195 protein-coding genes (1 of these 195 cut by a window edge) are annotated in these 228,439 nt (G+C 69.6%); 87 read left to right on the top strand and 108 right to left on the bottom strand.

The window, feature by feature from the left end:
• Together G4D83_RS20190 and G4D83_RS20185 are read left to right on the top strand one after the other, a co-directional pair.
• Nucleotides 1–217 carry the 3' portion of a sigma-54-dependent transcriptional regulator gene (locus G4D83_RS20190; protein WP_163866422.1) on the top strand. The gene continues 1,190 nt to the left of window position 1, outside the view, so the window shows 217 of its 1,407 coding nt (coding positions 1,191–1,407); its start codon lies off the left edge, out of view; the stop codon is at nt 215–217.
• Between the two features lie 173 nt (nt 218–390).
• Entirely contained in the window at nt 391–1,434 is a 1,044-nt protein-coding gene (locus G4D83_RS20185; protein WP_163866421.1) for a coiled-coil domain-containing protein, read from the top strand.
• On the opposite strand, the gene G4D83_RS20180 is transcribed toward G4D83_RS20185, so the two are convergent.
• Nucleotides 1,431–1,970: a hypothetical protein gene (locus tag G4D83_RS20180; RefSeq protein WP_163866420.1), complete on the bottom strand. Its 540-nt coding sequence runs from the start codon at nt 1,968–1,970 to the stop codon at nt 1,431–1,433. The genes G4D83_RS20185 and G4D83_RS20180 overlap by 4 nt on opposite strands.
• A 99-nt stretch (nt 1,971–2,069) precedes the next feature.
• Here G4D83_RS20180 and G4D83_RS20175 point away from each other — a divergent pair, with 99 nt between their 5' ends.
• Nucleotides 2,070–3,137, top strand: a complete 1,068-nt coding sequence (locus tag G4D83_RS20175) for a hypothetical protein (protein ID WP_163866419.1) — start codon at nt 2,070–2,072, stop codon at nt 3,135–3,137.
• Nucleotides 3,138–3,170: 33 nt separating this feature from the next.
• Here G4D83_RS20175 and G4D83_RS20170 read toward each other — a convergent pair whose 3' ends face one another.
• Entirely contained in the window at nt 3,171–3,482 is a 312-nt protein-coding gene (locus G4D83_RS20170; protein WP_240356439.1) for a tetratricopeptide repeat protein, read from the bottom strand.
• A gap of 61 nt (nt 3,483–3,543) precedes the next feature.
• Between G4D83_RS20170 and rsfS the strand changes: the two genes are divergently transcribed.
• The 4 genes from rsfS (at nt 3,544) to gpmI (ending at nt 7,470) form a co-directional block, all read left to right on the top strand.
• Nucleotides 3,544–4,131 (top strand): ribosome silencing factor, encoded by a 588-nt coding sequence (gene rsfS / locus G4D83_RS45565; protein ID WP_176435367.1) that lies wholly within the window; start codon nt 3,544–3,546, stop codon nt 4,129–4,131.
• Nucleotides 4,128–4,592: a 23S rRNA (pseudouridine(1915)-N(3))-methyltransferase RlmH gene (locus G4D83_RS20160; protein WP_163866572.1), complete on the top strand. Its 465-nt coding sequence runs from the start codon at nt 4,128–4,130 to the stop codon at nt 4,590–4,592. Before rsfS ends, G4D83_RS20160 begins: the two co-directional genes overlap by 4 nt.
• 91 nt (nt 4,593–4,683) lie before the next feature.
• On the top strand, nt 4,684–5,835 hold the full coding sequence (locus G4D83_RS20155; protein WP_163866417.1) for an RNA ligase RtcB family protein: 1,152 nt from the start codon (nt 4,684–4,686) through the stop codon (nt 5,833–5,835).
• A gap of 93 nt (nt 5,836–5,928) precedes the next feature.
• Nucleotides 5,929–7,470, top strand: coding sequence for a 2,3-bisphosphoglycerate-independent phosphoglycerate mutase (gene gpmI / locus G4D83_RS20150; RefSeq protein WP_163866416.1), 1,542 nt, complete (start codon nt 5,929–5,931; stop codon nt 7,468–7,470).
• Nucleotides 7,471–7,491: 21 nt separating this feature from the next.
• On the opposite strand, the gene G4D83_RS20145 is transcribed toward gpmI, so the two are convergent.
• The 3 genes from G4D83_RS20145 to G4D83_RS20135 all read right to left on the bottom strand — a co-directional run bounded on the left by G4D83_RS20145 (nt 7,492) and on the right by G4D83_RS20135 (nt 10,226).
• Nucleotides 7,492–8,256, bottom strand: coding sequence for an immunity 52 family protein (locus tag G4D83_RS20145; RefSeq protein WP_163866415.1), 765 nt, complete (start codon nt 8,254–8,256; stop codon nt 7,492–7,494).
• A 12-nt stretch (nt 8,257–8,268) separates the two neighbouring features.
• Complete coding sequence (locus G4D83_RS20140; RefSeq protein ID WP_240356438.1) at nt 8,269–9,525, bottom strand: Tox-REase-5 domain-containing protein; 1,257 nt, start codon at nt 9,523–9,525, stop codon at nt 8,269–8,271.
• Nucleotides 9,526–9,755: 230 nt separating this feature from the next.
• Nucleotides 9,756–10,226 carry an NUDIX hydrolase gene (locus G4D83_RS20135; protein ID WP_163866413.1) on the bottom strand — a complete coding sequence of 157 codons (471 nt, stop codon included), beginning with the start codon at nt 10,224–10,226 and terminating at the stop codon, nt 9,756–9,758.
• Between the two features lie 128 nt (nt 10,227–10,354).
• Here G4D83_RS20135 and G4D83_RS45560 point away from each other — a divergent pair, with 128 nt between their 5' ends.
• The 4 genes from G4D83_RS45560 to G4D83_RS20110 all read left to right on the top strand — a co-directional run bounded on the left by G4D83_RS45560 (nt 10,355) and on the right by G4D83_RS20110 (nt 16,267).
• Nucleotides 10,355–11,056, top strand: coding sequence for a phosphoribosyltransferase family protein (locus G4D83_RS45560; RefSeq protein WP_205522673.1), 702 nt, complete (start codon nt 10,355–10,357; stop codon nt 11,054–11,056).
• 255 nt (nt 11,057–11,311) lie between these two features.
• Nucleotides 11,312–12,583, top strand: a complete 1,272-nt coding sequence (locus G4D83_RS20120; RefSeq protein ID WP_163866412.1) for an SBBP repeat-containing protein — start codon at nt 11,312–11,314, stop codon at nt 12,581–12,583.
• A gap of 101 nt (nt 12,584–12,684) precedes the next feature.
• The gene (locus tag G4D83_RS20115) at nt 12,685–15,399 is read left to right on the top strand and encodes a M1 family metallopeptidase (protein ID WP_163866411.1); all 2,715 of its coding nucleotides are present in this window, start codon (nt 12,685–12,687) and stop codon (nt 15,397–15,399) included.
• Nucleotides 15,400–15,517: 118 nt separating this feature from the next.
• Nucleotides 15,518–16,267, top strand: coding sequence for an arylamine N-acetyltransferase family protein (locus G4D83_RS20110; protein ID WP_163866410.1), 750 nt, complete (start codon nt 15,518–15,520; stop codon nt 16,265–16,267).
• A gap of 13 nt (nt 16,268–16,280) precedes the next feature.
• On the opposite strand, the gene G4D83_RS20105 is transcribed toward G4D83_RS20110, so the two are convergent.
• Nucleotides 16,281–17,255: a DUF6624 domain-containing protein gene (locus tag G4D83_RS20105; RefSeq protein WP_163866409.1), complete on the bottom strand. Its 975-nt coding sequence runs from the start codon at nt 17,253–17,255 to the stop codon at nt 16,281–16,283.
• Nucleotides 17,256–17,558: 303 nt separating this feature from the next.
• On the opposite strand from G4D83_RS20105, the gene G4D83_RS20100 reads away from it, so the two are divergent.
• Nucleotides 17,559–21,218 (top strand): DUF3857 domain-containing protein, encoded by a 3,660-nt coding sequence (locus G4D83_RS20100; protein ID WP_163866408.1) that lies wholly within the window; start codon nt 17,559–17,561, stop codon nt 21,216–21,218.
• Nucleotides 21,219–21,275: 57 nt separating this feature from the next.
• Here the strand turns inward: G4D83_RS20100 and G4D83_RS20095 are convergent, their stop codons facing one another.
• The 3 genes from G4D83_RS20095 to G4D83_RS20085 form a co-directional block, all read right to left on the bottom strand.
• Nucleotides 21,276–22,484 (bottom strand): serine hydrolase domain-containing protein, encoded by a 1,209-nt coding sequence (locus tag G4D83_RS20095; protein WP_163866407.1) that lies wholly within the window; start codon nt 22,482–22,484, stop codon nt 21,276–21,278.
• Nucleotides 22,485–22,632: 148 nt separating this feature from the next.
• Entirely contained in the window at nt 22,633–24,801 is a 2,169-nt protein-coding gene (locus tag G4D83_RS20090; protein WP_163866406.1) for a bifunctional alpha,alpha-trehalose-phosphate synthase (UDP-forming)/trehalose-phosphatase, read from the bottom strand.
• A gap of 13 nt (nt 24,802–24,814) precedes the next feature.
• Entirely contained in the window at nt 24,815–25,963 is a 1,149-nt protein-coding gene (locus G4D83_RS20085) for a hypothetical protein (RefSeq protein WP_163866405.1), read from the bottom strand.
• Between the two features lie 150 nt (nt 25,964–26,113).
• On the opposite strand from G4D83_RS20085, the gene G4D83_RS20080 reads away from it, so the two are divergent.
• Together G4D83_RS20080 and G4D83_RS20075 are read left to right on the top strand one after the other, a co-directional pair.
• The gene (locus G4D83_RS20080) at nt 26,114–27,325 is read left to right on the top strand and encodes a sensor histidine kinase (RefSeq protein ID WP_163866404.1); all 1,212 of its coding nucleotides are present in this window, start codon (nt 26,114–26,116) and stop codon (nt 27,323–27,325) included.
• A complete protein-coding gene (locus G4D83_RS20075; protein ID WP_163866403.1) occupies nt 27,322–28,674 on the top strand; it encodes a sigma-54-dependent transcriptional regulator in 1,353 nt (450 codons plus the stop codon). The genes G4D83_RS20080 and G4D83_RS20075 overlap by 4 nt, the downstream gene beginning before the upstream one ends.
• 22 nt (nt 28,675–28,696) lie before the next feature.
• On the opposite strand, the gene G4D83_RS20070 is transcribed toward G4D83_RS20075, so the two are convergent.
• On the bottom strand, nt 28,697–29,188 hold the full coding sequence (locus tag G4D83_RS20070) for an SgcJ/EcaC family oxidoreductase (protein ID WP_240356437.1): 492 nt from the start codon (nt 29,186–29,188) through the stop codon (nt 28,697–28,699).
• A 185-nt stretch (nt 29,189–29,373) separates the two neighbouring features.
• Between G4D83_RS20070 and G4D83_RS20065 the strand changes: the two genes are divergently transcribed.
• From G4D83_RS20065 to G4D83_RS45555, 5 genes are all read left to right on the top strand, one after another.
• The gene (locus tag G4D83_RS20065; RefSeq protein WP_163866401.1) at nt 29,374–30,831 is read left to right on the top strand and encodes a DUF6209 family protein; all 1,458 of its coding nucleotides are present in this window, start codon (nt 29,374–29,376) and stop codon (nt 30,829–30,831) included.
• Complete coding sequence (locus G4D83_RS20060) at nt 30,828–31,139, top strand: hypothetical protein (RefSeq protein WP_163866400.1); 312 nt, start codon at nt 30,828–30,830, stop codon at nt 31,137–31,139. Before G4D83_RS20065 ends, G4D83_RS20060 begins: the two co-directional genes overlap by 4 nt.
• A 186-nt stretch (nt 31,140–31,325) precedes the next feature.
• A complete protein-coding gene (locus G4D83_RS20055; protein WP_205522668.1) occupies nt 31,326–33,995 on the top strand; it encodes a BamA/TamA family outer membrane protein in 2,670 nt (889 codons plus the stop codon).
• Nucleotides 33,996–34,009: 14 nt separating this feature from the next.
• Complete coding sequence (locus tag G4D83_RS20050; RefSeq protein ID WP_240356436.1) at nt 34,010–34,606, top strand: hypothetical protein; 597 nt, start codon at nt 34,010–34,012, stop codon at nt 34,604–34,606.
• Nucleotides 34,607–34,775: 169 nt separating this feature from the next.
• A complete protein-coding gene (locus G4D83_RS45555) occupies nt 34,776–35,111 on the top strand; it encodes a hypothetical protein (RefSeq protein ID WP_205522667.1) in 336 nt (111 codons plus the stop codon).
• 7 nt (nt 35,112–35,118) lie between these two features.
• On the opposite strand, the gene G4D83_RS20040 is transcribed toward G4D83_RS45555, so the two are convergent.
• Entirely contained in the window at nt 35,119–36,132 is a 1,014-nt protein-coding gene (locus G4D83_RS20040; RefSeq protein ID WP_163866398.1) for an NADP-dependent oxidoreductase, read from the bottom strand.
• 87 nt (nt 36,133–36,219) lie between these two features.
• On the opposite strand from G4D83_RS20040, the gene G4D83_RS20035 reads away from it, so the two are divergent.
• The gene (locus tag G4D83_RS20035) at nt 36,220–37,386 is read left to right on the top strand and encodes an acyl-CoA dehydrogenase family protein (protein WP_163866397.1); all 1,167 of its coding nucleotides are present in this window, start codon (nt 36,220–36,222) and stop codon (nt 37,384–37,386) included.
• A 74-nt stretch (nt 37,387–37,460) separates the two neighbouring features.
• Here the strand turns inward: G4D83_RS20035 and G4D83_RS20030 are convergent, their stop codons facing one another.
• The 7 genes from G4D83_RS20030 to speD all read right to left on the bottom strand — a co-directional run bounded on the left by G4D83_RS20030 (nt 37,461) and on the right by speD (nt 45,756).
• Nucleotides 37,461–39,818, bottom strand: coding sequence for an arylsulfatase (locus G4D83_RS20030; protein WP_163866396.1), 2,358 nt, complete (start codon nt 39,816–39,818; stop codon nt 37,461–37,463).
• 187 nt (nt 39,819–40,005) lie between these two features.
• The gene (locus G4D83_RS20025) at nt 40,006–41,637 is read right to left on the bottom strand and encodes an FAD-dependent oxidoreductase (protein WP_176436528.1); all 1,632 of its coding nucleotides are present in this window, start codon (nt 41,635–41,637) and stop codon (nt 40,006–40,008) included.
• Nucleotides 41,628–43,124, bottom strand: a complete 1,497-nt coding sequence (locus tag G4D83_RS20020; protein WP_163866394.1) for a polyamine aminopropyltransferase — start codon at nt 43,122–43,124, stop codon at nt 41,628–41,630. The genes G4D83_RS20025 and G4D83_RS20020 overlap by 10 nt, the downstream gene beginning before the upstream one ends.
• 40 nt (nt 43,125–43,164) lie before the next feature.
• Nucleotides 43,165–43,392, bottom strand: coding sequence for a DUF350 domain-containing protein (locus G4D83_RS20015; protein ID WP_141647619.1), 228 nt, complete (start codon nt 43,390–43,392; stop codon nt 43,165–43,167).
• Complete coding sequence (locus G4D83_RS45550) at nt 43,392–43,553, bottom strand: hypothetical protein (protein WP_205522666.1); 162 nt, start codon at nt 43,551–43,553, stop codon at nt 43,392–43,394. Before G4D83_RS45550 ends, G4D83_RS20015 begins: the two co-directional genes overlap by 1 nt.
• A gap of 29 nt (nt 43,554–43,582) precedes the next feature.
• A complete protein-coding gene (locus tag G4D83_RS20010; protein ID WP_163866393.1) occupies nt 43,583–45,481 on the bottom strand; it encodes a DUF4178 domain-containing protein in 1,899 nt (632 codons plus the stop codon).
• On the bottom strand, nt 45,478–45,756 hold the full coding sequence (speD, locus tag G4D83_RS20005) for an S-adenosylmethionine decarboxylase (protein WP_240356435.1): 279 nt from the start codon (nt 45,754–45,756) through the stop codon (nt 45,478–45,480). Before speD ends, G4D83_RS20010 begins: the two co-directional genes overlap by 4 nt.
• A gap of 194 nt (nt 45,757–45,950) precedes the next feature.
• On the opposite strand from speD, the gene G4D83_RS20000 reads away from it, so the two are divergent.
• Entirely contained in the window at nt 45,951–46,949 is a 999-nt protein-coding gene (locus tag G4D83_RS20000) for an alpha/beta hydrolase family protein (protein WP_163866392.1), read from the top strand.
• 12 nt (nt 46,950–46,961) lie between these two features.
• Here G4D83_RS20000 and G4D83_RS19995 read toward each other — a convergent pair whose 3' ends face one another.
• Nucleotides 46,962–48,050: a trigger factor gene (locus tag G4D83_RS19995; RefSeq protein ID WP_163866391.1), complete on the bottom strand. Its 1,089-nt coding sequence runs from the start codon at nt 48,048–48,050 to the stop codon at nt 46,962–46,964.
• Nucleotides 48,051–48,106: 56 nt separating this feature from the next.
• Nucleotides 48,107–49,072, bottom strand: coding sequence for a hypothetical protein (locus tag G4D83_RS19990; protein WP_163866390.1), 966 nt, complete (start codon nt 49,070–49,072; stop codon nt 48,107–48,109).
• A 175-nt stretch (nt 49,073–49,247) separates the two neighbouring features.
• Between G4D83_RS19990 and G4D83_RS19985 the strand changes: the two genes are divergently transcribed.
• From G4D83_RS19985 to G4D83_RS19975, 3 genes are read left to right on the top strand one after another with little or no spacing between them, the layout of a single operon-like run.
• Entirely contained in the window at nt 49,248–49,946 is a 699-nt protein-coding gene (locus G4D83_RS19985; protein ID WP_163866389.1) for a peptidylprolyl isomerase, read from the top strand.
• Nucleotides 49,946–50,692 (top strand): alpha/beta hydrolase, encoded by a 747-nt coding sequence (locus G4D83_RS19980; RefSeq protein ID WP_163866388.1) that lies wholly within the window; start codon nt 49,946–49,948, stop codon nt 50,690–50,692. The genes G4D83_RS19985 and G4D83_RS19980 overlap by 1 nt, the downstream gene beginning before the upstream one ends.
• Nucleotides 50,693–50,695: 3 nt before the next feature.
• Nucleotides 50,696–51,109: a secondary thiamine-phosphate synthase enzyme YjbQ gene (locus G4D83_RS19975; RefSeq protein ID WP_163866387.1), complete on the top strand. Its 414-nt coding sequence runs from the start codon at nt 50,696–50,698 to the stop codon at nt 51,107–51,109.
• A gap of 3 nt (nt 51,110–51,112) precedes the next feature.
• Here the strand turns inward: G4D83_RS19975 and G4D83_RS19970 are convergent, their stop codons facing one another.
• Together G4D83_RS19970 and G4D83_RS19965 are read right to left on the bottom strand one after the other, a co-directional pair.
• Nucleotides 51,113–52,726 carry a L,D-transpeptidase family protein gene (locus G4D83_RS19970; RefSeq protein ID WP_240356434.1) on the bottom strand — a complete coding sequence of 538 codons (1,614 nt, stop codon included), beginning with the start codon at nt 52,724–52,726 and terminating at the stop codon, nt 51,113–51,115.
• Between the two features lie 888 nt (nt 52,727–53,614).
• The gene (locus G4D83_RS19965) at nt 53,615–54,196 is read right to left on the bottom strand and encodes a TetR family transcriptional regulator (protein WP_338041933.1); all 582 of its coding nucleotides are present in this window, start codon (nt 54,194–54,196) and stop codon (nt 53,615–53,617) included.
• Between the two features lie 124 nt (nt 54,197–54,320).
• On the opposite strand from G4D83_RS19965, the gene G4D83_RS19960 reads away from it, so the two are divergent.
• Nucleotides 54,321–55,238 (top strand): SDR family oxidoreductase, encoded by a 918-nt coding sequence (locus tag G4D83_RS19960; protein ID WP_163866384.1) that lies wholly within the window; start codon nt 54,321–54,323, stop codon nt 55,236–55,238.
• Nucleotides 55,239–55,320: 82 nt separating this feature from the next.
• On the opposite strand, the gene G4D83_RS19955 is transcribed toward G4D83_RS19960, so the two are convergent.
• Nucleotides 55,321–56,577 (bottom strand): C39 family peptidase, encoded by a 1,257-nt coding sequence (locus G4D83_RS19955; RefSeq protein ID WP_240356433.1) that lies wholly within the window; start codon nt 56,575–56,577, stop codon nt 55,321–55,323.
• Between the two features lie 162 nt (nt 56,578–56,739).
• Here G4D83_RS19955 and G4D83_RS19950 point away from each other — a divergent pair, with 162 nt between their 5' ends.
• On the top strand, nt 56,740–56,937 hold the full coding sequence (locus tag G4D83_RS19950; RefSeq protein WP_163866382.1) for a hypothetical protein: 198 nt from the start codon (nt 56,740–56,742) through the stop codon (nt 56,935–56,937).
• Nucleotides 56,938–57,016: 79 nt separating this feature from the next.
• On the opposite strand, the gene G4D83_RS19945 is transcribed toward G4D83_RS19950, so the two are convergent.
• From G4D83_RS19945 to G4D83_RS19935, 3 genes are read right to left on the bottom strand one after another with little or no spacing between them, the layout of a single operon-like run.
• Entirely contained in the window at nt 57,017–58,351 is a 1,335-nt protein-coding gene (locus tag G4D83_RS19945; RefSeq protein ID WP_163866381.1) for a sigma-54-dependent transcriptional regulator, read from the bottom strand.
• Nucleotides 58,348–59,781: a sensor histidine kinase gene (locus tag G4D83_RS19940; RefSeq protein WP_163866568.1), complete on the bottom strand. Its 1,434-nt coding sequence runs from the start codon at nt 59,779–59,781 to the stop codon at nt 58,348–58,350. Before G4D83_RS19940 ends, G4D83_RS19945 begins: the two co-directional genes overlap by 4 nt.
• A gap of 49 nt (nt 59,782–59,830) precedes the next feature.
• On the bottom strand, nt 59,831–60,283 hold the full coding sequence (locus G4D83_RS19935; protein WP_163866380.1) for a hypothetical protein: 453 nt from the start codon (nt 60,281–60,283) through the stop codon (nt 59,831–59,833).
• Between the two features lie 302 nt (nt 60,284–60,585).
• On the opposite strand from G4D83_RS19935, the gene G4D83_RS19930 reads away from it, so the two are divergent.
• From G4D83_RS19930 to G4D83_RS19905, 6 genes are all read left to right on the top strand, one after another.
• Entirely contained in the window at nt 60,586–60,840 is a 255-nt protein-coding gene (locus tag G4D83_RS19930; protein ID WP_163866379.1) for a hypothetical protein, read from the top strand.
• A gap of 301 nt (nt 60,841–61,141) precedes the next feature.
• The gene (locus G4D83_RS19925) at nt 61,142–61,732 is read left to right on the top strand and encodes a GAF domain-containing protein (protein ID WP_163866378.1); all 591 of its coding nucleotides are present in this window, start codon (nt 61,142–61,144) and stop codon (nt 61,730–61,732) included.
• Between the two features lie 118 nt (nt 61,733–61,850).
• Nucleotides 61,851–63,758 carry a serine/threonine-protein kinase gene (locus G4D83_RS19920; RefSeq protein WP_163866377.1) on the top strand — a complete coding sequence of 636 codons (1,908 nt, stop codon included), beginning with the start codon at nt 61,851–61,853 and terminating at the stop codon, nt 63,756–63,758.
• An 85-nt stretch (nt 63,759–63,843) separates the two neighbouring features.
• On the top strand, nt 63,844–67,623 hold the full coding sequence (locus G4D83_RS19915; RefSeq protein WP_163866376.1) for a tetratricopeptide repeat protein: 3,780 nt from the start codon (nt 63,844–63,846) through the stop codon (nt 67,621–67,623).
• A 185-nt stretch (nt 67,624–67,808) separates the two neighbouring features.
• The gene (locus G4D83_RS19910; protein WP_163866375.1) at nt 67,809–68,870 is read left to right on the top strand and encodes a YXWGXW repeat-containing protein; all 1,062 of its coding nucleotides are present in this window, start codon (nt 67,809–67,811) and stop codon (nt 68,868–68,870) included.
• Nucleotides 68,871–69,119: 249 nt separating this feature from the next.
• Entirely contained in the window at nt 69,120–71,309 is a 2,190-nt protein-coding gene (locus G4D83_RS19905) for a PQQ-dependent sugar dehydrogenase (protein ID WP_163866374.1), read from the top strand.
• A gap of 59 nt (nt 71,310–71,368) precedes the next feature.
• On the opposite strand, the gene G4D83_RS19900 is transcribed toward G4D83_RS19905, so the two are convergent.
• The 5 genes from G4D83_RS19900 to G4D83_RS19880 all read right to left on the bottom strand — a co-directional run bounded on the left by G4D83_RS19900 (nt 71,369) and on the right by G4D83_RS19880 (nt 75,499).
• Nucleotides 71,369–71,749, bottom strand: a complete 381-nt coding sequence (locus G4D83_RS19900) for a hypothetical protein (protein ID WP_163866373.1) — start codon at nt 71,747–71,749, stop codon at nt 71,369–71,371.
• A gap of 89 nt (nt 71,750–71,838) precedes the next feature.
• A complete protein-coding gene (locus G4D83_RS19895; protein ID WP_163866372.1) occupies nt 71,839–73,209 on the bottom strand; it encodes an alpha/beta hydrolase family protein in 1,371 nt (456 codons plus the stop codon).
• 85 nt (nt 73,210–73,294) lie between these two features.
• Nucleotides 73,295–73,678 (bottom strand): hypothetical protein, encoded by a 384-nt coding sequence (locus G4D83_RS19890; RefSeq protein WP_163866371.1) that lies wholly within the window; start codon nt 73,676–73,678, stop codon nt 73,295–73,297.
• A 187-nt stretch (nt 73,679–73,865) separates the two neighbouring features.
• Complete coding sequence (locus tag G4D83_RS19885) at nt 73,866–74,243, bottom strand: hypothetical protein (protein WP_163866370.1); 378 nt, start codon at nt 74,241–74,243, stop codon at nt 73,866–73,868.
• Nucleotides 74,244–74,374: 131 nt separating this feature from the next.
• Entirely contained in the window at nt 74,375–75,499 is a 1,125-nt protein-coding gene (locus tag G4D83_RS19880) for an isoaspartyl peptidase/L-asparaginase family protein (protein WP_163866369.1), read from the bottom strand.
• Nucleotides 75,500–75,738: 239 nt separating this feature from the next.
• Here G4D83_RS19880 and G4D83_RS19875 point away from each other — a divergent pair, with 239 nt between their 5' ends.
• A complete protein-coding gene (locus G4D83_RS19875; RefSeq protein ID WP_163866368.1) occupies nt 75,739–76,437 on the top strand; it encodes a type 1 glutamine amidotransferase domain-containing protein in 699 nt (232 codons plus the stop codon).
• Between the two features lie 159 nt (nt 76,438–76,596).
• Here G4D83_RS19875 and sufT read toward each other — a convergent pair whose 3' ends face one another.
• The 7 genes from sufT to G4D83_RS19840 are packed head-to-tail and all read right to left on the bottom strand — an operon-like array spanning nt 76,597 to nt 82,903.
• Complete coding sequence (gene sufT / locus G4D83_RS19870) at nt 76,597–77,139, bottom strand: putative Fe-S cluster assembly protein SufT (protein WP_163866367.1); 543 nt, start codon at nt 77,137–77,139, stop codon at nt 76,597–76,599.
• 18 nt (nt 77,140–77,157) lie between these two features.
• Nucleotides 77,158–77,619: a Fe-S cluster assembly sulfur transfer protein SufU gene (gene sufU, locus G4D83_RS19865; RefSeq protein WP_163866366.1), complete on the bottom strand. Its 462-nt coding sequence runs from the start codon at nt 77,617–77,619 to the stop codon at nt 77,158–77,160.
• Nucleotides 77,616–78,839 (bottom strand): cysteine desulfurase, encoded by a 1,224-nt coding sequence (locus G4D83_RS19860; RefSeq protein WP_163866365.1) that lies wholly within the window; start codon nt 78,837–78,839, stop codon nt 77,616–77,618. The genes sufU and G4D83_RS19860 overlap by 4 nt, the downstream gene beginning before the upstream one ends.
• A complete protein-coding gene (sufD, locus tag G4D83_RS19855; RefSeq protein WP_163866364.1) occupies nt 78,836–80,164 on the bottom strand; it encodes a Fe-S cluster assembly protein SufD in 1,329 nt (442 codons plus the stop codon). Before sufD ends, G4D83_RS19860 begins: the two co-directional genes overlap by 4 nt.
• Nucleotides 80,161–80,952, bottom strand: coding sequence for a Fe-S cluster assembly ATPase SufC (gene sufC, locus G4D83_RS19850; protein WP_163866363.1), 792 nt, complete (start codon nt 80,950–80,952; stop codon nt 80,161–80,163). The genes sufD and sufC overlap by 4 nt, the downstream gene beginning before the upstream one ends.
• Nucleotides 80,953–80,954: 2 nt before the next feature.
• On the bottom strand, nt 80,955–82,391 hold the full coding sequence (gene sufB / locus G4D83_RS19845; protein WP_163866362.1) for a Fe-S cluster assembly protein SufB: 1,437 nt from the start codon (nt 82,389–82,391) through the stop codon (nt 80,955–80,957).
• Complete coding sequence (locus G4D83_RS19840) at nt 82,388–82,903, bottom strand: SUF system Fe-S cluster assembly regulator (RefSeq protein WP_163866361.1); 516 nt, start codon at nt 82,901–82,903, stop codon at nt 82,388–82,390. The genes sufB and G4D83_RS19840 overlap by 4 nt, the downstream gene beginning before the upstream one ends.
• A 180-nt stretch (nt 82,904–83,083) precedes the next feature.
• On the opposite strand from G4D83_RS19840, the gene G4D83_RS19835 reads away from it, so the two are divergent.
• Nucleotides 83,084–84,316: an ABC transporter substrate-binding protein gene (locus G4D83_RS19835; RefSeq protein WP_420826646.1), complete on the top strand. Its 1,233-nt coding sequence runs from the start codon at nt 83,084–83,086 to the stop codon at nt 84,314–84,316.
• A gap of 24 nt (nt 84,317–84,340) precedes the next feature.
• On the opposite strand, the gene G4D83_RS19830 is transcribed toward G4D83_RS19835, so the two are convergent.
• From G4D83_RS19830 to G4D83_RS19770, 13 genes are all read right to left on the bottom strand, one after another.
• Nucleotides 84,341–84,517, bottom strand: coding sequence for a hypothetical protein (locus G4D83_RS19830; RefSeq protein WP_420826644.1), 177 nt, complete (start codon nt 84,515–84,517; stop codon nt 84,341–84,343).
• Nucleotides 84,517–85,566, bottom strand: coding sequence for a hypothetical protein (locus tag G4D83_RS19825; protein WP_163866359.1), 1,050 nt, complete (start codon nt 85,564–85,566; stop codon nt 84,517–84,519). The genes G4D83_RS19830 and G4D83_RS19825 overlap by 1 nt, the downstream gene beginning before the upstream one ends.
• A gap of 5 nt (nt 85,567–85,571) precedes the next feature.
• The gene (locus G4D83_RS19820; protein WP_338041932.1) at nt 85,572–87,116 is read right to left on the bottom strand and encodes a hypothetical protein; all 1,545 of its coding nucleotides are present in this window, start codon (nt 87,114–87,116) and stop codon (nt 85,572–85,574) included.
• Nucleotides 87,113–87,925, bottom strand: coding sequence for a TadE/TadG family type IV pilus assembly protein (locus tag G4D83_RS19815; RefSeq protein ID WP_163866357.1), 813 nt, complete (start codon nt 87,923–87,925; stop codon nt 87,113–87,115). The genes G4D83_RS19820 and G4D83_RS19815 overlap by 4 nt, the downstream gene beginning before the upstream one ends.
• 435 nt (nt 87,926–88,360) lie before the next feature.
• Nucleotides 88,361–88,549 carry a hypothetical protein gene (locus tag G4D83_RS19810; protein WP_163866566.1) on the bottom strand — a complete coding sequence of 63 codons (189 nt, stop codon included), beginning with the start codon at nt 88,547–88,549 and terminating at the stop codon, nt 88,361–88,363.
• 23 nt (nt 88,550–88,572) lie between these two features.
• The gene (locus G4D83_RS19805) at nt 88,573–89,427 is read right to left on the bottom strand and encodes a hypothetical protein (RefSeq protein ID WP_163866356.1); all 855 of its coding nucleotides are present in this window, start codon (nt 89,425–89,427) and stop codon (nt 88,573–88,575) included.
• On the bottom strand, nt 89,427–90,557 hold the full coding sequence (locus G4D83_RS19800; protein WP_176435750.1) for a hypothetical protein: 1,131 nt from the start codon (nt 90,555–90,557) through the stop codon (nt 89,427–89,429). Before G4D83_RS19800 ends, G4D83_RS19805 begins: the two co-directional genes overlap by 1 nt.
• Nucleotides 90,554–92,116: a hypothetical protein gene (locus tag G4D83_RS19795; protein ID WP_163866354.1), complete on the bottom strand. Its 1,563-nt coding sequence runs from the start codon at nt 92,114–92,116 to the stop codon at nt 90,554–90,556. The genes G4D83_RS19800 and G4D83_RS19795 overlap by 4 nt, the downstream gene beginning before the upstream one ends.
• Nucleotides 92,092–92,880: a TadE/TadG family type IV pilus assembly protein gene (locus tag G4D83_RS19790; RefSeq protein WP_163866353.1), complete on the bottom strand. Its 789-nt coding sequence runs from the start codon at nt 92,878–92,880 to the stop codon at nt 92,092–92,094. The genes G4D83_RS19795 and G4D83_RS19790 overlap by 25 nt, the downstream gene beginning before the upstream one ends.
• 296 nt (nt 92,881–93,176) lie before the next feature.
• Nucleotides 93,177–94,718, bottom strand: a complete 1,542-nt coding sequence (locus tag G4D83_RS19785; RefSeq protein ID WP_163866352.1) for a DUF4388 domain-containing protein — start codon at nt 94,716–94,718, stop codon at nt 93,177–93,179.
• Between the two features lie 140 nt (nt 94,719–94,858).
• Nucleotides 94,859–95,683: a hypothetical protein gene (locus G4D83_RS19780; RefSeq protein ID WP_240356432.1), complete on the bottom strand. Its 825-nt coding sequence runs from the start codon at nt 95,681–95,683 to the stop codon at nt 94,859–94,861.
• A gap of 33 nt (nt 95,684–95,716) precedes the next feature.
• Entirely contained in the window at nt 95,717–96,922 is a 1,206-nt protein-coding gene (gene hemW / locus G4D83_RS19775; RefSeq protein WP_163866351.1) for a radical SAM family heme chaperone HemW, read from the bottom strand.
• A gap of 13 nt (nt 96,923–96,935) precedes the next feature.
• On the bottom strand, nt 96,936–99,746 hold the full coding sequence (locus G4D83_RS19770) for a plectin 1 isoform 8 (RefSeq protein ID WP_163866350.1): 2,811 nt from the start codon (nt 99,744–99,746) through the stop codon (nt 96,936–96,938).
• Nucleotides 99,747–99,941: 195 nt separating this feature from the next.
• Here G4D83_RS19770 and G4D83_RS19765 point away from each other — a divergent pair, with 195 nt between their 5' ends.
• Nucleotides 99,942–102,542, top strand: coding sequence for a M16 family metallopeptidase (locus tag G4D83_RS19765; RefSeq protein WP_163866349.1), 2,601 nt, complete (start codon nt 99,942–99,944; stop codon nt 102,540–102,542).
• Nucleotides 102,543–102,718: 176 nt separating this feature from the next.
• Here the strand turns inward: G4D83_RS19765 and G4D83_RS19760 are convergent, their stop codons facing one another.
• A complete protein-coding gene (locus G4D83_RS19760) occupies nt 102,719–103,696 on the bottom strand; it encodes a hypothetical protein (protein WP_205522665.1) in 978 nt (325 codons plus the stop codon).
• On the bottom strand, nt 103,693–104,055 hold the full coding sequence (locus tag G4D83_RS19755) for a hypothetical protein (protein ID WP_163866348.1): 363 nt from the start codon (nt 104,053–104,055) through the stop codon (nt 103,693–103,695). Before G4D83_RS19755 ends, G4D83_RS19760 begins: the two co-directional genes overlap by 4 nt.
• A gap of 40 nt (nt 104,056–104,095) precedes the next feature.
• On the opposite strand from G4D83_RS19755, the gene G4D83_RS19750 reads away from it, so the two are divergent.
• A complete protein-coding gene (locus G4D83_RS19750; protein WP_163866347.1) occupies nt 104,096–104,962 on the top strand; it encodes a 50S ribosomal protein L11 methyltransferase in 867 nt (288 codons plus the stop codon).
• A 46-nt stretch (nt 104,963–105,008) separates the two neighbouring features.
• Here the strand turns inward: G4D83_RS19750 and G4D83_RS19745 are convergent, their stop codons facing one another.
• The gene (locus G4D83_RS19745) at nt 105,009–106,124 is read right to left on the bottom strand and encodes a metal-dependent hydrolase (RefSeq protein ID WP_163866346.1); all 1,116 of its coding nucleotides are present in this window, start codon (nt 106,122–106,124) and stop codon (nt 105,009–105,011) included.
• Between the two features lie 137 nt (nt 106,125–106,261).
• Here G4D83_RS19745 and G4D83_RS19740 point away from each other — a divergent pair, with 137 nt between their 5' ends.
• The 4 genes from G4D83_RS19740 (at nt 106,262) to G4D83_RS19725 (ending at nt 109,044) form a co-directional block, all read left to right on the top strand.
• On the top strand, nt 106,262–106,777 hold the full coding sequence (locus G4D83_RS19740) for a DUF1993 domain-containing protein (RefSeq protein WP_163866345.1): 516 nt from the start codon (nt 106,262–106,264) through the stop codon (nt 106,775–106,777).
• A gap of 46 nt (nt 106,778–106,823) precedes the next feature.
• The gene (locus G4D83_RS19735) at nt 106,824–107,882 is read left to right on the top strand and encodes an AraC family transcriptional regulator (protein WP_163866344.1); all 1,059 of its coding nucleotides are present in this window, start codon (nt 106,824–106,826) and stop codon (nt 107,880–107,882) included.
• A 134-nt stretch (nt 107,883–108,016) separates the two neighbouring features.
• A complete protein-coding gene (locus tag G4D83_RS19730) occupies nt 108,017–108,505 on the top strand; it encodes an Mpo1 family 2-hydroxy fatty acid dioxygenase (RefSeq protein ID WP_163866343.1) in 489 nt (162 codons plus the stop codon).
• 23 nt (nt 108,506–108,528) lie between these two features.
• Entirely contained in the window at nt 108,529–109,044 is a 516-nt protein-coding gene (locus G4D83_RS19725) for an Mpo1-like protein (protein ID WP_163866342.1), read from the top strand.
• Between the two features lie 46 nt (nt 109,045–109,090).
• Here G4D83_RS19725 and G4D83_RS19720 read toward each other — a convergent pair whose 3' ends face one another.
• Nucleotides 109,091–110,425, bottom strand: coding sequence for an adenylate/guanylate cyclase domain-containing protein (locus G4D83_RS19720; protein WP_163866341.1), 1,335 nt, complete (start codon nt 110,423–110,425; stop codon nt 109,091–109,093).
• A gap of 249 nt (nt 110,426–110,674) precedes the next feature.
• Between G4D83_RS19720 and G4D83_RS19715 the strand changes: the two genes are divergently transcribed.
• From G4D83_RS19715 to G4D83_RS19685, 7 genes are all read left to right on the top strand, one after another.
• Nucleotides 110,675–111,409, top strand: a complete 735-nt coding sequence (locus G4D83_RS19715) for a 16S rRNA (uracil(1498)-N(3))-methyltransferase (protein ID WP_163866340.1) — start codon at nt 110,675–110,677, stop codon at nt 111,407–111,409.
• A 110-nt stretch (nt 111,410–111,519) separates the two neighbouring features.
• Complete coding sequence (locus G4D83_RS19710) at nt 111,520–111,786, top strand: GlsB/YeaQ/YmgE family stress response membrane protein (RefSeq protein ID WP_163866339.1); 267 nt, start codon at nt 111,520–111,522, stop codon at nt 111,784–111,786.
• Nucleotides 111,787–111,981: 195 nt separating this feature from the next.
• The gene (locus G4D83_RS19705) at nt 111,982–113,247 is read left to right on the top strand and encodes an RDD family protein (RefSeq protein ID WP_240356431.1); all 1,266 of its coding nucleotides are present in this window, start codon (nt 111,982–111,984) and stop codon (nt 113,245–113,247) included.
• 51 nt (nt 113,248–113,298) lie between these two features.
• Nucleotides 113,299–116,394 (top strand): GspE/PulE/PilB domain-containing protein, encoded by a 3,096-nt coding sequence (locus tag G4D83_RS19700; protein WP_163866338.1) that lies wholly within the window; start codon nt 113,299–113,301, stop codon nt 116,392–116,394.
• 570 nt (nt 116,395–116,964) lie between these two features.
• Entirely contained in the window at nt 116,965–117,108 is a 144-nt protein-coding gene (locus G4D83_RS19695; protein WP_163866337.1) for a hypothetical protein, read from the top strand.
• Between the two features lie 67 nt (nt 117,109–117,175).
• Nucleotides 117,176–118,717 (top strand): two-component system sensor histidine kinase NtrB, encoded by a 1,542-nt coding sequence (locus G4D83_RS19690; protein ID WP_163866336.1) that lies wholly within the window; start codon nt 117,176–117,178, stop codon nt 118,715–118,717.
• A complete protein-coding gene (locus tag G4D83_RS19685; protein WP_176437011.1) occupies nt 118,714–120,126 on the top strand; it encodes a sigma-54-dependent transcriptional regulator in 1,413 nt (470 codons plus the stop codon). Before G4D83_RS19690 ends, G4D83_RS19685 begins: the two co-directional genes overlap by 4 nt.
• 7 nt (nt 120,127–120,133) lie before the next feature.
• Here G4D83_RS19685 and G4D83_RS19680 read toward each other — a convergent pair whose 3' ends face one another.
• The 4 genes from G4D83_RS19680 to G4D83_RS19665 all read right to left on the bottom strand — a co-directional run bounded on the left by G4D83_RS19680 (nt 120,134) and on the right by G4D83_RS19665 (nt 126,809).
• Nucleotides 120,134–121,519, bottom strand: coding sequence for a WS/DGAT/MGAT family O-acyltransferase (locus G4D83_RS19680; RefSeq protein WP_163866335.1), 1,386 nt, complete (start codon nt 121,517–121,519; stop codon nt 120,134–120,136).
• Nucleotides 121,520–121,659: 140 nt separating this feature from the next.
• Nucleotides 121,660–122,481: a hypothetical protein gene (locus G4D83_RS19675; protein WP_163866334.1), complete on the bottom strand. Its 822-nt coding sequence runs from the start codon at nt 122,479–122,481 to the stop codon at nt 121,660–121,662.
• A 68-nt stretch (nt 122,482–122,549) separates the two neighbouring features.
• Nucleotides 122,550–123,548 carry a methyltransferase domain-containing protein gene (locus G4D83_RS19670; protein WP_163866333.1) on the bottom strand — a complete coding sequence of 333 codons (999 nt, stop codon included), beginning with the start codon at nt 123,546–123,548 and terminating at the stop codon, nt 122,550–122,552.
• Nucleotides 123,549–123,725: 177 nt separating this feature from the next.
• Nucleotides 123,726–126,809 (bottom strand): aminotransferase class I/II-fold pyridoxal phosphate-dependent enzyme, encoded by a 3,084-nt coding sequence (locus tag G4D83_RS19665; RefSeq protein ID WP_163866332.1) that lies wholly within the window; start codon nt 126,807–126,809, stop codon nt 123,726–123,728.
• Between the two features lie 206 nt (nt 126,810–127,015).
• Here G4D83_RS19665 and G4D83_RS19660 point away from each other — a divergent pair, with 206 nt between their 5' ends.
• Nucleotides 127,016–127,432, top strand: a complete 417-nt coding sequence (locus G4D83_RS19660) for a hypothetical protein (protein ID WP_205522664.1) — start codon at nt 127,016–127,018, stop codon at nt 127,430–127,432.
• A gap of 294 nt (nt 127,433–127,726) precedes the next feature.
• On the top strand, nt 127,727–129,121 hold the full coding sequence (locus G4D83_RS19655) for a hypothetical protein (protein ID WP_163866330.1): 1,395 nt from the start codon (nt 127,727–127,729) through the stop codon (nt 129,119–129,121).
• A 19-nt stretch (nt 129,122–129,140) separates the two neighbouring features.
• Here G4D83_RS19655 and sitI6 read toward each other — a convergent pair whose 3' ends face one another.
• From sitI6 to G4D83_RS46860, 3 genes are all read right to left on the bottom strand, one after another.
• On the bottom strand, nt 129,141–129,869 hold the full coding sequence (sitI6, locus tag G4D83_RS19650; protein WP_163866329.1) for a SitI6 family double-CXXCG motif immunity protein: 729 nt from the start codon (nt 129,867–129,869) through the stop codon (nt 129,141–129,143).
• 28 nt (nt 129,870–129,897) lie between these two features.
• Nucleotides 129,898–130,647, bottom strand: coding sequence for a SitA6 family polymorphic toxin lipoprotein (gene sitA6, locus G4D83_RS19645; RefSeq protein ID WP_476703753.1), 750 nt, complete (start codon nt 130,645–130,647; stop codon nt 129,898–129,900).
• Nucleotides 130,648–130,845: 198 nt separating this feature from the next.
• Nucleotides 130,846–132,003: a site-2 protease family protein gene (locus tag G4D83_RS46860; protein ID WP_163866327.1), complete on the bottom strand. Its 1,158-nt coding sequence runs from the start codon at nt 132,001–132,003 to the stop codon at nt 130,846–130,848.
• A 222-nt stretch (nt 132,004–132,225) separates the two neighbouring features.
• On the opposite strand from G4D83_RS46860, the gene G4D83_RS19635 reads away from it, so the two are divergent.
• The 3 genes from G4D83_RS19635 (at nt 132,226) to G4D83_RS19625 (ending at nt 135,278) form a co-directional block, all read left to right on the top strand.
• Nucleotides 132,226–132,933, top strand: coding sequence for a Coq4 family protein (locus tag G4D83_RS19635; protein WP_205522663.1), 708 nt, complete (start codon nt 132,226–132,228; stop codon nt 132,931–132,933).
• 50 nt (nt 132,934–132,983) lie between these two features.
• A complete protein-coding gene (locus G4D83_RS19630; RefSeq protein ID WP_163866326.1) occupies nt 132,984–134,546 on the top strand; it encodes an acyl-CoA carboxylase subunit beta in 1,563 nt (520 codons plus the stop codon).
• A 120-nt stretch (nt 134,547–134,666) separates the two neighbouring features.
• Entirely contained in the window at nt 134,667–135,278 is a 612-nt protein-coding gene (locus G4D83_RS19625; protein WP_163866325.1) for a hypothetical protein, read from the top strand.
• A gap of 74 nt (nt 135,279–135,352) precedes the next feature.
• Here the strand turns inward: G4D83_RS19625 and G4D83_RS19620 are convergent, their stop codons facing one another.
• A complete protein-coding gene (locus G4D83_RS19620) occupies nt 135,353–139,168 on the bottom strand; it encodes an MYXO-CTERM sorting domain-containing protein (protein WP_163866324.1) in 3,816 nt (1,271 codons plus the stop codon).
• 156 nt (nt 139,169–139,324) lie between these two features.
• Between G4D83_RS19620 and accC the strand changes: the two genes are divergently transcribed.
• Both accC and G4D83_RS19610 read left to right on the top strand, forming a co-directional pair.
• Nucleotides 139,325–140,848, top strand: coding sequence for an acetyl-CoA carboxylase biotin carboxylase subunit (accC, locus tag G4D83_RS19615; protein WP_163866323.1), 1,524 nt, complete (start codon nt 139,325–139,327; stop codon nt 140,846–140,848).
• A 27-nt stretch (nt 140,849–140,875) separates the two neighbouring features.
• Complete coding sequence (locus tag G4D83_RS19610; RefSeq protein ID WP_141643121.1) at nt 140,876–141,385, top strand: biotin/lipoyl-containing protein; 510 nt, start codon at nt 140,876–140,878, stop codon at nt 141,383–141,385.
• A 62-nt stretch (nt 141,386–141,447) separates the two neighbouring features.
• Here G4D83_RS19610 and G4D83_RS19605 read toward each other — a convergent pair whose 3' ends face one another.
• Both G4D83_RS19605 and G4D83_RS19600 read right to left on the bottom strand, forming a co-directional pair.
• A complete protein-coding gene (locus G4D83_RS19605; RefSeq protein WP_163866322.1) occupies nt 141,448–141,930 on the bottom strand; it encodes a flagellar hook-length control protein in 483 nt (160 codons plus the stop codon).
• A gap of 194 nt (nt 141,931–142,124) precedes the next feature.
• Nucleotides 142,125–144,398, bottom strand: coding sequence for a zinc-dependent metalloprotease (locus G4D83_RS19600; protein WP_163866321.1), 2,274 nt, complete (start codon nt 144,396–144,398; stop codon nt 142,125–142,127).
• Nucleotides 144,399–144,637: 239 nt separating this feature from the next.
• Between G4D83_RS19600 and G4D83_RS19595 the strand changes: the two genes are divergently transcribed.
• The 3 genes from G4D83_RS19595 to G4D83_RS19585 all read left to right on the top strand — a co-directional run bounded on the left by G4D83_RS19595 (nt 144,638) and on the right by G4D83_RS19585 (nt 146,509).
• A complete protein-coding gene (locus G4D83_RS19595) occupies nt 144,638–144,910 on the top strand; it encodes a hypothetical protein (RefSeq protein ID WP_163866320.1) in 273 nt (90 codons plus the stop codon).
• Between the two features lie 87 nt (nt 144,911–144,997).
• On the top strand, nt 144,998–145,804 hold the full coding sequence (locus G4D83_RS19590; protein WP_163866319.1) for a hypothetical protein: 807 nt from the start codon (nt 144,998–145,000) through the stop codon (nt 145,802–145,804).
• A gap of 69 nt (nt 145,805–145,873) precedes the next feature.
• Entirely contained in the window at nt 145,874–146,509 is a 636-nt protein-coding gene (locus G4D83_RS19585) for a hypothetical protein (protein WP_163866318.1), read from the top strand.
• Here G4D83_RS19585 and G4D83_RS19580 read toward each other — a convergent pair.
• Nucleotides 146,506–149,538, bottom strand: a complete 3,033-nt coding sequence (locus G4D83_RS19580) for an amino acid adenylation domain-containing protein (protein WP_163866317.1) — start codon at nt 149,536–149,538, stop codon at nt 146,506–146,508. The two genes, G4D83_RS19585 and G4D83_RS19580, sit on opposite strands and share 4 nt — an antisense overlap.
• A gap of 225 nt (nt 149,539–149,763) precedes the next feature.
• Nucleotides 149,764–151,338 (bottom strand): LVIVD repeat-containing protein, encoded by a 1,575-nt coding sequence (locus G4D83_RS19575; protein ID WP_338041931.1) that lies wholly within the window; start codon nt 151,336–151,338, stop codon nt 149,764–149,766.
• 325 nt (nt 151,339–151,663) lie between these two features.
• Here G4D83_RS19575 and G4D83_RS19570 point away from each other — a divergent pair, with 325 nt between their 5' ends.
• A complete protein-coding gene (locus G4D83_RS19570) occupies nt 151,664–151,942 on the top strand; it encodes a hypothetical protein (protein ID WP_163866315.1) in 279 nt (92 codons plus the stop codon).
• 58 nt (nt 151,943–152,000) lie between these two features.
• Here the strand turns inward: G4D83_RS19570 and G4D83_RS19565 are convergent, their stop codons facing one another.
• Both G4D83_RS19565 and G4D83_RS19560 read right to left on the bottom strand, forming a co-directional pair.
• Nucleotides 152,001–153,902: an MXAN_5453 family MXYO-CTERM-anchored protein gene (locus tag G4D83_RS19565; protein ID WP_163866314.1), complete on the bottom strand. Its 1,902-nt coding sequence runs from the start codon at nt 153,900–153,902 to the stop codon at nt 152,001–152,003.
• 56 nt (nt 153,903–153,958) lie between these two features.
• A complete protein-coding gene (locus tag G4D83_RS19560; protein WP_163866313.1) occupies nt 153,959–154,486 on the bottom strand; it encodes a hypothetical protein in 528 nt (175 codons plus the stop codon).
• A gap of 102 nt (nt 154,487–154,588) precedes the next feature.
• Here G4D83_RS19560 and G4D83_RS19555 point away from each other — a divergent pair, with 102 nt between their 5' ends.
• Together G4D83_RS19555 and G4D83_RS19550 are read left to right on the top strand one after the other, a co-directional pair.
• Entirely contained in the window at nt 154,589–155,005 is a 417-nt protein-coding gene (locus G4D83_RS19555) for an EamA family transporter (protein ID WP_163866312.1), read from the top strand.
• 110 nt (nt 155,006–155,115) lie between these two features.
• Entirely contained in the window at nt 155,116–155,631 is a 516-nt protein-coding gene (locus G4D83_RS19550) for a YfbM family protein (protein WP_163866311.1), read from the top strand.
• Nucleotides 155,632–155,654: 23 nt separating this feature from the next.
• Here G4D83_RS19550 and G4D83_RS19545 read toward each other — a convergent pair whose 3' ends face one another.
• The gene (locus G4D83_RS19545) at nt 155,655–156,431 is read right to left on the bottom strand and encodes a TSUP family transporter (protein ID WP_163866563.1); all 777 of its coding nucleotides are present in this window, start codon (nt 156,429–156,431) and stop codon (nt 155,655–155,657) included.
• Between the two features lie 144 nt (nt 156,432–156,575).
• Between G4D83_RS19545 and G4D83_RS19540 the strand changes: the two genes are divergently transcribed.
• The 4 genes from G4D83_RS19540 to yhbY all read left to right on the top strand — a co-directional run bounded on the left by G4D83_RS19540 (nt 156,576) and on the right by yhbY (nt 160,596).
• Entirely contained in the window at nt 156,576–157,388 is an 813-nt protein-coding gene (locus G4D83_RS19540; protein WP_163866310.1) for a hypothetical protein, read from the top strand.
• Between the two features lie 99 nt (nt 157,389–157,487).
• Nucleotides 157,488–159,596, top strand: a complete 2,109-nt coding sequence (locus tag G4D83_RS19535) for a DUF4388 domain-containing protein (RefSeq protein WP_240356430.1) — start codon at nt 157,488–157,490, stop codon at nt 159,594–159,596.
• A complete protein-coding gene (locus tag G4D83_RS46210) occupies nt 159,596–160,243 on the top strand; it encodes a J domain-containing protein (RefSeq protein ID WP_240356458.1) in 648 nt (215 codons plus the stop codon). Before G4D83_RS19535 ends, G4D83_RS46210 begins: the two co-directional genes overlap by 1 nt.
• Before the next feature lie 62 nt (nt 160,244–160,305).
• Nucleotides 160,306–160,596, top strand: a complete 291-nt coding sequence (gene yhbY, locus G4D83_RS19530) for a ribosome assembly RNA-binding protein YhbY (protein ID WP_163866309.1) — start codon at nt 160,306–160,308, stop codon at nt 160,594–160,596.
• Nucleotides 160,597–160,617: 21 nt separating this feature from the next.
• Here yhbY and G4D83_RS19525 read toward each other — a convergent pair whose 3' ends face one another.
• From G4D83_RS19525 to G4D83_RS19505, 5 genes are all read right to left on the bottom strand, one after another.
• Nucleotides 160,618–161,424, bottom strand: a complete 807-nt coding sequence (locus G4D83_RS19525; RefSeq protein ID WP_163866308.1) for an HNH endonuclease family protein — start codon at nt 161,422–161,424, stop codon at nt 160,618–160,620.
• Nucleotides 161,421–162,746, bottom strand: a complete 1,326-nt coding sequence (locus G4D83_RS19520; protein ID WP_163866307.1) for an AAA family ATPase — start codon at nt 162,744–162,746, stop codon at nt 161,421–161,423. The genes G4D83_RS19525 and G4D83_RS19520 overlap by 4 nt, the downstream gene beginning before the upstream one ends.
• Before the next feature lie 90 nt (nt 162,747–162,836).
• Complete coding sequence (locus tag G4D83_RS19515) at nt 162,837–163,625, bottom strand: crotonase/enoyl-CoA hydratase family protein (protein ID WP_163866306.1); 789 nt, start codon at nt 163,623–163,625, stop codon at nt 162,837–162,839.
• A 91-nt stretch (nt 163,626–163,716) separates the two neighbouring features.
• The gene (locus tag G4D83_RS19510; RefSeq protein ID WP_163866305.1) at nt 163,717–164,388 is read right to left on the bottom strand and encodes a hypothetical protein; all 672 of its coding nucleotides are present in this window, start codon (nt 164,386–164,388) and stop codon (nt 163,717–163,719) included.
• Between the two features lie 204 nt (nt 164,389–164,592).
• A complete protein-coding gene (locus tag G4D83_RS19505; RefSeq protein ID WP_163866304.1) occupies nt 164,593–165,903 on the bottom strand; it encodes a hypothetical protein in 1,311 nt (436 codons plus the stop codon).
• 144 nt (nt 165,904–166,047) lie between these two features.
• Here G4D83_RS19505 and purF point away from each other — a divergent pair, with 144 nt between their 5' ends.
• Nucleotides 166,048–167,433 (top strand): amidophosphoribosyltransferase, encoded by a 1,386-nt coding sequence (gene purF, locus G4D83_RS19500; RefSeq protein ID WP_163866303.1) that lies wholly within the window; start codon nt 166,048–166,050, stop codon nt 167,431–167,433.
• Between the two features lie 224 nt (nt 167,434–167,657).
• Here the strand turns inward: purF and G4D83_RS19495 are convergent, their stop codons facing one another.
• The 3 genes from G4D83_RS19495 to wecB form a co-directional block, all read right to left on the bottom strand.
• A complete protein-coding gene (locus G4D83_RS19495; protein ID WP_163866302.1) occupies nt 167,658–167,894 on the bottom strand; it encodes a hypothetical protein in 237 nt (78 codons plus the stop codon).
• A gap of 163 nt (nt 167,895–168,057) precedes the next feature.
• Nucleotides 168,058–169,095 (bottom strand): RluA family pseudouridine synthase, encoded by a 1,038-nt coding sequence (locus G4D83_RS19490; RefSeq protein ID WP_205522662.1) that lies wholly within the window; start codon nt 169,093–169,095, stop codon nt 168,058–168,060.
• A 151-nt stretch (nt 169,096–169,246) separates the two neighbouring features.
• A complete protein-coding gene (gene wecB / locus G4D83_RS19485) occupies nt 169,247–170,377 on the bottom strand; it encodes a non-hydrolyzing UDP-N-acetylglucosamine 2-epimerase (protein ID WP_163866301.1) in 1,131 nt (376 codons plus the stop codon).
• 105 nt (nt 170,378–170,482) lie between these two features.
• On the opposite strand from wecB, the gene kdsB reads away from it, so the two are divergent.
• On the top strand, nt 170,483–171,223 hold the full coding sequence (gene kdsB, locus G4D83_RS19480; protein WP_163866300.1) for a 3-deoxy-manno-octulosonate cytidylyltransferase: 741 nt from the start codon (nt 170,483–170,485) through the stop codon (nt 171,221–171,223).
• Between the two features lie 2 nt (nt 171,224–171,225).
• A complete protein-coding gene (locus tag G4D83_RS19475) occupies nt 171,226–172,128 on the top strand; it encodes a hypothetical protein (protein ID WP_163866299.1) in 903 nt (300 codons plus the stop codon).
• Here the strand turns inward: G4D83_RS19475 and G4D83_RS19470 are convergent.
• Nucleotides 172,121–172,969: an aldo/keto reductase gene (locus tag G4D83_RS19470; RefSeq protein ID WP_163866298.1), complete on the bottom strand. Its 849-nt coding sequence runs from the start codon at nt 172,967–172,969 to the stop codon at nt 172,121–172,123. The two genes, G4D83_RS19475 and G4D83_RS19470, sit on opposite strands and share 8 nt — an antisense overlap.
• Nucleotides 172,970–173,063: 94 nt before the next feature.
• Between G4D83_RS19470 and G4D83_RS19465 the strand changes: the two genes are divergently transcribed.
• The 6 genes from G4D83_RS19465 (at nt 173,064) to G4D83_RS19440 (ending at nt 179,205) form a co-directional block, all read left to right on the top strand.
• Complete coding sequence (locus tag G4D83_RS19465) at nt 173,064–174,830, top strand: ABC transporter ATP-binding protein (RefSeq protein WP_163866297.1); 1,767 nt, start codon at nt 173,064–173,066, stop codon at nt 174,828–174,830.
• Between the two features lie 316 nt (nt 174,831–175,146).
• On the top strand, nt 175,147–175,380 hold the full coding sequence (locus G4D83_RS19460; protein WP_141643146.1) for a hypothetical protein: 234 nt from the start codon (nt 175,147–175,149) through the stop codon (nt 175,378–175,380).
• Nucleotides 175,381–175,464: 84 nt separating this feature from the next.
• The gene (locus G4D83_RS19455) at nt 175,465–177,099 is read left to right on the top strand and encodes a CTP synthase (RefSeq protein WP_163866296.1); all 1,635 of its coding nucleotides are present in this window, start codon (nt 175,465–175,467) and stop codon (nt 177,097–177,099) included.
• Complete coding sequence (kdsA, locus tag G4D83_RS19450; RefSeq protein ID WP_163866295.1) at nt 177,096–177,935, top strand: 3-deoxy-8-phosphooctulonate synthase; 840 nt, start codon at nt 177,096–177,098, stop codon at nt 177,933–177,935. The genes G4D83_RS19455 and kdsA overlap by 4 nt, the downstream gene beginning before the upstream one ends.
• A gap of 32 nt (nt 177,936–177,967) precedes the next feature.
• On the top strand, nt 177,968–178,549 hold the full coding sequence (locus tag G4D83_RS19445) for a KdsC family phosphatase (RefSeq protein WP_163866294.1): 582 nt from the start codon (nt 177,968–177,970) through the stop codon (nt 178,547–178,549).
• A gap of 35 nt (nt 178,550–178,584) precedes the next feature.
• The gene (locus G4D83_RS19440; protein WP_015346747.1) at nt 178,585–179,205 is read left to right on the top strand and encodes a response regulator; all 621 of its coding nucleotides are present in this window, start codon (nt 178,585–178,587) and stop codon (nt 179,203–179,205) included.
• A gap of 114 nt (nt 179,206–179,319) precedes the next feature.
• Here G4D83_RS19440 and G4D83_RS19435 read toward each other — a convergent pair whose 3' ends face one another.
• Nucleotides 179,320–179,772 (bottom strand): Hsp20/alpha crystallin family protein, encoded by a 453-nt coding sequence (locus G4D83_RS19435; protein ID WP_163866293.1) that lies wholly within the window; start codon nt 179,770–179,772, stop codon nt 179,320–179,322.
• Nucleotides 179,773–180,017: 245 nt separating this feature from the next.
• Nucleotides 180,018–180,212: a CPXCG motif-containing cysteine-rich protein gene (locus G4D83_RS19430; protein WP_163866292.1), complete on the bottom strand. Its 195-nt coding sequence runs from the start codon at nt 180,210–180,212 to the stop codon at nt 180,018–180,020.
• An 81-nt stretch (nt 180,213–180,293) separates the two neighbouring features.
• On the opposite strand from G4D83_RS19430, the gene G4D83_RS19425 reads away from it, so the two are divergent.
• The gene (locus G4D83_RS19425) at nt 180,294–181,160 is read left to right on the top strand and encodes a GspE/PulE/PilB domain-containing protein (protein ID WP_163866291.1); all 867 of its coding nucleotides are present in this window, start codon (nt 180,294–180,296) and stop codon (nt 181,158–181,160) included.
• 3 nt (nt 181,161–181,163) lie between these two features.
• On the opposite strand, the gene serB is transcribed toward G4D83_RS19425, so the two are convergent.
• The 3 genes from serB to G4D83_RS19410 all read right to left on the bottom strand — a co-directional run bounded on the left by serB (nt 181,164) and on the right by G4D83_RS19410 (nt 184,798).
• Nucleotides 181,164–182,354: a phosphoserine phosphatase SerB gene (gene serB, locus G4D83_RS19420; protein ID WP_163866290.1), complete on the bottom strand. Its 1,191-nt coding sequence runs from the start codon at nt 182,352–182,354 to the stop codon at nt 181,164–181,166.
• Between the two features lie 70 nt (nt 182,355–182,424).
• The gene (locus G4D83_RS19415) at nt 182,425–183,981 is read right to left on the bottom strand and encodes a serine/threonine-protein kinase (protein ID WP_163866289.1); all 1,557 of its coding nucleotides are present in this window, start codon (nt 183,979–183,981) and stop codon (nt 182,425–182,427) included.
• A 67-nt stretch (nt 183,982–184,048) separates the two neighbouring features.
• Entirely contained in the window at nt 184,049–184,798 is a 750-nt protein-coding gene (locus G4D83_RS19410; protein WP_163866288.1) for a TIGR02266 family protein, read from the bottom strand.
• Nucleotides 184,799–184,903: 105 nt separating this feature from the next.
• On the opposite strand from G4D83_RS19410, the gene G4D83_RS19405 reads away from it, so the two are divergent.
• From G4D83_RS19405 to G4D83_RS19375, 7 genes are all read left to right on the top strand, one after another.
• Entirely contained in the window at nt 184,904–185,392 is a 489-nt protein-coding gene (locus G4D83_RS19405; protein ID WP_163866287.1) for an NADH-quinone oxidoreductase subunit NuoE family protein, read from the top strand.
• A 34-nt stretch (nt 185,393–185,426) separates the two neighbouring features.
• A complete protein-coding gene (nuoF, locus tag G4D83_RS19400) occupies nt 185,427–186,767 on the top strand; it encodes an NADH-quinone oxidoreductase subunit NuoF (protein WP_163866286.1) in 1,341 nt (446 codons plus the stop codon).
• Nucleotides 186,764–187,273, top strand: coding sequence for an NADH-quinone oxidoreductase subunit J family protein (locus G4D83_RS19395; protein WP_163866285.1), 510 nt, complete (start codon nt 186,764–186,766; stop codon nt 187,271–187,273). Before nuoF ends, G4D83_RS19395 begins: the two co-directional genes overlap by 4 nt.
• Before the next feature lie 75 nt (nt 187,274–187,348).
• Nucleotides 187,349–187,651, top strand: a complete 303-nt coding sequence (nuoK, locus tag G4D83_RS19390) for an NADH-quinone oxidoreductase subunit NuoK (RefSeq protein ID WP_141643162.1) — start codon at nt 187,349–187,351, stop codon at nt 187,649–187,651.
• Nucleotides 187,652–187,673: 22 nt separating this feature from the next.
• The gene (gene nuoL / locus G4D83_RS19385; protein ID WP_163866284.1) at nt 187,674–189,905 is read left to right on the top strand and encodes an NADH-quinone oxidoreductase subunit L; all 2,232 of its coding nucleotides are present in this window, start codon (nt 187,674–187,676) and stop codon (nt 189,903–189,905) included.
• Nucleotides 189,902–191,632, top strand: coding sequence for a complex I subunit 4 family protein (locus G4D83_RS19380; protein ID WP_163866283.1), 1,731 nt, complete (start codon nt 189,902–189,904; stop codon nt 191,630–191,632). The genes nuoL and G4D83_RS19380 overlap by 4 nt, the downstream gene beginning before the upstream one ends.
• Before the next feature lie 18 nt (nt 191,633–191,650).
• Nucleotides 191,651–193,210, top strand: a complete 1,560-nt coding sequence (locus tag G4D83_RS19375; RefSeq protein ID WP_163866282.1) for an NADH-quinone oxidoreductase subunit N — start codon at nt 191,651–191,653, stop codon at nt 193,208–193,210.
• A gap of 73 nt (nt 193,211–193,283) precedes the next feature.
• Here the strand turns inward: G4D83_RS19375 and G4D83_RS19370 are convergent, their stop codons facing one another.
• From G4D83_RS19370 to G4D83_RS19340, 7 genes are all read right to left on the bottom strand, one after another.
• Complete coding sequence (locus G4D83_RS19370; protein ID WP_163866281.1) at nt 193,284–194,132, bottom strand: GNAT family N-acetyltransferase; 849 nt, start codon at nt 194,130–194,132, stop codon at nt 193,284–193,286.
• Between the two features lie 434 nt (nt 194,133–194,566).
• Nucleotides 194,567–196,012, bottom strand: coding sequence for a sigma-54-dependent transcriptional regulator (locus tag G4D83_RS19365; RefSeq protein ID WP_163866280.1), 1,446 nt, complete (start codon nt 196,010–196,012; stop codon nt 194,567–194,569).
• Nucleotides 196,009–198,525: an ATP-binding protein gene (locus G4D83_RS19360; protein WP_163866279.1), complete on the bottom strand. Its 2,517-nt coding sequence runs from the start codon at nt 198,523–198,525 to the stop codon at nt 196,009–196,011. Before G4D83_RS19360 ends, G4D83_RS19365 begins: the two co-directional genes overlap by 4 nt.
• Nucleotides 198,522–200,438 carry a selenocysteine-specific translation elongation factor gene (gene selB, locus G4D83_RS19355; protein ID WP_163866278.1) on the bottom strand — a complete coding sequence of 639 codons (1,917 nt, stop codon included), beginning with the start codon at nt 200,436–200,438 and terminating at the stop codon, nt 198,522–198,524. The genes G4D83_RS19360 and selB overlap by 4 nt, the downstream gene beginning before the upstream one ends.
• Before the next feature lie 19 nt (nt 200,439–200,457).
• The gene (locus tag G4D83_RS19350; RefSeq protein ID WP_240356429.1) at nt 200,458–201,201 is read right to left on the bottom strand and encodes a phosphoribosyltransferase; all 744 of its coding nucleotides are present in this window, start codon (nt 201,199–201,201) and stop codon (nt 200,458–200,460) included.
• A 127-nt stretch (nt 201,202–201,328) separates the two neighbouring features.
• On the bottom strand, nt 201,329–202,360 hold the full coding sequence (locus G4D83_RS19345) for a Glu/Leu/Phe/Val dehydrogenase family protein (protein ID WP_163866276.1): 1,032 nt from the start codon (nt 202,358–202,360) through the stop codon (nt 201,329–201,331).
• A 34-nt stretch (nt 202,361–202,394) separates the two neighbouring features.
• Nucleotides 202,395–203,285 carry an Hsp33 family molecular chaperone HslO gene (locus G4D83_RS19340; RefSeq protein ID WP_163866275.1) on the bottom strand — a complete coding sequence of 297 codons (891 nt, stop codon included), beginning with the start codon at nt 203,283–203,285 and terminating at the stop codon, nt 202,395–202,397.
• Between the two features lie 262 nt (nt 203,286–203,547).
• On the opposite strand from G4D83_RS19340, the gene G4D83_RS19335 reads away from it, so the two are divergent.
• Complete coding sequence (locus G4D83_RS19335; protein WP_163866274.1) at nt 203,548–204,225, top strand: succinate dehydrogenase/fumarate reductase transmembrane subunit; 678 nt, start codon at nt 203,548–203,550, stop codon at nt 204,223–204,225.
• A gap of 142 nt (nt 204,226–204,367) precedes the next feature.
• On the opposite strand, the gene G4D83_RS19330 is transcribed toward G4D83_RS19335, so the two are convergent.
• Nucleotides 204,368–204,877: a single-stranded DNA-binding protein gene (locus G4D83_RS19330; RefSeq protein ID WP_163866273.1), complete on the bottom strand. Its 510-nt coding sequence runs from the start codon at nt 204,875–204,877 to the stop codon at nt 204,368–204,370.
• Nucleotides 204,878–205,111: 234 nt separating this feature from the next.
• The gene (dacB, locus tag G4D83_RS19325; RefSeq protein ID WP_163866272.1) at nt 205,112–207,397 is read right to left on the bottom strand and encodes a D-alanyl-D-alanine carboxypeptidase/D-alanyl-D-alanine endopeptidase; all 2,286 of its coding nucleotides are present in this window, start codon (nt 207,395–207,397) and stop codon (nt 205,112–205,114) included.
• 226 nt (nt 207,398–207,623) lie between these two features.
• Between dacB and dtd the strand changes: the two genes are divergently transcribed.
• Nucleotides 207,624–208,079 carry a D-aminoacyl-tRNA deacylase gene (gene dtd, locus G4D83_RS19320; RefSeq protein ID WP_163866271.1) on the top strand — a complete coding sequence of 152 codons (456 nt, stop codon included), beginning with the start codon at nt 207,624–207,626 and terminating at the stop codon, nt 208,077–208,079.
• Here the strand turns inward: dtd and G4D83_RS19315 are convergent.
• Nucleotides 208,076–208,921, bottom strand: coding sequence for a hypothetical protein (locus G4D83_RS19315; protein ID WP_163866270.1), 846 nt, complete (start codon nt 208,919–208,921; stop codon nt 208,076–208,078). The genes dtd and G4D83_RS19315 overlap by 4 nt on opposite strands.
• A gap of 25 nt (nt 208,922–208,946) precedes the next feature.
• The gene (locus G4D83_RS19310) at nt 208,947–209,408 is read right to left on the bottom strand and encodes a PTS sugar transporter subunit IIA (RefSeq protein ID WP_163866269.1); all 462 of its coding nucleotides are present in this window, start codon (nt 209,406–209,408) and stop codon (nt 208,947–208,949) included.
• Nucleotides 209,409–209,643: 235 nt separating this feature from the next.
• On the opposite strand from G4D83_RS19310, the gene G4D83_RS19305 reads away from it, so the two are divergent.
• A complete protein-coding gene (locus tag G4D83_RS19305; protein WP_163866268.1) occupies nt 209,644–210,264 on the top strand; it encodes a hypothetical protein in 621 nt (206 codons plus the stop codon).
• 311 nt (nt 210,265–210,575) lie between these two features.
• On the opposite strand, the gene hpf is transcribed toward G4D83_RS19305, so the two are convergent.
• From hpf to G4D83_RS19265, 8 genes are all read right to left on the bottom strand, one after another.
• Nucleotides 210,576–211,238, bottom strand: a complete 663-nt coding sequence (gene hpf, locus G4D83_RS19300; protein ID WP_163866267.1) for a ribosome hibernation-promoting factor, HPF/YfiA family — start codon at nt 211,236–211,238, stop codon at nt 210,576–210,578.
• A 250-nt stretch (nt 211,239–211,488) separates the two neighbouring features.
• Nucleotides 211,489–212,256, bottom strand: a complete 768-nt coding sequence (locus G4D83_RS19295; RefSeq protein WP_163866266.1) for a hypothetical protein — start codon at nt 212,254–212,256, stop codon at nt 211,489–211,491.
• Between the two features lie 95 nt (nt 212,257–212,351).
• A complete protein-coding gene (locus tag G4D83_RS19290) occupies nt 212,352–212,999 on the bottom strand; it encodes a GNAT family N-acetyltransferase (protein WP_163866265.1) in 648 nt (215 codons plus the stop codon).
• Between the two features lie 57 nt (nt 213,000–213,056).
• The gene (gene rpoN, locus G4D83_RS19285) at nt 213,057–214,574 is read right to left on the bottom strand and encodes an RNA polymerase factor sigma-54 (RefSeq protein ID WP_163866264.1); all 1,518 of its coding nucleotides are present in this window, start codon (nt 214,572–214,574) and stop codon (nt 213,057–213,059) included.
• A gap of 247 nt (nt 214,575–214,821) precedes the next feature.
• Nucleotides 214,822–215,565 carry an LPS export ABC transporter ATP-binding protein gene (gene lptB / locus G4D83_RS19280; protein WP_163866263.1) on the bottom strand — a complete coding sequence of 248 codons (744 nt, stop codon included), beginning with the start codon at nt 215,563–215,565 and terminating at the stop codon, nt 214,822–214,824.
• Nucleotides 215,562–216,161, bottom strand: a complete 600-nt coding sequence (locus tag G4D83_RS19275; RefSeq protein ID WP_163866262.1) for an LptA/OstA family protein — start codon at nt 216,159–216,161, stop codon at nt 215,562–215,564. The genes lptB and G4D83_RS19275 overlap by 4 nt, the downstream gene beginning before the upstream one ends.
• The gene (locus G4D83_RS19270; protein WP_163866561.1) at nt 216,154–216,702 is read right to left on the bottom strand and encodes a hypothetical protein; all 549 of its coding nucleotides are present in this window, start codon (nt 216,700–216,702) and stop codon (nt 216,154–216,156) included. The genes G4D83_RS19275 and G4D83_RS19270 overlap by 8 nt, the downstream gene beginning before the upstream one ends.
• A 21-nt stretch (nt 216,703–216,723) precedes the next feature.
• Nucleotides 216,724–217,680, bottom strand: coding sequence for a lysophospholipid acyltransferase family protein (locus G4D83_RS19265; protein WP_163866261.1), 957 nt, complete (start codon nt 217,678–217,680; stop codon nt 216,724–216,726).
• Nucleotides 217,681–217,696: 16 nt separating this feature from the next.
• Here G4D83_RS19265 and astB point away from each other — a divergent pair, with 16 nt between their 5' ends.
• Together astB and G4D83_RS19255 are read left to right on the top strand one after the other, a co-directional pair.
• A complete protein-coding gene (astB, locus tag G4D83_RS19260; RefSeq protein ID WP_163866260.1) occupies nt 217,697–219,019 on the top strand; it encodes an N-succinylarginine dihydrolase in 1,323 nt (440 codons plus the stop codon).
• A gap of 135 nt (nt 219,020–219,154) precedes the next feature.
• Nucleotides 219,155–219,694 (top strand): aminoacyl-tRNA deacylase, encoded by a 540-nt coding sequence (locus tag G4D83_RS19255; protein ID WP_163866259.1) that lies wholly within the window; start codon nt 219,155–219,157, stop codon nt 219,692–219,694.
• A gap of 17 nt (nt 219,695–219,711) precedes the next feature.
• Here G4D83_RS19255 and G4D83_RS19250 read toward each other — a convergent pair whose 3' ends face one another.
• A complete protein-coding gene (locus tag G4D83_RS19250) occupies nt 219,712–222,351 on the bottom strand; it encodes an O-antigen ligase family protein (RefSeq protein ID WP_420826643.1) in 2,640 nt (879 codons plus the stop codon).
• A 250-nt stretch (nt 222,352–222,601) separates the two neighbouring features.
• Here G4D83_RS19250 and G4D83_RS19245 point away from each other — a divergent pair, with 250 nt between their 5' ends.
• A complete protein-coding gene (locus G4D83_RS19245) occupies nt 222,602–222,907 on the top strand; it encodes a hypothetical protein (RefSeq protein ID WP_163866258.1) in 306 nt (101 codons plus the stop codon).
• A 10-nt stretch (nt 222,908–222,917) separates the two neighbouring features.
• Here G4D83_RS19245 and G4D83_RS19240 read toward each other — a convergent pair whose 3' ends face one another.
• The 4 genes from G4D83_RS19240 to G4D83_RS19225 form a co-directional block, all read right to left on the bottom strand.
• Nucleotides 222,918–224,105, bottom strand: a complete 1,188-nt coding sequence (locus G4D83_RS19240) for an acyltransferase family protein (RefSeq protein ID WP_163866257.1) — start codon at nt 224,103–224,105, stop codon at nt 222,918–222,920.
• Complete coding sequence (locus G4D83_RS19235; RefSeq protein WP_163866256.1) at nt 224,102–225,403, bottom strand: UDP-glucose dehydrogenase family protein; 1,302 nt, start codon at nt 225,401–225,403, stop codon at nt 224,102–224,104. The genes G4D83_RS19240 and G4D83_RS19235 overlap by 4 nt, the downstream gene beginning before the upstream one ends.
• A gap of 103 nt (nt 225,404–225,506) precedes the next feature.
• Complete coding sequence (locus G4D83_RS19230) at nt 225,507–226,478, bottom strand: nucleotidyltransferase family protein (RefSeq protein WP_163866255.1); 972 nt, start codon at nt 226,476–226,478, stop codon at nt 225,507–225,509.
• A gap of 721 nt (nt 226,479–227,199) precedes the next feature.
• Nucleotides 227,200–227,430, bottom strand: coding sequence for a hypothetical protein (locus G4D83_RS19225; protein WP_163866254.1), 231 nt, complete (start codon nt 227,428–227,430; stop codon nt 227,200–227,202).
• Nucleotides 227,431–228,439: the final 1,009 nt, after the last annotated feature.

The raw sequence follows: 228,439 nt of genomic DNA, 5'->3' as shown, positions 1-228,439 counted from the left end.
GCGCATGGACGCGGGGCTGCCCGTGCCCCATGGAGATCGGCCCCTGCCGGACATCCTGGAGGACTTGGAGCGCCAGCTCATCGCCCGCGCCTACGAGAAGGCGGGCGGGGTGAAGACGGAGACCGCCCGGTTGCTGGGCATCAAGACCTCCGCGCTGTACTACAAGCTGGAGAAGTACGGCTTCCTCCCCAAGGGCACCCCACCCGAGGAAGGGTAGCCTCGAAAAACCGTGACTCAGGGTCCCCGCCCCGTGACTTTCCACCGCCACCCCGCCCCCACCTGCTCCCACCTGGTGTGTCCAGGCGCCTGGAATCCCAGCGCTTTTCCCGGGCAGGCGCGGAGGGCTGGACAGAGCAGGCTGGCATCCGCCTTGCTCATGGGTGGCCGCTGATGAGTCCCCGCCTCCTCACCCTCGTGTTGTGTCTGCTCTGGGCCGTGCCCGGCCAGGCCGCGTCCGGGCTGGAAGCGGCACGGACGAGGGCGCAGGCGGCGAGGACGGAGGCGCGCTCGCTGCGCACCCAGCAGCAGGCGCTGCGGGACGAGTTGCAGGGCGTGGCCGCGCGAATCGAGGCGCTGAAGGCGGAGCGCAAGGGGCGGCTGACGACGGGCACGGAGCTGGAGGCGGCGCTGCGGCGCTCGCAGGAGCTGAGCGGCTCGCTCACGGGGCTGGCACAGGCGGTGTCCACCGCGGATGGCGAGTCGGAGCGCGCGCACCTGGCGCTGCACCAGTCGCTGTCGGACGAGCTGGCGCGGCTGCGCGGCGCATGGGACGTCACGGCGGACCGGAGCCAGCGCGCCACGCTGCTGGAGTCGCTGCGCACCACCCGCGCGGAGCGGGACGCGGTGCGCGCGGCGCTGCCGGCGTCGCGGGTGCCCCTGCTGGACAAGGCCTCTCCCGGTGGGGATGACCCGGAGGATCTGCTGGAGCAGGCGGACGCGCTGCGTGACGCCGAGGACAAGGTGCGCGAGCGCCTCAAGGCCCTGCGCTCGCGCATCACCGAGGTGCGCGAGGAGAAGGACCTGGACCGGCGCATGAGCGACTTCCTCGGCGAGGAGTCCATGTTCGACGAGCAGGACCGGCGGCTGCGGCTGCGCATGCGCTCGGACCGGAGCCTCAGCGTGGACCCCAGTGACCGCGGTGGAGGCATGTTCGCCGGAGAGTCCGATACCGCGGTGGACCCGCCGAACGTGGGCACCGATGGCCCGGGCGTGCCCACCACGCCCGTGCCCGGGAGAGACCCCGTGCCCACCGCGCGCGCCTCGGACCGGCGCCCGCAGGTGGACGGCGTGCGCGCCCAGACGCTGGCGGCCGGTGGCCCGGTGAACCTGGCGGAGATGGAGGCGGAGGCGAAGCGGCTGGAGTCCCTCGCCCACGAGCTGGACGGCCGGGCCGGTGCGCTGGAGCACCGCGCCCAGGAACTGACGTCGCCCTAGAGCAGTCCGGCTTCGACTTCCAACCGCACCACCGCGCGAAGACGGACCTCGCGCTCCGGCGTGCGGCCCTTGCCTCGGATGATGAGGCTCATGGTCGGCGCGGCGACATAGGGCTGGAGCTCCACGTCCCCCAAGTCGAGCTTCAGCGTGGGGTTGGGCGCCCGGAGGCTGGAGCGCGCCAGGTCATTCTTCCAGGCGATGCGCGACTCCCTGTCTCCTGCCCGGACGAAGAACTCCACCGTGTCCAGGAAGGTGAAGTCCACGTCGTTGGGACTGAGAATCTGGAGTGACAGGGAGTCGACGTGGACGGACGTCACCTCGTCCTTGGAGAGTCCCTGGTTCTTGAAGTCCTGGTTCTGGTCGAAGTCCATCCCCGCCAGGCTGCTGATGGGAGGGAAGGCGTTCAGCTCGGTGCTTCCCCCCGGCAGGGTCGCGGGGATGGTGGTCTCGCCCCTGACCTCGGTGATGAACGAGGACTGGGCGCAGGCGGCGAGCCCAAGGCCAACCGCCGCCGCGAGAAGTGAGACAGGGCGCATTTCAACAATGTACCGGGCGGCTGGCGTGGCGTCACTGTCGCCAACCTGGCGGCCGGGCCCGCCCTCCCGCGAGTGGGGCGTGCAGGCACGAGGCCGGCTATGTTGCCCCGCGTCGTGTCACACGCCCGCCCCACCCTCCTGGTCCTCCTCGTACTGCTCGCCGCTCCGCCCGCGTCCGCGGCCGAGTGGGAGGGTGCGCTGAAGGGCACCGCTCGGCTGCTGGTCGACACCAACGCGCCGCGCGACTTCACCGACGGCAGCACGCCCTCCCCTGGCGTGGACCCGGCTTTGAGCGTGCTGGGCTCGGCCGAGGGGCGCGCGACATTCGAGCGCACCCAGTTGGTGGGGCGCTACGAGCTGGGCGCGCGCAAGTACGTGGGCTTCACGACGGAGGACATGCTCATCCAGGCCGGAGCGCTGGAGGGCTCACTGGCGCTGGGCACCGAGTTCGGCCTGGGGGTGGAGGGCCACGCGAAGGACCGGCGGGGCGGCTCGCGGGCGTACTCGGACCTGGGCACCAGCGTGTTCGCCGAGTACGCGCCGGACGTGCGACTGGCGCTGCGGGTGCGGGCAGGCGCGCGGCGCTTCGTGTATCGGCCGGACAAGACGGCCAACTTCGGCGGGGCGGAGCTGGGCGTGGTGGGGCGCTACCGCTTCGACCGGCGCCACAGCCTGTCGCTCTTCGGGGACTGGGGCGCGCGCCGCTATGGCCCCCAGGCCCGGGCCAGGCCCGGCGCCCCGGAGTCGTCCCTGGGCCGGCGCGAGGATGGCGCGCTCACGGCGGGCGCCAGCTACAGCTACCGGGGACCGGTGACGCTGGGGCTCACGTACGCGTACCAGGAAGTCACGTCCAACAGCTTCGGAGAGACGGTGCTGCGCCACCGCGTGACGGGCAACGCGGGGGTGCGCCTGCCCTGGAAGGTGACGCTGCTGGCGCAGGGCTCGCTGGGCATCACCCGCTATCCGGACGGCATCTACCTGTCGCCCGAAATCATCCTCGTCGAGGAGGACGAGGGACAGAACTCCTTCTCGCTGAAGCTGGCGCGCCCGGTGTCGGAGCGGGTGGACCTGGAGGTGTCCTGGGGCCTGTGGAGCACCCGGCTGCCCCGCAACGACCTCTCCTACTCGCGGCAGGTGTTCGGCGTCGGATTCACCTGGCGCGACTGAGCCCCGAGCCCGGAGCCCGGACGGGCCCACGCTTCACAGGTCGGAGATGCGCTCGTCTATCTCCTCGGCGAGTCCGGGGTGGCCCTGGGCCAGGGCGTGCTCACGAGCCTTGGTCAGCACCTCGCGGGCGCGCTCCACCTGCCCGGCCCCGGAGAGCGCGTCCCCGAGGGAGACCATGGCGGCGGCATAGGTCGGGTCCAATTTCACCGCCGCCTCCAGGGCCGACGCCGCCTCGGCGTACTGCTTTCGCTCCAGGTACAACTTCCCCAGGGAGAAGTGGCTCATGGGGGAGTCCGGGAAGTCAGCGGCCATCTTCTTGAACTGTTCCAGGCGGGCGTCGCTCATGGACAACACCCCATAGAGGACCCATGCCGTGTTGCCAAGGGTGCGGTAGGGTGCGCCGCACATGGCAACGAAGAAGAAGACGACCCCACGAAAGAAGAGCGCGACCAAGAAGGCCAAGGCCCCGGCGGCGCGCAAGCAGAAGAAGACGGCGACGGGCAGGACGGCCCCCAAGGGCAAGGGTCCCGCTCCCAAGAAGAAGGCGCCGGCTCGCAAGAAGACCCCGGGCAAGGTCCCCCTGAGGGCGAAGAAGAAGGTGAAGCTGCCAGCCGCCCTCCAGCAGAAGGCGGGCCCGGCGGAGAACCCGGAGGCGCAGGCACTGGCGCGGCGCATGGCCCAGCTGCTGCTCGACAAGAAGGCGCTCGACGTCGTCATCCTCGACGTGCGGGGCATGACGTCCTACGCGGACTACATCGTCATCGCCTCCGGCGAGAGCGACCGTCAGGTCAGCGCGATGGCGGAGAACGTCCACGTGCAGCTCAAGCAGGGTGAGCAGCCGGTGCGCGCGCTCGGCACCGAGGGCGTGGAGACGGGCCAGTGGGTGTTGCTCGACTACGGCGAGGTGGTGGCGCACCTGTTCCTCGCGGACCTGCGCTCGCACTATGACCTGGAAGGTCTCTGGGCGGACGCGAACCGGGAGAAGGTGTCCTGAAGGTCCGCCTCCTGTCCATCGGCAAGGACCGCTCGGGCCTCTACGAGCCGGCGGTCCAGGAGTACGCCCGCCGCCTGGGCCACTACACCCGCTTCGAGCTGGTGGAGTTGACCGAGGCGAGCGGCAAGAAGCTCAAGCCGGGCGACGCGAAGGCCGCCGAGGCGGAGGCGATTCTCTCCAAGCGCAAGCCGCAGGACTGGGTGGTGGCGCTGGACGAGCGAGGCTCGCTGCTCGACTCGGTGGAGTTGAGTCGCTACGTGGGCAAGGCGCAGACGGGCGCCAAGGACCTGCTCTTCGTCATCGGTGGTGACGAGGGGCTGGACGAAAGCGTGCGGGGCGCGGCGAACCTCACGCTGTCCCTGTCGAAGATGACATTGCCCCACCGGTTGGCGCGCGTGGTGCTCGTGGAGCAGCTCTACCGCGCGTTCACCATTCTCAAGGGTGAGCCGTACCACAAGTAGCCCACCGGGCGAGCAGGCGCCCGGGGTGGTTCTCGGGCCGCCTGGGACTGGCGGCGTCAGGCCCACCGGACAGGGGGCGTCAACGGGCCTCATGAGCACCGCCGGCACCGAAGCCCCCCTGAATCCACCGCCTGCCTCCGTCCGCATCATCGCCTCGCCGCAATCCTGGGTGGAGGGAGAGGCGGTGAGGCAACTCGAGGCGGTGGCGCGCCTGCCCGGCATGCGTCACGCGGTGGGACTGCCGGACCTGCACCCCGGCAAGGGCGCGCCGGTGGGCGCCGCGTTCACCTCGGAGGGCATCCTCTATCCGTACCTGGTGGGCAGCGACATCGGCTGTGGCATGGGGTTGTGGGACGTGGGGATGTTGTCGCGCAAGGCCAAGGCGGAGCGTTGGGCGGCGAAGCTGAACGTCGAAGGGACCTGGAGCGGAGACGCGGAAGGCTTCCTGGCGGAAGAAGGCGTGAAGGCCTCCGGGTTCGAGGCGGCGCTGGGGACGGTGGGCGGCGGCAACCACTTCGCGGAGGTGCAACGGGTGGACGTGGTGCACGACGCGGAGGGCTTCGCGGCGTTGGGGCTGGCGGCGGACCGGTTGCTCCTGCTGGTGCACTCCGGCTCACGCGGACTGGGCGAGGCGATTCTCCGGGCCCATGTGGACCGCCACGCGGCGGGCGGGCTGCAGGAGGACTCGGACGAGGCGCGAGCGTACCTGGCGCGGCATGACCACGCGGTGGCGTGGGCCCGGGCGAACCGGGCACTGGTGGCGCGACGGGTGCTGGATGGCATTGGGGCCCCGGCCCGTCGGGTGTTGGATGTCTGCCACAACAGCGTGACACCTCGACGGGACACGGGGGGCACGCGGTGGCTGCACCGCAAGGGCGCGGCGCCTTCGGACGAGGGCCCCGTGGTGATTCCGGGCAGCCGTGGCGCGCTGAGTTATCTGGTGGTGCCGGTGGGAGATGGGACGGGCAGCGCGTACAGCCTGGCGCATGGCGCGGGCCGCAAGTGGACGCGCACGGCGGCCCGGGAGCGCATGAAGGAGCGCTTCACCGCGGAGTCGCTCACGCGCACCCCTTTCAAGAGTCACGTCGTCTGTGAGAACAAGGACCTGCTCTTCGAGGAGGCGCCGCCCGCGTACAAGCCGATTGACCGCGTGGTGACGGACCTGGTGGAGGCGGGGCTGGTGCGGGTGGTGGCCACCCTGGCGCCGGTGCTGACGTACAAGACGCGCTCCCACGAGGAGTAGCGCGGCCCCGGGCTCGGAACCTGGGCCTGGAAACGGGGTTGCCCGGTGCTTTTTGCACTCTCCGTCCGGCGTCCGGGTGGTTAGGGTTCGGGCATGACCGCCGCGCACAAAGTCCTGCTCTGCATTCTGGATGGCTGGGGCATCCGTCACGAGCGAGAGGCGAATGCCATCCTCCTGGCCGGAACTCCGCACCTCGACAAGCTGACGAGCCCCTACCCGTTCACCGAGCTACAGACCTCGGGACTGGCCGTGGGCCTGCCCGAGGGGCAGATGGGCAACTCGGAGGTCGGCCACACCAACATCGGCGCGGGCCGAATCGTCTACCAGGACCTGGTGCGCATCAACCGAGCGGCGGAGACCGGGGAGCTGGCACAGAACCCGGTGCTGCGCGCCGCGATGGACGGCGTGAAGGCGGACGGCAAGGCGCTGCACCTGTTGGGGTTGGTGTCTCCGGGCGGCGTGCACTCGTCGATGGAGCACCTATACGCGCTGCTGAAGGCCGCGCGGGAGCGGGGCGTTCCGCACGTCTACGTGCATGCGTTCCTGGATGGGCGCGACACGCCGCCGCAGAGCGCGCTGGGCTACGTGGAGGAGCTGGAGCGCTTCCTCCATGAGACGCACACGGGGCGCATCGCCACGGTGAGCGGGCGCTATTACGCGATGGACCGCGACAAGCGCTGGGACCGGGTGCAGCTCGCGTATGAAGCGCTGGTGTACGGCCGAGGGCCCAAGGCTCCGGATGCGCTGAGCGCGATTCGCGCGTCGTACGCGGAGAAGGTGACGGACGAGTTCGTGAAGCCCACGGTGCTGGCCAGCGGGGACGGGACTCCGGTGGGCCGCATCCAGGATGGGGACACGGTGCTGTTCTTCAACTTCCGCGCGGACCGCGCGCGCGAGCTGACGCAGGCGCTGGCGTACCCGAGCTTCAAGGACTTCGACCGGGGTGGACTGCGCCTGGGGCGCTACGTCTGTATGACTCAGTACGACGAGACGTTCGACTTGCCGGTGGCCTTCGCGCCGGACCAGCCGCAGGACATCTTCCCGGAGCTGCTGTCGCGCCAGGGGTTGCGACAGTTCCGCACGGCGGAGACAGAGAAGTACGCGCACGTGACGTTCTTCTTCAACGGCGGGCGCGAAGTCGTCTACCCGGGAGAGGACCGGTACCTGGTGCCCAGTCCGCGCGACGTGAAGACGTATGATTTGAAGCCGGAGATGTCGGCGCGCGAGGTGACGGCGGAGCTGGTGCGCCGGCTGGACTCGGGCACGTATGACTTCGCGCTGGCGAACTTCGCCAACCCGGACATGGTGGGGCACAGCGGCCGGCTGGACGCGGCGATGCAGGCGGTGCGCGTGGTGGACGAGTGCCTGGGCGTGCTCGGCAAGGCGTGCGAGCGCAACGGCTGGGTGCTGGCCATCTCCGCGGACCATGGCAACTGCGAGCAGATGGTGGACCCCATCACGGGCGAGCCGCACACCGCGCACACGTTGAACCCGGTGCCGTTCCACCTCATCCACCCGGCGTTCCGAGGGCAGAAGCTGCGCCCCGGCATCCTCGCGGACATCGCCCCCACGCTGTGCAAGGTGATGGGCCTGCCCCAGTCGAAGGAGATGAACCGGCAGGGCGTGCTGCCCTGAGCTGACCGGGTCCTCTTGTTCCTACGATTGGACCGGACGCGGCTTCAACAGTCCCGCCCGGTCCAGCAGTTCCCGCACCTGCTCAGCCAGCGCTACGTGTCCCGGGTTGCTGGCCGTGAAGCGCTCGGGCGTGAGGACGATGAGGGTGCCCTTGCCCTCTATCTGCTCGATGCGCACCGGGGAGGGCAGTGGCGGCAATCTGCCCAAGCGATTCGAGAGGTACGTCATCCACCCCAAGGAAAAGGGCGCGGACTCAGGTTCGCGGTGTTGCCGCTCGTATGCATTTGACGTGGCAAACGCCCAGTCGGGTTCCCATGAGCACAGCATGCCGCGAACAACGCGCTCCAACACTGGTGCGGTGAGCACCCTGTCCGCGTTTGAGCCGCGCCACGGCAGGGAGAGCACGCAATGATTGGGAACGTCCGCTGAGACCATGCCGCCATTGATGCGAAGCGTCCCGCAATCTCCCGTGTCCCCACCGTTGTCGAACGAAATGCGAAACCCCAGTTCTTCGATGGCGGGTCCCCCGGGTTCACGGTTCACGCCTCGCCGGAACATCTCGGTAAGGGTGGGCACATCAGGCGGCATGAGGGGGTGTTTTCGCGCATCCTTCCGGGACCTGGCCGGCTTGTACCAGTGGGCGAGGAACGGATCACACTCGGCCAAAAGGTTGAGGAATGCCGCGGTATGACGAGCACAATCCTCGGGCGACGCCTTACGCGCACCCCAGTAGGCGCCAGCGTAGTAGGTCTCGGGGTAGCTCTCGGTCTTGAGTGAAGCGTTCACGAGGCGCGCTCCTCAAAGAGCCGGAGTGTGCACGACTTCAATTCCCCTGACTTTCGCGTTGTCGAGCAACTGCCGCATGGCATCTGCCGCGCGCTCCTCCGCGACATGCCACCGGATGGAGGCCCCAGCACCACGCGCTTTTCCAAGCTGTCTCTGAGCTTGATCAATGAGGGCCTGGGCTCCCGAATGTTGGAACCACTTCTTGGGTTCAAGCCCCTCGAAGAACTTGGCATAGCCCGGCCCCTTCGCCTCCAGCAGTACGCCCTTCTCGAAGCCATCGAAACTCACGCCTCCACTGCCCTTGCCTACGCCGCCAATCCAGTATGCCTCGTCGGCAGTGTGCCCCGTGATTTGTTCCTGGTAGCGCCGCGCACGGGGGGACATGGACTCCTTTGCAGGCCCCCACTGTCCAGGCCCCTTCGATGGTGTGGCCCCCGACGACGTCGTGCTCGCTCTCTGAAGGATGATGGCCGCGCCAGGTCCACCGCTCAGCACGGCCGCCGCTCGTCCCACCGGCACCGCGACGCGCCCCATGACGAGCGCGCCCTCGGCGGACAGCGACAGCACCGGCACCTCGGCCGTAGCAAGCGCCGCACCGCGCAGTGTGTGAGTTGCCGCCGATGCCGTGCCCCAGGTGGCGATGAGGTTCGTCACCAGCTTGGAGACGGCCTGCACCTGCTCGCCGCGCGGCATGTACTGGAATTGCTCCAGGTACTCGGGCGATGAGGCCAGCAGCGCTGCCACGGCGGCAGGCATCTGGCTCAGCGCCGCGAGGTTGTCAGTTGGGGACGTGGAGAAGATCTGCCCGACCGCTAACACCAGCCCGACGAAAGCCTCTTCAGCTCCGTCCAACGTGCGGCTTACGTAGTCCGCATCGTCATGGACGTCCGCGAAGGCACCTCCCCCTGTCTCCTCCAGCCGTGCATTCAGCTGACGGAAGACACCGCCCTTCCCCGAGTAGAAGACGCCCAGTTCGAACTGGCCCGCTCGGAAGGCTCCGTCCTTCCACTCCACAGCACCCACTCGCTGCTGCGTCTGCCCGCTGCGCACCCACGCGAGACAGCCGTCAGGCCGGAGCACCGCCAACTGCGTGAAGCTCCCCACCCGCCGCACCAACTCGGCGCGCGACACTTCGCCCGTGTCCAGCACCTCGCGCAGCATGAAGCCCACTGCGACGCGTGCCGGGAACTGCCCCAGCGTCACGTCCTTGCCCGTCAGCGCTCCCAGCAGTCGCGCAGCGTGTGTCGGCGTGAGCGAACTTCCTGCCACGGGACGCGCGTCTTGGTCTCCTAGCCCGGCGTCACGAAGCAGCGAATCGAACGCATCGCTCCGCTGTCCGCGAAAATGCCGAGCCTCCGTGCCCCCTTGCCCAAGCAGTGCGGAGCGCTGCTGGAAGGTGCTCCTGCGAGTCGACGGCTCAACGCCACCGCATCCCGTCACGAAGAGAACGGCGCAAAGCCCCCAGAGGCCAGCACGCAAGCGATTCGGTGAGGGCCCGCTCATGCCGCGTCATCAGGCAGCAGCGTGCACAGCAGCGCGTCGTCGGGCCCGAGCGGGCGCCAACCAGAAGGCGGTGGAGACGTCCGGAGCGTCACTCGAGCGTTCTCGACGCGCTTGCGGTGGGTCTCCGGGATGTCGGTGGACCAGAAGGTCAGCATCTTCGCGACCACGAAGCGGGACTCGTCGTCCATGACCTCGGGCCACCCGTTTGGAAGGTACTCGGCCATGTTGCGCACCAGCGCATCTCGCACGAAGCGGGTGACCTGCTCGCGAGCCTCCGCCTCGGAGCGCAGCACGTTCAGAATCTGAAGGCCGGCGACCTCGCCCTTCTCCAACTCGTTGGCCAGTCCCATCAGCGAGACGGCGGGCCGTGCATCGGCGAAGGCGGTCAGCGAGTCGTAGCCCCGCTCGCGGACCCGCGCATACAGGCGAACCCTCCAGTTCCCCTGCCATACACGTCCACCGGTCATCTCCGTCTCCCTGGGATGAAGTTCATCGGGACGCCGTGGAACAACACGCGCTCCACAACGATGTCGAGGAACCCGGCGGCACGTCAACAGGCGCCCTCGTGGCACCCTCGCTGCATGGCACGCACCTCGTGCTGAGCGCCTTGCTGGACATCCTCTATCCGCCCTCGTGCATCGCCTGCGCGCGAGTCCTCCCAGGCCCCGGGGCCTTCTTCTGCGAGACCTGCGACACCGCCGTGGAGCGCCTGCCACCCGGGTGCTGCCGCACCTGCGCGGAGCCCGGCACCTTCCCTGGCGCTTCATGCCCGCGCTGCCGTGCCCACCCGCCGCCCTTCTCTCGCGCCTGGGCTCCCTTCGCCCACGAGGGCCCCGTGGCTCGGGCCATCCATCGCTTCAAGTACGAAGACCATCCAGAGCTCGCCGCACCCCTGGCGGAGCTGCTCGCGGACGAGGCGCGGAGCTTCCTCTCCCGGGCGCCGACCCGCGTCGTCGCCCTGCCCCTCCACACGCGCCGGTATCGCTCCCGCAAGTACGACCAGGCCCAACTGCTCGCGGGCTCGCTGGCGAAGTCCCTGGGCCGTCAGGCCCCGGTGGGTTGGCTTACGCGCACGCGCGAGACACAGCGGCAGGTGGGACTCACCGAAGCCGAGCGCTCCGACAACGTCGCGGACGCCTTCACCGCCTCGCCCGACGTCACGGGGCGCGAAGTGCTCCTGCTCGACGATGTCTTCACCACCGGCGCCACCGCCCGCGCCGCCGCCACCGCGTTGCATGAGGCCGGCGCCACTCGCGTCGAAGTGCTGACGCTCGCACGCGCCTTCAGCCTCACCTGACCGAGCCACGTGAACCCACGTGCCGAGTCGCCACACCGCGCTCGTCACCCAAGCCCTTACACGTTGAATCTGTCACGTCGCGTCACATGCAACAGGGTCAACAAAAACTCAGGCCCGGGTCGAAGACAGCTCCATGCTGTCTTTCACTACCCATCTTCCACGCGCATGCATCCCGTGGTCTTGAATACTTGCCGTGGTGACAGATTTTCCGTCGTGTTCCACGGCTCAGTTCCCCCACTGAGAATGGAGTCCCAGATGAAACACCCCTTGTTGAGCACGCTCGCCGTGGCCGGTGCCTTCTGTGCACTGAGCACCCCCTCCGCCGCCGAAGCCCAGGTTCCTCCCCCAACCTGGGTCCGCCAGCTCGGCGCCAACATCGATGAACAGGCGCAGGCCGTCGCCGTCTCCGGCAACAGCGTCTACGTCGTGGGCCACACCTCCAGCCAGCTCGGCCCGGAGCTCAAGGCCGGTGGCACGGACGTCTTCCTCGCGAAGTACGACACCGCAGGCACGTTGCAGTGGGTCCACCAGCTCGGCACCTCGCAGGATGACCGCGCCACCGGCGTGGCCACCGACTCGGCCGGCAACGTCTACATCACCGGCCACACCTTCGGCGGCTTCGACTTCTATGTGAACGCGGGCGGGTTCGACTACTTCGTCGCCCAGTACGACCCGCAGGGCAACCGTCAGTGGCTGCGGCAGAACGGCACGCAGATGGATGACTTCGCCACCGGCATCACCGTCGCCGACCACGACAAGGTCTTCATCTCCGGCTACACCGGCGGCAGCTTCGCCAACGGCGGCAACCCCAACAACTACGACATCATCGTCGCGCTCTACGACAACGGCGGCAACCCGTACTGGCTCCAGCAGCTCGGCTCGCCCAGCAGCGACATGGCGCGCGGCATCGCCGTGACGTCCACCTATGAAGTCTACGTGGTGGGCAACACGTTCGGCAGCCTCGACGGCGTCACCACGCCCGTGGGCACCGACATGTTCCTCATGAAGCTCGACATCCTCGGCGCCCAGCAGTGGGTCCGCCAGATTGACAGCTCCGACCTCGACGACGCCAAGGGCGTCGCCGTGAGCGCGGACGGCGGCGTGTACATCGCGGGAGACACGTTCGGCACGCTCGACGGCAACACCAACAATGGCACCATCGACGTACTGCTCGCGCGCTACGACGCTTCGGGCAACCGCGAGTGGAGCCGCCTGCTCGGCGGGACGCAGACCGACTACGCGTTCGGCGTCGCGGTCGCCCCCAACGGCACCGTGCAGGTGACCGGCTACACGACGGCCTCGCTGGACGGCAACGCCTACGCGGGCTCCCAGGACGTGTTCCTCTCCCGCTTCGACGCGCTCGGCACCAAGATTGGCACGCGCACGCTCGGCACGAACCGCTCGGACATCGGCCGCGGCGTGGCCGTGGATGCGGCGGGAAACACGTACGTCACCGGCCTCACCTTCGGCGGACTGGCGGGCAACACCAGCGCCGGCGGCTACGACGCGTTCCTCTGCCGCTTCTAAGGAGAGAATCCGGCACTGCCGCGCTCGGCGCGGAATTCCCGGACACCTGACGCCGCGCCCTTCTCGGTAGCCAAACGCGGGGGGCGCGGTAGCCTCGCGGCATGCGCAGGCTCCTCCTCATCCTCGTCCCCGCGTTGGTCTCGCTGCACTGTACCCACGCCACCGAGACCACCGTCCCCGCCAAGGCCACGGCGGCGACTCCCGAGTGGCCCGAAGCCCAGCCTCCCGCGCTGCGACTTCCGGACACCGTCCAGCCGCTCCACTACACGCTGGACCTGAAGCTGCTCTCCACCGAGCCGACCTTCTCCGGCACCGTCGCCATCGACGTGGACGTGCGCGAGCCGGTGCGTCAGGTCTGGCTTCACGGGCAGGATTTGGAGGTGAGCGCCGCCCGCGTGGAGAAGGACTCGCGCACGCTGGAGGCCAAGGCCGTCACCGCGAGCGAGGGACGGCTCGGCCTGCTGCTGCCGGAGACGCTGTCGCCCGGACGGGCGCGCATCGTCATCTCCTTCAGCGGCAAGGTGGATGCCGAGCGCAGCCGGGGCATCTACTCGCAGGCCGAAGGCGGCCACAACTACCTCTACACCTTCTTCGAGCCGGTGGACGCCAGGCGCGCCTTCCCCTGCTTCGACGAGCCGACCTTCAAGGTGCCCTGGCGGCTGCGCTTCACCGTGAAGGCCGGTGATGTGGCGCTCGCCAACCACGCCGTCGAAGCGAAGGAGACGCTGCCCGACGGGCTCGAGCGCATCACCTTCCGCGACAGCAAGCCCATGCCCAGCTACCTCGTGGCCTTCGTCGTGGGGCCCTTCGACGTGGTGGACGCGGGCACCACCGGCCGCAACAAGGTGCCGCTGCGCTTCATCGTCCCCAAGGGTCGCGGCGCGGAGACGGCCTACGCGGCCAGCGTCACCCCGCGCATCGTCACAGTGCTGGAGGACTTCTTCGACCAGGCCTACCCGTACGAGAAGCTCGACGTCGCGGTGGTGCCTCGCTACTGGGGCACCATGGAGCACCCGGGCATCGTGGCCCTGGGCCAGCCCCTGACGCTCATCCGCCCCGGCGAGGAGACGCTCCAGCGACGCAAGTGGTACGTCACCATCGCCGGCCACGAGCTGGGCCACTACTGGTTCGGCAACATCGTCACCTGCCGCTGGTGGGACGACATCTGGCTGAACGAGGCGCTGACGTCGTGGCTGGACCGCAAGCAGATGGATGGGTTCGACAAGAGCTGGGGCTTCGGCCAGGACGCCAGCACCAGCGCGCTGGCGGGCGCCATGGGCGCGGACACGCTCGCCACCGCGCTGCCGGTGCGCAAGCGCGTGACGACGCATGACGAGGTCATCGGCTCCTTCGACAACTCCACCACCTACGCCAAGGGCTCCGCCATCATCGGCATGTTCGAGTCCTGGCTGGGCCCGGACAAGCTGCGCGACATGCTGCGCACCCACGTGCGCAAGCACGAGTGGGGCACCGCGACGTCCGACGACTTCGCCACCACGCTCTCGGAGACCGCGGGCCCCGACGTCGCCCGCTCCTTCCGCAGCTTCATCGACCAGCCGGGCGCCCCCCGCATCTCCGCCCAGGTCCAGTGCGACGCGGGCAAGCCGCCGAAGCTGAAGCTGTCCCAGGAGCGCTACGTGCCCGCGGGCTCCTCCGCCGTCCAGGACCAGACCTGGTCGGCCCCCGTGTGCGTGCGCGCCGGTGGCGGCGCGGAGGACGTGCGCGTCTGCCAGTTGCTCTCCGAGCGCACCGGTGAGCTGGAGCTGCCCCTCCAGAAGTGTCCCCAGTGGGTGCTGCTCAACGCGGGAGGCATGGGCTACTACCGCGCGGGCTACTCGTCGCAGCAGCTCACCCAGGTGCTCGCCGCGCCCAAGAAGGCGCTGACGGTGCCGGAGCGGCTGGCGCTCCTCGCGGACGTGGAGGCCTCGGTGAGCCGCGGCGATTTGCCGCTCGGCGAGGCGCTGAAGCTGGTGCCGGAGACCGCGACCGACAAGGACCGCTCCATCGTCCTGGGCGGCGCCCGCCTGCTCTATCTGGTGCAGGAGGACCACCTCACCCCGGCCGAGCGCTCGCGCTTCCGCACCTGGGTGGGACAGCTCTACGGCCCGCGCGCCAAGGCCCTGGGCTGGCAGCCTGGGAAGGACGACAGCGACGAAGTGAAGCAGACGCGCTCGCTGCACCTCGCCCTGGCGACGGTGACCGGGCATCACCCCGCTCTGGTGCACGAGGCCCAGACTCTCGCGGCCCGGTGGCTCGCGAAGCGCGACAGCGTGGACCCGGAGGCGGTGAACCTGGTGCTGACGGTGGCAGCGCGCAACGCCGACCGCGCCCTCCACGACACCCTGCTCGACCGGGCGCGCAAGGCCGAGGACCGCAACGAGCGCACCCGGATGATCACCGCGCTCGCCGGCTTCCGCGACCCGGCCCTCGTGAAGGAGAACCTGAATCTGGCGATGAAGGAGTTCGACGTGCGCGACTCACGTCCCCTGTTCGGCGGGGCCTTCTCCGAGCCGGAGACGCGCGAGGTGGCCTGGAGCTTCTACCGCGAGCACTTCGACACGCTCGCCGCCCGCGTCCGCTCGGACGAACTGGGCTGGCTCATCGCGATGACGGGCTCGCTCTGTGACGACAAGCTCCGCGCGGAGGTGGAGGCATTCCTCGGTCCCCGCGTCGACAAGCTGGAGGGCGCGGCGCGCTCCTACGCCCGGGCGCTGGAGTCCATCCGCCTGTGCGTGGAGGCCGACCGCCTGAATCTCACGAGCCTGAAGTCCTTCCTGAGCCGCCCGCCTCCCGTCGCCAGCACTCCCGCGAAGTAGCGCGCGAGCGAGGGGCTCCCTCGCCCGCCGGGGGAGCCTCCCGCCACGTCTGGCGGACAACAGATTCCCGCCCGGGGAGCCGTTCCACCCACCGGGCGGACCGCGCTACACAGAGGCCATGTTCGACGCCGCGCGCTACCTGGAACGCATCAACGCCTCCTCGCGGGCGTCGCTGGCCACGCTGCACCGCGCGCATCTTGAGGCAGTGCCGTTCGAGAACCTGGACATCCACCTGGGCCACCCCATCCGGCTCGACGCGGACGCCCTCTTCGACAAGGTCGTCACCCGTCGGCGCGGCGGCTTCTGCTACGAGCTCAACGGCCTCTTCTCCCGGCTGCTCGCGGCCCGGGGATTCAACGTCACGCCGCTGTCCGCGCGCGTCGCCTCGGACGACAAGGATGGGACCTTCGGCCCGGAGTTCGACCACCTGACGCTCCAGGTGGAGGACGGAGGCGAACAGTGGCTCGTCGACGTCGGATTCGGGGACGGCTTCATCGAGCCTCTGCGCCTGGACGAGCGCGGCGTGCAGACGCGCGACGGGCGCGACTACCGGCTGTCCGAGGACGGCGAGGGACTCATGCTGTCGCGCGAATCGGAGAAGGGGAAGGGCTGGGAGGCGCAGTACGCGCTCTCCCTCGTCCCTCGCGTGCTGGAGGACTTCACCGGCATGTGCCACCATCACCAGACGTCGCCCGCGTCCATCTTCACGCAGCGACGGCTGTGCACGAAGGCGACGCCGAAGGGCCGCGTCACCCTCAAGGAAGGCGCCCTCGTCCTCACCGAGGGACAGGAGCGCCGCGAGCTGCCCGTCGTGGACGAGGACTCCCGTCGACAGGTGCTCGCGGAGCACTTCGGCGTCGTGCTCTAGCGTCCGCGCGAGCTCAGGGCTGCGGCTTGCTGGCCGCGGCCTTCATCCGCTCCATGCTCTGGATGTACTCCTCCACCGAGTCGAGGCCCACGGCGGCCCGACGCGCATTCACGTTCGCCGGGTCCTCCAGCAGCTTGGGCACCATCTTCCCGGCGTCATCCGGCTCCAACTGGGTGCCATAACGCTGCGGCTTGTCGGTGTTCACCAGCACCCGGTCCGTGAGGTACGCGAGCTCCTTGGCCGAGCCCTCTCCCTGCGCCACGGCCTTCTCCAGCATGGGGAGGACCTGCTCCTGGAACGCCACGTCCTTGTCCGCGTGCTGCACCATCAACCACGCGCTGAAGGTGGCGCGCGCGCCCACCAGGGCCTTGCCCGGCCAACCCCGCTTCGCGATGACGTCCTTGAGGAAGGCCGTGTTGCTGGCGTCGACCTTGAGCATCTCCGCCTTGACGGCCTCGTCCTTGAACTGCGAGGCGACGAGCAGCCTGCGCACCCGCTGGTCCTCCTCGGCGCGCTTCAACAGTTCGTCGCGCAGCGCCGGGTCCGCGGCCTCGTACTGCTTCGCCTCCGCCGCGGCGATTCGCTCCCGCAGCGGCGCGAAGCCGGACAGGTTCCGGATGCTGTCCAGGTCCGTGTCCTGGTCCAGGTGCTTCGCGTCGTCGAAGCCCTCGTCCACGGCGCGCGCCAGCCAGACCAGCGCCTCCTCGGGCTGCTTCGCGAGGGACGCCGAGCAGGCCGCGCTGTAGGCCATGACCTTGCCTCGCACCCCGCCCTCCCAGGCGCGGCGGTACAGCACCAGCGCGCCCGCGTCGTCGCCCTTCCTGGACAGCCCATGGGCTTCGGCGGAGGCCTGCTTCGCCTCGGGCGTGGCGACGGGCTTGGGCGTCGCGGACGCGGCGGCCTCCGAAGCGGCGGACTTCGAGGCACCTCCCCCGTGGGCACAGGCGGTCAGGTTCAGCGCGGTGAGCAGGATGACGAGACGACGCATGGGGCTCCGGGGTGTGGGGGTGAGAGGCCCGGCCCTCCGAAGGCGTCCTCGGGGGCACCGGGGAAGCGCAGTCTAGGCGGGGTTTTCGAGACCCCAAGCGATTGAACCGCCTGGAGCCGCCCAAAACCTACCCGCACCTACCCCGTTCCCCTCTGCACGCCGGGTGACGTTTTCGGTTGCCTGTCCGCCATCCAGGGCCGCATGCAGGGGAAGGCCCCGAAGGGCCCGCCTGTTCATCGGCGTCGGCGGCCCCGGAATACGCGGGGCCCTCGCCCCACACGCATGTCGCACCGAGGAGAACGGATGTCCCGCTTCACATCGCTGGCCGCAGTCTTCGTGCTCACCTGCCCCCTCTGGGTGCAGGCCCGGCCCGCGGCGGACGAGACAGCCCGCTTGTACGCGGCCGAGGCGCTGAAGCAGGCGTCCTCGCCTCGGGGCGCCGCGGGTCTCCTCCGGCTGCACTCGCTGGTGGACGAGGTGGAGGACCTCACGCCGCTGGTGAGCACCTACTCGTACGTGGCCTCGCGGCGGCAGTTCGACGCGAACACCCGCGCCACCGCGCAGCTGCTCCTCCTGGACACCGAGCGCGCCCGGGGCCGGCTGACGCGCGCGGGCGAGGTGAAGACGTGGATGGGCTTCATGGGCGACTACTACGTCGTCGGCGGCTTCGACAACGAGGGCAAGTCCGGTTGTGACACGGACTTCGGCCCCGAGGCGGCCAGCCTGGACTTGGGCGCGACATACGCGGGCGCCAAGGGACGCCAGGTGTCCTGGCGCAAGCTGACCGCGAACACCGCGGATGGCTACGTGGACCTGGCCACCGCCGTGCGCCCCAACCGCGAGGCCGTGGCCTACGCCGTCACCTGGCTGGAGTCCTCGCAGGAGACGCGCGTGGCGCTGGGCCTGGGCACCTCCGGCGCCTTCCGCCTGTGGGTGAACGGACAGCTCGCCGCGAAGGAGGACCGCTACAACCTGCCGCGCCCGGACCAGTCCCGCGTGTCCGTGAAGCTGCGCAAGGGCCTCAACCGCGTGCTCCTCAAGGTGTGCCAGGAGACGGGCCCGCTCGGCTTCTACCTGCGCCAGGAGTCGCCGTCCGTGCGCGCGTCGCTGCCCGCCAAGGCCCCCGCGGTGGAGCGCGGCGCGGCCCCCGCTCCCCAGACGCTGCCCACGCTGACCTCCGCGCTGCGGGCCATGGTGGAGAGGAACCCCGACGACGCGGCGCTGCGCGGGGACTACGCGCGGGTGCTCGGCTTCTTCCGGGGCTTCGATGACCGCGAGCACACCGCCACCGCGGAAGCCACGCGCGCGGCGGAGCTGGCGCCCAAGGACGCGCGCCTGCAGATGCTCGCGGCGAGCCTCCAGCGCGATGACCTGAACGAGCGCCGCCGCTTCCTGGAGGCCGCCGTGGCCGCGGACCCCACGCTGCCCGAGGCCCGCGTGGCCCTGGCGGACTTCGAGCTGGAGCGCGGCCACCCCGAGCGCGTCATCGCGCTGGTGACGCCCGTGCTGGAGAAGACGCCCGAGGATGCCTCCGCCCGCCTGGTGCTGGCTCGCGCCCACGAGGCCCTGGGTGAGCGCCCGCGCTCGCACGCGCTGGTGGAGGAGGCCTTCCGGTACCAGCCCCGTCAGCCGCGCGCGGTGCGCAACGCGGCGCAGATTTCCCGGCAGCTCGGCCGCAACCGCGAGGCGATGGACCGGATGCGCGTGGTGCTGGCGCTGCGCTTCGACGACACCGGCACGCGCCGCGCGCTGGCCTCGCTGCTGGCGGACTCCGGCGAGGTGGAGGCCGCCGAGCGCGAGTACGCGCAGTTGGTCGCCCTCAACCCGTTCGACAACGGCTCGCGCGTGCGGCTGGCGGAGCTGAAGGCCAGCAACGGCGAGGTGGAGCCGGCGATGGCCCTCTTCGCGGAGGCCCGCGCCCTGTCCCCGGATGAGCCGGAGGTCTACGAGCGCGAGGGCCGCGCCCTGCTCGCCGCGGGCCGCCGCGAGCCCGCGCTGGCCGCCTTCGAGAAATCGCTGGTGCTGCGTCCGCAGAACCCCGGCCTGAAGGAGGCCCTGCGCGCCCTCAAGGGCGAGGGCGCCGGCGCCGGCATGCAGCACGTGGTGGACGCCAGGCCCCTGGCCAAGGAGGCCGAGGCGTACGTCCACGAGGACGCCATCTACCTGGTCGACAACACCTTCGTGCATGTCCAGAAGAGCGGCCTGTCCAGCCGGCTGACGCAGATGGTGGTGAAGGTGCAGAACGCGCGCGGCGTGGACGCCTTCCGCACCCTGCCCATCACCTACTCCCCGGACCGGCAGGAGGTGCGCATCCTCCGCGCCCGGGTGACGAAGACGGACGGCTCCGTGGTGGAGAGCTACGGGGAGAACGACCGCAACATCAACGAGCCGTGGACGGGCATGTACTACGACGCCCGCGCCAAGGTGCTCTCCTTCCCGTCCCTGGCCGCCGGCGACACGCTGGAGGTGACGTACCGCCTGGACGACACCGCGCAGGAGAACCTCCTGTCGGACTACTGGGGTGACGTGGAGAGCGTGCAGGGCGTCTATCCCAAGCTGCGCTTCCAGTACCTGGTGGAGATGCCCAAGGAGCGCCCGCTCTACTGGAACAAGAGCCGGCTGCAGGGCGTGGAGAGCACGCAGGAGCCGGTGGACGGCGGGCGCGTGCTGTACCGGTGGAACTCGAAGCACGTGGCCAAGGTCGTTCCGGAGCCGGGCATGCCGGGCTGGGCGGAAGTCGCGCAGAACCTCCACGTCTCCACCTACCAGACGTGGGACCAGGTGGGCCGCTACTGGTGGGGCCTCGTCCGGGACCAGCTCCAGCCAAACACGGAGCTGAAGCAGACGGTGGACCAGGTGCTCCAGGGCGTGGACCGGAAGAACGAGCTGGCGGTGGTGCGCGCCATCTACAACTTCGTGGTGACGAACACGCGCTACGTCGCGCTCGAGTTCGGCATCCACGGCTTCAAGCCCTATCGAGTCGACCGCGTGCTGTCGCGGCGCTTCGGCGACTGCAAGGACAAGGCGAGCCTCATCCACTCGATGCTGCGGGTGGCGGGCGTGGACAGCCGGCTCGTCCTCCTGCGCATGCGCAACCTGGGCGCGCTGGACGCGGAGCCCGCGAGCCTGGCGGCCTTCAACCACGCGATTGCGTATGTTCCCAAGTTCGATTTGTACCTGGATGGCACGGCGGAGTTCCACGGGGCGAAGGAGCTGCCCAGCGCGGACCGGGTGGCCAACGTGCTGGTGGTGGAGCCGGACGGCAAGAGCACCTTCCTCACCACGCCGGAGGCGAAGGCCGAGGACAACGCCACGGGCCTGAAGATGGACGTGACGCTGCGCGCGGACGGCAGCGCGGAGGTGAAGGGCGTCAGCTCCGTGAGCGGCCAGAGCGCGCCGGAGTACCGCCGGGCCTACCGTCCGGAGGCCACGCGCAAGTCCACCTTCGAGCGGGCGTGGGCGCAGAGCTTCCCCGGCCTGACGGTGAACCAGGTGTCGCTGAGTGACACCACCCGGCTGGATGACGACGTGACGATGGACTTCCTCATGAGCATCCCCCGCTACGCGGAGGTGATGCCCAACGCCGTGCGCTTCCTGCCCTTCGGCACGGGCCGCACCTACCAGCAGGCCTTCGCCCCGCTGGCGGAGCGCCGGTTCGACCTGGTGATGCAGAGCCCGTGGGTCAACAACTTCAACCTGCGCTACACGCTGCCCGCGGGCTGGTCCGTGACGGAGCTGCCGCAGGCGGTGGAGGAGACGAACGCGTTCGGCCGCCTCAAGCTCACCTACCGCGTGGAGGAGGGCAGGCTCATCGCCGAGGGCGAGGTGAAGCTCTCCGTCGCGCGCGTGAAGGCGGACGAGTACCCCGCGTTCAGGGAGTTCCTCGGCCGCGTGGACCGCGCCTTCGGTCGCCGGGTCATCATCCAGGGCCCCGGCGGTCGCACCGCGTCCCTCGTGCGGTAGCTCGTCGCGAAACTTCCGCCCCGCGTCTGGCGTGGGCGGAAGGCCGTGCGTCCCGCTTCAGGGGCGGGGCGCGCGGGCGGCGAAGGTGGTGGCGACGATGCGGTCGGCGATGGCGGGCCGCTCCTGCCCCATGTGCAGCGTGTTGACGGAGTAGACCAGGCGCCGGCGCAAATCCCGCGTGGCCCCCATGCCGTTGTTGTAGCCGTGCCGGTCTCCGCTCTTGCCCCACAGCGTCAGGCCGTTGACCTCGAAGCGCGTCAGGCCCGCGCCGTGGCTCGCGGGAGCACCCTCCGGCGTGAGCACGTCCGGCACGGTGAACAGCTCCCGCAGCTGCGCGGGCGGCAACAGCCAGCCCCGGAAGAGCGCGGAGAGGAACGTGTCCAGGTCGGCCGTGGTGGAGAGCATCTCCCCGGCGGCCCAGGGGATGGACTGGTTCGCCTCGGTGATGTCGACCAGGCTCACCGTGCCGTCCGGGCCGGTGACGGCCTCGTAGCCGCGCGCGTGGGGCCCGGGAATCGTCGGGTCATTGCCGGGCACGGACGTGTCGCGCAGGTGGAGCGGCGCCAGGATTCGCTCGCGCACCGCGTGGCTGTAGGGCCGGCCGGTGACTTTCTCGATGAGCAGCCCCGCCACGAGGTAGCCGATGTTGCCGTACTCCTGCTGGGTGCCCGGCGCGAAGCGGGGCCCCTGGGGCAGCGCCAGCGCGACGAGCTCCCGGGGCGACCAGCGACGGAACCGGTTGTCGGAGAACCACTCCGGGTCCTTCGACGGCAGCGGGACGTTGGGCAGGCCGTGCGTGTGGTTCAGCAGTTGCCGCACGGTGATGAGGCCGAAGGTGGGGGGCAGGAGGCCGGGCAGGTAATGTTGCACCGGCCGGTCCAGGTCCACGCGGCGCTCCGCGGCGAGCTGCGACACCACGGTGGCGGTGAACGTCTTCGTGATGCTGCCGATGCGGAAGCGCGCATCCGTGGGCACGGGCGTGCCCGCGTGGACATCCGCGACGCCGGACGCTCCGAGCCAGCGACCCGCGGCGCCATTGATGCGGACCTGCGCCGCCGTCGTATTCGCGTCCGGAAGGCCCGTGAGGACGCGGCGCAGCGCGTCCCGGTCCAGGGGCGCCAGGAGCGACTGCTCCCAGTCCAGCCCCTGTTCACTGGTCTCCACTTCGTTGGTGGCGGCATCGTCACCTGGGCCACATCCCGCCCCCGAGAAGCTCACCACCAGCACCGCTGCACCCACCCGCAGACCCCGGCGCGGGACATCCATGTTCCATCTCCCGTGAAAATCGGCCCGGGAGCAGAACACCAGCGGAGAGGAGGCCTGTCACCCGACTCGTGGGCCTTTCGTGGAATGTCCTACGACTCGTCACCGAAATCGTCGAGCCGCCACCGTGCCGTTACCCTCCGGTGCGGCGTCACGACTCCACGAGCGCGGACAGGAGCTTGCGCACGTCCTCCGGACCGCTGACGCGATACGTGGCGCGCGAGGGTTTGTTGCCCGCGTGAATCGTGAGCCCGCCCTCGGGCATGGCCGCGAACATGTCCTCGTCCGTGCGGTCATCGCCCACGGCCACCACCAGCGTGCCCGGCGGCAGCTGACGCGTCACCGAGTCCACCACGCGGCCCTTGTTCACACCGTGGGGCCGCACCTCCACCACCTTGTCTCCGGGGAGGATGTCCACGGGACGACGGGCGAAGGTCTCCGCCAGCTTCAGCCGCAGCTCGCGGGACTGGAGCGCGCCGAACTCCGGGTCCACCTGGCGGTAGTGCCACGCCAGCGACGCGGACTTCTCCTCCACGAACGAGCCCGGCACGCGCGCGGCGAACTCGTCGAGCATGGGGCGCGCGGCGTCCTTCCACTCCGCCGTCACGCCGTCCAGCATCCGCCACGCATCCGACGGCTTGGGGCGGGACCACAGGCCATGCTCCGCGTGCAGGCCCATGGGCAGCGCTCCGAACCACGCCTCCAGCGTCTCCTTGGGCCGGCCGCTGACCACGCTCACCGTGGTGTTCGGCCGCGCCACCAGCTTCGCCAGCAGCGCGCGCAGGGCGTCATCCGGCGCGGCCAGCTCCGGCCGGGCCGCGAAGCCCACCAGCGTCCCGTCGTAGTCGAGCATCAGCGACAGGTGCCGCGCCGACTTCATGACCTCCAGCGCCTCCGCGCCGCCCTTCACGTCGCGGATGGAGACCGAGGGCAGGCCCTGGAGCCGGCCCAGGAAGGAGGACACCCACCAGTGCACGTCGTGGGCCCTCACCTGCGCGCGCAGGGCACGCATGCGCTCGCGGCGCTCGTGCTCGCCCATCTCCAGCGCCTGCTCAATCGCGTCCGCCGTCGTCTCCACGTCGTACGGGTTGACGGTGAGCGCCTTGTTCAGCTCGTCGGCGGCGCCGGCGAACTCGCTGAGCACCAGCACGCCGTCCTCGTCCGGCCGGGAGGCGCAGAACTCCTTGGCCACCAGGTTCATGCCGTCCCGCACGGGCGTCACGAGCATGACGTCCGCCGCGCGGTACAGCCCGGCGAGCTGCTTCTCGTTGAAGGAGCGGTAGAGGTAGTGCACCGGCACGTTCCGCACGGTGCCGTACTGGCCATTGATGCGGCCCACCAGCTCGTTCACCTGCTCGCGGTACGTGGCGTACGCCTCCACCTGCGTCCGGCTGGGCACTGCCACCTGGATGAAGCGCAGGCGCCCGCGCCACGAGGGCTCGCGCTCCAGCACGCGCTGCACCGCCAGGAGCCTGCGGGGGATGCCCTTGGTGTAGTCGAGCCGGTCGATGCCCAAGAGGATGCGCTGGCCCTCCGCGCCGCGGCGCAGGGAGGCCACCTCCTCCAGCACGTTCTCCTCCTTCGCGAGCGTGTCGAAGGAGTCCGAGTCGATGCCCATGGGGAAGGCGCCCACGCGCACCTGCCGGCCTTCCCACATGATGCGGTCCACATCCGTGTCCAGGCCGAGCTGGCGCAACAGGGAGCCGGAGAAGTGCCGCACGTAGCTCACGGTGTGGAAGCCGATGAGGTCCGCGCCGAGCAGGCCCTTCAGCAGCGCCTCGCGCCTGGGCAGCGTGCGGAAGATTTCCGACGAGGGGAACGGGATGTGGTGGAAGTACCCGATGCGGGCCTCGGGGAGCCGCTGTCGCAACATCCCTGGCACCAGCATCAACTGGTAGTCATGCACCCAGATGGTGTCGCCCGGCTGGTACTGCTTCGCGGTGAGGTCCGCGAAGCGCTCGTTGACCTTGCGGTACACGTCCCAGTCGCGGTCCTGCCGGGGGATGCGGTCCAGCATGTAGTGGCACAGCGGCCAGAGGACCCGGTTGGAGTAGCCCTCGTAGTACCGGGCCACCTCGCTCGGGGTGAGGTGGATGGGCACGTAGCGCTGCTCCGCGAGCTGCTCCTCCACCCTGGCGCGTTGGGTTTCCGACAACCGGCTCATCTCGCCGGGCCAGCCAATCCACTGGCCTCCGGAGCGTTCATGAGGTCTGCGCAACCCCGTGGCGAGTCCGCCGGCACTGCTCACCACGGAGACGCTGTCCTTCTCCGCCTTGACGGTGACGGGGAGACGATTGGAGACGAGCAGGAGTCGAGGCATAGGCCCCTGACCCTTATTCACTCCCTCCTCGAATGGCCATCTTCGAATCGCGCGAGGTGGCGATTGGTGGACCCTCGAGCGCGGCGCGCGGCGCCCATCCGAGGCGAGCCAACAGCGCGGGCTCGCGGCCCGGTTTCCAGATGAACGCATCCAGCACATAGTGCGTGGCCTGCGGCAACGCGAGCAGCGGCACCACCAGCGCCCGCAGGTCCGGCGAGAGTCCCACGCCCGCACTTCCAAAAAGGTCGGGCCGGTCGTGCCAGATGAAGCGGTCCCACAACAGTTCCTCGGTGAACGCCAGCGCGACGAGGAACAGGAGGAAGCCAGGGAGCCCCGCGCGGAGCACGGCGCCCGCCACGCCATAGCGGCCCTCCTCGCCGCGTCCGCGCGAGTAGCGGAACAGCAGCGCGAAGTACGGCACGCCGTGCAGCACGACATTCATCACCGTGAAGGTGAAGTCGTCGCGCGCGAGGACGATGCCGCCGAACCACGTCACCCACGTGGCGCCGACGAGCAGCACCTTGCCGACCTGGAGGCCCTCGCCACGCGCGACGCGCAGCCCCTGGAAGCCGAGCCACGCCACCAGCACCACCGCATGCAGCGCCAGCGCCAGCGTGCCCATCCACGTGGGGAGGCCCGGGAGGAAATCGCCCTCCACGAACCACCAGAACGCGCGGGGCAGGTTCGCATGCCACCACACGACGGGGCCCACGGTGGCGGCGTAGATGGCGGCGGCGTCCAGGCGACGCTCGAAGTCGGAGGCGCGGGCCTTGCGCGTGTACAGCGCCACCCAGCCGTACTGCTGACGGACGAAGTGGAACAGCGCCACGTAGGCGAAGAGCGTCCAGAACGCGCCCGGTGACACCTGGTGCGCCAGCACGCCCGCTACCCAGGCGACGAGGGGCGCGGCCATGTACAGACCGGGGCGTCGGCGCAGTTCTTCCGGGTCCAGGTAGGTGCGGAACAGCGTGGACCAGACGTGGGCCACGTCCACGCAGACGACGAGCAGGAGCCACGCCCACACAGGCGTGTCCCCCACCGTCCCCAGCCACGGGGACGCGAGCACGAGGGCCACGGAGATGAGCGCACTGCCGGCGAAGACAGCGAGGTCCACGCGCGGACCGAACAACCAGCTCTGAGAGGGCGCGAGGAGGCGGGGCATCCGGACCGTGAGGCTATCAGCCCCCAAGTCGACCGGCACCCAGGCTCGGATTGGGCGATGGGCCGCCGGGGCGATACAACCCCGAGGCAAGCGCGGCGCGCCTCCCGCGTAGTGCGCCTGTCGCCCTTCCGCCGTGAGCCCGCGTCCGCCATGCCCTCGACTCCCCCGCCCCCTCGCTTCCGTCGCCGGCTGCTGGCGGTGATGCTGCTCGCGGGGCTCGTCCCGCTGGTGTTGCTGGGCGTCGTGGCCCAGGGCGCGCTGGAGCGGGTGCTGTCCGTCTCGGTGGCCCCCGTGGAGGCGGTGCTGGATGACGTGTCCCTGGACCTGGAGCGCCGGGGCCTGCCTCGCGGCTCCCTGGACGAAGCTCGACTCCATCTGGCCCAGGCGGAGCTGACACGTCGGGCCCTGGTGCGGCGCGTGCCCGCGTTCATCACCGTCCTCGTCCTCGTCTCGGGCTGCGTGCTGGCGGTGGCCGCCGTGCTGCTCGGTCGTGCGCTGACCCGGCCGGTGACGACCTTGACCGAGGGCATGTGGGCCTATGCGCGAGGCGACCTCTCGGTGCGGCTGCCCGCGACGGACCCGCCCCGGGACGAGCTTCAGTTCCTCCTGGGACAGTTCAACCGCATGGGCCAGGAGCTGGTCGCCCAGCGCGAGCGACTCAAATCCGCCGAGCAGATCGCCGCATGGCAGGACGTGGCCCGCTCGCTCGCCCACGAGCTGAAGAATCCCCTCACCGCGATGAAGCTCTCACTCGCGCGCCTGTCTCGCGCGGACACCGGGTCCCCTTCGGACGCCACGCGCGTCACCGAGTCCGTGGCCCTGCTCCAGGAGGAAGTGGAGCTGCTGATGCGGATGACCCAGAGCTTCTCCACCTTCGCGCGACTGCCCGCCCCGCGCTTCCAGGACGTGCCCCTGCGCCCGCTGCTCTCCGAAATCCGCGCGCTGTACGCGGAGACCTCGCCCGTGCCCGTGGAGCTCGTACCCGGTCCGGACGTCTCGCTGCGCGCGGACCCGGACGGCCTGCGCCGCCTGTTCGGCAACCTCGTGAAGAACGCCGCCGAGGCCTCCACCGCGGGCGCCCCTCCCGTGCGAATCGCCCTGGAGGCCGCGACGGAGCACACCGTGCGCGTCACCGTGACGGATGGAGGCAGCGGTGTCCCCGCGATCATCGAGGGCGCGGCCCTCACGCGCGGTCTCTTCAGCACCAAGCCCGAGGGCAGTGGGCTGGGCCTGCCCATCTCCCAGAAAATCACCCACGAACACGGCGGCACGCTCCGACTGGAGCCCGCGCCCGGCGGCGGTACGCTCGCGCGCGTGGAGCTGCCCTTCATTCCCCCTTCGTCCCGCGTGCCCACGACATGAAGCCCGGCCCCCGCATCCTCGTCGTCGACGACGACCCTGGCGTCCTCAAGGCCCTGCGTGGCCTCTTGAGCGACGAGGGCTTCACCTCCGTGGAGGCCCGCTCCACCGCCGAGGCCACCCGCGTCCTCGAATCCCCCGAGGGCCTCCCCGCGATGATGCTGCTCGACCTGCGCATGCCGGGCGAGACGGGGCTGGAGTTCCTCGCGCGACTGCCGCGTCCCCTGCCCGTGCCCGTCGTCGTCCTGTCGGGCGAGGCCTCGCCATCAGAAGCCGCGCAGGCCCTGAAGCTCGGCGCCACCGACTTCGTGGAGAAGCCCCCTTCACCCGAGCGACTCGTCACGGCACTTCGCAACGCCCTGGCGCTCGGCGCGCTCCAGGAGGAACGCGAGCGACTGCTGGACGCGCTCGCACGCCCAGGACATCTCGTCGGCGACAGTCCCAGCATGGGAGCCCTGCGTCAGCTCATCGCGCGCGTGGGGCCCAGCGACACGGCAGTGCTGATTACCGGTGAAACGGGCACGGGAAAGGAGCGCGTCGCGCGGGCGCTGCACCTGGCCTCGGGACGCAAGGGACGACTCGTCGCCGTCAACTGCGCCGCGATTCCCGCCACGCTGCTGGAGAGCGAACTGTTCGGCCATGAGAAGGGCGCGTTCTCCGGCGCGGTGAATCGGCGCGCGGGGCGCATCGAACAGGCGCACGGTGGCACGCTGCTTTTGGACGAGATTGGCGACATGCCGCTGGAGCTGCAGGCCAAGCTCTTGCGCGTACTGGAGACGCGCGAAGTGGAGCGACTGGGCGGCTCGGTGCCCGTGCCGGTGGACGCGCGCATCCTCGCGGCGACCCATCAGGAACTGGCCCGCGCGGTGAAAGAGGGACGCTTCCGTCAGGACCTCTTCTTCCGCCTCAACGTCATGCCCCTGCACATCCCGCCACTGCGCGAGCGCCTCGAGGACCTGCTCCCACTGGCGCGCGCCTTCGCGGCCGAATTCGCCGGACCAGAAGCACCCCTCGTGCTGGCCCCCGGCGCGGAGACAGCGCTGCGCGCCTACCCATGGCCCGGCAACGTGCGCGAGCTGCGCAACGTCATCGAGCGGCTCAACCTGCTGCGAGGCGGAGGACCGCTGACGCTCGGACCCGAGGCCGTCGTCGCGCCCCAGGCCACGGCTCCCACCACGCGCCCCAGCCTCGGCGAGAAGAGCTACCGCGAGCACGTGGAGGACTTCGAGCGGGAGCTCATCCGCGCCGCGCTCCAGGAGGGCGAGAGCATCGCCGGTGCCGCGCGGCTGTTGCAGGTGGACCGAGGCAACCTCTACCGGCGAATCAAGGCGCTCGGGCTCCCGGTGGCCTGAGCGCATCGACACCGTCCTCGCGCTACGGCCGGGGCTTCACGTCGGTGTTCTGCCCCGCGACGATGCGCCACGTGCCGTCCACGCGGTTCATCACGTAGCGCATCTGGGTCCGCAGCAGACCCGGCTCCGTGTTCTGGACACCGGGAGGCAGACCCGCATGTCCGGTCACCTCGTGCGTCGTGTCCACCACGGCCACGTCGCGCGCGGGGAAGCTCACCCGCCGGATGGTGACCTTGTCCTGACTGCCCTTGAAGAGGGTCTGGAAGATGGCCGCGTGGCGCTCCTGAATCTGCGGCTGTCCTTCGAACACCGTGCCGACGATGTTGATGAAGTCCGCGTCCGGCGCGAAGTCCTTGGACCACACCACCGCGTCCTGGCGGTTCCACGCCTGGGTCTGCACGTCCACCATCTGACGGATGTCCTGCTCGTCCCGCGCAGGGTCGACGTGCGCGCAGGCCTGGGACAGCAGCAACGCGCACACCAGGGCCAACCGGGTGGGAACACTGCGAATCACGGTGAAGCTCCTTGCTTGGAAGAGGGCCCGGCAGCCTGCCACAAGCCCGAGCGAAGCCGAGCCCCAGCGTCTCCCGCACTCGCACTCCCCGCGCGATTCTCGGCCAGCAGGAAACCCAGGAAGCCCCGGGTGCGATAATCCCTCCGGACCCACCCCCAGGTCGCCCCACCAGGAAGAGCCGCCCCATGTCGAACCGCATCGGCCGCCCCGCATTCACTCCCGCCACGCAGCCCGGGTCCGGCATGGAGCGTGAGCGCGCGGCCCGGCCCACCGGTGAGAAGGCGCCTCTGGGCCATGCGCAGGTCGACCAGTTCGAGTCCCGCGCCACGCGTCCCCAGGTCAGCACGTCGCTGCTCGGTGGAGTCGCCGCGACGACGGCGGTGAGCGCGAAGGCGCTCGACATCCAGCCCCGGCTCCACGCGGCCACCGGCTATGAGGCGCGCTTCGAGCAAGGCGGCCGGAAGGCCAACGCCTTCGTGGAAGGCCAGGGACAGGTGAGCCTGCCCACGGGCCCCGGCCGAGGCCCCTCCTTCCACGCCGAGGCGGGCAAGCCGCTGACGGTGTCGGCGGACCCGGCGCGCTTCTCGTCGCAGTACGAGAAGGTGGAGCTGGTGTGGCGGCTGGTCCCCGGGGGCACGGAGACGGCGATTCCGCTGACCGACGGCAGCCGTGACGCGAATGGCCGGCTGAACATCCAGCCCGGGACGTTCACCCTTCCTCCCGACGCCACGGGCCTGGTGCGGCTGTCATTCCGCACCACCGGCGCCGACGGGCGCATCAGCAACCAGTGGGACCCGAGCAACGACGCGTCAGTGGCCTCGAAAGAGGGCGCGACGGTGTCCTTCACCGAGGACTTCAAGACGCAGGTCGACGGCACGCTGCGCGCCGGAGACAAGGTCCAGCTCGCGTATGACCAGGACCGCCTCAAGGCGCTCGCGGGCGGCAAGACGCCCTCCGACGTCGTCGCCTGCGTGTCCTTCAACGGCGGGCCGCCCCTGGAGTTCCCGCTCGACCTCCAGGCCGGGCAGTCCGGCAACGCGGGCGGCGACTTCCTGCCGGCGCTCCGCGTGCCCTTCGAGGCCACGGACATGCAGGTCTGGTTCCGGGGCAAGGCGGACGACAACACGACGTGGGACTCGGCCAACGGGCAGAACTTCAAGTTCTCCGTCGGCGTCACGCGCGACGACGCCGAACCGGGCTGGAAGAACGAGCTGCTCAAGAGCAAGAGCTTCCCCAACCTGAGCGCGGACAAGTTCGTGGGCATCGGCCCTTCGTCGGAGCGCTACAACTGCATCGCGTGGACGGTGGGCAAGCGCGACGAGTGGGTCTGGCCGGGCACGCGCGTGGAGGACTTCGACAAGCTGTACGCGGAGCAGGGCTACAAGCCGATGGACTCGTTGGATTTGAGCCACGACTCCAGCCTGGAGAAGGTGGTCATCTACGGCCGCAAGCCGATGACGGGCAAGGGTCCGCTCGAGGTGACGCACGGCGCGCTGATGGACGAGCAGGGCCGCTTCACGAGCAAGATTGGCACCCAGCCGCTCATCCGTCACAACAGCGCTGACGACCTCACCGGCCCTTCGTATGGTGCGCCCGTGCGAGTCTACGTGCGTCCCCGTCAGTCCCCCGTGAGCAGCTCATGAGCGCGCCCGGCGCCCGCTTCGACGCCCTGGCCGAGGAGTGGGAGCGACACTGCGCGGAGCATCGCGAGTCGTCCAATCCCTACGTGTTCCTGGAGCACCCGTCGTTCGACGCGCTCGTGGCGCTGGGACGGCCCGCGGTGCCGCTCATCATGGAGCGCTATCGCGCAGGCAGCGTCTTCTGGGGCGCCGCCCTGCGCCGCATCACCGGCGTCACCACGTTCGGCGATGGAGTGGTGGGCAACCTGGAGGCGAATCGCCAGGGGTGGCTGAAGTGGTGGAGCGAGAACGAGGCCGCGGAGCCGCGCTGACCGGCGGCACGGGCCCCCCGGACCCGGAGTCGTGTTCCGAGGGCACCGGACGGCTCGCGGCAATCGCCGGGCTCGATGTCAGTATCACATCTCGATTCGACATCAGGATGTGTCCATGACATCGGCAAGGCTGGCCAGCTCTCGTCCTTTCAAGCACTTGCCCCGACGCGGCGGCTGGAACGCAGCGTGCTCTGTCCCATGCGCATGAACCGCCTCGCGCTTCTCTTCTGCTTCGTCTCCCTGCTCGCCAGCGCGCAGCCCGCGCCAGACGCGGGCGTGCCCGACTCCACCAGCACTGTCGGCCCGCCTCCCACTTCCGCCGCGCCGCCCCAAAAGGAGTCCCAAGAGGAGCCCGGCCTTCCCCTGCCCCTCCCCCGGCGCACGCCCGCCGCGCCCGCCGAGGTCGAGCGCGACGAGGACGCACGGGAGTCCCGCGATGAGCGCTCCAAGCGCTGGCGTGACTCGGACGACGAAGACTCGCGAGACGACGAGCGCGGCTCCGAAGAGGACGCACGCGGCGCGGCGCGGACCGAGTCCCGCAACGAGCGCGCGGCCGAGGAGGCCGAGGAGGACGCACGCGGCGCGGCGCGGACTGAGTCGCGCAACGAGCGCGCGTCGGACCGGCGTGAGCGTCGACGCGAGAAGGAGAAGCGCGCGGCCTGCGACGAGGACTACCTGGACGAGGAGATGGAAGACCTCGCCATCCTCCATCCGCTGGAGCTGAACGTGGATGGCCGCGCGCTCACGCCGGAGGTCATCGAGCTGCATGGGCTCAAGCGCCTCACGGAGGACCAGGTGCGCGCCTTCATCGGCTCGCCGCCCGCGGAGTCCCGCGCCCCCCTGCACACCCGCCACCTCCAGCGGATGCTGCGCCGCCTTGCGCACACCGGACTGTTCGCCCGCGTGGAGCCGCGCCTGCGCGTCCCCGAGCAGGGCCCCGTCGTCCTGGAGGTGCTCCTGGAGGAGAACCCCGTCGTCACGTCGGTGGACGTGGAAGGACTCCAGGACCTCCAGCGCACCGAAATCCTCGACGAGGTGTTCCGCCTGCCGCCCCGCTTCCCCGACGAGGACGAGGACGACGAGGAGTTCACCGCCACCCTGCGCGTGAATGGCGTGCGCGGGACGCTGACCGTCAGCAAGCCGTGCCCGCCGCAGCGCCCGCCCCGGGAGTGGCTCGCTCGGATGGAGCGCGACGAGTACCGACCGGGGCTCGTCCTCGGCGGGGTGACGGCCGCGCTGCAGCGCGCGCTGCGTGACCTGCGTGGCGACGGCTACATGCTCGCGAGCCTGTCCGGCACGCTCACCCCTCAGGGCCACCTCACCGTCATCGTCGACGAGGGCCGCCTGGAGGGAGTGGACGTGGTGGGCGTGGACGGTTCCATCGCGGAGCGGGTGCGCGCCGCGCTGGACCTGAAGGCCGGAGACGTCTTCCTGCGCAGCGACGCGCGACGCGCCATGGAGCGCCTGGAGTCGCGCCTGCCCTTCCTGCAGGCGGCGAGCGTGGACACGGACTCCGACGACGCCGTGCGCCGACGTGACGCGCGCATCGTCGAGGAGCGCGCGGCCGACGGCGTGCGCCACTACCGGACGCAGGAGGCCCAGCGCAAGGAGCGCCGTCGCCGTGAGCAGGTCGAGTTCGACCTGAGCTGGCGCGAGCTGTTCGAGTCCTGGCGGCACGGCCACGACGGCGAGGGCATCACCCTGGAGGGACGGCGCCTCGTCGTGCACGTGCGTCCGCGTCGTCCGGACCTGGACCTGGAGCTGCTGCCCGTGCACACACAGGTGACGGGGTTCGCGCCGGGCCTGGAGGGTTCGCTGCGCATCTGGGACTCGAAGGACCGCCTCCACACCACGCTGGACGCCGCGGCCTTCATCCCCCTGCGCTGGGGTGGACAGCGCCTGCCGGATGACCCGGAAGGCACGAAGCGTCAGCGCGAGCTGAACCTGCTGGGCGGCGCGCGCGTGGAGATTCCGGCGGTGGGCCTCGCGGAGCTGGGCGGTCAGGCGTACGACTTCACGGACACGCTGGACCGGTGGCGGATGAGCGACATCGACTCGTCCATCTACTCGGCGCTCTTGAATCGGCCGGACCGCGACTACTTCCGCCGCAAGGGCGTGGCGGCGTTCGCCACCTTCCGCTGGTCCGAGGACTGGCTCACGGGCGTCGAGTACCGCTCCGACCGCTACGAGACGCTGCGCAGCTTCACTCCGCCGCTCTCGCTGTTCCGCCGCGACTCGCCTCCCTTCCCCAACGCGCCGGTGGACGAGGGCCGCTTCCAGTCCGTCATCGCGCGGCTGGAGTACGCCAGCGGGACTCCTCGCGACGCGAAGGTGGGCTCGCTGTTCCGCACGCCGGAGACGCCGCTGTTCCACGGGGATGGAGACTGGGGACACAGCCCGTTCCTGCACGGCTTCGTCACGCTGGAGGTGGGCGAGGGGCCCGCCGCGACGGGTCCGGACGAGCGCTTCTGGAAGCTGCTCGGCGACGTGACGATGGTGGTGCCCACGGGTTGGGAGACGGGCCTGCGGCTGCGGCTGCGCGGCGCGGGTGGCGACAACCTGCCCGAGCAGAAGCGCGAGGCGCTGGGCGGCTGGAGCGCGCTGCGAGGCTTCGGCTTCAAGGAGTTCAAGGGCGACGTGTCGGTGCTGGGCACGGCCGAGTACCGGTGGCATGCCTTCGGCCTCTTCGCGGACCTGGGCACGGTGCGCGGCGCGGGTGAGTGGCAGGACGCGCGGCTGGGCGTCGGAGGGACGTTCCACTTCACCGACGACGTGCGCGTGGATGTCGCGTGGCGCACGGACGAGAAGGCCACGGCCACGCCCGAGGCGCGCCTGTTCTTCGTGCGGACCTTCTGAGGCCCATGACACGCATGGGGACACGGACAAGACGCACGCTCGGCGCGGCCCTGGTGGCCGCGGCGGGGCTGTTCGCGCCCGGGGCCTGGGCGGAGGAGCCGCGCGTCACCTGCACCGCCACCCTCTCCGGGCGGCGCGTGCTGGCGCGCTCGGAGGCCTTCGCGTTCCTCTCGGCGGAGCTGGACCGGCTGGTGCGGTTGGGGATGGCGGGGAAGCTGGAAGTGGAGCTGACGCTGTGGAAGCGCCGGGCGCTCTGGTTCAACACGCGGGTAGACGGCGCGCGACTCACCCAGGTGATTGTCTTCACCCGGGAAGGCTACGTGCTGGATGGAAGGCCGCTCCCGGCGGGGCCCGCCACGCTGGAGTTGGAGCGCGTCGCGTGGACCCTGGAGGCGCGGCCCGAGGAGGGTGAGCGCCTCATCGTCCAGGTGGAGGTGAAGCTGAACGTGGTGACGGCGGCCAGCCTGGGACGCATGGCCTCCTGGCTCTCGCGGACGGAGGGGGCGGGAGAGACAGACCGCTCCGTCGTGACGGGCACGCTGCTGCGCACCGTGGCGGAGGACCTCTCCCAGAGGGCCTCGGGACGCTGCGACGTCACGCCGCCGACTTGAGCAACGACAGCACCTGAGCGCTCCGGCTGGAAGCATGTCGGCCGGAGCGCCACGCGACGAGGCGGGGCTCCGAGCGAGCGCCCGGAGCACGACCTTTCTGTGCCCGCGAGTCGCGGGCCTCATGAATCAAGGACTGCCCGGCTCTCACGCCGAGGCAAGGAGAACCCTCATGCGTTCATGGATGCTTCCGCTACTCCTGCTGCTCGCCTCGTGTGGGCCGCGCTGGGAGCCCGCGTCGGACACCGTGCATGTCTTCGTCCCCATCGACGCGGAGACCCAGGGCACCCACGTCCCCGTCCTCTATCTGGAGAAGGGCCACGCGCTCTTCTTCCCCGAGGGCGTAGGGGGACGCTCGCGCCCCGTGGAGCCCCGGCCCAGCGAACTCGTGGCGCTGGGCCAGCGCAAGGACATCGTCATCATCGCGGTGGACTCAGTGACAGGGCCTCGGGCGGAAGACCTCGGCGACGGGCGCACGCGCTACATCACCCATCCCGACGGAAGCTGACTCCCTCTCAAGCGACCCGCACCACCGCGCGCCCGAAGTTCTCGCCACGAAACAGCCCGGCGAACACAGCGGGCGCTGACTCCAGTCCATCGACGATGTGCTCGCGATGACGGAGCGAGCCGTCCTGGAGCCACCGCCGCAGCTCCGCCCGCGCCTCACCGAAGCGCGCGGCGTAGTCGAACACCACGAAGCCTTCCAGGCGCAGCCGCTGGATGATGAGGAACGGCGTGTTCTTCAAGCCCGCGCGCGCCTCCGGTGGCACGCCGTAGTCCGCGACGAGCCCCGACACCACCACCCGGCCCTTCATCGCCATGCAGGTGAGCGCCGCGTCCAGCGTGGAGCCGCCCACGTTGTCCAGGTACACGCTCACCCCCTGGGGACACTCGCGTCGGATGGCGGCGGCCAGGTCCTTCTCCGCTCGGTAGTCGATGCAGGCATCGAAGCCCAGCGCCTCCACCACCCAGCGGCACTTCTCCGGGCCTCCGGCGATGCCCACCGCGCGAGCCCCCTGCCTCTTGGCAATCTGTCCCGAGATGGAACCCACCGCGCCCGCTGCGGAGGACACCAGCACCGTGTCACCGGCCTGGGGACGGCCCAGGTCAAGAATCCCGAAGTACGCCGTCAGCCCGGGAATGCCGAGCACCCCCAGCTCCGCCGAGACGGACTCCGCGCCAGGCTCTACCTTGCGCAGCCCGCGAGCGCTCACCACCGCGTGCTCCCGCCATCCCCAGCTCCCCACCACCACATCGCCCACGGCATAGCGCGCGTCACGCGACTCCAGCACCTCGCCCGCGGCCGCGCTGCCGATGACCTCCCCCAACTTGAGGGCCGGCGCATACGAGTCCACACCGCCCAACCGGGCCAGCGTGCCCGGGTCCACGGACGCGAACAGCGTCTTCACGCGAAGCTCCCCGTCCTGAGGCTCGCCCACGTCCACGCGCTCCACGCGGAAGTGCTCCGGCTCGGGCAGTCGAGGAATGTGGCGAGCGAGGACGACTTGACGGCTCGGGAGGGTGCTCATCGGCGGCTCCGGGTTCGAGGCGCCCCACCATCTTCCGTCCACCTCCCCGCTGGCAACCAGGACGCAGGACTTCCTAGGCTGTCGGCCATGAAGAGCTCCAGCCCACTCCCCGCCCATCCCCTCCTCGCCGCCGCCGTGGAGCTCGCGCCGCGCCTGTCCGCGCGCTCCGCCGAAATCGAGGCCGCGCGCCATCTCCCCCAGGACCTCGTCCAGGAGCTCACCCGCGCGGGCATCTTCCGGATGATGATTCCGGAGACCTATGGCGGGCTGGAGCTGCACCCCGCGCTCTCCTTCCAGGTCATCGAGGCCCTCTCCCGCGCGGACGGCGCCACCGGCTGGAGCGCGATGATTGGCTCGGCCACCGCGCTGACGGCGGCGTGGCTGCCGGAGCCCGTGGGCCGCGCCATCTTCTCCGCGCCGGACGTCATCACCGGAGGCGTGGCCGCGCCCCTGGGCCGCGCCGAGCGCGTCGAGGGTGGCCACCGCGTCACCGGCCGCTGGCCCTGGGCGAGCGGCAGCCGGCACTGTCACTGGCTCGTGGGCGGCGCCCTCGTCACGGAGGGCGGCAAGCCACGCATGGTGCGCGAGGGCGTGCCGGAGACGCGCTTGTTCTTCCTCCCCGCCCAGGACGTCACACTCCACGACACCTGGTTCGCCTCCGGCCTGTGCGGCACCGGCAGCGGTGACATGGAGGTGAAGGACTTCTTCGTCCCGGACGACCACGGCTTCTCCTTCTTCGCGCCTCCCCATGTCGCGCGCCCGCTGTATGGCTTTCCCTTCGGTCTCCTGGGCCTGGGCATCCCCGCCGTGGCCCTGGGCATCGCCCGGCGCGCCATCGACGAGCTGGCCACGCTGGCCCGGCAGAAGACGGTGGTGATGGAGCGCAGACTGCTGGCCGCGCGCCCCGCCGTGCAGGAGGCCATCTCCGAGGCGGAGGCCGAGGTGCGCTCGTCCCGCGCCTTCGCGCTGGAGACCATCCACGCCCTCCACGACGAAGCCACCCGAGGCCCCGTCTCCATCCGCGGCAGGGCCGACCTGCGTCTGGCCATGACTCACGCCACACGAAGCGCCGCGCGCGCGGTGGACCGCATGTACGAGGCCGCGGGCGGCCCCGCCGTGTTCCACACCAGTGCGCTCCAGCGCTGCTTCCGCGACGTGCACACCATCACCCAGCACGCCATGGTGGCGCGGCCCACGCTGGAGCTCACCGGCGGCATCCTGCTCGGGTTCGCCCCCCCCACGCCGGTGCTCTGAAGAAAAAAGGGCCCGGCCTCCCTGAAGCGCAGGGAAGAGGCCGGGCCCCACAGGCGACGACGTGTCGCCTCCCCCTACTGCCGAGCCATCACTGTCTGGCGTTCCTTCTGCTCGTCGTGCAGGTGCTCGCCGGACACGTCCACCACCACCTCGCGCAGGGTGCCGCCCCGGAACGCGAAGGGCGGGCGGTACATCACGCTCACCGACGAGTTGTCATCCCGCCCGCACGTCAGCCCCTCCCCCAGGCTGATGACCAGCGGCATCGTCGAGGAGATGTCGCTCTGGGCGACCAGGTCCCCGTCGATGAAGAGCTTGCCCCGCCCCGGCGCGCCCTTGCCGGCCTCGAGGTCCGGCTCACCGGTGGGCTCGAACTCGAAGCGCAGCTCCGTGCGGCCGGTGGGCACCTCCACCGCCGACTCGATGTGGAACTCCCGCTCGCCCACGAAGTTGTAGACGTAGTGCAGCTTCCGGCCCTGGATGAAGAAGGTGTAGCCGCCCGTGAGCCCGCCGTGACTGAGCAGCACGCCCTCCGCGTCTCCATCCACGTCCACCTTCGCGGTGATGGAGTGCGGCCGGTTGAGCACGTGCACCGCCACGTTCTCCGGCGCGGGTGAAGTGTGGGGCCGGTAGACGTAGCGCTTGCGGTCCTTGGTGAGCTGCGGCCGCTCGGCGGAGAAGACGGCGCGGTCCGGCGACGCGAGCGGGAGGACCTTGTAGCGACCCGCCTCCACGTACCAGAGGGCAATCATCTCGATGAGCTTGCCTCGCTCCCGCGCGGCCAGGTTCTTCGTCTCCGAGCAGTCCTCCGCCACGTGGTACAGCTCCCACCCCTCCGCGTCGAGCTGACGCAGCCGCTCCTCGGTGAGCTTCGACTCGCCGAACCCCTCACCGGCCTCCTTGAAGGAGGGCCCGGGGAAGGGGCACACCGCTCGCCAGCCGTCATGGTAGATGGCGCGGTTGCTGAACATCTCGAAGTACTGCGTGTGGTGGTGGCTCTCCGCGCGGGCGTCGTCGAACGATTGACGGAAGCTGACGCCCTCGAGCGCGGACTGCGTGACGCCACGGATGTCCTGGGGCGGCTCCAGGCCCAGGCAGTCCAGCACCGTGGGCACCATGTCGATGGCGTGGCAGTACTGCGTGCGGACCTCTCCCCGCGCGCGGATGCCCTTGGGCCAGTGGACGATGAACGGGTCCGTCGTGCCACCCCGATACACCTCGCGCTTCCACCGGCGGAACGGCGTATCCCCGGCCCACGCCCAGCCCCACGAGTAGTGGTTGAAGTACTTGGGCCCGCCCAGCTCGTCCAGGGCCTCCAGGTTCTGCTCCAGCGACTCCGGCGTGTTGTTGAAGAACTTCAGCTCGTTGACGGAGCCATGGGGCCCGCCCTCGGCGCTCGCGCCGTTGTCGGAGATGACCATGATGAGCGTGTTGTCCAGCTCACCGCTCTCCTCCAGGAACTTCAGCAGCCGGCCGATGTGATGGTCCGTGTGCTCCAGGAAGCCCGCGTAGACCTCCATCATCCGCGCATACAGCCGCTTCTCCTCGGGCGGCAGGCTGTCCCACTCCGCCACGTCCGGGTCATGACGGGACAACTGCGTGCCCGGAGGGATGACGCCGAGCTTGAGCTGACGCTGGTACACCTTCTTCCGATACGCGTCCCAGCCGTCGTCGAACTGGCCCTTGTACCTGTCGGACCACTCCCTGGGGACGTGGTGGGGGGCGTGCATGGCCCCCGTGCAGAAGTACATGAAGAAGGGCTTGTCCGGCGCCACCTGCTTGGAGTCCGCGATGAAGTCCACCGCGTGGTCCACCAGGTCCTCGGTGAGGTGGTAGCCCTCCTCGGGCGTCCGGGGCGGAAGCACCGGGTGGTTGTCGTGGACCAGGTCCGGGTAGTACTGGTGCGTGTCGCCGCCGAGGAAGCCGTAGTACCGCTCGAAGCCCCGGCCCAGCGGCCAGCGGTCATAGGGCCCCGCCGCGCTCGTCTGCTCCGCGGGCGTCAGGTGCCACTTGCCCAGGGCATACGTGTTGTATCCCTGCTTCAACAGCATCTCGGAGACGAATCCGTTCTCGAACGGAATCGTCCCGTTGTAGCCGGGGTAGCCGAGGGAGACCTCGGTGATGGTGGCCATGCCATTGGAGTGGTGGTTGCGGCCGGTGAGGATGCACGAGCGCGTGGGCGAGCACAGCGCGGTGGTGTGCATGTTGCTGTAGAGCAGGCCGCCCTTCGCCAGCTTGTCCAGGTTCGGCGTGTGGATGGGCGAGCCATAGCAACCCAGGTGTCCGAAGCCCGTGTCGTCCAGGACGATGAAGAGGACGTTGGGCGAGCCTTCCTTCGCGCGCAGCGGTTGAGGCCACGCTGGAGACGACTGCTCCCACGTCCGGCCGATGGTGCCGGGGAAGGTGCTGCCGGGCTTGTATTCCTTGAGTGACATGAGGTGCCTCCGCGAAGTCGTGCCCTGAGGGCGGCCGTCGCATGGCCCAGGAATCTCCAGGCGACACGTCCCGGCCCCGAGGGTCAGAGATGGGCACGCCACAGGACACCCACCGCTGCCCCCAGGACGGACCCAGGCAGGCAAGGCCCGGCCCGCCCGCCCCTGGCACCTCGCGAGAGGAAGGAGGCTAGAGCCAGCTCGCGGAGGCCTGGCCCAGCTCGGACAGCACGCGCTCCGCGGCCTTCACCCCGAACCAGTTGGCCTCCTCGAAGAGGGCCAGTCCACCCAGGTCCGTGTGAGCGAAGTGCAGGTGACGCCCCACGCTCTCCTGCGCGGCGCGGCGCTCGGGGCCCCACATGAAGCCCGGCGTCGGCCGCACCATGGCGTGGCCCCAGCGCTGCACCTCCAGGCGCTGCGCCTGCTGGAGGATGCCCGGGTGCGCGGGACGCATGTCCGCCATGACGAGCGCCTCCCAGTCCGCGTAGCTGGCGGAGAGCGCCTTGGTGCGCTCGGCCTTCACGTCCGCGCCGGACATGGGCAGGTACCACGTGAGCACCGTGGGGCCGCGCTCGTCCTGGCGCAGCCGCTGGTGCGTGGCCACCACGTAGCCCAGGCTGTTGCTCTCCTGGAACACGTTGTCCCACGCCAGCGGGAAGCCCCGCGACTCGGGCAGCGACGACAGCGTCAGGTTGGCCACCACCCACGGCGCGTAGGTGAAGGCATCCAGGAACGCGGGCCGCGCCGTCCGCCACGGCGCCACCAGGTGCGCCGCGAGGAAGCGCGGACACGCCAGCACCACCTGTCGCGCCTGGAAGGAGCGGGGCTTGCCCGTGCGTGAATCCAACGCGTCCACCCGGCAGCCCTGCTCGCCCGGCTCCACCGTGTGCACCAGCACGTCGCGCTCCACCGCGCGGGGCGGCAGCGCGGAGAGGAGCTGATGCACCAGGCGGCCATTGCCCTCGGGCCAGCTCAGGAAGCCCTCGCTGCGCTCGCCCTGTCCGTCCTGGCGCGCGGCGAAGTACCAGATGCCGGCCCACGCGGACACGTGCTCGGACGTGGCGCCGTAGTCGTCGCGGCACGCGTAGTCCACCAGCCACTTCAGGCGCGTGGAGCGGAAGCCCTCGCGCGTCAGCCAGGCCGCCATGCTCAGCGCATCCAGCGCCGTCCACTCGGCGTCGTCGCTGGAGCGCGCCGTGGGCACCGCGAAGGCCTTGCGTCCCTTCGCGTCCCGGGCCGCGGCGAAGGCATTCATCTTCGCGTCGAAGCGCTCCAGCTCCGCCAGGTCCTCCGCCGTCGCGCCCACGCGCAGGTAGAGCCCGTCGTACCAGTGGCCCCGGTAGAAGTGGCGCTCCTCCGGCTCCTGGATGAGCAGCTCCTCCTCGAACGTCGGCAGCCCCTGCGCGTCCACGCCGGACACCGCGCCCATCTCCCGCAGCAGCCGCACCACCGGCCCCCGGTCCTCCGTCGGCGCCGGCAGGTAGTGCGCACCCCACGGGAAGGCGGACACGGCGTTCTTCCCGGAGCGCGACGTGCCCCCAGGCTCCGCCTCCAGCTCCACCACGCGGACGTCCTTCACGCCCGCGCTCGCCAGGCGCCACGCGGCGGACAGGCCCGCGACGCCCGCGCCCACCACCAGCACGTCCACTGTCTCCAGCGTCTGGGCGCGAGGCAGCGGCCCACCGCGCAGCCGGTGCCCCACCTCCACCGCGCGGTCGACGATGGCGCCCGGAATGGGGGCCCGGGGCTGCTCGCGCTTGCAGCCGCTTGCCACCGCCGAGCCGAGGAACGCGGCGACCAGCTCCCGCCGCGTCAGTTCCACCGCCGCCACTCCTCCTCGTAGTAGTGCACCAGCACCTGGTTGTTGAGCCGGTTCACCTCGGTGGGCAGGGGACTCATGTCCGGAGGGAACAGCGTCAGCGACTCCAGCGTGGGCATGTCCAGGAAGCGCAGGCCCTCCGGCAGCGGCCGGTGGTGGCCCGGCGCCTCATGGGCCACCAGCACGTAGCCCCACTCACCGAACGAGGGTACCAGCGCGTGGTACGGCTGCGTCCAGAAGCCCGCGGCCTTCAGCGTCGTCTCCACGCACCAGAATGAACGCCGGGCGAACAGGGGGCTGGTGCTCTGCACCACCGCCACGCCGTCCGGCGCCACCCGCTTCTTCAGGAGCTTGTAGAAGCCCGTGGTGTACAGCTTGCCCAGCGCGAAGTTGTTCGGGTCCGGGAAGTCGACCACCACCACGTCATAGCGCTGGTCTCCCTCCATCAGGAACTGCATGGCGTCCGCGTTGATGACGCGCATGCGCGAATCCTTCAGCGCGTTCTCGTTGAGCTTCGAAAGCTCCCCGTAGCCCATGGCCAGCCCGGTTATCGCCGGGTCCAGGTCCACCAGCGTGACGGAGCGGACCTCCGGGTAGCGCAGCACCTCGCGCGCGGCGAGCCCGTCTCCACCGCCGAGGATGAGCACATGCTCCGCGCGGCCCGCGCGCACCATCGCCGGGTGCACGAGCGACTCGTGGTAGCGGTACTCGTCCACGCTGGCGAACTGGAGGTTGCCGTTGAGGAACAGCGAGAAGCCCCGCTTGCCGCGCGTCAGGACGATGCGCTGGTAGGGGGAGCTGGACGCGTGCACCACGTCGTCCGCGTAGAGCTGGTCCTCGTAGAACGTCGTGAGCCGGTCTCCCAGCACGAAGCCCACCATCAGCAGCACCGTGAGCATCACCGCCTTGACGCGCAGGCGCAGCGGGTTGCCCAACAGCGGCGCGAGCAGCCACGTGCTCCACAGACCCACCGCCGCGTTCAGCACGCCGAACAAAAGCGAGGTGCGCACCAGCCCCAGCTTGGGGACGAGGAGCAGCGGGAAGGCGACGCTCGCGGCGAGCGCGCCCAGGTAGTCGAGCGACAGCACCTGACTGACCAGGTCCTTGAACTTGAGCTGGTCCTTGAGGATGCGCAGCAGGAGGGGAATCTCCAGCCCCACCAGCGTGCCGATGATGATGACGCTGCCGTACAGCGCCACCTGGAACAGGTCCGTCAGCGTGAAGGTGAGGAACAACACCGGGGCGCACAGTCCGCCCAGCAGCGCCACCGCCAGCTCCACCTCCACGAACCGCTGGGCCACCCCCTTGTCGATGTAGCGCGACAGGTAGCTGCCGATGCCCATCGCGAAGAGGTAGCCACCGATGACGGTGGAGAACTGGGTAATCGAGTCACCCAGCAGATAGCTGGCGAGCGCCCCGACGACGAGCTCGTAGACGAGCCCGCACGTCGCGATGACGATGACGGTGATGTACAGCAGCGTCTTGTTCACGTCGTCACTTCACTTCTTCTTCGAGCGGGAGTCCGGGTCCTCAACCACCGATGGCCGCGGCCACGATGATGGACAGGCCGAGGATGAAGGAGCCGATGACGATGCCGACGGCGGTGTTCTGGTCGACCTCCAGCTCCTTGTGCACGTCGAACGGCATGATGAGGCGGATGACGAAGAAGCCCGCCACGAACACCGCCAGGCCAATGAGCGAATAGATGACGCTCGCCAGCACACCCTGCCAGCTCACGACGACGCCGAGTAACAGCATCACTTCCCTCCCTGAAAACCACCGGTCCACAGCAGGATGCCACCCGGGCCTCGACGCACGTTGCCCGGCACGCGGTCCTTCTCCTCCCGGGTGAAGGGCGACCACCCGGACACCATCATGGCCGCGTACCCCAGCAGCACCAGCCCACCGAACCACTTCATGCCGCGCCTCCGTGTCGTGCCATGCGCGTCTATTCCGTCAGATTGCTGTCCGCCCACCGGCGCGTCTCGAAGCCGTGCGAGCGGAAGAAGGAGAACGCCGGCGCCAGCAGCAGCAGCCCCAGCGCCACGCAGAACCAACTGCCGTTGGGCGTGTCGTGCACCAGCTTCACGCTGTAGTTGCGCGCGGACGGTCGGGGCGACGCGTCGTAGGACGCCGTGGTGCGCAGCACGTACTTGCCCGCCGGAAGCACGGACAGATACAGGCTCTCGCTCGGGCTGCCCTCGCTCCAGGAGCCGTCGCTGTCACTGCCCTGGTAGAAACTGAGCTCCTGATAGAAGCTCCTCACGTCGCCCGTCTCCTGGTTCACCAGGTCGCCCTGCACGCCCATCCAGTCGTTGCTGAGGCCCGCGGCCAGCTCCACCTTCATGTTGCCGCGCTTGGTCAGCTCGAAGGGCGCGCTGAACTTCATCGCGGCGGGCGTGCCGGACGCGGCGTCAGGGGGCACCGTGACGCTCTCCTCGAGCACCACCTGCTCCCGCGCGAAGCCGGAGAAGAGGCCCGCCAGGAGCAGCAGCCCCAGAATCCAGAGGAAGGACCACAGCATGGTGGAGCGCATCCCCGCCGAGAGGGGATTGGGCTGGCTGGGGACGATGCCGTACGTCGGCCCGACCTCCTTCAGCTTGAACGCGTCCTTCACCACCTGGGGATCCAGGTACTCGCCGAACGTGTACGTCACCTCGTCCTCGGTGGCGTCCACGTTGATGGAGTACGGGGGGGACACGTACTCGGTGGCCTCGGCGTACTCGCCCGCCGTCACCTCCCAGTAGAACTCGCCCTGCACGTTCTCCGTGACGGCGTGCACGTTCTGGAAGGCCTTGTAGCGGCGGCCGTCGTGGAAGGCGGACCTCAGGGGCACCAGCTCCACGTCACCGGCGGCCAGCGGCTCCAGGAACACCCAGTGGCCGTTGGAGAGCATCAGCCAGACGAAGCCCTTCGCCCGGTGGAAGAGCAGGTACTCCTCCCACGGATAGCGCACGCCCTCCACCGTGCAGGAGCGCACCAGGAAGCCGATGCACATCCACTCGGTGCCCTTCAGCGTGCCCTTGGCCCCCAGCGGGATGATGGGCGCGTGGTCCGGCTTCTCCAACAGCCGCAGGAAGGACAGCTTGCCCTTGCTGACGTCCAGGAGCGCGCCGCAGAACGGGCAGCCCACGCGCAGGGACTTGTCCGGGGCGCGCAGCTCCAGGGGGCCGTTGCACTCGGTGCAGCGAGCCTGCTGGAGGTCCACCTTGCGCTGGGCGCGGGGGCGGAGCTGGTCGACGGGAATCCCGAGCTGCTCCAGCTTGAGCCGCTCGCCGATGAAGACCTCGGGGTCCCTGTCGCGCGTGCCGAAGTCGAGCGTGATGAAGGCGCCCTTGGAGCCGGTGGCGTCGACGTAATAGGAGTCCTGCGTGGGGTCCACGTCGCTGGGGAGCTGGCCTTCGGCGGCCACCACCTTGCCGTGGCCGCGCTCCTCCACCACCCAGGCGCGGTTGCGCAGGCGCAGGCGCTCGCCGGGGTGCAGGTCGGAGAGCGACACGCCCTCCTCCACGCCCGCGTCGAGGACCATGTGGAAGGCGCCCTCGGACTCGCTCACCCACGCGGAGCGCCCGTCGGAGAACTCCACGTACCACTCGTCCCAGGGGCCCGCGCCATGGTCCTTCTGGAGGTGGCCCACCACCTGGAACGCGGTGCGCGCGTAGCGACCCTCCGCGCCCAGTTGGAGCGGCGAGTCGGTGACGAGGATGCGGCCAATCTTCCCGCGCGACTCGAAGTTGTCGCCCTTGCGAGCCACCACCGTCTGGCAGTGGCCGCACACAATCACCTGCGCCGAGCCGGCGGTGAACTCCACATCCGCGCCGCACGACGGACACCTCCCCAAGCTCACGCCTTCACCCCCCGCTTCAGCTCACGCACCTCGCACGAGGCCGCCTTCAGGTGGCGCGTCAGCAGCGACTCGAAGTCGGGGCGCGCGCGAGGGCGGCAGCAGTAGACATTGAGCGCGGCGAAGCCATGCTCCGGGAAGGTGTGGATGGCCAGGTGACTCTCCGCCAGCAGCGTCAGCCCGGTGATGCCACCAGGCTCTGGAAACACGTGCCACTGCGGCTGGCCCACGACCTTCAGGTCGAGCAGGACGAGCAGCTCCTCGAAGAGCGCCGCCAACGCCGCCGCGTCCTTGAGCAGTCCAGGCGAGCAGCCGCTCGCGTCAACCAGCCATTCCTGTCCGGTGGTCAGCTTCGAAGTCCTCCCGCCTCTGCTGGGACTACTTAGCACGAGACCCGACGCACGAAAGCCGCTCGCGCTCGGGGCCTCGCGTTGGCGCCGCGCCACCCCTTGCCGGTACGCTTCCGCGTGAAATGACGCAGCAGTCCGACGTTGACGCCTCCGCGCCCGTTCCCACGCCCTCCCCCACCCGCGAGCCCGGCGCCATCGCCCGGCTGACGCGGGGCCTGCGCGGACTGCCCGCCGCGCCGCGCTGGTGGGGCCCCGGCTGTGGCGGCATGGCCGGCTGGCTCCAGCGCATGCCAGCGGGCACGACACCGGCCACGGTGGACCTGACTCCTCGCTTCCATCACCTGCTGCGGAGCGTGCGCGAGGGAGAGCCCGTGCTGCCCGCCGAGGCACGGCGCCATCAGTACGTGCTGGTGCGCGGCATGCTCGGGGACGAATTGCCCGGCTACCTGCTGGACAACGTGCAGCGGCTGGAGCGCCGGGGCCTGGACGTACTGGAGGCATCGGTCGACACGGAGGGGTTGCTGCTCGACAACGTCGCGGTGCTGCGCGAGGCGCTGCTGGACGCGGAGCACTTCGGTCGCTCGGTGGTGCTGGTGGGCCACAGCAAGGGCGGCGTCGAGTGCACCGCCGTGCTCGCCCTGTACCCGGAGCTGCGCCGGGTGGTGCGCGCGGTGGTGACGCTCCAGGCGCCCTATGGCGGCTCGTCCATCGCCCACGACCTGGCCACCACGCCGGACATGCGGCGGCTCATCGACTTCGCCTTCCCGCTGCTGTTCCACGGCGTGTCGCGCTCGGTGGAGGAGCTGTCCTATTCCCAGCGCATGGCGTTCATCGCCCGGCACCCCTACCCGGCGGACATCCCCACCGTGTCGCTGGCCACCTCGAGGCTGTCGCGCCTGTCCTCGCTCTATCCGCTCCAGCGATATCTGGACGAGCGTTACCGCTACGCGTCCGACGGCATGGTGACGGCGGTGGACGCGGAGGTGCCTGGCGCGCGCGTGGTGAGGCTGGACGACCTGGACCACGCGGAGGCCGCGCTGCGCGCCTTGCCGGGACTGGGCCGCTACCACCCTGGAGACCTCACCGAGGTGATGGTGACGCTGGCGCTGGAGACGCCGTGAGCCGTCGTGGCGTCAGGTCGGCGGCGTCAGCGACACGCGCCGCATGACGCTGTCGATGGTGGCGAAGTGCAGCGCCAGGTCCTCCACCCGCTTCGCCAGCAAGGTGTCTTCCTTCATCGCGCGGATGAGGTCCTGACGGGAGACACCCGACAGCGCGGCCAGGTCATCCACCAGCGCGTCCACCGCGCCCTTCGCCAGCTTCACGCCGTCGCGCGCGGCGATGGCCCGCAGCGCCAGCGCCAGCGTCAGCCGCCGCTCCGCGTCCGCGCGGGTGAGCGGCTCCCTCAACCAGCCCTCCAGCGCCTCCTGGAGTTCGTTCGGCTGGAAGTCCTTGCGAATCAACATGGGCCGCTCGACCTCCGCCCAGCGGCGACGAATCTCCTCGTCCACCAGTGCCGGCGTCAGCGTCACCTTCGTGCGCGCCACCACTTCGTCCAGCACGCGCTCCTGGGTGAGCCGGTCCATCTCCGCGGTGCGCTCGCGGGCGAGCGTGTCGCCCAGGTGGGCCATCACGTCGGTGAGGGTGCCCAGCCCCAGGCGCTCGAGCAGCACCGGCGAGTCATCCTCCAGCAGCTTCATCTCGGAGGCGGCCTTCACGTCGAGCAGGAAGCGCGCCGTCGCGCCGCGCAGCGACTCCACCACGTAGGTGTCCGGCAGCGTCAGCTCGATGCCGAAGGACTGGCCCACCTTCGCGCCCACCAGCGCCTCGAAGAAGCCGGGCAGCAGCGCGTCGGGGGCCACCTCCGCCCGCCAGTTCTCCCGCGCGGAGAAGGGGATGAGCCGGCCGTTGGCGAAGCCGAGCACTTCCAGCAGCACCTCGTCGCCGAGCCCCACGACCTCGCCCGCGAGGCGCACCCGGCGGTCGGCGTGCTGGCGGCGCAGCACATCGAAGCGCGCCACCAGGGACTGCTCGTCGATGGGGCCAGGGGCGCGCAGGGCCACCGTCAGCCCTTCGAGGGAAGGCGCCTGCACGGTGGGGAGGGAGACGGGCTCGGTGCTGCCCAGCGACATCGACGCGGGCATGCGCTTCATGATGCCGAGCGCATGAAGCTCGGCCAGCGAGCGCGCACCGCCACCCTTCGAGTCGTTCTGGGACGTCATGCTTCCTCCGCTCCGGGAGGTCCGGATACCACAGAGCGGAGGAGGCGGCGCGGCGCCTAGAAGAACGCGCCGACGAAGCTGGACGCCGTCGAGACGACAGCGCCTGTCTGGCTGACCAGCGGGATGTTGGTGGCGGCGGCGACGGAGCCCAGCGCGGTGACGCTGGCGGTGACCCTTCGGCCCACCGACGCGTTGGGGTCGGCCAGCGTGCTCGCGGCGGCGGCGGTGTCCGCGGCGGCGATGGCGACGTTGAGGCCCGGCGCGAAGCGACCCGCGGCCCTGGCCACGGCCGTGCCACCATCCCGCAGCGCGGTGCGGGCGGCGTTCGCGCCCAGACGGCCCGCGTCCTCCAGGCCCTCGCCCGCGGCGCGAGCGGCGGCGTTGCGCATCACCTGACGGGACCCGCCCAGCACGCCCTCGGAAGCGGCGGCGGTCGCCACGCGGTTCGCCGCCGCGGCCGAGGCCTCCGGCGCCGCCTGCGTGAAGGCGGCGCGAGCAGCGTCGGCCGCCGCGCGGTAGTTGCTCACGTTGCCCGCGAGGTCCAGGCCGCCCTTGGCCACGTTGAGGCCGGTGGACGCCAGGCTCGCCGTGGAGCCGGCCGCCCTGTTGGCGGAGTCAGCGGACGGAGCGCGGAAGGCGTCGCGCACATCGCGGAACGCCAGGTAGGCCGCGCCGGGGAGCTGCGCCACGCTGGCCGCCGTGGACACGCCGCCAGCCAGGCGAGCGGGCTGGGTGTTCGCGCCCGTCACGGTGGTGCCGAGCAGGCCCGTGTCGATACGCCCGAAGCGGATGGGGCCCTGAGCGCGGTTCACCTGGGTGGCGCCGACCGCGTCGGAGAACTGCCGCACCCCGTTGGTGGCCCGGGCCACCTCGTTGGCGCCCTCCTCCCAGCGGTCCGGCGTCCGTCCCGCGGGCGCGGCCGGGGTTTCAGCCCGGCACACCGGAAGCGGCGCGGCCGTGGGCTGTGAAGGCCGGGAGGTGGGAACAGGACTCGGGGTGGTACGCGGCTCGATGGGCGCCAACTCGGGACTCCGGACGAGATTCGGGGTGCTCCAGGGGAATCATCGTGCCCTGGTTCCGAATGTTGCGTCGAGAGGGGCCGCTGGCGGGCGATTTTGCCTCCCGGAGAACTCCGGGTCCACGCGGGACGACGTAACCCCCTGTAATTCGTCGAAGGTCGGTTAATCTGCGCGCCCCATGACCACCAGAATCCTGAGCGCCCTCCTCCTGTGCCTCACCTTCACCGCCACCGCCTGCAAGGACTCCACCGAGAAGAAGGAGTCCACGGGCAGTTCCACGCCGGCGCCGGCCCAGCCCTCGGCCCCGAGGCCCTCCGAGGAAGCCCCGGGCGAGTGGATGAAGAAGGTCCAGGCCGGCCAGGACATCCAGGCCACGCTGGAGACGAACCAGGGCCCCATCGTCGTGCGACTGTTCTCGAAGGACGCGCCCAACACGGTGTCCAACTTCGTGGGCCTGGCCACGGGCGAGAAGTCGTGGACGGACCCTCGCAGCGGCGAGCGCGTGACGGGCAAGGCGCTGTACGACGGCGTCATCTTCCACCGCGTGATTCCGGGCTTCATGATTCAGGGCGGAGACCCGACGGGTACCGGCCGGGGTGACCCGGGCTACCGCTTCGGCGACGAGTTCAAGAGCGGCCGCACGTTCGACAAGCCGGGCCTGCTGGCCATGGCCAACGCGGGCCCGGGCACCAATGGCAGCCAGTTCTTCATCACCACGTCCACGCCGGCCTACCTCAACAACAAGCACACCATCTTCGGTGAGGTGGTGAAGGGCTACGACGTCGTGGAGAAGATTTCCAAGGTGGCGACGAGCCCGGGCGACCGGCCGGTGGACCCCGTCGTCATCCAGAAGATTTCGCTCGCGGACGCGCAGTGATGGAGCGACGCAACCTCCGACGCGTGGCCACGCGCCTGGGCGAGCTGGACTGCCAGGTGGTGGACGGGCTCGCCGAAGGCGCCGTGCCGGAGCTGGCGGTGGTGCTCTGTCACGGCCTGGGCGCCTCGGCGACCGACCTGGTATCGCTGGTGCCGGAGCTGATGGCGGTGGAGCCCGCATTGGCGGAGCGCGTGCGCTTCGTGATGCCCGGCGGTCCGCTGACGATGGCGCAGTGGGGCATGCCCCAGGGACGTGCCTGGTTCCATCTGCCCGAGGCATTCATGCGCGGGCAGATGCGGGACTGGGAGGCCTATTCGAAGCAGGTGCCCGAGGGACTTCCCGCCGCGCGTCGCGCCCTGATGTCCACGGTGGACGCACTGTCGACCTCGTCGAAGCTGCCCTATGGACGCATCGTCCTGGGCGGCTTCAGCCAGGGAGGCATGGTGACGACGGATGTGGCCCTGCGGCTGGAGGAGCGACCGGCCGGGCTGTGCATCCTCTCCGGCACGCTCATCGCGGAGGAGGAGTGGAAGCAGAAGGCCCAGGCCCGGCAAGGGCTGCCGGTGTTCCAGGGCCACGGCCGCCATGACGACGTGCTGCCCTTCGTGACGGGCGAGCGCCTGCGCGACGCGCTGGTGCAGGCGGGACTGTCCGTGGACTTCCTCCCCTTCGACGGGCCGCACACGATTGACGCCGAGGAGTTGGAGCGGATGGCCGCGTTCCTGAAGGCGCGACTGGAAGGCTGAGGCATGTACCACGCGAAGGAGCTCACGGTGCCCACCCGGGGGCGCGGCTTCACGGACATCACCGGGGACGTGCAGCGGGCGGTGGCGGACAGCGGTGCGCGGCAGGGGCTGTGCACCGTGTTCCTGCACCACACGAGCGCGTCCCTGATTCTGTGTGAGAACGCGGACCCCGACGTGCGCCGGGATTTGGAGTCCTTCTTCGCGCGGCTGGTGAAGGACGGAGACCCCCTCTTCGTGCACGACGCGGAGGGGCCCGACGACATGCCCGCGCACGTGCGCACGGTGCTCACGCAGAACTCGCTGAGCATCCCCGTGAAGGACGGCGCGGCGAACCTGGGGACGTGGCAGGGCGTCTACGTCTGGGAGCACCGCGCCGCGCCCCACCGCCGACGCGTCACCGTGTCGGTGGTGGGCTGAGCGTCACAGTCCGCGCGTGCTGGCGACGACGCGGACCTTGCGCTCCTTCATCTTGGTGGGGATGCGCGCCTGCCCGCGGATGCGCACCCACGAGCCGGGCGACTCGGGCGTGGCGTGCACCATGGACCAGCCGGTGGGGACCTCTGGAGCGGACCAGCCGTAGAGGGCCCGGGCATCCCGAGGCGCCAGGTTGACGCAGCCGTGGCTCATCGGCTCGCCGAAGCGGTCATGCCAGTAGGCGGTGTGCAGCGCGTAGTCCTGCTCGAAGAACATGGTCCACGGCACGGTGGCCACGCGGTAGGTGTCATTGCCCGCGGTGCCGTTGCCCGTCATGTCGGCCTCCGCGAACTTGATCCACACGCGGTAGAGGCCCTCGGGCGTGTCCGTGCCGGGCTTCCCGGAGGAGATGAGCGTGGCGTAGACGGGGCGCTCGCCCTCGTAGGCGACGAGCACCTGGGCCTCCAGGTCCACGTCGAGCCAGCGTGCACCCGGCTCCACGCCGGGGGGCGCGTGGGTGAACCAGGCGACGTGCAGGTCCTGGCGCGCCACCCAGTGGTCCTCCGCGATGAGCACCCAGTTGCCATCGGGAGACAGCTCGCGCACGGCGACCAGGGTCCTCGCGGGCAGCACCGTCTCCCGGGCGGCCTTCGCGTCCGGGGCGACCTTGACCTCCACGGAGGCGGTGGGCTTCACGCGCGACTGGGCCCAGGCGAAGGGCGAGGACAGCTCCGACAGTTGCTCCGCGTCCACGCCGACGAAGGCGGAGGGCCGGTACTCGCGCAGGACGCGGGCCTCCAGGTATTGGCCATCCGTGGTGCGCCAGAAGGTGCGCCGGCCCACGCGCACCTGTCCGCGCAGTTGCACCGTCACCGAGCCCTTCAGCAGGACGCCCTTCCTCCTCGAGCGGGCCAGGGCGAGGCTCGGGTAGGCGCGCACGCGCTTGCCCACGACGCGGGCATAGGTGCCGGGGGTCAGCTCGCCTTCACGCAGGCGGGGCAAATCCCGGACGCGGGGCTCGCGGAAGTTGCGCTCCAGGTAGCGCTCGCAGACCCAGCCGCGAGGCTGGATTTCGACCCAGGCCTCGCACTCGGGATTGCGCATGGCGGTCTCTCCCTTCCAGAGCACGCGCATGTCCTGGGCCACCGTGCCCAGGGGCGGGGCGTCTTGTCGAGGCGCCGAGCGGACCGCGATGGAGCGACGCACGCGCAGCGAGCCCGCGTCGGGCTGGTAGGGAATGGCGACGGGCTCGGTGCCCGCGTCCGCGCTGCTGGCCGTCGCGGAATTGGGAGTGTCCTCGTCGGGCTCCAGGGACGGGTCGTCGAGCACGAGGCTCGTGTCTTCCAGCGGCTCGCCGTCCGGACCGAGCACCAGCTCCAGGCCGGGGTTGCGCTTGTCGGGGATGACGACGAGCTGCTCGGCGGGAGGTGGGGGTGATTCCTCGGGGTCCTCGACGGGGAGTTCCTCGCGGCGCTCGGGCTTGGGCATGGCGCTGAGCGCGGGGTCGATGGCGAGCGAGGGCTCGTCGTGAGCAGAGGAGCCATCATCCGAGTCGCGAGAGTCCGTGGAGGGACGCGCGGCGGAAGACGTACGCGAGGGCCCGCCGTCCGTGTCGGGCACTGGCGCGGTCCGATTCCAGGCGGCGAGCAGGTCTCCCGACGTGGAGGCCGAGGGTGCGTGGATTCCGGCTGAACCCGCGGATGGGGTGCCACCGTCATCCGAGGGGACCGTGCCGGCTGCGGTAAGCCCATGCTCCATGGAGCCGTGACCCAACAGGGCACTGTCTCCTGCGGGCACCGTCGCGTCAGCTCCGGCAGGGGCCGTCGCGCTGGCTCCAACAGACACCGGCGTGCCAGCTCCGGAAGGAATACCCGCGCCAGCTCCGGCAAGGGCCGTCGTACCAGTTTCAGCAGGCACCACTGCCCCAGCTCCGACGGCCGTCGCGCCAGTTCCAGCAGGCACCACTGCCCCAGCTCCGACGGCCGTCGCGTCTGCTCCGGAAGGCACCGCCGCGCTGTCGCCGGAAGGCGAAGACCCATTCACCACCGCCGCCCCCGTGGACGGTGACGCCCCATCAGGCCGAGGCTCGGCCGAGGAGGCCGCCGCGCTCCTTTGGAGATTCGGGCCCGAGGGCGCGGGGGGAATGGCCGTGGTGGGCTGGGACGGGCTCGGCGCTACACCCACGGGAGAGGGGGAATCCTCCGTCTTCGACGAAGGCGTGCAGGCGATTCCAGGCAGGAGAAGGGCGAGCTGAAGCCAACGTCGCATGTGGATGACACGGTACGAGGGCTCGCCCGCTTGCTCAACGTCGTCCGAGGTGGGGCCGCCTGCGCGCGACTCCGCGCGGGTGCGTAATCCGTGCGGTCCTGACGGTGGATGTCACATGCAACGGAATGGAGGCACCCTGCCCCACTCCCTCATGGGAGGAATCCCGTATGGCCCCGGATACCCCGAGACATGTCTCACGCGAGACACGCCCCACGCCACTCGACTCCGTGCGCCTCGGGCCTACCGGGGGCCGAGACGGCTGCGTCGTGGTGCCTTGGTCGGGGGCGGCGTGGAAGAAGCCGCGCTCGCTCCGGCGGTGATGAGCCGCAGCTCCGCGAGCGCCACGCGCACATGATGCGCGAGCTCGTGCTTCTTCGTGTCCTCGATCCAACGCTCGAACGCACTCTTGAAGATGGCGATACCCGCTTCGGCGACGAGGTGGGCCACCGTCTTCTCGACGCCGCGTCCCCGGAGGCTCTCCGCCATCGCCGAGGCGAGTGATGCCAGCTTGATGAGCTCGCGCTCCCGAAGCTCCGCGTGCGCCATGATGAGGGGTTGCCGCTTGCATGCATGCGCACGGCGCTCCTCGAATCCCGGCGAGGTGGCCTCCAGCGCGGCGGCGACGACGTCGATGGGAGCCATTGCCTTCGGCGCATCGGCGATGGTGCTGACCATGAGCGCCTCCAGGCCCTTCGAGCCCGAGAACAGCACCTCTCTCTTGTCGGAGAAGTAGCGGAAGAAGGTCCGCTCGGTGAGCCCCGCACGCGCGGCGATCTCCTCCACCGTCGTGCGGTCGTACCCGCGCTCCTGGAACAACGACATCGCGGCGTCCTGCAGGCGTTCGAGCGCGTTCGGTTCCCAACGACCCATCGCACCACTGTACCTGATTGCAGCGACTGACATCACGTGCTAGGAGTCATGTCAGCTTCTGACATCGGAGGTTCACATGCGCGTCTTTGTCACGGGTGCATCGGGGCACATCGGTTCCGCCGTCGTCCGCGAGTTGCACGAGGCCGGGCACCGGGTCGTCGGGCTCGCCCGCTCCGACTCCTCGGTCGCCGCGCTGAAGTCCGCTGGCGCGGAGGTGCGGCGAGGCCACCTCGATGACCTCGCGGGCCTGCGAGAGGCCGCCGCCACCGCGGATGGAGTCATCCACCTCGCGTTCAAGCATGACGTGGCCTTCACTGGCGACTACGCGGGCGCGGTGGCGGCCGACCTCCGCGCCATCGAAGCGATGAGCGCCGTGCTCGAGGGCTCCGGAAAGCCGTTCGTGGGCACGGCGGGAACGCTCGCGCTGGCTCATGCGGTACGCGGTCGCCCTGGCACCGAACACGACGTGCTCGCGGGCGGCCCCCGCATCGACGCGGAGAACGCGGTGATATCCCTCGGCAAGCGCGGCGTCCGGTCCTCCGTCATCCGCCTCGCGCCGACGGTGCACAGCTCACTCGACCACCAGGGCTTCGTCCCGTCGCTCATCACGATGGCGCGAAAGAACGGCTTCGCCGCCTACGTCGGGGACGGCGCCAACCGCTGGCCAGCGGTGCACACGCTCGACACGGCGAGACTCTACCGACTGGCGTTGGAGGGAGCGCCAGCGGGCTCTCGCATCCACGGCGTCGCCGAGGAGGGCATCCCTTTTCGCGACATCGCTGAAGCCATCGGCCGTGGCCTCGGACTGCCGGCCAGGAGCGTCTCCGCCGAGGAGGCGAACAAGTACCTCGGATTCCTCTCCGCCTTCACCCAGCTCGACAACCCCACGTCCAGCGCGCACACGCAAGACCTCCTGGGCTGGAAGCCGACGCATCCGGGGCTGCTCGCGGACCTCGCCGATCGCCACTACTTCGAGTCCGTGGCACCCGCATGACAGGAGTCGTGCCGAGCGCGAGCAACGCGCGCTGAACCCTCGGTACCCCGGGCCGCTGCGTTGACCGACTCCGGGCGCCGGTTCAGCGCAGCAGCCCGATGACCTCGGCGGGGAACGCCGTCCCCGAGGGCCAGAGCACATAGGCCGCGCCGCGCGAGTGCTGCCATGCGCGCCAGAGTTCGTCGCGCTTGTAAGTCACCCCCACCGTCTCGTCGGTCTTGAACGCGGGGTCATTGCACACGACGTCACCGTCGGGCGTGAAGCCCCTCAGCACGATGAGGTGTCCATCCGAGCTGCGCACGGGCGAGCCGGTGAGCTCCCCTTCCTCGTAGGCGATGCTGATGCTGACGGGGATTCCCGCGGCGATGAGGCGCTCCACCTGCGCGAAGCCATCCAGGCGCAGCACCGCGCCATGCAACGCGCCGTCACCGATGGCGGAGGCATACGCCGTATTGAAGGCCCAGTTGCCCGTGCCCTTGTAGACCCAGTCATAGGTCCGGTCCGCCGACGAAGGCACCGTCGTGGTCAGCTCCGGCCGCCCCAGCTTCTGTCCCCAGTACCCGAGCAACATCGTCGTGGACGTGGGCGAACACCACACGGGGCCGCCGTCCGGGTAGAGCATCTGCGAGTGGCCGGGGACCTCCAGCACCGTGCCCCAGGCCGTCCGGTCGGACGTGGCATCCGCGACGACACCCTGCTTGTCGCTCACCGCCGCCGACAGCGCGCGAACCCGGGGCGTGGCCTCCGGCTGTGAAGAGAACAGCCACACCGTCATCCGCAGCGCGTCCGCGCGACGCTTGAGGTTGAGCGTGTCCGTGTACACCTGACCATCCGCGTCCCCCTGCCCGTCCACGCTGTGCCGGGCCACGGGCTCATTGTCGAAGGCCCACACGCCCAGCTCGTAGTCCTTGGTCCAGGTGCCTTCAATGCGCGCCGCGAGCGTCACCTTCACCCAGGTGCCCGGAGGCGTCAGCGCATCGAACGAGGGCACCACGCTGGTGAAGCCACCCGGCACGAGCTGGACCTCGGAGACGGCGCTCCCCAGTCGGTAGGTCGCCTCGTGGTAGCGCGTACCACCCTCCTCGTTGCGTCCCGTGGGAACGGGCACGCTGTCCGTCCGCGCCGACGCGTCCAGAACCAGCGCGCCGTCACTGGTGACTGAGAGGCCCTCGCGCGTGAAGCGCTCGAAGTCGCGCTCCACCGCGCTGCGTCGCCACAGCTTCGCCGGAGTCCCCGGCTCACCCGCGGGAGCATCCTCACGACCTTTCTGCTGCGAGACACAGGCCGTCTGCGTGGAGGCCAGGAGGAGGGCAAGCGTCGACAGGGAGCGAGCGTTCACGGAGTGGAGTCTGTGAGAACCCGATGCAGTCGGCAACCACCGTAAGGGCTCATCCGGCCGCATGCCTCTTGCTCGAAAATTCCACCTTCAATGTGTCACCCACGGACGTCATTGAACGTTCAGTGTGTGAAACAAGCGCGAAGGAGACCTGAATTGTTTGGCATGGAAGACAAACCCAGACAGAGGTCTGGCCTCTCACCCCAAGAGCCCACCCCAGAGCAGGTGAAGGCCATCGAGCCGGAGCTCATCGAGCTCTTCGTTTCAGCAAAGACAGCACCCACCGAAGAGCAGATCGGCGCAGTCGTCAAGAAGCACTGCAAGACGTTCCAGCAGTTCAAACACGCTGACGATGACGACTGACGAGGTGAGCCCGTCGTATTGAAGGCCCCCCAAGGGCCCCGGGGCCCCTGGACAAAACCAGTCAACGCCTGGAGTCGGGTCAACCCTCCGCTTCAGTCGCCTCCAGCAGCTTGTAGAGCGTCTTGCGGTCCACATCGAGCAGCCGGGCCGCCTCGCTCTTGTTGCCACCCACCGCATGGAGCACATGCGCCGCATACCGGCGCGACAGCTCCGCGAGGCTGGGCATGTCACCCGCGAGCCCGGTCAGCCGCTTGGGCGCATCCCCAATCGGCTCCGGGAAGTCCTGGGGCCCCAGGACGCCCGTCACGTTGAGCGCCAGCGCGCGCGCCACCACGTTCTCCAGTTGCCGCACATTGCCCGGCCAGTCGTAGGCCGTCAGCCGCGACATCGCCTCCGACGTCACCACCGGACTCACCCCGCCCCGCGCATGTCGCGACGCGAAGTGCACCACCAGCGCCGGGATGTCCTCGCGCCGCTCGCGCAGGGGCGGCAGGTGCAGGTGCACCACGTCCAGGCGGTACAGCAGGTCCTCGCGGAACGCGCCCTCCGCCACCCGCTCCTTCAAGTTGCGGTTCGTCGCCGCGACGACGCGCGCGTCCACCTTCACCGGCACGCTCTCGCCCACGCGGCGAATCTCACCCTCCTGCAACACCCGCAGGAGCTGCGACTGCACCTTCATCCCCACGTCGCCAATCTCGTCGAGGAACAGCGTCCCGCCGTTCGCCTCCTCGAACACGCCCCGCCGAGCGCCCGACGCGCCCGTGAAGCTGCCCTTCGCGTGGCCGAACAGCTCGCTCTCCATCAACGACTCGGTGATGGCGCCGCAGTCCACGGGGATGAACGGGCCGGAAGCACGAGGCGAGCGCTTGTGCAGCGCCCGCGCCACCATCTCCTTGCCCGTGCCCGTCTCGCCCGTAATCAACACCGGCACGTTGCTCGCCGCCGCGCGGGCCACCTGCTTGTACACCTCCAGCAACGCCGGGCTTCGCCCCACCAGCGCGCTGCGGTCCACCTGCTGGCGCAGCGAGCGGTTCTCCTCCACCAGCCGCTTCTGCTCCAGCGCCCGCCGGGCCACGCGGAGAATCGCGTCCACGTCGAAGGGCTTGGCCAGGTAGTCGAAGGCCCCCAGTTGGATGCTGTCCAGCGCGCCCTCGATGTTGCCGAACGCCGTCACCACAATCACCGGCGTGTCCGGAAGGTGCGCCTTCACCTCCTGCAACACCTTGAGCCCATCCCCCGGCTCGGGCATGGCCATGTCCGTCAGCACCAGGTCGAACGAGCCCTCCGCCAGCTTCTCCTGCGCCGCCTTCGGGTGCGCCGCCTGCGACACCGTGCCCAGCGGTCCCAGCAACCGCTGGAGCAAATCCCTCGCCTGAGGGTCATCGTCCACGACGAGGATGCGGGAAGCACTCACGAGGCCACCTTGCGGATTCCGGAAGCTGTGGACGACTCCGCGGAGTCGACGGTGCTCCCCACCGTCGGCCGCGTCACGCGCGCGAAGCGGACCACCACGCGCGTGCCCTTCCCCTCTTCCGAGCGCACCGTCAACGTCCCGCCATGCGCCTCCACCACGCGCTTCGTGGTGGCCATGCCCAACCCATGCCCCGGCAACGAGCGCACCTCCGGCGCGCGGAAGAACGGCTGGAACAGCGAGGCCATCGCCACGGGCCCCATGCCGATGCCGTTGTCCACCACCTCCAGCACCGCGTCCGTCCCTTCCACGGAGACGCTCACCGTCACCCGAGGCTCCGGCCGCCCCGCCGTGTACTTCACCGCGTTCGTCAGCAGGTTGCGCGCGGTGACCTGCAGCAGCTGCCCCGGGCAGTCCACCGCGACGCCCGCTTGAAGCGTCCGCTCCAGCGCCACGCCCTGCGCCGACGCCGTCTGCGCCACCTCCAGCAGCACCGTCGTCACCGCCGTGTCCAGTTCGCCCACGGTGCGCTCCCCGCGAGTGCCCGCGCGACAGAAGCGCAGCAGGGCTTCAATCAGCTCGCCCATGCGCACCGCGCTGGACTCGCACTGCGCCAGCATCTCCAGCGCGCCCGCGTCCGTCACCCCGCCCGTGCGACGGATGAGCGTCAGGTAGCCCCTGAGCGGCGCCAGCGGACTGATGAGGTCATGCGCCACGCGACGCGTGAAGGCATCCAGCTCCTGGTTGTGCCGGCCCAGCTCCTCGAGCTGCCCCTGAATCGTCGTCTCCTGGCGCTTGAGCAGCGAGGTGATGTGCCACCCCACCAGCATCGACAGCAGCATCGCCAGCAGCGTGGTGCCCGCGCCCAATGCCGTATTGCGCACGCGCAGGTCCGCCAGCCTCCCCACCAGACGCCGCGCCTCGTTCGCGTTCTCCTCCGACAGCGAGCCGCCCAGCGCGTCGAGCTGCGCGGCCACCGGACGGATGCGCTCGGCCAGGTGCCGGCGCGCGCGGTCCGCCTCCCGTCGCTGGGAGAAGACCGCCGCCGCGCGCACCTGGTCCGCCAGCCCCTGACAGGCCGCGTTGAAGCGCTCCCACGCCGCCTTGTCTCCCGGCGGCAGGTTGCGCGTGTACGCCTCCGAGGCGAAGCGGATGTCGGTGAGAATCTCCTCCATCACCACGTCCGCCGCCTTGCGCTCACCGTCGTCCGTGGCGCGGATGTGCGCCTCGATGGCCGACTCCAATGACAGCGCGTCCACGCGGATGCGGCCGATGAGGCTGGCGCGCTCGAGCGCCTCCTGCACCAGCGCATCCACCTGCGCGCTCGTGCGGACCTCCGTCCACAGCGTGAAGCCCGTGACGGCCGACAGCAGGGCCACCACGAAGAAGAAGCCTGCGCGATAACCGCGAATGGACGTGCGGGAGCTCACCAGGGTCCGACCTCTACCACGGAGGCACGGGCCCCGAGGACCCACGCTTCCGTCAAGGCACCGCCGTCCCGTCGCCTGCCACGGAGGCGTCCGGCTGCCGCGCCGACGGCAACCGCCGCCGCGCCCGCTCCAACGCCGACTCATAGAAGACGTCGGAGAGCTGCTCGTGCATCTCCCGCAGCTCGTTCAGCTCCCGCTCGCGCGCGAGCAACTGCGTGTTGTGCTCCTCCAGCGCGTGCCGGTCCGCCTCCGTGCGCACCAACTCCTCCAGGAGCGCCACGCGGCCCTGCTCCACCTCCGCGCGCTCGGCCACCAGCCGCTCGATGGTCGCCTCCAGCGCCGCCAGCCTCACCGCCACCGCTTCGGAGCGCTCCCGCTCCAACTGGTACTCACGCTGCCAGCGCATCGTCTCCTGGACCTGCGCCTCCAGGCGCTCAGGCGTGATTCGCGCGCACCCCGTCGCCAGCCACGCCACCGCCGCAGTCGCGCACCACAGGAACCGCATACACCGTCTCTCCCGCGCCGCGGTCGCGAGAGATTCGCGACGACGAGCTGCCACGGGCTCGCGCTCCCCAGCCGGGAACGCGCACGCAGCTTGCTCAAGTGCCCCGGTGTCGTCAAAGCGACAAGCGCTTGTCTGTGGAGCAGGCCCCCAATGTTGGAGCTTCAACTGAGGAGTTTCTCCCCAGCCCTCGCCTCGCGCGCGCCGCGCCTCACTCTGAGAAGGCCGCTGGCACGCGCGCTGCTCAAGCGCCTGCTCGCTGATACGGCGCAATCTCGCGTCGTGCCCCCTCAACGGAGCTTTCCATGAAGACCGTGTTCGCCGCCGCCCTGCTCGCCGCCGCCACCGCGTTTGCCAACACCCCGGCTCCGGCCGCCGCCCCCGCCGCCGAGGCCAAGCCGGCCGTCGAGGCTCCCGCCGCCGCCCCCACCGCGCAGCCGGCTCCCGCCGCCGAGGCCCCCGCCGCCGAGGCCAAGCCCGCCGCCGAGGCCAAGCCCGCGAAGGCCGGCAAGAAGGCCAAGAAGGCCCCCAAGGCCGAGACCGCCGCCGAGACCAAGTAGTCTCGATTTCCTCGTTTCGAGGAATCCATACGAGGGTGCCCTTCCAAGGGGGCGCCCTCGTGGCATTTCAGGGGTCTGTCTTGCCCCGGACACTTCGTGGCTGATAGGGCCTGCCCGGAAAAGCACCTGTGTCACTTACACCCCGCCTGGGTCATTGTCTCCGGCACGAACTCTTGACTTTCAGTAAACCTGGGATTTGACAGAAACACAGTAATCACGCTTAATGTGACTTCAGCGGATGACAGTCCGTTCCGGATACTTGCGGAACCCGTTGCAATTCGTCTTTTCCTGGAGTCACCCCATGGTGGAAGCCTTCTCGAAGGTGTCGGAAGCCTCGAAGCTCTTGCTGGAGAAGGGGCTCAATGCGAGCACCGGCGTCGAGTCTCTCGGGATGGTGGGCCATGCGCTGGGCGTGAACCGGGCGTACATCTTCGAGAACCGCACGCAGCAGACGTATGGCCGGTTCGTCACGGACCTGCGCTACGCCTGGGCGGAGCCGCCCACCGCGTCGGCGCTGGCGAACCCCGTGCTGCGCGCCTTCTCGTTCCGGGACTTCGCGCCGGGCTGGGTGGACATGCTGGAGGCGGGAATGGTGGTGGCATGCCCCACCCGCGACGCGCCTCCGATGATGCGGGACTTGCTGGAGCGCCAGGGGACGCAGTCGATTTTGCTGAGCCCCATCAACCCCTCCCGGCAGCAGTGGTGGGGCGTGGCGGTCTTCGAGGACTGCCGCGGCGCCCGGGCGTGGAAGCCCGAAGAGGTGTCGCTGCTGAAGTCGCTGGCGCGGGCGGTGGCGGCGTCGGTGCGCCACGGGCAGATGCGCTCGTCGTTGGATCAGGTCCGCAACAACCTCCGCGCCGCCGTGGGTCGCACGCCGGCTTCGGGGCACTGAAGGCCGGAAGTCGCTCCCCTGGTCGCCGGGCAGCCCGGGCACCGGCGACCCCCACCCTCGCGCGTGGACACCTCCGCCGAGCGTTTCTGCTACCCTGGCGGCCCCCTGCCCTACCGCCATGTCCTCCATTGACCCGACGGCGATCAGCCGGACCCGTTCCCCGGATCTCATCAGCGGCTACCGCCTCGAAAAACTCGTGGGCACCGGAGGCATGGGAGAGGTCCACAAGGCCACCCAACTGTCGCTGGGCCGCACGGTCGCGGTGAAGCTGCTCAACGCCGAGCTGGCCAAGGACCCGTCCTTCATCGCGCGCTTCCAGAAGGAGGCCGCGGCCCTCGCCGCGCTGAGCCATCCCAACGTCGTCTCCATCGTCGACAAGGGGAAGACGGACATCACCTACTACCTGGTGATGGAGTTCGTGGACGGGCCGTCGCTGCGTGAGTTGATCCGCGCGGCCCAGTTCGACGTCTTCGGCGCGCTGCGGCGGATGCTCGAAATCTGCCGGGCGATTGAGTACGCGCACGGCCGCGGCGTCATCCACCGGGACTTGAAGCCGGAGAACATCCTGCTGGACCAGCAGGCCGGTGGCATCGCCAAGGTGTCCGACTTCGGGCTCGCCTCGTTCCTGGAGGACGCCAGTCCCTCCTCGCGCTACGCGCTGACGTCCACGCACGTGTCCATGGGCACGCTGTCGTACATGGCGCCGGAGCAGCGGGTGGACGCGAAGAACGCGGACGCGCGCGCGGACATCTTCTCGCTGGGCGTCATCCTCTACGAGTGGCTCACCGGCGAAGTGCCGATGGGCACGTTCGACCCCCCGTCCCAGCGCAAGCCCGGGCTGGACAAGCGCCTGGACGCCATCGTCACCCGGTGCCTCAAGCCGGACCCCGATGACCGCTACCCGTCGGTGACGGCGCTCATCGCGGACCTGGAGCAGCTCGTTCCGGGCAGCCTGCCGTCGATGTTGCCGGTGAAGTTCACGCGCATGCAGCGCTTCAAGGCCGGCGTGCGCAAGGTGGTGCGCTTCACGGCACAGACGGCCGCGGTGCTGATGGTGCTGGCGGCGAGCTTCGTGCTGGGCACCGCGTTCTACCTGCATGGCGAGCGGAAGACGCCCATCCCGCCGGGCGTCGCCATCATGGCGAACAATCTGGCCGGGAAGACAGACCTGCGCGTGCCGGGCCGAGAGGAAACCAACCCCTCGCACCGGAACGTGACGCTGGGCGAGGGGCTCGACCACCAGAACCTCCTGGTCAACGGCAGGATCGCGAGCTTCGAGGACAAGACCCTTGTGTTCCCCTGGGAGGACGACACCGCGACCGTGGGTCGTGTGCAGGTGGACGTCACGCGCCGGGACGGGGACATCCTCAGCCTGAAGGGCAAGCTGTTCGTGGAGGAACCACCTCCCACGTGGAAGCGCCGCCTGAGCGACATGACCAAGCTGTACCAGCCCTCGCCATCGCCCTCCGTGGCCATGATGTTGATGGGCACCTCCGGCCGTTACGTGGCGCTGGTGCACAACGGCGTGGGCGAGCCCCTGCGCCTGGAATGGGTGCTGGGCGAGCGCCGGGGCACGATGCTCGGCATGGAGTCGCCCATGCCCAAGGCGGACGCCGTGGCGCTTGACGTGGAGCCGCCCAAGGCGGACGCGGTGGCGCTGGAGCTGGCGGTGGACGCCGAGGGCCGCCTGGAGGCCTTCATCGGCACCGGCAAGGACCGCCGGGCCCTCTTCGAGCCGTTGGTGCTCGGCACCGGCTGGGTGGATCAGTTCGGCGACGCGCCCTTCCCCGGCTTCGGCTGCATGGACGCCATCTGCCGCGTCTCCGGCATCACCTTCGTGATGAAGCAGTCCCCGCCCGGGGGGACCACGGCGCCAGTGCCCACGGTGGCCACCCCGCTGCCCCCGCCGGTGAAGACGGTGGCCGTCGCGGTGCCCGCCAAGGCGGTGGTGCCCAAGAAGGCGCCGCCCCCTCCCCCCAAGAAGCAGCCCGCCAAGCCCGCGCCGAAGAACGGAAAGCGCCGCTAGCCCCCTGCCGAGCACTCGAAGCGGACAGAGACTCGCAGGGGAATATGGCCAGTGACGGGGGATTGCATTATCCCTCGACCCTCCTATGCGCACCTTCCGCCGCGGCCTGACCGCGCTCGCCCTCGTCGCCGGCCTCTCGGGCTGCTCGCACTCCTCCCCCACCCCCAGCGCCGCGCCCCGCGTGCTGGAGTCCGCCGCGGAGAAAGCCCGGGCCGGTACGGACGAGGCGCGCACGCTCGCGTTCGCCGGCTTCCACGCGCACCTGCTCGAGGGGGACTCCGTCCAGGCGCAGCAGCGCTTCGACGCGGCCATCGCCAAGGACCCCGGGGACCCGTACGCGCTCATCGGCCAACACCTGCTCGCGCGCCGCGCGGGGCGTCCGGACCGGGCCCTCACCGCCGCGCTGGAGCTGGTGACGCGCGCGCCCACCCACCCGCTGGCCCTCATCGCCGCGCGCTACGCGCTGGACTCCGTGGGCACCGCGCCGCCGCTGGATGACGCCATCCTGAAGGCCACGCAGCAGGCGCTCGGCGCGGGCGCCACCGGAGAGACGGCCTACCTCTTGCGCGGCGCGCGGCTGTCCATCGCCGTGGGGCGCGGAGACACCCAGGCGCGCGACGCGGTGCTGCGCGAGCTGGGCGGCGTGTCCGAGGCGACGCTCGTGGGTCCCCTCTCCGCCTTCCACGTCCTGTCCTGGGACGAGGCGTTCCCGGCGAAGCAGAGCGGCTCGCTCGCGGGCCCCTTCACCGGCGCCTTCGGGACGATGCCGCCGCGCAAGCTGTGGGCGCCGGACGGACGGCTGGACCTGGCTGGTGAGCCCGGCGAGGGAGACGTCTACCTCATGGCCTTCGACGCGGAAGTCCCCGAGGCGGCCCGCTACGTGGCGCGCTCGGTGAGCGCCGCGACGCACCAGGTCCTCGTGGACGGCGCGCCGCTTTTGGAGCGCCGGGGCTGGGAGCGTGCCACCAGCACCATCACCACCCGCGCCGTGGAGCTGCCCGCGGGCAAGCACCGCTTCATCGCCCGCCTGCTCAAGGGCGCGACTTCCGGCGTGCTGTCCTTCTCGCTGATGCGCGCCGACGGCAAGCCCTCCAATGTGCGCTTCACCGCCGCCACGGGCGCGGCCCCTGGGACGTGGGGCAGCGCGCCGAAGACGTCCGAGGCCACGGGCGTGTACCCCACGACGCAGAGCCTGAAGGACGCGCTGGCCGGCGAGGCCGGAGACCTCTTGGCCACCGTGCTGGCGGCGCGTGACGGGCTGTCGCGCGACGCGGACGGGGCGCGCCGGCTGATGGCGGAAGTCGAGGCCACCTCGCCCGCGCTCCTGTCGCTGCGCGCGGAGGTGGCCGCGGCGGACCGCACGGTGCCCGCCAAGGTGGCGCGCGGCCGGGCCACCCGGGATTTGGAAGCGCTCCTGCCCAAGGACCCGGGCAACGTGGCCGCGCTGCTCCTGCGCGCGGACCTCTTCATGGACGACGGTCAGCCGGCCTCCGCGCTGGAGACGCTGAAGACGGCGAGCGAGGCCGTGCAGCCCCCCGGCTTCCCGCTGTTCCTGATGCGCGCTCGCGCGGCGCTGACGCTGGACGTGGACGCGCTGGCGGAGGAGTCGCTGGCGGCGGCGCTGCAAATCCAGCCGAACCTCTGCGAGGCGCTGGGCCTCCAGTACAACCTGGCGCGGCGGCGCGACGCGGTGGAGCGCTCCGACTCGCTGGTGGCGGCGCAGCGGAACTGCCCCGGCGTCCAGGCGCGACAGGCAGACCATGCGCGCACGCGCGGGGATTTGGAGACGGCCGCGCGCGCCTACGCGGAGATGCTCGCCCGCGACCCCACCAGCGTGAGCGCGGGCACGTCGCTGGCCACCCTGTACGTGGGGCTGCGCCGTCACGACGAGGCGATGGCGGTGCTCCAGGCGTTGACGGTGACGTGGCCGCGCAACGCGGAGCTGCTCAAGCGCATGGCGGACGTGCGCGAGTACGCGGGACAGACGGCGGAGGCGCTCGCGCTGCGCGAGAAGGCGCTGGCGCTGGAGGGCGATGACCTGTCGCTGCGCCGCGCGGTGGAGCGCGCGAAGACGGGCAAGGAGCTGCTCCAGGAGCACGCCATCGACGGCCGCGAGGCGATGCGCGCCTTTGACGCGGAGCCGGTCACCGGCGGCTCGGCCGTGTTCGTCCTGGATGCCGCGGCGGTGCGCGTGTACGCGGACGGCAGCATCATCAACCGCATCCACACCATCCAGCGGGCGCTGGAGCAGTCGGGCGTGCAGGAAATCGCGGAGGTGAACGTGCCCCGCGGCGCGCAGGTGCTGGCGCTGCGCACGGTGAAGGCGGACGGGCGCGTGCTGGAGCCGGAGAACATCGAGGGCAAGGACACGGTGAGCCTGCCCGGCGTGCAGGTGGGCGACAGCGTGGAGGTCGAGTATCTGCTGGCGGAGAGCCCGCGCGGCCCCGCGCAGCCGGGCTTCACGGCGTCCGCCTTCTACTTTCAAATCGCGAACCAGCCCAACGCGTGGACCACGTACACGGTGGTGGCGCCCAAGGGCTCCGGCATGAAGGTGGACGCGCACGGGATGAAGGCGCCCGCGCCGACGGTGAAGGGCGACGAGGAGGTCTTCCACTACGAGGCGCGCCGCGTGCCGCCGTTCATCCCCGAGCCGGACTCCCCTCCCTCTGGCAACGAGTACCTGCCCTTCGTCATGGTGGGCGCGGGCGCCACGGGCAACGAGGGCCTGATTCGCGTCTACGGCGACGCCTTCCAGGACCGCTGGCTGCGCACGGCGGAAGTCGTCGACTTCACGCGCAAGGCCACCCAGGGCAAGCAGGGCCTGGACGCGGTGAAGGCGCTGCACGCGGCGGTGATGCAGCGCTTCTCCGGACGGGACAACGGGCTGGGCCAGTCCGCGGCGTCCACGGTGGCACAGGACCGGGGCAGCCGGCTGGCGATGGTGAAGGCGGGCCTGGAGGAGTTGGGCATCCCCTCGCGCGTGGCGGCGGTGCGCACCTTCAACGTGGACCCCAACGACTACCTCTTCCCCAACGACAGCCTGCTGCCGTACGCGGCGCTGCGCGTGGAGGTGCCGGGCTCAGAGCCGGTGTGGGTGGACACGTCGGTGCGCTTCGGCCCCTTCGGCGAGCTGCCGGAGTTCGCCATGGGCGGGCGGGACGCGTACCTGCTGCCGGAGCCGGGCCGCAAGCTGGAGGTGGTGAAGACGCCCCAGGTGAAGGAGTCCGCGGGCAAGCAGGTGCGGCTGACGCTGTCGCTCGACGCGGAGGGCAAGCTCAGCGGCAAGGGCGAGGAGACGTACCTGGGGTTCGAGGCGGCGCAGCTCGCCGAGGCCTTCAACCAGCTCTCCGCGGAGAGCCGCAACCAGGCGCTCCAGGGCGCGGTGGCGCGGTACTTCGGCGGCGCGGCGCTCTCCAGCGTGAAGCTGGACCACGAGGACGCGGTGGGCGCGCCCTTCGTGCTGCGCTACGAGTTCACCGTGCCGCGCTTCGGGCGGCTGGAGGGCGACAGGCGCATGGCGCTGGGGCCCCTCACCTTCCCCGCGCAGCTCGGCCGGCGCTACGTGCAGCTCAGCTCGCGTCGCACGCCGCTGTACATCGACAACACGGAGGCCAGCAACACGCAGGTGACGGTGTCCCTGCCCTCCGGCTGGAAGCTGCCGGACCCGCAGCCGGCGCTCGACGTGAAGAACCCGTTCGGCCACTTCACCCGCACGGAGAAGCAGGAGGGCTCCACGCTCACAATCACGGAGTCCCTGCGCCTGCCCCGCGCGCGCGTCTCTCCGCGTCAGTACGAGCAGTTCTCCGGCTTCACCGGCGACGTGGACCTCATCCAGACGCGTGAGATGTTCCTCGTGAAGCCGTAGGCGCCCTCGCGTGGGGGGCGGGGTGGGAGACGGGCGCTCCGGCACCCGCCTGGCCCCCCGGCGTCCCACCCCCGCCTCGCGACTTCGGAGGGCCTCCCGGGTTGAATACGGGAGGCCCGCTCGCGTCTGAAGGCCCATCGACGTCCCTCGCGAGGGGGATGGCATTTTCAACAGGAGAAGACGTCATGAGTCCTCGAAGCTGGCTCTGGATGGTGGCCCTGCTGTCGGCCCCGGTGGTTCAGGCGCAGACGGCCCCGGTGCCCTCGGAGGACCCGGGTTATTCCGACGACGGCCGCGAGTACGCAAACGGCGACTACGACGAGGACTCCGACGAGGAGCTGGCGCCCATGGCCCCCCAGCCGCCTCCGTCGCTGCCCACCGAGCGCCCGTCGCGGCGGCCCTATGCCGGCGCGGTGTGGGCCTCCGGACACTGGTACTGGGATGGCGGTGAGTGGCGCTTCAACCCCGGCACCTGGGTGGCGCCCATGGCGGGCTACCAGTTCGTCAACGGCTATTGGGAAGAGGACCGGGGCAACTGGTACTGGGTCTCCGGTGGCTGGGCGCGCCAGGGCTCGACGGAGGTGGAGATTCCCATCGCCGTGTCCGCGGAGGCCCTCTCCACCCAGCAGGCCCCTCCCGCGCCGCGCCAGGAGGTCCGCCCGGCCGCGCCCGCCTCCAACCTCACCTGGGAGCCCGGCTACTGGTACTGGTCCGGCAACAACTGGGACTGGGTGGATGGCACCTGGGCCGCGCCGCCGCGTGCCGACCTGGTCTTCGTCTCGCCCCGCTGGGTGCAGCGCGGACTGTCGTGGCACTTCGTCGGCGGCGGCTGGGCCCCGCGCGGCTCGGTGAATGTCACCATCCCCGTCTTCCGCCACGCGCGCGTCACCGTGGGCTGGGGCCACCCCAACTACTTCGCCCACACGTGGTACCGCGCGCCCGCCGTCCGCTACTACTACCACCGCCCGTGGCGGACCTCCGGCCACTACTACCGGAATGACCGCGTCTGGCGCTCGCCGACCTACAACAGCTACTGGCGCAACCGCACCGCCTCGCCCCCCAGCCACCACGATGGCTACCGCAACGGCTCCCACCGCGATGACCGCTGGAAGGGCCAGCCGTCTGGAGGGGGGCGCAATGACCGCTGGCGCAGTGGCCCCAGCAACCGCTCGCGGACCCATGACGCGACGCCCGTCGGCGGTGGCAACCATGGCCGGGGCCGTGGCCGGGGCGACCGCCACCACTGATTGAAGTCGCGGCGTGAGCTGGTCATCGACGGCGGGGGCCCCTCGGGTCTCCGCCGTCGGTGCGTTCGGCCATCGCGCGCACAGGACAGTCGTCGCGGCGAAAGGCTGTCATCCCTGGGCGCCATTGGACAGACACGCCCAGGGCCCGAGCTTGCGCCGTCCGCCCGCGCACAAGTCCAAAGACAATCCTCGCCAGGAGAAAGCCAAACAGCCAAAGCCAGGGGGGCTTCCTATTTTTCAGGAGTTCCCATGACGTCATGGTCCCGTCTACTCACGCGACTGTTCCCCCTGCTCCTCCTGAGCACGGCCTGTGCCCCTTCGGAAGAAGCAGCACAGGTACCGGACGACCTCGGAGTCACGAGCGCCGCCATCACCCTGCCACCCGCCTATTCCGAGGTATTGGTGACGCGCGTCGAGCGCCCCACCGCGCTCGCCTTCACGCCGGATGGGCGGCTGCTCATCACCACCCAGCCGGGACAGCTTCGCGTCTTCAGTGGGGGCGTCCTGCTGCCGACCCCGGCGCTGAACCTCGCCTCCAAGCTGTGCTCCAACGGTGAGCGCGGCCTCCTGGGCATCGCGGTGGACCCGGTGTTCACCATCACCCGCCACGTCTTCCTCTATTACACGTTCAACAAGTTCAACACGTGCGCGTCGAACATCCCCAACGTGCCCGTCAACCGCGTCTCGCGCTTCACGCTGTCGGACGCGAACACGGTGGACCCGGCCAGCGAGAAAATCCTCCTGGACAACCTTCCGTCCACGGCGAGCAACCACAACGGCGGTGATTTGCACTTCGGTACGAACGGGTATCTCTACGTCAGCGTGGGTGACGGCGGCTGCCAGCTCGGAGACCCGAGCCGCTGCGCGGGCCAGAACACCACCGCGCGCCGCCTCGACGTGCCGCTGGGGAAGATTCTCCGCATCCGCAAGAACGGCGAAATCCCTCCGGAAAACCCCTGGGCCTCGGCCCCCGGAAGCCGCCGCTGCGCCAACCCCACGGGCGTTCCCCCGGGCACGGGGCCCTGCCAGGAAATCTTCGCCACCGGCCTGCGCAACCCGTTCCGCTTCGCCATGAGGCCTGGCACCAGCAGCTTCCTCATCAACGACGTGGGCCAGGGCCTCTGGGAGGAGATCAACGAGGGAGTCCTGGGCGCGGACTACGGCTGGAATACGCGCGAGGGGCACTGCGCCAACGGCTCCACCACCGACTGCGGGCCTCCTCCCTCGGGGATGGCCAACCCCCTCTTCGACTACAAGCACGGCACCAACCCCTCGAGCTCGCCCTTCCAGGGCTGCGACTCCATCACCGGTGGCGCGTTCGCACCTGAAGGCGCCTGGGCTCCCGAGGACGATGACGCCTACTTCTTCAGCGACTACGTCTGCGGCAAGGTGTTCAAGCTGACGCAGGGCTCGGGGGGCGCCGTGGCGGTGGAAGCGTTCGCCACCGGCCTGGGCAACAGCTCCGCGGTGACGCTGCGCTTCGGCCCCGCGGGCACCGGCCAGTCGCTCTACTACACGACGTATGTGGGCGGAGGTGAGGTCCACCGCATCAGCTACACCGGGACGCGCAATCGCCTGCCCATGGCGGCCCTCTCCGCGTTTCCCACCCAGGGCGCTACCCCGCTGAACGTCGCCTTCAACGGCGGCGCCAGCAGCGACCCCGATGGTGACGCGCTGACCTATCTGTGGAACTTCGGAGACGGAAGTCCCGCGGTGCAGACCTCCTCCGCCACCACGAGCCACGTCTACACCACGAGCGGCGTCTTCATGGCCGCGCTCCGGGTGAGGGACTCGAATGGGGCCACCTCCGTCCAGGCCGCCACCGTTCGCGTCGACGCGGGCAACACCGCTCCCACCGTCACCATCACCTCCCCGGCGATGAGCCTGCGCTTCCGCGTGGGACAGGTCCTGGTGCTCACGGGCCAGGCCACCGACGCGGAGGACGGCACGCTGCCGGACAACCAGCTCACCTGGCGCGCGGTGCTGCACCACAACGAGCACACCCATCCGCTGATGTCGGCCACCTCCGGCAACAACCTCCTCCTCGTCGCGCCCGAGCCCGAAGATTTGGACGCGGTGATGGAGAACTACGTGGAGGTGCTGCTCACCGCGAGGGACTCCTGGGGCCGGACCACCACCGTGTCACGCGACGTGCTGCCTCGCATCGTCGACGTGGCCCTGGCCACCGCCCCCTCCGGGCTGAGCCTGGACGTCAATGGAACCCGCTTCACCACGCCCACCGTCATCAAGTCGTGGGAGCACTACACGCTCAACGTCGCCGCGCCCCCGCAGCTCGATGAGCAGAGCGTCTGGCACGTGTGGACCTCCTGGTCCGACAGCGGGGCGAGGGTCCACGGCTACCTGACACCCGCCTCCCACTCCAGCCTCGTCGCCACCTTCCAGGCCGTCAATGGCTGGCAAGGCGACACGGCCCCCTGAGGCGCTCCCACGGCGCGGGCCGCGAGCTTGACTCGCGGCTCCGCGCCAGCCTCAGCGGCTCAGAGGTAGCATTTGGAGTCCTCGCCGCAGAAACCCCACTGTCCATCACAGCCGCACGGCAGGTCCGGGATGCAGTCCATCGCCGGGCACGTGGGCCCACCGCCTCCACCACCGCCCCCTCCCGGCAGGTCGTATTCGCAGACATTGCCGCTGTTGCAGACCACGCTCCGAGCGGCGGGACACGCATTCCAGCAGTCCCCCTCCCAGGTGCAGTCCGCCTGGTAACACCAGCCTCCACCGGCTTCCGCCTGCTGGGGGGCACCTTCACAGACGGCTTCACTGCTCGACTCCGCGCGAGCGGGACTCACGGCGAGGACCAACGTCCCGAGGACAAGACAGACCACGGTGCTCCACGACCTGGGCAACCGAAGAAACGTCATGGGAATGCTCCTTTCACGGCGGGCAGGCCCGGGCGCGAGAGCGCACGAGTGCCATGCAGCATACAGAAGCAGCCCGATTGCACGCGCCCTCAGGGAGGCAGGCCGGCGGACAACGCCTCGCGGATGTTGGCGGCCGTGTACTGCGTTCCCCAGAGGGCGTTCACCGCCAGGGCCACCCACTCCGCGCCGAGCACGACTCCGCCCGTGGTCAGCTCGAAGAGTCCCACGCGCGGGTCCGCCAGCTCACGCAGCAGGGGGGCCACCGCGGACATGTCCCGGCCGTAGTACTGGAGCACGCGCACCTCCCACAACCAGTTCACCAGGTTGTCCTGCACGAAGGGCACGAAGAGGACCTGGGAAGGACCGCCCAGGGTCGTCAGCAGGTGCCCCAGCGTCACCGTGTTGACCGAGTGGCCGTACTGGCCCACCAGCAGCCCGTGGTCCAACCCGCGCGTGTTCCAGTCCGGCGCGTTCAGGTGCAAGAGGGACAGCGGTGTCATGCGCGGGCCCACCAGGGACGCCAGCGTCTGCGTCTGCTCCACCGGGACGAGCGTGTCCCAGTCCTCGTGGATGACGAGGAACGGCGTGGTCAGCTTCGGCGCCAGGTGCTCGCGCGTCCACCGGCTGTAGTCCGCGCCCGGCGTGCCCGGAGGACCGCCCGTGGTGGCGTCGATGCGGCGCCGGTAGGGCTCGAAGAAGGTGGTGTACTGGCCGCGCAGCACCGGGTCCGCCACCCGCGAGGGGACGACGGACGTGAGGTAGTCGTACTGGCGCGCGAAGTCGGACAGCGGGAAGAGCGCCACGCCCACCTTGGGCCGGACCTCCGCCGGAGCATCCGCGGCGGCATAGAGCGCCTCGAAGCCGCCCCATGAACCTCCCAGGATGCCGATGCGCGAGCGGTCCACTCCGGGGGTCTGCGCGAGGAAGCGCAGTCCCGCGTGCATGTCGTCCCGGTCATTCTGGATGTCGCCCCCCGCGTAGAAGCGACCGAAGACGTTGAGCACGCCGAAGTCGTGGAACAGATAGAAGAAGGACTCCGCGGTGATGAACTCGGGCGAGCTGATGGAGAAGGCGATGGCGGACGAGCCCGCGTGGTGGTGGGGCTCGCTGTCGTCGGGATGAATCCCGGGCCCTCGCAGGGCCCACTTCTGGTCCACCCCCTCGCCCGTCCACGTGATTCCGTCATAGGGACGGGTGAGCATCATCGTGGGCCAGATGCCCGGGTTCCGGGGCGGGAACCACTGGGCGTAGGCGGGAGCCTTGCCGGCCTCCTGGAGCCGCAGCAGGTGGTACTGCCAGACCTGACCTCCGGCCTCCGCCTGCCCGGAGCCCAGCACCGTCACCGACAACGCGGGATTCGCCAGCTCGGAAGCTTCGGGGGAAATGCCCTCGGAGTCCGAGGCGGCGGCGGAGCAGCCCAGCAGGGCCCAGACGAGGAACAGCCATCGAGAAGTGCGCATGTGCCCCAAGACACCGTGCTGGGGATTTTCTGAAAGGGGGTCCGCGACTTTTCCGTCGCGGACCCGACAACCGACACTCAACGCTTCAGTTGTAGTGACAGATGTTATCGGAACCGCAGTAGCCCTGGGCTTCCTTGCACGAGCAATGGTAGTCGTCGGAGCAGAAGCTCATGGGGCAGGAGGGGCCGCCTCCGCCGCCACCGGGCTGCTGCGTGTAATGGCAGATACCGCCGACGCAAGCCACCGACTGCGCGGACGGACACGCGTCCCAGCAATGACTCTCGTCGACACAGAAGGACTGGTAGCAGGCGGAGTCGGAGAGCGCCTGGGGGTCAGCCTCCTTCTCGGCACCGACGCAGACAGGCTCCTCGGAGGACTCCGCGCGTGCGGGCCGCGCGGAGAAGACTCCAGCGAAGAGGGCGAGGAGGGCCACGACAGTCCACGGCAGGCGCTTGCGAAGTGACAGCATGCGGATGCTCCTTTTCGGCTCACACGGAGCCGCGCGGGGGTGCGCGGCGCCGGCGGCAGACTATCGGAGCCCCTCCACTTTCACTCCAGGCGTGTTTCCCCGCCACGAGCCCACCCGCACCGACAGCGGCGACCTGCCTCGAGCAGCAGGCCTCCCGGGAGGAAACGAGCACAGGAAGCGGAGCGCGTCAGTAGTAGCAGGTGTTGTCCGCGCCGCAGAAGCCCTGGGCATCGCGGCACACGCACTGGGAATCCTCGAAGCAGAATTGCTGGTGGCAGAAGGGGCCGCCGCCACCGCCACCGCCGGTCCGGTAGGTGTATTCGCAGGCGTTGTCGACACAGGCCGCCGTCAGCGCACTCGAACACGCCTGCCAGCAGTCACTCACCTCGGAACAGAAGGCCTGGTGACAGATGGCGAGCGACGCACTCTCCGCGTCCTGTTCACCGCCAATACAGACAGCCTCTCCCGTGGATTCCGCGCGGGCGGGCTGCGCGGAGAAGACCCCCGCGAAGAGGGTGAGAAGGGCGACGACACTCCACGGCAGGCACCTGCGAAGTGACAGCATGAGGATGCTCCTTTCGACTGAAAGGGGACCGCGCGGCGGTGCACAATCCCGGACACAGTCTACAGGAGCAATTCGATTGCAATCCAGGCGCGCCTCTCCGCCACACGCCCACTCGGACCGACAACGAGGGACTACTTCCCCGTGGGGGACTCCGGGTCCTTGAAGATGGCCACGTGCGGCAGGCCGTCCTGACCCACGTAGCCCCGGTACATGCCCGCGGAGTTGAAGGGCATGGCCACGTTGCCCTCCCGGTCCATGGCGATGACACCGCCCTCGCCTCCGGCCTTCACCAGCACGTCATTGACGACGACGTTGGCGGCTTCGGGCAGCGGGAGTTCCTGGTACTCGACGCGCGCGCAGATGTCGCGCGCCACCGTGTAGCGGATGAAGAACTCACCGTGACCGGTGGCGGAGACCGCGCAGCGCGGGTCCGCGTAGGTGCCGGCGCCGATGATGGGCGCGTCGCCCACGCGGCCGTAGCGCTTGTTCGTCATGCCTCCGGTGGACGTCCCCGCCGCGAGGTTGCCGGCCTGGTCCAGGGCCACCGCGCCCACGGTGCCGAACTTGTGGTCACCCGTCACCGGGTCGTAGCCGGGAGTCAGCGACGACGAGGGCTGTCCCGGCGCGGGCGTGGCGCGCTCCTTCTCCAGCGCGCGCTGGAGGCCCTGCCACCGCTCCTCCGTGAAGAAGTACTTCGCGTCGACCAGCTCCACCCCCTGGGCCTTGGCGAAGGACTCCGCGCCCTCGCCAATCATCATCACGTGCGGCGACTTCTCCATCACCTTGCGCGCCAGCTCGATGGGGTTCTTCACGTGGCGCAGGCCAGCCACCGCGCCCGCCGCGCGCGTCGTCCCGTCCATGATGGCCGCGTCCAACTCGTTGATGCCGTCATGGTTGAAGACCGCGCCCTTGCCCGCGTTGAAGTGGGGCGAGTCCTCCAGGATGCGGATGGCCGCCGTCACCGCGTCCAGGCTGCTGCCGCCCTGGGCCAGCACCGCGTGGCCAGCCTGGAGTGCCTGCTGGAGCACGGCACGGACCTCCGCCTCGCGCTCCGGAGAGAGGTTCGCCCGGGAGATGACGCCGGCACCTCCGTGGATGACCAGCCCCCAGCGGGGCTTGCGCGCGGCGGAGCCTTCCTGCGTGAGCCGCGCATCATCGACGCGCGCGGACTCCGTGCTGGCGCAGCCCATGGGGATGAGCAGCAGCGCGGTCCCCGCGACGAGGCCCCGGGGAAGAGAAGGGAGCGAAGCGAACATTCGGCGACCTCCAGCGGCGGCGACCGGGAGACGAAGCGTGTGCGGCATCGACACCCCGAGTCCCGGCCAGGGTGTCGGGTCGGTAGCACGGCGACCAGACAGGCACAACGACGGCAGCTCGCCTGCTCCCCAGACCACTGGCGGGACATGGGCAGAGAGCCTGGTTGATCGCCACATCCCCCGTGCACGGACGAAGCACCGTGCACAGAGTCGGGAGCGTTCAGGGACAGGAGCGCGCGATGAAGAAGCTGAAGGGGTTGCGGGTGGCGGTGTTGGCGACGAGCGGCTTCGAGCAGGTGGAGCTGACGCGGCCCGTCAAGAAGCTGGAGCGCCAGGGCGCGGAGGTGACGATTGTGTCGCTGCTGCCCGGCCACATCCGCGGCATGAACCACATGCTCCCCGGCAAGAAGGTCCGCGTGGACGCGATGCTGAAGGACGTGAAGGCGGCGGACTTCGACGCGGTGCTCCTGCCTGGCGGCCTCATCAACCCGGACACGTTGCGGCAGAGCGCGCTCGCGAAGGACTTCGTCCACGACGCGGACTCGCTCAACCTGCCCATCGCCATCATCTGTCACGCGCCCTGGCTGCTCATCTCCGCGGGGCTCACCGAGGGCCGCACCCTCACCTCGTGGCCGGGCATCCGCGACGACGTGAAGAACTCCGGCGCGCAGTGGCGCGACGAGGCGATGGTGCGCGACGACAACTGGGTCTCCAGCCGGGGGCCTCAGGACCTGCCCGTCTTCGAGCGGGCCATGGTGGAGCTGTTCGAGGAGAAGATGCCAGAGGTGCGCGAGCGCATCCGCCACGCCGAGGAACACCCCGCGCCCGCGCGCTACCATGCGCCGACGGAAGCCACGCGTCGCTGGCCTCGGCTGCTCGCGGGAAGCCTGGCCACCGCGGCCCTGAGCTTCGGCGTCCGCAGACTCGCGGCGCGCTGAGCGGCCTCAGGCACAGCGGGCGAGGACTTCGCGACGACCGCGTGCCCGGGGCGACCTCGAGCGGGAGCGACTTCCCTGCTCACCACACCCATGAGTCCCATGGACGGGACGCCTCGCGGAACCTTCGCGAAGCGTCCGAGGCCCGGGGCCCCGCGTGCGTCACATCCAGCCGAGCTGGAGCCGCGCGACGTCCGTCATCCGGCCCTGGTCCCAGGGCGGGTCCCACACCAGCTCGACGTTGGCTTCCTTCACGCCGGGCACCGAGCCGACCTTGGTGCGCACGTCGTCCACCAACACCGGGCCCATGCCGCAGCCGGGCGCCGTCAGCGTCATCTGGATGTCCACGCGCTGGCCACCTTCCGGCAGTGGCTCCGACTTGCACGCGTACACCAGCCCCAGCTCCACGATGTTCACCGGAATCTCCGGGTCATACACCGTGCGCAGCTGCTCCCAGACCTGCTCCTCGTGGAAGGTGCTCGGGTCCCCCGCGGCCTTCTCTTGCGGCGCGTACTCCGCGCCCAGCGCCGCGCCGTCCTTCTCGTCGATGCGGAAGAGCTGTCCGTAGGGGTCCTGCACCGTGATGTTGCCGCCCAGGGTCTGCATCACCCGCAGCTCCGCGCCCTCCGGCAGCACCACCCTGTCACCACTGGGAATGATGGTCGCGGGAACCTCCCGCTCCAGCATCGCCGTCACGCCTCGCATCGTCCGCTCCCTCCTTCCCTACTCCGTGGAAATCGCTTCATCTCGCCCTTCCAGTGCCGCGCGCATCGTGTGCCACGCGAGGCTGGCGCACTTCACCCGTGCGGGGAACTCGCTGACGCCGGACAGCACCGCGAGCTTGCCCAGCGACTCCACGTCCACCGACTCGGGCCCCTCCGTCACCAGCTTGTGCACCTTCTCGAAGAGGGCCTCCGCCTCCGCGCGCGTCTTGTCCTTCACCACGCCAGTCATGAGCGAAGCCGACGCGCGGGAGATGGCGCAACCCTGTCCCTGGAAGCCGATGTCGCGGATGACGTCTCCGTCCACCTTCATCGTCACGGAGAGCTGGTCTCCGCACAGCGGGTTGTGCCCCGCCGCCTCGTGGTTGGCGCCCTCCACCACGCGGTAGTTGCGCGGCCTCTTGGAGTGCTCCAGCACCACCTCCTGGTAGAGGTCCTTCAAGTCGTCCGAGCCCGAGCTCATCGGAACACCTCCCTCACCTTGTGCAGTCCCCGCACGAGCGCGTCCACGTCCTCGCGCGTGTTGTAGAGCGCCAGGGACGCCCGCGCCGTCGCCGGCAGCTTGAAGTGCTGCATCACCGGCTGCGCGCAGTGGTGGCCCGTGCGGATGCAGATGCCCTCGCGGTCCAGAATCGTCCCCACGTCGTGCGGGTGGATGTCCTCCAGTGTGAAGGACAGCACGCCCGCCTTCTCGCGCGCGGTGCCCACCAGCCGCAGCCCCGGCACCGACTCCAGCGCCTGCGTGGCGTAGGCCATCAGCGCCCGGTCATGCTCGGCGATGGCGTCCAGCCCCAGTGCCTGCAGATAACGGATGGCCGCGGCCAGCCCCACCGCGCCCTCCAGGTTCGGCGTCCCCGCCTCGAACCGGTGCGGCACGCGGTTGTACGTAATCTTCTCCATCGTCACGGAGAGAATCATGTCGCCGCCACCCTGATACGGCGGCATCGGCTCCAGGCGCTCCAGGCGTCCGTACAGCACTCCAATGCCCGTGGGGCCGAACAGCTTGTGCCCGCTCAGCGCATAGAAGTCGCAGCCCAGATCCTGCACATCCACCGGGAAGTGCGTCACCGACTGCGCCCCGTCCACCAGCACGGGGATGCCCTTGGCGTGCGCCCGGCGCGTCAGCTCCTTCACCGGGTTCACCGTGCCCAACGCGTTGGACACGTGTGTCACCGCGAGGATGCGCGTCTTCTCCGTCAGCAGCGCGTCCACCGCGTCGAGCACCAGCTCGCCCCGGTCATCCACCGGAATCACCCGCAGCGTCGCGCCCGTCTGCTCGCAGAGCATCTTCCAGGGGATGATGTTCGCGTGGTGCTCCATCTGGGTGATGAGGATTTCATCCCCGGGCCCCACATGCTTGCGGCCATACGTCTGTGCCACCAGGTTGATGGCCTCGGTGGTGCCGCGCACGAAGATGATTTCCCGAGCGTCCCGCGCGTTGAGGAAGCCGCGCACCGTCTCGCGCGCGCCCTCGTACGCCTCGGTGGCGCGCTCGGAGAGGACGTGGACGCCACGGTGCACGTTGGCGTTGTCGTGCTGGTAGAAGCGGACGATGGCGTCGAGGACGGCCTGCGGTTTCTGCGCCGTCGCCGCGCTGTCCAGGTACACCAGGGGCCGGCCCCGCACCTCCTGGTGAAGCAGGGGGAAGTCCTGACGGACGCGCTGCACGTCAAACGAGCTCATGCCGTCACCTCCGTCCGGGGCGCACCCGGAAGCTTCGGGGCGAGCAGCCCCTCCACGCTCGCGCGCACCGGCCCTTCCGGCACCGCATCCACCAGCTCCCGAGCAAAGGCATACGTGAGCAACCGCTCCGCCTCCGCGCGGGGAATGCCTCGCGAGCGCAGATAGAACAGTGCCTGCGCATCCAGCCGCCCCACCACCGCGCCGTGCGCGCACTTCACGTCGTCCGCCAGGATTTCGAGCTGCGGCCGGGTGTCCGCCTGCGCGTGCTCCGACAGGAGCAGGTTGCGGTTCTGCTGCCGCGAGTCCGTGCGCTGCGCGTCCTGCCGCACCTTCACCAGTCCGTGGAAGGTGCCGCGCGCCCGGTCATCCAGCACGCCCTTGTACAGCTCGCGGCTGGTGCAGCGGGGCACCGCGTGGTCCAGCGCCGTCCACTGGTCCAGGTGCTGCGTCCCCCGCCCCACGTACAGGCCATTGAGGGTGGCGTCACCGCCCTCGCCCGCGAAGGTGACATGCACCTCGTTGCGAGCCAGCACGCCGCCGAAGGCGAAGTTGTGAGACACGAAGCGGCTGTCACGCCCCTGCCGCACGTGAAGCCCGCCCACGTGCACCGCCGCGTCACCCTCCGCCTGGAGCCGGTAGTGCTTCAAGCTGGCGTTGTCGCCCAGCGTCACCTCCGTCACCGCGTTGGTGAAGCCCTGGCCACTGACGCCCGTCGCGCTGGCGTACGTCTCCACCAGCGTCGCCTCGCTGCCCTCTCCCGCCACCACGAGGATGCGCGGACTGGCCAGCACCGGCGCGTCGCCCCGGGTCAGGAAGATGAGCTGCACGGGCACTTCGCTCAGCGCGCCAGGCGCCAGGCGCAGCACGGCCCCGTCCTCCAGCAGCGCCGCGTTGAGCGCCGTGAAGGCATGCTCCGCCGCGAGGGCCCGCTGGCCCAGCTCCGCCTCCAGCAGCGCCCCGTCCTCCACCAGCGCGTCGCGCAGCGGCTTCAGCGTCAGGCCCCGCGGCAGGCCCGCCACCGACGACAACTCCTGAGACAGCCGCCCATCCACGAACACCAATCGAGGTCCGGGCAGCGCGAGCCGCGCCACCACCGCCGACAGCTCCGCCGTGCTCCCCGCCGTCACGACAGGCGCGAAGGCCCCGTCCGCGATGGGCGCGAGGTTGGTGTACTTCCACGCCTCGTCACGCGTCGTGGGCAGGCCCAGCCGCGCGAAGTGCGCGAGCCCCTCCTGACGCACGCGCTGGAGCCACGCGGGCGTCGTCGCGTCCCGCGCCTGGAAGCGCGAGGCCACGTCCACATAGCGAGTCACGCCCGGCGTCATCGCCGTGCCTCCCCGCCCTTCGTCGCGGCACCCTTGCCGTCCTGAAGCCCCAGCCAGCCGTAGCCCTTCTCCTCCAGCTCCAGCGCCAGCTCGCGCCCACCGGAGCGGATGATGCGCCCGCTCGCCATGACGTGGACCTTGTCCGGGACGATGTAGTCCAACAGCCGCTGGTAGTGCGTAATCACCACCATGGCGCGCTGGGGCGAGCGCAGCCCATTCACGCCACCCGCCACCGTGCGCAAGGCGTCGATGTCCAGGCCCGAGTCCGTCTCGTCGAGGATGGCCAGCCGCGGCTCCAGCACCGCCATCTGGAAGATTTCGTTGCGCTTCTTCTCTCCGCCGGAGAAGCCCTCGTTCACCGAGCGGTTCATGAAGGCCGCGTCGAGCTGCACCAGCTTCGACTTCTCCTTGGCCATCTGGAGGAAGTCCATCGCATCCAGCTCCTCCAGCCCCTTCACCCGGCGCTGCGCGTTGAGCGCGGTGCGCAGGAAGTGCAGGTTGCCGACGCCCGGAATCTCCACCGGGTACTGGAACGCGAGGAACACGCCTTCGGCGGCGCGCGCCTCGGGAGCCAGCTCCAAGAGCGACTTCCCGTCGAGCAGGACCTCGCCCTTCGTCACTTCGTAGGCATCCCTCCCCGCGAGCACGCTCGCCAGGGTGCTCTTCCCGGAGCCGTTGGGCCCCATGATGGCGTGCACCTCTCCGGCGCCCACCTCCAGGTCGATACCCTTGAGGATGTCCTTGTCGCCCACACGGGCGTGCAGATTCCGAACGGACAGCAAAGCCATACCTACCCCACGCTCCCTTCCAGACTCACTCCGAGCAGCTTCTGTGCTTCCACCGCGAACTCCATGGGGAGCTCCTTGAACACCTGCCGGCAGAAGCCATTCACAATCATCGACACCGCGTCCTCTTGAGAGATGCCGCGCTGCCGACAGTAGAAGAGCTGGTCCTCGCCAATCTTCGACGTGGACGCCTCATGCTCCACCTGCGCCGACGCGTTCTTCACCTCGATGTACGGCACCGTGTGGGCGCCGCACTTGTCTCCGAGGAGCAACGAGTCGCATTGCGTGTAGTTGCGCGCGTTCTCCGCGCTCTTCAGCACCTTCACCAGCCCGCGGTACGTGTTCTGCCCCCGACCCGCGGAGATGCCCTTGGACACGATGGTGCTGCGGGTGTTCTTCCCCAGGTGCACCATCTTCGTGCCCGTGTCCGCCTGCTGGAGGTTGTTGGTGAGCGCCACCGAGTAGAACTCGCCCACCGAGTCATCCCCCTTGAGGATGACGCTCGGGTACTTCCACGTAATCGCCGAACCCGTCTCCACCTGCGTCCACGAAATCTTCGCGCGCTCGTGGGCGATGCCGCGCTTGGTGACGAAGTTGTAGATGCCGCCCTTGCCCTCCGCGTCACCCGGGTACCAGTTCTGCACCGTGGAGTACTTGATGGTGGCCCCCTTGAGCGCCACCAACTCCACCACGGCCGCGTGCAACTGGTTGGTGTCGCGCTGGGGCGCGGTGCAGCCCTCCAGGTAGCTCACGTACGAGCCCTCGTCGGCGACGATGAGGGTGCGCTCGAACTGGCCCGTCTCCGCGGCGTTGATGCGGAAGTACGTGGACAACTCCATGGGGCATCTCACGCCCTTGGGGATGTAGACGAACGAGCCGTCACTGAACACGGCCGAGTTGAGCGCCGCGAAGAAGTTGTCCGAGTGCGGCACCACCGAGCCCAGGTACTTGCGCAACAGCTCCGGGTGCTCGCGCACGGCCTCGGAGAACGAGCAGAAGATGACGCCCGCCTTGGCCAGCTTGTCCTTGAACGTCGTGGCCACGGACACCGAGTCGAACACCGCGTCCACCGCGACGTTCTGCAGCCGCTGCTGCTCCACCAGGGGGATGCCCAGCTTCTCGTAGGTGCGGAGAATCTCCGGGTCCACCTCGTCGAGGCTGTCCTTCTTCGGTTTGAACTTGGGCGCCGAGTAGTAGCTGATGGCCTGGTAGTCGATGGACTTGTAGGTGACGGCCTGCCACGTGGGCTCGCGCAGCGTGAGCCAGTGCCGGTAGGACTTCAGGCGCCACTCGAGCAGGAAGGGAGGCTCGCCCTTCTTCTCCGACAGCGCGCGGATGACGTCCTCGTTCAGCCCCGGCGGGAAGGTGTCCGCCTCCACCGCGGAGACGAAACCGGCCGCGTACGGGCGGCGCGTCAGTTCCTGGAGGGTGTCGGTGGTCATGAGCGGACTCCTGTCGTGGCGGAAGGTATCGAGGTGTTGGCGGCGGCGGCCGGGGCGGCCCTGGGGGTGCTCAGGCCCACCAGTCGCTCGGGCATGCGCGGCGCCGGGGCGATGAGGTCCGCCAGCGTCAGGCGCCCCAGCGCGTCCTGGATGGCGTGATTGATGAGCCGCCAGTGCCCGCGTATCTGGCACACGGCCTCCAGCTCACAGGGCGCGCCTCCAGAGGTGTGCACGCCACACTCCGTGAGCGCGACGGGCCCCTCCAGCGAGGCCACCAGCTCCGCCAGGGAGAGCGAGGCGGCGGGGCGCGACAGGCCATAGCCACCGTTGGCGCCCCGGTGGGACACCACCAGCCCCGCCTGAAGCAGGCCCTTGAGCACCTTGCTGGCCGAGGGCAGTGGCACACGGGTGCGTGCCGCCAGCTCGCGAGTGGTGCGGGTGCCACCCTCCGCGCGAGCCAGCTCGGTCATCAGCACGATGCCGTAGTCGGTCATCTTGCTCATCCGGAGCATGCGGGACGCTTCTCCTCTCTGGGTCCATTCCCACGGGGCCTCAGGGCCTCCGGGCGCGTCATATGTAATCTGGACCGATTTAGTCCACATTGCATTTCGAGGGCGACCCTTCAAGGCCCCCGGTTGGAGGGCAGGTGGGAGAGGGCTAGGGTGGGATTCCTGCTATCCGGAGGGAATCCGCTGATGCGTCCACTGCTGCTGCTCGCCACGCTCGCCCTGGCCCTGGCGGGCTGCGAGAAGAAGTCCGCCCCCACCGAGGCTCCTCCCACCGGGCAGGCCGCCGACCCGTCCAAGGCCGGCACGGCCGCTCAAGCGCCCGCCGCTCCTGGTGGTCCGGCGGTGGCTCCCGACGAGAAGGGCGCCATCCTGATTGGCGAGGTAGGCAGCCTGACGGGCAGCGAGGCGACGTTCGGCGTCTCCGCGCGCAACGGAATTGAACTGGCGCTCAACGAGGCGAACGCCGCGGGAGGGGTGCGGGGCCGCCAGCTGGCGGTGCGCGTGTACGACAGCCAGGGGCGTCCGGAGGAAGGGGCGCAGGCGGCGACGCGGCTCATCACTCAAGACAGGGTGGTGGCGATTCTCGGCGAGGCGGCTTCGTCCGTGTCCATGGCGATGGCGGAGAAGGCGCAGGTGGGCAAGGTGCCGATGATTACGCCCACCTCCACGAGCGCCGAGGTGACGAAGAAGGGCGACTACATCTTCCGCGTCTGCTTCATCGACGAGTTCCAGGGCCTGGTGATGGCGAAGTTCGCCCGGGAGAACCTGAAGCTGTCGAAGGTCGCGGTGCTGACGGACAACAAGAGCGCCTTCTCGATGGGACTGGCGGACGTCTTCACCGCGAAGTTCCAGGAGTTCGGCGGGAAGATTGTCGGCACGGAGAGCTACTCGAAGGGGGACACGGACTTCCGAGCGCAGCTCACGGCGCTCAAGCAGGTGAAGCCGGAGGCGGTGTTCGTGCCAGGGTACTACACGGACGTGGGCATCATCGCGCGGCAGGCGCGTGAGGTGGGCCTGAAGGTGCCGCTGCTCGGGGGTGACGGCTGGGACTCCGACAAGCTGTTCGAGCTGGGCGGGTCCGCGCTGGAGGGCAGCTACTTCTCCAACCACTACTCGCCGGGCAACCCGGACCCGGTGCTCCAGTCGTTCCTCGCGCGCTACAAGGAGAAGTACGGCAGCGTGCCGGACAGCGTGGCGGCGCTGTCGTACGACGCGGCGCGCGTGCTGGTGGAGGCGCTCAAGCGCGCCCCGGACACGAGCGGCCCGGCGCTGCGCGATGCGATTGCCGCGACGAAGGACTTCCCGGGCGTGGCGGGGCGAATCACCCTGGATGCGAACCGCGACGCGGTGAAGGAAGCCGTCGTCCTGAAGGTCGCCGGCGGCAAGGCGGAGTTCGTCACCACCGTGAAGCCGTAGCGGTGCGTGCCCGGTCCCCCGTCCTCACGGGATGGGGGATTGGATGACGTAGTAGACGGAGCTGAAGTACCGCTGGAGCGCGTTGAGCAGTTGCACCAGGAACGGCCAGCCCATCACCGTGAAGCCCATCAGCGCGGCCGTGACGACGGCGTACTCGACCATGGACTGGCCGCGCGGCTTGCGACGTTGCAACGAAGCCATCAGCACTTCCCCGGTTGTTTGCAGCCCATGTAGTACTCGCCGCGCTTCTGCTGCGTCTTCTCGTTGTTGTTCGCTTCCCAGTCGCGCCACTCGTTGTTGAAGTAGGTGCCGCTGCCCTGGCCCTGGTCGATTCGCTGGGTCGGCGCGCCGCCGTTCTGGGGCTTGATGGACATGCTGACGCGGGTCGGGTCGTCGCCAGGCTTGGCTCCGGCAAGCGCGAGCGTGGGAGACAGCAGCTTGTTGCTGATGGCCTGCGTGACGAGCGTCTGGGCTGCGGTCTGCATCTGCGTGTACCCGGAGTTCTCGCCGTTCGTGTAGACCTGGGCCACGCGTGCGTAGAGGTCGCCCTCTTCCTTCTGTTCCTCGCCGGGCTCGAAACTCTGGCTCTTCGTGAGGGCCCACGTGTCCGTCACCAGGGCGACGTACTCCCAGGGGAGTAGATAGGTGTTCGAGTCCGAGCCTCCCTTGGCGTTGTTGTGGATTCCTCCTTCCTGTTTCTCCTTCGCCAGGTCGACATCGCTGAACTGCGAATAGAACGTCTTCTGGAGCAGGTAGTTCTGGACGCCAATCCGAGCGGAGCAGCGGATGAGCCCCCCTTTGTTGAACTGCCCCATGTAGGAGCTGTGCAACGTGACGCCGTAGCTCCCAACGGCGTTCTGGTCCACGGAGCAATACACCTGCTTGGCACCCGGGTTCAGCCAGCAGGCATGCGCCACCACTTCCTGGTGGTGGCTCTCGTCATCTTCACATTCGGGCGCGGGGGACTCGTAGCTGTCCAGGCCCGACTCATGGTCGCAGAACATCTGCCTTGAGAGCCCCTGGGTCTGACCGAAGCCCGCGAAGGATTCGCCGCCCTTCGGCTTGGCCGCGTAGTCAGACACCGCATAATCCCAGACGGTGGACACCACGGTCTCCTGCGCGTCCAGCATGTGGCGCAAGAGGTCGTCCAGGAAGATGGCGTACATGAACACGGGGATGATGACGAGCATGCACAGCGCCATCTCCACCGCGGCGGCGCCCCGAGCAACTCGCGTCCCAGCTTTCCGCATGGCTTTCACAGTGACACCCCCGGTGCCTCGGCGATGGTGGCCGCGTCGGAGTTGCCCGCTTCCTCCAGCACCTTCTTCGCCTCATCGGGCTTGAAGGGATGCAGCTTCACGCGCCAGTAGGGTGCGAAGAGGTTGGGGGGCTCGGACCAGCCGCCCTGCTTGAAGCGGTGGTAGTAGACCAGGGACTTCGACAGGCTCATGCCATCGGCGGCGGACAACGTCAGGCTCCCGGAGCCCTGGGCGCCGTGTTCGAACTTCACGCTCCGGGAGTTGTTGAGCTCCCACGGAGCCTTCTTCGGGTCCCCCACGTTCAGCTTCATCGTGTAGTAGCTGTAGACGCGCGGCTGGCCCCAGTCCCGTCCGGCATCCGGGTTGGCGCGGTACTTCATGAAGCAGTTGCCCGAGCCCGCGCACGCCGTGAGCGCCTTCGCATTGGTGCCCTCGAAGCGGTGCTGGCCCTGGTGCGCCCCATTGACCGAGTGCCTCCCACCGTTGGAGTCGCTCCAGATGAAGGCCTCGTAGCCCGAGGGAATCGGGGGGATGGCGTCCTCCCACGTCAGCTGCGCGAGCCTCCCCGACTCCGTGGCGGCCACGGTGGACCCCTGGTTGCCGCCCTTCTGCCCGCCTTCATAGATCTTGCTCTTGCTCTGCACCGTCTTGGACGAGCCTTTGTGTCCCAGGATGGAATACGTCCCCTTGTTGCCGGGGATGTCCATGAACTCCTTGAGGAATTGAGGGTGAAGTTGCTTCGGAGGCATCCCGCTGCCGTTGCGGTTCGCGGGCCACCCCGAACGACTCGCATTGCCAATCTCCGTCATGACACGTGCACGGGCCTCGGGTGCGGAGTTCGCCACACTGCCCTGGCACTGCATCCCATCCACGGCGCAGTTGAACTCGTTGGCATTGAGCGCCCCCACTCCCGAAGACAAGTCGCTCACTTCAGGCGCGGCCTCGCTCTTGAGTTGGGACAGGCCATGGCTCGAACCGTCCTTCACCGCCTGCACGGTCTTGTCGTGGACGCCCCGTTGCGAGGTGTGGACGTTGTCCACCATGAGGTCCAGCCCCTGCATGGCGGTCCTGAAGTTCCCCTCCAGGCCCCTCACATCCCGGTCATACATCTTGGCGGTCTTCCCGAACTTGCTCGCGACCTTCCCGGCTTCAATCGCGTGCTTGCAACAAGAGCACATCCCCCGGCAAGCGACGCACCTGAGTCCTTCCGTGACGGCGATTTGTGTGAAGTTCGTCTCCCCTGACCGCAGCATCTCACCGGTGATGGTCGCCGCCGCCATGTACGCGTGCAGGCTGTTCATCGCCACGTAGGAGCCCGCGATGGCCCGGTTGGTGACCGCGTAGTAGTTGAGCGCGCGTGCCTCCAACACCCCCATGGAGAACGACATGGCATCGCCGTGCTGCTGGAGGGTCATCTTCCGGCGCAGCGCGTGGCTCAGGTTGAAGCTCAGCGTCACCATCAGCGCGAGCACCAGGAAGGACAACGAGCCCAGGACAATGGCCTGGCCCCGCTGGGAGCGGCGAGCGAACCGACGCCTCAAGGCGATTTCTTGTAGGAGAACGGGAGGAGACATTCGTTGCTCTCAGGTAGGTCGTCGGTGTTGAGATAGAGATTCGACTGCATCCGCATGGTGTACGTGGCGCGGATGGGCGCGATGTAGATGCGCTTGGAGGCGGCGGCGTCATACGGACCTTCGCCCGTGGAGGCACTGCCGAATCTGCGGGGAGCTTCCGCTCTGCGGTCTTCGTCGCGCACCTTCATCCGCATCAACATCGGCAGGTCGCGAGCACGCGTGGACTGGAAGATGACCCAGTCCGCGAACGGGATGATGAGCCGGTAGTTGAACGTCACCTGCACACGCAGCTTGGTGCGATGGCTCCCCTTCCAGTCCTCGGAAGCCGCGTTGTCCGGGTCATCGAAGTCCAGCTCACCGCCGCTGCCTCCCACCTCCTTCTTCGTCGGCCCGCAGATGGTGACCTCGGCGTACTTCAAGTCCGTGTCCCCCATCTCGTTGCCCATCATCTCATTCCACTTCGTTGTGAATTCCTGCCCGCTGCTCACCGGGCGGACGTACTCGATGCCGTCTGACCCGGAGGAGCGCTTGGCCAGCACCGGCAGGAGTACGGCGACCGCCGCCTTCTCCATCTCCTTCACGCTCGCGTTGTGGATGGAGCCGGCCCGCACCGCTTTGTAGGCGGCGTACTTCGTCAGCAGCCGGGCCTGGTGCATCAGCCCCAACTGCAGGATGCCCAGGATGAGGAAGACGAAGAGCGGCAGGACAATCGCGGTCTCCACCGCGACCTGTCCTGACTGGGCCCTTGCGAGGTGGAAGCAGAGGCGACATCGCATACACCAATCACTACCACGCCCACATGGAGACCCTCAAAATCCCCGGGACTCAAAACTTCCATTCCAAACCCGCAATGTTGCCCCGTACACACGAATGGCAAACATTCCCGGCAAGGCGTTGCCTTCGCCACAAAGCCACACCTGGCTGCCTGCCCTCACGGACATCAAACAAATACAGCCACGGCCCATGGCGGAAACCCACGACATGTAGAGATGACAGACACCAGACACCCCCAGGAGGCGCGCGGGCCCGCACGAGAGCCCGCTCGCACGTGGAGCAGTCAGGCGTGCGGCTCACGCGCCGGAACAAACAACAGGATGTCTAAAGGAAAACACCTACGAGGAAACACGGGCCCGGTGCTCACGTGCGGAAACCCGCACGAACCTGCTCACGGGGCCCGCGGTCCCGGCTTCGCCGGGAGCCGTCCTGCGCCCCTACGGAATCGGGGACTGGATGACGTAGTAGATGGAGCCGAAGTACCGCTGGAGCGCGTTGAGCAACTGCACCAGGAACGGCCAGCCCATCACCGTGAAGCCCATCAGCGCCGCCGTGACGACGGCGTACTCCACCATCGACTGACCGCGCACCCGAGCAAGCCCCAGCCTCCGGGGTGACTTCGCCATCGCCGCATCCTTCCTGTCGTCATTCACGGCGCCGCCCCTCGCTGGAGCAGCGAGAGCTGAAGCTCGACGCCGTGCTCCTCCGCCCGCGTGCGCAAGGTGGCCCGTCCCAGCGTGGTGCCCTTCATCAACTCGAACGCGATGCCATTCGCATCCACCGGCTCCACCGCCCCCACGTCCCAGCCCTTCTCCACCAGCAGGGCCCGGTACCGCTCACCAACGGCGGAGGGAGCCGCCTCCGGAAGCTGGCCGGAGACGACGTGGTGCGAGGCTCCCTCCAGCGCGAACGAGAGCGTCACCGGCTCGCTCAGCTCGGGCGGCAGCGGAATCCACGGCGGCACGCGCGAGGCCCGCTTCAACAGCGGCGCCACCTGCCCCGCCGACACGAAGCCCAGCGTCTCTCCACCCTGCGCCAGCACGGAGACCAGCCGCATCTCCTCCGTGGCCGGGCTCCAGTACCCCACCCAGCCCCCGTTCTCCCCATGGCGCTCCCCGAGCACCGGCAGCCCGTTGTCCAACAGCACCTGCCGGTAGTGGGACAGCACCTGCTCCGGCGTGTCCGTCGTGGAGAACCACGCCACGGCGATGGGCACGTCGGGGCCCAGGTAGTCCACGGCGAGCAGCTCCGCGCGGCTCGCCTTGGGATACGCCGGGAAGTGCACCAGCGCGCGCTTCAGCGCCGCTTCCTCCGCGGGCGAGCGGCTCCCCGAGGGCTTCGTGGGAGGCGCGTCATCGAGCGAAGGCGGAGGAGACCACTCCTCCGTGACGTCGCGCCGTCCGTAGACGGCGCCCTCCCAGGCAAAGCCAATCAACGAGCCCACCACGGCCACGGAGAACAGCAACGCGGGCACGCGGATGACCAGGCTCGAGGCACGAGGCATCAGCACTGCTCCGCCTGGGCACAGCCCAGGTAGTTGTTCCCTCGGGCGTTGTGCGTGGCCTCGTTGTTGTCCTTGTCCCAGTCCTTCCACTCGCTGTTGAAGTAGCTGGCGCTCCCGCCGTTCTGCTGCAGTTGCTGCACCGGCCCACCGCTCGACGGGAAGGGTTTGACCGAGAGGCTGGGCTCGCGCGGGTCATCGCCGGGCGGCATGTCGTCCAGGCGGATGTCGCTGCTGAGCACCTCCTGCGTGGCCGCGCTGACAAACGCCTCGGCGGCCGAGGTCATCTGGGTGTACCCGGAGTTGTCCTCGTTCTTGTAGATCTGCGCCAGGCGCACGTAGAGGCCCTCCTCGTCGCCGTCCGCCTTCCCCGGCTCCGTGTTCGCCACCTTGGTGAGCGCCCACGTGTCCGTGACGATGGCGATGCGCTCCCAGGGCAAGAGGTAGACGTCGCCCTCGAGCCCGCGCGGGTCGTCCTGCAAGTCGCCCCCCTGCGCGTTGGTGTGGATGCCGGCACCGCGCTTCTTCGTCTGCCGCGCCAGGCCCACCTGGCTGAAGTCCTGGAGGAAGGACTTGGGCAACAGGTAGTTCTGCACGCCCAGGCGCGCCGAGCAGCGGATGACGCCGCCCTTGCCGAACTGGTCCATGTACGACTGGTGCAGGTCCACGTTGTACGCGCCCGCGGGACCGCCACCACCACCGCCATTGGGGTCCGCCTGGTTCAGCGTGCACTGCACCTGCTGCGCTCCCGGGTTGAGCCAGCACGCATGCGCGGACACCTCCGCGTGGTGGCCCTCGTCATTCTCGCACTCGGGGCCCTTGCCGGGACCGAAGCTGTCCAGGCCCGACTCGTGGTCGCAGTACTGGAGCCGCGCGTAGTACTGCGCGCCATTGAAGCCGTAGAAGGGCTCCTCCGCGCCGCCCTCGGGGGGAGGGTTCTTCGGCTTGGTCGGATAGTCCTGCACGGCGTAATCCCAGACAGTGGACAGGGCCGTCTCCTGCGAGTCCAGCGTGTGCCTCAGCAGGTCATCCAGGAAGAGCGCGTACATGAACACCGGGATGATGACCAACATGCACAGCGCCGTCTCCACGGCGGCGGCGCCCCTGGCGGCTCGATGTCCGGAAGTCTTCACAGCGCCACCCCCTCGACCTGCGACATCTGCGCCGCCTCCGAGTTGCCCGCGGCATCCAACACCGATTGCGCGTCCCCCTTGGTGAAGGGGTGCAGCTTGGCGCGCCAGTACGGCGCGAAGAGGTTGGGGGCTTCCTTCCAGCCGTCCTCGCCGAAGCGGTGGTAGTAGACGAGCGACTTGGACATGGCCATGCCCTCCGTCGCCGCGACGGTGAGGGTGCCATCCCCCTGCTGACCGTGGGTGAGCTTCACCTGCGCCGACGAGTTCAGCTCCCAGGGCGCCCGCTTGGTGTCACCCACGCGGAAGGGCATGGACACGTAGCTGTAGACGCGCGGCTGACCCCAGTCGCGGTCCGGGTCCGGGTTGGCGCGGAACTTCATGAAGCAGTTGCCGGAGCCCGCGCAGCCGGTGAGCGCGCGGACATTGACGCCCTCGAACCGGTGCTGGCCGGAGTGCGCGCCGTCATTCTCGTGGCCGCCGCCGCCGTCGTCGCTCCAGACCTCCGACTTGAAGCTGTTCGTCATGAGGCCGTCCTTCCACTGGTGGAAGATGCGGCCCTCGTCCTGCGCGGCAATCATGGCGCCGTCGTTGCCGCCGCTCCGGCCTCCCGAGGTGAGCTGGCCCTTGCTGTTCACCGTCTTCGCGGTGCCCTTGGTGCCGGAGATGATTTTCGTGCCCTCCCCGGGGATGTCCTCCAGCTCCTGGAAGAACTGGGAGTTGAGGTACTTGGGCATGTTCATGGACATCCCACCCGGGCTCTTGCGGGTCGCCGGCCAGCCGGAGCGCGTCGCGTTGGCAATCTCAGTCATCACCCGCGCGCGGGCCTCCGGAGAGGTGTTCGCCTCGCTGCCCTGGCACTCCATGCCATCCACGGCGCAGTTGAACTCGTTGGCGTTGATGGAGCCCACCGACGAGTTCAACTCGCTCGCGTTGGGCGCGGTGTAGTCCTTGAGCTGGCCCAGACCGTGGCTCTTGCCGTCCTTCACCGCCTTCAGCGTCTGCTCATGCACGGAGCTCTGGGCCTTGTGGATGTTGTCCACCATCAGGTCCAGGCCCTCCATGGCGGTGTTGAAGTTCGACTCGAAGGCGGAGACCTTGTCGTCGTAGTCGTCCCCCGAGTCGCTGAAGTCGCTGGAGATTTGAAACGCCTCCACCGCGTGCTCGCAGTGGTCGCACATGAACTCGCAGGCGATGCACAGCACCATCTCCTGCACGGCGATGATGGTGAAGTTCTTGGAGGAGGCCCGCATGATCTGCCCGGTGAGGCTGGCGGCGGACATGTACGCGTGGAGGCTGTTCATCGCCACGTAGGAGGTGGCGATGGCCCGGTTGCTCACCGCGTAGTAGTTGAGCGCGCGCGCCTCCAGGACGGCCATGGAGAACGACAGGGTGTCGCTGTGCTGCTGCAGGCTCATCTTCTGGCGCAGCGCGTGGCTCAGGTTGAAGCTCAGCGTCACCATCAGCGCCAGCACCAGGAACGACAGCGAGCCCAGGACGATGGCCTGGCCTCGCTGGATGCGGCGGCGCGTCCGGCTCAGTAGGAGAACGGGAACATGCATGCGTTGCTCGCGGGCAGGGCGTTGGCGCCGAGATAGAGATTGGACTGCATCCGCATGGTGTACGTGGCGCGGATGGGCATGATGTAGATGCCCTGCCCGGCGGCGCTCTCGTAGGGGCCCTCGCCTGTGGCGGCGCCCCCGAACTTGCGGGTGGACACCTTGGACTGCTCCTCCGCCTTCACCTTCCCCATGCGCATCAGCATGGGCATCTCCCGGCCACGCGCGGCCTGGTAGATGACCCAGTCCGCGAAGGGAATCAGCAGCCGGTAGTTGAGCGTGAGCTGGATGCGCAGCTTGGTGCGGTGGTTCTCCTTCCAGCCGTCCGGGTGGATGTTCGCCGGGTCGTCGAAGTCGAACTCCCCGCTGCCGGAGACCTCCTCCTGCGTCGGCCCGCAGACGGTGACCTCGGCGTACTTGAGGTTCACCCCGGGCATCTCGTTGCTCTTCAGCTCGTTGAACTTGGTCTCGAAGTCCTGCGCGCTGCCCACCGGGCGGGTGTACTCGATGCCGCCCGCGCCACCCGCGCGGCTGCTGAGGATGGGCAGCAGCACCGCGAGCGCGGCGGCCTCCATCGTCTCCACCTTGGCGTTGTGGAGCGAGCCGGCCCGGACCGCCTTGTACGCGGCGTACTTCGTCAACAGCCGCGCCTGGTGCATCAGCCCGAGCTGCAGCGTGCCCAGGATGAGGAACACGAAGAGCGGCAGGACGATGGCGGACTCCACCGCGGCCTGGCCTGATTGGGTCGCTGTGGTGAGGGAGCGCATCCAGCCTCGTGAATTGGCGCCAGGGGATTCCACGCCCCGAGCACCCAAAGTTACACTGACAATCTGATCTCGCGAATCAGGGTCCTAATGTTTCCCGCGCTGGGACGAAAATCTCGCGATTCCCCGTTGTCTGTACCCAGCATCCCTCTCCCAGGGAAAAAATCCGCGCGTGAAAGACTCCACCGGCCAGATGACCGATGGGGCGCCCCCGGAAACTCTCAGGAGTTGCAAAAGCAAGTGACGCGCGGAGCCATGCGGATCAAGGCAGGCAGAGGAGCGAGCCCCGGGCCTTGGGTTCAGCGGCGCCGGGCAATCTCCTGGATGAGCTCCACGTAGTGGCGGTTCTTGGGGTTGAGCTTGAACGCCTTGCGGAAGGACTCGTCCGCCAGGGCCCACTGGCTCTCGCCCTGGGCCACCTCGCCCAGAAACCCCCAGCCTTCCTCCAGGCCCGGCTCCTGACGGACGACTTCCTGCAGCTCCTGGAGCGCCAGGCGACCGTGGGCCTCTGGCTTCATGAGGTAGCGGGCCCACGCGCGCCAGGCGTGATGCAGCGGCTTGGGCTCGATGTCGCAGGCGTATTCGAAGTACTCGAAGGCGCCCGCGTAGTTCTTCGCGACGAGCCTGCGCCGGGCTTCGTCGAACTGGGTGGTCGCATCCAGCAGGTCGGTGCGGATGCGGAACTGCTCGGCGGTGGTGGGACGGCCCGTGCTGGCCCGCTCCTTCTCCCGGTGCGCCGCGCGGCGCTTGCGCCACAAGAGATTCTGCTCCGCGTCCGACAGCACGCCGTAGGCCTTCGCGTACGCCGCCAGCAGCGCCTCCGCCTTCTCCTTCAGCTCGGGTGTCTGGAAGCGCAAGGGCGAGTAGCGCTCCGCCCACGCGAGGAAGGCCCGGCGCAGCGGCAGGGGCTGCACGTCCTCGGGGACCTCCAGCAGGGCGAACGGGTCCTTGCTCCGGTGCGCGAGGAAGGCCGTCACCAGGGCGTCTCGCGTGGCCACGTCCTCGTCGGAGAACGGCGTGCCCCGCGCGGCCACCGGCTCCGGGGCCACGGGCTCCGGGGGCGGCGCCACGGGCACCGGCACCACGCGCGAGGCCAGCTCCGCCGCCTTCGTGTCCACGTCCTCCACGAAGCCCGCCACGCCCAGGAGGCACAGCGCGTAGAGCCGCCGCAGCACCGTCTCCGTGTCGAAGCCCGTGCGCTCCTGGAGCTCGTTGAAGGTGGGGCGCTGCCGGAGCTGTTGCAGCAGCCGCGCGTCCTTGGACGACAGCTTGGGGCCGGACTCCACGCCGGGCATCTGCCCGAATCTGCGCTCGTCCGTGAAGGTGAAGTGGGTGGCCACCGCGTCGAAGGGCATCACCCCTTCCACGCCCGTCAGGATGAGCTGTGCGGGGTTGGTGCGGACGCTTGCGTCCGGCGTCTCCGCGTCCGCGATGAGGCGGTACTTCGCATCCACCCATCGGAAGCAATCGAGCAGCTTGTGGGCCAGGTTCGCCTGGAGCTGCTTGTACAAATCGAAGGGGCTGATGAGCCCCTTCTGCACCAGGAGCCCGCCCATCTGCATGCCCGTGGACACGCTCTCCCCCAGCGACTTCTGGTAGTCGGCCTCGGTCAGCCGGCCCTTCTCCACCAGATATTTGCCGAGCGTCTCGTGCAGCAGGTTGGACTGGCACGCCACCGGCGAGCCTTCCTCGAAGACGATGCGCTTCTCACGCTGCCGCACCTTCAGCTCCAGCGTGCACGTGCGCTCCTCCACCATCAGCGCCTGGAGCAGCAGGGGGAAGGGCGTGTCGGCGAGCAATCCCTCGCGCTGGCGAAGCACCTGCGACGGGGTGGGAAACATGGAGCGGGCCTCGGCTGTCGGTGGACACGAGAAGAGGGGGCGCTCGAAGCCTACGCTCTTTCACCGAGCGCTTTGAACAGCGGGAAGGAGCCCGGCGGCGTGGTCTGGATTCACCCAGAGCGGGCACCGGGCCACCCGCGCTACTCCAGGTACTCGTACGCCTCGGTGTCCGCGGGCGGATACCGGTCGTAGCCGCGGACACTGCCGCCGTGCGAGCGCGAGGCGAACAGGCCCACCTGGTTCGCCACCGCCGCGCCGGTCCCCAGCACCAGCGCGAGCAGCACCGCGTAGGTGAGCGGTCGACCAGGTCGCGACAGCCATGCCCACCGGCGCTCGCGGCGACGCTGGAAGCCCGGCGCCGCCACGTACTCGCCCCACGCCAGCTCTCGCATCCGCTTCGCGTCCGCCGAGCGACCGTCCTTCGCCAGCGCGCTCGCCAGCAAGTAGCGGCCCTCCACCGAGCCCAGCCGCGTCGCGCAGAAGCGCTCCAGTGATTCAATCGCGCCCTTCACTTCGCCGCGCTTCAGCCGGAAGCGGCCTCGCTCCAGGTCGATGGCGCCCTGACGGAAGTCGGGGTCCAGCTTCGCCGCCTCGTCCAGGAGCAGCTCCCCGCGCCGCGCATCCTTCGCGCCCAGGTACGCCACGCCGAGCAGGTACAGGGTGTCCACGTCCTCGTCGCCCGCCTCCAGGTTGGGCTTGAGGATGTCGACGGCCTCGTCGTACCGCTTCTGCTCCACGCGGATGTCCGCCAGCTCGTGGCGCGCGCGTCGCTCGTGGGGGTTGGTGAGGATGGTCCCCGCCAGTTCGCCCGCGCGCTGGAAGCGCTTGAACATCCGCACCGGGCTGGGCAACAGCCGCCACGTGAAGCGGTCCGCCACGAAGATGAAGACGATGACCAGGCCCAGCGACAAGAGCGGGCTGCCCGTCAGCAGGGTCAGGAACATCCACAGCATCCACTTGCTCATAAGCTCCTCGAAGTCCCTCGCGCGGGCCGCTGCCTAGAGCAGCCGCGCGCAGACGGCGCTGTGCACGTCCGCGCCCTTTTCCGTCAAGGCCAGTCGTCCCCCCTTAAGCGTCGCGAAGCCGTGCTCCACCAGCCTCGCCACCTCCGCCCGCCGCGCCTCCACCGACTGCCCGTACCGCTCACACACCGCTTCCCAGTCCACGCCCGACACCAGCCGCAGCCCCATCGCCAGCCGCTCCGCGAACAGCTCCTGGGTCCCCAGCGCCTCCCGCCCCTCCTCTGGCAGGCGGCCCGCCTCCACCTCGCCCAGGTACTTCTCCGGGCTGCGCAGGTTGACGTAGCGCGAGGGCTCGGGCGTCAGCAACATGCCCGTGGCGCCCACGCCCAGCGCCAGGTACTCGCCACCCGTCCAATAGAGCGCGTTGTGCCGCGAGCTGAAGCCCTCGCGTGCGTGGTTGGACACTTCATAGCGTCGCAGGCCCGCCGCGCCATACACCTCGCGCACCACGCGCGCCATCTCCACCACGTCGTCGTCGGAGGGCAGCTCCAGCTCGCCGCGCTTGAGGCGCTTGGACAAGGGCGTGTCCTCCGCGAGCACCTCGCGCTCCACCGTCAGCGCATACGTGGACAGGTGCTCCGGCGCGAGCGCCACCGCCCGCCGCGCGTCCTCCTCCACCTGCGCGACGCTCTGTCCGTGCACGCCGTAGATGAAGTCCATGGACACCACCGGGAAGCCCGCCCGCCGGGCCAGCTCCACGGCGAGCTCCACCTGCGCCGCGTCGTGCGCGCGCCCGAGCGCCTTGAGCGTCTCCGGCTGGAAGGACTGCACGCCCAATGACAGCCGGTTCACCCCCGCCGCTCGATAGCCCGCGAAGCGCTCCGCGTCCGCGCGCTCGGGATTGCCCTCCAGCGAGAGTTCCACGCCGGACGACACCGTCATCCTCGCGGCGATGCCCTCCAGCACGCGGGCCACGTAGCGGGGGTGCCACAGCGAGGGTGTGCCGCCGCCCAGGAAGATGGACTCCAGCGGCTTCGAGCGCAGCGCGGGTGACACCGCGAGCCGTGCGTCCAATTCCGAGAGCACGGCGCTCGCATAGCGCTCCTCGGGCACCTGCTTCGCGACCGCCACCGCGAAGTCGCAGTACGGGCACTTCGCGAGGCAGTAGGGGAAATGCAGGTACAGCCCGAAGCGGGCCGCGGCCATCCCCGTGAGCGGGTCCACTGGTGCGTCGAACGGCATGAGGGGCAAACCTTTACTTCCGGCCCTTCAATTGCGCTTCGAGCTTCGCGATTTTCGCCTTGTAGCCAGCCGCCGCTTCGAGCGCCGTCTCGGCCGCCATCAGCTTCCGCTTCAGGTTCGCGGCATCCGCCTTGAGTCCCTCGCGCTCGGCCTCCCAGTCGGTGGACGCGGCAGCCGGCTTCCCGCCCGCCTGCTCCAGTTTCGACAGCTTCGCCTCCGCCGCTACGCGGGCCTCCTGCTCGGCCTTGAGCGAGGACTCCGCGCGCGTCAGCTTCGCCTCTACCGCCGCGCGAGCCGTGTCCGCGTCCTTCGCCTTCGCGCCGCGCGACTCCTCCAGCGCGGCCTCCGCCTTCGCGAGCTTGGACTCCAGGTCCTTCAGCTTGCTCGCCTGCGCGGACTCGGACTGGGACAGCTTCGCTTCCGTCGCGGACCGCGCGGCATCCGCGTCCTTGAGCTTGCCCGCCTGCGTCGCTTCGGTCTGGGAGAGCTTTGTCTCCAGGTCCTTGACCTTCGCGGCCTGGGCAGCCTCCGCCTTCGCGAGCTTGTCCGCGGCCTCCTTGAGCTTGCTCGCGTGCGAGGCCTCGGTCTGGGAGAGCTTCGCTTCGAGGTCCTTGAGCTTCCCCGCTTGCGCTGCCTCGGCCTGCGACAGCTTCGCCGCGGCATCCTTCAGCGCGCCCGCTTGCGTCGCCTCGGCCTGGGAGAGCTTCGCTTCGAGGTCCTTGAGCTTCGCCTGCGCGGCCTCGGCCTGCGCCAGCTTCTCGGCGGCATCCTTCAGCGCGCTCGCCTGCGCGGCCTCGACCTGCGCGAGCTTCGCTTCGGCCTCCTTCTGATTGCTGGCCTGCGCGGCCTGGGCCGCCTGCGCCGCCTTGCTGGCCTCCGCCTTGGCCGCCTCCAGCGCGCCCTCCAGCATCTTCAAGCGCTGCTGGAGCCGCTCCGCCTTGTCCGCCTCCGAGCGAGTGGCCTCCAGTTCATCGCGAAGCTCCGCCAGCTCCGCCTCGGTGCCGCCCTTCCCTTCCGCCAGCGCGTCCGCGCGCGCCTCTTCTTCCGCCGCCCGCACCTGCGCGTCCGCGCGCTCCGCCTCCGCCGCCTCGCGACGCACGCGCTCCAGCGACAGCTCTTCCTTCGACTGCGCCAGCACGCCCTGCACCCGCGCCAGCTCCGCCTCGCGCTGCCCGGAGGCGGTCTCCAGCATGGACACGCGCGCGGCCAGTCCCACGCGCTCGGCGTCCGTCGTCGCCGCCTTCATCTCCGCCACGCCCAGCTGCTTCTTCAGCGCCTCGTACTCGACCTGCGCGGCCTCCACCGCCGCCGTCAGCTCGCCCACCTTCGCCTCGGCCTGGTGCGCCGCCTCACCCAGCGCCGCCGCGTCCGCCTCCATCCTGTCGCGCAGCGCCACCTGCTCGACTTCGAGCGCCTCCAGCGCCTCCTTCAGCGCCGCCGCCTCCCCTTCCGCCACCGCCGCCCTCTCACCCGCCTGCGAAAGCCCTTCCTCCAGCGCCTGCGTCCGCTCCGCCGCGCGCGCGCCTTCCGCCTCCAGGCGCGACGTCAGCCGAGCCAGCTCCGCCGTGCGGCCCTCCAGCGCCTGCCGCAGCACGGGCAGCTCCGCCGCCTCGGTGGTCCGCGCGGTGAGGGCCGCGCGCAGCCCGACAATCTCGGCGTCCTTCAACGCCAGCGCCTTCTCCAGCTCGGCCGTCTGGCCCTGGAGCGCGCGCAGCCCCTCCTCCATCACCGCGAGCTGACGGCGCGCCTCGTCCCGCTCCTGCTCCAGCGTCTGCGCGCGCCCCTGCGCTTCCTCCAGCGAGCTCTTGGACCAGTCGCTCTCGCTCTCCACCGCGCTCAGCGCGCCCTGCGCCTCCGCGAGCGCCGTCTCCAGCTGTCCCGCGCGCAGGCCCAGCGAGTCCCGCTCGCCCGTCATCACCTCCAGCTCGCCGCCCAGCCGCTCCACGTCCGCGACGACTTGCTGGTACTGCTCCTGGACGGCCTCCAGCGCGCCCTGCGACTCGGACTTCTCCGCCGCCAGCTCCGCCACGCGGTCCTGCGCCAGCGACAGCGCCTCCTTGGCGCCCACCAACTCCTCGGCCACCGCGCCCCGAGACTCGCGCTCCTCCTGGAGCTCCGCCGACAGCCGGGGGACTTCCGACTCCACCTCCGCCAGCGCGCGCGACAGGTCCTTGCGGTCCGCCTCCACCGCGGCCAGCTCCGCCTCCAGGGCGGCGAGCTTCGCCTCGGCCTCCGCGGCGCGCTTCTCCGCGCCCGACAGCGCCTCCGACGTCTGCACCAGCTTCGCGGGCGAGTCCTTCACCGCCAGGAGCTGCGCCTTCGCCTCCGCCGCCTCCTTGCGAAGCTGGGTGAGCGACTGCTTCAGCCCGTTCACCTCGCCGTCGCGCTCCGCGTACAGCGTGCGGGCGCGGGCCAGGGTCTCCGTCTTCTGGCGGACGACGGTCCGGAAATACTCCAGCTTCTCCTCCGGCGAGCCCCCCATGGGCATCCGGGGCTCGGCCACCTCGTTGAAGGGGTCATTGCCGGGCACCCGCACCGCCCTCGACACCGAGGACGCGGGGGCCCCGCCGATGGGGGCCGGGGTGGCCGCGGGCCTGGGCGCGCCCGTGCCCACCGGCGCGGAGACCGGAGACGCTGCCGGACGGCGAGGGGGCAGAGGAGGTGGAGCAGCGGGCGGTGGCGCCGAGGGCGGGGGCTTGGGCTGGGGCCTGGAGGGGGCAGCGGCGGTGGGGGCGGGGGGGGCCGCTTGGACGCCAGTGTCCTCCAGGTCCAGGCTGTCGCGCAGGTCCGCGAGCGGATCCACCTCTTCCGGAGGTGACGGCATGGGCATCCGCAGGTTACCGCCCGGCGGCGCTGCCTGCCAGGGACGCGTGACGAGAGAGGTCGGTTCCGCCTTCCGGACACAGGGAGGCGGCAAGGACCCCTCGACGTGAGGGCCCCTGGGCGTTAGCCAGTGGGGGAAACATCACACCTCGCCTTGCCCTCCAGGGGGGCGAGTGCCAGCTTCGGACGCTCCTATATGGCCATCCGCTACGCGCTACCCAACGGGCTCACCGTCGTCTTCGACGAAAACCACGCCGCCAAGGTCGCGGCATTCCAGGTCTGGGTCAAGGTCGGCAGCGCCGACGAGCGCCCCGACCAGGCGGGCCTGGCCCACCTGCACGAGCACATGCTGTTCAAGGGCACCGAGCGACGCGGCCCCGGCGAAATCGCCCGGGACGTGGAGGCCCATGGCGGCGAAATCAACGCCTGGACGTCCTACGACCAGACGGTCTACCACATCGTCATCGCCAGCCAGTTCGCCAAGACGGGCCTGGACATCCTCGGGGACGCGGTGCGCCGCTCCGCCTTCGACGCCGACGAGCTGGCGCGCGAAATCGAGGTGGTGTGCGAGGAAATCAAGCGCAGCCAGGACACGCCCTCCCGGCGCGCGTCTCGCGACTTGTTCTCCACCGTGTTCCAGACGCATCCGTACCGGCTCCCCGTCCTGGGCACGGCGGAGAGCGTGCGCAGCTTCACGCGGGAGAAGGTGCTCGAGTTCTACCACCGCTACTACACGCCCCAGAACCTGGTGCTCGCCGTCTCGGGAGACTTGAGCGAGGCGGAGCTGCGCGGGTGGGTGGACGAGATTTTCGGCGGGGACTGGGGCCGTCCGTACGAGGGCGCCGCGAAGCGCCCCCAGGAGCCCGCGCCCACCGGCCGCCGCGTGCTCTTGCGCCCGGACGAGGTGAAGGAGGCCTGGCTGCACCTGGCCTTCCCCATCCCCCAGGCCTCGCACCCGGACACGCCCGCGCTGGACGTGCTGGCGATGATTGTGGGCCAGGGTGACGCCTCCCGCCTGACGCGCGAGGTGAAGCGCAAGCACAACCTGGTCAACGACATCCACGCGTTCTCCTACACGCCGCAGGACCCGGGCCTGTTCTCGATGTCGATGACGCTGCAGCCGGGGAATCTGGAGAAGGCGCTGGAGGAGTCCTCGAAGGCGCTGGCCACGCTGCGCGTGACGCCGGTGTCCGCGGACGAGCTGTCCACGGCGAAGGCGCTCTTGGAGGCGGAGGCCGTCTACCAGCGCGAGACGGTGCAGGGCATCGCCCGGAAGATGGGCTTCTACCAGTCCGGCATGGGCAGCCTGGAGGCGGAGGCGCGCTACTACGAGGGCATCCGTTCGCTCACGCCGGAGCAGTTGCGCGCGGCGGCGGAGAAGTACCTGCGCTTCGACCGCGCCACCATCACCGGGCTGTTGCCGCACGGCACGAGCTTCACGGAGGAGCAGGTCCACGCGGTGTTGGACCGGGTGGAGCGCGGGCCCGTCGCCGCGCCTCCGGAGCGCAAGGCGAACAAGGTCTCCGTGGGTGAGCCTTCGCTGCGGCTGGGCGCCAAGACGAAGGGTCCCAGCGAAATCATCACGGAGAAGCTGCCCTCGGGCGCCACCATCATGGTGCGCGTGGAGCCCGCGGTGCCGCTGTTCGCGATGCGCGCGGCCTTCATGGGCGGCCTGCGCTACGAGACGTCCGCCGACAACGGCCTCACCACACTGCTGGCGCGCAGCCTCACGCGAGGCACGCCGACGCGGGACGCCGAGGAGATTTCGCAGCTCGTCGACATCTACGCCGGCAGCATGGGAGGAATGAGCGGACGCAACTCGGTGAACCTGCGGGGTGAGTTCCTCTCGCGTCACTTCGAGTCGGCGTTCCGGCTGTTCGCGGACACGCTGTCCAACCCCTCGTTCCCCGAGGTGGAGGTGGCCCGCGAGCGCGCGCTGATGCTCCAGGACATCCTCACCCGGGAGGACAAGCCGTCCGGTCTCGCGTTCGATTTGTTCAACCGGACGTTGTTCAAGACGCATCCGTACCGGCTGCCGACGCTCGGGGAGAAGGAGTCGGTGGAGGCCCTGGGGCCCGAGGCGCTGCTCGCCTACCACGCGCGCTACATGGACCCGTCGCAGCTCACACTGACCGTGGTGGGTGACGTGAAGGTGGACGAGGTGCTCGCGCTGGCGCGGGAGTACTTCGGTACTTCGCGAGGCAAGGCCGCCGCCGCGCCGAAGGTGCTCCCCGAGGCTCCGCCGGAGGCCGCGCGCCAGGAGAAGCGCGTGCTGGCCAAGGCGCAGTCGCACCTGGTGATGGGCTTCCGGGGGCTGCGCATCAACGACCCGGAGCGCCACGCGTTGGAGGCGCTGTCCGGCGTGCTGTCCGGTCAGGGCGGGCGGCTCTTCGTGGAGCTGCGGGACAAGCGCTCCATGGCGTACAGCGTGAGCAGCTTCGGCGTGGAGGGCATCGAGCCGGGCTACTTCGCGGTGTACATGGGCACGAGTCCGGAGAAGGTGGACGCGGCGCTGGAGGGGATTCGCGCGGAGCTCAAGCGCATCCGCGACGAGCCCATCCCCGCGGAGGAGCTGGCGCGGGCGAAGCAGAACCTCATCGGCACGCACGAAATCGCGCTCCAGCGAAACGGCGCGCGCGCGGGGATGATGGCCATGGACACCCTCTATGGGCTGAACCTGGACAACTTCCTGCACTACGCGAAGCACATCGACGCGGTGACGTCGGAGCAGGTCGTCGAGGTGGCGCGCCAGGTCATCGACTTCGACAAGAGCGTGCTCACCGTCGTCGGGCCGTGAGGTGAGAGGGATTGGCGGGCGCCGATAGGAAGGCGCTCGCCGTTCTTCCAATCATGAGAGGCGCAGGGGCTACACGAGTGTGAGCTTCACGCCGGTGGCCCTTGTTCAAGGTCTACAACGCCGAAGGCTGGAACGGCCTGGGACTCTGACCGGTGAGCATCACGATGGACGTCGAGTCAGAGCTCGGCACCTGACGGTGGCGTGGGCGGAGTCGGTGGTGTCGGCGGTGTCGGACTCGCCTCCGGCGCCATGCCCCCCGCCAGCGCGGAGTCGATGGCCTCCAGCAACGGACCGGCGGGCGCTCCCGGCAGCGTCGTGCAGGCCCGGACCAACTCCCGCTTCGTGCGCAGCTGGTTCGGATGTGTCTTGGCCTCACGAGCCAGCGCCTCCGGGTCCACCGGCGCCGCCAGCAACTGGGCACAGGTCCGGAAGGTCTCCATCCGCGAGAGGTCCTCGTCCTGGAGCAACACAGGTGCGCCATCCAACAGCAGCCCCTTGAAGCTCAGGCTCCGCGCCTCCTCGGCGCTCAGCACCAGCGTCCCATTCACCGTGGCGCGCGGCTCGGGCGGAGGGCCATTGCCGCCCGCCAGCTCCACCACTCCGTCCGCGGGCTGTGGCTGACAAGGCACCTCACGCAGGGCCAGCATCTCATCCGCCTTGCGCGTCTCCTTCGTCTCGCCGCCCCGGTGGAGTTGCACGATGCCCGCCACCAGCGCGGGCAAACCCACCGACAGCAGCACCACACCCCACGTCGTCGCCACCTTCCGACTGGAGGCGCCGTAGTGGCCCTCGCGGTCGATGCCATCGCGGTCCGGCGAGTTGGAGAAGAGCGTGCGCCCCAGCACCAGGAAACCGCCCACCGCCGTGAGAACGCCCCCCGAGCTCACCGCCCCCGCCGCGCCCGGGACGGAGCGGGTGGTGATGATGTCCTCGGCGTACTCGGCATGCTGCTCCGTGCGGCAGATGTCCGCCGTGGAGAAGCGCAGGGTGAGCTGGGGCCAGTTCACCGCCGTGCGCGCGAACGGCATGCGCTCCCCCAACTGCGACTCCTGGAGGTAGGTCCGCAGGACGGGCCCGCGCTCGGTGCGCCGCTCCATGTCCATGGGCGTGCACCCCACCGCCAGCACCAACACCGACGCCACCCACCGCTTCATGGCTCCTCCCCCCTGAAAAAGGCCGTCACGTCCGGACAGTCCACGAGGAACTGGCGCGTGTCCTCACACGACGGCGGGCGCTCCGTGGTGGTCCCCACCCGGATGAGCGGCTCCCGGCAGTCCAGGACGCGCTCCCGCGAGGGCGAGGAGAAGGTGAACTCCTCCGCGCCGCAGCCGGTCCGCTCCAGCAGGGTCGCCTCACAGTCCAGGCCCGGCGGGAGCTGCTCGGCCACGCCGGGACAGGCCGACGTCTGGCAGAGACGGGTGACGACATCCCGACAAACCGCTGCGTCGGGCGCTTCGGGGCCGGAGCAGGCGGTCAGCCAGGCCACGGGCCACAAGATGAACAGGTATCTCACGGCGCTCCCACGCTACGCACGGCGCGGTAAAAGGGCCCGCATGTCCCAGACCTATCTGTCACTCACCGTGGAGTTGCCCGAGGAAGCGTCCGAGGCCGTACAGGACCTCCTCCACGAGTCCGGTGCGCTCGGCCTCGAGGTACGAGACCGGGAGACTCCCACCATGCCCGGCGTGAAGGCACCGCAGGCGGGCGAGAACATCATCATCGCCTACTTCGAGGACCGCGAGACGGCCGAAGCCGCCCGCGACGAGGTGTCCGAGTCCTACCCCGCCTCCCGCCTCACCCTGGACGAGCAGCCCCAGCAGGACTGGAGCAACGAGTGGAAGTCGCTCATCAAGTCCGTGCACGTGGGCCGGCTGTGGGTGGGGCCGCCGTGGGACGTGGGCAACGCCCCCGCCGCGGCGGTGCGGCTGGTGATTGAGCCGAAGATGGCCTTCGGCACGGGTGACCACCCCACGACGTCGCTGTGTCTGGCGGCGGTGGATGCGTTCATGGCCGACCATCCGGGCGCCAGCGTCCTGGACGTGGGCACCGGCACGGGCGTGCTCGCCATCGCCGCGAAGAAGCTGGGCGCCGGGCGCGTCGTCGCCACGGACAATGACCCGACGTCGGTGGAGCTGGCCCAGGAGAACCTGGCGGACAACGGCACGCCCGACATCGACGTGTCCGGCAAGGAGCTGACGGCGGTGGAGGGCACCTTCGACCTGGTGCTGGCCAACATCCTCGCCAACACGCTCATCGAGCTGGCGCCCCTCATCGCGCCCAAGGCGAAGAGCCACCTGGTGCTCGCGGGCGTGCTGTCGCATCAGCGCGCGGACGTGGAGGCGGCCTATCGCAACCTCGGCTTCACCGTGCTGCCCGGCGCGACGCAGGGCGAGTGGGTTCGCATCGACCTGAAGCGCTGAGGTGCCGGCCCCCGGGCTCGCGTGCGTCGACCACGCGAGCCCGGGCTCATGGCCTCGGGACCAGGCGCAGCTCCTTGTCGAGTTCCACCACGGCCGAGCCCAGTCCACCGCTCTGCGAGCGTGAGTAGCGCACGTCATCAATCGTGACGCGCCACCCCGCCTCCGTCTCGGCCACCTGATAACTGGGCAGGCGCAGCCAGTTGGCGAGTCCTCGCAGATGCGGCGCCGCGAGCGCGGCCTGGATGACAGGGCCCGGGTTCGGCTCGCGCGGCAGAGTCGGCCCGCTGATTTCCAGGTGCGCGTCACCGCCGCGCAGGAAGTCCGCGCGCACGAAGTGGTAGCGGTCCGGCCCCAGCGCGATGAGGTCTCTCACGAAGGGATTCGCGGGCACCGGCCCCGCGATGACTCGCTCCACCGGGTGTCCCTGGGCCCTCAACCACGCTTGCGCACGCGGCGCGGCCACCTGCGAGCCCAGGAAGATGGCGCCCAGATAGAGCACCAGCCCCACGCCACACACGGTGGCCACGCGCTGGGTGGGCAGCACGTGCGTGCCCTTCAATCGCAACCAGAGGATGGCCGCCACGCCCACGGCCCAGAGCACCTTCGCGGGCCAGGGAACGAACGCGGGAAACATGATGAGCGCGGTGGTGGCCACGCCCAGCACCAGCCACCCCGCGGCCGACTTGCGCGTGCGCGCATCCGCCATGATGACGGCCGCTCCCGCGAGCAACCACACCCACGGGTCGACGATGAACAACGTGTCCCCGTAGAACCACGTCCCGTCGAACGGCATCAGCAGCCGCACACCATAGGTGTTGAGCCAGTCCAGCGCGGGGTGACTCAGCACCGACACCGTGGACAAGAGCAACAGCGGCCCGGCGCGCGCGGGCGCCAGCTCCGGATGCCCGCGCCTCCGCACGAAGCGGTCCCACAGCAACATCAACCCCGTCAGGACGAAGGGCCAGAGCGACAGCGCGAGCACCCCGTGCGTCCAGCCTCGACGCCAGTACAGCGAGGCGTCCGAGCCCGCGAAGGTGACGACGGCATCCACATCCGGGAGATTGGCGCCGATGACGAGCGTCGCGGTGGCCAGCGGCGTGTAGCGCTTCAGCCCCGCCTCCGCCATCCAGGCCCCAACGAGCGAGTGAGCGAGATTGTCCATCTCCCTCGAGGCTACTTCACTCCCTCGCGGACCTCGACACCTCGCGTCACCTTCTCAGCGCGGCACGAAATCGAGGGACGCGTTAGACAGTCGCGCGTCGAAGCACCGCCGTCCACCCACACACCCCGGAGCCTCCCGTGGCCCTCTCGATGTACCAGGCGTCGATTCCCGTCTACATCCGTGCCCTCAACATCCTCTCCACCCTGCTCGAGAAGGGGGCCCAGCACGCGAAGGAGAACGGCGTCGACCCGCAGACCCTGCTCGACGCGAAGCTGGCGCCGGACATGTACAACCTCGTGGCCCAGGTGCAGCGCGCCAGCGACACCTCGAAGGCCACCGCCGAACGCCTGAGCGGCGTGCCCGCCCCGCGCATGCCGGACACCGAGAAGACCTTCGAGGAGCTGCACGCGCGCATCGCCAAGACGGTGACGTATCTGAAGAGCATCGACGCCGCCGCGCTCCAGGGCAGCGAGAAGCGCACCGTCACGCTCACGGCGGGCGAGTACAAGCAAGACTTCAAGGGTGACGACTACCTGCTCACCTTCGCCCTGCCGAACTTCTATTTCCACGTCACCACGGCCTACGACATCCTCCGTCACAGCGGCGTGCGCATCGGCAAACAGGACTTCATCGGTCCCTTCGAGCCGCGCTGAACGTCGCTTGGGCTCCGCGCGCCGAACGCGCTAGCGTCCCCTCCGCGTGGAGCCCCCACCCTCTCATCCGCCGCCGAAGCCCCCGGACGAGGTCCGCTCCCAGCTCGTGGGCCCGCTGCTCGCCTACCTGCGCGCCACGGGCAGGGACCCGACACCGCTGGTGGAGCGCTTCGGCCTGCCCCAGGACGCGGGCACCCTGCCCGAGGTCAGCCTCCCGCTCACCACGCTGCACGCCTTCCTGGACGCCGCGGAGGAGTTCTCCCAGGACCTGTTCCTCGGCCTCCACGTCGCCCAGCGCGTGCCTCGCGGCAACTACGGGCTCGTCGAGTACATCGCCCGGGCCTCGCCCACGGTGCGCGACACCTTCCGCTCGCTCGCGCGGTACCTGGCGCTGCTGGAGCCCGCCTGGCTCGCGTCCTTCACCGACGACGCGGACGGCGGCGGCACCTTCGCCTATGGCATCGCCGGAGCGCCCCTCGCCTACGGACGACATGCGAGTGAGTACGGCCTCGCCCTGTTCATCCACGTAGGCCGCCAGCTCACCGAGCGCCCCTGGAAGCCACGCGCCGTCGCCTTCGCCCACTCCGCGCCGCCGGAGGTCGCGCCGCTGGTGGAGCACTTCGGCGTCACCCCGACGTTCGGCGGTGCGCGCAACGCCCTCACGCTGGACGCGGCCACGCTCGACCTGCGCGTGGTGGGCGCGGACCCCGCCCTCCTCTCCGTGCTGGAGCGCGCCGCCAGCGGCGTCAGTGCCCCCACGCCCGTGTCTCCACCGGATGCCCCCGGCTTCGTCCAGGCCGTGCGCGACACCATCCGGGCCTCGCTCCGCGACGGGGCACCTCAAGTCAGTGACGTGGCCAAGGGCCTCCACGTCAGCCCTCGCACCTTCCAGCGCCGCCTCACCGAGCTGGGCACGTCGTTCCAGGACGAGGTCGACGCGGTGCGGCGAGAGCTGGCCTTCCGGTACCTGCGAGACGCGAACCTGGGCGTCAGCCAGGTCGCCTTCCTGCTGGGCTACTCCGAGCTGAGCACCTTCGACCGCGCCTTCAAGCGGTGGACGGGGATGACGCCGCGCGTCTGGCGTGAGAGCGCCGAGCGGACTTGAATCCAGCACGGCGGGACGGGTGCGGGGCAGCCGACCCGTGGCGTCTTCGGCCAGGAGATTGGCGTGCGCCGCCAGGACACGTGTCGCGACTTCACCTAGCTTTCCACCTCCCCTGCTCCCGTCCGGAGGACGTCATGCTCAAGCCCCAGGTCGCCGCCCTCTTCGATGACTACTATTCGTCGCACCAGCACCCCATCAACCGGCTGACGCACAAGGTCGCCATCCCCGTCATCGTGCTGCACATCATCGCGATGCTGGACTGGGTGAAGCTGGTCGCGGTCCCCGTGCTCCCGGGCGGCGTGTTGACGCTGGGCATGGTGGCGCTGGCGCTGACGGCCATCTGGTACCTGCGCGCGGACGTGAAGCTGGGCCTCGTCGTGGTGGCGTTCATGGCGGCCTGTTTCCCGCTCGGCCGGATGATGCCCATGTGGAGCGTGGTGGCCATCGCCGTATTCGGCTGGCTCATCCAGTTGGCGGGCCACGCCGTCTGGGAGAAGAAGTCCCCGTCGTTCCTCACCAACCTGGTCCACGCGCTGGTGGGTCCGCTGTTCTTCGTCGCGGTCCTCTTCGGCGACTACGTCATCAAGCCCCAACCCCAGGCCGGCGCTCCGGCGCGCGCCTGAGCACGTCCGTCCCCAAGCCCCCCATGAGCTTCGCCGACAAGCTGCGCGTCTGGATGCCCCTGCACGAGAACCGCGCCAGCCGCGCGGTCCACTTCCTGGGCGCGTACATGTTCATCTTCTCCCTGCTCGTCCCGCTCGGGCTCGTGCGCTTCTCCGTGGGAGGGCTGGAGCTGTCCGCCGCGCACGTGCTGGTGGCCGCCGTGGCCCTCTACGCCGTCTCGCTGGAGTGGACGGCGGGCATCCTCATGAGCCTGCCGCTCATCCCCACGCTGAGCGCCGCGCTGGGCGTGGGCCACCTGCCGGGCCCCACCGTCGCCATCGTCGCCGTCTCCGTCATGGTGGTGCGCTTCGCGCTCGTCGTCGGCGCGCACGTCGTGCTGGAGAAGAAGACCCACGGCCTGTCCCTCGGCGGACCGCTGCTCTTCTTCATCGAGCCCGTCTACCTGCTCACCCTCGTCCTCTTCGGGATGGGCCTGAAGCGCGACCTGCACGCGCGCGTCACCGCGGGCGGGCCTCGGCCGGCGACGCTCACCGCGTGAGGGCTCACGTCGCGGTGGCTGCTGCTGCCCGCGCCGCGACGCCTCGCTACGTACCGCTGGCGATGCGCGCGGGCAGCGTCGGCATCTCGACGGCCTCGCCCAGCACGTGGCCGTGGAGCGCGTGCACCACCACCGCCTCGCGGCGTCCCTTCACGTGAGTCTCACCCAGCCGCCGGCCGGTGAAGTCACCACCCCCTCGCAGCCAGGTGCTCTCGCTGACGAGGATGTCCACGCCATGCACCTTGGTGAGCCCCTCCACCCGTGAGGCCAGGTTCACCGCGTCGCCGATGACGGTGTACTCGTGCTGCTCGGCGCCCCCGAGCATGCCCGCCGCCACCACGCCGGTGTGCAGTCCAATCCCGATGCGCAGCGGGGGAAGTCCCTGCGACGCGCGCCGCACGTTGAGCTCGCCCAGCTTCTCGCGCATGTCCAGCGCCGCGTGCATGGCCCGCTCCGCGTGGTCCTCGCTCGAGTCCGGCACGCCCCAGCACGCGAGCATCCCGTCCCCCAGGAACTTGTTCACGATGCCCCCTCGCTCCATCACGATGTGGGTCATCTGTCCGAAGTACTCGTCGAGCAACTCCAGCACCTCGCGCGGCGGCAGCGTCTCGCTCAGCGTCGTGAAGTCGCGGATGTCGCTGAAGAGGATGGTGACCTCGCGCTGCACCGGCTGGAGCGACGTGTCCCCCGCCTGCATCACCCGCTCCACCACCTGCTTGGGCAGGAAGCGCGACAGCCCGTCGCGGCGGCGCAGCCGGAGGAACATGCTGCCCACCTCCGCGTTCGTCATCGAGATGAGCAGCCCGAGCGTCACGTAGCAGAAGACGACGAAGCTGGTGCTGGACCAGGTGCCATGTCCCGTCAGGCCCGCGACCAGCGCGTAGCCCACCGACGACAGCGTCGTGGACAGCAACACGTGCAGCCACGAGAAGCGCGCCACGGAGAAGACCAGCACCATGCCCATGCTCGCGCCCAGCATCCCCTCATCGAACTGGCCAGTGGTCGCCCACGCATGCCACCCCATGAAGGCGAAGAAGCTGGTGTCCGCCACGGTGGTGGGGATGGGCAACCACCGCGCATGACGCAGGTGGGGCCGCTGGCGGAGCAGCACGAGCAACGCGACGATGGAGAACAGCCCATACAGCACGATGGCCAGCACCCGCTGGAAGTCGTGCGTCGGCAGCGGCTCGCCCGTGATGTGGGCGATGGCGCCCTGGCTCAGCGACAAGAGCGCCATCAACGCCAGCCGCACCCAGGCCACCCGGCGCTCGCCCCGGAGCGAACTCTCCGCGAGCACCAGCTCTTCGTTGGCGCGGCCCAGCGCGAAGCGGGACACCGCGGTGTCCCGGTCCGTCACGAGGACCTCATCGCTTCCGCCCATGATGGCGAGTCCCTTTCCTTCCGATTCCAGGCCCGGGGCTCGCGCTCCCGGGCCCACCCGTCGTCACTTCGGTGCGTCCCCTCCCACACCCGACGGGCCCGAGGACTCGCCGCGCCAGCGCGGCTCTCGCATGGTGCCTCAAACTGGAAAGCCCAGCGAGCCCTGGCGTTGGACGACGGCTTGCTGTTGAAGTCGCCGCCTTGACCCGGGGCCGCGAAGCACCCACCTGGCCCCGCTGGAGAAGCCCTCGTGGTCCGCCTCTTCGCGCCCATCCCGGAACCCGCTCCCGCCGAAGTGGCGCTGACGGGCGACCGCCGCCACTACGTCGTCCATGTCCTGCGGCTGGGCGAGGGCGACGCACTGGAGGTCTTCGACGGCAAGGGGCGCGCCTTCGCCGGACAGGTGACGGGCGTGGACGCGGAAGCCGTGCGCGTGCGGCTGGGCGACATGCGCCAGGCCCCCGCGCGCCGCTCGGTGAGCGTGCTCCAGGGCCTGCCCAAGGGCGACAAGCTGGAGTGGGTGCTCCAGAAGGGCACGGAGCTGGGCGCCGCCGCGTTCCTCCCCGTGGACACCGTGCGCAGCGTGGTGAAGCTGGAGCCGCGCCGCGCCCAGGAGCGCACCGCGCGGTGGACGAAAATCGTGGAGGAGGCCGCGCGCCAGTGCCGCCGCGACGACGTGCCCACCGTGGACGTCCCTCGCACCCTCACCGAGGCCGCCAGGGCGCTGGCCCCGGGCACCGTGGTGCTGGTGCTGGACGAAGAGGAGTCCGCCGTGCCCCTGGGCGAGGCCTTCCGCGCGGCGGGCGCTGGCACGCCGGTGGCATTGGTGGTGGGACCCGAGGGGGGACTGGCGCGCGAGGAGGTGGAGGCGCTGAAGGCGCTGGGCGCCCGCCCCGTCACGCTGGGCTCGCGCATCCTCCGCACGGAGACGGCCGCGCTCGCCGCCCTGGCGGTGATGATGCATCTCGACGGTGAGCTTGGTTAGCGAGGGGGCAGCCGAGCGCTCATTCCCCGTGGGTTCCCACTGGCCGATCTGAATTCCTACGTTTCTCCCGTCTGGGACCTCACGGGTCCCCTCAAACAGGAGAAGGTTTCATGGGGATCATCGCATTCATCATCATCGGCCTCATCGCGGGTCTCATCGCTCGCGCCATCCTCCCCGGCAAGCAGAGCATGGGCCTGCTGGCGACGACGCTGTTGGGCATGGTGGGTTCGCTCTTGGGCGGTCTGGTCGGGTCCCTCTTCCAGCGGGATGGCCGTCTCTTCGATTTGCGTCCCTCCGGCATCATCATGTCGGTGCTAGGTGCCATCGTCGTGCTCCTCATCGTCGGAGCCGTGGGACGGCGCCGCGTCCACGCCTAGCGTGAGGCGCTCCACACTTGCCGTCCCCCAGGGGACACAGTGGGCGCCTGCGTTGACGAGCCCCTGACGGTTCCTCGACCAAGGGACCTCGGGGGCTCGCCACTTTTCTTGCTCCTCGCGTGCGAACGCCTTTTCATGGCATCGCCGTTGTCAGCCCGGAGGAGTCCGTTGTCCAAGTGCATGAAGTGCGGTGCCATGCTGCCGCCCGTCGGAGAGTGCCCCGCCTGCGCCACCGCCAGGGCGCGCCCGCCCGCGGTCCCCGCGGTGCCGAGCCTGCTGGACCGCGACCTCCGCATCGACCGCCGAGCCGCCGAGCGTGACGAAGCGCCCACGCTCAAGGACCACGACTTCGTCGAGCCCATGGCGCCGCCGTCCGTGGCACCGCTCGCCGGCCCGCTCCCGCCGCCCGTGGCGCCCCGCGTCGCGCCTCCGCAACAGCAGCCGGGCGTCAAGCGGCCCACGCCTCCGGGCATGACGCCCGCCCACCGGCCCGCGCCCGCCGCGCACCCGGGGGTCGCGCCTCGTGCCGCTCCGCCGGCCCCGCCCGCCGCCCAGCCCTCGTGGGCCCAGGGAGGTGGCGCCTTCGCCGCGGACCTGCCGCCCCCGCCGGCCCCGGCCCAGCAGTCCATGTCCCCCATGACGCCCGCGTACGGCACGCCTCCTCCGATGCGCGCCCAGGCGGCGCCTCCCAGGCCCGGTGTGGCGGCTCCGGCTCCCGGACTGCCCCGGATGGAGTCCCCGGCGCCCGGCCTGCCTCGGATGGAGTCCCCGGCGACTCCCGCGCCCGGACTGCCCCGGATGGAGACGGCGGCACCCGCCCCCGGTCTTCCCCGGATGGAGTCCCCCGCCGCGGCCCCCGTCAACCTTCCTCCCCTGGAGTCCGTGGACACCCTGCCCGGGCTCCCGGTGATGGCGGCGAGCGCGCCTCCTCGCGCGGAGAAGCCCCGTCCGCAGTCGGCCGTCCGTGCCGCGGCCCAGCCGGGGGTGACCGAGGTGAGCGCGCGCCCCGCGTCGCTGTGGCGCCGGCTGCTGTCGTTCTCCATCGACACGGCGGCCATCGCTGGCGTGGCGGCGCTGTACATCACCCTCGCCTCGTCGGTGACGGGGATGAAGGCTCCCACCGCGGGCCTGTCGGGTCTGGACGGCTTCGTCGCGTGGTTGCGGGCGTTGCACACCGTGCTGCTGCCGGGCTTTTTCCTGGTGCTGATCCTGGCGCTCGTGTACTGCGCCGTGGCGGCCTTCCTCTGGAACGGACGCACGCTGGGCCGGCTGCTCCTGGGACTTCGCCTGGTGGACACGCACGGACTGGCTCCCGCTCCGGGTCGGGCCATCGTGCGGGCGCTGCTCGCCAGCGTCTCCTTCGTCCTGTTCCTCGGTGGATTCTGGATGGCGCTGTTTGATCGCCGTGGACAGACGCTCCATGACAAGCTGACGTCCACCTTCGTCGTTCAACCGAGCTGACCCACCGCTTCATTGTGCCTTGCGGCCGCGGCCGTAAGATGCCGCGCCTACATGCCCGCCCGCCTCGCTCAACTCCTCGTCTCCCGCATGCTCCTTTCCCAGGAGAAGGCGGGAGAGTTGTTGCGACACCAGCAGGCGCAGGGCGGGCACCTGGACACGGTGTTGCTGGAGCAGGGCCTCGCGAGCGAGACGGATGTGCTCGCGTTGCTCGGTGACGTCGCGGGCTTCCGGGCGGTGAACCTGGTCGACTTCGAGCCGAACGCCGAGGTCGCCTCCTTCATCCCCCCGAAAATCGCAGAGCGGCTCAGCGTGGTGCCGCTCTCGCTGGATGGGCAGACGCTGCACGTCGCCTGCGCGTATCCGGTGCCGAAGAAGGAGCTGGACGAGGTCGGCTTCCTGCTGGGCCGGCCGCTGGAGCTGTGGGTGGCCGCCGAGGTGAGGATCCGCGAGTGGATCTCCACCATCTACCGCCAGCCCCTGTCGCCGCGCTTCATCCAGCTTGTCGCCGCGCTGGACCCGGAGAAGCAGCTCCCGATTACCCCTCCTCCTCCGCCTCCGCCCGATGAGTCGTCCCTCACGGTGGAGATGGTGGAGCGACTGGCGCGCTCCGTGGCGAGGGAGCCCCTGGTCAGCGAGGCCCGACCCGCGCCGAAGGAGCCGCCCGAGTCCCAGAGGCCGCCTCCGCCACCTCCGCCCGATGCGGTGGCCGCGCCCCAGCGGCCCCCTCCGCCGCCTCCGCCCGATACGGCGTCCGCGCCGCCGCCCGCCTTCGTTCGCGCGCCGCTGCGCCTGAACATGCCGGCCTCCGAGCGCTCCGCCGCGCCCGCCGCTGCTCAGCCGCCGTCGCGTCCGCCACCGCCGCCCATCGTGACGTCGACGCCGTCGAGGCCGGACACCCGCCCGGCCCAGCCGCCCGTCCTCACCGCCACGCCGCCCGCCTCACAGCCCGCGCCGCGAGGCACTCCGGCGAGCGCGCCCGTCGCGCAGCCCGCTGTCGCGCCGCGAGGTACTCCGGCGAGCGCGCCCGTCGCGCACCCCTCTGTCGCGCCACCGGCCCGAGCCGCCGAGACCGCCTCCACGCGAGCCGCGCCCGCTACGCCACAGGGAGCCCCGTCCGGAGGTCTGCCGCCCACCGCGCAGCCCGCGTCACGTCCGGTCGACGTCACGCAGCTTCCGTCGCGCCCCACCGACACCGCGTCCCGTCCCGCCGCTCCTGCGACGACGCCGCCCAATGGCGCACAGCCTGGAGCCCGCCCCGCGACGACGCCCGCCGCGCGTCCCACTGGAGCGCAGACGGGAGCGCCGCAGGTGTGGCCCCCGGCGCCGCCCGTGCAGCCCGGCACCGCGCCCCAGGTCTGGCCTCCGGGTCCTCCCGCGCAGCCGTCAGCGGCTGACGCGCTGCCGCCGCCCACGCTCCGCTTCGGTTCTCCGCTGTCGGGAACGCGCCCGGACGTGCCCCCTGTCCCGATGCAACCGCCGCGCTCGAGTGAGCCCGCGTTCATCGTCTTCCCCAATCCGAACAAGGCGCCGCCCGCTCCGACACGCGCGCGTCCAGCCGAGCCGGAAGCCCGGCCTGTCGTGTCGCCCGCCTCGCAGGAGGTTCCGGATTGGACGCTGGCGCAGGCGCGAGCGGCGTTGAAGGAGTCCACCAAGGACCGCGACAAGCTGATGGACGTGGCGCTGCGCTTCGGCCGGCGCACGTTCGACTACGTGGCGGCGTTCGCGGTGATGCGTGGCGCGGCGGTGGGCTGGGACGGCCGTGGCGAGGGAATGACGGGCGAGGGACTGGCCCAGGTGTCCGTGCCGCTCGACGCGAGCAGCGTCTTCCGCACCGTGGCGGTGACGCGAGGCAGCTACGCGGGCCCGCTGCCTCCGGACGCGCTCACGCGGCACTACCTGGAGCTGTTCGGCCGCCAGACGCCGCGCACCGTCTTCCTGTACCCGGTGGAGGTGAAGGGCCGGCTGGTGGCCATCCTCTACGGTGACTGCGGACAGAAGCCGATGAGCCAGCGCCGGCTGTCGGACTACATCCTGTTCTGCCAGGACCTGTCCTCGGCCTTCCAGGAGCTCATCCTGTTCCGCAAGCAGCGCGTCACCGAGCCGCGCGCGCCGGAAGAGGACATCTCCATCGACGTGGACGTGCCTGTCGCGTCCGCTCCCGTCCCCGCGCCCGCCGTCGTCGCGGGACTGGGCTGGGGCCCCTTCTTCGGCCGAGGCACCTCCGGGACCATCGGTCGCGCCGCCGCGCTGCCGCCGCGCGCGCAGTCGCAGGAAGAGCGCCCGCCTCCGGACTTCGCGCCGCTGCTGCGCCGACTCACGGGGCCGGACGCCGCGCAGCGCTCCAACGCGATGGTGGAACTGGCGCGCTCGCCCGAGGCCAGTGCCCGCGTGCTGGCGCAGCACTTCCCCGGCCCCACGGCATGGAGCCGGCTGCCCGTCGTCGAGCTGCCCGAGGCGGACGAGTTGGGACCGATTCCCGCCGCGATGTCGCGTCTGGGTCGGCCGGCTGCGCAGGCCCTGTCGCCGCTGCTGGATTCGCAGGACCCGGACACGCGCTACTTCGCGCTGCTCACGGCGGGCAATCTGCCCTACGTGGAGCTGGTGGATGGAGTGCTGCGTGGGCTGTTCGACCTGGAGCCGGACATCTCCAGCGCCGCGCGCGTGGCCGCCGCCGCGCTCAAGCAGTTGCCCCGGTTGGATTCGGCGCTGCGGGAGCTGCGTCAGGAGCTGAGCAGCAAGGACATGATGCGTCGCGCGCTGGCCGCAAGGGCGCTGGGCACGCTGCATGACCGCGAGGCCGTCGAGGGCCTCATCCAGCTCACGAGCAGCGACGACGAGATGTGCGCCCAGGCCGCGGCGGAAGCACTGCGCGAGGTGACGCGCATGCCGCTGGGTCTCAGCCCGAAGCAGTGGGCCACGTGGTGGATGGAGAACCGCAGCCGGCGCCGCGCGGACTGGCTCATCACCGCCTTGCGACACCGTGAGCTCGACGTGCGGCTCGCCGCCATCGAGGAGCTGAGCCGCGCGCTGAACGACACGCTCGGCTACTACGCGGACGCACCCGAGTCGGAGCGTGAAGTGGCCGCCCGTCGCTGGGAAGCCGCGGCGGTGGACCCGGCCAACGCGCGCCGGCTCGGCATGCTCTAGAGAACTCACGGCGTCAGACCTGGGCAGTGAAGCGAGCCCGACCGCTCCCGACGCGAAGGGGCTCTACCCGAAGGCGGTCATCAACCGCCTGAGGATTCGCTCGATGCGAGAGCTGCTCAATTGTCCTCGCTCGCCCACTCCGCGCGGAGATTGGTGACCATCTTCAAGGCATCAGCATCAGCGGATGACTGAGCCAGGGCTTCGGCTCGCGCCAGGCACGAGCGCGCAGGGTCTGCTTCACCGGACCGCCAACGGACGCTCGCCAGGGCGAGCAACAGGAGTGGCTCGGGCTCCGCGTTGGCAATTGCTTCTTCGTAGTAGAGCGCTGCCTGCGAAAGGCTCCCGGATGCCTCGCAGTGGAGTCCCGCTGTTCTGGCCAAAGTGGATACGTTGGCTGGCCGTTCCTTGTTCGACCGGGTGCGAGCCAGCGCGGACTCCAGACAAGCGATGGCCCCGGCTGTCCTTCCTGCTTGGGCGAGTTCGGACGCGATACGAAGGGGATTCTCGTCAGTCACGATGACAGTCATCCTAAGCAAGAGTGCCTGCGAAATCTGGCGAGCAACTGGAGCCATGCCCCTCTTGAGGGAAGAGCACCGCACGCTCGTGCCGGACTCCATCTGGGAGCAGACCTCGCCGCCGCCGCTTGCCTGGGCCTGCTCGGGTGGCCCCACACCCGCGACGAAGCTGGAATCGACTCGGAGCAAGGACGCTTGACCGCTCAGAGCCGAGCGTCGTCCCGGACTATGCTGGCGCGCGTGACACCGGCACGACAGGGAACGCCATGACGAGCGGGATGTGGATCAACATCATCGCCTGTGCCGGCCAGCTCGCGCTCGCGGGACTGGCGCTGGCGCGCATCGGCCGCAGTCCGCTGGCGCTCCCGCTGTCCCTGCTGTCCATCGCCCTCTCCACCTGGAACTTCACCGGCTTCGGCCTGGAGCGCTCGGGTGAGCCGGGCTGGAGGCAGGTGGGCTTCGCCGCCGCGCTGATGACGGTGCCCTGCACCCTGCACTTCGCCCTCGCCTTCGTGGGACGACGGCGGCGCTCGGCCTGGGCCATGTTCGGCACCTATGCCGTCTTCGGCGCGCTGGCGATGGCGATGCTCGCCGCCCTCGGTGCGCCCACGCTGGCCGCCCGGCTGCTGACGCTGCGCTTCGGCATCTTCGTCACCGTGCTGGTGGCCCCGCCCCTCGGTGCCGCCTTCGCGCTGCTCGCCCTTCACCTGCGCGACGCACGACACCCCGATGAGCGCGCCCGCGCGGGGCTCATCGTGCTCGGCCTGACGCTGCTCGTCGCCCTGCTGCTGACGGAGCTCGCGGTGGAGCTGGGCCTGCGACAGGTGCCTCGACTGGGCACGCTGGGCACGCTGCTGGGCCTGCCCGTCATGGCCACGGCGTCTCTGCGCTTCGGACTCTTCGGTCGAGACCTGGGCGAAGGCGCTCCGCGCATGGCGCTGCACGCGGCCACCCTGGCCGGCGTGGGCGTGCTGGCCTACCTCACCGTCTTCCGCCTCTTCGCCGCGCAGGTGGGCGCCCTCGTCGTCTTCACCACCGCCATCACCTTCGCGCTGCTCGCGGCCACGCGCCGAGGCGTCACCGCATACGTCACCCGCAGCGAGCGCATGGAGCGCCTGGCCACGCTGGGCCGCTTCTCCGCGCAGATGGCGCATGACCTGAAGAACCCCATCGCCGCGCTCAAGGGCGCCGCGCAGTACCTCAAGGAAGAACACACCCGAGGCCAGTCCTCGGCCACCCACGGCGAGTTCCTGGACCTGATGCTGGAGCAGGTGGAGCGACTCGGACGGGTGGTGGACACCTACCAGCGGCTCGCGCGCGTGGAGCCCCTCCCCCGCCCCGTGGACCTGGGGCGACTGGTGGAAGGAGTCCTCTCCCTCCAGTCCTTCGCGAGCCCAGGCCAGGTCTCCATCGTCCGCGCGCTGGAGGCGGACCTGCCCCCCTGCTCGGGGGACGCCGACCTGCTGGCCAACGCGGTGGAGAACCTGGTGCGAAACGGCGTGGAGGCCATGCCCGGGGGTGGAACCCTCACGGTGCGCACCCTGCGGGACGGCCTCGCCGTGGCGGTGGAGGTAGAGGACACCGGTGAAGGCATGGACGCGCGCACGCGGGAGCGCGCCTTCGACGACTTCTTCACCACCAAGGCGGCGGGCAGCGGACTGGGGCTGGCCTTCGTGCGGCGGGTGGTGGAGGCACATGGAGGCACGGTGAGTCTGACAAGCCGAGAGGGGCACGGTACGGTGGTGCGCCTGAGCCTGCCGATGGACGTCCGGCGGGTCGGAAGTGGGTCTGAAGGAGAAGCCGCGTGAGCGAGTCGTTGAAGGGGACCGTGCTGCTGGTGGACGACGACCCGGCGGTGGCCAAGGTGCTGGGCGCGTTGCTGTCCCAGGCGGGGCTGACGACCCACGCGGCACGTGACGGGAAGGAAGCGCTCGCGATGCTGGAGCGCAAGCCCGTGGACGTCGTCGTCAGCGACGTGCGCATGCCGGGCATGGACGGGATGCAGCTCCTGACCGAGGTGGCTCGGGGCTGGCCCGACGTCCCCGTCATCCTGCTCACCGCGCATGGCACCGTGCCGCTGGCGGTGGAGGCGATGAAGGCGGGCGCGGCGGACTTCGTGCTCAAGCCCTTCGACCGCGAGGAGATTCTCTTCACCATCCGCAAGGCGCTGCTGCGCGCGCAGGGAGAAGCAGCGAACGAGCCGCTGCGCACGCCGAGCGCCTTCGTCGGAGGCAGCCGGAAGATGGCGGAGGCCCAGGCGCTGCTGGCGAAGGCGGCCACGGGCATGGCCACCGTGCTGCTGCGCGGCGAGTCCGGCACGGGCAAGGAGCTGGCGGCGAAGGCGGTGCACGACGGCAGTCCGCGCCACGCGGGCCCCTTCGTGAAGCTGCACTGCGCCGCGCTCCCTGACACGTTGCTGGAGAGCGAGCTGTTCGGCTACGAGAAGGGCGCGTTCACCGGCGCCGCCACGCGCAAGCCCGGCCGGGTGGAGCTGGCCCATGGCGGCACGTTGTTCCTGGACGAAGTGGGAGACATCTCCCTCGCCGTGCAGGTGAAGCTGCTGCGAGTCATCCAGGAGCGCGAGTTGGAGCGGCTGGGAGGCACGCAGACGGTGAAGGTGGACGTCCGCTTCGTGGCCGCCACGCACCAGCCGCTCGAGGACCTGGTGAAGGCGGGACGCTTCCGCGAGGACCTCTTCTACCGCCTCAACGTGGTGCCGCTGTGGCTGCCCGCCCTGCGCGAGCGGCCCGAGGATATCGAACCCCTGGCCCGACACTTCCTGGACGTCCACGCGAGGACGAATGGGAAGCCACCCTTCACGCTCACCGCCGACGGGCTCGCGGTAATCCAGGCCCAGCCCTGGCCGGGCAACGTGCGCCAGCTCCAGAACTTCCTGGAGCGACTGGTGGTGCTCTCGGACGGACAGACGCTGACGGGCGAAGACGTCTCACGCGAGCTGGCCCGCCAGCCTGGCCTCACCACCCCTGTCCTCACGCCCGCCCAGGGCACTCCGGCCGGGCCCCACTCGGTTGCGAGCGCGCAGCCCGCGGGCACCGACTCTGGCCGCACGCTGGAGTCCCAGCGCAAGGACACCGAGCGACAGGCCCTCGTCGATGCCCTGCGGCGCGCGGGAGACAACCGCACGCTGGCGGCGCGGCTGCTCGGCATCAGCCGCCGGACGCTCTACAACAAGCTGGAGGAGCACGGCCTGGTGTAGCCGTGGCTCACGCCGCGCCCGCGCCCGGAATCGCGGACTCGTGCAGGGCATCCAGCTCCTCGTGGAAGTTCTGGATGAGCACATGCGGGTCGGGCACGCGGAGGACATCCGCGGCCACGCCCATCGTCACCTGCCCCGCGTAGCTGAAGAGGCTCACGCCCAGCCCGAGGTGCCCAGCCTGCGGCACCCAGAACGTCAGCTCTCGCAGCGTCACCCCCGCCAGCGACACCGGCTGTCGAGGGCCGGGCACGTTCGTCGCCACCAGCGAGGCCTTCATGCCGAAGGCATCCACCACCGCGCGCTCCACCGGTGCCGGCGTGTACCCCAGCAACCCCAGCGCGCCGAACGTCACCACCGCCTCCGGAGACTTCTTCACCAGGCCCATGCGCCGCGACAGCTCCGCCAGCCGACGTCGCGGCTCCTCGATGTGCACGGGCAGGCGCAGGAACACCAGGCCGAAGCGGTTGCCCAAATCACGAGGGATGGGCTCATCCAGGGGCCGCAGGTTCACCGGGACGAGCGCATGCAGGTCCTCGGGAGGAACGTTCCGGGACGCCAGGTAGCGCCGCAGCGCGCCCGTCAGCACCGCCAGCAGCACGTCGTTCACCGTGCCGCCCAGCGCGCGGCCCAGCACCTTCACGCGCTCCAGGGGAATGGGCGAAGACCACGCCGCGCGCTTCTGCGTCCCCAGCGGTCCACGCAGCGGCGTGCGTGGGTCCGGTGAAATCACCATCAGCTTGCCGAGCGCCGCCGCGCTGAGCGCCCCCTGTCGCACCAGGTCTCCAGCCAGGATGGGCTCCGCCGCAAGCTCCGCGCCCTTGCGCAGCACCGTCCGCGCCGTCCCCGCCACCGCGCGCGCTCCACGCATCCACCGCTCCAGCCCGCTCGACGGAGTCCGCGTGCGCTCACGCGGAGCCTCGGTGTCCGTCGCCTCGCCATCCGTGAGAGACAACAGCAGGCGCGCCAGGGCGATGCCGTCGGAGATGCAGTGGTGCAGCCGCGCCAGCAGGATGTCTCCGCCCTGCGCGCCCTCGAGCACGTGGAACTGCCACAGAGGCCGCGAGCGGTCCAACGGCGTGCTCATCCACTCGCTCACGAGCGCCTCTTGCGCGGCGCGGTCGCCAGGCGCGGGCACGGGGAGACGCAGCAGGTGCGCATCCATGTCGAAGTCCTGCGCCTCCTCCCACTGCGGAGCGCCCAGCCGTCCCAGCACCACGCGCTGCCGGAAGCGCGGGTAGCGGTCCACCAGACGCGTGCGGGTGTGGTCGCGCAGCCGCTCGAAGTCCAGCCGCCCCTCGAAGAAGAGCACGGCCGTAATCATCATCAGATTCGCGGGCTCCTCCATGTGGAACCACAGCGCATCGACGCTCGCCATCCGCTCGTGTGTCGCCATCGCGTGCCTCCCCTCGCGCTCAGACCGTGCCCCATCCATCCGGGACACGTCATGATGGCGCAGGATGCCCCCGCGTGGCGCGCGGACTTTCAGTAACGCGCCCCTGGAGCCGGCGACCCCTCGCCCGCCAGGGAGCCTCGCTACGGAGGAGGCCCCTCTTCGCGCTCGAACTGGAAGGTCTGCTTCGTCGCGTCGTCCAGCGTCAGCGTGAGCTCTCCCTCCTCCAAGTCCCACCGGTACGAGCCGCCCTTGAACCTCACCTTCGAGCGCGACAGGGGGATGACCCGTTTCGCACCGCAAACGGGGCCCACGGCCTGGCCGTCCTTGGCCAGCAGCTTCACGTGGTGCTCGCCCAGGGCTTCCACCATGCCCCAGGCGCGGACGACCAGCGCGTTGCCCTCTCCCAGCGTCGCGTCCTTCAGCGCGGTTCGCAGGACGAAACACCCCGAGGACGTGATTCGCAGCGCGCGCTCATAGTCCGCGCGAGGCTGGGCCTCGATTCGCGTGAAGCCTCCGTCCGTGACTTCGGGCAGGCTGGCGGCCGTCAGTCGCCACTCACCCACCAACTTGTCGGGCAGGGCTTTCGTCGAGGAGGCCTGGCCCTGACACGGGTCCTTCATCTCCTTCTCCGGACTGGGCGGCGCGGGCTCGAAGGCTTTCTGACACGTGGGGCCGCACGTGCGCGCGGGGCACTGGGTGTCGTCCGGCGCGCAGCCCGCCTTCAAGGTGCAGGCCTTGAGCCTGTCCAACGACTGCTCGCAGCCCTGGCGCAGACACCGGTCCACGCACTCGGGCTCGATGCACTCGGCCACGCACACCCAGTTGGCGCTGCCGCAGACACCCGCCACGGTGCGAGGAGGCCCGGAAGCCTCCTGTGCCAGCGCGGAGAAGGAGAAGCCCAACAGGACCGCCAGGAAGAAGGACCCACGAGAGGAGCGCATGCCGTGGGGCAAACTAGCCACGGCTCCTCCGGGGCGAAGCCCTGGCGTCGCGTGGGATGTCCACCCCCGAGCACTGCCTGCCTGGGCCCTCAGCAGAAGTGCCAGCGCCAGGTGCCCACATCCGCGGGGTCCGCCAGCTCCAGCTCGAAGCTGAGTGTCTCGTAGCGAGCGAACTCGCGCGAGTCCACGCGCAGGAGCGTCATGCCCGCGTGGTTCTGCCCGCGCAACGGCGACACCGTGAAGGACAGCTCCGCGTCGAAGGCCACCTTGTAGAAGAGGCAGAAGCCGTCCACGCGCCCCTCCTCCACCACCGGCCGCTCGAAGCGCACGCGGTGCGGCAGCCCATCCGTCGCCATCGTCTCCAAGTCGAAGGCGAAGGCGGGCTCCGGGTCGCACAGCAGGTGGTCCACCTCGTACGAGCGCACGACGCGCGTGAAGTACGACGGATTCATGGCCTCGCGCAGCGTCTGCAAGCAGCTGTAGTCCACGCTGGGGAAGCGCTGACTCCAGATGAAGGGGATGCACGCCTCGTCGCGAAGCTGCACCGGCTCCACGAAGACCTCGAAGCGGTTGGGGAGGATGCGCCCGCCAGGCCGCAGCACCCGGGAGCGCAAATCCAACATCCTCGGCACCAGCCCCGCGTCGAAGAGGGCCTCGCCCAGCAAGTCGTGCAGCAGCACGTCCACCTTCTCCGGGGCCTGGAAGTTCCACGGGTGCGAGCGCACGAAGTCGATGTTCTCCAACCCGTTGCGCCGCGCCACCCACTGCGCGGTGTCCAACTGCCGCGAGCCATCCACCGCGTACAGCCGCCGGGGATGTCGGCTCGCCGCCAGGAAGGTGCGCAGCCCCGTGCCCGTGCACACGTCCATCACCACCTGCCCGGGCTTCACATAGCGCTCGCACGCCTTCTGCCACGCCAGCACCCGTGCCGGGTCCGCCAGCGCCGAGTCCTGCGGCGCGGGGCTCGACAACGACAGGCTGTCCGGCACCATGTTGCGCAGCGGCAACTGGGACATCAACGGCAGGTGGCTCAAGCGAGAACGCAGGTCCATCAATGCCTGCCGCGGCAGGTCGAGCAGATTGGGCATGACACCCCCCGAAGACGTGAAGTCGAAGCCCTTGTTTCCGAGCAACGCCCTGAAACCAGGATTCCCTACCATGCCGGAAAGACAGGCCGCAGCCCATCCAGCGAGGGGGCTGGGTCTCTGTCCCCGCATGAACGGCCCTCCGGTTCACCAAAGAACAGAGGGTCCGCGTCGGGCGACTCAGGAGCCAGCGACGAGCTTCGTGCCGAACGCCTTCAAGCGCTCACACGCCTTCACCAGCTTCTCCCTGGGAATGGAGAACACGGCGCGCACGCGCTCGGGGTCCGAGCACCAGGGCCCGCCGTTGAGCACCACGTGCGTGTGCGCGTAGACGACGCGCGGCAGGTTCTCCGGCGTGAGCGTCTCGCCGTCGATTTCGCGTCCCAGCCAGGCCGTCATGCGCGGGGCCAGGAAGAGGCCTCCCGCATCGCCTCCCTCCGCGCGCGCATCCCCGGGCAGCGCCTGCGCCAAGAGCTCGCGCTTCTCCGCCAGTTCGCGCCGCATCTTCGTCAGGAAGCCGCGCAGTGAGCGGTGCCGCGCGCCATAGAGGAGCTGTCCATCCGGGCTGCGCGCATAGGCCGCGTACAGGTACGCCGCCGCGCGCGCGGTGATGAGGTGCAACACGCCCGGGCCGCCGTCGCGCACCGCCGAGGCCAGCGCCCTGTCTCGCGCCGCAAGCCACCCCACGCGCAGCCCACCGGCGGCGAACTCCTTGGACAGCCCTCCCAGCACCACGGTGCGCGCGCCCACGCCCGGCACCGCGCCCTCCAGCGTCACCGGGCTGTGCACCGTCTCCGCCGTGGGGCTGGTGAGGTTGACCAGCCCGAAGATTTCATCGGACACGAGCAGGCAGCGCTGCTCCACCACGTAGTTGGCCAGCGCCACCAGCTCCTCGCGAGCCACGTAGACGCCGGTGGGGTTGGCGGGCTGGGAGATGACGACGGCGTCGGGGCCACTGGCGCCCTGGCCTCGGCGCGAGAGCAGCTCCGTCAGCGTCCCCTGCTCCACCTGGCACCCGGCCGAGACGAACGTGGGCGGCAGCACGCCGTAGCAGGGCGTCACCACGAAGATTCGAGGCTCCCTGCCCAGGCGCTTGCGCAGGGCCACCCCGAAGAGGTGGATGAGAGGCCAGACACCCGGCGCCATGACCAGCTCCTCGGGCGCGTACCGCGCGGCGCGCGTCTCCAGGAGGAAGGCCGCCACGGCCTCGGACAGGCCCGTCTGCGCCCCGGTGTCGAGCGGCGCGGCGGCGGCGGCGATGAGGCCCTCCACCAGCGGCTGCGGCAGCGGGCCTTCATTCTCTCCGTAGTCCAGCCGCACCAGCTCCGCGTCGTCCTCGCGGAACACCTTGGGCGCGAAGGCGGGGAAGTTCGCCAGCGTGTTGATGCGGGAGGAGCGCGGCAGCGGCACCACCGGTACGCGGCGCGGCCCGGGCGGCTCCGGCTCCGCGAAGGAGATGCGGAACGACAGCAGGTCCGCGAACGTGCGCTCGTAGAACCACTGCGCCAGCGTGCTGATGCGCGAGTACGTCACCTCCGCCGCCACCTCCAGGTCCGCGCGCAGCGGCTCCGGCACGGGGAGCAGGAGCGTCAGCTCCAAATCGGGCCACACCGCGTTCTTCACCAGGCCGTAGAGCACGACGAGGTTGGGTGAGTACGGCTCACGGGCCAGGAACTCGAACAGCGTGAGCGGCTCCACCTCTCCGGTGATGTTGAAGAAGGCGCTCTCGTCCAGCACCACCCAGATGCCGCGCCTGGCCGCCTCCGCGATGATGTCACGCAGCACGGACAGATTGGTGCGCTCGCCCTTCTCCACCGTGAGCAGCACCATCTTCACGTCGAACGCGGACAACAGCCGGCGAATCTCCTCCAGCGTCGTGTGCGTCACCGTGGCGCGAACGCCCGCCTTCTCCAGCGCCCGCGCGTAGAGCGGATGCAGGTTGCGCGACACCAGCACCTCGTCGCCCACGTCGCACGTGGCGAGCAGCAGCGAGTACACCGCCTGCTCCCGCTCGGGCGCGACGAACAGCTCCTGCTCCGCGAGCCTCAGGCCGAAGTAGCGATCCAGATAGCGCACCACCTGGCCCCGGAAGGACACGTCACCGGCCTCGTGCGCGTACGGCAACAGCGGGCCCTTCGCCAGCCGCTGCGACAGCGCGGAGACAAAGCCGAGCTGCTCGGGCGACGCGGCGCCCAGGTCCAACTCCTCCTGGAGCGTGGGGATGCCCAGCTCGCGCAGGGACTGACGCAGGGCCAGCGTCTCGCGCGGGCGCGACAGATGCGCCTCCCAGACCGCGACTTCGTGCCACACCGCGTGCCCGGACTGGAGCCAGCCCAGCGCTGTCGCCGCGCGCAGCGGCTCCGGGCTGCGAGCCTCCATGAAGAACTCGAACTCGCGTCCGGTGCGCTGCTCCAGCGCCACCAGCGGACGGATGTCCGTGTCCGCCGCCTGCCTCACGCGCCGGGCCACGCGCACCCGCGTGGTGAAGCCGCGCCGGGTGAACATGCGCTCGATGATGGGGCGACCCGGACGGCCCGCGAGGTTGAGCAGCAGCTTGCCCGTGGGTGCCAGTCGCTCCGGCGCCTCGTCGAGCAACCGCGCGATGAGCCCCAGACCGAAGTGGTCCTCGTACACGTTCTGCAACGTGCAGTAGTTGGAGAGGTCATACAGCGCCTGTTCATCCGCTTGCGACAGCTCGCCGGGCAGCTCCTCCGTGCGCAGCACCTGGGGGATGCAGCCCACCACGAAGTCCCAGGAGGGCTCCGCGGGCACGCCACGAAGCAGGTCGCTCTCCGCGAAGGAGAGGCGGGACACGAGCGACTCGTCACCGTTGAGCCACGCGTTGCAGCGCGCGACGACGGGCGAGTGCGGGTTGAGGTCCGCGCCGTGGATGTGGGCCAGCTTCGTGAACTTGGCCAGCGCGAGGCAAATCCATCCCGAGCCCGCGCCCACCTCCACCAGTCGCTTGCCGGCGTACTCGTCCAGGGGAACGCTGAGCAGTCCCTCCAGGAAGGTGTAGGCCCAGGACTCGGGCGCGAAGATGGAGGGCAGGAGGAACAGCTCCAGACGCTCCTGGGACGCTCCCGCCGCCACCGTCACCGTCACCAGCCGCAGGGGGGCGGACTCGGGCTGCTCCCGGGACAGCTCCGCCAGTTCGCGCAGCTCCACCCGGGCCCGGGCGCGCCGCTCAGGGTGGGCCAGGTCCTCCGACAGTGCGCGCAGCAGGTGGAAGGCCTCACGGGGGGAGGAGGGATAGGTCGGCATGGCGCGCGGACTGTCCCGGGCCCACCGCCCTGTGTCAACGCACGCGTGGCGTGTGAACGCAACGCTTTGGCGCCGTGGCTCCAATCAAGGTTCGGCCGCTCGTTCGTAATAGGGATGCTGTGGGTGGGCAGGACGGGAAGGGACGGCTGGAGACGATGAAGTCGGTCACGCTCGTGGACAGACCCCGTGGTGGAGAGGGGGCACTGATGGAACTCAGCTTCTGGTCGCCGGCCGGGTCCGGCATGCAGGGGATGATGGGCACTCAGCCGATGCGAAACAGGGTCTTCCGAGACCCCGTGCGTGTCCGGTGGGAATCGCAGCCGTGGCGTCGTCAGCTGCGCAATCCGGAGGAGTTCGAGACGCCGGTATCGCGCTCGGCGCTGGTGAAGGCGCTGCAGGATGAGCACCTGGACGTGGACGCGGAGGTCGCGCGCTTCGCGGGAGTGGGCGAGGACGCCGACTGCATCAGCATCGCGCAGGTGGTGCGCTTCGCGGACCTGCTGGTGCGGCGCATGACGCTGGCGGAGTCGGATGACCAGATGCTCCAGCTCGCGCATCTGCGCCGCAACGCCGAGGACCTGGCGGAGCGGATGATTGAGTGGGCCAACATCGGCCGGCTGTAGCGAAACACGCTGAGACATTCCCGCCTTCGCACGATGAAGAGGACGGGAGGGAGACCGGTGGAGCAGAGGTGCGGACGGGTTCCGCGCTCCTGCTCCGCCGGGGCAGCACTCTCGGGCGGACGATAGCGATGTGCTCCGCAACCTCACGACAGGCAAGCAAGCGAGTCGCGCGAGGCCTCACCTGGAGCTCCATCGTCCACCACTGGCCGTTCGCCAAGGGACCTGCCCCGTTCCGGCCCGCGTGAGCACGCGAGTGTCTTGACAGGGGTGGAGGAGCGCTGCTCTCACGGGGGCATGTTCTCCTCGCTCGTCCTCGCCGCCGCGCTGGCGGCTGCTCCTGCTCCTCGCACCGCCGCGTCGGCCCAGACGGTCGTCCACATTCCCAAGCTGGATGCGTTGACGGGGCTCTCCGCATTCCTGGAGCGCGCGGGCACGTATTCCGCGCTGCTGCGTCCCTCGGCGTGGCGCGCGGAGCTGCACCCGTTCCTCACCATCGACCCGACGCGGCCGGAGACGCTCACGGCCGTGGGGTTGGATGTGACGGGGCCGGCCACGGTGTCGCTGCGCGTGGACGGCCGTGTGTCCTGCATGCGCGTGGCGGACGCGAAGGTGTTCCAGCAGAAGGCGGCGGAGGCCATGGCGGAGGCGGGAGGCGCGGAGGCGAAGCCGGCCACGTCGAAGGGCGTGACGACGGTGAGCACGACGCGCGACGCGGGCGGGGCGATGGGCTACGCGCTCAAGGGGCAGGAGGTCTGTGCCTACGGAGCGACGGATGCAGGTGCCGCCGCGCTGCTGAAGGAGTCCGTGAGGCTGGTGGGCAAGGCGCCCGCTCCGGACGCGCGACTGAGCAAGGTGACGGGAGTGGCCTTCCTCGCCACGGGCGAGACGGTGCTGGGGCTGGATGGCGCGGCGAACGCGCTGAAGGTGGATGGCACGGCGATGAAGCTGCCGCTGCCGCCCTTCCAGGCGAAGAGCAACAGTCCCTATGGCGCGATGAAGCCGGAGGGGTTGCTGTTCTCGCGCGTGGCGGTGGCGCCAGCGGGCCTGGAGCAGGCCGTGGGCTCGCTGCGCGCGACCATCCAGGCCGCCTGCGCGACGTGTCCCAAGGAGCAGATGCAGGCCTCGGCGGACGCCGTGGCGAAGCAGCTCACGGGGAACATGTTGGTGAACATGAGCAACGTGCAGGTGCGAGGCTCGCTGCGGACGCAAGAGGCGCGCTTCTTCGCGGTGAAGCAGGCGCTGGCGGCGGAGGTGAAGGACGCGGCGGCGGTGAAGCAGGCGCTGGCGCCGCTGGGCACGCTGCCCGGGGCGAAGGCGCTGGAGGACGGCTGGGCGCTCACGGTGAAGGGGGGAAGCGTGCTCGTTCGGCAGAAGGGCAAGCACCTGGTGGTGGGCAACGACGAGACGGTGACGCAGGCGACGATGGCGGCGCTGCCGGAGACGACGGCGAAGCTGGAGCGCGCGGCGGACTTCTCGCTGGACCCGAGGCTGCTCGCGCGGGGGCTTTCGCAGGTGTCGCTGGCGGACGTGATGGCGGACGAGAACCTCGCCGCGCTCTTCGCGGTCAGCTCGGAGTTGGGTCCGCTGCTCTCGCGCAGTGAGCGAATCACGGGCTGGCTGGACAGCGTGCCCGGAGGCGCCCACCGCTTCGTCTTCGACTGGACGCTGTTGCCGCCCGAGACGCGGTAGCGCGAGGCACTGACGGAAGCTAACGCGCCGCCACGGCGCGAAACACGGCTCCGTCCAGCGACAGCCGTGTCGCCGCGTCCACGAGCTGCTCCGTGGCGATGATGATGCCGGGAGCATCCGCCAACCGGAACAGGTCCACATCCTCGGGAAGCGTCGCTGTGTCGAGAACGATGGGCTCCGGAAGAGGTCCCTCCGCATCACTGATGCCGCACCGGGGACACGGCGGCTTTCGCGCCCAGGTCAAAGCATCGGGATGAAACCGGCCCTGCACGTCCAGTTGCAGGTTCAGCAGCATCGGTGGGCTCTTCGTCCTGAAGCGCACGGAGACGGCGCTCCCCTGGAGCCCCTGAGCACCTGCTTCTCGGAGCCGAACGAGCGCCTCCTCTCGGATGCACAGGGACCAGCTCGCGGGCATGAAGAACGAGCCGAAGCTGCCCGAGCCTGTCCCTGTCAGCGGGCCGAACTCCGTTCCGGCATCGAGCACCGCATTCAGGGGAGCCATTGGGCGCACCAGCTGACGCAACCGCTCGAGTTCATCCAAGGGAACAGGAGACGGGTCGGACAACCGCTCCAGTTCCACACGCGGAAGGCTCGACAGGTCGACGCAAGGATATTCGAGGCCCAGCGTGGCGCCGCTCTGACCACACAGCGGACACGGCTCCACACCCGGGAGTCCCCACCGATGCGTGGCATTCAGCTCGCCTGAATAGCGCGACGACAGGTCCTGCTCGACTCGGAAGTACTTCATTCGCTGTCGCCGACCTCGGGGTCACGGCTCAAGGGTCCGTGAAAAGCTGGGGCCCCGGTGGAGCAATGGGATGCCCGTAGTAGGGCACGATGGGCCCCGTGATGTCGAACCGAAATGCCAGCTCGAAGGCCTTGCGGAGCAGCTCCTCCTTCGGAATGCGGCGACGATGCAGGTTCGCATTCATGTACTCCCGCCAGGCCGCATTCCAAGGTCCGCCACGCCCACCTGGATTGTGAACGCGAAAGTGGAGGTGCTCAGGCACCACCATCGTGAAGTCATGGATGTTGATGCCATGCCGCGTGAACCAACGCGCCAGCAGTTCCTCTTGTGGGAACAGGTGGTGTTTGATCAGCCTGCTGCCACCCAGGTCTGGGAACGCGGGGAGATAGCCGTAGCTGTAGCGAAAGTGGAAGACCATCCGAGGCCGCACACCCTGGCGAATCCCCGAACGCCTGTAGTCGCGCGGCGGCGGCCTGCCTGGAGGCCGCACAGGTCGAAATGCGCCACTGACACGCACCACTGCGTGTTCCGGGAGAGTCCGGGAGGCCTCTCCCCACTCCACATCTTCACACCCGAAGAGCCCACACTCAGCCAACGCGCCATCACAGGCGAAGACGACACACTCGTCGGTGTCCGGAGCTTCGCATGCCGCTTCCTCCCTGGCCCCCGCCACGTCCCACGCACGCTGCGCGGGCGAGGAGGTGCCGCAGGCGGAAAGACACGGCGCCAGCAGAAGCATGAGCACCGGAAGCGCCGGACGCCGCGGGAACGTGGACATGGCGACGATTATGCCGACATGGGAGACAGCGGCGCCTCGTTAGCTGCGCCGCGCCCGCGTCGAGCGCGCCGGAGCGCCTGCCCGTCAACGCGGACGCCAAGAGGGTCGGCAACGACATCGACCAGGCCACAGGCCGCGCTGCCACCCCACGCCCGTCGAGCCTCCGAATCACAACCACCTCGGAAGCTCGACCCTCCGTCACGCCGGCCGCTCCTGTCGCCAGCGCCGCGCATCACGCTCGGCACGCTCCTCGCGCGTCTGCACCAGCGTCATCCCCCGCTGCACGTCATCGACGTCGAGCGTCCCCACCAGCCGTCCCTCGGCATCCACCACCGCCAGCAACTGCGCCGAGTTCTCCGCCAGCTGTCGCACGGCCCGCCATCCATCCTCGTCCAACCGCACCACCAACACGGGCCGCATCACCTCACGCGTCAGGCGATGGATCCGGTCCGCCTCCGACACCGCGCGCACCGCCTCCACGTCCACCAGCCCCACCGGCCGCCCGTCCTCCGTCACCGGCAACACCGTCTGCCGCTCGCGTCGCAAATCCCAGAGCGCCTGCTCCAACAGCGCCCCCACCTCCACCCCCGCCCCGCGCGGCGTCATCAACTCCGACACCGACACCCGCTCCAGCAAGGCCTTCATCCGCACCTGCCGCGACTCGCCCTCCGCCCCCATGAAGATGAAGAAGGCGATGACGAACAGGAACGGATTGAACGACACCAGGCCCCACACCGCGAACAGCACCGCGAACCCACGCCCCACCAGTGACGCCACCCGCGTCGCCTTCACCGCCCCCAACCGCCCTGTCAACACCGCCCGCAGGACGCGCCCGCCATCCATCGGGAACGCCGGCAGCAGGTTGAACAACCCCAGGAACAGGTTGAGGCTCGCCAGGTAGAAGCACGCGAACCGGAGGTTGAACGACGTCGTCCCCTCCACCCCCCACGTCGCCAGGCCGAACAGTCCCGCCAGCGCCAGGCTCGTCAGCGGCCCCACCAACGCCATCAGCGCTTCGTCCCGAGGCCGAGGCGGCGCCTCCGACAGCTCCGACACCCCGCCCACCATCATCAACGTAATCGAGCGCACCTGCCCGCCCCGCGCCAGCGCGTAGAATGTGTGCGCCAGCTCGTGGATGAAGACGGACGCGAACAACCCCACCGCCACGCCCAGCCCCCACAAGATGGGCGAACCCATCAGCTGCTCCGGAGGCACATTGGCCACCTCCGCCGCCCGCCGGAACGCGCCGCCGAACAGGTACGCCAACAGCGGCAGGACGAGCAGCAGCGAATAGTGGACGCGGATGGGGATGCCCCGCAGCGAGCCCAACTTCAACGCACCTCGTGACTCGCGCATCGTCGCCTCCTTGCTCCCCTTCAAGCTCCATCCCGCACCCGATGCGCGCACGGTGCCGGGATTGACTCGTTCGCCCGTCTGCCTCCTGAGTGTCCGCTGCCGGGCCCACGCGATGTCCACCCACGAGCACCCCACCGTCGCTCCCGCTCCCGCTCCGCGAAACGCTGGCTACCGTGCTCCCGCTCGGTCCCTGGCCGAGTCCCCCATCCCCCGGAGGACCCCATGCACAACCCCCTCACGCTCGCGCGCGAAGCCTGGAGAATGGTTCGAGTGCTCCAGGACCCCCACCGCCTCCAGGACATCATCGACCTGGCCCGCGTGCTCGCGCCGCCCATGGCCATGCGCCGCGTGGTGGAGCGCCTGATGCAATCCCCCACCACCGCGCGCGCCTTCATCGAGCGCCCCCGCGTCGGCCTGCTGCCACTCGCCAGGCTGCGCACGCTGCCCGAAGGCACCCTCGGCCGCGTCTTCGCCGACCACCTCGCCCAGAATGGCCTGGACCCCACCGCCCTGCCCTACCGCGAAGCCCACACCGACGAGGACTACATCCGGGCCCACCTGCTGGAGTCCCACGACATCTGGCACGTGCTCACCGGCTTTCGCACTGACGTGGCCGGAGAGCTGGGCGTCCAGGCCTTCAGCCTGGCGCAGCTGGGCAGCCCGTTCGCGCTGGGCATCCTCACCGGGGGCCTCGCCAACACCCTGCTCTACGCCTTCTCCGAGCGCGACGCGCGCATGCAGGCCCTCACCCGGGGCTGGGTGCTGGGGCGCCTGGCGCGGCCCGTGTTCGGCGCCCCCTGGCGCGAGCTGTGGGAGGTGCCGCTTGTTGACGTTCGGGCGCGCTACGGCCTGGACCTGCCAACAGTGGACGCCCTGCTCCCCGCCCTGACGCCCCCGGTGAAGAGGGACCCCTCTCGCAGGGCGGCTTGACCCGAAGCCGGACAGCGCGCGAGCCGCCCAATCGTGCTAGAGGGCGGCCCATGGACGAGACCTCCGAGAAGGACCCCCTCCGCGCACGCCTCCAGCAGATGGAGAAGCAGGCCGAGCTGGGTGGCGGTGCCGACCGCATCGCCAAACAGCACGAGGCCGGCAAGCTCACGGCCCGCGAGCGCATCGACCTGCTCCTCGACCCCGGCTCCTTCACCGAGCTGGACAAGTTCGTCACCCATCGCTCCACCGACTTCGGCATGGGCGACAAGAAGATTCCGGGCGACGGCGTGGTCACCGGCTACGGCACCGTCGAGGGCCGCCAGGTCTTCGTGTTCGCCCAGGACTTCACCGTCTTCGGCGGCTCGCTGTCCGGCGCCTATGCCCAGAAGATCTGCAAGATCATGGACATGGCCACCCGCGTGGGCTCGCCCGTCATCGGTCTGAACGACTCCGGCGGCGCGCGCATCCAGGAAGGCGTGGAGAGCCTCGCCGGCTACGCGGACATCTTCCTGCGCAACACCCTGGCCTCCGGCGTGGTGCCCCAGATTTCGCTCATCATGGGGCCGTGCGCGGGCGGCGCGGTGTACTCGCCGGCGATTACGGACTTCATCATGATGGTGAAGGACACCTCGTACATGTTCATCACCGGCCCGGACGTCATCAAGACGGTGACGCACGAGGAGGTGTCGAAGGAGTCGCTGGGCGGCGCGCTGACGCACAACCAGAAGTCCGGCGTGGCGCACTTCGCCGCGGAGACCGAGCAGGCCGCCATCGTCATGACGCGCGAGCTGCTCTCCTTCCTGCCCTCCAACAACCAGGAGGACCCGCCGGCCCAGCCGTGTGACGACGACCCGTTCCGGGCCGAGGAGTCGCTCAAGACGATTGTCCCGAGCAACCCCAACAAGCCCTACGACATCAAGGACATCATCAAGGCCGTCGTCGACAACAAGCACTTCTTCGAGGTGCAGGAACACTTCGCGCGCAACATCGTCATCGGCTTCGCGCGGATGAACGGCAAGAGCGTGGGCATCGTCGCCAACCAGCCCGCGTTCCTCGCCGGCGTGCTGGACATCGACGCCAGCGTGAAGGCCGCGCGCTTCGTGCGCTTCTGCGACTGCTTCAACATCCCGCTGATCACCTTCGTGGACGTGCCCGGCTTCCTGCCCGGCACCGACCAGGAGTGGGGCGGCATCATCACCCACGGCGCCAAGCTGCTGTACGCCTTCGCCGAGGCCACCGTCCCCAAAATCACCATCATCACCCGCAAGGCGTACGGCGGCGCGTACGACGTCATGGCGTCCAAGCACATCCGCGCGGACATCAACTACGCCTACCCCACCGCGGAAATCGCCGTCATGGGGCCCGAGGGCGCCGTCAACATCATCTTCCGCAACGAGCTGCTCAAGGCGCAGGACGCCGCCGCCGAGCGCACGAAGCTGGTGAATGACTACCGCGAGAAGTTCGCCAACCCCTTCAAGGCGGCGGAGCTGGGCTACATCGACGAGGTCATCCGGCCCGAGGAGACCCGCACCAAGGTCATCCGGGCGCTGGAGATGTTGAAAGACAAGCGGCAGGAGAACCCGCCGCGAAAGCACGGGAACATCCCGCTGTAGACTCCTTCCAGGCCCCTGGATGCCTGCTCTCCGTCGGCTGGAGAGCAGGCAGGCTTAAGCGACGCGGGAAATTCTCGTGCGTCGCGCGGGCTTTCAGGTGGCCAGGAAAGGAACCCCCATTTGTCCCACCGCCGACTGCTTCTCTTTATCGCCGACGTCGAAGGAAACCTCACCGCCGTGCGTCAGACGCTCAAACGCGTCTGCGAGGCGGTGGACCTGCCCGTGCCGGAGGTGAAGTGGGTGGAAGCCCCTCCGGAGGGGCTGGCCGAGACGGGCTGGCACGCCGCCGAGGTGGCCCTGCCCCCCGCCCCCGGACGCAAGGCCCGCAAGTCCGAGCAGCCCTTCCTGGAGGAGCAGCTCGACGCCATGTCGCAGGCGCTGTCCCAGGACTTCCGGGAGCGCGTGCTGGGCATCTTCGTGGACCGGGAGCACAGCTATGCCCGCACGTGCGTGAGTGGCCCGGGCCGCCCCGCCAAGGCGGTGGAGGGCGAGGTGCTGGACGTCATGCGCCAGGCTGCTCGCTGGCTGGACGTGGAGACGGGCTTGCTGGCGCGGATGTTCGGCGGCGGCAACACCGCGCGAAACCTCCTGGCGGCGGCGGTGGACTTCGGCGGGGAGACGAACGCCCCTCCCACGAAGCCCCCGGAGCCGGACGATGATGACCGGTTCGTCGAGGCCAAGCTGACCCAGGCGCGCGCCTACATGGAGCAGTACCGCAGCGCCCGGAAGTAGGTCCGCGACAGACGGCGAATCACCCCGCCCTTCCGGACCGTGAGGCCAGGAAGGGCGAAGAGCGAGACCGCGTGTCACCGGTGACGACGACGCGCGGCGCGCAGGAGCACTGCGCCCGCGAGGAGCGTCAACAAGCCCAGGTTCGAGGAGCCGGCGGGGACGCCGCAGCCGCAGCCCATCGTCTCCTCCGGAGGTGGAGCGTCCCCGGGTGATGAACCCGCGTCGGAGTTCCCCGGGCCCGCGTCGAGAGAAGAACCCGCGTCGGACCCGGTGCCGGCGTCCGAGTCACTCGCCCCCGCGTCGAGAGAAGGACCGGCATCAGACTCGGTACCTGAGTCCCGAGGCGATGAGCCCGAATCCGCGTCAGGTGTGGTTCCCGCGTCGGAGGCGCCTGCGTCCTGGGCGCCAGCATCCTGTTCGGTACCCGCGTCCGGAGCACTGCCCGCATCAGGCGTGGGCACGCACACGCCGGACTCGCAGGCGCCGCCCGCACACGCACTTCCATCCTCGAGTTCCGGATTCGAGCACGCGCCCGTGGACGGATTGCAGCTTCCCTCCGCGTGGCAGGCATCGCTCGCGCCGCACATCACCGGGTCCGCTCCAGTGCATGCACCCGCGTGGCACGAGTCACTTCGCGTACAGGCATTGCCGTCGTCGCACGCCGCGCCATCCGCCGAGAGCATGTCCTCGGGACACTCCAGCGCCATGCCGTCACACACCTCGGCCACGTCGCAGACGCCCGCCGAAGCCCGGCACGTCCGATTCACCTCGATGACGGCTCCACACGCCCCATCCACCGCGCCCCCGCTCGCCACACCGCAGGCCTGACAGTCCGTGGCGAGGCCACCACCGCAGGCGCTGTCACAGCACACGCCATCCACACAGAAGCCACTGGCACACTCCCCGCCAACCGCGCACGCACGCCCCTGCTGGAACGAGTGGACGAAGCGCATCTTCACCTGCTCCGTCTGGGGCGGCACCCCGGCACGGTTGTACGTCACCAGCGTCTGTCCCTCTCCATCCGAGGCAAGCGACAGGCCGTATTGAATCCGGGGGTCGTCGGCGATGAGGAAGCGCTCGCCATCCAGGACCGCGCCCGCCTGGCTCACGCGGTTGCCATACACCGAACCATGGAACTCGGTCGGCGTGCGCCACGCCACCAGGTAGTTCGTTCCATCGAACGCAACTCGCAAGTCCTTGTCACCTCTGAGCATGAGGGGCACCCCGCTCGAGACTCGAAATCCTTCCGGCTCCAGCGCCTCCCCCTCCTCCGTCAGGCGCGCGGCGTTCAACGACTGCGAGACCGAGTCATGCCACACCAACAACCCGCCTCCCTGCCCGCGCCCCGCGAGCGTCAGGCTGGCAATCCTGCCCGGACTGGTGACGAGGAGGCGCCCTCCGACATCCAACACCTCACCCGTGTTCGACACCCGAGTCCCCATGGCGCTCCATCCCCCCATCCACGTCACCAGGTACTGCTGCCCCAGGAACGCCACGTCATGTACGCCCCCAGCCGAGGAGAAGGTAATGGGCGCTCCGACGACGCCGTCCCGCACGAACACCCCGCGCGCGGAGTTGCTGATGGAGTTGTAGCGGGTCCACGCCACCAGGAAGCCTCGGCCATCCGAGGCCACCTGAGGATCCATCTCGTCGTTGGTGCTCGGCGCGCTCAGGAGGATTCCCGTCGGGTCCACCACGGCCCCATCCTTGCGCACCCGGGTTCCGAAGATGTCCCACCCGGAATTGCGATCCCGGTAGTCCGCCCAGACGACGAAGAACTCCGTGGCACTGGCGGCCACCGCCGGATCGATCTTGGCTCCGGCATTCCGCGCGATGGGCAGGCCCGTCGGGTCCAGCACCCTACCGGAGCGCTCGACCCGGGCGCCGTAGATGTTGTACTCGCCCCCGCGCACGTCACGCCAGACCACGAGGTAGACCTCACCGTTGAAGGCCACCGAGGGCTGCGCCTCGCCGTTGAACGACAGGGAGAGGATGCGCGGCGGAACGTCCCGCGCGACGCCATCCCGTCCCACTCGCGTGCCACAAACATCGGCCATCCCATACACGCGGTCCGCCCAGGTCAGGAGCACCTGCTCTCCATCCGAGGCCATCGCGGGCGGGCCGACAAACTGGGTGGCGCTGCCCAGGACCACCCCCGAGGCGATATCGAGCCGGGTCCCCGCGGGACTCACTCGGAACCCCTTCACCTGGGTGCTCTCGATACTGGACCGCTCTTCCGTCCAGGCCACCTGGACATTGACTCCGTCGAACGCCGCCGCGAGCCACAGCGGGTACGCCAGGGACGTTCCCCCCAGGGGCAGGTCCGCCACATCCAGACGGGTTCCATCCGGAGCCAGGCGAACGCCATACACCTGCCGCGCGCCACGCAGGTCCTCCCAGACGACCAGCACTCCCGTCCCGTAGCTGGCCAGCGCCGGTCGACGCTGATTCCCCGCCGCTGACGTGACGGTGAAGGACGCCGTCACCGTGTTCTGAGGAGAGAGGGTGCGCCCCATCAAGTCGCTGGTGGCACTGGAGTAGGACGTCTCCCAGACCACCAGGTAGCGTCCTTGGATGAAGACGAGCGCGGGCCGTGCCTTGCTGAGGGCTCCGGTCGTGAGGGTCAGCGCCGTGCTGTCCAGCACCGCCCCCGCGCCCGACACCCGCTTGGAGTGGATTCCCGCCGTGGACGGGCCATACATTTCATCGTCACGCCAGACCACCAGGAAGCCCTGACCGTCCGAGGCCACCGTCGGCGCGCCCCGCTTTCCAGCACCGTGAAGCACCGTGATGCCGTTGGGGTCCAGCACCACGCCCGAGGTCGAGACGCGCGACGCGCGAATCATGGAGCCCGTCGTCCAGGCGACAAGGTAATCCGTCCCGTTGAATGCCACCGAGGGCTCCTGCTCATCGCGCTCGGCGGAGGCCACGTCGCTGGAGACGACGAAGCCCACCATGTCCAGCACCTGCCCCGTCCGGGAGACTCTCGCGGCGCGGATGGACCACAGGGAACCGGAGACGAAGTCTGGTGTCTCCGAGTGCTGCCAGACCACCAGGTAGTTCGTCCCGTCGAACGCCACCCGGGGCTCCTGCTGCGCGCCCGTCGTCGGCCCCGGCAGCGGCTCCCCCACCTCCGACTCCGGCGAGACGAGCGGGTCCAGCACGGCGGGATACGTGGAGGACTCCAGCAGCGATGCGGGAACCTCCAGCACGACCTCGCCGCGCTCGAAGCGGGGCGCGGGCAGCGGCGTGCGAACACCCCGCGAATCCACCCACGTCGCCAGCCCATAGCGCGCACCGGGACCACCGCCCTCGGGCGCGAAGTGCAGGCCCGCTTCCGATGCGCGTGCGAAGCGCTGGCCTCGCGCGCGCACTCGCACCACCAACGGGCCTTCTCCCATGGGCTTCTCCGCGAGCGCCCACGACTGCTCCACTCCCACCTCGGTGTTGCGGAGCAGCTCCCTCACCGAGCCCCTGTGCAGGACAAGCCCACCATCCTCCAGAGCCTCCATGCGCGCCGCCGGCAGCGGCCCTCGCGCCCCACGCCCCAGGCTCACCGTCTCCAGCGACAAGCCCGCCCCCACGGACTTCTGGAGACCTGCGAGTCCGGGCATGAACGTCACCGTGCCCCCGCCCACCTCCACGGCATATGTGGATTGGGCGCCGACGAAGCGCGTGCCCTCGGACTTGAAGGAGAGCCCGACACGCCGGACGACACCCATCACGTCGAATGGGGCGGACACCGCGGAGGCCGGCTGCGGAAGGGAGACCCCGGTCGGCACCGCTGGCTCGGACGACCGCTGACAAGCGGACAGAAGGAGCCACACGGCGAGCAGGGCCCCACCTCCCAGCGTGAAGAGCCGGGAGGGAACGACGGACGACGAGTGCATGGAGAGTGTTTCCTGTACGGCCCCGCCGTGCAGCCTACCGCATCCCCGGCGCGCCCCACGAGCCACTCAGGGGGTGGGTTGCCCCCGTCCCAGGGGCGGGAGGAGGACCCCATCCAACCCACGCAAAACGGGTCGGCCCGTGGTAGACGGGCGGCCATGCCCAAGATCCGCAAAGTGCTCGTCGCCAATCGCGGCGAGATCGCCATCCGGGTGATGCGCACCTGCAAGGAACTCGGCATCGCCACGGTGGCGGTGTACTCGGAAGCAGACCGCTCCGCCCTGCACGTCCGCACCGCGGACCAGGCCTTCTTCGTCGGGCCGCCGCCCTCCCGCGAGAGCTACCTGGTCCAGCAGCGCATCCTCGACGCCGCCAAGGCCTCCGGCGCGGACGCCATCCACCCCGGCTATGGCTTCCTCTCGGAGAACGCCTCCTTCGTGCGCGCCTGTGAAGAGGCCGGCATCACCTTCATCGGCCCGCCCGCCTCCGCCATGGACGCCATGGGCGAGAAGACCCGCGCCCGCGCGAACATGATCAAGGTCGGCGTGCCCGTCGTCCCGGGCAGCACCGAGCCCATCGCCACCGAGGCCGAGGCCCGCGAGTACGCCCAGAAGATTGGCTTCCCCATCATGCTCAAGGCCGCCGGCGGCGGTGGCGGCAAGGGCATGCGCCGCGTGGAAGGCATGGGCGACTTCGAGTCCGCGTGGCGCTCCGCCAAGAGCGAAGCGCTCAACTCCTTCGGCAACGACGCCGTCTACATCGAGAAGTATCTCGAGAAGCCACACCACGTCGAAATCCAGGTGTTCGCCGACACGCACGGCAACGTCATCCACCTGAACGAGCGCGAGTGCTCGGCGCAGCGTCGGCACCAGAAGGTCGTCGAGGAGACGCCCAGCCCCATCCTCACGCCGGAGCTTCGCGCGCAGATGGGTGAGGTCGCGGTGAAGGCGGCCAAGGCCGTCAACTACGTGGGCGCCGGCACGGTGGAGTTCCTGGTCGACGTACACCGCAACTTCTACTTCCTGGAGATGAACACCCGCCTCCAGGTGGAGCACCCGGTGACGGAGTGGGTGACGGGGCTGGACCTCGTCGCGCTGCAAATCAAGGTCGCCGAGGGTGAGAAGCTGCCGCTCCTGGAGGCGCCCACGCCGCGTGGCCACTCGATTGAAGTGCGCGTGTACGCGGAGGACCCGTCGCGCAACTTCATGCCCAGCCCGGGAAGAATCACGTACCTGCGCGTGCCGGGCGGCCCCAACGTCCGCGACGACTCGGGCGTGTTCCCCGGCTACACGGTGCCCAATTTCTACGACCCGATGATTTCCAAGCTGTCCGTGTGGGCCCCCACGCGGCGCGAGGCGATTGCCCGGGCCCAGCGCGCGCTGTCCGAGTACGTGGTGAAGGGCATCACCACCAACATCCGCTACCTGCGCGCGATTCTCGCGCACCCCGAGTTCATCGAGGGCGACTACGACACGGGCTTCCTCGGCCGCGAGCACACCACGCTCCAAGGCGTGGAGGACCCGAAGCTGAGCGAGATGGCCCTGCTGGCCAGCGCGGTGTACGCGCACCAGCGCGACACGAAGCGCGCCAAGAAGCTGCCCGGCGGCAAGGCGGACGCGGCCGACGCGAGCAGTGGTCGCATCAGCCCGTGGCGCCTGGCGCTGCGCTCCCGCCGCCGGTAACCCCACCCCCGAGCTCACGAGACTTCCATGCGCTATTTCACGAAGCAGCAGGGACAGAAGGAAGCGGTGCCGGTGGACCTGGAGGCCCTCGGGGGCGACAGGTACAAGCTGACCGTCAACGGCGTCACCTACCAGGTGGACGCGCTGGCGCTGGAGCACGGCACCATGAGCATGCTGGTGGACGGCCAGTCCTACAGCGCCGAGTTCGAGGAGAGCGGCGACGAGGTCGGCGTGCTCCTGCGCGGGCAGGTGAGCCGCTTCGACGTGGCGGACGAGCGCCGGCTGCGGCTGCGCGCGGGCACGGCCGCCTTCTCCGTGGAGGGCAAGCAGCTCGTCACCGCGCCCATGCCCGGCAAGGTGGTGAAGGTGCTGGTGAAGGTGGGCGACGAGGTGAAGGAAGGCCAGGGCCTGGTGGTGGTGGAGGCCATGAAGATGGAGAACGAGCTCAAGAGCCCCAAGGCGGGCAAGGTCACCGAGCTGTTCGCCAAGGAAGGCACCACCGTGGAGAACAACGCCAAGCTGGTCATCGTCGAGTAGCGGCCTTCGTCGGGAGCGGCGCGCAGGGTGCTCGCGCGCCGCCCCGATTCCCCCGTGAAGGACTACGGGTTCCAGCAGTTGCCATTCTGGTCGTTGATGTAGGTCCAGTAGCGCAGGTCAGAGCGCACGTTCCCATAGGCGAACCAGCTCCAGCCGCCGCTGCCGTCATGGAACTCCGCCATGCGCCACCCCGTGCCGAAAGCACTCGCGCAAATCTGGTTTGCGACCACCAGGCTCGTCAGGGACGTCCCCGACACGGGCAGGGTGGTGGCGATGTTCCCCTTCGCCCAGCCATTGTAGAAGTCCGGGGTGATGCCCGGCGGGACAGGCGAGCCGTCCTGCTTGATACACAGCACGGGCAGCACGGCCGAGCACACCATGTCCCCCGTATAGGGATTGCAATTCAGACACCCCACATGGTCCACCCCGGCGGCGTGGCCACTCGTCCCCCACGTCATTCCCTTGCCACCCGAGGCCCAGGCATCGGGCGCCAGCATCAGCGAGAACAGGAGCAACCAGAGCGGGCTCTTGAATTCCTTCATCATGTCTTCTCTCTTGCCTGAAAAACCAGACGTAGACAGGCAAGACAGGCTCACCGCCACCCGCCAGTAAATCAAGACAACCGTCCGCACCGCCCACCGCAAGGCATTGACCGGCCCCCCGGGCTGGGCCCGGGTTCGACCCGCACCGGGAGCGGCCCACACCGCACGGGCCGCTCCCAGCCCCAAGTCTGTCCGCGTCAGCGGTAGTACGGCGACAGCGCGGCGGTGATGCGGGCAATCAGGTCCGCGGTCTGCAAGCGGTCATCCGCGCCCAGGGACGGAAGCCGCGCGGTGAGCGTGTCCCGAGCCGACACCAGCGTGGAGTACGACGCCAGCGTCTGCTGCGCCTTCAGGATGTCCACCATCGTCCTGCGCGACGCGTAGCCTCGCACCCCATCCGTGTTCAACAGAATCGCCTGCACGTCCGTGAGCACCGCGGACAGCAGCGCCGTGGCGTTGGACGGGTTCGCGGCGAACACGCCCCGCTCCGCCGCCGGGTCCAGATACAGCCGGGACAAGAGCCGCCGCGCGAGGTCATCCGCGCGCTGCGCATGGAGCGCGGGCGCCCCCGGCGGCACCACCAGCGGAGGCCGCACCGTCTGCAGCGCGAGCTGGTACGCGAGCACCTGCGTCGAGGCATCCCCCGCCCGGACGAACTGGAACACCGAGTTGGCGCTCGTGTTGAAGAGGTACGCCAGCCGCGGGTACATCGCCGATGAAGCGGCCGTCAATTGAGCCAGCGCCTGGTGCAAGGCGGGCACGTAGAACTTCGTCAGCGGCTCGTCGAAGCGGTCATACCGGTTGCACGTGGGGTCGACGCGCGTGTCCGGGTCCGTGCAGAAGTCATACGTGGGCAGGTCCGGTGACAGGCCATAGAGGTAGCGCACCGCCTGCACGTCATACGGCCCCGGCATGTCGCCGTACACGCTGTCCAGGTCCGAGGTGTAGTCCATCACCGAGCTGGAGCGCAGTCCGGCGGCGCTGCCGTCGTACACGTTGGAGCCCGCGAAGTTGTGGCGCAGCCCCAGCGTGTGCCCAATCTCGTGCAGCACCAGTTGGGTGAGGCGGGCCTCCACCTTCTGCTTCTTGGTGAGCGGCGTGCCCGGCGGCGCCAGTCCGGCGGCCTCGGTGCTGGCCACCCGGGCCTCCTTGCGCATGTCACACAGGGACTGGCCGCCCATTCCGGACCACGTGAGGCGCAGCGGGTGCACGGGCCGCTCGGCGGCGAGCGCGTCCACGTCTCCCTCGAAGTCCAGGTGCGCCGTCTCCAGCCAGATGTTGCTCACGTAGACGCTGGCGCCCCGCACCTCGCCGGTGTTCGGGTTGGAGCGCCAGTTGGCGAAGGCGAACGGCGTCCACGGGTCCGGGTCGAAGATGAGGGAGTTCTTGTCGTCGTCGCCGAAGTCGCGCGAGCCGTCCGCCACCACCGCCTCCAGCGCCGTGAAGCCGAAGGCCGTGTTCCAGTTTTCGATGCCCCGCTTCACCGCGCCCACCACGTCGTACTCCTGGAAGCGCGGGTCATTCTGCACGGTGAGGATGCTGGAGGTGATGTTCCAGCGGATGGGCGTCATGCCCGGGTAGATGGCCCACTTGGAGGCCACCTGCTCCGTGTAGCTGCCGGTGTTGGGAATCAGCTTCTCCTGGCTCAGGAAGTAGTGCTCCACGTCCGGCGGCGGCGTGGGCACGTAGCCCGGGCTCTCCCGGTAGCGCCGCAGCGCCACGCTCAACGTGCCCGACGTGCGGAACGGGTTCTCCTCCAGGAAGTAGTGGGCCAGGTCGTCGGGCAGGTTCGAGTAGCCGGTGAAGACCTGCTCGAAGGTGACGCCATCGGCGACGGGCCGCAGCCGCTGCGCGAAGCTCAGCTCCACCTGGAAGTGGGCCTGCGACAGGCCCGCGTTCAAGTCCCCCATCACCCCGAAGCGGTTGAACCCCGCCGCCGGGTCGATGAGCACGTACTTGTCCGAGCCCCGGCGCCGGTTGAACGGCGCATGGTCCGTGACGATGGGGTACGCCTCCACCAGGACTTGGGGCTCGAACACGTCGCTGATGACCTTGCGGTCATCCACGTCCAGGACGAACAGCTTCCCGTTCTGCTCCTTGAAGCTCACCACCCGCGTGCCCAGCGAGCTGGCCGCGTTGTAGTAGACGCCCCCCGGGTGGTTCTGCGTGAGGTACGCGGACAGGAACCACCGCCGCCCCAGCTCGCTCTTGCGGATGGCCAGGTAGAAGCTCGTGCCCGAGTCCTCCACCACGCCCTCCAGCTTCTGCTCCGCCTGGCGCTTCACCTCCGCGCCCACCGTCCGGGGCACCGCGACGAAGTCCCCGTCCAGTTCCTCCGCCGCCCCCTCCTCGGGAGGGCCCGCCTCGACAGCGGGAAGCACTCCAGTGTCACCACAGCCCGGGCCCCACAGCAGCGACAGCAACAGGGCGCCCAGCAACGAGCCTCTCGGCAAGACCTTCCGTTCGCGCATCGTGCATCTCCGGTTCCAGGTTCCAGGCTCCAGGACGCGTGGAACACACGCCCTGGTCCGGAGAACGGCGCCCTTCCTCCAACTTCCCAGCCGGCCCCCTCCAACCCCTGGATACCCCTCACCGGACAACCATCTCCCCCACCCCATCGACAAGAAGCGGAACGCCGCCTCGCGACAAATGAATCCCAGTCACTTTTGTATCTGCGTAACCCCCCGATTCAATCCACCAGGAGGGACGGATGCGGAACTGGCTGAAGGGACTGATGGTCGCCGGAGCGCTGCTCACGGGCTGTGGCGGCGTGGAGGCGGAACTCGACGAGCAGGCCCCGGCGCTGGGCGAGAGCCAGGCGGCCCTGGAGTACAACGAGGACCTCCACTGCCTCGTCCCGGGCCCGTATGTCCGCTGCAACAGCGGCATCCAGATGGCCTCGTACTGGAGCGCGGAGCTGAACCACTGGTTCATCCAGCGCAATGTCTGCGGCAGCCGCGGACCCATCATCTGCCCGCTTTAATCACTCCCGTACACTCGCAGTACGAACGGCGCTCCAGTCTCCGTCCTGGTTTGTTTGCACGCAAACTACATGGCAGACTGGAGCGCCATGAAGTCACTTCGTCGGAGAGTCCTGCTCACAGCCCTGGGCACGGCGCTGTCGGCGTGCGCGTCACGGCCCGCGCCCCCGGTTCAGCACTACACGTTGGGAATGTCTCGCGCGGACTTCCGCGACTATGGCGGCGCCAAGTCCGACCCGTGCGACGCCGAGCAGCGCTGGCTGAATGACGAGCTGACGGCGGTCAACGGCCTGTTGGCGCGCTTCGTCAACGGGACGGAGCAGCTCTCCAATCCCCGCGCGCTGGAGCACGCGCAGCAGGTAGAGCTCCTGAAGGAGGCGCAGGCCTCGCTGCCCAAGGTGCTGGACGTCCACGAGGGCAACCTCCGGGGCCTGGCGCGCTGCGGGTTCAAGGACAAGGGCGCCTTCCCGGAGATTTCGCGCCGGGGCCAGGAGCTGCTGAAGGAGGCGCGGGCGCGGCTGGCCGAGTCCGACGCCGTGCTCGCGGCCGCGGCCCTGCGGACGGCCCAGGAGAAGTGGAAGGAAGAGACGCCCCAGCGCGAGAGCACCGCGCGCGGCACGTGGTGCACGGCCAACCCGAAGGTGGGCGAGGCGACGGTGTTCTACGCCCGCCAGGGCCTGGCGGGCGGCACCACGTGGCACTTCTGCGACGGGGCCCGCGTGGAGCAGGCCGCTGGCGCGGAGCCAACCTTCGTGGAGCCGGAGGACCTCAACCGCAGGGAGCGGCGGAAGGTCCAACCGCCCCGCTACCTGGAAGCCGCCGCCAACTTCCCCGCCGAGGAAATCGACCGGCCGCCGGATGGAAGCGCCCCGAAGAGCGCCTCACCGGCGCCGTGACGTTCTAGAGTCCTGGACTCCACCGGGCGCCCCGCAACCCAGGTCGCCCCCTGCCCAGGGCTCGCCGTCATGCGACACGCCGCCACCGTCGCCTTCGCGCTCCTCTTCTGTCTGCCCGCGCTCGCCGCGAAGCGCGAGGGCACTTGCGAGGTCCGGGTGATGGGCGGCGTGCAGATGGCCTTCACGGGCCAGGGCGGAACCCAATCCGCCACCTCGGACCACTGGGTGTCACCGGAGGAGATGAGTCAGCTCCTCGCGAAGGTCGCCAGCAAGTCCAAGAAGACCCCCAACAAGACGCAGGCCGACCTGGAGAAGCAGGCGGCGCGCGGCGGGGGCCTGGTGGGCCCGCTGTCCCTGCACTGCATCAGCGCCTCGGACGGCGCGCTGGGCAGCCTCAGCATCCTCCCCGGGACGAACACGAAGGAGAGCGTCCCCTTCAAGCCGGGCACGTACTCGCTCGTCACCTTCGAGGAGAAGCGCGGCCAGCTCCCCGTGGCGCTGCGCCTCAAGGGCATCAACTACATGCTCACCGAGCCGGGCGTGCTGGTGCTCACCCGCTTCGACAGCACCGGCGTCGCGGGCACCTTCACCTTCAACGCCCGGACGCACGACTCGGCGAACAAGCCCGGCGTCACCGTCCGCAACATCCGCGTCGCGGGCAGCTTCGACATCCCCTGCGGCATGAAGACGCGCGTCTGTCGCTAGGCGGCCGGGAGCAGCCCCAGGCGTTGCCAGTGCGCCAGGTAGCGCCCCAGCAGCTCCTCATCCATCTTCCGGAAGCCGGCGTCATCCCCCTCCAGCGCGTGGAGTGTGTTGTGCGCGTCGTACACCGGCATGTCCTCGTACAGCTCCCAGCGCGTCGCCTCGCCCGCGTAGACCTGTTCGTACAGCATGGGCACCAGCGGGCAGAGCGGGTTGTCGGCCACGCGCGCGTCGCGCATCAGCCGCCCCACCCACTCCTTGTAGGACACGCGCGGGAGGGGATGACCGCAGCGGTCCAGCAGCGTGTAGAAGTCATTGATGTCGACCGAGTCCTCGGGACGCGGCGGCACCAGGTGGTACGCCTTGCCCACCGCGCCCTCGCGTGAGGCGATGCCCAGGATGGCGCGGCTGACGAAGTCCACCGGGACGAACTCCTTGCGCTGCCGTGGCAGGTCCGGGACGGCCCCCAGTTGGATGCAGCCCCGGATGAAGCGGGCCACGAAGTCGTCGGCGTTCCCGACGCCCGTGCGGCTGTCGCCCATGATGAAGCCCGGCCGGTAGACGCTCACCGCGACACCGCGCGCCGCGGCCTCCCACACCCGCTGCTCCGCCACCCACTTGCTCGCCGAGTAGCCGATGTCGTAGCGCAGGCACTCCACATGGGCGTCGAGGTCCTCGTCCTCACGCACGTGCGCGAGGCCGTTGAAGTACCCGGTGGGGCCGAACACGGCGATGGTGGACATGTGGTGCACGGGCTTGGGCCGGCCCTGCATGGCCAGCCGCAACACCTCCGTCGTCCCATCCACGTTGGCGGCCCGGTGCGCGGAGTAGGGCTGCACGTAGTTCACATGCGCGCCGACGTGGAACAGCGCCTCCTCGCGCGCGGCCAGCTCGTGGAATTCCGAGGGCGACAGGCCCAGCAACGGAGAGCCCAGGTCTCCCAGCACCGGCTGCAGCCGCCCCACGAAGGACGCCTCCCAGAGGCCGTACTTCTCCAGGGCCTGACGCAGCCGCGTGTATCCGGTCTCCACGTCCCGGGCGCGGACCAGGCAGGCCACCCGCGCGCGCGTCGTGCGCAACAGGTCCCTCAGGAGGAAGGCCCCCAGGAAGCCCGTCGCCCCCGTGAGGAAGACCCGGTCCATCACCTCCAACGGGACGGCGCTGAGCGCGGGCTGCCCGGTGGACAGGCGAAGGTCCTCGGGAAGTCGCGCATCCGCCCGCCACGTCTCCGGTCCGTCCTCCGCGCGTTCAGGCTCCCTCACGCCGGAGCGCGCCCGCCGCACCACGTCCAGGAACGCCGCCAGCGTGCGCGCCTCGTAGAGCGAGTACGCCGACAACCCCACGCCGTACAGCTCGCGCAGCCGCATCACCAGACGCGCCGCGAGCAGCGAGTTTCCACCCAGGCGAAGGAAGTCATCCTCCAGCGAGGGCGACTCCAGCCCCAGCAGCTCGGCCCACACCGCGCCCACCTCCCCGGCCAGGGCGTCCTCGGGAGCCCAGCCCGACGCGGCGGGCCCGGCCGTGCCTCGCGGTGACGACTCCAACGGGAGCGCGTCCCGGTCGACCTTGCCATTCACCGTGGTGGGCAGGCGCTCCAGTTCGTGGATTCGCGCGGGCACCATGTACTCCGGCACGCGGGCGCGCAGTGCGTCCTGGAGCGCGGTGCCCGTGCCCGCGGACGGCGTCTTCGGAACGACATGGGCCACGAGCGACTTCTCGCCGTCCGCGCGCTCCTGGAGCGTCACCACCGCATCCCACAGCAGGCCGCTCTCCAGCAGCAGCCGGGCCACCTCCTCCAACTCGATGCGATGGCCGCGCAGCTTCACCTGGAAGTCCGCGCGCCCCAGGAACTCCAGCGTGCCGTCCTCCCGCCACCGCGCCAGGTCCCCGGTCCGGTACAGCCGGAGCGGCGATCCGGGCACCAGCTCCGAGACGATGGGGAAGCGCTCCCCGGTCAGCTCGTGCCGGTCCAGGTAGCCGCGCGCCAGCCCCGCTCCGGCGATGCACAGCTCCCCCGGACCGCCGGGCTCCACCGGACGCAAGTCGGGCCCCAGGACGAAGGCCTGGGTGTAGCGCGTGGGCCGGCCGATGGACACGGAGCCTGACAACACGTCCCCTCGCGTCACCTCGTGCGCGGTGGTGATGGTCGTCCCTTCGGTGGGGCCATAGACGTTGAGCAGGTGCGCGGGAGGCCCGCTCTCCAACACCGCGCGGAAGGTGCGCGGATTGGCGCGCTCACCGCCCACCAACAGATACTTGAGCTGCCCGAAGGCGTCCGGGCAGCCCTGCGCCACCAGGTTGAACAGCGCCGTCGTCATCAACAGCACGGAGACGCGTGTCTCCCGCAGCGCGTCGCGAAACACCGTCGCGTCCAGCACGCTCGACCTGGGCAGCAGCACCAGCGACGCGCCGTTGAGCAGCGCGCCCCAGACCTCGAACAGCGCCGCGTCGAACGCGTGGTTGGAGATTTGAGCCACCCGGTCCGTCGAGTCGATGCACACGTAATCCGTGTCGACCACCATCCGGCGGATGCCACGCGCGACCAGCTCGATGCCCTTGGGCCGGCCCGTCGTCCCGGAGGTGTAGAGCACATGCGTCCTGCGCCCCCCATCGCCTGGCGGCGCCACGAGGACGTCGGACCGCCCCGCGACCTGGGCTCCGTCACGCTCCAGGCACAGCCGCTTCGCGGGCCCCTCACCACAGCGCGCCTCGTCCGCCAGCGTCCCCGTGAGCAGCACCTGCGCGCCGCTGTCCTTCAACACGAAGGCGATGCGCTCCGGCGGGTGCTGGAGGTCGACGGGCACACACGTCGCGCCGAGCTTGCAGAGCGCCACCTGCGCGACAATCGCCTCGATGCCCTGCCCCAGCCCCACGGCGACCGGCGTCTCCTCCCCCACGCCCAGGTCTCGCAGCGCTCCCGCCAGTTGGCTCGCGCGCCGATTCAGCGCGTCGTACGTGACGCGCTTCACCCCCTGCCGCAGCGCGATGGCCTCCGGCCGCGCCTCCACCTGACGAGCCCACAGTTCAGACAACCCCGAGTCTCGCGAAAATGAATCAAACCGACCCAACCGCGAAACATTCAGTAAAATCATGCCCTCGGACATCGCGCCCTCCTCGTCAAAAGACAAACAAGCCCGCGTCGCCGCGAAAATAGTTGCGGGAATCAAAATACAAACACGCCATTCGAGATGTCAATTTCCGACACCCGAAGCTGTCATTGACTCCATTGCGGGCGAGACTGTCTTGGAGGTGCGGGCTCAGAGTTCGTCGAAGATGAGCAGTCCTCGTGCGGAATCAACAACGTAGATGAAACCGTCTCCCGGCAGGCGGATACCGAAGGCGCCCTGGAAGACTCCATCCGTGCGTCCCGGGTCGCTCTCCCGGAAGACGTTGTAGTGGGCCACCTGCCGGGGCTGGGTGGGATTGGCCACGTCCAGCACGCGCACGCCCTCCTGATACCAGGCGACATACAGCCGCGTGCCCTTCAGAATCAGGTTGTGGATGGAGGACACGGGCCGCAGGCGGTGCTCACCCACCTTCACGATGTTCGCGGGGTCGGTGACGTCGAGCACCCTCAAGTGGGAGCCGGCGAACTCGCCGCCTTCGAACGCGATGGTGCGCCCGGCGAACGTCCCCACCGCGCTGTGGTGCGAATACACATCCCGGTAGGTGTACTGTCCCAGGAGCTTCGTGTCGTCCAACCGGGTGATGTCCACGATGGCGTAGCCGCCCTGCGCGTTGCTGACGTAGAGCCGGTCCCCGTACACGAACTGGTCATGGGGTCCTCCCGAGATGAACTGGTCGGGCAGGCTGATGCTCTGCAGCGGCACCGGCTCCAGGGGATTGGCGAGGTCGTAGATGTCCGTCCTGCCCTCGTTGGCCGTGGCATACAGCCGGCCTCCGTGGACAAGCACGGTGTGCACGCCGTATTCGCCCGAGTACAGGGAGCGGATGAAGACCGGCTCCGCGGGCTGGGAGATGTCATAGACGACGATGCCCGCGACGTCGCTGGCGACGTACAGCGCGTCCTCGTGCGCCCAGACCCCGTTCCAGTAGTGGTCCCCAGGCAGGCTGATGGACTTCTTGAGGACGGGGGCGCGCTTGTCGGTGACGTCGAAGACGGTCAGTCCGCCGGCCTTCCCGGTGAGCGAGTCGGACACGGAGACGACATAGGCATGGTTCTTCGTGACGTAGACATCCACCGGCTTGCCCAGCGCCACGTGGCCCTCCGAGACGAGCGTCATGCCTCCAGAGGACTCCGGCTCGCCCGCGTGCCACACCATGCGATGGGCCTCGAAGGTACCGCGCTGAGTCACGTTCCCGGCGTTGTTGCACGTCACATAGCAGCCGGTGAGGGTCTCCGGCGTGGGCCGCTGGCAGCCGGCATACACCCGCGACACCGCGGTGCCCGTTGTCGAGCCAGAGGAGATGAAGAAGGTACCGCCCTCGGTCCGCCGGCTGATGAGCGGCCTGGACGCCAACGTGCCTCCGCTCCCCGGGCCGTCCAGCTTGAAGCCGATGCCGGTGCCAAAGTTCACCTGCGTCCCGCCATCTTGCAGCCGTGACTCATAGCGCTGACCGGCCTGGTAGATGCCCTCCTGCTCCACGAGCGCCAGCGCCCCCGTGTCACACGCCGACAGGTCGAAGCTCTCGGGGCCCAAGCCCTCACACCGCAGGGGCGTGCTCACCTCGAGCACGGAGCAGGGCGCGTAGGGGCCCTTGTCCAGCCAGTTGCCATACTCCTCCAGGGGCGTGGCGCCTCCATCCCAGGCACCGCCCCCCACGCCGGCATCGGGTTCGCCCTTGGGCGTGTCCTCACAAGCGGACAGCACGCCTCCTCCCAGGACACAGGCCAACAACCAGACACGGGCGCGAGCGGACGACATCATTGGGGCACCTCACCGAGGGAATGTCGGAGTACGAAATCCGCCGTCTTCCTGGGTCGTCCCGCCCGACAATCGGCTCCAATGCTTGTCGGCCGAGGCCCATCTCCTGTCCTGCTCCCGAGCCGGCCCCGCAATGGCTGCTTCAGGCCTTGTAATTGCAGTCAGACTCTCTCTGCTCCGCTGGGACAAGAGACACCTACCGCCCCTGCGACCCACGGGGGCCTCGGGCTACGCTGGCGCGCGTCGTCCCCTTCCCCTCAAGGAGCTGCCCATGATTGTTCGTCGCGTCCGTTCGTTCGTCCTGGCCTCGCTGTCCGCGATGGCCCTCATGGCCTGTGGTGCGGGCGCTCCCGAGGCCGAGCCCGTGAGCCCGGAGACGTCCGAAGTCGAGTCCACGACCCAGGCCCAGACGTCCTGCATGGACGAATGCTACCAGGCCCATTCCTGGTGCCCGTCGCAGTGCAAGGTGACCAGCGAGGAGTGCTCCGCGGCCATCTCCATCTGCTACGACTCGTGCAGCCGCGGTGTCGGACCCTGGCTGCCCTGCTGAGTCGAAGCACCACCGCCCGGGTGAGTCGAGTCGTCCACCCGGGCGGAGTGGCACGGCGTCAGCGACTGCTCGGACCTTTCCGACGATGCGCGGCGAACCACGCGAGGCCGAGGAACAGCCACGGCAGGAATGCAGTGGAAGACGTCGACTGGCAGCCGCAGCCTCCCGTGTCAGGCGGGGGGCCCGCGCCGCCCGCGTCCACGGGGCCACTGTCCTGGCCCTCCGGGCAACGGCCTCCGTCACAGCGTGATGTGCCACTGTCTTCCGAGCCGGGGCACGCGCCTCCGTCACAGGTCGGCGTGCCGCTGTCGCCTTCACCAGGGCACTCACCTCCGTCGCAGCTCGGAGTACCGCTGTCGCCGGGGCATGCACCTCCGTCACAGCTCGAAGTACCGCTGTCACCTTCGCCGGGGCACTCGCCTCCGTCGCAGCTCGGAGTACCGCTGTCGCCAGGGCATGCACCTCCGTCACAGCTCGGAGTTCCGCTGTCACCTTCACCAGGACACTCGCCGCCATCACAGCTCGGAGTACCGCTGTCACCTTCACCAGGGCACTCACCGCCGTCACAGCCCGGTGTGCCGCTGTCTCCCTCACCAGGACACGCGCCGCCATCGCAGCCCGCATCGGACTCTCCGCCCGGTCCTCCGTCCACGCCACCATCCGCGGGCGGCGCGAAGGAGGCCTGCGCCACGAAGATGGCGGTGCCCCACTCCTCCTGGTCATTGTCCGGCGGCGCCAGCCCCGCGACAACGGACACGTCGCCTCGCGGGCTGATGCTCACGCTTCCAGCGAATACGGGGCCGCTCGGCGTCTCCTGGTCGATGCGCGCGGGCCCCAGGTCCGAGTCGACGATGTCGTGCTCCGACACCACCCGCCGAAGCATCCGCCCATCGCTCACCCACACCGCGCGGCGGCTGTCACTGTCGATGGCCCGGAAGACGATGAGCCCCTCGTCGTTCATGTCCGGAGGGAAGAACTCCACCTCCCTGATTCCCTCCTGCCCGTTCTGCGCCACCACCCGCAGCTCCGCCCCATCCCATAGGAAAACGGTCGTGAGGTTCGGCCCCGCGCCCGCCCTCGCTGTCGCGATGAAGGCCACTCGGCCCAGGTTGTCGAGCGCCGGCTGCACGGACGCGAACCGGTAGATGGGCGACGCCGCATCCCGGCCCCGCGATTGAGCGATGAGCCGGGACGTCCCGTCCGCGCTGAAGACGCGCAGCTCCTGGTAGAACTCCGAGCCTTCAGACGGCAGGTCCCCCACGCCCGCCATCTGCCCCAGGTCATTGAACGCCGGGGAGTAGAGAAACTCGTAGGGGCTCGCCTCGTCGAGCGTCTTCTCCTTCGCCAGATACGTCGTCGTCCAACCCGCGCCCTGCGGCGTCAGTACGACGTAACCACGACCGACGCCGTTGAAGGTGACCCGGAACCCGAGCTGCCCCGCGTCGTTGAGCGCCAGGCTGGACCAGTCCGACGCCCCGAGCGGCTCGCGGACGATGCGGACTTCCTCCGGCGCCTCGGAGCGCAGCAGATAGATGCCATTGCTCGTGGTGGCGGTGGCCCCCGTGACGGCGAACGCGACGAGCCCGTCTGAGTTCAGCCCCGGGTCACTCGCGCGAGCATCCTCTCCCAAATCCGGCAACACATAGCGGTGGTGGCCCGCCGCATCACTTCCCCACCAGATGGCATTGGGCCCCTCGGGCGTAATCGACAACCGGAAGGCCACCCGCCCGTCCGCGACCACTGGCACCTGGAGACTTCCCGCGAGCAGATTGCCAGGCTTCAGGTTGTACGCACCGGACTCGTTGCCCAACAGGTTGGTGCGAGCCTGGAGTTGGAGCGTGTAGTGCTCTGGCAGTTCGGCCTGAGCACCGGGAGTCAGCGCGAGCCCTCCCATTCCCAACACCACGGCGGACTGGCGCAGCAACGTCCGTGCTCGTCGAATCCACGTCACGTCACGCATTGGGCGGAACCCTCCGCTGCCTGTAGGGCGCGAAGGCTACCACTCAGTGACAGCGTTCATGGCGTCGCGACGGGCGCTCTCGCCGTCTCGTCTTCCGTCAGGCCCAGTACCATGCTCAAGTTTCCGTCTGCTTGAAGCTCTGCCGTGCGACAGGACTCCAGATAGCCCACCCCGCGAGCACAGATGGTCAGCCGCCCAGAAGGGACGTTGGGGAAGTAGGCCATGCCATGCTCGTCCGTCCGCGGCTGCTCCGGAATCACGACGCGAGGCTTCGTCTCCACCATGATGCCCACCGCCACGCCTCGCAGGGGATACCCATTCCACCCCCGCGTGGCCTGGACCTGAACGCGCCCCGGCTTCGCCGGCGTGGACACCGGGGACTCGGACGGCTCGGGGGGAACCGTCGGCGCCTGGGGCTGCTGTTTCTTCACGATGCGAGGACTGCCCTGCCCCACGCTGGGGCGCGGGGGGCCCGCCGGTCCCCGGTACTCCGGGGGGCGCAGCGCGGTGCGCAGATAGGCCGCGAGCGAGAGCGACAGCACGACTCCCGCGAGGGTGACTCCCCATCGCCCCGCTGGTGACATCGGGTGGGCCCTCCCTGGAGCGCCTTTGACAAGGACACGGTGGTCGACCGCTGAAAGACTAGCACCCCAGGACCGCGACATGTTCGCGGCCGGGAGGTGTCCATGTCGTGGTGGGTCTATGCCTTGCTCTCCGCTCTCTTCGCGGCGCTCACCGCCGTGCTGGCGAAGGTCGGCGTCGAGGGTGTCCCCTCCACGCTCGCCACGGCCCTGCGCACCTGCGTGGTCCTCGTCTTCGCCTGGGGCATCGCCCTGGCCCGGGGAGAACACGCCGCCCTGCCCTCCCTCAGTCGCAAGACGATCTTGTTCCTCGCGCTGTCGGGCATCGCCACCGGCCTGTCGTGGCTGGCCTACTTCCGGGCCCTCCAGCTCGGGCCCGCCTCCCGGGTGGCGCCCATCGACAAGCTCAGCCTGCCGCTGACCCTCATCCTCGCCGTCCTCCTGCTGAACGAGTCGTTCACCTGGAAGCTGGGGGCGGGCGTGGCGCTGATGGTGGCGGGCGCCCTGCTGACGCTCCGCTGAACGCTCGGGCACGCGGGCCCGCATCGAAATTCCGCGACGTCGCCGGGGACTGGTAGGGTCCGTCGCCGCTCACGATTCCCCCCGCTTCCGCGGCACACGAGGTCCCCCGCATGGAGATGCTCTGCACCTTGCGCAGCGTCACGGTGGCGCAGCGCGACGCCTTGCTTCAGGCCCCCAAGCGCCTGGAGGACTTCCTCGACGACGAGGAGGACTTCGGAGACCCGAAGGGCGGAGCATTCCTGGAGCTGGACATCGGCGAGGCGTGGCACGGCCTCCAGTACCTGCTCACCGGCACGCCCTGGGAGGGCAGCGCCCCGCTGGACTTCCTGGTGCGCGGCGGAGTGGACGTGGGCGACATCCCCTCCGACGAGGGCACCGCGCGCGTCTTCTCGCCCGAGGAGGTGAAGGCGCTCGCCACCGCGCTGCGCGAGGTGTCCGAGAACACGCTGCGCCGCCGCTATGACGCGGTGGAGATGCAGGCCCAGGACATCTACCCCGGAACCTGGGAGGAGCCGCCCGACGACGCGGACCCGTTGGAGGAGATGGTCTCCTACTTCGACGAGCTCCAGAAATTCATGGCCCAGATGGGCAAGCGCGGTGACGCGCTGCTGGTGCACATCGGCTGAGACCCCGGGGCGCGCGCCCCGCGTCAGCCCATCACCACGTCGCGCCCCAGCTTCAGCACCAGCGCCAGCACCACGGCGAGCACCACCTTGCGCACCAGCGTGTCGCCGCCCTTCACCGCCAGGTGAGCGCCCAGCCACGCGCCGGTGAACTGCGCGGCGGCCATGGGCAGCGCCACCTTCCACAGCACCACGCCCTTGAGCGCGAAGAGCGCCACGGACGCCAGGTTGGAGGCGAAATTCACCACCTTCGCGTCGGCGGAGGCTCGCGCCAGCCCGTGGCCCAGCAGCGTGTTGAAGCCGACGATGAGGAACGTGCCCGTCCCCGGGCCGAAGAACCCGTCATAGGTGCCCACCGCCAGCGCGATGAGCGCACCGATGGCGAGCGCGCGCGGCCGGGGTGAGGGCTCCGCCTTCTCGCCGGAAGCCGCTGGGCGACGGAACGCGAGGAACGCGGCCACCGCGATGAGCAGCACCAGCACCAGCGGCTTGAGCACCTCCGGCTTCACCAGCAACACCAGCGCGGCCCCGGCGAACGCGCCTCCCAGGCCAAAGGGGAACGTCACGCGCGCGAGCTTCCAGTCCACCAGCCCCGCGCGCGAGAAGCGCACCAATGCGGCGAACGAGCCGAAGACGGACTGGCCCTTGTTGGTGCCCAGCGCGATATGGGGTGGCAGTCCCACCGTCAGGAGCGCGGGCAGGGTGATGAGCCCGCCCCCTCCGGCGATGGCGTCCACGAGGCCCGCGACCAGCGCGGCGACGCACAGCAAGACGAGGTGCTGCGCACTGACGTCCACCACCAGTTGGTCCACCCTGCGTCTCCCTCGGCTCGAACGGCGCCTGGGTACCACGCGCCAGGAGCGCCGTCGCGCTCGCCCGCTTCTTGCGTCACCGCGCGCCTTGGGCGTCAATGGCTCCGCGGAAACTCCCCTCCCTCCGAGGTCACCATGCTCGCCTCCCTCATCACCGTGCTGGCGCTCTCGCTGGGCTCGGCACCGCCCTCCCAGGACCCCAACGCGCCCTCCTGCCGCGCCATCAACAGCCAGATGGCCTGTGGCTATGGGTGCAAGTCGGACTCGAACCGGGCCCGGTGTGCGCAGACGCCGCAGGGGCGCTGTCAGGTGGTGGATGGCCAGGCGGTGTGCTTCGACCCGCCGGCCTACGTGGTGAAGGCGTACGGCGCGTCGCTGCCGGAGCCCGAGTGCAAGGCCATCGATGGGGTGGTGGCGTGTGGCTACAACTGCGCGACGCAGCCGGGTCGGGTGAAGTGCGCGAAGTCCCCGGCCGGGGTGTGCCGGGGCCGCAGCGGCGAGGTGGAGTGCTTCGACCCTCCGGCGGTGGTCTTCGCCGTCTACGGCAAGGACACGCCCCGCGCGGACTGCCGCAGCAACAACGTGGAGCTGACGTGTGGCTACAACTGCCTGAACGTCCCGGAGGGGGTGCGCTGCAACAAGACGCCCGCGGGGGTGTGCAAGATGGCCAGTGGCCGCATCACCTGCTTCGACCCGTCTCCGGCCGCGCTGTGCGCCTGGAAGCGCACCCTGCCCGCGCCCGAGTGCCGCAACAGCGAGGCCGGCCCGGTGTGCGGCTACGGCTGCACCACGGCGTTCTCGAAGTCGGCGTGTGCGTCCACTCCGGCGGGGCTGTGCAAGGTCTTCGACAGCGAGGTGGCCTGCTTCGACCCCCCGGTCGAGCAGCAGGCGGACGCCGCGTGCCTGTCCGTCCTGGGGCTCGCCGCCCTGGACGGCGCCGTCCCCTGACGCTCTGTATGAGCACGCCACCCCGACGTCTCCTTTGACCGGTCCTGAGAGAGCGGTAGGGTTCCGTCTTCTCGCAGCTCGAACGGAGTAGAACCGCACATGGCGGAGGGTGACGTCCGTCAGTACTGGGTTCGCAACGACAGGGGCACCCTGTGGGGGCCCCTCACCCTGCCGACCATCGAGCTGCTCATCGACAGCGGCTCCATCAAGGGGAAGCTCCAGGTCTCCGAGGACGGCATCAACTTCGCCTTCCCCTGGCGCTTCCCGGAGGCCCGCGACACCTTCCCCCGGGAGCTCTGGGGTGACGGGGCGCCCGACGTGCCCCGGGGCGCCGGGAGCGCGCCCGCCATCGGTCAAAGCCAATGGACCGGAGCCGACGGCGGAGCACCCGTGGCGGGTCCCGGCGCGAATCCCGGCGGCATGCCCACGGCCGGTCCCGGTGCGAATCCCGGTGGCGCACCCATGGCCGGTCCCGGTGCTGTCGCGAGACCCGGGCCAGGGGCTGCTCCGATGGCGGGGCCCGGGACACGTCCTGGAGATCCTCGCGTCCCTGGCAACCCCATGGCCGCACAGCAGGGTGCGCGCCCCGGCGTCCCGGGGGCCGTGCCCGGAGCCCCCAACGTCGCCGCGCGTCCAGCACCCGGAGTCGCCACGGCCCCCGGAGTCGCCTCGGCGCCAGGAAGGCCAGCGACGGCACCCGGAGCGGGCGTCGCGCCGCAAGCAGGAGCCGCCGCGCGTCCCGCCGGGGCGCCCCAAGCACCCGGAGGAGTCGCACCGCAAGCCGGCGCACCCGCCGCTGTCGCGCGTCCCGCCGGGGCGCCGCAAGCCCCTGGAGGAGTCGCACCGCCAGCGGGAGCCACCAACGTGGGAGCACCTCCCGCCAGGGCGCCCGGTTCCCCGCAGTCAGGGAGCCACGCCGCCGTCGTGACGGAGGCCTCGGGCTACGCGGTGCCGGCCCGGGGGCAGTTGGAGCAGACCTCGCCGCTGAACCTCTACGGGCGAATGGCCTCCGCGGAGCTCACGGGGCTGCTCACGCTCACGCTCTCCGACCGCGTCACCCTGATTCACTTCCGCAAGGGCAACCCGGAGTACGTCGACTCGACGCATGCCGAGGACGCGCTGGGCACCTCGCTGATGGGCGCGAAGCTGCTCAACCCCGAGCAGCTCCAGCAGGCCGAGTCAGCGAAGGAGCGCTTCGGTGGCGACCTGCTCGCGGCGCTCTTCGGCCTGGGCCTGCTGCAACCCGCCAGCGCCTTCGCCATCCTGGCGCAGCGGGCTTCCAGCATCCTGTTCAAGGGGCTGCGCGCCGAAGCGGGCACGTTCACCTTCGAGGTCCGTGAGCTGGCGGGCAACAAGTCCATGCCGCTGGGCAACCGGTGGGCCGTGCTCAGCGACACCGTGCGCCGCATGCCGTCCACGGATATCAAACGCCGGCTGATGCCGGTGCTCCAGCTCCCCATCATGAAGGCGGGGGGCATGGTGGCCGCGAGCGACCTGCGCCTCACGCCGCACGAAGTCAGGGCCCTCACCGTCATCGACGGCGTGCGCTCGGTGAACCAGCTCCTCACCGACTTTCCGCAGGACGCCGACCACCTGCTGCGCATCGCGTTCCTCCTCCGGGAGCTGGACGCGGTGTCCTTCGCCGCGGTGTCGCCCACCAGCGCGGGCCCACGTCCCGCGGCCCCGACTCCCGGTGCCACCGCCGCGAGCCCACAGCCCGCGCCTGGCGCGGCGGCACGTGGGCGACCTGCCCAACCTCTACGTGGGCCAGGACGGCAAGGTGCAGTTCGACACGTTCTCCCAGAACGGGCCCCGCCACGGGAGCGGCCCCCGGCAATCCGCCCGGCGTTGGCACGGCTCCCGCCGGAGCACCCCGCCCCGCCCCGGGAGCAGCCCCCGGCAATCCGCCCGGAGTGGCCGCCGGAGCCGCGCGTCCCGGCAATCCGCCCGGAGTGGCGACCGCCGCCGGAGCCGCACGTCCTGGCAATCCTCCCGGAGCAGCCACCGCCGCTCCTGGAGCCGCTCGCCCCGGCAATCCTCCCGGAGCCGCCGCCGCGCCTGGAGCCGCCCGCCCTGGCAATCCCCCGGGAGCAGCGCCCCGGCCAGCCGGCCCTCCGACAGTCGGTCCAGCCACGGGTGGGGCGCCGCCCACCGTCACCGCCAATGCGCCGGGCTCCGACGAGATTCCGTCGCTGCGTCAGCTCGTGATGGCGCTCAAGCAGCAGAACCACTTCCAGCGGCTGGGATTGGCGGAGCAGGCGGACTCCAGCGCGGTCAAGGTCGCCTACTTCCGGCTCGCCAAGCTCTACCACCCGGACACGCTGCCGCAGGGCGCGCCGCCGGAACTGGAGAAGCTCAAGGCCGAGGTGTTCGCCTACATCGGCGATGCCTACCGGACGCTGTCCGACGACAAGAGCCGCGCGTCCTATCTGGAGGAGCTCAAGAGCGGCGGCGGCGGGGCGGAAGTCGACATCAACGCCATCCTCCAGGCCGAGGAGCTGTTCCAGAAGGCGTGCATCCTCGTGAAGGCGCGCAAGTTCCCCGAAGCGGTGAAGATGCTGAACGAGGCCATCCAGCTCAACGCGGAGGAGGCGGAGTTCTACGCGTGGCGAGGCTACGCGCGCTTCTTCACGGCGACGGACAAGAAGGCGGCGCAGCCGGAGGCGTCCCGGGAAATCCAGAACGCCATCAAGCGCAATGAGCGCTGTGCGCCGGCGCACTACTTCCTCGGGGTGATTGCGAAGCTGTCGGGGGACGCTCCCGGTTCGCTCAAGCACTTCAAGCGGACAGTGGAGCTTCAGCCGGACCACATCGACGCGCAGCGGGAGATTCGCATGGCGGCCCAGAAGAAGTAGGGTGCGCCCCCCATCCGGGAGGGGCCTGGGGCCCCGCCGGACGTATCGAAGGAGTTTGCAACGTGCCGCTCACCGGGAAGCAACGCCGCCAACTGCGCGCGCTCGGACACCACTTGGAGCCGGTGGTCATCGTCGGTCAATCCGGTGTCACCGAGGGCGTCATCGCCGCCGTCGAGCAGGCGCTGCATGACCACGAGCTCATCAAGGTGAAGCTCAACGAGGGCCCTGAGACGCGTCAGGAAGCCGCCGCGCGCATCGCCGAGGGAACGGGCGCCGAGCAGGCCCAGCTCCTGGGCCGCACCGCCCTCTTCTTCAAGAAGCGCAAGGAGAAGTCCAAGTTCGAGAAGCTCTGACGGACCGCGCCCGGGGCCGCCTCACCACTCGAGGGCCTCGGGCGCCTTTCGGAACAGCTTCTGGAGTTCCTCGACGTCCCGCCACGAGCGCTGCATCTCCCGCCACACCGTGGGATGTGGAGCGCGTTGGATGGCGTGCACGCGCAGCCGCAAGGCCTTCGCCGGAGCACGCCGCACCCTCAGCCACACGTACTCCACGAGGCGCGCCCGGTATGACGCGAACGCATCCTTCCTGGCTTCCACCAGCACCTCACGGTTGAGTCGCAGGACGTTCAGTGTGTAGTCCGCTCGCGCGTACCCTCTCGTTCCCTTGGGCGCCCGTGGCACGAAGTGGAAGGTGCCTCTCAGGTCGAGGTCCAGGAGCTCCATCGGGTCCTCGCTCCGAGGGTCGATGAACACGGACTCTCCCGGCGGCGGGCGCTTGCCGAGGAGCCGATGTGTCCGGCCGACCTCGAGCACCTTGCGCCCACGCGGAGGGAACACGGCGAACCGGTTGCTCTTGGGACCGTTGCAGGGTCGGCAGGCATAGAGGTAATTGCGCCACGCGAAGACCCATTCCGGATAGAGGTCCTTGGGCCAGATGTGCTCGACCGCGTCGGCCGCGGAGTCCTCGCAGTACCCACAGCGCATGGCTCCCGAGCACAGCTTCAGGAGATGCCGACGGACCGCGACGAAGGTCCTGTTTCGCGGCGTATTGCGCTGGTGGAAGCGCTTCTTCGCGGCGGCGACCTGCTCGGCGTGACTCCCGAGGGCATCCACCTCCGCCTGCCAACGTTCGAGCTGCCTCCCCACGGCCTCCGGCAACGCCTTCTCCGGCAATCGAATCACGCCCCGCCCCAATCCTCCGACTCGTGAACCGTCATCGCCGTGGTCGGCTGGCTGGCCCGCAGCCCCGCCTGCTCCTTGCGCTCGGCGGCACTCAGGCCCTTTCGAATCTCCTTCATGTTCAGCTCGGCCAGACGATGCACACGCGCCTTCGACCGCTCGGAGCGGGTGACGCCCTGCCCGAAGACGCCCGTCCCATAGGCATCCAGCACGTTTCCAAAGACGAGCCGGTCGCGCTCGACGCCCGTCACCTGCCTGGCCACTTCGTCCGACCCCGGGCTCGGCAGACGCCAGATGGTCCCTTCGTCCGCGGCCTGGCAGACCAGGGGGCTGTGCGTGGTGACGATGAACTGCATCTTCGGGAAGTGCTTCCGGAACCAGGGCCCCACGTTCCGCTGCCACGTCGGATGCAGGTGGGCATCCACTTCATCGATGAGCACGACACCCGGCACGTCCACGCGCGTGGGGTCCTTGGGGTGGAAGACCTTCTTGGCGCCGTAGGCCGCCGCGAGCTGTCGGATGAGCTCGAAGGTCATGCTCAAGATGGAGCGATAGCCATCGCTCAGCGCCTCGACGGGAATCTGATGGCCATTGCCGTCGACAAAGAGCACTTCCCGCGAGGTGACGTCCTTCAAGCGAGCCTGATGTGGAAGGAAGTCAGGCTGATTGATGAACTGGGTAAGCGGGTCGAGCAGGTCCCCTTCTGGGTCATCCTCGTGCTGCTTGAACTTGAGCTGCTGAAGCCACTTCAAGCCTTCCGTCAACGCGACGCTCTCGTCGAAGACGGACAGATGGCGGGCCAGTCGCGAGTGGGTCGTGAACAGCTTCTCGTAGGTGGCGTCGCCCCCCGTGAAGCGGCGGAAAGGGCCATACGACGCGGAGAACCATCCCGCGCCACTGCTCCAGACATGAGCTTCAGGGTCGACCCGAGAGCCAGGGCCGGGAGTGTGCGGCTCACGAGGGTGAAGCGCTTCAGGGCGGACTCCCCGCCGCTGGACGTCACCGACCTTCACATCGACTCGCAACGGAGCCTTGATGCTCGCCTTCATTTGCCCGGGCAGCTTGTCGAGCCGTGCGTCGGGCGTGAGCCGCAGCCGCACAAAACCGTCGACACCTTGGTGCCTCCACTGGGCCCAGTCCTCCAACAGCGCCATGGCCTCGTCGGGCCCCACGAGTGCCAGGGCGATGGCGCGGAGGACCGAAGACTTCCCGGAGCCGTTATCCCCCAGGATGACGTGCCACCCTGGGGCCTGCTCGGGCGAGATCTCCCAAGCCAGTGTCCGAATCGCCAGGACGTTATCGATGGAGAATTTCGTCAGGTACATGACTTGGACACCAACCCTAGTCGCATCCACTGACCAAGCCCAGGGTGACAGGGGCCATCAGGGCTGTGCGAAAAACCACCGGGGGCCGCCTCACTTGCCGGTGAAGCGGGCCTCGCGGCGCTCCAGGAAGGACTGGACGCCCTCGGCGGCGTCCTCCGTTCCCACCAGCTCCAGCAATCGAGGCAGCAGTGCGCGCGCCGCCGCCTCGGGCCCTTCGTGCACCGCCTGTCGCGCGGACGTGAGCGTCGCCTGGACACCCAGGGGCGCCTGCTTCGCCACCGTCTCCGCCAGGGCCAGCGCGCGCTCCAGGTGACGGCCGCGCTCCACCACTTCCTGCACCAGTCCCATCCGGTACGCCTCGCGCGCGTCGAACTCGTCACCGGTGAGCAGCCAGCGCATGGCATTGCCCCAGCCCGCGCGCTGCGGGAAGCGCAGGGTGGCGCCGCCGAACGGGAAGATGCCACGCTTGATTTCAATCTGTCCGAAGCGCGCGTCCTCGGAGGCCACCGCGATGTCCGCCGCGAGGATGAGCTCGATGGACAGCGTGAGGCACAGGCCCTGGACGGCGACGACGAGGGGCTTGGTCCGCAGCGCCCCCTGGATGCCCCACGGGTCGATGAAGCCCTCGGTGTAGAGCGGCTCCCCGCTGGCGAGCGCGGGCGCGACGCTCGCCAGGTCCAGGCCCGCGGAGAAGTGGTCGCCCACCGCGAAGATGACCATGCACCGCACGTCCGGATGACGGTCCGCCTCTGTCACCGCGGAGGACAGTCCCCGCAGCATGCCGACGTCGAACGCGTTGCGCTTCTCCGGACGGTGGATGCCGATGAGGCCGAGGTGACCACGCACTTCCAGGGAGATTCGAGGGTCCGATGGGCTCATGGGCGCTCCACGGTGAGGAAGAGAGCCCAAGTCTCCGTCAAGCGGCCCCGGCCATGCCATCACCCGTGTCGCGCCGTCCAACGCAGGACGTTCAGAACCGTCCCGCCAGCCCGGTGACGAGACTTCCGTCCCGCGTGCGGCCCACCGTCGGAACCACCACGGCCTGGGACATGGATGCGCGCACGGTGGCGGAGTGGGAGAGGCCGAAGCCGAAGAGCGCCCCGACAAAGGGCGTCACGAGCAGGGCGAAGCCCCCCAGCACGGCGACGTCATCACTGTCGCTGCTCAGCATCAGCGCCGAGGGCACCGCCCCCAACGCGGCGCCCAGCAGGGTGTAGCCGAAGCCGCCCTCCCCGCCGAGCCACTGGCCCGTGAGGTAGACGCCCGAGGCCACGCCCAGCGCCATGCCCACGCCCACCGACAGCGTGAGCCCCGTCTCGCGCTCACAAGAAGAGCCGTTGTCACAGCCCGTCACCGAGCTGCCCAGGAAGTATCCCCCCATCCCGCCCACGAGCATCCCTCCACCCCCGAGAAGAAGTCCCAGCGGGATGTGCGCGCCGCGTCGATACCGCCGCGTGGCGGGCCGGGTGACGGAAGGTGGAGGCCAGCCAGGCGCCTCGACCACGTCGTCCGGGACGGAGATGAGCGGGGGCGGCACGGAAGGCCCCTCTACCGCGCGCTCCGATTCGGGGAGGTGCTGACCCGACGCCGGCATCCCGACGAGGCCCACGGCGAACGAGGCAATCAGACAGCAGGTCTTCATGACGATGGCGCACTCCCCAAGACGAAACTTCAGGCCACCCACGCGACGACTGTCAATCCAAGGTCCAAGTCGCCCCAGGATGACCCGACACCTCCGCCGGGACACCCGCCAAGGAAATGCCTCGCGCGGCGCACCCGGGGCAGAGGCCCACGTGGGCACCGCTGCTCGGCGAAATCCGAGCAAGGCCACCGGGCAGCCGCCGCATCAGCGCGTGAATCCCGCCGTGCTGGCCGCCAGCTCCGCCGCTTCGCCCAACCGCTCCAGCAGCGCGGGACCGAAGTACTGCCGCCGCGACTCACCGCCGCCCAGGTTCACCAACGCCGGGGTCTCCACATAACCCACGTACCCACCGGCGAGCCCCAGCACGCCCGAGGCCCCGGTGCGCCGCACCAGCTCCGCGCCCGCGTCGACAGTGGGCTCGCCCGGCACCGTCACCAGCTCCAGCGGCCCCAGCACCAGCGCCGCCACTTCCGCCACGCGCGCCGAGGAGCCACACAGCATGTTGTCGCCCGCGGCGCGAGTGAACGAGGGCACCAGCCGCGACGCATCCGGCCGAGGCATCGCCGCCTCCGCGCGCGCCAGCGACAGTCGGACCGAAGGCCCCACGGGGGCCGGGGTCGCCTTGCCCGCCAGGTCCGACAAGGCGCGCGCGAAGGCGGACACGCGCTCCAGTCCCTGTCCTTCCGAGAACGCCACCGAGGCATTGCCCACCGTGCCCTGCAACAGCAGCGTCACGCCGCTGCCCTCTGCCTCGCGCAGCGAGCTGAGTCGCCCCGGATAGTCAGGGTCCACATACGCGCGCTGCCGGGGCACCATCGTCGGGTGCGCGGCGAAGAAGAGCAGCTCCGCCACGGGTGCCTGGGCGCCGCGCAGCACCGCGCGAGTCAGCGTTCCATCCGGCGCGGTGCCACCGCTGCGCGTGTAGACGAAGGAAGGCTCCTTGGCCTCACCCAACTCCAGTGTCACGTCGGTGAGCGCGGCCCCCGCCTGTCGCAGCGCGGCGCTCGCGGCGGCGGCGACCGACTCCAGCGAGTCCTCGCGGTAGCGCCCCGTCCCGACGAGCTGGGACACCAGCCGGCTGTCATAGCCTCCCAGCGAGGAGTGCGTGTGAGTGGCGAGCACCAGCACGTCCTGGAGCCCGGCGGCCAGCGCGCGCTCGCGCACCTTCGCGGTCACCACATCCGTGACGAACATCAGCTCGAGCGACACCAGCCCCACGCGAGTGCCCCCGGACTCCAGCACCACCGCGCGAGCGTGGAGCGGCGGGTCGGACTGGCTCGCATCCGGACGCGGCGGCGGGTAGCCGGCCACCACCACCGGAAACGGCGGCACCAGCGCCACCTTCGCCGCGCCCGCGCGCAACGCGCCTTCTGCTTTCACGTGAGACAGCAGCACTGGCGCGCGCTGCTCCCAGGTGCCGCACCAGTTCCACGAACCCAATGAATAAGCGGCACCCACGGTGAGCAGGACCAGGGGAAACAGGGAACGCCAGGAGGCTCGTCGCGGAGAAGCCATGCGGTGGCCAGACTAACGGGACGGTGCACGCACCGCGAGGCTCGTGTGCCCACATGAGCCGACTCCGGTGGCGGGTGGAATACCCACCAGAGGGGCATGCGTTCCTGTTCCGCTCACCGCCCGAAAGGAGTAAGGCACCGCGCCATGTGCGGCATCTTCGGAATCACGGGACACGCCGAGGCCTCTAACCTGACGTACCTGGGGCTGCACGCCCTGCAGCACCGCGGTCAGGAGTCCGCTGGCATCGTCGCTTCCGACGGCCACGGTCTTCGGGCGCACCGTCAGATGGGGTTGGTGGCGGATATCTTCGACGCGCCGGTGCTCGCCGGCCTGCCTGGCCAGTCGGCCATCGGCCACGTGCGGTACTCGACGGCCGGTGGCAGCCAGCTCAAGAACGCTCAGCCGCTCTTCGTGGCGTACGCGGGAGGACAGGTCGCCGTCGCACACAATGGCAACCTGGTGAACGCGGGAGCGCTGAAGGAGAAGCTGGAGGCCGACGGAGCCATCTTCCAGTCGGACGCGGACACGGAGGTCATCATGCACCTCCTGGCGCGCTCCAAGCAGGCGACCTTCGAGCAGAAGCTGGTGGAGGCGCTGCGCAAGGTGGAAGGCGCCTACAGCCTGCTGGTGCTCACGCAGAACAAGCTGGTCGCGGTGAGGGACCCGCTGGGCATCCGGCCGCTGGTGTTGGGACGGATGAAGGAAGGCGCGTACGTGGTCGCCAGCGAGACGACCGCGCTGGACCTCATCGAAGCGGATGTGGTGCGCGAGCTGGAGCCGGGCGAGCTGCTGGTCATCGAGAACGGCATGCTGCGCACCAGCAGGCCCTTCGCGGAGCCCGCGCGCCTGGGGCGCTGCATCTTCGAGCAGGTGTATTTCGCGAGGCCGGACTCGGTGTTGTTCGGCAGCAGCGTGTACGAGGTGCGAAAGAAGATGGGCATGCAACTGGCGCGCGAGCAGCCCGCGGAAGCGGACCTGGTCATCGCGGTGCCGGACTCGGGTGTGGCGGCGGCCATCGGCTTCTCGCAGCAAAGCGGGATTCCGTATGACGTGGGCCTCATCCGCAGCCACTACGTGGGCCGCACGTTCATCGAGCCGCAGCAGTCCATCCGTCACTTCGGCGTGAAGCTGAAGCTGTCGGCGGTGCGGCACGTGCTCAAGGGCAAGCGCGTGGTGGTGGTGGACGACTCCATCGTCCGAGGCACCACGAGCCGTAAAATCGTGAAGATGATCAAAGCGGCGGGGGCGCTGGAGGTGCATCTGCGCATCTCCTCGCCACCGACGAAGTGGCCCTGCTTCTACGGCATCGACACGCCGAGCCGTCAGGAGCTCATCGCGGCGACGCACAGCACGGACGAAATCGCGAAGTACGTCACGGCGGACACGCTGGGCTACATCTCGCTGGAGGGGCTGGGCACGGCGGTGGGCGACCCCAGTCGCGGCAGCTTCTGCACGGCGTGTTTCTCGGGCGAGTACCTCATCGGAGAGCTGTCGCCCTCCGCGCCGGAAGCGACCAAGCTGACGGCCTGACCCAGGCGCAAACCTCGGCGAGACGTACAAGCACAAGGCCCCCTACCCGTTCATCGGGTCGGGGGCCTTGCTCGTTCCAGACCGCGGTGGAGGCTTCGCTTCAGCGAAGCTCCGCGCCCGTGGACCAGGGCCGTGGTCGCGTTCGGGGCGTCAGTCGAGACTTCGCGTCAGCGAAGCGCCGTTCCCCATCATCCTCGGGGCAGGCGCCTCGGTCGTTTCGCGCGTCAGTTGTGGTTGTCGAACTGGATGCCCTCGCGAACCTCACCCATCGCCTGTTCGGTGAGGCCGATGGCCTTCGCGCGGTGACCGCCCTTGTCGGAGGACGCGTTCTTCAGGGCGGAGAGCGCCTTCTCCAGATGGGCCATGGCGTCACGCATGCGCGGCTGACGCTCCGCCTGGGCCTGGTTGACGAGACCGCCGAGGAAGAAAGCAGCAGTGGCGGCGAGGACGGTGCGGCGCATGGAAGGCTCCGGGGTGGTCGCGTCAGGGACGCGAAGAGGCTGTTTCCCTCTCGAACCCGGAAGCCGTCGGGAAGTTGCGGGCCACGGTGAAAGCCCCCATCGCCCGTCACGGCGGTGTGCATGGGACACCGCGGCGCGCACCGTGAGTGCAGGCCGCGCGGCCTCACCCACCGCCCGTCACGGAGGGCGCTGGCGGCAGCGGAGCACCCGCGATGAAGTCCACGAGGTCGGAGGGAAGTGGCGCCTCGAAGGCGGCCTCCACGCCAGTACCAGGATGAGGGAAGACGATGCGCGCGGCGTGCAGCGCATGTCGTGGCAGGCGCAGCCGGGTCCATGCTTCGGGCTCCAGGCTGTGCTTGCTGAAACGGTCAAAATAGCCCGGGTCCGGCCCATACATCTTGTCGCCCACCAGCGGGAAGCCCGCGACGTGCAGGTGGATGCGAATCTGATGCTGGCGCCCCGTCTCCGGAAAGCAGCGCAGCAGCGCGAAGGGCGAGCCATCACGAGTGAAGCGCTGGAGCACCTGGAAGCGGGTGCGGCTGGGCTTGCCTTCCACGGGGTCGATTCGCACGGCGATGCGGATGAGCTCGGTGCCCTCGGCGATGGGGGCGTCGACGACGAAGGAGTCCTCGGAAGGATGTCCCTCGCAGACGGCGAGGTACTCCTTGTGCACGTCGCGCGAGACGAAGAGTCGGCCCAGCACGCGGCAGGACTCGGTGGTGCGGCCGCAGACGACGAGCCCGCTGGTCTCCCGGTCCAGGCGATGCGCGGGCTCGGCGAAGCGCTCACCGAAGCGCTCGCGCAGGATGGAGACGAGGGTGCCCTTGTGGTAGCGCGCGGTGGGATGGATGGGCAGGCCCGCGGGCTTGTCGAGCACCAGCAGCCAGTCATCCTGGAACACGACGGGGAGCGTGGTGGGCGTCTCGGGCTCTTCGGTGCCAGGGCGGCGAAGCCGGAAAGCCATGCCGGGATACACGGGCGTGGAGGGCTTCAGCCTCCGCTCGTCGCAGCGGACACCGCGCAGGATGATTCCGGCCAGGCGCTCACGCGGCATGCGGCGCAGCTTCTGGCCCAGGTAGTCCTCCAGGCGCCAGCCCGCGTAGTTGGGCTCCACGACGAACGGGATGTCGACGAAGCCCTCGGGAGTCGGGTCCTTCTGGGAGGCGGAGACCTCCGCCGGTGAGTCCATCTCGCCGCGCATGACCTCCACGCTCTAACACGGAGCGGAAGCACAGACAGTCGGAACGAACACGGCCACGAGGCACCGTCACGCCAGCGTCGCGGCCACAGCGGGCATCGCACGACGAGGAGCCACCTCGGCGCGAACCGAGTGGCCCCTCATCCACTGTCCCTCAAGCGGAGGCGGCTTGAAACGAACCCTGCTCGACGCCGAGGAAGCGCGAGAACAGGTCCGCGATGCGCTCGCCCGAGCGACCATCCCAGTACTCCGGCACGCGGCCCTTCTTGCCCTGTCCGTTGAGGGCGCGGTCAGCGGCCTCGCGGATGCGGTCCGGGTCGGTGCCCACCACCTCGTTGGTGCCTTCGTCGACGGTGATGGGACGCTCGGTCTGCTCGCGCAGGGTGAGGCACGGCACGCCCAGCGCGGTGGTCTCCTCCTGGAGGCCGCCCGAGTCAGTGAGGATGAGCCGAGCCTGCGACGTCAGCGCGAGGAACTCCAGATACCCCATGGGGTCCACGGGGCGCAGGTTCGGGTTGCGCTCGAACGCGGAGTTCAGCCCCTGCTCGGAGATCATCTTCCGCGTGCGCGGATGCACCGGGAACACGACAGGGATTCGGGAAGCCACATGGGCGATGGCGGACAGCAGCCCACCGAGCACCCGAGGGTCATCCACGTTGGACGGCCGGTGGAGCGTGCACACCGCGTAGCCCTGGGGCGTGAGGCCCAGGTTCTTCAGCACGGGCAACTGGTCGGCCCGCTCCTTCGAGGCGAGCAGCGAGTCGATCATCACGTTGCCCACGAAGTGGATGCGGTCCGGGTCCACCCCTTCCTTGAGCAGGTTCGCGTCCGCGTCGCGAGAAGGAGTGAGGAGCAGGTCGGCCAACCGGTCGGTGACGACGCGGTTGATCTCCTCCGGCTGGTGCCGGGAGTTGCTGCGCAGGCCCGCTTCGACGTGGGCCAGGGGAATCGCCAGCTTGGACGACACGAGCGCGGCGGCGACGGTGCTGTTGACGTCACCCACGACGGAGACGAGGTCTGGCTTGTGCTCCAGGAAGACCCGCTCCAGCTCAATCATCGTCTTGGCCGTCTGCTGCGCGTGGCTGCCGGAGCCGATGCCCAGGTGCACGTCCGGCGCGGGCAACCCCAGGTCGGAGAAGAAGACGTCGCTCATCTTGACGTCGTAGTGCTGCCCCGTGTGGATGAGAATCTGCTGGAGCGGGGTCCGCGCGGCGATGGCGCGGTGGATGGGCGCGACCTTCATGAAATTGGGGCGCGCACCGACGATATGGATGACCTTCTTCATGTCGCCAGCCAAGCTAGGCACGGCGAATCGGATGCCTAGTGGCTGCGGGGCGACTCGCCTCGGAGGAGCCAGCGTCCGTCCTGAATCTGATAGACCGAGTGTGCCATGCCCTCCTCACGCACCATCGCCGTCATCCCCGCCCGTCATGCCAGCACCCGCTTCCCCGGCAAGCCGCTCGTCCTCATCGCCGGCAAGCCCATGGTGGAGCACGTGTGGCTCCGCTGTCAGGAGGCGGGCGTCTTCGACGAGGTCTGGGTGGCCACGGACGACGAGCGCATCCGCGCCACGGTGGAGCGCTTCGGAGGCCGCGCGGTGATGACCAGCCCCGCCTGCGCCACGGGCACGGACCGGGTGGCGGAGGTGGCGCGCGAGCGGCCCGACGTGGACGTATGGGTGAACGTCCAGGGTGACGAGCCCCTGGTGGACCCGGAGGCGCTCAAGTCGCTCGCCGGACTCTTCACCGACACCACCGTGCGCATGGGCACACTCGTCAGGCCCCTGGAGGCGGACGAAGCGGACAGCCCGCACGTGGTGAAGGCGGTGCTCGCGCTCAACGGCGACGCGCTCTACTTCAGCCGCAGCCTCGTCCCGCACGCGCGAGAGACCGGGACGCCTGTCCCCCGCTGGGGTCACATCGGCTTGTATGGTTACCGGCGAGAGGTCTTGTTGCGGCTCGCGGAGCTGGCACCCACGCCGCTCGAGGAGACGGAGAAGCTGGAGCAACTCCGCGCGCTGGAGCACGGCATCTCCATCCGCTGCGCCCGGGTCTCCTGGCGCACGGTGGCGGTGGATGTCCCCGGAGACGTCGCGAAGGTCGAAGCCGTCATGCGCGAGAAAGGACTGTAGCCATGGGCATCTTCCAGGACCTGTTCGGCGGAACCGACACCAAGGCGAAGGACGAGACGACGGAAGCCCCCGCCGCCGCGCCCCCCGAGCCCGCGAAGGAAGTCCCCGCGCCTTCCCACGTCGCGACGGCGGCTCCTGCGCCCTCGCCCGCACCGACACCGGCTCCCGCGCCGCCCCCCGCGAAGAACGACCCGCGCCGCCGCAAGTGGGCGGACGACGAGGAGCACCAGATGGAGGGCGTGCAGCGGCTGGTGTCGCGCAAGGTGGAGCGGGTGCTGGAGCAGCTCGGGACGCTCGCGATGCGGGCCCGCACGGGTGAAGAGCTCCCCACCGTCACCGTCACGCTGCACCTGGCGCACGGACATACGGTGACGGGGACGGTGGTCGACTACGCACCGCGAGACTCGGTGTTGCTGGCGCTCGGCAAGGAGGGCCTGCTCGGCTCGGAGTCGGTGACGTACGTGGACCTGGCCACGGTCGTCGCGGTGACGGTGGGTCAGGCCAGCAAGCTGCTCGAACTGACGCAGCTGGTCCGCACCACGCCCACGCGACAGGACCTGTTGACGATGGTGGAGAAGCTGCCGCACGCCCTCACCGAGCAGTTCTGGCCGGGCGAGACGGCGCTGGGCGGCAGGCCGCTGCGCTTCGAAGTGGACTGGATGGGGCTGGACGACGAGCCCGGCCGCCGCGCGCTGGAGGCCGCCCTGAATGTCACGAACCACGCGCTGCGCACGCTCGCGCAGGAGCAGGGCCGCGAGGTGATGCGCCGCATCGCCACCGTGCGCTTCGTCCGGGGCAAGTCCATGCGCGCCGCGTTGGAGGGAGAGACGGGCACGGTGACGGTGGGCGAGGGAGAGCCCACCGTGTCCGCCTTCCGCAAGGCCTTCGCCTCCGGCCTCAAATGACGGGCAGCTCGTCGCTGTAGGCGCCCGTGGGGAACGCCGCGTCGATGCGCGCCAGTTCCTCCGAGGTGAGCTTCAGCGACACGGCGGCGGCGTTGTCGCGCAGGTGGGCCACGCGACTCGCCTTGGGAATGGCGAACAGCGAGGGCCGCCGCACGAGGAACTGGAGCGCCACCTGTCGAGGCGTGGCGTCATGCGCCCGGGCGATGGCGTCCAGCACGCGCCCTCCCGGACTTGAGGGCTTGGGGAAGCGGCCGTTGCCGAAGGGGCTGTAGCCCACCACCGCCACGCCGCGCTCCTCACACCACGGAAGCACGGCGTGTTCGATGGCCCGCTCCTCCAGGTGGTAGAGGACCTGGTTGCAGGCGATTCGCTCGGGCTTCGTGAGCGTCAGCAGTTCATCCAGGTCAGCCACCGCGAAGTTGCTCACGCCCCAGGAGCGAATCTTCCCGTCCGCCACCAGCTTCTCGAAGGCGCGCACCGTCTCCGCCAGCGGGTGCGAGCCGGGCCAGTGCAGCAGGTAGCAGTCGAGCCAGTCGGTGCGCAGCCGCTTCAGGCTCCGCTCACACGCGGTCAGCGTGCCCGCGTAGGTGGCATTGGAGGGCATGACCTTCGACACGAGGAAGACCTCCTTGCGTCGTCCGGCGATGGCCTCGGAGACGATGGACTCCTCCACGCGGCCGTGGCCGTACAACTCGGCGGTGTCGACGTGGGTGAGCCCCAGGTCCAACCCCGCACGCAGGGAGCGGATGGCCTCGTCGCGGTCATCCTCCTCCATCTGCCACGTGCCCTGACCGAGGACGGGGACCTCTTTCCCGGTGCCGCCGAAGACGCGCTGCTCCATGGCCTACCTCCGTGTCCGGAAGGATTAGCACCTCCCACCCGCTCCGACAGCCCGCGACCGTGCGAAGCAAGGGGCTCCGCGCTAGTCTCCGGCGGTGTCCCCCACCCCGCCTGCCTCGAAGCCCCAGCTCCCCTCACGGTTGACGCTGGGCCGCCTGCTCACCCTCGCGAGGCCGGAGCTCCCCACGCTCGTCGTGGGCACGCTCTTCCTGCTCATCAGCAGCGCGGCCACGCTGGTGTTTCCCCGCGCCATCGGAGACCTGGTGGACGAGGCGCTCGGCGCCCGCAATCGTTCGCGGCTCGACACCATCGCCGTGGTGATGTTCGGCGTCTTCATCGTGCAGTCGGTGGCCATGGCGCTGCGCGCCTACCTCTTCGCCACCGCGGGCGAGCGCGTGGTGACGCGGCTGCGCAAGCGCCTGTTCCAGAGCCTGCTCTCCCAGGAGGTGGCCTTCTTCGACGAGCGCCGCACCGGAGAGCTCACCAGCCGGCTCGCCTCGGACACGACCGTCCTGCAGAGCACCGTCACCACCAACGTCTCCATGACGCTGCGCTACCTCTGCCAGGGGGTCGGCGGCGTGGTGCTGCTCTTCTACACGTCCCCGCGCCTGACGCTGGTGATGCTCGCCCTCATCCCCGCGGTGGCCATTGGCGCGGTGGTGTACGGCCGTCGCGTGCGGGTGCTCTCCCGGCAAGCGCAGGACGCTCTCGCCGCCTCCAGCGAGGTGGCCGAGGAGGACCTCTCCGGCATCCGCACGGTGCGCTCCTTCGCGGCGGAGAGCCATGAAGTGGAGCGCTACAGCGCGGCGGTGGACAAGGCGCTCGGACTCGCGAAGGAGCGCGCGCGGCAGGGGGCCCTCTTCATGGGCAGCGCCTCCATCGCCATGTACGGCGCCACGGCGGCGATGCTCTGGTACGGCGGCCGGATGGTGGTGGACGGAGAACTCAGCGCGGGCGACCTCACCTCGTTCCTCATCTACACCTCGCTGGTGGCGCTCTCGCTGAGCGCCGTGACGGAGGTGTGGGCGGACTTCATGCGCGCCAGCGGCGCCGCCGAGCGCGTCTTCGAGCTGGTGGACCGCGAGCCCGCCATCCCCGCCGGAGGCGAGCGGCTGCCTTCCGTGAAGGGCCACGTGGAGTTCCGCGCCGTGCGCTTCGCCTACCCCACGCGCTCGGACGTCCCGGTGCTCCAGGGCCTGGATTTGGAGCTGCGCCCCGGCGAGGTCGTCGCCGTGGTGGGCCCGTCCGGCGCGGGCAAGTCCACGCTCGCGTCGCTGCTGTCGCGTTTCTATGATCCACAGGGCGGCGCCGTCGTCCTGGACGGACACCCGCTCACCACGCTGGAGCCGGAGTGGCTGCGCCGCAACATCGGCATGGTGGCGCAGGAGCCGCAGCTGTTCTCCTGCTCCATCGCGGACAACATCCGCTACGCGAAGCCGGACGCCACCGACGCGCAGGTGGAGGAAGCCGCGCGGGCCGCCAACGCCCACGACTTCATCCAGCGCTTCCCGGAGGCCTACGGCACGCCGGTGGGCGAGCGCGGCGTGCAGCTCTCCGGAGGCCAGAAGCAGCGTGTGGCCATCGCCCGCGCCGTGCTGAAGGACCCTCGCCTGCTCATCCTCGACGAGGCCACGAGCGCCCTGGACGCGGAGAGCGAGCACCTGGTGAAGGACGCGCTGGAGCGGCTGATGAAGGGCCGCACCACGCTCATCATCGCCCACCGCCTGTCCACCGTGGCCAACGTGGACCGGGTGCTGGTGATGGAGGGCGGCCGCATCGTCCAGAGCGGCACCCACTCCAGCCTCATGAGCCAGGAGGGCCTCTACCGCCGGCTGGTGGAGCGCCAGTTCGTCGCCGCCTGAACGGCCGCCCGGCACCCATGCCCGCGCTTATCGCTCCGGAAAGTGGCGCGGAAACAGGCCGGTGATTAGCTCTTCCATCCTCAAGAAAGGAGGTGATGCCTTGATTGACAGCAAGAATCAGGCGTCCACCTCCGCCACGGCGGCCTGAAGAGGGTCACCGCGGCGGTGGCAGACGCTGAAGGTTTCAAGGGCCCGTCTCCGCGTTCGCGCGGGGGCGGGTCTTTTACTTTCCGCCGGGAATGGAGTCCTAAGCGACCTGTTCCGACCTGCCGGGGGGAGTGGCCGACCCTTTTCGTCCAAATCCGGGAGATTCCCTGTGTCCATCACCCCGTGTCCAAGCCCACTGCCCACCGCCTTGCGCGACGAAGAGGCCGTCGACGCGCAGCGCAACCTCTACTGCCCCAACTACGACGCCTGCCTGCACATGGTCGTCAAGCGCGGCTGGGAGGGGTGGAGCTGCCGCAATTGCGATCTGCGCGCCTTCCGGGTCGGACAACCCGACGTCCGGGAGTTCGCCGTGTCTCGCCCTGGTGGTTGGGACGGCAACTGAGCAGGTGTCGGCCGGGGCGCCGGCCGGCCGCACGTCCTACTCAGAATAATTGACGCATCCCTGCCCTACTTGGCAGAACGGGATATGCGCTCCAAGAAAACCAAGTTCATTTTCGTGACGGGAGGCGTGGTCAGCTCTCTCGGCAAGGGCCTCGCTTCGGCTTCCATCGGCGCCCTGCTCGAGAACCGTGGGCTCGCCGTCACGCTGCTCAAGCTGGACCCGTACATCAACGTGGACCCGGGCACGATGAGCCCGTTCCAGCACGGCGAGGTCTTCGTCACCGAGGACGGTGGCGAGACCGACATGGACCTGGGCCACTACGAGCGGTTCACCAACGCCCGGATGAGCCGGCTCAACAACTTCACGTCCGGCCGCATCTACCACGCGGTCATCATGAAGGAGCGCCGCGGCGAGTACCTGGGCAAGACGGTGCAGGTGATTCCGCACATCACCGATGAAATCAAGGCGAGCATCCGCCAGGCGGCCCAGGACGCGGACGTGGTGATTGTCGAGGTGGGCGGCACGGTGGGCGACATCGAGTCGCTGCCGTTCCTCGAGGCCATCCGGCAGATGCGCTACGACGTGGGCAGCCAGAACGCCGTCTACGTGCACCTGACGCTCTTGCCGTACATCGGCGCGGCGGGCGAGGTGAAGACCAAGCCCACGCAGCACTCGGTGATGAAGCTGCGGGAGATTGGCATCCAGCCCGACTTCCTCGTGTGCCGCACGGACCGCGAGGTGTCGCGAGAGATAAAGGACAAGATCGCCATGTTCTGCAACGTGGACACGGGCAACGTGTTCACCTCGCCGGACGTGCGCAGCATCTACGAGCTGCCGCTGGAGCTGCACCGGCAGGGCCTGGATGACCGGCTCGCGGAGGTGCTCAACATCTGGAGCCGCGCGCCGCACCTGGAGCGCTGGGAGAACATCATCCGCAAGGTGTACGAGCCCGCGCGCGGCCAGGTCCAGGTCGCCATTGTCGGCAAGTACGTGAACCTCACGGAGAGCTACAAGAGCCTCAACGAGGCGCTCCTGCACGGCGGCATCGCCAACGACGTGAAGGTGAACCTGCACTTCGTGGACAGCCAGGACGTGGAGGCCCAGGGGCCGGAGAAGCTCCTGGCCGGCGTGGACGCCATCCTCGTCCCCGGCGGCTTCGGCGTGCGAGGCACCGAGGGCAAAATCGCGGCGGTCCGCTACGCGCGGGAGAAGAAAATCCCCTTCTTCGGCATCTGCCTGGGCCTGCAGATGGCCGTGGTGGAGTTCAGCCGGAGCGTGCTGGGCCTGCCCGCGGCCAACAGCCTGGAGTTCAACGAGCACACCCCGCACCCCGTCGTGACGCTCATGGAGAGCCAGGTCACGGTGCAGGACAAGGGTGGAACCATGCGCCTGGGCAGCTACGCCTGCGCCCTCAAGAACGGCTCACGGGCACACCAGTTGTACGGCCAGGACACCATCCAGGAGCGTCATCGCCACCGCTTCGAGGTGAACAACGCCTACCGGGGCCGGCTTCAGGAGGCGGGACTTGTCATCTCCGGGCATAATCCGGAGCTGAACCTCGTGGAGATGATCGAATTGTCGGACCACCCGTACTTCGTCGGCTGCCAGTTCCATCCCGAGTTCAAGAGCAAGCCCTTTGCTCCCCACCCTCTTTTCTCCGGCTTCATCAAGGCGGCGCTCGAGCAGCGCGACGCCACGTCCGGTCAGGTGCGCGCATGAGCGCCAGCAGCCTCCCCATCAACCTCTGTGGCTACAAGGTCGGCCCGGGCCAGAAGCTGTTCGTCATCGCCGGCCCGGACAGCATCGAGTCCGAGGAGATGGCGCTGAAACATGCTCACTTGCTCAAGGGCATCACCAGCCGACTGGGCGTGCCCTACGCCTTCAAGTGCTCCTACGACAAGGCCAACCGGACAAGCGGGAAGTCCTTCCGAGGTCCTGGCCTCCGGGAAGGGCTGCGTATCCTAGCGCGTATCAGGGATGAAGTGGGCGTCCCGGTCCTCACGGACGTCCATGAAACCAGCCACGTAGGTCCTGCCTCGGAAGTTGTGGATATCATCCAGATACCGGCGTTCCTGTGCCGGCAGACAGACCTGGTGGAGGCCGTGGCTCGCACGGGGAAGGGCGTGAACTTGAAGAAGGGACAGTTCGTAGCCCCCAAGGACATCGTCCACTCGGCGCGCAAGGCGTTCGAGTCGGGCAACCCCAACGTGCTCGTCACGGAGCGGGGGTCCACGTTCGGCTACAACAACCTGGTGGTGGACATGCGAGGGCTCGCCCACATGCGCGAGGCGGGCCTGGCCGTGTGTTTCGACGCCACGCACTCCGTCCAGCAGCCCAGCTCCGGCGACGGGGTGACGGGCGGCGAGCGCAAGTTCGTCTCACTGCTCGCCCATGCCGCCGCGGCGGCCGGAATTGATGCATTGTTCACGGAAGTCCATGAGGACCCTGACCGTGCCCTGTGTGACGGTCCGTGCTCCCTCAATCCACAGATGTTCGAGGACGTGGTACGAAATGTGCTGAACATCCGCCGGGTGTTGGGACACGAGCCCGGTTGATGGACACGACGAGGGGAGGAGCCGAGCGAATCATGCCCACGGACGCACCTTCCAAGCCTGGAAAGGAAGAGCTGACGTCTCGCGCGGCACGCGTGCGGCTGCTTGTCTTCGACGTGGACGGGGTGCTCACCGACGGCGGCATGTATTACGGCGACGGCGGGGAGCTGATGAAGCGCTTCGATGTGAAGGATGGCCACGCCCTGGTCATGGCCCGGCTGTCGGGTCTGCCCGCCGCCATCCTCACCGCCCGCACCTCGAACATCGTGGAGGTCCGCGGGAGGGAACTCGGGCTGGCGGCTGTGTTTCAAGGCCGCCGCGACAAGGGTGCCGCACTGGACGAGCTGCTCCAGCAACTGGCCGTTCCCCTGGAGGCCTGTGCCTACATGGGGGACGACCACAACGACCTGGCCCCTCTTTCGAGGGTGGGCTTGTCCGCGTGTCCCGCGGATGCTGTTCCCGAGGTGCGTCAGGAGGTTCACTTCATCACCCAGAGTCCTGGCGGCCGTGGGGCCGCCCGTGAACTCGTCGAGCTGTGCCTCAAGGCCAGTGGACGGTGGGAGAACGCCGTGGGTCTGATGAGGGGGACTGATGGACGCAGTGCGCAGAGAGGTTGAAGGAAACCCCGTATTCAAGGTAGGTGGTTGATTCCATGGGCAGCGGAATGATGCAGCAAGAGGGGAGTACGGCGATGACGGACCAGCTCTACACGACGCACGACATCAGTCGCTTGCTTCAGGTGGATCCGTCCACGGTGAGCAAGTGGATTGACCGGGGCATCCTGATGGCATTCAGGACGCCGGGGGGTCACCGGCGGGTGCGGTCCGCGGACCTGCGCACGTTCCTCATCACCCACCAGATGCCGGTTCCGGAGGAGCTGGGCAGCGGCACGGTTCGCCTGCTGGTGGTGGACGACGAGCGCGCGGTGCTGGACGCCATCAAGCGCGCGTTCAAGCCGTTCGCGGCGCAGGTGGAACTGCAGACGACGACCAGTGGCGTGGAGGCGCTGCTGCTGGTGTCCGAGCAGAAGCCGCACGGGATGATCATCGACCTCAACATGCCGGACATCGACGGTCTGGAGGTCTGCCGCCGCATCCGTCAGCGCAAGCAGATGGAGGGCGTGCGTCTCATCACGATGACGTCCGTGCACACCGCCGACGTGGTGGAGCAGTCGAAGCAGGCCGGCGCGCTCGCGTGCCTCGCCAAGCCGCTGGATGTACAGCAGGTGCTGGAGCTGTTCCGTGTACCCATCTCGCTCAGTGCGAAGCGCTGAGGCGTAGAGGGCTTCCGCCACCCCCTCGCGGAAGCCCTCGACAGGGTTGAAGTCAGCAGGAAGCCGCGCCGTTTTCGGCGGACAGCGGCCTCCCAGGAGGGGTGTGCGCGCGGTTCAGCTCTGGACCTTGACCTCGATGACCCGAGGCTTGGACTCCTCGCGCCGAGGCAGCGTCAGCGTCAGCACGCCTTGCTCGTAGCGCGCCTCCACCTGGGTGGCGTCCACGGTCTCCGGCAGGGAGAACGAGCGAGTGAAGCTGCCCTGGCCTCGCTCCTGGCGACGCACGCTGACGCCTTCGGCGAGCGGCTGCGCCTTGCGTTCGGCCTTCACGGTGAGCACGTCGCGCTCCACCGTCACCTGGATGTCCTTCGCGTCCACGCCGGGGATGTCGAGGTGCAGCGTCACGCCCGCCTCGGACTCGAGGATGTCGGCCGCCGGGGTGCGCTCGGTGCGCCGCGTGGACTGACGGAACAGGCCGGGCTGGCCCAGCTCGCGGAAGAGCGCGTCGAAGTCGCGCATCAGGGGGTTCATCACCACGGCGGAGTTGAACGGGTTTCGGTTCTGCATGGTCTTCTCCTGTGCGTGCCACCCTGGGTGGGTGCACGGTGTGTGAATCACAGACGTTGTCGTAGTCGGCGGTCGCCTCGGGGGCCCCATCGGGGCTCCACTCCAGCGCCGCCTCACAAGACTCAAGAGAACCATGCTCCGGGACGTGTCAAGCAACGCCCCCGGCACCGCCGCGCCCGGCCTCGTGGGCTCGCCTGCCCGCCCTCCAGAAGGCCCGGAAGGCGCCTTCCAGCCAAGCTCCCAAGTCAGTCGTCCTGGCGGCCCAGGGACACGGAGACGGCCTCCTCATCGCGGGCCACGTGCACCGTCCACGGGTGGCAGCACACCGGGCAGTCCTCGATGTAGTGCTCCGCGCTGGCGCCAATGGGGTCCACGTCGACCTCCACCTCCTCGCCGCAATAGGGGCATTGCTGGATGGCGGCTTCCGCGAAGGGCTGCATGGTGGTGCCTCCTCGCCCTCGAAGCGGGCGATTGTGTCGCGGACTCATCGTCCGCGCATTCAGACGGTAGACTCCCGAGCCATGGCTTCTCCTTCCCGCAATCGTATCGGTGACATCCTCGTCAAGGCGCGCGTCATCGACGAGCTCCAGTTGCGCAGCGCCATGGCCACCCTGGACCAGTGGGGCGGGAGGCTGTCGCGCGTGGTGGCGGACCTGGGGCTCGCCAGCGAGGATATCGTCACCGAGGCCATCTGCCAGGGCCTGGGGATGCAGCGCGTGCAGCTGGGCAACATCAGCCGTGACACGGGAGCGCTGGCGCGCGTGGAGGTGGGCATGGCCGAGCAGAAGGCCGTCTTCCCCGTGTCGCTCAAGGACAACGGCAAGACGCTGGTGCTGGCGATGGCGGACCCCACGGACCTGGCCACGCTGGACCAGGTGGCGGCCCGCAGCCGTGCTCGCGTGGTGCCCATGGTGGCGGGCGAGCGCGAAATCGAGCACGCCATCCTCCGGCACTACCGGAACCAGGAGCCGGTGGCGAGCAGCCGCTTCGCGCCGTCGCGCAGCCAGTCCACCAACACGCCCTCCACCATCGACGAGGAGCAGCAGGAGGAGGACGAGTTCAAGGTCGTGGACATGAGCGGCAACACGGTGGTGAAGCGCATCGCCGACATCGTCGCGCCCGGCTCACCCGCCACCGCTCCCGCTCCCCGCGCCGCGGAGAAGCCCGCACCGCCCGTCGCGAGCGGCTCCAGCGCGGCGGACATCCTGGATGAAATCCTGGCCGGCGGCGCCCCGTCCTCCGAGTGGACGGACGAGGACCTGCAGCGGCTGCAGACGCTCCAGCAGAACCAGGAGAAGAGCTCCAAGATTCTGCGCGCCCTCCTGGAACTGCTGCTGGAGAAGGGCAAGCTCCAGCAGCGGGAGCTGGCCGCGAAGATGCGGCTCTAGCTGTCAGCCCGCTTCCTGGAGCTCGCGACCGGTCAGTCCCAGGAGGTAGAGGATGGCGTCCAGGCCTCCAGCGGAGATGGAGGTATCGGCCGCCTCGCGCAGCCGGGGCTTGGCGCGGAAGGCGATGCCCAGCCCCGCGCGCTCCAGCATCAGCAAGTCGTTGGCGCCATCCCCTACGGCGATGACCTGCTCCAGCAGGATGCCCTCCTGCTTCGCCAGCTGCTCCAGCAGCTCCGCCTTGCGGCGCGCGTTGACGATGGGCCCCACCGTGCGCCCGGTGAGCTTGCCGCCCTCCTCCTCCAGCACGTTCGAGTAGGCGTGGTCGATTCCCAGGCGCGCCTTGAGCGCCTCGGCGGCCACGGAGAAACCTCCGCTGATGACGGCGGTGCGGTAGCCCAGCCGGCGCAGCACGCGCATCAGTGTCTCCGCGCCCTCCGTCAGCGGCAGGTTCGCCGCGAGCCGATGCAGCACGGCCACGTCCAGCCCCGCCAGCAGCGCCACGCGCTGACGCAGGGACTCGTCGTAGTCCATCTCTCCGTGCATGGCGCGCTCGGTGATGCGCGACACCTGCTCGCCCACGCCGTGCGCGCGCGCCAGTTCGTCGATGACCTCGATGCGGATGAGCGTGGAGTCCATGTCCATCACCACCATCCGCTTGCTGCGACGAAACAGGCTCTCGCGCTGCAGCGCCACGTCGAAGGTGTTGTCGCGCATGGACAGCGCCAGGAGCGAGCGCTTCAGCGCCTCCGGCTCCACGGACGCCGGCAGGGTGACGTGCAGCTCCACCGAGCCCAGGTGCGTGTGCGTCAGCCGGACGATGCGCTCCAGGTTCACCCCCTGCCCCGCCAGGTGCGAGGACAGCGCGTGCAGCTCACGGGCTCCCAGCGCGCGGCCCACCGCCGTGACGACATAGCGGGCGGGCGCCGTGGCATTCGAGTCCGGCGACTCCACCGCCTGGAAGTCCAGGTCCACGCCCAGCTCCCGGGCGGCGAAGAGCAGCGCGCTGGGGATGCCGCGCGCATCCGGCAGGCGCACCAGCAGGCAGAGCGTGAGGCGGCCCTGCACCACCACCTGCTCCACGTCGAGCAGCTCGGCGCCCGCGTCCGCGAGCAGGCCGGTGAGGCGGGCGGTGATGCCAGGATGGTCCTTGCCCGTGACGGTGACGAGCACGCAGCCGGAGGAGGTCGGAGTCATGTCCCCCGGACGATGCCACGACGGCCGCGCGGGCGGGGCGGGCCTGATGCGGCCCGCGCCCACCAGTGAATCAGGACTGCGGCGCGTCCGAGGAGAGGACGAGGTCACCCCGGACGAGGAACTCCTTGTCCGGGAAGGCCTTGTAGAAGTCCTCGAGCATCGCATCCACGTCCGGGTAGCGCTGCTCGCGCTTGTCCTGGGTGGCCTTGTCGAAGAGCTGGTCCAGGCCGCTGGGCGCCTCGGCGTTCACCTCCGACGGCAGGGCCGAGCGGCGGCCGGGAATCTGCCCGGTGAGCATCTCGTAGAGCAGGATGCCCAGCCCGTACACGTCCGCGGCCGGGCCCGGCTCCTTGGCGCCCCGGTGCATCAGCTCCGGAGCCATGTAGGGCATGCCACCGGTGCCCACGAAGACCTGGGGCATTCCCTTGGTGGAGTCCACCTCCACCACGCGACCCAGGCCGAAGTCGGCGAGCTTCGCGTTGCCGTACGCGTCGAAGAGGACGTTCTCCGGCTTGAGGTTGTGGTGCGTCAGGCCCGTGGCGTGCGCGGCGCGCAGACCGTAGGCCATCTGCAGGAAGGTGCGCAGCGCGAAGGGCACCGGCACGCCGCTGCCACCGCCCGCCTCCAGCCGCTCCTTCAGGCTGCCGTTCATCAGCTCCAGCACGAAGTACGGCCGGCTCGCCTCCACGTTCTGGTCCACCACCTGGACGATGCCGGGGTGGCGAACCTGGGCCTGCGCGCACAGCTCCTTCTTCAGCCGCTTGAGCACCTCCCCGCGCTGCAGGAAGGAGAAGTAGCCGAAGATGTCCTTGAGCTCCTTCAGGCAGATGTCCAGCCCGAGCGCCGTGAAGCGGCCCTTGAAGACGGTGCCCAGCGGGCCCGTGCCGATGGGGTCGAACTTCTGGTAGCGCAGGTCCAGCTCGGTGCCCTTGGAGGCGACGGGCGCGGCGGCGACAGGGGTGGCGGCGGGAGGGGGCATGGAGGAGGCGGAAGACGCGGGAGGAGCGAGGGGCAGCGGCGCGGGAGCGGCGGGAGCCAGGCCGATGGACGTCTCGCGGCGAGGCTCGGCAATCGCGGGGGTGATGAGCGCCACGGGAGAGGCCACGGCGGCGGGCGCCGACGGCGGCGGGGTCAGGTCCAACGCGGGCATGGCCGAGCGCGCGGCCCGCATGGGCGCCATGGACGGCGGCGAGGGAGGCGGCGCGATTTGCGTGGCCGCGGTGGGCACCACCTCCGCCTCGTCCAGCAGCAGCTCCGGCGGCGGCGGCGGCAGCTGCATGGGCTCCTCGGTGCCCTGGGCTACCGGCGGCTCATCCTCCGCGGAGGCGAGCTGCTCGGCGAAGAACTCGCCCACCTCCGTGGAGAACTTGTCCCCCAGTTCCCCGCCCGCCACACGCTCGCCCTGCTCGGTGAGCTTGAGCTGGGCCTCGCGGTCCATGGCGATGTAGTGGAACTTGCGGAGGAAGAAGAAGTAGTTGTCGAACTCGAGCGAGACGGACGGTTCGAGAGCGGCCTTCACATCGGCCAGCTTGTTCGAGCGTCCAAGTCGGCCGTTCTCCCTCAGGTTTCGGAGGATGAACAGCGCCTCGCCACTGACGGCGTCGCGGTTGATGGCGGCCTTCGGCATGGGTGGGGGACTCTACGACGTCCCCCCGCCCCCACTCAACGTGGGACTGCCAGAACCCGGGGGGTGGCTACTTGATGCGCAGGAGCTGCTTCACCGTCTCCAGCACTTCGACGAACTTCACCGGCTTGCGCAGGTAGATGTCGACGCCGAGCTGAAGGGCGCGGTCCTGCGCCTCCTTGCCGCCCGCGGAGATGGCGATGACGGGGATGGCCCGGAGCGCTTCCTCCTCGCGGATGCGCTCCACCAGGGCGAAGCCGTCCATCACCGGCATGTACAGGTCCGTCATGACGAGGCTGAAGCGGCCCTCGCGCAGCATCAGGAGCGCGTGGTGGCCGTCCGGCGCGAAGTGGACCTCCAGGGGCACCTTTCCGTGCAGCTCCCCGCTGGCCAGCTTCTTCAAGACGTAGCTGTACATCTCGATGATGTGCGGGTTGTCCTCGACGATGAGCACGCGGTACCCCTCGTGCTCGCCGGTGGACTCCTGGCTGTCTGGACCTGCCGCACTCAAGATGTCACCCAGTCTCCGCCGGTCTTCTGCGCGCTCCACTCGGACGCCGACACCTCCGGGCTGATCGAAGCTCGCCGGCCTGACCCAGGCCACGATGCCGCTGACTTCTACCGGATCCAGCAGTCCCGGGAAAGAAAGTGCGAGCCGGACATCCTCTCCGAGCGTGAAGGCCTGCTCGGTCTGCACGAACAGCCCCGAATGGGACAGGTTCTCCGTGACGTCACGCGCCTGGCGTCCGTCCGCGTACTCCACCTTCAGCACGGCCGGGATCCGGGGGTGCTGGCGCTTGTTCTCTGGGCCCGGGGTCATGACAAGGGGTTGGAATCGCTCGGCAATTTGCTGATGGCGGCCCAGTGTACCGTCGAGGGTTTATGTTGACAACGCGGCCATGGGGGCAATACGTAGCCCCCCGCCATGGCGGAGCCCCTGTTCACTCCTGAAGAGCAGAAGAAGTTCGACGCGGGTATCGCGGAGATCATCTCCCACTACCCCCCTGAGCGCAAAAGCGCGGGCATGCTCCCGGCGCTGCGCGTGCTCCAGGAGATCAAGGGCTGGTTGCCGCCCGAAGGACTGAGGCTGGTCGCGAAGCAATTGGAAGTCACGCCGGAGCGCGCCTACGAGGTCGCCAGCTTCTACGTGATGTACCACCTGAAGAAGCCGGGCAAGTACGTCATCGACGTCTGCACGAACCTGTCCTGCTCGCTCTGGGGAGCGGAGAAGATGCTCGCCTACCTGGAGGAGAAGCTCGGCCTCAAGGCAGGTGAAGCCAACGAGAAGTTCACCTTGCGCGAGACCGAGTGCCTGGCCTCCTGCGGCACGGCGCCGTGCCTGCAGATCAACGAGGATCATCACGAGAGCCTCACCCGCGCCAAGCTGGACGCCATCCTGGCCAAGCTGAGCTGAGCCCACCCCTTTTACTCAGGTAGGACGTCATCACATGACCGCTACGGCAAAGACGATCGACCCGATCATCTCGGCGGCCTGGGGCAAGCCGCAGTCCTGGACCCTGGACAGCTACAAGAAGCGCGGTGGCTACGAGGGCCTCAAGAAGGCGCTGGAGATGCAGCCGGCGGCCATCATCGACGAGGTGAAGAAGTCCAACCTCCGAGGGCGCGGCGGCGCCGGCTTCCCCACGGGCCTGAAGTGGAGCTTCGTCCCCAAGGACAGCCCCAAGCCCAAGTACCTGGCCGTCAACGGCGACGAGTCCGAGCCGGGCACCTTCAAGGACCGCTACATCCTGGAAGACGACCCGCACATGATGCTGGAGGGCATCGCCATCGCGTCGTACGCGCTGGGCGTGCACACCTGCTACGTGTACCTGCGCGGCGAGTTCAAGTTCCCCGCGGAGCGCTGCCAGGCGGCCATCGACGAGGCCTACAAGGCGGGCATCTTCGGCAAGAAGATGCTGGGCAAGGACTTCGAGCTCAACTGCTACCTGGTCCGTGGCGCCGGCGCGTACATCTGCGGCGAGGAGACGGCCCTCCTGGAGAGCCTGGAAGGCAAGAAGGGCTGGCCGCGCCTCAAGCCCCCCTTCCCCGCGGTGGTCGGCCTGTTCGGCAGCCCCACGGTGGTGAACAACGTGGAGACGCTCGCCAGCGTTCCCCACGTCTTCACGGGCGGCGCGGACTGGTACGCGAAGCTGGGCACGGACAAGTCGGGCGGCACGCGCCTGGTCTGCCTGTCCGGCTCGGTGAACCGCCCCGGCGTCTACGAAGTGTCCATGTTCACCACGCTCGCGGAGCTCATCTACGACGACAAGTTCGGCCGGGGTTTGCCGGCGGGTCGCAAGGTGAAGGCCGTGATTCCGGGCGGGTCCTCGGCGCCGGTGCTGGGCGCGGACGAGCTGGACGTGGCGATGGAGTTCGAGGCCCTCAAGGTCAAGCAGACCATGGCGGGCTCCGGCGGCGTCATCGTCATGGACGACTCCACCTGCATGGTGCGCAGCCTGTGGCGCGTGGCGCGCTTCTACGCGGAAGAGTCCTGCGGCCAGTGCACACCGTGCCGCGAGGGCACGCCGTGGCAGACGCGGCTCCTGCGCAAGATTGAAGAGGGCCGCGGCGAGCCGGGCGACATCGAGATGCTGTCCAACGTGGCCTCCTCGATTGCCCCCTACCCGCCCATCGGCCTGGGCAACACCATCTGCGCGCTGGGTGACGCGGCGGCGCTGCCTACGCACTCGTTCCTGATGCGGTACAGGGATGAGTTCGAGGCCCACATCCGCGAGCACCGCTGCCCGTTCGGCGACAAGCCCTGGGGTTCGTTCGGAGACTGGTCTTGAACATCGAGCTCATCCTCTTCGGGGCGTTCGCGCTCCTGACGCTGCTGTCGGCCGGGACGGTCATCTTCGCGCGGAGCCCCATCAACTCCGCCATGGCCCTGGTCTCCACGTTCTTCTTCCTGGCCGGCCTGTACGTCCTGCTCTGGGCGCACACGGTGGCGGTGCTCCAGGTGATGGTCTACGCGGGCGCCATCATGGTGCTCTTCCTCTTCGTCATCATGTTGCTCAACCTCGGCGAGTCCCCCTCGCGTGGCCGGCCCACGCTGGCGCGAATCGTCGGTGGCGCCGCGACGCTGGGCCTGCTGGCGGTGCTGGGCATCGCCCTGTCGAAGCTGCCGGGCGGGCCGCCGCCGTCCCTGGGCGTGGAGGGGCAGGCGACCTTCGGCACCATGGCGACGATGGGTCAGGTCGTCTTCACCCAGTGGCTCTTGCCCTTCGAAGCGGTGAGCCTGCTGCTGCTGGTGGCCATGGTGGGCGCCGTGGTGGTGGCCAAGTCGCGAATCTGATCGCTGCCGACTCCCTCAAACTTTCTGTGTTAGATGGCGGCGCAGGTCGTCGCCCGCGAGGCCCCGAATCGGCCCATGGTCCCCATCTCCTACTACCTCCTGCTTGCCGCCGCCCTGTTCTGCATGGGCATGTTTGGCGTGATGGTGCGCCGCAACGCGCTGGTCATCTTCATGTGCGTGGAGCTGATGCTCAACGCCGCGAACCTGACGTTCCTCGCGTTCGCCCGAATGCACGGAGACAGCGTTGGCCATGTCTCCGCCTTCTTCGTCATCGCCGTCGCGGCGGCGGAGGCGGCCATTGGCCTCGCCATCGTCATCGCCGTCTTCCGGAGCCGAGGCAGCGTCCTGGTGGAAGACATCCGGACCATGAAGCACTGACGGACCCGCCAGGAGCCCTGTCATGAACCTCTCGCAATTCCTGCAGACGGCGCCCGTCGCTCCCGACGTCCTGGCGCCCTCGCTGTGGCTCATCATCGCCCTGCCGCTGCTCGGCGCGTTCATCTGCGGCGTGTTCGGCAAGATGCTGGGCCGGGCCAACGTGAATCTGGTCGCCTGCTCCGCGGTGGGCGGCGCCTTCGTCCTGAGCGTGCTGGCCTTCTGGGCCACCAGCGACACGGACCCGGAGAGCCGCCGGCTCCTGTCCTTCTTCGTGAACCCGTTCGGCCAGGAGCGCGACTACGTCCGCTACGCCCTGGCGCACGACTACGGCACCTGGTTCGCCGTGGGCGACTTCCGGGTGAACTTCGGGCTGATGGTGGACCACCTGTCGGGCACCCTGCTGCTGGTCATCACCGGCGTCGGGTTCCTCATCCACCTGTACTCCACCAGCTACATGGAGCACGACGAGTCCTACTGGCGGTACTTCGCGTACCTCAACCTGTTCGTCGCGGCGATGCTGACGCTGGTGCTGGCCGACAACCTCGTCCTGCTCTTCGTGGGCTGGGAGGGCGTGGGCATGGCCAGCTACCTGCTCATCGGCTTCTGGTACACGGACCCGGCCAAGGCGTGGGCGGGCCGCAAGGCGTTCGTCACCAACCGCATCGGTGACTTCGCGTTCCTCATCGCCACGTTCCTGATGGTGCTGCTGGTGGGCGCCTTCACCGAGCAGGCCAACGAGCGCGATTACACGATGGCCGGCAGCAGCAGCCAGCGCTACTCGGCCGCGCTGCAGGAGAAGGGCACCGTCACCTTCCTGGGCCTGCAGAAGATGGCCGAGGCGATTCCCGAGGGCGGCGGCGGCGCGGTCGTGCTGTCCACCCCCATCGCGGCGGGGCCCCTGGAGGGCTACACGTTCGGCGGGGTGATGACGGCGGCGATGCTGCTGTTCCTCCTGGGTGCGGCGGGAAAGAGCGCGCAGCTCCCGCTGTACGTCTGGCTGCCGGACGCGATGGCGGGCCCGACGCCCGTCTCCGCCCTCATCCACGCGGCGACGATGGTCACCGCCGGCGTCTACCTGTTCAGCCGCATGTCCGCGCTGCTGGTGCTCAGCCCCACGGCCATGGCCACGGTGGCCATCATCGGCGCGCTGACCTCGCTGCTCGCGGCGCTCATCGCCTTCGCGCAGGACGACATCAAGAAGGTGCTCGCCTACTCCACGGTGTCCCAGTTGGGCATCATGTTCATGGGCGTGGGCATGGGCGTGTTCTGGGCGGCGGTGCTCCACCTCGTCACCCACGCCTTCTTCAAGGCCTGCCTCTTCCTGGGCGCCGGCAGCGTGATGCACGGCAACGGGGACGAGACGGACATCAAGAAGCTGGGCGGCCTGCGCCACGAGATGAAGTGGACGTGGGGCACCTTCTTCGTCGCCACCCTGGCGATTACCGGCATCATCCCCCTGTCCGGCTTCTTCTCGAAGGACGCCATCTTCCACGGCGTGCACCACAACCACCTGGAAGGGCTGCACTGGGTGTCCAGCGCCGTCTACTACCTGGGCCTGCTCATCGCCGCCTGCACCGCGTTCTACATGACGCGCGTGTACCTGCTGACCTTCGAGGGCCAGCGTTCCAAGGAGGCCAAGCTGGCGCACGCGCACGAGAGCGCGTGGCAGATGACGCTGCCGCTGGTGGTGCTCGCGGTGCTCAGCGTGGTGTCCGCCGTGTACGCGTGGCCGCTGATGAAGGCGCCGGGCGACGGCCGGCCCCAGCCGGTGTTCGAGAACTTCCTGAGCCCCGTGTTCGCGTCGATGAACCGCATCGTCGCGACGGGCAAGACGGTGGCGCTGGACACCAGCGTCCCGGCCATGGGCGACTACGTGTTCGCGTGGCTCGTGGCGGTGTCGGGCGGCGCGCTGGCGGGCTTCCTGTACCTGCGCTTCTTCCCGGCGCGCGCGGGCCAGCCGGCTCCGGCCTTCGCCCGGGCGGTGCGCCGCACGGCGCAGAACAAGTTCTACGTGGATGAGCTGTACGAACTGGCCATCATCCGGCCGGTGAAGTTCATGAGCTTCATCCTCTTCCGCGTGGTGGACGCGCTCCTCATCGACACCGTGGCCGTGCGCGGCACGGCGTGGGTGACGGCGCGAGTGGGCAGCGCGCTGCGCTACGTCCAGTCGGGCGACGCCCAGGCCTACGCCGCAGTGATGGCCCTCGCCCTGCTGGGCGGAGTCGCCTACGCCCTCATCCAGGTGCTGCAATGAGCTTCTTCGACACCCACCTGCTCAACCTCGTCGTCTTCCTGCCCCTCGTCTTCGCGGCGCTGGTGTTGATGCTGCCCGCGGGCGAGGCGGGGCAGATTCGCGCCGTCACGTTCATCGCCATGGTGGTGGACCTCGTGTTCGGCGTGTGGGCGTACATGCGCTTCGAGCCGGGCGGCGCGGAGTTCCAGCTCGAGTACCGGGTGCACTGGTTCAAGGAGTTCGGGCTCAGCTACCACCTGGGCGTGGACGGTCTGGCGGCGAGCCTGCTGCTCCTCACGGTGTTCCTGGGCCCGCTGGTCGTGCTGGCCTCCACCACGTACATCAGCCACCGCATCAAGGAGTTCCACCTGGCGCTGCTGGTGCTCCAGACGACGATGCTGGGCGCGCTGGTGTCGCTGGACGTGCTGCTCTTCTACATCTTCTTCGAGGCCATGCTCATCCCCATGTACCTCCTGGTGGGTGTGTGGGGCGCCGAGGACCGCCAGATGGCGGCGGTGAAGTTCTTCCTCTACACGCTGGTCGGCTCGCTGCTGATGCTGGTGGCGCTCATCGCCGTGTACTTCATCAGCTCCCCCGCAGGCGCGCGCTCGTTCGACTACTCCAGCATGTACAACGGCCTGCTGGACGCGAACCGGCAGCTGTCCGCCTGTACCGCCGGACCCCCCGGAGCATGTGACTCGCTCACGGGACTGGCCGCGACACTGCACACCTATGGGCCGTGGCTCTTCGGCGCCTTCGCGCTGGCGTTCGCCATCAAGGTGCCCATGTGGCCGGTGCACACGTGGTTGCCTGACGCGCACGTGCAGGCGCCGGTGGCTGGCTCGATGATTCTGGCCGGCGTGATGCTGAAGATGGGCACGTTCGGCTTCTGGCGGTACGCGATTCCGTTCTTCCCGGTGGCCGCGCAGCAGGCCCGTCCCTTCCTGGCGACGCTGGCCGTCATCGGCATCGTCTACGGCGCGCTGATGTGTCTGGCGCAGCGGGACATCAAGAAGCTGATTGCGTACTCGTCCGTGAGCCACCTGGGCTACTGCATGCTGGGCATGCTGGCGGTGACGGCCGAGGGCGCCACGGGCAGCGCGTACCAGATGCTCAACCACGGCATCTCGACGGGCGCGCTGTTCCTCCTGTTCGGCTACCTCTACGAGCGGCGCCACACGCGACTGATGGCGGACTTCGGCGGCATCGCCAAGGTGATGCCAGTGTTCACCGTGGCCTTCGTCATCATCACCTTCTCGTCGGTGGCGGTGCCGGGCACCAACGGCTTCATCGGTGAGTTCCTCGTCCTGCTGGGCACCTTCAAGAGTGACTTGGGCGCCGCCGCTGGCAACCCGCACCTGACGATGGTGTTCGGCGCGTTCGCCACCCTGGGCGTCATCCTGGGCGCCGCGTACATGCTGTGGATGGTGCAGAAGGTGTTCTTCGGGGGCCTCACGCACCGGGAGAACCAGCACCTGACCGACATGAACCTGCGGGAGATGCTGACGGTGCTGCCCTTCATCATCCTCGTCGGGGTGATGGGGCTGATGCCCCAGCCGTTCCTGGACCGCATCGAGCCGTCCACCAGCCGCTTCATCGCTCGCGCTCGCGTCGGCACCCCGGGTGCCACCGTGGAGACGGAGCAGGTGCGCGTGGAGGTGATGGGGCTGCCGGCCCAACCCACCGCGGCCGCTCCGAGCGTCCCCGCCCCGCTCGCCGCCCGAGCCGTCCCCTCGCCTCGGCCGTAAGCCGCCAGAGCCCACGACATGATCCTGCCCAATCTCACCCTGGCAGACTTCCTCCCGCTGATTCCCGCCATCATCCTGGTGGTGGGAGCCTGCATCCTGCTCTTGTCGGAAGTGTTCCTCGGCGCCAACGCGTCGCGCTCCTACCAGGCCGTGCTCACCGTGGTGTCCTCGGTGGCGGCGGGCGCCGTGGCCGTGGCCAACATGTTCGAGCCGGCGCACGAGGTGTTCCTCGGCTTCGGCGTGCTGGACCCCTTCTCCAGCTTCCTCACCTTCGTGGTGTGCGTGGGCCTGGGCCTGGCGGCGCTGAGCTCGGTGAGCTTCCTGCGCAAGCGCGGGGCGGAGCGCGGTGAGTTCTACGCGCTGATGCTCTTCGCCGCGGCGGGCATGAGCCTGCTGGCGCTGTCCAACGAGCTCATCACGCTCTTCGTCAACCTGGAGGTCCTCTCCATCGCGACCTACGCGCTGACGTCGTATCTGCGCCGTGGCACGCGGCCGAGCGAGGCGGGCTTCAAGTACTTCATCCTCGGCGCCTTCTCCTCCGCGGTGCTGCTGTACGGCGCGGCGCTGCTCTACGGCGCCACCGGCTCCACGAAGCTGACGGACATGGTGGGCCCGCTGTCCGGCGCGCTCGCCACCCAGCCGGCGCTGGTCTACGTGGGCCTCATCCTCCTGGGCTCCGGCTTCGCCTTCAAGGTGGCCGCGGTGCCGTTCCACATGTGGACGCCGGACGTGTACGAGGGTGCCCCCACCCCCGTCACCGCGCTGATGAGCGCAGGCGTGAAGGCCGCGGCCTTCGCGGCGCTGGTGCGCGTGTTCCTCACGCTGGGCAAGGGAATCGACCCGCACCTGCCGCTGGTGCTGTTCTCCACCCTCGCCTTCCTCACCATGGTGGTGGGCAACCTGCTGGCGATTCCGCAGCGCAACGTGAAGCGCATGCTGGCGTACTCGTCCATCGCCCACGCCGGCTATCTCCTGGTGGGCGTGGCGGCGCTGTTCGTCACCGCGCCGGGCGAGCAGTTCCGCCTGCTGGGTCCGTCCGAGCTGACGGGTGGCTCGCCGGTGGAGCTGGCGCGCTCACAGGCCTTGCGCGGCATCCTCTTCTACCTGCTCGCCTACACCTTCAGCGCCGTGGGTGCCTTCACCCTGGTGTCCGTGCTGGAGCGCCGCGAGGACGAGGAGAAGGGCACCGCCTGGGACTTGGAGCGATTCAGCGGGCTGGCGCAGCGCCGTCCGGGCTGGGCCGTGGCCATGGCCACCTTCATGCTGTCGCTGGGCGGGATTCCTCCCACCATCGGCTTCATGAGCAAGCTGCTCATCTTCCAGAGCGCGGTGGACTCGGGCCTCATCGGCCTGGCCATCGTCGGCGTGCTCGCCAGCGCGGCGGGTGCCTATTACTACCTGCGCGTGGTGGTCTACATGTTCATGCGGCCCGTTCCCGAGGGCGCGCTGACGCTCGAGCGGAGCTGGTCCACCGAGCTGGCCCTGGTCCTCGCCACCGCCGCCGTGCTGGTGTTCGGAATCCTCCCGGGCCCCATCACCGGGTGGCTGCAACAGGCCAGCAGCATCTTCGGTCAGTAGACGCTCGCGCCCCGTCGTCACCCACGCCCGCCCCGGCCTCGTGCCCGGGCGGGCGTCGTCTTTCCGGCGCTGGCTACGGCTTCGACTCCGGGAGCGCGCCGCGCAGCTCAAAGGTCTCCAGGCTCACGCCGGCGCCCGCGTCCCGCAGGAGCTGCTCCAGGGGCACGTCGTCCGTCACCACCACGGCCACCGGCTCCCGGGCCTCTCCTAGCAGCGAGAAGGCGCCCTCCAGCAGCGCTCGCGCGTGGGCCAGTGAGTCCGCGAAGAAGGGATAGAGCACCGCGCCGCCGGAGCGCACGTCCATCATCCCCAGCGTACCCTCCTCGCCGTCCTCGCGCGCCAGCCGAAGCAGTCGGTGCGAAGGCAGCGTCGCGTAGCGCGCCAGCTTGCCCGGCATCATCCCGAAGGCTTGCGTCAGCGGCTCCCAGTCACCTGACTCCACGGGAACCACCATCAAGCCGTGGGGCACGGGCGGCAGCACCGCCACCTGGGCGCGCGTCACCCGGAGGTTGGTGCCCTGGCGCACGAGCTTCATGCCCAGCGAGGTGTACAGCCCCAGCGCCGCGGCGTTGTCCCGCTTCACGTTGAGGGCCCAGCTCTGGCAGCCCTGCTCCCGAAGGCGCTCCGCCACGCGCTGCATCATCCAGCGCCCCAGCCCCTGACGCCGCGCGGAGGGCGCCACCACGAGCTGCCCCACGTAGCCCAGCACGCCCAGCGCGTCTGTCGACGTGTACCCCTCCACCCCACCTGGCCCGTCCACCAGCAGGGTGCGGGGAGAGACTTCCTGCGCCCACATGGTGGCGGAGGGCGGGGGCTCTTCCAGGCCCAGCTCCGCGAACAGCCTCGCGTACGTCGGGTAATCGTCCTCGCGTCCAGGCCTCAGCACCCACGGACACGGCTGCCGTCCCACTCGCACCGCCATCAGGCACTCCTTCCCAGGAGGAGGGAGCGAACACCGACGCGGGCGGATTTCAACGTCCGACGGCACAAAAGAAGGCGGCCCGACACTCCACAGGGGAGGGTCGGGCCGCGGGTCTTCTGAAGGTGACTCACCGGAAGTGCTGAAGGGGTGGGGGGGAACCGCCTTCAGCCTCGCTTCGATGTGTCCCGCGTGGAGCTATAGCAGTCGTCGTGCCAGGAGCTGTTTTGAGACAAACTCCAGTTTTCTCAGGCACTTAGAGGTCCACCCGACAGTGGCCAACCTCGTCGATTGCATTGCAGCCCTGAAATCGCCTTGCAGAACTGAAAATTATCAATGATTTCAGGCGCCTGTGTTTTTCACCGATGAACCCCGTTCATTTCGGATCTGAATCCACGGGTGCGCAAAAGTTACACGTCCAACTCCAGCCTGCTCCCCTACTCCCGGCTCGCCTCCGTGGGCGGGCGGAGGTTGAGGCGCTTCATCTTCCGCCAGAGGGTGGTGGAGGAGACGCCCAGCTCGTCCGCTACACGAGCAAGGTCCACGCCATGGCGCTCCAGGGACTGGGCAATGGCGCGGCGCTCGGCGTCCTCCACCACCTGGGCCAGGGTGGGACCTCCGGCCGTGCCCGCACCGAGCCCCAGTTGTCCATCCAGGGCGCTGAGGCTGGAGGTGCCGTGCGCGGGCGTCAGGCGGGCCTGGCGCAGCGGGAAGTCCTCCGGCATCAGCTCGTCGCTCTCCGCGAGCGCGGCGGCCTGCTCCACCAGGTTCTCCAGCTCGCGCACGTTGCCGGGGAAGTCGTAGTTCATCAGGTGTGTCACGGCGGAGGCGGACAGGCGCCGGGGGTTGGGGCTGCGGGCGTTGGCGCGCTCCAGGAAGTGCTCGGCGAGCACGGGCACGTCATCCAGGCGCTCTCGCAGTGGCGGCACGCGCAGCGTCACCACGTTGAGGCGGTAGTAGAGGTCCTGGCGGAAGCGCTTCTCGCGCACCTCCACTTCGATATCGCGGTTGGTGGCGGCGACGGTGCGCACGTCCACGCGCAGCGCGGTGGACTCGCCCACGCGGCGCACCTCGCCCTCCTGGAGAGCGCGCAAGAGCTTGGACTGGAAGGTGGGGCTCGTCTCCGTCACCTCGTCGATGAAGAGCGTGCCTCCGTCGGCTTCCTCGAAGAGGCCGCGACGCGCCTTCACCGCGCCCGTGAAGGCGCCCTTCGCGTGGCCGAACAGCTCGCTCTCCAGCAGGGACTCGCTGATGGCGGCGCAGTTGACGGGCACGAAGGAGCGGTTCTTGCGACGGCTGTGTGCGTGGAGCGCCCTGGCCACCAGCTCCTTGCCGGTGCCGCTCTCTCCCTGGATGAGCACGGTGGCGTCGCTCTGCGCCACGCGCATCAGCCGCGAGGTGAGGTCCCTCATGGCGGCGCTGCGCCCCACCAGCGCGGACAGGCCATGGCGCTGGTTGAAGTCGGTGGCGAGGTTGTCCACGTCGCGCAGGAGGCGCGCGCGCTCCAGGGCGCGCTCCACGCGGTAGCGCAGCTCGCTCTCCTTGAAGGGCTTGGTGACGTAGTCGTACGCACCCAGCCGCATCGCCTCCACCGCGCTCTCGATGGAGCCGAAGGCCGTCATCATGATGACCTGGAGGCGAGGGGCCACCTCCAGCGCGCGCCTGAGCAGCGTCAGCCCGTCCATGGGCTCCATCTTCAAGTCGGTCAGCAGCAGGTCCATGCTGCCGCCGGACAGGTGGGCCAGGGCCTCTTCACCCGTGCCCGCCTCGAAGACGGTGTAGTGCTCGGCGCGCAGGAGCAGCGCCGTGGTTGCGCGCATGTTGCGCTGGTCATCCACGACGAGGATGCGTCCACGGGACGGCGGGGTGTTCGCGTCAGTCATGGGAAGGACGGGGGCTGCGAGAGGGGAAGTCTGAAAGTGAAGGTGGTACCGCGACCGGGGACGCTGTCCACGGCGATTTCGCCTCGATGTTCCTCGAGGATACGTTTGACGACAGCCAGGCCCAGGCCCGTGCCCTGCGCCTTGGTGGTGAAGAAGGGCTCGAAGACGCGGTGGAGCAGCTCGGCGGGGATGCCCAGCCCCTGGTCCGCCACGTCGATGCGCAGTTGCTCCCGCCCGCCATGCGCCTCCCTCCGCGCCAGCACCCTCACCCGTCCACCCTGCGGCATCGACTGAATCGCGTTGACGGCCACGTTGACGAGCGCCTGGCGGATGAGCCGGCGGTCCATGGGCACCGGCGGCAGCCCCGCCTCCACCTCCGCGTCAATTTGCACCGGCCGGTCCGAGCCACCGCCCTGCACGCGCGCCGCCTCCAGCGAGTCCTGGAGCACGCGGCCCAGGTCCTCATGCTGGAGCACCGGGTTCCTGGGGCGCGTGTAGTCGAGCAGGTCGCCGACGATGCGGTTGAGGCGGTCGCTCTCCTCGCCCAGGATGTCCAGCAGCATGCCCGCGTCACCGGAGGGCTCCAGCAGCCGGCGCAGCGACGCCACCGCGTTGAAGATGACGCCCAGCGGGTTGCGCACCTCGTGCGCGACAATCGCGGACAGCTCGCCCAGCGCGGCCAGTCGCTCGCGCTTCACCATCTCCGCGCGCGTGGCCGCCAGCTCCGCGTAGCTGGCCCACAGTGACTCATACAGACGCGCGTTGGCGATGGAGAGCGCGAGCTGCCCACATGTGGCTTCCGCCAGTTCGACGAGTTCCGGGCTGAAGCTCCGGCTGCGCCGCGTGTCGTCCACCAGCACCACGCCGATGAGCTCCTCGCGCGAAGTCAGCGGCAACGCCAGGAGCGCCTTCTCCCCGAAGCGCTGGACGAGCTGCGGGTTGAAGCCTCCGCCCGAGGCCTCCACGTCCTCGATGGCCACCGGCTTTCGCTCGCGCGCGGCCCGGGCCGCCACGCTGTCACTGCTCAGCGACAGCTCCACCGTGCGGAAGAAGTCGCGATGGGCCGCGGAGGCCGCCGCGCCCCGGAGCACCTTGGCGCTCTCGTCGTACAGCATGATGTAGCAGTTGGACACGTCCAGCAGGTGGACCAGGAAGTCCGAGGCCACGTCGAGGATGCTGGAGGTCTCCAGCACGCCCGCCGTGGTGCGGGCCAAATCCAGCAGCAGGCGCGTCTCGGCGAGCTGCCGCCCCGACTCCGAGCGCAGCCTGCGCTGCTCCAGCAGCGTCACCAGCAGCTCCGACAACGTGCCGAGCAGCCTCACGTCCCGCGCATCGAAGGGCCGGGCTGGCGCGCGCAATACCTGGAGCACGCCGCAGACCTCTCCGCCGCGAGCCAGTCGCACCGCCGCGCCGCTGCCCAGCGCCCCGCCCGAGACTTCGCGCAGCACCGCCGCCTGGGCCTCCGTGGTGAGGTCTCCATCCAGTGCGTCCGGCACCGTGGCCCCCATCACCGCGCTCAAGCGGTCCACGCTCGCCTTGGAGACGCCGCTCTCCGCCAGCCCGAAGTGGGCGGTCAGCTCCAGCGGCCCCTTCTCGCCTTGCGTCAGGTGGAGCACCGCGGCCTCTGACAGCAGCAGCTCCGACACGCGCGACAGGAAGTCCTCGGGCGTGGGGGGAATCGGCCGAGCCACGAAGCGCGCCATCTCCGCGACGGCCCCCACTTCCCATCGGCTGCGCGTGCCATCCGCCTGCACGCGCGCGTCCGTCAGCGCCGCCCCCACCACCTTGGCGAAGAGCGTCAGCACCGAGCCATGGCGAGGCGCCACCCACGGTCCCTCCACGCGCAGCACCTCCACCTGGGGCCCTCCCACCGGCAGGTACACGTGCGTGGGTTTGGCCCGCTCCGCGCCACCGAAGACGGGGCGCCCGTCCGACAGCGCCTCCAGCCCCAGGTACACGTCCGCGGGCGGAGGCCCACCGTCGAGCGCGTGCAGCCGCATGCCATCCCACCGCAGCAGCCGCACCCGGAAGCCCGCGGCCTCCAGGCCCTTGATGGCGACGCGGCGCACCGCGTCCTCGGAGTGCGCGGACACGAGGCCCGCGGAGGTCTCCACCAGGCGCTCGGCCACGGACAGCTCGGGGGGCCGGTCCATCATCGGCAACAGGTTGAGCAACAGCGCCCGGCCTCCGCCCTCGAGCAGCAGATGGGACGCATAGAGGGCCACCTCCCGCGCGACGCCGTCCGCCGAGGGCACCTGGTAGAGCTGCGTCGCCGCCTCCATGGGCACACCGGACTCCAGCAGGCGGTAGCGCTCAGTCAGCCGGCTGCGGTCCTCCGGCTGGACGAAGTCCATGATGGAGCGCCCCTCGACTCGCTCCTGGGGCAGCCCCAGGAGCGCCAGGTACGCGTCGTTCGCGGCGAACACGCGTCCGTCCACCACCGCGAGCACGGGGTTGGCGAAGGGTTCGATGAAGGCGCGCAGCGACGCCTCGCTGTATTGCTTCGTGCTCATCCGCGACGCAGCACCCGCTTCTCGCCTACCCGGAGCGTCACCTTCTCCCGGTCGAAGTACTCGGACAGAGGGATGACGAACTTGCGGCTCTGTCCCACCAGTTCCTTGAAGGCCTGGGTGCTAATTTCCTTCTTCTCGCGCAGGTGGGCAACCAGCCGTTCCCGCAGGGCCCCCAGCGCCACCGCGTCGAAGCACAGCTCCTCGCTGACCCGCGCCACCCTCCCCTCGGCCATCAACACCTTCAACAGCTCTCGCAGGCGGGGCACCGGGAGCTGGAGCTTCTGGGACAGCTCGGCCTCCGTGGGCGGGGCCAGTCCCGTCGCGGACAGCTCCGCGGCGAGCCGCGCCCGGGCCGCCTCGTCCCCCAGCGACAATGCACGGCCGCGCCCCTTCAGACGCACGAGGTCCCGGTCCACCTCCAGCTTTCCGGTGTCCCCCAGTCCCTGCAACACCCGCTGGAAGGCGCGCGCGTCCAGCTCGGACGACAGGCGCTGACGCAGCTCCTCGCGGGACAGGCCCTCGCGCAAGGGCTCGCGCTCATGGAAGGCGGCCAGCAGTGCGAGCGCCCGTCCCTGCAGCCCCTCGAACACCTCGCCGGACAGGTACAGCCGCCGCTCCCTGTCCAGCAGCAGCGCCGCGCCTCGCGTGCCCAGCAGTTCCAGCGCGCGCGCCAGCACCCGAGGGCCCAGCCCGGAGCGGCCGAACAGCTCCGCCTGCGTCAGCCCGCGATAGCCGGCCTGCCGCAACAGCCACGCCACCTGCCCCGCCGGGTCCGCCTCCCGCAGCGGCGCCACCACCGCCGAGCCGCCCTTGCGACGCCGAGGCGGCGCAATCGACAGCACCCGGCCCCCCGCGAGCGTCGCGCCCCGCCCGGGCAGCGCGCGCGAGCCTCGGAGGATGAAGCGCTGGCCCACGAGCGCCGCCACCGGCGCGTCCAGTCGCAGCTGCGCCAGCGTCGTCCCGCCGGGCTCCAACCGCTCCACGTCCAGCAGCGCCACCGTGGCCTCCACCTGCGAGGTGCCCAGGTGCAGGAGCAGCTTGCGACGGCGCGGCAGCGGCGACTCCGCCGTGGGCAGCAGCGTCAGCTCCACGTCCAGCATGCGCGTCTCGGGCAGCTCTCCGGCGCGCGTCAGCACCTGTCCCCGCGAGAGCGACTCCGCCTCCACGCCCGGCAGGTTCACCGCCGCGCGCTGACCGGCCTCCACCTTCTCCACCGCCCGCCCATGCACCTGCACGCCGCGCACCCGCAGCGGGCCCGGCTGCCCGGGGAGCAGCGACACCGCGTCGTCCACCGCCACCGTGCCCGACAACAGCGTGCCCGTCACCACGGTGCCAAAGCCCTTCAACGTGAAGACGCGGTCCACCGGCAGGAAGGTCGGCCCCTCCGAGGGACGCTTCGTCAACGCCCCGGCGGCCCGGCTGAGCGCGGTGCGCAGCGTGTCCAGGCCCTCGCCCGTGCGCGTCGAGCAGGGCACCACCGGCGCGCCCTCCAGGAACGAGCCCGCGGTGAGCGCGGCGAGGTCCGCCTCCACCAGCACGCGCCACTCCGGCCCGGGCTCCGCCAGCAGGTCCGACTTGGTGAGCGCGACGACACCGGCGCGCACGCCCAGGAGCCGGCAGATGTCCAGGTGCTCGCGCGTCTGGGGCATCACGCCCTCGTCGGAGGCCACCACCAGCACGGCCAGGTCCACGCCGCCCGCGCCCGCGGCCATCGCCTTCACGAAGCGCTCGTGGCCGGGCACGTCCACCACACCCGCCACCGTGCCGTCATCCAGCGTCAGGTGCGCGAAGCCCAGCTCCAGGGTGATGCCCCGGCGCTTCTCTTCCTGGAGCCGGTCCGTGTCGATGCCAGTGAGGGCCTTCACCAGCGACGTCTTGCCGTGGTCGATGTGTCCCGCGGTGCCGACAATCATCGCCCCACCACGGCACCGCTCACGCCCCCGCCTTGTCCGGGTCCTCTTCGAAGCGCGCGTCACCCGCGCCGGGCGCGTAGTCCCACGGGAAGACGACGAGCGCGCCCGTCGTCAGCCCGGCGTAGTCCGGGGCGAAACCCTCCGGCTTCGAGATGAGGCACGCCGTCGACACCTGGGTGGCGCCCGCCTCGCGCGCCAGCGCCGTGGCCAGCGACAGCGTGTCGCCACTGGAGGCCACGTCGTCGACGATGAGCACGCGCTTGCCCTTCAGCTCGCGCGGCATCTCTCCGCTCGTCTTCGGCCCACCCTTCGGGCGCCCTTCGTCACCCCTGTCCCTGCTGCGACGGCTGATGCGCACCGGGAAGAACGCGCAGCCCAGCGCCGAGGACAGCGCGCCGCCGACGAAGACGCCACCGTGGGCCACGCCCACCACCGCCTCCGGCTTGAACGTCTTTCGGATGGCGTCGGCCAGGTGGTGCACGGCGCGGTCGAAATCCGCCCACGTCAGCTCCTTCACGCCCGCGGAGCGCTTGCCCGACTGGTCCTTTCCGGTGGGCTGACGCGGCGCTTCCACCTGCGGCGCCAGCACCAGGTCCGCGGGAATGGAGACGAGCTTCTGCGCCTGCTTGCGCTCCGCGGCGGACAACGACGCGGACGACGGCGCGACACGAGTCTTGGGAGAAGTCTTCTTCGAGGAGGACTTCGCGGTGGGCTTGCGCTTGCCCTGGGCCTTGGGCCCGGGCGATGCCCGCTTGGTGGCCACGGCGGTGAGCTCCGGCTGGGGTGCGGCCCCGTCATACCCCGGGGACCGCGCCCTGGCCACATCCCGCTGAAGCCCGCGCCTCGATACACCCCGACGACACACCGGGGTGACGGCTCAGCCGCTCGCGTCAGGCCGCCAGCTTCTCCTCCACCATGCGGTCCGCCACCTGCTCCGGACGAAGGCTGGACTCCTTCGCGCGCCGCAGCACCGTGTCGATGGTGTCGAAGATGTTGGACGCCCGGGCGTAGGCCTTCTCCCGGTCATACCCCGCCCACTCCTGGGCCACGTTGATGAGGCCCCCGGCGTTGGCCGCGTAGTCCGGCACGTAGAGGATGCCTCGTCCGGCGAGCTGCTCCCCGTGTCGCATGGTGAGCAATTGATTGTTGGCCGCCCCGCACACCGCCTTCACCTTGAGGAGCGGCAGCGTGGCGTCGTTGATGGCACCGCCCAGCGCGCAGGGCGCGAAGACGTCCGCCTCCATGCGGTGCAGCGTGTCCGCGTCCACCGCCGTCGCGCCGTACTCCTTCACCGCGTGCGCCACGCTGGCGGCGTTGATGTCGCTGACCCAGACCTTGGCGCCGCGCTCGTGCAGCTCCTTCACCAGGTACATGCCCACGTGGCCCACGCCCAGCACCGTGACGCGCAGCCCCTTGAGGTCCGGGCGGCCGAAGACGTGCTTCGCCGTGGCCTCCATCGCGCGCGCCACGCCGTACGCCGTCACCGGTGACGGGTCTCCGCTGCGCTCCTTCAGGCCGACGACATGCTTCGTGTGCTTGCGCACGTGCTCCATGTCGTCCGTGCTGGTGCCGCTGTCCTCGGTGGTGATGTAGCGGCCGCCGAGCGACTCCACCGCGCGACCGAAGGACTCGAACAGCTTCGCCCGGTCGAAGTTGCCGCGCGGCAGCATGATGACGGCCTTGCCGCCGCCGTGAGGCAGGCCCGCGAGCGCCGCCTTGTATGTCATGCCGCGCGCCAGCCGGAGCGCGTCCGCGACGGCCTCCTCCTCGCTGGTGTACGTCGCCAACGCGCGCGTCCCACCCAGCCCGGGGCCCAGCCGCGTGTTGTGCATTCCGACGATGGCCCGCAGGCCCGTCCGGGAGTCGCTGAGCAGATGGACGGCTTCGTAGCCGCCCTCGAGCAATTGCGTGAAGTAACTCATGGCGCGCGGCCTCTACCGAGGCCACGCACCCAAGTCAAACCGTGCCGCTCTCCAACATGCCGCGAATGACATCTCCAGGAATGACATAGCGCGTCGTGCAGAATTGGCACGTGGCCTCCGCCTGTCCTTCCTTCTCCAGGAGGTCCTGCAACTCCTCACGACCCATCGCGAGCAGCGCGCGCTTCACGCGGTCCTCGCTGCACGAGCAGCCGAAGCGCAGCGGATAACGAGACATCACCTCGAAGTCCGCTTCCGGCAACAGCGCGCGCAACACCGCGGCCCCACCGGACGCCGCGTGCGTCAGGAGCACCGACGTGGCGTCACGACGCAGCCGCTCACCCAGCGCCTGGAAGGTCTCCAGGTCCGCGCCGGGCAGGGGCTGGAGGAGCAGGCCTGCGACCACGCCCAGCGACTCCGTCTTGCCCTCGACCTGGATGGGGAGCTGCGCCAGCACCAGGCGGGAGGGGAGCTGATCCGACTGATGGAAGTAGCGCTCCAGGTCCTCCGCGAGGTCGAAGCGCTCCAGCTCCACCGACGAGCGGTAGTGCTCACCGCCGCCCAAATCCCGCAGCACGGACAGGAAGCCCTTGTTCCCCAGCACGGGACGCCACTGGTACTGGTCGTCGCCACCCACGTACTCGACGAGGGTGTTCTTCACGTAGCCCCGCACGAGGCCGGACGTGTCGCCGTCCACGAAGAGGCCCCGCAACGGCCCGTCGCACTCCACCTGGAGGTTGACGCGGGACTCGCCCTTCTGGAGCGCGCCCAACAGGGCGGCGGCGGTGAGGGCCTGGGACAGCAGCGCCGCGGCGGCGGGGGCCGTGTGGTGGGTGGCGCGGGCCTGACGGGACAGGTCCGTGGTGAGCGCCAGCACCACGCGCGCATCGGACTTCTTCAGCAATCCACTGACGAGCTCATCGGACATGGCAGAGCGACTTAGCGTGCCCGAGCCGGCCGTGCCCACCCACGTCGGAGGGCGGACGCCCCGTCGCATGCTGGCCCGGCAGCAGGGCCACCCAGGGTGACGCATAAGGCCAGGCTTATGCCTCCGTGCGCGACGGCTGCCATGCGGGGATGCGGAAGAAATCCAGCGTCCTGGCCGGAACGGCTATAAACCGCCCTCCGACAGTCACCCGACTTTGACTTGGGGCGCGGCCACTTGCCCGCGCGCCATCGCTGGAGACCCGATGAGCACCCAGGCCGCCACAGCCGACGCCGTTCCGACGAAGACTCCGCTCCTCAAGTCCCGCCTGGGCTCGTTCCTCGCGGTGGTGCCCCTGACGTTCTGGGTCGTCAACCACCTCTGGGACAACCTCTCCGCGTTCGGCGGGGCGGTCGCGTGGGAGAAGTCCGTCACCACGTACGCCAACCCGTTTTCGATGTACCTCTCCTTCGTCATCGTGCTGCTGCCGCTGCTGTTCCACACCGGCTGGGGCATCGTCCGGCTCCTCAGCTTCCGGCCGAACAACAACCGGTACAACAACTACGGCAACTTCAAGTTCATCCTCCAGCGCGTGAGCGCCCTGGGTGTGCTCGCCTTCCTCGGCGCCCACATCTGGCTGGCCTTCCTCCAGCCCCGGCTCATCGGGGGACACCCGGAGGCGTTCACCGACATCGCCCGGGAGATGCACTTCCACGGCCCCACACTCATCGTCTACCTGCTGGGCACGCTGGGCACCGCGTACCATCTGGCCAACGGCCTCCAGGGCTTCGGCATGGGCTGGGGCCTGTTGGGCAGCGAGCGCGCCATGCGCCGCTTCGAGCCGGTCACCATCATCATCTTCCTGCTGCTGACGGCGATGAGCTGGAGCGCCATCTACGCGCTCTATACCGCGGGCGCCGCCTTCGGCCCCTCGAACCCGTAGCCTCAAGGACACGGCGCCCGCCACGAAGCGAGGGCGCCGTACTCCCTTCGCCGCAGCCCTGAAAAGCACACCGGCCGCCCCCGAGACTTCCGGGGAGCGGCCGGTTCGTTTCTGGAGTGCCGCGCGGCTCGCGCGACGCCGCTCAGAACGGGATGTCGTCCTCGCCGTTGCCGCCGCCACCGCCGGAGGAGGGACCGCCCATGCCGTCATCCATGGGAGGCGGCTGGCCGTAGTCGTTGTTGTCCATGCCGCGCGACTGACCGCCACCACCGGACTGCCGGCGCCCACCACCACCGCCACCCGCGCCGTCCCCGGCGTCACGGCCACCCAGGAACGTCACCGCGTTGGCCACGACCTCCGTGGTGTAGTTCTTCCGGTTCTCCTTATCCATCCACTCGCGCGTCTGCAGGCGGCCCTCGACGTAGCACTGCCGTCCCTTCTTCAAGTACTCGCCGCAGAGCTCCGCGAGCTTTCCCCAGACGACGATGCGGTGCCACTCGGTCCGCTCCTGCTTCTGGCCGTTCTTGTCCTGCCAGCTCTCGCTGGTGGCGATGCGGAAGTTCGCGACCGCCTGACCGCCCGGGGTGAACCGCACTTCGGGGTCCGCACCCAGGTTGCCGATGAGGATGACCTTGTTCACGCCTCCTGCCATGACTGCTCCCTCTGACTTTCCGTCGAGCTCCCCTCCACCACGGAGAGGGTCTGCACACCTGCCGGGCATCAGCCCTGGCAGGTTGCCTCCGACGTATAGCAGTGCGGCCTGACATTTCCAGAAGGCGGTCCCCTGGTACCCGGCTCGCCCGGAAGGCGGCCCCACGGGCGAGGAGACGACGGTGGAAAGGTGCGGGAGGGCACCACCCGGCAGGTGGCACCCGCCCACCCGGTACTACCCGCCCGGACGAGTCTCCGCGGTGCGCGACGCATCAGGAGCACTGCCCGTGTTGCGCGGGGGCGGAGGAGTCGAGGAGCCCCCCGCCGGCGCCACCACCTGCACCGGCGCGCCGCCCTCGGACGGACGGGGCGCCTTGGCCTCCGCCACCTTCTGCGACAGCGTGGAGTCCAGCCCCTTGGCGAACGTCGCCACCTGGGGGTCCGCCGCGCCCTGCATCCTGCGCAGCGACTTCCAGAAGGGGTGGTCCGCCTGCCCCGCCTGCACCAGCGCGCGAGCCAGCAGCGTCGAGGACGACTCCCGGTCCGCCGGAGCCGCCGCGCGCAGCGCCACCACGAGCTCCTCCGGCGCCGTGCGGGCCACCTCGCCCAACGCCACGGACATCTCCGTCTGCGCCTGGACATCCACGCCCGTGGCGCCCGCCAGCTCCAGCACCCGGGCCAGCGCCTCCGTGTTACCGCCCGCCGCCAGCTCCACCATGCTGGTGACGCCGGGCACCTCCACGGACAGCACTCGCGCCACCTCCCTCAGCCGGCCGTACACGTCATTGCCCGCCGAGTAGCTGTCCAGGAGCGTGCGCGCCCCCAGGTAGTCATGCGGGTTGGACTGGTAGAGGCTCTCCGCCAGCACCGCGCGCACCGCCGGGTCCCTCTCGCTGCGCCACGCCGTGCGCAGGAAGCCCAGGTTGCGCTGGTCTCTCTGCCGGCCCAGGTCCAGGTACGTCTTGATGCGCGCCGCCACGTCGTCGATGGCGCCCGTCGGCTTGCCCCCGTCCGCCAGGGAGGCCACCGCGCTGGAGGGCCCCAGGCTGGAGCCCGTGGCGGCCACCGCCGCGCCCAGCGCGTCCAGGCCCGCGACGATGGGCCCGGCACGGCCAGCGAAGTCGTTCACCATCATGGAGAAGGAGAAGCGCTCACCGCCCGCGCTCGTCACGTAGCCGCTCAGCGCGGAGACGCCCTCCAGCGTGCCCGTCTTCGCGCGCAGCTTGCCCACCGCTTCGCTGCCCTCGAAGCGGTACTTCAGCGTGCCGTCCTTGCCGGCGATGGGCACCGAGGACAGGTACTCCGGCGCGAAGGTGAAGCGCGTGTGCATGTAGCGCAAGAGCTTGTTGATCTGCGCGGCGGAGAAGCGGTTCGCGTCGTTCAGACCGCTGCCGTTCTTCATGACGTACGTGCCGCGGGGGATGCCCACGTCGCGCTCCAGGAACTGCTCCACCACCTCCACGCCCTTGGTGAAGGAGCCCGGCTGGCCGCGCCCCTCCGCGCCCATCGTCTTGAGGAGCTGCTCGGCGACGAAGTTGCTGGAGAGCTTGTTGAGGCGCTTGAGCATCACGTCGAACGTGTCCGACTGGGCCACGTGCACCATGCGCGCCTTGGACGGCGTCAGGCCCGTCTTCACCCGGCCCTTCACCTTCATGCCGCGCGTGTTCAACAGCTGCTTGAGCGTCTGGCCGAAGTACATGGGGGGGTTGTCGATCTTCTTCCAGACGCTGACGGCCCCGCCGCGCTCGGGCGGCACCTGCCCGCGCACCACGATTTTCTGCTGCGGGCCCGCCGGGTCCGACGTCACGGAGACGCGCCGCGCGCGCTTCGCGCCGGTGGACAGCTGGTTGTCGACGACGAAGTAGTCGCTGGGGGGCTCCATCTCCACGGTGCCCTTGGCGCCGGGGCTCGCGCCGGGGCGCAGGAAGATGGCCGCCGCGTTCCAGTTGAGGCTCAGCGCGCCGGTGGGCGCCATGTACGCCCGGTCCGAGTCCTCCTGGTCATACCCGGGCGGCGTGCGCTCGGCGTCGAACCAGGAGTCGTCCACGACGATGTCCCCCACCTCGCGCAGGCCCGAGTGCCACAGCTCCGACACCACGCCCCACAGGCGCTCGGTCGTCATGGACGGGTCGCCCTTGCCGCGCACGTAGAGCGTCTTCACCTTGCCGTCCGCCGGCATCTCCGGCTCGACGAGGAACTCCGTGTCGTAGCGGAACTCCGGCCCGAGCGTCGCCAGCGCCGCCGCGGACGTGACGAGCTTCACGTTGGACGCCGGGTTGAGCAGCTCGTCCGCGTTGTGGGTGAACACCACCGTGCCGTCGTCCAGGCTCTGCATGTGGACGCCCACGCGGCTCACCTTGAGCGGCGCGCGTTGCAACACTTCGAGCAACGCGGCCCGCAGGGCTTCGCGGTCCGCGCGCTTCTCGGCGGAGGTGGGGGGCGCCGCGAGGGCACCGTGTGGAAGCAGCAGGGAAACGATGGCCAGCGCGGCCAAGAGGTGTCTGGCTCGAAGAACCTGCACGCACGCTCCGGGGAAGTCGGCGGCCATTATGGGGAAGGGCGCGAAAGCACGGCAAGGGAGAGGGGGTGCGGGAGTCCACGGTTGGGCGCTCGCTCTACCGCCAAGTGGAAATTGGCGCCCCCCACATGTGGACTTCTTTTCACTGCGGTCCTCCCAGCGCCCAAGATGCCGATGACAGCCAGGCGCATCATGAGGGGTGCCCCTGACAGCCGTGGAGGAAACTTCGATGAGAGCGGTGGTGCAGCGGGTGCTGGAGGCATCGGTGACGGTGGACGGGCAACGGGTGAGTGACATCGGCCCCGGCCTGCTGGTGCTCCTGGGGGTGGGCAAGGGCGATACGGAAGCGGACGTGGCGTGGATGGTGGAGAAACTCGCCACACTGCGAATCTTCGAGGACGCCGCCGGGAAGATGAACCTCTCCCTGGAGGACACCTCCCGCCAGCTCATCGTCGTCAGCCAGTTCACCCTCTACGGAGACGCGCGCAAGGGCCGGCGCCCCAGCTTCATCGACGCCATGGAGCCCACTGTCGCCAAGGCCCTGTACGAGCGCGCCTGCGAGGGCCTCCGTCAGCGCGGGCTCACCGTGGGCACCGGCATCTTCGCGGCGGACATGAAGGTGGCGCTCGTCAACGACGGGCCCGTCACCCTCATCCTGGACAGCCCGGCTCCGGCTCCGACTTAAATCCGGACGGTGCTGCCCTTGGTGACGAGCGCGGCCAGGCCCTGCTTGGCCATCGCCGCCTGGCGGATGTGCGTGGTGAGCGCGCCCAGCTCCCGAATCCAGCTCGCCGCGCGAGGCCCCAGCCCGGAGAAGGCCACCGTCAGGGGCGGAGGCTGAGCCAGCTTGCCCAGCCAGTAGCCGAGCACCTCGTCCTTCTCCGGCAGCGACGGCAGCTTCATGCGCTCCTGCTCGCGGGCGATGAGCCGTTCCAGCTTGCGCGGCAGGTTCACCTGCCAGTGCGCCACCGCGCGGGCCGGGCGCCAGGCCCAGTCGGCGAAGGCGAAGCGCTCGGTGGGGAAGTACTCGCCCCGGCCCTGGGTGACGAAGACGCGGTCCGGGGGGAACTCCGGGAAGGGGTCCCATTGCCCCGCCAGCAGCGAGGCCAGCCCCATGTCCGCCAGGGGCCTGAAGCGGAAGCCGTCGCGCACCTCGCGGGCGCCCTTCGAGTCCCAGTACGGGTAGTTGGGCTCCTCCAGCATCAGCGACAGGTGCAGCGCCTCGTCCCAGGCGTCCGCGTAGCCGGCGTGCTGCGTGCCCACCTCCCAACCCGTGGGGCCTTCCTTCCAGGGGAGGAAGGCGAGCCTGTCCACCAGGTCCGACCAGGGGTCCGCGTCCACCGAGCCCAGGCCCCCGGGTACCGCCGTGGCCAGCATCCGCTCGCAGAGAATCCGCGCCTGCACGTCGCCCAGCGTCTCCAGGAGCGACTCCAGGGCCCCCGTCGCGTCACCCATGGCGCGCGCGAGGAACGGGAGCACCTGCTCGTGGAAGAACCGGTCGTTGATGGGCCGCAGCACCACGTCCATGTCGTCCCCCCCTGGGGACAGCCCCTCAGGGCCGTGCGTCTTCCTGGATGATGAGCTCGTGGATGGCCGCGGCCGTGGTCGCCTCCAGGATGGAGGCTCGGAAGCGGGGATTCTTGAAGAGGCGGGAGATGCGAGCCAGCGCCTTGAGGTGCACCCCCGCGCTGTTCTCCGGGGCCACCAGCGCGAAGAACAGGTGGGTGGCCTTGCCGTCGATGGCCTCGAAGTCCACGCCCGCCCGGGACACGCCGAAGGCCGCCTGGAGCTGCGTCATGCCCGGCAGCTTGCCATGGGGGATGGCCACGCCCTCGCCGATGCCGGTGCTGCCCAGCTTCTCCCGCTCGCGCAGCACCTCCACCAGACGGTCTTCCTGAAGCAGGGGGTGGGCTCGCACCAACGTGGCGCTCAGCTCGCGCAACACCTCCTGCTTCGTCCGCGACTGCATGTCCGCGATGACGGCTTGGGGGCTGAGGAACTCGGCGATTCTCACTGACGCTCCCGCGCTGGCGCTCCTGAGATGGCGGCAATTACTCCTCACCCTCGATTCGCGCAAGGGTCGCCTGACGTCCTGGCCCCACGGCCGCTCACTGCGCATCAGGGACCCAAGGGCCTTGGGTCGCCCCCAGGCCCCCCCTCCCCGGTCGTCCCAGGGGGCGATATGCGCCTCGAGGGCCGCCGTTTCCCGCCGTGAATCCTCGAATCGAAGCAGGAAGGGAGCGACCGCCATGAAGCGAACGCTGTGCTTGAGCCTTGTCGTGATTTCGGTGTGGGCCACCGGCTGCGCCACCACCGCGTCTCCAAGGGGCATGGCCCTGGGAGACGCCGCCGAGGAATCCCTGCTGTTGCAGGGCGACGCCATCACCGGGCCCAGCTCCACGCTGAGCATCTCCGCCAACGCCATGCACGGCCGCTACCGCAGGGACCCCGTCTCGCTCCAGTGGGACTACCAGAAGCTGACCGGCTCCGTGGGCCACCAGGCGACGCGGCTGGAGCTGGCCGAGGGAGATGACACCCGCGTCTGGGGCACCTTCGGCGGGCTGGCGGTGGACCTCACCGAGGACGGCACGTACCTGCACGGCCGCGTGGGGCCCTGCGCCTACGTGCTGAAGCGCGAGGGGGACACCCTGGCGGGCATCCGCGAGTGCGGCAGCGCCGTGGAGAAGGACGTCACCCTGGCCTTCCCCGCGACGCTCCACCGGCGCTCCCTGGGAGAGCGGGCCGCGCTGATGACGCTGGCGCTCGTCAACACGCGGGCGCCCGTGGTCACCACCGCGATGACCGTCGCCAGCATGGCGGGTGACGCGCGCAACGAGCAGGCTTTCAACTCCTGCAAGAAGGTCCCGTGAGGAACTGACGGGCGCTCGTCGCCACGAGGTGCCCAGGGCGCGCTCCATCTCCCGGGGGAGGGGTGGAGCGCGCCGTCTTTTTCCGGCCGATATGCCTTTCGCGCGCTGTCGTTCTTGGCGACGGATGCGCCAGTCGCCATTCCGGGCGACTGGGGGGACACCGGTGCGCGTGGCCGACCACGGGCGCTGGATGCTGCATCCATGAAGGAACGGCAACGCCCCCGTCACACACCGGACGGGGGTGTTCGCGCTCCGCCTCCTCGAGGGGGGTGGCGGAGCGCGACTCTTCCTCACTGGACTGGCTGACGGGCTCAGGTCCCCGTGGCGACGGCCAGGGCCGGCGGCTCGTGGGGTTCAATGAGGCCGTACTGGCCATCCTTGCGCCGGTAGATGATGCCCAGCGCGTCCGACTCCACGTTGTGGAAGACGTAGAAGTCGTTGTTCATCAGGTTCATCTGCATCACCGCCTCGTCCACCGACAGCTGCTTCACGGTGAGCTGGGTGGCGCGCACCACGCGCGTCGCGGCGGCATCGACAGGGTCGGCGGCCTTCGTCGTCGTGGACGACTCCACCGTGGACTGCGCGGCGATGAGGGCCAACTCCTCCACGTCCGGCACCTCGAAGACGGCGTGACGCACCTTCAGGCTGTTCACCAGGTCCTGGCGGTGGTGCACGCGCTCGCGGCCGTGATGCGTCTTCAGCTTGTCCCGGTAGCGGCGCAGCTGGCGCTCGATTTTGTCCATCGCCAGGTCGATGGATGCGTACATGTCATCGCTCTCAGCCCTCCCGCGCAGCACCCAGGCGCCGGATTGGATGGTGATGTCCGCGTGGTGGAGGTGACGCTCCAGGTACAGCACGACGTGTGCCTCTCCTGCTCTGTCCAACAGCTTGTTCACCCGCTCGACCTTCTCGCGTGCGTATTCCTTGAGAGAATCCGACGCCCCGAACTGACGGAAGGTGATGTTGAACTGCATGCGTGGCTGCCTCCTAGGGTGAGGGGAGCTGCGTGACAGATCAGAAACTTCTGACCTCGGGAAAGCAACCCGTCCCCCCACGTTGCCTCTTCCCGAGCGCACCACGCGTCCGGGGGCTGACAACCCGGCGTCGCTGGCCCGCATTCATGCGGGGCACCAGACTCTTCAACCCCTCGGAATCACGCGTTGGAATCACGCGCCGCGCCATGCGCCGGGTATCTCGCGACACAGGCTCAGGCGAGCAGCCTGCTCACTGCACCGCCACCACCTGCTCTTGCGAGTGGTAGTAGGAGCCCCGGCAGGCGGCCACGCCCGAGCACTCCGTCACCTCGCCCTGCACGGTGCCGCTCAAGGTCAGCAGATGCGTGGCCGCGCCCAGCTGCGAGGGAACGGTGAAGGTGATTTTTCCGCCCTCGCGCGTGATGGTCATCCCCGCGGTGACGGCGCCGCCCTCGGGCAGGAGCGTGGCGGCGGCGGCGTTGAGCAACTCGTTCGTTGGATTCCACTGGAACGAGTACGTCTGGCCCCGCAGCAGTCGCGTCGCCGTCCCCGTGAAGGAGCGCTTCGCCTGCCCCTCCTTCATCGTGAGTGTGACGGTGGCGCTCGCGTCCTGGAAGACGATGCGCGCATCCGTGGGCGGCAGCGCCTCCCAGGCATCGGGGTCGAAGTCGAAGAAGGCCCGCGTGGGCAGGCACACGTCGCGGCCCGCCGTGGCATCGACACCGCCCTGCTCCAACCGCATGGCCTGGCCGTTGAACGTCGCGGTGGCGCCGTCGTTCAGCCGGGTGCACCGGTCTCCATCCGCCTGGGAGAACGTCACCGTGACGCGGTGGGAGCCCGGGGCCTGCTCCACTTCGAACAGGTCCACGTCCGCGTGCGAGTACGTGAGCGTGCGGTCCGAGAGCCCCGCGAGGTCCACGGTCTCCGTGGTGAAGTCGTCACCACAGCCCGACAGCAACCCGAGCGCGACGAGGACTCCCGATACCGCGCCAAAAGGGAAACGAGAGGAAGAGTGCATGCGGGTCGCACCCTATACCCACCGCCCCGGCCCCCTGGGAGCAGAACGGCGCCGGGCCGTCACCTTTCCCACCCCCACGCCTGCCCGCCTGTCCGCTAGCCCGCTTGCTGGAGGAAGCCCTCCAGCCGAGCTTTCACTTCCGGCCACTCCGTGTCGATGACGCCGTAGTACGCGCTGTCACGCACCACCCCGCCGCGCACCAGCACGTGGTTGCGGAGGATGCCCTCGAATTTCGCGCCCATCCGCTCAATCGCCGCGCGCGAGCGAGCGTTGCGCCGGTCCGTCTTGAGCTGCACGCGCATGACGCCGAGCGTGTCGAAGGCGTGGCACAACAACAGGTATTTGGCCTCGGTATTCACGCGCGTGCGCCACACCCGGCGACCCAGCCACGTCCAGCCAATCTCCAGTGTCCGGTGCTCGCGCTGGATGTCCAGGTAGCTGGTGGTGCCCACGACGGCCCCCGTCTCGCGCTCCACGATGACGAAGGGGCGCTCCGTGCCCCGCTCCGCCGCGCCGAGCGCCCGGGTGATGAAGCGCTCCACATCCTCCAGCGAGCGCAGCACCACCGAGAAGTTCGTGAAGATGTCGTCCTCGCACAGCGCGGCCAGGGCCGGGGCGTGCCCCAGCGTCATGGGCTCCAGGCGCACCGCGCGCCCCTCCAGGACGACGGGCGGAACGACGAGGGGCACGAGCGCCCTGCGAGGGGCGTCGGCATCCGTGGGAAAAGAAAAAGGGGCGCTCATGGCGCCCCCGAATCTCATCCTCCGGAAAGCCGGAGGAAAGAGCCACTTGTCACGGACTCAGTAGTACCGCTTGCGCTTGCTGCTCGGGAGGATGCCCAGCACCTCGCGGTACTTGGCCACCGTGCGCCGCGCGATTTCGGTGCCCTGCGAGCGCAGGAGCTCCACAATCTTCTGGTCCGAGTACGGGTTGCGCGCGTCCTCCGCCGATACGAGCTGCTTGATGTGGTGCTTCACCGCCTCGCTCGCGGTGTCCTCGCCGGACACGCGGGAGATGGACGAGTTGAAGAAGTACTTCAGCTCGAAGATGCCCTGCGGCGTGTGCACGTACTTGCTCGTCGTCACGCGGCTCACCGTGGACTCGTGCATGCCGATGTCCTCCGCCACGTCCCGGAGGATGAGCGGCTTCAAGTGGGCGATGCCCTTGTCCAGGAAGTCCTTCTGGAACTTCACGATGCTCTCGGTGACTTTGTAGATGGTCCGCTGCCGCTGGTGGATGGAGCGGATGAGCCACACCGCGCTGCGCAGCTTGTCCTGGATGAAGTCCTTCGTCTGGCCAGGGCCCACCGCGCCGTTCTTCAGCGCGTTCCGGTACGTGCCGGAGATGCGCAGCTTGGACAGGCCGTCATCGTTGAGCACCACCGTGTACTCTTCCCCCATTTTGTAAACGAACACGTCGGGGGTGATGTACTGCGCGTCGTCGCCGCTGAAGTTGCGGCCCGGCTTCGGGTCCAGCTTGGGGAGCAGCTTCACCGCCTCCACCACCTCTTCCAAGGTGACCTTCAGGTCCTTGGCGATGGCGGGCAGGTTCTTGCTCTCCAGGTACTTCATGTGCCGCTTGATGATGAGGCCCAGGAGCGGCGCGTGCGGCTCCTTCATCCCCTGCAACTGGATGAGCAGGCACTCCTGCAAGTCGCGCGCGCCGCAGCCCCGGGGCTCCAGCATCTGGATGCGCCGCAGGGTGCGCTCGGCCACGTGCATGGGCACGTCCGCCTCGTTGCACAGGCGGATGAGCGGGTCGCCCTCCACGTCCGGCAGCTTCAGGTAGCCGTCGTCATCCAGGTTGCCGAGGATGAGCATGGCCACGCGGCGCTCGGCGTCGTTCAGGCGCAGCGTGCCGAGCTGCTCCTGGAGCTGGTCGACCAGGTCCTCCTTCTTGACGAGGTTGGCCTCGAACGACGGAAGGTCGTCCGTGGCCACGTTCCCCTTGTTGGAGGCGGTGGTCTGCTCGTTGAACTGGTAGCTGTTGAGGTACGCCTCCCAGTCGATTTCCGGGGGGCCGTCGCCGTCCGCCTTGAACTCCGTGGCCGTGTCGCTCGTGGCCGCCGGCATGTCCCCGTCCCGGGGCATCTCGACGTTGTCCGCCTCCAGCGACGCTTCCCCGGGCTCCTTGTCCCCCACGTCGCCCGGTGCCTGTTCGTCCGGCTGCTCCAGGAGTGGATTCTGATCCATCTCCTCGCGGACCTGCTCCAACAGCTCCATGCGGGAGAGCTGAAGCAGCTTGATGGCCTGCTGGAGCTGGGGCGTCATCACCAGCTGCTGCGCAAGCTTCAGGCTTTGTTTGAGTTCCATCGCCATGAGACAGGGTCTCCCCGAGTGATTCAGCCCCTACACAACACGGGACCAATCAAAGACCGTGCCAACGTAACAAGGCACCCTGACGCCGTCTAGTGGTGCAATCGTGGTCCCTTGCTTGCATATTCAAAATTCCACAAGGAAACCAACAGCTTACACGCACTGGGCGTGATTCGACCGTGTTGACCGGTCGACGCAAAAGCGAGGCCAACGCAGTCTATGCATTCGGTTGGCCGAAGGCCAGCCGTCCTCACAAGGGCTGCTGGAGGCGGAACCGTTCTCCCAGGTAGACGGCTCGGGCCCGGGGAGAGGCGGCAATCTCGGCGGGCGTCCCCTCTTCGAGGATCTGCCCTTGTGTGATGATGTAGGCGCGGTCACAGATGCCCAGGGTGTCCTGGACGTTGTGGTCGGTGATGAGGACGCCCAGTCCACGCTCCCGGAGCAGGAAGATCTGCCGCTGCAGGTCGCCCACGTTGATGGGGTCCACGCCGGCGAAGGGCTCGTCGAAGAGGATGAAGCGGGGCTCGGGCAGGAGGCTCCGGGCAATCTCCGCGCGGCGGCGCTCGCCACCGGAGAGGGTGCCGCCCAGGGACTCGGCGACGTGGGTGAGGCCGAACTCCTCCAGGATGGCGGTGGCGCGTGTCTCGCGGGCGCGCTTGTCCAGGCCCTTCTGGAGCTCCAGCACGGCCAGGAAGTTGTCGCGCACGGTGAGCTTGCGGAAGACGGACGCTTCCTGGGGCAGGTAGCCCACGCCCCTGCGCGCCCGGCGGTGCATGGGCAGGTGCGTGAGGTCCTCGTCGCCCACGCGCACGCGGCCCGCGTCGGGCGTCACCAGGCCCACCACCATGTTGAAGCTCGTCGTCTTGCCGGCGCCATTGGGGCCCAACAGGCCCACCACCTCGCCCGGGGCCACGGTGAAGGAGACGCCGTTGACGACCTGGCGACCGCGGTAGGCCTTCTTCAGGCCATCGGCGTGCAGCTTCCCGTCGCTCATCGTGGAGCAGCTTCCTGGGGCTGCGCGGGCGTCGTGCGAGCGGGCGTGCCCTTCTTCTTGCCAGGCGCGGGGGCCGACGGCGGGGACTCGAAGATGATGACGGCGTTCTCCACGTCGAGTCGCTCGCTGCCCAACGTGAGGCGCACCTTCGTCCCACGCATGTACGTCGTCCCCTGACGCGCCTCGGGCGTGCCCGTGACGATGAGGACTCCGCTGGCCACGTCGTACTCGGCGCGCTCGCCCCGGGCCATGCGGTCGCCGTCCACCGCGTGCACTCCGCCGGTGCACACCACGCGCGTCACCACGCGTGACGCGGCGAAGTAGGCAATCATCCGGTCGCACTTCAAATCCAGGGTGCGGTGCTTCACCTTCACGTTGCCGGTGAGCGTCGCCTGCGACTTGCCGCCCTCGATGAGGTCGGCGTTGATTTGCACCGGCTCCTTCAAATCCACCGGCCCCAGCGGGCCCTGGCTCGGGCTCGCCGCCGGGGTGCCCGCGTCCGCGACGGGAGGCGCCGTCCCGCCATCCCCGAGCGTGGCCGCGACGGCGGGCATGGGCTGCGCCACGAAGAACGCCATCACGAGGAACTCAATCACGCTCAGCCGCTCCCAGCACGGTCTCCACCGAGCCTTCGAAGTTGAATGTCTCATCCGGGAAGGACAGTGAGAAACGGTCCGCCCGCAGTCGGTACGCCGGCCCTCGCACCTGCACGCCCTCGTTGCCATGCGCGCCCTTCTGGACGGCGTCGTAGGTCAACCGGGGCGTGTTCACCACCATCCCCTCGCCCGTGCGGACGACGACGCCCCCCGAAGCCACCAGCTGCTTGGACGCGAGGCTGCCCTCCATATTCGGAGCGCTGATGTCCATGCCCGCCGACGTACCCACCGACATGCCCTCCTCCGTCGTGCCCGGAGGCATGCGCAGCGTCGCGTTGGTGGCCTGCACGTCGCCCCCCGCGCGCTGGTAGGTGAGCTGCTCGGCCTCACCCGACAGCGTGAGGCGCTCGCCCTCGTAGGACATCAGGCGCGCGCCATGGAGCACCACCTGGGGCGGGGGCTCCCGCGGGGGCCCCTCCGTCTGGCGGCGCGGGGAGCACGCCGCGACGAGCAGGCAGGCGGCGAGGAGTCGGACGGACAGGCGCGGCACGGGGGCGTTCTATCACCGGGCGGTGGCGTGCGCCGCCTCGACAAGCACGGGTTGTGGGGCCACGGGAGGTCGCGTCTTCCAGCGCTGGTGCATCCACACCCACTGTTCGGGGGTGCGCCGGATGGCCGCCTCGATTCGCGCGGACAGGGCCTGGGTGAGCTCCAGCGCCGCCACTTCGCGGTCCTCGCTGACGGGCACGGGCACCTCCTCCATCGACAGCCGGTAGCCCCCACCCTCCACGCGGTGGCAGAAGCCCGTCACCACCGCCGCGCCCGTGCGCACCGCCAGGTCCGCCGCCGCGCGAGGCGTGGCCGCCAGCTCCCCGAAGAAGGGCACGAAGAGCGACTGCACCTTGGTGTCCTGGTCGATGAGCAGGCCCAGAATCTCGCCGGCCCGCAGCGCGCGCAGCATGGCCCGCGCCGCGCCGTCCTGGCCGCGCCAGATGCTGCGCACCCCACCCCGCGCCCGGAAGCGCTCCACCAGCACGGTGAGCCGGGGGTCCGTGGTCTCCTTCGCGATGCTCTGGCTCGGGTAGCCCGCGCGGGCCACGCGGCGGGCGAGCAGCTCCCAGTTGCCCACATGGCCGGAGATGAAGACCACGCCCTTGCCTCGCGCCAGGGCCGCGTCCAGCACGGCCCGGTCCGCGTCCGGCCAGGCCACCAGTTGCTCCAGCCCCCGGTCCAGGGCGCCGGTGCAGGCCACCTCCAGCGCCGCGGCGCCCAGGTGCCGGAACGAAGCGCGGCCCAGGGCCTGCCGCTCCGCGTCGGACTTCTCCGGGAAGGCCACGGCCAGGGACTTCAAGGCCTTGCGGCGCTCCCCACCGGCCAGCGTGTAGGCAAGTCCGCCCAGGCGGAAGCCCAGGGCCCGGGCCCAACCCAGCGGGAGGGGTTGAAGGCACAACAGGACGCTCCGGATGAGCAGGTACCGGAGGAAACGTTTCAGGCGCTTTGCTAAGGGGGGATGCTCCACAGTCGCTCCATACCCCATGCGCGAATACAACTTCGACGGGCTCGTCGGTCCTACCCACAACTACGCAGGCCTGTCGCCCGGTAACCTGGCGTCACAGAGCCATGTCGGAGAGCCGAGCCATCCCCGCGAGGCCGCGCTCCAGGGTCTGGAGAAGATGCGCTTCGTCTCCAGCCTGGGCGTCGGACAGGCGGTGCTGCCTCCCCAGCCGCGCCCCTCGCTGCGCGCCCTGCGGGCCCTGGGCTTCACCGGCACCGACGAGGAGGTCATCACCCGCGCCGCGCGAGAGGGCGAGCACCTGCTGCGGCTCACCTCCAGCGCCTCCTCCATGTGGACGGCCAACGCCGCCACCGTGGCCCCCAGCACGGACACGGCCGATGGCCGCGTGCACCTGACGCCCGCCAACCTGTCGCAGATGTTCCACCGCGCGCTGGAGGCGGACACGACGCACTCGGTGCTGCGCTCCATCTTCTCCAACGAGAAGCACTTCGCCGTGCACGCGCCGCTGCCGCCCGGCAGCCACTTCGCGGACGAGGGCGCGGCCAACCACACACGGCTGGCCACCCCGGGCCACCCGGGCGTGCACCTGCTCGCCTGGGGTCGCAGCGCGTGGCAGGACGTCCCTGGCCCCAAGCGCTTCCCCGCCCGGCAGACGCTGGAGGCGAGCCAGGCCCTGGCCCGGCTGCACCAGCTCGACTCGCGCTGCGTGCTCTTCCCGCAGCAGCACCCGGAGGGCATCGACGCGGGCGCCTTCCACACGGACGTGCTCGCGGTGGGCAACGAGCGCTTCCTCATGCTGCACGAGCTGGCCTTCGTGGATTATCCCGGCCTGCTCCAGGTGCTGCGCGAGAAGCTGGGGCCGGACTTCCGCGCGGTGGTGGCCAGCAGCGCGGAGCTGCCGCCCAAGGACGCGGTGAAGGCGTACCCGTTCAACTCGCAGGTGCTGACGCTGCCGGATGGGACGATGGCCATTGTCGCCCCGGTGGAGAGCCGCGAGACGCCCGCCGCGCGCGGCTTCCTGGACCGCATCCTCGCCGAGGACACGCCGGTGAAGGCCGTGCACTACCTGGACGTGCGCCAGTCCATGAACAACGGCGGAGGTCCCGCGTGCCTGCGCCAGCGCGTGTGGCTCACGGACACCGAGCGCCGGGCCATCGACGCCGACGTCTTCTACACGCCGGCCCTGCACGAGTCCCTGGCCGCGTGGGTGCGCCGTCACTACCGCGAGGTGCTGCGGCCTCGTGACCTGCAGGACCCGAACCTGGCGCGCGAGACGATGACCGCGCTGGATGAGCTGACCCGCATCCTCAAGCTGGGAAGCGTCTACGACTTCCAGCAGTGAACCAGCGCCGCCTGCCCGCCTGCCCCAGCGACGAGGCGGCGGGCGCCTGGCGGATGGCCCTGATGTCGAGGGGCGCGGGGTGTGGTGGTCGGAACTGTCGGGGTGAGCACCTTTCCATCAAGGAGGTGACGCCCCGTGATTCCCGCATCCATCCAGCACTACCTGCAACACAACCGTGTCCTCTATGAGCGCTACTGGCACCCGCGTGCTGTCACTGCACAGGAACTGGCCCAGACGCTCCATGTCTCGGGTTGGCGCGTGGCCAAGTCCGTCATCGTCATGGCGGACCGACAGCCGTGGATTTTCGTCGTGCCCGCGGCGGGCACCGTGGACCTCGCGCGCGTGAGAGAGCTCCTGGGCTGTCGCACGGCGAGGCTCGCGACGGAGCGAGAGTTCTCCAACCACTTCCCTGACTGCGAGCTGGGAGCCGAGCCGCCCTTCGGCGAGATGTACGGGCTCCCCGTGGCGGTGGACGAGACGCTCAGCCTGACGGAGCACCTGCTCATCCGCGCGGGCTCTCACGAGGAGGCCCTGGAGATGCGCTTCCAGGACTTCGCCACGCTGGAGTGGCCGCTGGTGGCCTCGTTCATCCACGAGGGACTGCAGCAACCCGTCCCGTCGGTGATTCCCATCACTCCGCTGCTGATGGAGCTGGAAGCGCCGATGCCCGCCTGACCCGAGGTCCGCGGGCGCTAGGGCTCCACGGGAGGCTCTCTCGGGCCTCCCAGAAGGTGCTCCAGCTCCTGCGCCCTCGGGTCTTCCATCAGCTCCTTGCGACGGGCGGCCACCCGGGCTTCCTCGGCGGACTCCAGACGCGACACCCACGCCCGCGCGGCCTCGCGGGAGTCGGGCGGCAACAGGCCCAGGCCCTCACGCACCGAGCGCGCCGCGGCGTCATAGCGACGCAGCGTCTCCTGCAACCGCGCCACCGCGAAGTACGCGTCTGGGCTCGGCACCAGGCGCGCCGCCGTCTGTCGTCGCTCCACGGCGCGCGTCAGAAAGCCCTCGCGCTCCAGGCCCTCCGCCTCCATCGACAGCAGCAGCGCCCGCTGGCGGTAGTCGGAGATGAGGCCGCCCACTGACTGGAGCGTCTCGCGAGCCCGCCGCGTCAGCCCCGCTTCCATCTGCCAGGAGGCCAGGGTGAAGGCCAACTCCACGTTGGCCGGGTGACGCGCCCGCAGCGCCTCCACGGCCCCGAGCGAGGCGTCACGCTCACCCTTGCCCTTGAGCACCTCGGCACGCAGCAGCGCGGTGTCCAGTCGCTCCGGCTCGCGACGCTCGACCTCCGTGCAAGCGGCCTCCGCTTCCGGCAGCTCCTTGCGCTGAAGTCGCAGTCGAGCCTCGCGTGCCCAGAGCTCCGTCACGCCGTGCTGCCCCTCGAAGTGTTCGCGGGCCCAGGCGCCGTAGGCCAGCGCCAGTTCCTGCCGTCCAGGCGTGTTGCGCAGCGAGTCCATGAGTCGACCCGCCACCTCGGTCGAGGCCGGCGTCATCGATGACAGGTCCTCCACCGTGCGCACCCGACGAATCGCCTCGCCCAGGAGCGCGCCCGTGTCTCCGGCCTCATGCGCCAGCCGGTACTCCAGGAAGCCCTGCGAGCGTCGCCCCAGGGACAGCAGCGCGCGCCCCGCCACGCGATGGGACACGGAGTCTCGAGGAGCCAGGTACAGCGCGCGGTTGACGAAGGCCAACGTGTCCCCCGCGCCTTCACCACCGCGCGAGGCGTGGGCCGAGGCCACCAGTCGGTACAGCAGGTAGTCCGAGGGGTGACGGTCGATGAGCTCCAGGCCCTTCGCATGCACCGCGTCCACCGGCCCTCGAGCGGCGACGAGCGCCGCCAGCTCCGCCTCCGCGTCCGCGAGCCGATGTGCCCCCGGCACGAGCGCCAGCAACCCCACGCCCATCAGCACGACAACCGAGCCCAGCAACACGAGCGAGGGCGCCAGGCTGACCTGGGTGCCCTCCGTGGCCGTGGCCTTCCCGCGCTCGCGAGGCCGAGCCACCGCGCCCAGCACGAGCAGCGTGGCCACCGCGCAGGCCGGAAGCTCCCAACTGAAGTCGAAGAGGTTGTGCAGGCCGAGCGCGGCCACGCCCGACAGCGCCGCCAGCTCCAGCGCGTCCAGGTCCTCGCGGCGCAACAGCCGCACGAAGCCCCAGACGGCCACGGCCAGCAGCAACAGCCCCGGGAGTCCCAGCTCCGTCGCGGCCTGGAGCACCGCGTTCTCGGGATGAGTGAGCGTGTTCGGGTTGGGCTCGGACTGATAGCGGGGGAACGCCGCCTCGAAGGCGCCGCGTCCCATGCCCAGCACGGGGAACTCCAGCGCGGCCCGAGCCATCATCGGCCACAGCGACACCTTGGACTGGCCCAGCTTCTCCAGGCTGTCCGCGGAGCGAGCCTCGGCCCAGAGCTGGTCCGCCGCGACGTATGCCCCCACCGCCAGCACCGCCAGCAGGCCCAGCAGGGCGGCGGTGCTCCGGGCCCATCGAGGCGCGCCGCCTTCGCGACGCTGACGCACCAGCCACAGCATCAACAGCGCCTGGCCGAAGAGGAAGAAGACGATGCCACCGCGCGACAGCGACAGCACGACGCCCAGGCCACTGGCCCCCGCCGCCAGCGCGAAGGGCAGCGCCTTCGAGCGGGGACGCGTGGTGAGGGCCAACCCCACGCCCACCGAGGCCGTAAGCCCGAGGAAGCCCGCGAGGTGGTTGGGGTTGGCGAAGAACGTCACCAGCGTGGGCCGCGCATGCACCCAGGGCCGCAGCCCGAAGAGGGAGTGCACGCCGAGCAGTCCATGGCCCAGGCCGACCACGACGACCGCCGCGCCACTGAAGGCCACCACCGCGAGCAGGCGCCGACGGCTGTCCCGGGCCCGGCACACCTGGACGGCGGCGAGGAAGGTCAGCAGATAGGCGAGGTGCTTGGACAGCTCGCGCCACGTGGCCGAGGGGTCCAACGACACGGGCCGGGCCCCCGTGAGGCCCAGCGGCTCCAACGCGAACTCGCGCAGCGCGGCGGCCTCCGGACTCAGCACGCGCAAGAGGCCCTGCGGCAGCGGAACGAGCTGCACCGCGCACAGCACCACGCTCGCCGCCAGGGGTACGGCCAGCAAGGGGAAGCGCAACGACTGGCCCTGGCGACGGGCTCCGATTCCCGCCAGCACCGCCGCCGCGCCCGCGAGCCCCATCAGCGGCCAGGACACCCACCGCGCCGCGCCGCCGAGCGCCAGCGGACACACCACGACGAGCGCGGCCAGGGCCGCTTCAGCGAGCCGGGTGTACCGGGAGCAGCTGCGATACGAGGAGGCCATTCGGGGCGAGGGCGGTGAGTATGACACGGGCCTCGAAGGCCTCTCCTTTCCAGCCCGCGTTCCCCCTGCCTGGTGGCTGACAGAGCCGGCAGGCTCGGAGCTGGTGGGGCCCCCTGCGCGTGACTGTCGGGCGCCGGAAGCCGCCCTGCCCCAGGGACTCAAGGCCCCAGGCTCGCCAGCCCACCGTTCCCGGCCACGCCGAGCGAGCGGGCCCGCCCGGCATCCATTCATGCACGCCCGGGCCCGGAGTTGGCTTGCATCCGGAAGACCTTCTGGCATGTTCGCCGCACCCATGCGCCGCTTCCTCCTCACCGCCGCCCTCCTCTGCTCCACCCTGTCCGGACTCACCGGCTGCAAGGGGGCCTGCCGCGAGCTGTCCGAGAAGCTGTGCGACTGCTCCATCAACTCGGTGGAGAAGGAGCTGTGCCTCCAGGACGCCGCTCAGGAAGAGAGCCGCGTGGAGCCCACGCCCGAGGATGAGGTCATCTGCGAGGCGAAGCTCGAGGGCTGCGACTGCAAGAAGATTGAGACCCCCGAGGGCAAGCGCGAGTGCGGCATCGCCCGTGAGGGCGGCATCGACTGACTCGGGTGGCTCAGGCCCCCGGCACCACGGGCTTCGTCGTCACGGCCCCATCCGCGTCCACCCAGGGCTGAAGCGCCTTGCGCACCCGGGAGCGAAGCGGCGTCTCGACATACCGGTGCACCAGCACGGACGTAGGCACCGCCAACAGCAGCACCGAGCCCAGCCAGCCCAGCGGCGTGTTCAGGTCCACCCAGGGCGACAGCACGCGCTCCAGCTTCATGGCCGCCTCGCCCGCGGGGTACTGGAGCAGGTACAGCGCGTAGCTCGCCGCCCCCAGGTGCACCACCAGCGGGCGTGACAGCCCCCAGCCGAGCCACCCTCCCCCGCGCGCCAGCCCGTACACCAGGAGCCCCGACGCGGGCGCCAATAGCGCGTTGTGCATCAGCGGGTAGGGAATCCGCTCTCCCGCCGCGCCGGCCACCACCAGCAGCGCCGCGCCCAGCAAGGCCAGCACCCCGCCCGAGCCCTTCGTCCCACCCGCCGCGCGCTCACGCACGAAGCACCAGCCCAGGAGCACCCCGAAGAGGAACTCCGGCAGCCGCGCCAGCGGGCTGAACTTCATCACCGACAGCCACAGGCCCTCCGTGTGCGCGTTCAGCGTGCCCGGCCCGTCCGGCCGCAGCACGACGTAGAGCACCGGCGGCAACAGCCCCAGCCCCCAGACCGCGCCCATCAACACGGGCAGCCGAGAGGGACGCACCGTGGGCAGCCACCGCGCGAGCCGGGGGAAGAGGGCATAGAAGAACCCCTCCACCGCCACGGACCAGCCGGGGGGATTCCAGTACAGCGCCAGCCGGGGCACCCACGCCTGCACCAGCGCCAGCGTGGCCAACGCGCCCACCGCGAGCTTCACGGCGGCGAGCTTCCAGCCGTTGTCCGCCACCGACGCGAGGATGGTGGGCGGCGCGGACAGGAGGAAGGTCAGCAGGTAGACGGGATAGACGCGGGCCACGCGGGCGGCCAGGAACACGCGTGTCCCCGTCTCCATCCGCCCGTCGACGTCCAGGTAGTTCCAGGCGAGGACGAAGCCGGACAGGACGAAGAAGACGCCCACGGCGGAGTAACCCGCGCCGATGAAGTCCTGAAGCCACTCCGGCGCCGGCGCCAGGGCCGGGCGCGCGAAGTGGAACAGCACGACATGCAGGGCCGCGAAGAAGCGCAGCCCCGTCAGGGCCTCGAGTGAACCGCCTCGGCTCACCGGCGGCCGATGCCGTAGTACGTGAAGCCCAGCTCCCGGATGCGCACCGGGTCGAACACGTTGCGCCCGTCGAAGATGACCGGCGTCTTCATCAGCGACTTCATGCGCTCGAAGTCCGGGTGGCGGAACTCATTCCACTCGGTGACGACGAAGAGCGCGTCCACGCCCTCCAGCGCCTCGTACGGCACGCTGGCGTAGCGGATGCGGTCACCGAAGACGCGCTTGGCCGCGTGCGTGGCCACCGGGTCGTGCGCAATCACCGTGGCGCCCTTGCCGATGAGTCCCTCGATGACCTCGATGGACGGCGCCTCGCGCATGTCGTCCGTCTTCGGCTTGAAGGACAGACCCCACACGCCGAACTTCTTGCCCTCCAGCGAGCCGCCGAAGTGCTTGGTCGCCTTGTTCACCAGCAGCTTCTTCTGCCGCTCGTTGGTGCGCTCCACGGCGCGCAGCAAGTCCAGCTCCAGGCCGAACTCACGCGCGGTGGCGCCCAGCGCCTTCACGTCCTTGGGGAAGCACGAGCCGCCGTAGCCCACTCCCGGGAAGAGGAACGGGTAGCCGATGCGCTTGTCCGAGCCCAGGCCCTTGCGCACGAAGTCCACGTCCGCGCCGACCTTCTCGCACAGCGCGGAGATGTCGTTCATGAACGAGATGCGCGTGGCGAGCATCGCGTTGGCGGCGTACTTGGTCAGCTCCGCCGAGCGCGTGTCCATGAACAGCACGGGGTTCTCGGTGCGCACGAAGGGCGCGTACAGCTCGCTCATGACCTTGCGGCCGCGCTCGGAGTCCACGCCGATGACGACGCGGTCCGGCTTGAGGAAGTCGTCCAGCGCGGCGCCTTCCTTGAGGAACTCCGGGTTGGAGACGACGTCGAACTCGATGCTCGTCACCTTGCGGATGGCGTCGCGCACCTTGTCCGCGGTGCCCACCGGCACGGTGCTCTTGTCCACGACGACGGTGTACTGCTTCATCGCCTTGCCAATCTGCTCGGCGGCGGCCAGCACGTACTGGAGGTCGGCGTCGCCCGTCTCACCCTCGGGCGTGCCCACGGCGATGAAGACGACGTGCGCGTTGGAGACGGCCTCCGGCAAATCGCGCGTGAAGAACAGGCGCTTCTCGCGGACGTTCTTCTTGATGAGCTCCTCGAGACCGGGCTCGTAGATGGGCACCTCGCCCGCCTGGAGCATCCGAATCTTCCGCTCGTCGATGTCCACGCACGTGACGTCGTTGCCCGAGTCCGCGAAGCAGGTGCCCGCGACCAGGCCGACGTAACCCGTTCCGATGATGGCGATACGCATTGAAAGAGTCCCAGTGGGGAGGTGTTCTTGACTGGAACTCATACGCCGGGACGCGCTCGGAAAGAAAGCCCGTCCCAGGGGCCAGGACAGCGGCCGGGCAGCCTCACTGCCCCGTGAGCAGACGGCGCACTCTTTCCAAGCCTCTGAGAGCCGAAGTGCGGCCGGGGGTGCTGACTGGACCCACCACCGTCCTGTCCAGCAGCTCCCGAGTGGCCCGTCGCAGCGGAGGCAGGGCCGCGGTGGCCTCCGGAGCGGCCTCCGGGAAGAGCCGGGCGACGATGGACAGCGAGGTGTAGAGGGCGCGCTCCAGGCGCCACTCCGCGGCCCGGGCGAGCAGTGCGGGGATGTCGAGCGGACGGGAGTACACGCCACCCATCCACTTGGCGCCGGTGACGAGCTCTCGCAGGTCGATGAAGGAGAGCCACGGTACGTCATACCCCTGACGTGCGTGCTCCAGGCACACGAGGAGGACGGAATCCTCCAGGTCGGCCCGGAACATGGAGGGGCCGTAGACCTTCATGGGCTTGGCGCGCTCGATGATGCCGGCGGTCTGCTCGCGGCGCTGGGGACCCAGGATGTCGGAGTAGAGGTAGATGGCGGTGCGCCCGTCGGAGACGAGCCTGGCCGCGCCGCTGTGGGAGGTGTCCGTCTCCGGCCTGAACTCGTGGTTGGAGAGGAAGCCGGCGAAGCCGTCCACGTCCATGCGGCGCATGAGGAGCTGGAGGTCCAGCACGGGGCGGAAGCCGATGTGCGGATAGAGGGCCTCGGCGAAGGCGGCGGAGCCCATGAGCACCAGCTTGCGGCCTTGCAGCTCGTCGACGACCTGCTTGAAGTTGACGAGCTTCATCACGTTGTCGTTGACGGAGCCCTGGTAGATGGCGAGCAGCCTGTCGCGAGCCCACTCGGGCGCGGCGGTGGCGCCCAGGCGGTACTCCAGGTTGTACGCCGCCAGCGGGGCCAGGCCCTGGGCGATGGCCCAGTCGACGTATTCCTCCCAGGGCGCGCCCTTGAGGGCTCCTCGCGGTGGTTCGAACGAGGCGAGGACGCGGAAGGTGTCGAGCAGGCTGAGCGGCATGGTGGCCCCCTTTAACGGGCCCACCGCATCACCTGCAATCACTGCCTGCGACCCACGGGACGACGGCGTGGTGGACAGAGGACAAAGACCCGCCCCTGGAGGGCGACTCGGGCCCTCAGAGAACGGGCGGCGACGACGTGGCGGCGCTCGGAGCCGTGGGACTTGGAACAGGCGCGCCCTTCACGGGCACGGTGAGCAACTTCCCTTGGAACGCGACGGTGTGCCCCACCAGCGCGGGGCGGAGCCATTCCTCGCGGCCCAGGGAGTCGAGCATCGGAGCCGCGGGCACGACGACCACGGGCGCCGTGCGAGCCTCTCGCGCGATGGCCTCCTGCTCGGAGGGGAACGGACGCCAGGGACGAGGAACCAGCTCGGGGAGGTGGAGATGCCGGGAATCAGCCCCTCGGGGTACCCCGTCGTGACAAAGAAGAGGGGTCGGCCCTCCCGCCACGCGAACGATGTCCTCCAACTCACGCTTCTCCTCGGGGCGAACCCAGGAATCCTGGTGCCCATCAGCCCAGGCTCATCCGAGCGCTCGCGCCACGCATTCACCGCCCCTTTCACGAACGACTTGCCGCCCACCAGCGCCAGCGCCACCAGGGACCAGTGCACCGCGCGAAGATCAACCGCACACAGCAGTCCTACGAGGAGGAAGAGCCCAGGTAGTTGAGCCAGGGCCCGAAGAAGATCGTGGCGAAGGCCACGTGCAACAAGGCGCATGTCACGGCGACCTCGGAGCGCATATCACCCTGGAGCCCCCTCGCAGCACGCGAGGCCTGAACGCGCCGAGCACGAGCAACACGGAGGCCACCAGCCAGAAGCCCGCGAGCGTTCCCAGGTAGTAGCGGTAGTTGACGCCCGTCGGCGCCACGAGCGAGTCGACAAGGCGACTCAGCGAGTTGGCACGAGCGGCGTAGTGCACCACACCCACCAGGGGCAGTGTGGTGCGCACGGTGCCTGGGAATCCGAGCACCGCGACACAGGTCGAGAACCCTAGCACTCCAGAGAGCATGCCCGGCCAGAGCTGGTGCCAGACCTCGCGAACGCTCGAGGAGCGACGCAGAATCCCCCCAGGAGCGCCGCGTAGAGCAGCCCCATGCTCGGCTTCACCAGGGCCGTTAACACCGCGAGCACCAGCGCCCAGTGGCGCCGTGGTAGGCAGCAGCAATCCGCTGTGACAACAAGGCCCTGCCCTCGGCAGCCAGTCGGAACAGACCGCTCCGGGCAAGACCCTTGACCATCAACCCAGCTCACATCGACAGGAGAGCGCACCTTCCGTCTCCCATCGCCTAGCTTCGTCCCGTCGCGAAGAGTCACTCGACGTCCGCGTCGAGAGTCTTCAAGCCGGAAGACAAAGGAGCCGCCCAGACCCGGTCGATGTCATCAACGGACTGAGCGTCCCACCCAAGGGCGGAGGAGTTCGTTGAACCCCTCGTCGCTCAACCCGCCATAGCCAACCCGGTGCCAAAGTCCCGACTCCAACAAGACTCTGAGTGGAATCACGGGGAATGCACGCTTGAAGTACGAGACAATCCCACTGTGAGAAACGCCACCATCAATCATTGAACCTAGGAGTTCAGCCAACTCCACAGGAGTACGCTGTTTCTCTTCAGCACGAAGCACAGACAGCACCTCTTCGTCATTCATCGAGTGAACTCCACAACAACATGCGTGGCGTTATTGACAAGGACCTTCACATTGTTGAACCCAGCCCTCAGAGCCATCTTGCCCGTAAACGTGCCGTATTGAGCCGCATCTTCCGCGTTCATGAAGCCCCGTTCAGCCAGCTTGAACGATCTGAAGTTGTCTCCCATGTCCACGGAGTTGATCCAGGGTAAGCGTTCACGGGGTGGTGCACGCCTGAGGGGCCAGTTGGGCTGCGAACGGTGGGCCTCACCCCGCTCGACGTGGACCGAGGACGGATTAGAAATACAGGGACGTGGCCACGCCCGACCCGAGAG

Origin of the sequence: Myxococcus eversor, from assembly GCF_010894455.1 — a bacterium.
GTDB classification, from domain to species: domain Bacteria; phylum Myxococcota; class Myxococcia; order Myxococcales; family Myxococcaceae; genus Myxococcus; species Myxococcus eversor.
Note: the sequence above shows the minus strand (reverse complement) of the source record. Positions and strands in the feature narration are given on the sequence as shown.

What these genes read in the sequence shown, in the direction of transcription:
- G4D83_RS20185 (WP_163866421.1), top strand. Translation starts at nt 391, where the DNA reads ATGAGTCCCCGCCTCCTCACCCTCGTGTTGTGTCTGCTCTGGGCCGTG.
- G4D83_RS20180 (WP_163866420.1), bottom strand. Translation starts at nt 1,970, where the DNA reads ATGCGCCCTGTCTCACTTCTCGCGGCGGCGGTTGGCCTTGGGCTCGCC.
- G4D83_RS20175 (WP_163866419.1), top strand. Translation starts at nt 2,070, where the DNA reads ATGTTGCCCCGCGTCGTGTCACACGCCCGCCCCACCCTCCTGGTCCTC.
- G4D83_RS20170 (WP_240356439.1), bottom strand. Translation starts at nt 3,482, where the DNA reads ATGAGCGACGCCCGCCTGGAACAGTTCAAGAAGATGGCCGCTGACTTC.
- rsfS (WP_176435367.1), top strand. Translation starts at nt 3,544, where the DNA reads ATGGCAACGAAGAAGAAGACGACCCCACGAAAGAAGAGCGCGACCAAG.
- G4D83_RS20155 (WP_163866417.1), top strand. Translation starts at nt 4,684, where the DNA reads ATGAGCACCGCCGGCACCGAAGCCCCCCTGAATCCACCGCCTGCCTCC.
- gpmI (WP_163866416.1), top strand. Translation starts at nt 5,929, where the DNA reads ATGACCGCCGCGCACAAAGTCCTGCTCTGCATTCTGGATGGCTGGGGC.
- G4D83_RS20135 (WP_163866413.1), bottom strand. Translation starts at nt 10,226, where the DNA reads ATGACCGGTGGACGTGTATGGCAGGGGAACTGGAGGGTTCGCCTGTAT.
- G4D83_RS20120 (WP_163866412.1), top strand. Translation starts at nt 11,312, where the DNA reads ATGAAACACCCCTTGTTGAGCACGCTCGCCGTGGCCGGTGCCTTCTGT.
- G4D83_RS20115 (WP_163866411.1), top strand. Translation starts at nt 12,685, where the DNA reads ATGCGCAGGCTCCTCCTCATCCTCGTCCCCGCGTTGGTCTCGCTGCAC.
- G4D83_RS20110 (WP_163866410.1), top strand. Translation starts at nt 15,518, where the DNA reads ATGTTCGACGCCGCGCGCTACCTGGAACGCATCAACGCCTCCTCGCGG.
- G4D83_RS20105 (WP_163866409.1), bottom strand. Translation starts at nt 17,255, where the DNA reads ATGCGTCGTCTCGTCATCCTGCTCACCGCGCTGAACCTGACCGCCTGT.
- G4D83_RS20100 (WP_163866408.1), top strand. Translation starts at nt 17,559, where the DNA reads ATGTCCCGCTTCACATCGCTGGCCGCAGTCTTCGTGCTCACCTGCCCC.
- G4D83_RS20095 (WP_163866407.1), bottom strand. Translation starts at nt 22,484, where the DNA reads ATGGATGTCCCGCGCCGGGGTCTGCGGGTGGGTGCAGCGGTGCTGGTG.
- G4D83_RS20090 (WP_163866406.1), bottom strand. Translation starts at nt 24,801, where the DNA reads ATGCCTCGACTCCTGCTCGTCTCCAATCGTCTCCCCGTCACCGTCAAG.
- G4D83_RS20085 (WP_163866405.1), bottom strand. Translation starts at nt 25,963, where the DNA reads ATGCCCCGCCTCCTCGCGCCCTCTCAGAGCTGGTTGTTCGGTCCGCGC.
- G4D83_RS20080 (WP_163866404.1), top strand. Translation starts at nt 26,114, where the DNA reads ATGCCCTCGACTCCCCCGCCCCCTCGCTTCCGTCGCCGGCTGCTGGCG.
- G4D83_RS20075 (WP_163866403.1), top strand. Translation starts at nt 27,322, where the DNA reads ATGAAGCCCGGCCCCCGCATCCTCGTCGTCGACGACGACCCTGGCGTC.
- G4D83_RS20065 (WP_163866401.1), top strand. Translation starts at nt 29,374, where the DNA reads ATGTCGAACCGCATCGGCCGCCCCGCATTCACTCCCGCCACGCAGCCC.
- G4D83_RS20060 (WP_163866400.1), top strand. Translation starts at nt 30,828, where the DNA reads ATGAGCGCGCCCGGCGCCCGCTTCGACGCCCTGGCCGAGGAGTGGGAG.
- G4D83_RS20050 (WP_240356436.1), top strand. Translation starts at nt 34,010, where the DNA reads ATGGGGACACGGACAAGACGCACGCTCGGCGCGGCCCTGGTGGCCGCG.
- G4D83_RS45555 (WP_205522667.1), top strand. Translation starts at nt 34,776, where the DNA reads ATGCGTTCATGGATGCTTCCGCTACTCCTGCTGCTCGCCTCGTGTGGG.
- G4D83_RS20040 (WP_163866398.1), bottom strand. Translation starts at nt 36,132, where the DNA reads ATGAGCACCCTCCCGAGCCGTCAAGTCGTCCTCGCTCGCCACATTCCT.
- G4D83_RS20035 (WP_163866397.1), top strand. Translation starts at nt 36,220, where the DNA reads ATGAAGAGCTCCAGCCCACTCCCCGCCCATCCCCTCCTCGCCGCCGCC.
- G4D83_RS20030 (WP_163866396.1), bottom strand. Translation starts at nt 39,818, where the DNA reads ATGTCACTCAAGGAATACAAGCCCGGCAGCACCTTCCCCGGCACCATC.
- G4D83_RS20015 (WP_141647619.1), bottom strand. Translation starts at nt 43,392, where the DNA reads ATGCTGTTACTCGGCGTCGTCGTGAGCTGGCAGGGTGTGCTGGCGAGC.
- G4D83_RS45550 (WP_205522666.1), bottom strand. Translation starts at nt 43,553, where the DNA reads ATGAAGTGGTTCGGTGGGCTGGTGCTGCTGGGGTACGCGGCCATGATG.
- G4D83_RS20000 (WP_163866392.1), top strand. Translation starts at nt 45,951, where the DNA reads ATGACGCAGCAGTCCGACGTTGACGCCTCCGCGCCCGTTCCCACGCCC.
- G4D83_RS19995 (WP_163866391.1), bottom strand. Translation starts at nt 48,050, where the DNA reads ATGACGTCCCAGAACGACTCGAAGGGTGGCGGTGCGCGCTCGCTGGCC.
- G4D83_RS19985 (WP_163866389.1), top strand. Translation starts at nt 49,248, where the DNA reads ATGACCACCAGAATCCTGAGCGCCCTCCTCCTGTGCCTCACCTTCACC.
- G4D83_RS19980 (WP_163866388.1), top strand. Translation starts at nt 49,946, where the DNA reads ATGGAGCGACGCAACCTCCGACGCGTGGCCACGCGCCTGGGCGAGCTG.
- G4D83_RS19975 (WP_163866387.1), top strand. Translation starts at nt 50,696, where the DNA reads ATGTACCACGCGAAGGAGCTCACGGTGCCCACCCGGGGGCGCGGCTTC.
- G4D83_RS19965 (WP_338041933.1), bottom strand. Translation starts at nt 54,196, where the DNA reads ATGTCGTTGTTCCAGGAGCGCGGGTACGACCGCACGACGGTGGAGGAG.
- G4D83_RS19960 (WP_163866384.1), top strand. Translation starts at nt 54,321, where the DNA reads ATGCGCGTCTTTGTCACGGGTGCATCGGGGCACATCGGTTCCGCCGTC.
- G4D83_RS19950 (WP_163866382.1), top strand. Translation starts at nt 56,740, where the DNA reads ATGGAAGACAAACCCAGACAGAGGTCTGGCCTCTCACCCCAAGAGCCC.
- G4D83_RS19935 (WP_163866380.1), bottom strand. Translation starts at nt 60,283, where the DNA reads ATGCGGTTCCTGTGGTGCGCGACTGCGGCGGTGGCGTGGCTGGCGACG.
- G4D83_RS19930 (WP_163866379.1), top strand. Translation starts at nt 60,586, where the DNA reads ATGAAGACCGTGTTCGCCGCCGCCCTGCTCGCCGCCGCCACCGCGTTT.
- G4D83_RS19925 (WP_163866378.1), top strand. Translation starts at nt 61,142, where the DNA reads ATGGTGGAAGCCTTCTCGAAGGTGTCGGAAGCCTCGAAGCTCTTGCTG.
- G4D83_RS19920 (WP_163866377.1), top strand. Translation starts at nt 61,851, where the DNA reads ATGTCCTCCATTGACCCGACGGCGATCAGCCGGACCCGTTCCCCGGAT.
- G4D83_RS19915 (WP_163866376.1), top strand. Translation starts at nt 63,844, where the DNA reads ATGCGCACCTTCCGCCGCGGCCTGACCGCGCTCGCCCTCGTCGCCGGC.
- G4D83_RS19910 (WP_163866375.1), top strand. Translation starts at nt 67,809, where the DNA reads ATGAGTCCTCGAAGCTGGCTCTGGATGGTGGCCCTGCTGTCGGCCCCG.
- G4D83_RS19905 (WP_163866374.1), top strand. Translation starts at nt 69,120, where the DNA reads ATGACGTCATGGTCCCGTCTACTCACGCGACTGTTCCCCCTGCTCCTC.
- G4D83_RS19900 (WP_163866373.1), bottom strand. Translation starts at nt 71,749, where the DNA reads ATGACGTTTCTTCGGTTGCCCAGGTCGTGGAGCACCGTGGTCTGTCTT.
- G4D83_RS19895 (WP_163866372.1), bottom strand. Translation starts at nt 73,209, where the DNA reads ATGCGCACTTCTCGATGGCTGTTCCTCGTCTGGGCCCTGCTGGGCTGC.
- G4D83_RS19890 (WP_163866371.1), bottom strand. Translation starts at nt 73,678, where the DNA reads ATGCTGTCACTTCGCAAGCGCCTGCCGTGGACTGTCGTGGCCCTCCTC.
- G4D83_RS19885 (WP_163866370.1), bottom strand. Translation starts at nt 74,243, where the DNA reads ATGCTGTCACTTCGCAGGTGCCTGCCGTGGAGTGTCGTCGCCCTTCTC.
- G4D83_RS19880 (WP_163866369.1), bottom strand. Translation starts at nt 75,499, where the DNA reads ATGTTCGCTTCGCTCCCTTCTCTTCCCCGGGGCCTCGTCGCGGGGACC.
- G4D83_RS19875 (WP_163866368.1), top strand. Translation starts at nt 75,739, where the DNA reads ATGAAGAAGCTGAAGGGGTTGCGGGTGGCGGTGTTGGCGACGAGCGGC.
- sufT (WP_163866367.1), bottom strand. Translation starts at nt 77,139, where the DNA reads ATGCGAGGCGTGACGGCGATGCTGGAGCGGGAGGTTCCCGCGACCATC.
- sufU (WP_163866366.1), bottom strand. Translation starts at nt 77,619, where the DNA reads ATGAGCTCGGGCTCGGACGACTTGAAGGACCTCTACCAGGAGGTGGTG.
- G4D83_RS19860 (WP_163866365.1), bottom strand. Translation starts at nt 78,839, where the DNA reads ATGAGCTCGTTTGACGTGCAGCGCGTCCGTCAGGACTTCCCCCTGCTT.
- sufD (WP_163866364.1), bottom strand. Translation starts at nt 80,164, where the DNA reads ATGACGCCGGGCGTGACTCGCTATGTGGACGTGGCCTCGCGCTTCCAG.
- sufC (WP_163866363.1), bottom strand. Translation starts at nt 80,952, where the DNA reads ATGGCTTTGCTGTCCGTTCGGAATCTGCACGCCCGTGTGGGCGACAAG.
- sufB (WP_163866362.1), bottom strand. Translation starts at nt 82,391, where the DNA reads ATGACCACCGACACCCTCCAGGAACTGACGCGCCGCCCGTACGCGGCC.
- G4D83_RS19840 (WP_163866361.1), bottom strand. Translation starts at nt 82,903, where the DNA reads ATGCTCCGGATGAGCAAGATGACCGACTACGGCATCGTGCTGATGACC.
- G4D83_RS19830 (WP_420826644.1), bottom strand. Translation starts at nt 84,517, where the DNA reads ATGGCTTCGTTGCAACGTCGCAAGCCGCGCGGCCAGTCCATGGTCGAG.
- G4D83_RS19825 (WP_163866359.1), bottom strand. Translation starts at nt 85,566, where the DNA reads ATGCGGAAAGCTGGGACGCGAGTTGCTCGGGGCGCCGCCGCGGTGGAG.
- G4D83_RS19815 (WP_163866357.1), bottom strand. Translation starts at nt 87,925, where the DNA reads ATGCGATGTCGCCTCTGCTTCCACCTCGCAAGGGCCCAGTCAGGACAG.
- G4D83_RS19810 (WP_163866566.1), bottom strand. Translation starts at nt 88,549, where the DNA reads ATGGCGAAGTCACCCCGGAGGCTGGGGCTTGCTCGGGTGCGCGGTCAG.
- G4D83_RS19805 (WP_163866356.1), bottom strand. Translation starts at nt 89,427, where the DNA reads ATGCCTCGTGCCTCGAGCCTGGTCATCCGCGTGCCCGCGTTGCTGTTC.
- G4D83_RS19795 (WP_163866354.1), bottom strand. Translation starts at nt 92,116, where the DNA reads ATGCATGTTCCCGTTCTCCTACTGAGCCGGACGCGCCGCCGCATCCAG.
- G4D83_RS19790 (WP_163866353.1), bottom strand. Translation starts at nt 92,880, where the DNA reads ATGCGCTCCCTCACCACAGCGACCCAATCAGGCCAGGCCGCGGTGGAG.
- G4D83_RS19785 (WP_163866352.1), bottom strand. Translation starts at nt 94,718, where the DNA reads ATGTTTCCCACCCCGTCGCAGGTGCTTCGCCAGCGCGAGGGATTGCTC.
- G4D83_RS19780 (WP_240356432.1), bottom strand. Translation starts at nt 95,683, where the DNA reads ATGAGCAAGTGGATGCTGTGGATGTTCCTGACCCTGCTGACGGGCAGC.
- hemW (WP_163866351.1), bottom strand. Translation starts at nt 96,922, where the DNA reads ATGCCGTTCGACGCACCAGTGGACCCGCTCACGGGGATGGCCGCGGCC.
- G4D83_RS19770 (WP_163866350.1), bottom strand. Translation starts at nt 99,746, where the DNA reads ATGCCGTCACCTCCGGAAGAGGTGGATCCGCTCGCGGACCTGCGCGAC.
- G4D83_RS19765 (WP_163866349.1), top strand. Translation starts at nt 99,942, where the DNA reads ATGGCCATCCGCTACGCGCTACCCAACGGGCTCACCGTCGTCTTCGAC.
- G4D83_RS19760 (WP_205522665.1), bottom strand. Translation starts at nt 103,696, where the DNA reads ATGAAGCGGTGGGTGGCGTCGGTGTTGGTGCTGGCGGTGGGGTGCACG.
- G4D83_RS19750 (WP_163866347.1), top strand. Translation starts at nt 104,096, where the DNA reads ATGTCCCAGACCTATCTGTCACTCACCGTGGAGTTGCCCGAGGAAGCG.
- G4D83_RS19745 (WP_163866346.1), bottom strand. Translation starts at nt 106,124, where the DNA reads ATGGACAATCTCGCTCACTCGCTCGTTGGGGCCTGGATGGCGGAGGCG.
- G4D83_RS19730 (WP_163866343.1), top strand. Translation starts at nt 108,017, where the DNA reads ATGCTCAAGCCCCAGGTCGCCGCCCTCTTCGATGACTACTATTCGTCG.
- G4D83_RS19725 (WP_163866342.1), top strand. Translation starts at nt 108,529, where the DNA reads ATGAGCTTCGCCGACAAGCTGCGCGTCTGGATGCCCCTGCACGAGAAC.
- G4D83_RS19720 (WP_163866341.1), bottom strand. Translation starts at nt 110,425, where the DNA reads ATGGGCGGAAGCGATGAGGTCCTCGTGACGGACCGGGACACCGCGGTG.
- G4D83_RS19710 (WP_163866339.1), top strand. Translation starts at nt 111,520, where the DNA reads ATGGGGATCATCGCATTCATCATCATCGGCCTCATCGCGGGTCTCATC.
- G4D83_RS19705 (WP_240356431.1), top strand. Translation starts at nt 111,982, where the DNA reads ATGCTGCCGCCCGTCGGAGAGTGCCCCGCCTGCGCCACCGCCAGGGCG.
- G4D83_RS19700 (WP_163866338.1), top strand. Translation starts at nt 113,299, where the DNA reads ATGCCCGCCCGCCTCGCTCAACTCCTCGTCTCCCGCATGCTCCTTTCC.
- G4D83_RS19695 (WP_163866337.1), top strand. Translation starts at nt 116,965, where the DNA reads ATGCCCCTCTTGAGGGAAGAGCACCGCACGCTCGTGCCGGACTCCATC.
- G4D83_RS19690 (WP_163866336.1), top strand. Translation starts at nt 117,176, where the DNA reads ATGACGAGCGGGATGTGGATCAACATCATCGCCTGTGCCGGCCAGCTC.
- G4D83_RS19680 (WP_163866335.1), bottom strand. Translation starts at nt 121,519, where the DNA reads ATGGCGACACACGAGCGGATGGCGAGCGTCGATGCGCTGTGGTTCCAC.
- G4D83_RS19670 (WP_163866333.1), bottom strand. Translation starts at nt 123,548, where the DNA reads ATGCCCAATCTGCTCGACCTGCCGCGGCAGGCATTGATGGACCTGCGT.
- G4D83_RS19665 (WP_163866332.1), bottom strand. Translation starts at nt 126,809, where the DNA reads ATGCCGACCTATCCCTCCTCCCCCCGTGAGGCCTTCCACCTGCTGCGC.
- G4D83_RS19660 (WP_205522664.1), top strand. Translation starts at nt 127,016, where the DNA reads ATGGAACTCAGCTTCTGGTCGCCGGCCGGGTCCGGCATGCAGGGGATG.
- G4D83_RS19655 (WP_163866330.1), top strand. Translation starts at nt 127,727, where the DNA reads ATGTTCTCCTCGCTCGTCCTCGCCGCCGCGCTGGCGGCTGCTCCTGCT.
- sitI6 (WP_163866329.1), bottom strand. Translation starts at nt 129,869, where the DNA reads ATGAAGTACTTCCGAGTCGAGCAGGACCTGTCGTCGCGCTATTCAGGC.
- sitA6 (WP_476703753.1), bottom strand. Translation starts at nt 130,647, where the DNA reads ATGTCCACGTTCCCGCGGCGTCCGGCGCTTCCGGTGCTCATGCTTCTG.
- G4D83_RS46860 (WP_163866327.1), bottom strand. Translation starts at nt 132,003, where the DNA reads ATGCGCGAGTCACGAGGTGCGTTGAAGTTGGGCTCGCTGCGGGGCATC.
- G4D83_RS19635 (WP_205522663.1), top strand. Translation starts at nt 132,226, where the DNA reads ATGCACAACCCCCTCACGCTCGCGCGCGAAGCCTGGAGAATGGTTCGA.
- G4D83_RS19630 (WP_163866326.1), top strand. Translation starts at nt 132,984, where the DNA reads ATGGACGAGACCTCCGAGAAGGACCCCCTCCGCGCACGCCTCCAGCAG.
- G4D83_RS19620 (WP_163866324.1), bottom strand. Translation starts at nt 139,168, where the DNA reads ATGCACTCGTCGTCCGTCGTTCCCTCCCGGCTCTTCACGCTGGGAGGT.
- accC (WP_163866323.1), top strand. Translation starts at nt 139,325, where the DNA reads ATGCCCAAGATCCGCAAAGTGCTCGTCGCCAATCGCGGCGAGATCGCC.
- G4D83_RS19610 (WP_141643121.1), top strand. Translation starts at nt 140,876, where the DNA reads ATGCGCTATTTCACGAAGCAGCAGGGACAGAAGGAAGCGGTGCCGGTG.
- G4D83_RS19605 (WP_163866322.1), bottom strand. Translation starts at nt 141,930, where the DNA reads ATGATGAAGGAATTCAAGAGCCCGCTCTGGTTGCTCCTGTTCTCGCTG.
- G4D83_RS19600 (WP_163866321.1), bottom strand. Translation starts at nt 144,398, where the DNA reads ATGCGCGAACGGAAGGTCTTGCCGAGAGGCTCGTTGCTGGGCGCCCTG.
- G4D83_RS19595 (WP_163866320.1), top strand. Translation starts at nt 144,638, where the DNA reads ATGCGGAACTGGCTGAAGGGACTGATGGTCGCCGGAGCGCTGCTCACG.
- G4D83_RS19590 (WP_163866319.1), top strand. Translation starts at nt 144,998, where the DNA reads ATGAAGTCACTTCGTCGGAGAGTCCTGCTCACAGCCCTGGGCACGGCG.
- G4D83_RS19585 (WP_163866318.1), top strand. Translation starts at nt 145,874, where the DNA reads ATGCGACACGCCGCCACCGTCGCCTTCGCGCTCCTCTTCTGTCTGCCC.
- G4D83_RS19570 (WP_163866315.1), top strand. Translation starts at nt 151,664, where the DNA reads ATGATTGTTCGTCGCGTCCGTTCGTTCGTCCTGGCCTCGCTGTCCGCG.
- G4D83_RS19565 (WP_163866314.1), bottom strand. Translation starts at nt 153,902, where the DNA reads ATGCGTGACGTGACGTGGATTCGACGAGCACGGACGTTGCTGCGCCAG.
- G4D83_RS19560 (WP_163866313.1), bottom strand. Translation starts at nt 154,486, where the DNA reads ATGTCACCAGCGGGGCGATGGGGAGTCACCCTCGCGGGAGTCGTGCTG.
- G4D83_RS19555 (WP_163866312.1), top strand. Translation starts at nt 154,589, where the DNA reads ATGTCGTGGTGGGTCTATGCCTTGCTCTCCGCTCTCTTCGCGGCGCTC.
- G4D83_RS19550 (WP_163866311.1), top strand. Translation starts at nt 155,116, where the DNA reads ATGGAGATGCTCTGCACCTTGCGCAGCGTCACGGTGGCGCAGCGCGAC.
- G4D83_RS19540 (WP_163866310.1), top strand. Translation starts at nt 156,576, where the DNA reads ATGCTCGCCTCCCTCATCACCGTGCTGGCGCTCTCGCTGGGCTCGGCA.
- G4D83_RS19535 (WP_240356430.1), top strand. Translation starts at nt 157,488, where the DNA reads ATGGCGGAGGGTGACGTCCGTCAGTACTGGGTTCGCAACGACAGGGGC.
- G4D83_RS46210 (WP_240356458.1), top strand. Translation starts at nt 159,596, where the DNA reads ATGGCGCTCAAGCAGCAGAACCACTTCCAGCGGCTGGGATTGGCGGAG.
- G4D83_RS19520 (WP_163866307.1), bottom strand. Translation starts at nt 162,746, where the DNA reads ATGTACCTGACGAAATTCTCCATCGATAACGTCCTGGCGATTCGGACA.
- G4D83_RS19515 (WP_163866306.1), bottom strand. Translation starts at nt 163,625, where the DNA reads ATGAGCCCATCGGACCCTCGAATCTCCCTGGAAGTGCGTGGTCACCTC.
- G4D83_RS19510 (WP_163866305.1), bottom strand. Translation starts at nt 164,388, where the DNA reads ATGAAGACCTGCTGTCTGATTGCCTCGTTCGCCGTGGGCCTCGTCGGG.
- G4D83_RS19505 (WP_163866304.1), bottom strand. Translation starts at nt 165,903, where the DNA reads ATGGCTTCTCCGCGACGAGCCTCCTGGCGTTCCCTGTTTCCCCTGGTC.
- purF (WP_163866303.1), top strand. Translation starts at nt 166,048, where the DNA reads ATGTGCGGCATCTTCGGAATCACGGGACACGCCGAGGCCTCTAACCTG.
- G4D83_RS19495 (WP_163866302.1), bottom strand. Translation starts at nt 167,894, where the DNA reads ATGCGCCGCACCGTCCTCGCCGCCACTGCTGCTTTCTTCCTCGGCGGT.
- G4D83_RS19490 (WP_205522662.1), bottom strand. Translation starts at nt 169,095, where the DNA reads ATGCGCGGCGAGATGGACTCACCGGCGGAGGTCTCCGCCTCCCAGAAG.
- wecB (WP_163866301.1), bottom strand. Translation starts at nt 170,377, where the DNA reads ATGAAGAAGGTCATCCATATCGTCGGTGCGCGCCCCAATTTCATGAAG.
- kdsB (WP_163866300.1), top strand. Translation starts at nt 170,483, where the DNA reads ATGCCCTCCTCACGCACCATCGCCGTCATCCCCGCCCGTCATGCCAGC.
- G4D83_RS19475 (WP_163866299.1), top strand. Translation starts at nt 171,226, where the DNA reads ATGGGCATCTTCCAGGACCTGTTCGGCGGAACCGACACCAAGGCGAAG.
- G4D83_RS19470 (WP_163866298.1), bottom strand. Translation starts at nt 172,969, where the DNA reads ATGGAGCAGCGCGTCTTCGGCGGCACCGGGAAAGAGGTCCCCGTCCTC.
- G4D83_RS19455 (WP_163866296.1), top strand. Translation starts at nt 175,465, where the DNA reads ATGCGCTCCAAGAAAACCAAGTTCATTTTCGTGACGGGAGGCGTGGTC.
- kdsA (WP_163866295.1), top strand. Translation starts at nt 177,096, where the DNA reads ATGAGCGCCAGCAGCCTCCCCATCAACCTCTGTGGCTACAAGGTCGGC.
- G4D83_RS19445 (WP_163866294.1), top strand. Translation starts at nt 177,968, where the DNA reads ATGCCCACGGACGCACCTTCCAAGCCTGGAAAGGAAGAGCTGACGTCT.
- G4D83_RS19440 (WP_015346747.1), top strand. Translation starts at nt 178,585, where the DNA reads ATGGGCAGCGGAATGATGCAGCAAGAGGGGAGTACGGCGATGACGGAC.
- G4D83_RS19435 (WP_163866293.1), bottom strand. Translation starts at nt 179,772, where the DNA reads ATGCAGAACCGAAACCCGTTCAACTCCGCCGTGGTGATGAACCCCCTG.
- G4D83_RS19430 (WP_163866292.1), bottom strand. Translation starts at nt 180,212, where the DNA reads ATGCAGCCCTTCGCGGAAGCCGCCATCCAGCAATGCCCCTATTGCGGC.
- G4D83_RS19425 (WP_163866291.1), top strand. Translation starts at nt 180,294, where the DNA reads ATGGCTTCTCCTTCCCGCAATCGTATCGGTGACATCCTCGTCAAGGCG.
- serB (WP_163866290.1), bottom strand. Translation starts at nt 182,354, where the DNA reads ATGACTCCGACCTCCTCCGGCTGCGTGCTCGTCACCGTCACGGGCAAG.
- G4D83_RS19415 (WP_163866289.1), bottom strand. Translation starts at nt 183,981, where the DNA reads ATGCCGAAGGCCGCCATCAACCGCGACGCCGTCAGTGGCGAGGCGCTG.
- G4D83_RS19410 (WP_163866288.1), bottom strand. Translation starts at nt 184,798, where the DNA reads ATGACCCCGGGCCCAGAGAACAAGCGCCAGCACCCCCGGATCCCGGCC.
- G4D83_RS19405 (WP_163866287.1), top strand. Translation starts at nt 184,904, where the DNA reads ATGGCGGAGCCCCTGTTCACTCCTGAAGAGCAGAAGAAGTTCGACGCG.
- nuoF (WP_163866286.1), top strand. Translation starts at nt 185,427, where the DNA reads ATGACCGCTACGGCAAAGACGATCGACCCGATCATCTCGGCGGCCTGG.
- nuoK (WP_141643162.1), top strand. Translation starts at nt 187,349, where the DNA reads ATGGTCCCCATCTCCTACTACCTCCTGCTTGCCGCCGCCCTGTTCTGC.
- nuoL (WP_163866284.1), top strand. Translation starts at nt 187,674, where the DNA reads ATGAACCTCTCGCAATTCCTGCAGACGGCGCCCGTCGCTCCCGACGTC.
- G4D83_RS19380 (WP_163866283.1), top strand. Translation starts at nt 189,902, where the DNA reads ATGAGCTTCTTCGACACCCACCTGCTCAACCTCGTCGTCTTCCTGCCC.
- G4D83_RS19375 (WP_163866282.1), top strand. Translation starts at nt 191,651, where the DNA reads ATGATCCTGCCCAATCTCACCCTGGCAGACTTCCTCCCGCTGATTCCC.
- G4D83_RS19370 (WP_163866281.1), bottom strand. Translation starts at nt 194,132, where the DNA reads ATGGCGGTGCGAGTGGGACGGCAGCCGTGTCCGTGGGTGCTGAGGCCT.
- G4D83_RS19365 (WP_163866280.1), bottom strand. Translation starts at nt 196,012, where the DNA reads ATGACTGACGCGAACACCCCGCCGTCCCGTGGACGCATCCTCGTCGTG.
- G4D83_RS19360 (WP_163866279.1), bottom strand. Translation starts at nt 198,525, where the DNA reads ATGAGCACGAAGCAATACAGCGAGGCGTCGCTGCGCGCCTTCATCGAA.
- selB (WP_163866278.1), bottom strand. Translation starts at nt 200,438, where the DNA reads ATGATTGTCGGCACCGCGGGACACATCGACCACGGCAAGACGTCGCTG.
- G4D83_RS19345 (WP_163866276.1), bottom strand. Translation starts at nt 202,360, where the DNA reads ATGAGTTACTTCACGCAATTGCTCGAGGGCGGCTACGAAGCCGTCCAT.
- G4D83_RS19340 (WP_163866275.1), bottom strand. Translation starts at nt 203,285, where the DNA reads ATGTCCGATGAGCTCGTCAGTGGATTGCTGAAGAAGTCCGATGCGCGC.
- G4D83_RS19335 (WP_163866274.1), top strand. Translation starts at nt 203,548, where the DNA reads ATGAGCACCCAGGCCGCCACAGCCGACGCCGTTCCGACGAAGACTCCG.
- G4D83_RS19330 (WP_163866273.1), bottom strand. Translation starts at nt 204,877, where the DNA reads ATGGCAGGAGGCGTGAACAAGGTCATCCTCATCGGCAACCTGGGTGCG.
- dtd (WP_163866271.1), top strand. Translation starts at nt 207,624, where the DNA reads ATGAGAGCGGTGGTGCAGCGGGTGCTGGAGGCATCGGTGACGGTGGAC.
- G4D83_RS19315 (WP_163866270.1), bottom strand. Translation starts at nt 208,921, where the DNA reads ATGGACGTGGTGCTGCGGCCCATCAACGACCGGTTCTTCCACGAGCAG.
- G4D83_RS19305 (WP_163866268.1), top strand. Translation starts at nt 209,644, where the DNA reads ATGAAGCGAACGCTGTGCTTGAGCCTTGTCGTGATTTCGGTGTGGGCC.
- hpf (WP_163866267.1), bottom strand. Translation starts at nt 211,238, where the DNA reads ATGCAGTTCAACATCACCTTCCGTCAGTTCGGGGCGTCGGATTCTCTC.
- G4D83_RS19295 (WP_163866266.1), bottom strand. Translation starts at nt 212,256, where the DNA reads ATGCACTCTTCCTCTCGTTTCCCTTTTGGCGCGGTATCGGGAGTCCTC.
- G4D83_RS19290 (WP_163866265.1), bottom strand. Translation starts at nt 212,999, where the DNA reads ATGAGCGCCCCTTTTTCTTTTCCCACGGATGCCGACGCCCCTCGCAGG.
- rpoN (WP_163866264.1), bottom strand. Translation starts at nt 214,574, where the DNA reads ATGGCGATGGAACTCAAACAAAGCCTGAAGCTTGCGCAGCAGCTGGTG.
- lptB (WP_163866263.1), bottom strand. Translation starts at nt 215,565, where the DNA reads ATGAGCGACGGGAAGCTGCACGCCGATGGCCTGAAGAAGGCCTACCGC.
- astB (WP_163866260.1), top strand. Translation starts at nt 217,697, where the DNA reads ATGCGCGAATACAACTTCGACGGGCTCGTCGGTCCTACCCACAACTAC.
- G4D83_RS19245 (WP_163866258.1), top strand. Translation starts at nt 222,602, where the DNA reads ATGTTCGCCGCACCCATGCGCCGCTTCCTCCTCACCGCCGCCCTCCTC.
- G4D83_RS19235 (WP_163866256.1), bottom strand. Translation starts at nt 225,403, where the DNA reads ATGCGTATCGCCATCATCGGAACGGGTTACGTCGGCCTGGTCGCGGGC.
- G4D83_RS19230 (WP_163866255.1), bottom strand. Translation starts at nt 226,478, where the DNA reads ATGCCGCTCAGCCTGCTCGACACCTTCCGCGTCCTCGCCTCGTTCGAA.